We start from the raw sequence: 229,301 nt of genomic DNA on the forward strand, positions 1-229,301 counted from the left end.
CCAGCGCCAGCGCTGGGCGCAAGCCGCTGCGCCGCCCGCCGCCCCGGCCACCCCGCCGTCCGCTGCCCCGGCCACCCAGCCGGCGGCTGCGCCGCCGCCAACGCCGGCTCCGGCCGCGGACGTCGACGCCCAGCTGGCCCAGTTGACGCAGCTTGGCCAGCTTCGTGATGCCGGCGTGCTCACCGAGGCCGAGTTCGAGGCCAAGAAAGCACTGATCCTGGGCGGCTAGTGCCGTGACCACAAACGTTCCCACGCCACGACGGCCGGATGACGCCGCTGGCTGCGTTGCTGCTCCTCGTGGTTGGGCAAGGCAGGCACGTCGTCGCCGCGCCTTGCCAGCGACGCCCCCGACTCGCCGTGGACGAGGCGACCGTTCATGGCCACGGCACTAGTCGGCGATGTGGTGTGGTCAGACCCTGGGCACGGCCACGACGCCGGCGATCGCCAGGCCGAGAGCGTGGGCCCTGGCGATCACCGCGACGAGGGCCGCCTGGTCCACGGTGCGCAACACGAGCGAGCCGGCGGTCTCCGCGCTGGACACGACACCCGAGACCGACGACAACGCCTCTCGCGTCGCCGTCCGCACGGAACCCGCGAGTTCTAGATCGAACGGCATGGCTCACTCATTGCGCTCATATCCGTTCTCAAGTCAACACCGCGACGTCGATGACGCCGGATGCCGAGAATCTCGGTCTCGTGCACGGATCGCTCCTCCTCGCCTGGGCACGGCTCGCTCGTACCCGCAGACGGCCCGTCGGATTCGCATGACCGGGCGACCGCTGTGCTCCTAGTGTCGCGCCACGACGAGGCGGCGGTCGGTCCACCCGACGCGGTGACGGCGCGCTGGAAGGCGTTGGACCGGCTCGACGGAGCGTGGCGCGTAGCGCTCGTGGTGGCCCCGCCCGGGTCGGGCAAGACGGCGTCGGTCATCGGCTGGGCCCGGTCGACACCGCTGGCGGTGGTGTGGCGGGACGTGTCCGCCGATCCCCAGGATCGCCAGGGCATCTGGGCCGAGGTGATCGGCCGCGCCCGAAGATTCGGCGACGACACACGGCGCCCGCTTCGAACGCGACATGACGGCGGTGCGGTCGACGACCTGCTGGCCGACTTCGCGGCCGAGCGACGCGACGCTGACCCGATCGTCCTCGCGTTCGACCGGGCCGACGAGGTGGAGGACCCGTCGTTCTGGATCGACCTCGACACGCTCGTCGAGCGGGCCGGCGACGGACTGCGCACGATCGTGATCGCCCGCTCGGCCTCGTCGATCCCCGCCGGCCGTTGGCGGGCGAGCGGGGCGCTGCTCGACATCGGCCCCAACGACCTGCCGGCGCCTCCCGACGAGCCGCCCGGGGCGGGCGACGAGGCCGTCCAGGGTGCCGACCGCCTCGATGTGATCCTGCGGGGCGTCCACGCGGTCCACCGCCAGGTCGCCGCCCGCCTCGCCGTGCCCGATTGCTTCGACTCGGAACTGGCTGCGGCCGTCGCCGGCCCAGGCGCCGGCGACTCGGTCATCCAGCTCGCCCGGCGCGGCCTGCTGGAACGGACGGACGACGGCTCCGATCGGCGCCGCTTCGATCCTGCCCTCCGCCGTCTGTTGCTCGACGAGCTGCTCCGTGACGATCCCGCGCTCTACCGCTCGGTCCAGTTGGAGACGGCTCGGCACCTCGCCGCGACCGGAGAGCTGTCGGCGGCGTACCGCACGCTCACCGCCGCCGGCGAGACCGAGGCCGAGAACCGGCTCGCCGTCCAGCCGGTGCTCGAGCTCGCCCGTGCCGGAGACCAGGCCGGCGTCGACCGCGTGTTCGGTGCGCTCCCGGACCCGGCGGCCGTCGACGAGCCCCGGCTGGTGGTCGCCGTCGCCTCGGCGTGCCTGTTGTGCGGACGCCTCGCCCTCGCCGAGTCGTGGGCGGCCCGCCTCGGCGAACTGGGCCATCCAGACGACGACCGGTTCCGCCGGCGACGGCACCTGATGGTCGCCCATCTCCGTCTGTTGCAGGCGGACCTCGACGACGCCGAACGCGAGCTCGCCGGGCTCGGCGACGATCCACCGCTCTCCGGCCTCGAGCGCGCCGCCCTCGTCGGCGTCGGCACGCGCGTCGCCCTCGGCCGGCACCGGGTGAGCCAGGCCCGGCGCCTACTCAGCGATGCCCCCACCGATACGAGGCACCGCCGTCTCGAGCGCGAGGCGCTCACCGCCTGGGTCGAGCTCCTCGACGGCGACGTCGTCACGAGCCTCGGGCGGTTGGAGCCGCTGGTCGCCGGCCTCGAGCACCGACACGAGGTCCCCGACCAGGCGCTCCTCGACGCGACCATCACGGCGGCCTGGGCGGCGTACCTGGGCGGCGACCTGCCGGCGGCGAACCGACTGTCGGTCATCGCGCTCGGCGATGCCGACCGCCTGCGGTGCGACTGGAACCTGTTGCGGGCCGGAGCGGTGGCGGTCTGGACGCTGCTGCGCCTCAGCGGACCGGCGGCGGCCCGCAGCCTGCTCATCGAGACGCGGCTACGCCGGCGCAGCGAGCGCTCGCCGCTCGACGCCGCGCTCGACCTCGCCGAGGTGTCGATCCTGCGCGCCCAAGGCCGCGTCGATTCGGCGCGAGCGGTCCTCGACGGAATGGAGGACGGATCCTCGACCCGGCTGATGCTGGCGTCGTTGGAGATGGACAGCGGATCGCTCGCCAACGGCGAGCTCCTCGCCGAGCGCGACTCGTGGCCCGTTCCGCACCGCATCGCAGCCACCGTGCTCGCCTCGACCCGCGACCGCGACGGCCTCGTGCGAGCCGTGGAGGAAGCCTGCCACCTCGGCCTGGTGATGCCGCTCACGGGACACGGCTCGGCAGTCGACGCCGCCCTCGCCGCCCTGCCACTCGAGCGCCTCCATCCGCGGCTGGCCCATCATCTCGCCGCGCCGCTGACCGCCATGCCGGCGATCACCCGCGGTCCGGTCGAAGCCCTCACCGCCCGCGAACGCACGGTGCTGGCCTTGCTTCCGAGCCACCTGACCTACGACCAGATCGCCGACCGCCTGTCGCTGTCGGTGAACACCGTGAAGTCCAACATCAAGTCGATCTATCGCAAGCTGTCCGTGGCGTCCCGCTCCGACGCCGTCGACACGGCCCGGGCTGCCGGACTGGTCTGACGTGCCCCGGCGTCTCACGGTCGCGACGGCGCTGCTGGCGATCGTCCTCGGCCTCGGCGCGGTCTACGCCTGTTCGGCGCTGGTCGTCCGGCAGCGCATCCTCGCCCCGGCGACCTATACCTCGGCCCTCGCCGACAGCGACGCCACGCGGCGCGTGTACACCGATGTCATCCCCGACCCCGAGCTGTCCGGTCTCGTGCAGCGACAGCTCGGCAACCTCGGCGTCGATTCCGCGCTCGTCCCGCAGGCGACGGCGTTGGCGACCAACATCATGCGCTTCGTGCTGCCCCCGGACCGGATCGACGCCGGCGCCGACATCATCCTCGACTCGGCCATCGCCTACATCCGCGGCGATTCCGACGACCTGATCATCGAGATCGATCTCACCGAGGTCGTCGAGCGGTTCGACGAGGCCACGGTGATCTTCGCCCAGTCGCTGCTCGCCTCGGCGATCGAGGACACGAGCACAACGGTCTCCGGCTACACGGCGGCGGTCAAGGACTTCGTCGACGAGCTGGTGGCCGGCCGGGTGCCGGACGTCGTCCCAGTGCTCGGCGGCACCGAGTTCGATCCCGAGTCCGTGCTCGACGCCATCCTCGACGCGACCGGGGCGGGGGACGACCCCGACCTGCGTGAGCAGATCACGGCCAGCGTGCTCGTGCACGACGAGCGCAACGCGCTCATCGTCGCCGCCGCGGCGGCGGTGGAAGCCCGCGGCCTCGAGGCCGCCACCGAGCTCCGCAGGGCCAACGGCCAGGCGCTCGTCGACGTGATCGGCGAGATCGCCGACCGCGCCGGAATGTCGCGCGATCGGGTCACGTCGAGCCTCGACACCGCTCGCTCGGTCGCACGCTTCTTCGCTCCGGTCCCGGCCATCCTCGCTGCAGTGTTCGCCGTGCTCGCGGCGGTCGGTATCGCCGTCCTGCACCGGGACCGCTGGCGGGTGGCCGCCGCCTGGATCGCCGGGGCGCTCGGCGTGGCCACCACAGCGTTCCTCGTCCTCTGGCGCCTCGTCGGGTCGGCCCTCGACGCGCCGCTCGAGCGCCTGACCGGTAGCGGGCCTGGCACGTGGAACCTCCCCGCCGGCACCCGTGGCGTGCTCTCCGACGTCGCCCGCGACATCGGCGACGAGGTCGCCGGCCACGTGCTGTGGATCGCCGCCGTGCTCGGCGCACTCGCCTTCGCCGTGGCCGCCGTCGCAGCCATCGCGACCTGGAAGCCCCGCGTGCCCGCCGTGCGCGCCGGCGTGGCCGCCACCGCCGCCGCGCTGATCGTCGCCCTCCCGGTCGCCGGCCTGCGTGCCGAGCCGTCGCTCGCCGACCGGGCGTGCAACGGGGCGGCCGAGCTGTGCGACCGGCCCTACGACGAGGTCGCCTACGCGGCCACCCACAACTCGATGTCGAGCCCCCACGTGGTCCCGGTCTGGCCCGAGCACGACAGCCACCTCCGCGCCCAGCTCGACGCCGGCGTCCGCGCCCTGCTGATCGACACCAAGTACTGGGAACCCGTCGACGGGGCCGCCGCGCTGACCGGGCAGCTCGACCCCACGTCGCTGCCCATCCCGCGCTCGGTGGCCGACACGGTGGTCCGCCTCCTCGGCGACGCCATCGACGGGCGGCCCGGCACGTTCCTCTGCCACAACAGTTGCATGTTCGGCGCGCAGCCACTGGTCGACGGCCTGGCCGACGTCCGCGGGTTCCTCGAGGACAATCCCGACGAGGTGGTCAGCCTGATCATCCAGGACGAGATCAGCGTCGCCGACACCGAGACGGCGTTCGAGGACGCCGGCCTGATGTCGTACGTCTACCGGCACGACGACCGCGACTGGCCGACCCTCGGTGAGCTGATCGACAGCGGCGAACGTCTCGTGGTGTTCGCCGAGAACGAGGGACCGCCGCCCGACTGGTACGCCAACGCGTTCGAGTCGATGCAGGAGACGCCGTTCCTCGTGCTCGAACGCGATGCCTTCACGTGCGACCCCGCACGAGGCGACCCCGACGCCACGCTCTTCCAGCTCAACCACTGGGTGCAGCGGGTGGCGCCCGATCCAGCCGATGCCGCCGTGGTGAACTCGTACGACTTCCTGCTGGCCCGGGCCCGCGAGTGCCAGGAGGCCCGTGGCCTCTTGCCGAACTTCGTCGCCGTCAACTTCTACAGCATCGGCGACCTCTTCGCCGTCGTCGACACCCTGAACGGCCTCGACGCTTCGTGAGCGGCGGCCGGCCCCTGCCGCGGTGACCGGTGGGATCCCTCACCCGAACAGGGTGTGGTGCCGCGGCAACAGCGCGGCGTACGACTGAGGTGACACCGCTGTCCGCGGTGGCACGTCGCGCCGCGGGAGGCAAATCGGATGTCACGGACTGGCTCGCTGATCACACCGTCGTTCGAATGGGTGTCGGATCTGCCGCTCACCGTCACCGACGACGCCGGCGTAGCGGCGACGGCCGTCGGCGTCCCCGTCGCGTCGAGCGGCCCGGTGCCGGAACGTCTCGGCGTCGGCCGTGACGCCCTCTCCGCCGCCGGGTTCACCGGGGCGGTGGGGACCACGGCAATCATCCCGAGCGACTCGGGGCCGGTCCTCGTGGCGCTCGGCACCGGCGAGCCGGCGGCGTTCGGCACCGACGCCGCACGTCTCGCTGCCGCCGGATTCGCCCGGGCCACCCGGTCGCACGGGTCGCTCGCCCTGGCGGTCGACGACCTGCTCGGCGACGACGCGGCCACCGGGGTGCAGGCCGTGATCGAGGGGCTGTTGCTCGCCCGGTACTCGTTCGACGTGATGCGCAACGCCCGCCCGTCCACGCCGCTCACGGGCATCGAGCTCGTCACCGGCGGCGACGCCGCGTCGCTCGAAGGCGGCATCGCACGCGGTCGGGTGTACGCCCGAGCGACGCTGCTGGCCCGGGACCTGGCCAACTGCCCGCACAACTTCCTGAGCGCCTCGGACATGGCCGACGTCGCCGTCGGTCTCGCCGGCGACCCGCTCACCGTCGAGGTCTTCGACAAAGACGCCCTCGTCGAGATGGGCTGCGGCGGGTTGCTCGGCGTCAACGCCGGCAGCGCCGAGCCGCCGCGGATGGTCAAGCTGACGTACACGCCTGACGGCGAGCCGACGGGCCATCTCGCCCTGGTCGGCAAGGGCATCATGTACGACTCCGGCGGCATCGCCCTCAAGCCTGGCGACACGAGCCACTCCCAGATGAAGAACGACATGTCGGGCGCGGCCGCCGTGCTGGCGTCGATGACCACGCTCGCCGAACTGGGCTGTCGCGCCAAGGTGACCGGGTACCTGATGTGCACCGACAACATGCCGTCGGGGACGGCCACCGCCCTCGGTGACGTCGTCACCATCCGCGGTGGTACCACCGTCGAGGTCGTCAACACCGACGCCGAGGGGCGTCTGGTGATGTCGGACGCGCTCGTGCTCGCCACCGAGGACGGTGCCGACACGATCGTCGACATCGCCACCCTCACCGGGGCGTGCCTGCGAGCCCTCGGCACCCAGGTCGCCGGTGTGATGGGCAACGATCAGGGCGTCGTCGACCAGTTGCGCTCCGCGGCCGAAGCGACCGGTGAGTCGCTGTGGCAGCTCCCGCTCGAGCAGCGCTACCGGTCCGAGCTCGACACGCCGGTCGCCGACCTCAAGAACCTCGGCGGAGCGAATGCCGGCGCGATCACCGCCGGTCTCTTCCTCGCCGAGTTCGTCGGCGAGACGCCGTGGGCGCACGTCGACATCGCCGGTACGGCCCAGGCGGACGGCGACTCAGGCGTCAACACCCCCGGCTGCACCGGCTTCGGCGCCCGCCTGCTCGCCCACTTCGCCCTCGACTTCGCACCCGGCGCCGAACGGAGCAACGATGTCTGACGACACCCTCGACGAGCCCGCCACCAGCGACGAGACCGTCATCCCCGGCGAACCGAGCGGCGACGGCGCCGCCCCGTCGGGGGGCTTCGTCCAACGCCTGCTGAACGGCATCGAGACCGTCGGCAACAAGGTGCCCCACCCGGCGATCATCTTCCTCGGGCTCTGCGGCCTCGTCGTGCTCTTGTCGGTGATCCTGTCGGCGTTCGACGTGGGGGTGACCTACGACGTGATCGAACCGCCACCCATCGTCGTCGAGGAGCAGTACCAGACGGGATCGGTGGTGCCCGAGATCGCCCCGCAACTCGACGACTACCTCGGCGAGGACCTCGAGGTCCACCAGGAGACGACGTCGATCCGCAGCCTGCTCGGCGGCGACGGCATCCGCTTCATCTTCTCGTCGTTCGTCAACAACTTCGCCAACTTCAGCGTCGTCGCCGTGATCTTCGTGGCGATGATCGGCGTCGGGGTCGCCGAGGAGGCGGGCCTGATGGCGGCGCTGATCCGCAAGCTCGTCAAGGTCTCACCGCCGAACATGCTGTGCTTCATCATCGTGTTCGTCGGCGGCCTGTCGAACATCGCCACCGACGCCGGCTACCTGATCCTGATCCCCCTCGGCGCGGCCGCCTTCCTCAGCGTCGGGCGGCATCCGCTGGCCGGACTCGCCGCCGCCTACGCCGGCGTCAGTGCCGGCTTCGCCGTCAACGTGCTGATCACCCCGCTCGACGGCCTGTTGACCGAGGTGACCAACGAAGCGATCCACATCGCCGACCCCACCAAGTCGATCGACCTCACGGCCAACCTGTGGTTCTCGATCGTGTCGACGTTCTTCGTGGCCATCGTCGTGACGCTGGTGGCCCAGTGGATCACCGAGCGCACGCTCGGGACGTATGTCCCTGACACCGACGTCGAGGTGGTCGCCGAAGAGGGCCCGCCAGGCGAGGCCCGCGGGCTGCGGTTCGCCACGTTCGGCATGCTCGGCGTGCTGGCCGTGATCGTGCTGCTCACCGTGCTGCCCGATGCCCCGCTGCGCAACCCCGAGACGGGGGCGATCTTCAACGACTCGCCACTGATGGACAGCCTGATCTTCATCATCACGCTGATCTTCCTGGCCGCCGGCATCTGCTACGGCGTCGGGGCCAAGACGATCACCGGGAGCGTCGACGTGATCAACGCCATCGTCAAAACGTTCGCCGGTCTCAGCGGACTGATCTTCCTGCTGTTGTTGATCAGCCAGTTCATCGCCTGGTTCAACTTCTCCAACCTGCCGACGGTGATCGCCGTGAAGATGGCCGACGTGCTCGAGAGCGCCGACATCGGACCGCTGTGGCTGCTCATCGGCTTCATCGTCGTGATCATGATCCTCGACCTGATCATCCCCGGGTCGTTGCCCAAGTGGGCCATCTTCGCCCCGATCTTCGTGCCCCTGTTCCTGCGGCTCGACGTGGCGCCGCAGACCGTGCTCGCCGCCTACCGGCTGGGTGACTCGCCGGTGAACGTGATCACGCCGCTCATGGTGTACCTGCCCTTCATCGTGCTGGTCGCCCAGCGCTACAAGAAGGACGTCGGGATCGGCACGATCATCTCGCTGATGATTCCCTACACGATCATCGTCACCCTCACGTGGGGGGCGCTGTTCGTCATCTGGTACCTGATCGGCATCCCGCTCGGCCCCGGCTACCCCGTCCATCTCTGATCCACCGGATCAGCCGAGCGACCCGACTCGAGAGGAACGGCCCGCATGTCGGACATGACGATCAGCTTCTGCGTGCTCGCAGGAGTCGTCGTCCTGTTCGTCTCCAACCTGATCCCGGTCGAACTGGTCGCCATCGGCGCCGCCCTGACGCTGTACGCCACGGACGTGCTCACGCTGGACGAGACGATCGGCGGGTTCGGCGACTCGTCCGTCGTGTTCATCGCAACGCTGTTCGTGGTCAGCGAGGGACTCGACGCCACCGGGGTGACGGCGTGGGCCGGCCAGCAGATGATGAACCGCGTCGGCGACAGCCGCACCCGGCTGATGGTCGTGATGATGCTGCTCGTCGCCGTGCTGACGGCCCTGATCAGCGTCAACGGGGCGGTTGCCGCACTGCTGCCGATGGTCGCCGTGCTGGCAGTCCGGCTCGGACGGGCGCCGTCGCAGCTCCTCATGCCGCTCGCCTTCGCCGCCCACGCCGGCTCGATGCTGGCACTCACCGGCACGCCTGTGAGCGTCATCGTGTCGGAGGCGCTCGAGAACGCCGGGGCGGACGGTTTCGAGTACTTCGAGTTCGCCCTCGTGGGCGTCCCGCTCCTCGTCTGCACGATCGCCGTCGTCGTCCTCTTCGGCGAGCGGCTGCTGCCGACCCGGACCCCGAAGTCGATCCCGCCCGACCTGAGCGAGCACGCCCGCCTCCTCGTGCAGCACTACACGATCGACGACCGTGTCATCGAAGATCACCTTCCCCCCACGCTGATCACCCGCGACTACGGCATCGCCGAAGTCGTCATCGCCCCGCGCTCCGCCGCCATCGGATCGCCGGTGTTCCCGGGCATGGTCACCGATGACGGCGACTTGGTCGTGCTCGCCATCGAACGCAAGGGCGAGGCGCTCCAGGCCAAGGAGGCGACACTCGCCGCCGGCGACACCTTGTTGCTGCAGGGCCGCTGGACGGCGCTCGACGCCCGCATCGAGACGGACCCCGAACTCCTCGCCGTCGACGCGCCGGCGGCGATCCGACGCCAGGCGATCCCGCTCGGCGTCGGAGCGAAGCGGGCGATCGTCATCCTCGTGGCGATGGTCGTCGCCCTGGCGACCGGCATGATCCCTCCGGTCGTCGTGGGTCTGCTCGCCGCCGGCGCCCTCGTACTGTTCCGGGTCCTCTCCGTCGAGCAGGCCTACCGGAGCATCTCGTGGACCACGGTCGTACTCGTCGGCGCGATGATCTCGATGTCGGTGGCCATGCGGAACAGCGGCGCCGCCGAACGTGTCGCCGAGGAGCTGATCGGCGCCGTCGGTGACTCCAGCCCGTACGTGCTGGCGAGCGGGCTGTTCCTCATCACTGCGGTGCTCGGCCAGCTGATCAGCAACATGGCCACCGCTCTGATCGTGATACCGATCGCTCTTTCCGCGGCTGCCGAGACCGATGTGTCGGCCCGTCCGCTGCTGATGACCGTCAACGTCGCCGCCGCGGCGGCACTGCTCACGCCGGTCGCCACGCCGGTGAACCTGATGGTGATGGGTCCCGGCGGCTATCGCTTCGGCGACTACTGGAAGCTCGGGCTCCCGCTCCTCGTGGTGTTCTACGTCATCGCCGTCTTCCTCGTGCCCGTCTTCTGGCCCTACTGACCCCACCCGTCCCTCTCCTGACCCGCCTCCTGCACCGACCCAAAGCGAGACCCCACGTGAACGACCTACTGATCGGACTGGCCGCCGTGGCGATCGGAGCGCTGTTCTGCCTCCGCGGCTACGTGGCGATGCGCACCATCATCCCGCTGTGGGCGCTGTTCGGCGGCTTCATGTTCGGCGCCGGGCTGGTGGCGAGCGTGGGCGATGACGGATTCCTCCGGTCGGCGGCGGCGTGGATCGTCGGGATCGCCGTCGGCCTGCTGTTCGCGTCGGTGGCCTACCTGTACTTCGAAGTGTCGGTCGTCGTCGCCATGGCGACCGCCGGGTTCGCCCTCGGCACCGGGCTGCTCACCGCCCTCGGCGTGCGGTGGTCCTGGCTGGTCGTCCTCGGTGGCCTGGCGGCCGGCGTCCTGCTCGCCCTGCTCGCCATCGCCAGCGACCTGCCGGCGTTCCTCCTCATCGCGCTGACCGTGCTCGGCGGGGCCACCACGATCGTCTTCGGGCTGATGCTGCTCGTCGGGACGCTGCAGACCGATGAGCTGGACGACGCGTCGACCACCGAGCTCGTCGACGCGTCGTGGTGGTGGTACGCCGTCTACCTCGCCGCCGTCATCGCCGGATTCATCGCCCAGTCACGCCTCACGGCGTCGCTGCGCACGTCACCCCGCGACCAGTGGGCGGGCGCGCGGCACGCCCGATGAACGTCTTCGCCGGAGACGGCGACGAGCCTCGCGCCCGCCGCCCCAGCGACCTCGTCGAGCTGGGAGCCGCCGGCCTCACTCTCGTGCTGACGAGCATCTCGGCGTCGCCGACCCCGGCGTTCATCCAGTCGCTGACCGACCTCGTCGCCAGCCTGCCGGGCTTCGTGGACGGCCTCGGCCAGATCCTCGCCGACCTCGTCGCCCTCACGTCGCTGGTGGTTCTCGCCGCGGCCGTGCTGCAGAAGCGCTGGACGGTCCTGCGCGACCTCGCCGTGGCGGTGATCGCCGCCAGTGCGCTCTGGCTCGTCCTCGGACGGCTCGTGGAGGGATCGTGGCCTGCGGTCTGGGGATCGCTCCGCGAGGCCGGTCCGCCCACCTGGTACCCCGCGCCGCGCGTGGCGGTGCCCTGCTCGATCCTGTTGACGGCGGTGCCGTACCTCATCGCCCCGCTCCGCCGGTTGACCTGGTGGATCGTTGCCGCAGGCGCGACGGCCGTCGCCACGACAGGGGCGGCCACCGCACTCGACGCCGTCGCCGGCGTGCTGGTGGCGGTGATCGCCTCGGCCGCGGTGCACTTCGCCTTCGGGTCCAGCGCCGGACGCCCGAGCCTCGGCCAGGTGCGCGCAGCCCTCGAGCAGCTCGGGGTCGCCGTGGGTTCGCTCGGCGCCGCCGACCGCCAGCCGTCGGGCTACTTCCTCGTCCACGGCACCGATGCCGACGGCGAGCCGCTCGTGGTGAAGGTCTACGGCCGCGACGCCCACGACTCTGCCCTGGCCACCACCCTGTGGCGCACCGTCTGGTACCGCGAGGCGGGGTCACCGTTGCGGTTCGGCCGCCTCCAACAGGTGGAGCACGAGGCCCTGCTCACGCTGCTGTCGGCGCAGGCCGGCGTGGCGACCGACCGGGTGGTCGTCGCCGGCCTCACCGCGTCGGACGACGCCCTGCTCGTGGTCCGGCGCGAGTCGGTGCCACTGGCCGAAGCAGCCATCGCCGACATCGCCGACCGCGAACTGATCAGTGCGGTGTGGGACCTCGTCGCCCGCCTCCACCGGTCGGGGATCGCCCACGGCCAGATCGACGACCGGCACCTCACGATCCGGCCGGCCGACGGTGCCGTCGGCGCCGAGGCCGGCCTGCTCGACTTCCGCGGCGCGACCGTGGCGGCCACCGACACCCGGCTGCGGACCGACCAGGCGCAGGCACTGGTGACCACCGCGGTGCTCACCGACCCTTCGCTCGCCGTGGCCGGAGCCCTCGAGGCGCTCGGCCCCGCCGGCCTGGCTGCGGTCGTGCCGTTCCTCCAGGCCCCGGCCCTGACGCCTGCGCTCGGCCGCCGGCTGCGCGGTCCGAAGTCGCCACTGGCGATCGCCGACGAGGCAGAGGGGACCGCTCCCGAGCCGGTGGACGACGGTCGGCTCGACCTGACCGCACTCCGCGCGGCGAGCGCCGCCGCGGCGGGCATCGACGAGCCAGAGCTCCTCCAGCTGCGCCGCGCCAGCATCGGATCGATCCTGCGGCTCGCCCTGCCCGCCATCGCCGTCGTCGCCCTCGTGTCATCGTTGGCCGGGCTCGACTTCTCCGAGTTCCTCGACGAGTTGGCCGAGGCGTCGTGGGTTCTGGTCGGCGTCGGCTTCGTCGTCGGCCAACTCCCCCGGCTCAGCCAATCGATGTCGACCCTCGGTTCGTCTCCCGTCCCGTTGCCGCTCGGGCCGGTGTACGCCCTCCAGCTCGCCGTGTCGTACATCAACGTGGCGATCCCGGCGACCGCCGCGCGCGTCGCCGTGAACGTCCGCTTCTTCCAACGCCATGGCGTTCCGCCCGGGACGGCGATGGCCGCCGGAGCCCTCGACGCCTTCAGTGGCTTCCTCATGCAGATGGTCGCCCTGCTGGCCATCCTCGTCTTCTCGTCGGCATCACTCGACCTCGACCTCGGCAATGCCCTGGACTCGGCGACCGACCTCCTCGTGGTCGTCGGGGTCATCGTCGCCGTCGCCGCCGTGGTGCTCGTGTCGATCCGCCGGGTCCGGCGATTCGTCGTGTACTGGGTACGCCGCCTCGGGAGCGAGGCCGTCGGCGCGGTGCGCGGACTGCAGTCCCCGCGCCGGCTGGTGCTGCTGCTCGGCGGCAACCTGGCGACCGAGGTGCTCTTCGCCCTGTCGCTCGGCGTGTTCACCCGCGCCCTCGGTTATCCGGTCGGTCTCGGCGAGTTGCTCCTGATCAGCATTTCCGTGTCGCTCCTGGCCGGAGTCATTCCGGTTCCCGGTGGCGTCGGCGTCGCCGAGGGCGGGCTCACGTTCGGTCTCGTCCAGGCGGGCATGCCCGAGAGCATCGCCTTCGCCTCGGTGATCATGTACCGGCTGGCGACGTTCTACCTCCCGCCGGTCTGGGGGTACTTCGCGATGCACTGGCTGGAACGGAACGAGCACCTGTGATCGCCGGTCGGTTGCCCTCGGCCGACCCACCGAGCGACTGCGAGGCGATCGCGGGCGGGCTGTTCGAGCAGGGCGTCAACGCCTGGTCCTCGTTGGGCTACGTGGCGGTCGGGGCAGTCATCATCACGACGGCGGTCCGGCGCGGCATGCCACGCTCGTTCGTCCTCCTCGGCGTGGCCAGCGTCGCCGAAGGCATCGGCAGCCTGCTGTACCACGGCCGCTCGGGCGATGCCGCCCATGCGCTTCACGACGTGGCGCTGATCGCCACGCTCGGCTTCGTCGCCGGCTGGCAGATCGGGCGTCTGGCCGCCGCCAGTGCTGCGGCGAGCGTCATCGGCACGTCGATCGGTCTGGCAGGCGGGGCCGCTGCCTGGGCCACCGGGACCACGAACGTCGTCGTCGGCATCGGAGTCGCGGTCACCGTGGTGGGTGAGCTGCTCGCTCGTCACCGGCGCCTGCCTCCCGTCTGGACCACAGGGCTCGTCGTTGCCCTCGTCGTGGCCCTGGCGACGTGGGCCGCCGGATCGGCCGGCAGCCCGCTGTGCGCACCGGCGTCGCCGTGGCAGTGGCACGCGGTCTGGCACGTCGTGTCCGCCGTCGTGATCCTGTGGTGGGCCGACACCGCCGCCGGCACCGTCGTCTCACCTCCGCCCCGGCTGATGCGGCGGGGCCTCGATCGCGTGCTCGGTCTCACCGCCCGCCTGCTCGGGCACACGTTCTTCCGCTCCATCGAGATCGTCGATCAGGCCAACCTCCCTCGCCGCCGGCCGGTCCTGCTCGTCGTCAACCATCCCAACGGCTTCGTCGACCCGGTCGTCGTCGCCGCCGCGCTCGGTCGCATGCCCCGATTCCTGGCCAAGGCCGCGCTGTGGAAGGTCCTCCCGGCCCGCCCGCTGCTGGCCGCCGTCGGCGCCCTGCCCGTGTACCGCCGCGCCGACGGCGACACGCCGGATGCCAACGCCGACGTGTTCGCCGCGTGCCACCGAGCGCTCGCCGCCGGAAGCACGGTCGCCATCTTCCCGGAGGGGACCACGGCCGACCGGCCGACGCTCGACCGCATCAAGTCGGGGGCGGCCCGGATCGCCCTCGGTGCGGGCGAGGACGTCGTGATCGTTCCGGTCGGCGTGGCCTTCGAGAGCCGAACGGCCACCCGACCACGCGCCGTCCTCGTGGTCGGTGAGCCGATCGGCTTCGGCGACCTCGACCGTGCCGACCGGTCGGCCGTCGACGTGCTCACGTCCCGCATCACCTCGGCCCTGGCCGCCGTCTCACCGGAGTTCGAAACCGTCGAGCAGCGCGAGGTGCTACGTGCCGCGGCGGCGGTGGCGGGGTCCGACCGACACCGGCTCGGGCGCCCGTCGTTCGCCGAGGTCGAGTCGATCGCTCGACGCGTCGCCGCCGCCCCCGATGCGTCGCGCACCGCCGTCGACGTCGCCTTCCGTGACTACGCGACGCAGTTGCAGCTCGTCGGGCTCACCGAGGCGCAACTCGCCGGACGTCTCGACCGTCGATCGATCCTCGTCGCCGCCGTGGTCGCCGTGCTCGTCGGATCGGTCGTGGTCACCGCCACCGTGCTCCACCTCCCGGCGGTCGCCCTGATCCTCGTCGCCACGGCAGCCGTGCGGTCCACGGCGACCAAGGGCACGGTGCGCATTCTGGTCGGCCTGTCCGCGGGCGTCCTCACATGGGTGATCTTCGGCATGGTGACCGCCGACGGCTCGGCAGCCGTCGCCGCCGGCGTCGCTCTCGCTGTCGAGGGCCAGATCGCCCTGCTCATCTGGCCGGCCTTCGTCGCCCTCGTCGCCCGCTGCTGGGGATGGGCCCGAAGCCGCGACCGCGGCGAGTTGGTCGGTCCGGTCCTGGCCAGCCGAGCGGTGCTCGGTGCCGCCGTGCAGGACGCCGAACGGGCGGGCCGGTGACACTCCCCCTGACCGAGGCGGAGGAGCCGGTGGAACGGTCGGCCAAGGCCTCTCTGCTGTCGACCGTGCTGCGCATCGTCGCCATGGTCGGTGCGCTCGGGCTGTCGTTCTTCGTGCTGTTCAAGGCGTTCGACGACCTCGACGTGGACGCCATCGTCGACACGGTGACGTCGTTCGACGACGCCGAGATGGTCGGGCTGGCCAGCCTCTGGGTGATCTGGCTCGCCGCCCAGGGTCTGCAGACCGCGGCCCTCGTTCGTGACCTCCCGGTGCGCAGGGGTGTCCTCGCGTTCCTCGCCCCCGCCGCCATCGCCTCACTGATCCCCGGACCGAGCGACCTGCCGGTCCGCCATCGCATGTTGCGTTCCTGGGGTCGGACCACCACCGAGTCGACCGTCGCGGTGGCCGCCGGAGGACTCTTCAGCATCGGCATCAAGCTCGTGCTGCCGATCGTCGCGGCGATCGGCCTCGTCGTGTCCGACTCGCCGGTCGAGGGCTCGCTCCGCACGATCGTGACGATCGCCATGATCGCCGGCCTGGGTCTGGCAGCGGCGGCGTTCGTGTTCAGCTCCCCGTCCCGGACGGCAGTCGTCGGCCGGATGCTGGCGCCGGTGTGGACGCTCGTCCTCCGCCTGCTCCGCCGCTCCACCGACCGCGATCTCGCCGCCCAGCTGGTGACGATGCGCGAGCGCGCCGTCGACGCCCTGCGGGGCCGTTGGCTGGTGGCCACCTGGGGAACCGTCGCGACCGCGACCACCCGCTTCGGGCTGCTCCTCATGGCCCTGCGCTTCGCCGGGGTGGAGACGGACGCGGTGGGCGCCACACAGGTCTTCGTCGTCTACGCACTCGTGCAGGGGCTGACCGTCGTGCCGCTCACCGCGGGAGATGCCGGCATCAGCGAGCTCGCCTACATCTCGATGCTCACGGCGATCGCCGGGAGCGACCGCGTCAACGAGGTGACCGCCGGGGTGCTCGTGTTCCGCGTGCTCACGTGGCTGGCGATCATTCCCGCCGGACTCGTCGCCATGGCGGTGTGGCGCCTTTCGCTCCGCCGGCAGCGACGGGCTGACGCGACGCCGACATGAACACGTTGAGGCCGAGCCGTTCGGCCAGGAACTTCGTCAGCAGCTGACCGCGCACGCTGTTGCCGGCCAGGTCGAGCGGCGGGGCGAACGTCGCCAAGCCTCCCTTGCCTGGTGCCATTGTGACGATCCCGCCGCTCACCCCGCTCTTGCCCGGCAGACCGACCTCGTACAGCCAGTCACCCGACCGTTCGTACAGACCGGCGGTCGCTTGGACGGCGAGCACGTGCTGGCACGTCTCGGCGTCGACGACGCGCTCACCGGTCACCGGGTTCACGCCGCCGTCGGCCAACGTCGCGGCCATCACCGACAGGTCGTGGCACGTGACCGAGAGGGAGCACTGCTTCGTGTAGACGTCCGTGGCCTCGTCGGGGTCCCCTCCCAGCCGGCCGTAGCCGGCGAGGAGATGAGCGATCCCCTGGTTGCGCAGGTTGCTCGCCGCCTCGGACGCGTAGACGGCGAGATCGAGACTCAACGTCCGGCCGGCGAAGGCCGACAGCCCCGCCGAGATGCGCTCCCAGCGCTCGTCGGCGTTGGCCGCCGGTACGTAGCTGGTCGTGGCGATGGCACCCGGGTTGGCCATCGGATTGGTGAGCCGGTCCGGGTGCTGCTCGACGGCGATCACCGAGTCGAACGGCAGGCCGGTGTTGTTCACCCCGAGGCGCTCCCGCGCCGGCTCAACACCGAGCGCGTCGCAGACCAGAGCGAACACGAACACCTTCGAGATGCTCTGGATCGAGAAGGGCACCGCCGCATCGCCGACCGCGAACTGGTCGCCGGACACACTGGTGATGCACGCCCCGAACCAGCCCGGGTCGGCCGACGCCAGCGCCGGGATGTAGCTGGCCACCGAGCCCTCGCGCACCGACGCGTAGCGGGCGTGGGCTTCCTCGAGCACCGACCGGACGCGGTCCGCCGACGGAAGGTCGCCGGTCGACACGACCGGCGTGGTCGAGGCGGCCGGTGGGAGGGCACGGAAGAGAGGCTCCAACATCGCTCACTCCAGCCGGACACGGCGACCGCGCCGGCGGTCCCGTCATCATCGGTCGCCGGGCGGCGCCGCGCTACACCCTGTCCGGGTGATGACGCCGTCTCAGACGATTCCGGTGGCTCTGGCGACGTCGACGGCCTCGGCGCGCGCCGTGACCTCGAGCTTGCGATAGATCGACTTGAGGTTGCCCTTGACCGTGTTCACGGACAGGTCGAGTTGGAGGGCGATCTCGGCGTAGGTGAAGTGGCTCGGCAGGAGGTCGAGGATCGACCGCTCGCGCGCCGTGAGCGCAGCACAACGCCGACCGGGGACCGTGGTCTGATCGGGACGCCGGAGGTGGGCGATGAGCGCCGGGTGCACGGTCTCCAGCGAGAGCCGGAGGAGGGCGGCCTCCACGCGTTTCCCGCGCCGCAGGAAGGGCAGCATCAGCCCGGTCACGGACGAATCCTCCACCACAGCGGTGAGCCGTTCGTCGTCGCCGGTCGCCACGGCGAGCAACAGACCGGCCTCGATGCGGTCCGGCAGGAGCCACGTCTCGACGCCCTCGAGCAGTGCCAGAACGAGGTCGTCGTTGGACTCCTCGAGAGCCATCGACGCTCTGAGCAACCGGGCGTCCGGTCGGTCGGGACCGGCGTCGATCTGGGCGATCGCCGCCTCCCGCCGGCCCGACCGCCACATCGCCGCCGCCTCGACGACGAGTAGACCGGCCGCCAGCTCGGTCTCCGGGTCGGCGAGCCGCCGCCGGGCCACGGCGACGGCCGCCAGCGCGTCGTCCGGGCGCCCGGCGGCCAGCTGTACGTGGGCCGTGACCTCGGACGACCGCACGATGTTCCAGTCGTACCCGAGGAGGACGGCATCCGCGGACGCCCGCTCGGCGAGCTGCTCGGCCTTCGCCAGCTTGCCCATCCTGAGGTTCGCCCACGCGGCGGCGACGGTCGCGTCGAAGGCGCCGTGGTGCGGCGCGCATCCGAGTGCGTCGGCGCGCTCGAGGGCTCCGGACGCGCGATCGAGTGCTCGCTGGGTGAGACCGACGAGGCTGTCGTGCCACGCCTGCAGCCCGGGAATGGTCACGTCCCGAACGACGTCGGGGTTGGACCGGGCAGCAACGCCGTCGATCCAGTGCTGCGCCGTCACGACGTCGAGGCGGAGCAGGGCGAGCCGGGCCACCACCAGCGCGAACCTCACCTCGAGCGGGCCGCCCGGCTCGGTGCGCGAGCGCACGGCGAGGAACTGCTCGGCCTCGCGCGTCGCATCGGTGAGTCGGCCGTCCATCATGGCGAGGATGGCGCGCGTGGAGTGCGCCCGGGCGATGAGAGCGTCGTCGAGGCCCACGGTCTCGGCGCGCTCCACCCAGCGGAGGGCCAGGCGACGATCTCCGGCGAAGAACGACACGGTCGCCAGGTCGAGGGCGACCGCCGCGTCGTCGATCGAGCTGGTGCGGGGCAGCGCGGCGAGCATCCGTCCGAGGCCAGCACGATCGCCGCGATCGACGAGCGCCAGAGCCGGCTCGACGACCAGGTGGTGGACGGCATCGCGGTCCCGAAGCGAGCCGATGTGCCGGTAGGCCCGCTCCCAGTGTCCTCGCTGCAACCAGTGCTGCGCCGCCACTTGATGCAGTTCAGAGTGCAGACCTGGGTCGTGCCAACGGAGTTCGGCCTCCAGTAACTCTCGTACCAGGCGATGGAAGCGGACACCGGATTGCGACTCCGCCGACTCGACCAGGTGGTGCCGGCGAAGTGTGGCGATCACGGGTCGGGCGTCGTAGCCGATGAGTGCGGTGGCGAGCGTGTCGTCGAACCACTCCAACACCGACAGGGCAAGCGCCGCCTGGCGCGCCTGCGGTCCGAGTTGGTCGACGGCTGCCGCGACGAGGGCGTCGACGAGCGCGCCGGGGCCGCCGTCCTCGGACGACGGCTCGTCGCCCAGAGCCATCAGGGCCAGGGTGAAGGCGAGCGGCCAGCCGTCGACGCGGCGGTTCAGCTCGGTGACGGCGTCGTCGGCGACGTGGCGGCCGAGCGCGTCGGCCGCGGATCGGGCCTCGTCGTCGTTGAACCGCAGGTCGCTCGCGCGGAGCACCCGGACGATCCCGCCGGCTCGCCAGCGGACGATCGGAAGGGGGGGATCGACCTGACACATCACGACGATCCGGAGGGCCGGGCTCCCGCAGTCGGCCAGCTCGGTGAGCAGCTCCCAGATCGGCGAGTCGCCGAGCGGATGAGGGCAATCGACCACCAAGGCGCGTTCGGGTCCCTCGCCGCCGAGCGCCACGAGTGCGGCGGCGAGGCGTCGACCATCGCGCCGAAACGGGGCAGCGAGCCCGGGAAACAGCGAGTGAGCGGCCTTCAGCAGGCGATCGCGCGCGTCGTCGTCGGTGTGGCGGTCGACGGTCAACTGTGCGATGGGCGTGCCGGTCCGTTCCCCCCACGCCCGGACCACCGTGGACTTGCCGTAACCCGGCGGGGCGACCAGCACGGCGACGCGCCAGTCGGCGTCGAGCAGCGCGTCGAGACGGGGACGGGCGACGTACGACTCGCTCACGGTGCTCTCGCAGCGCGTCGGGACGGGCGGTGTCCGGCGCGTGTGACGACGTCTCTCACCACGAACCCTCTCCATCTCCGGCGCCCACATCGTCCGGCGTGCGGACAGTGTCGCACACACCGGGCCGCCGCCGACGCTTCTCAGTCGGGCGAGGCGAGGCTCCGCGGCGCCGCGTTGCACCCGCCGAGACCTCGACGGGGGCACGTCGAGGTCTCGGCGAGTCCGCATGGCGCGCCGTGTCGAATCACGTAGCGGCGGTGGTGGCGACCGCCTGCCGGAGCTCGTCCGACGACATCGACGAACGACCCTCCACGTTCGCCTGCCGGGCGACCTCCAGCAGCTGCTCCTTGGTGAGCTGAGCCAGCTCGTCATCGAGCACATTGGCATCGCGCTTGGCGGTGAGGAGCCGGGTGGACAGCTCCCCCAGCCGGTCGCTCGAGACGTTGGCGCGGAGCTTCGGGAAGGCCTCCTCCTCCTCGTCGGAGACGTGGTGGGAGATGCCGCCCTTGAGCATGTCGACGGCGGCGGCGAACCCGGGCTCGGTCAGCAACTCGCGCAGCTTCGTCAGGCCGTCGCGGGCCAGCGTGTGTTCGTTCTCGGCCTCTTCCTCGGCTTCCGCATCGAGCCGCTGGAGCAGGGGGTAGAGCTCGCGCTCCTCGAACTGCATGTGGAGCTCCAGGGAGGATTCGAGCTTGGCGACGAGCTGCTCGCGCTCGGGACCCGGTTCCGACGCCGACAACTCCTCCAACAGCCGCTCGACCACCCGATGGTCCGTCTCCAGCATGGTCAGCACGTCGCCCATGTCGACTCCTCCGTGATCGCCCAGGTCGGACTCCGACGCCGACCGACTGGAGCGAGCCGTACCCCACTGGCGCATCCACCATTCCCGGACGGAACGGCCGGCGAGCTCTCGATGAGATCGGCATGAATCGGTCGACCGGGCGGGTACCGGAGCGCCATGAGTTCATTTCTCGCCACGATCCTCGCCGACGGCATCTACATCGGCGGCGGCGTCGTCCTGCTCATCGTGATCATCCTGCTGGTCCTCCTCTTCCTGCGGCGCTGACCGGTGGACGCCGACCTGACCGAGGAGCTGCTCGATCTCGAACGCGCGGGGTGGGACTCGTTGTGCGACGGCTCGGGTGACGAGTTCTACGGCGCGCTGATGGCGCCGGACGGCTTGATGATCCTGGCCAACGGCCAGATCATGACGCGAGACGACGTCGTGGCCGCCCTCGCCGGCGCGCCGCCGTGGAGCTCGTACGAGATCACCAACGCGAGGACGATCGACCTCGGCGCTGGTGTCGCGGTGCTCGTCTACGTGGGGACCGGCCACCGGTCGGGCTCGAGCGATTTCGTCGGCGTGATGACCAGCGTCTATCGGCGTACGGCCGACGGCTGGCAGCTGGCGCTGTACCAGCAGACGGCGTCGGCAGTCGGCGGCTGATCCCCCGAGATCCCCGCCCCACGCAGCCGGGGCACCTCTCAACCGAAGCGCCGCGCGCGTCACCCGAAGCGCGGTGCGCGGTGCTCCCGATGCGACGCCAGTCCCTCGCGGACCTCAGGCCCGCCGAAGCCGTAGAACTCCAGGGCGAGCGAGGCGTCGAAGATCGAGCCCGCCACCTGGCGGTACCAGCCGTTGAGCGACATCTTCGTCCAGCGGATGGCGTTCGGGGCGCCTGCCGCCAGCTCGGCGGCGACCTCGCGTGCGGTGGCGAGGACCGCATCGTCGTCCACGCAGAGGGACACCAGCCCGATGCGTTCGGCCTCCTCGCCGTCGAGCGGCCGGCAGGTCATGAGGAAGTACTTGGCCTTCGCCATCCCGCACAGCAGCGGCCAGCAGATGGCGGCGTGGTCGCCGGCGGCGACCCCCAGTCGGGTGTGGCCGTCGATGATCTTGGCGTTCCGGCCGACGACCGAGACGTCGGCCAGGACACCGGCGACGAGGCCGGCGCCGACGGCTGGCCCGTGGATCGCCGAGACGATGGGTGTGGTGCAGTCGATCACGTTGTACACGAGGTCGCGCGCCTCCCGCATCGTCCGGGTGCGTGCCTCGAAGTCCGTCGACAGCTTCTCGATCAGGTCGAAGGAGCCACCGGCGGAGAACGCCCTCCCCTCGCCGCGAATGAGGATGCACCGCACGGCGGGGTCGGCGTCGAACTCTCGCCAGATGTCGGCGAGATCGGCGTGGGCGGCCTCCGACACGGCGTTCATCGGCGGCGCGTCGAAGACGAGCTCGATCACGCCGGCCTCGTCGGGCCCGTCCACACGGAGGGCGGCGAAGCGGGAATAGCGGGACGTGTCGGTCACCGCACCATCCTGCTCGGTCACGCCGAACGACGGGGCATCGGTCGTGCCGACGACGGGTACGTGACAGCCATGTCGGATCCCATCGTTCCGCCTCCGCCGATCGACCCCAACCCCGATCGGCCGATGCCCTCGCCGACGCCGATCGTTCCGCCGAACCCCGACGTCCCCGATCCGCCGATCCCCGAGCCACTGCCGCAGCGGTAGGCCCCCGGGTCACGGCGTTCAGACCCAGCAACCGCACATCGAGAGGAGACCGACGTGCCACAGCGTGCATGGAGCGCCAAGCGTGAGCGCCAATACGAACACATCAAGGAGAGCGCCAAGGACCGCGGCGAGAGCGAAGACGTCGCCGAGGAGATCGCCGCGCGGACCGTCAACAAGGAGCGGGCCCGCTCCGGAGAGGCCAAGGAGTCGAGCCGCAGCTCGACCGACGACATCTCATCGGGCCGGCGGGGCGGTCTCCGGTCGCACCGGGGTGCCGGCGGGCGGACCAAGGACCAGCTCTACAACGAAGCCCGGCACAAGGGCGTGAAGGGCCGATCGAAGATGAACAAGGCCGAGCTCGAGCGGGCCGTCGGCCGCTGACCGACCTCGGCCCCTCACGCGGCGGGCGCCGACGCCCCGATGGTCGTTCGGTGCAGCAGCCGGTCGAAGCCGTCGTAGCCGCCCGTCGCCCGGTGCAGGACTGAGCGGTTGTCCCACATGACGAGCATGTGGGGCTCCCACTCATGGCGGTAGACGAACTCGTCGCGCGTCTGCCACTGGTACATCTCGAACAGCAGCTCGCGAGCTTCGTCGTCGCCCATCCCGTCGATGCCGATGATGTAGCCGATGCACCCGAACAGCGCCAGGCGACCCGTCTCGGGATGGGGTCGGATCACCGGATGCAGCTGCGTCGCCAGCGCCTCGTCCGATGGGCGGATGTCCATGCTCCGCTGCGGCGCGTCGGCCTCGCCGTACATGCCGCTCGGGGCGTAGCCGCCACGAGCGGAGTGGACGGCCTGCCTGCCCTCGAGCCGCAGCCGCAGCCCGGCGGGCATGGCGTCGAGGGCGGTGTGCTGGTCTGCGTACAACGTGTCTCCCCCATGGGGCGGGATCGTCACGCCGTACAGGCACGTCCCTGCCGGTGGCTTCGCCTGGAAGCTCCAGTCGGTGTGCCAGTTCTCGGCGAACAGCGGCGACGTCTCATCGGCGTCGCGACGGATGGCGATCACGTGCTCGCGTCCGGGGATCGGGGCCACGAACGGGTCGTCGCCGAACGGGCCGAACGACAGCGTGAAGCGCTCGAGGTCGTCGTCGGACAGGTCCTGGTCGGGGAAGGCCAGCACGTGGTGTTCGAGCCAGGCCGCGCGGATCTCGTGGACGGTGCCGGCGTCGAGCGGACCGGTCAGATCGACCCCGGTGACCCGCGCCCCACACACCTGACCCGACGGCTCGACCGAGATCCCCATGGCGCCAGGGTAGAGCGAAGTCAGGGGTCGGGCATGTAGCCGCCCTGCGTCGTGACGCGCAGGTTGATCGTGCTCTCGGCCCACACCACGTCGGTGGCCGAGTCGAGCCCCAGCCAGGCGAGCAGCTGGTCCTGGTGTTCGACGGTCAGGCGGACGCACCCCTTGCTCGCCGGCGACAGCGGCACGTTGTTGGCGCCGTGGATGGCCTGGCCGTTGCTGAAGTACAGCGGCTTGTACATGTTGCCGTTGAGCGGGTTGTCGTAGGCCACCGGGAACTCGCTGCTGTCGTGCCAGCCGCCGTTGTCGAGCGCTGGGTCGAACCGGAAGGCCCTGACGCGTCCGACCGATCGCGTCTCGAATCCCTCGCTGCCGGTGGAGACGGGGAAGACGAACTGGATGCCGCTGGTGCCGTTGCCGGCGATGAGCACCTGGCAGGTCATGTCGACGAGCGCCCAGTGCTCGGCGTCGGACGGGGCCACAGGCGGGATCGGCAGCGACGGCAGGGCGAGCAGCTTGGCCTCCTCCTCGCTGCCGGCCGCCATGTCGCTGCGACTGATCGGCACCCCGAGGAAGGCCCGTGCCGCGCACAGCTGCTGGCGGGTGAGCTGCCCGGATCGCCCGTCGACCTCCAGCGGGTTCATGCCGAGGCCGGCGAACAGCTCGTTGAGCTTCTGCTGCTGGACCCTGATCGCGTCCCGGTCGTTGTCGGGCAGCAGCGTGGTGGGCGGGCGCAGTCGGCTGGCGCCGCTCACGTCGTCGACGTCGTTGCCGGGGCACACGTCGACGAGCTCGCCGGGACGGAGGATGAAGTCGTCGCCCAGCGCGTTCTCTTCGACGAGGGCGGTGATGCCGGCGCCGGTCCGGTCGGAGATCAGGCTGACCGAGTCGCCCTCCTGAACGATGCGCACGCACGCGGGGTTGTGCACCTCGCCGTCGAGCGGCACGTCGGGCGGCTGCCGGGGCTCGCCGGTGACGTCGTCGATCTCGTTGCCGGCGCAGATGTCGAGGAGGTCGCCGGGGCGGAGCACGTGCCCGTCGCCGATGCCGTTCTCCCTCTGGAGCACGCCGATCTCCACGCCGGTCTGATCGGAGATCAGGCTGATCGACTCGCCGGATTGCACCACCACGACACAGGCCGCATCGTGCACGGTGGCCGGCACGGTGAGCGGCGGTGCCGTCGTGGGCGCGGCAGTTGTCGGCACGGCGGTGGTCGGCGCCGGCGACGTGGGCGGGTCGGGAGGCGGCGCGCTCGCGTCGGACACCCCGCCGAACGACCCCATCACCGATCCCATCACGATCAACGGAACGGCAGCTCTCACGGCTGCGACGGTACCCCGCACCCCGCCGCGGGAGTCGTCGGCCGGCACGACCCGTTGATGGACGGGCGCGAGCTCTCAGCACTCCATCCGTTCCCCTGGGGCGTAGAGCTTCGCCACGGTGACCGTGACCGGTGGGCAATCCTCACGATCCCGGAACTCCCTGCGCAGCGCCTCGGCGTCGGCGAGGGCCGACGTCGCCGTCGGGTAGGGCCCGAAGTAGGTCGCGACGCCGCTGGACGTGTCGGCGACGACCACGATGTGGGGGTCGTCGATCTGGTCGGTGCCGACCACCACGGCGAGCAGTTGGTCGTCGGCCTTCCGGCGTCGCCGGCCCTCCAAGTTCATGCCTGACAGAAGTGCCGAGTGCCCCGGGACTGTCGCGGTCGGGGAAAAAGGCCTCGTGACCCTTTCGTGGGAGCAGAACGGTAAGAGTGCCGACAGGACGGGCTTGTCGAAGCCCGCTGGGTCGGCACTTCCTCCACAGCCACGCTTCCTCGCCACCTCCGCACGAGCGAGCCCGGCCGTATACGTTGTCGGCGATGACTCCGCCGACCCCTTCCGCGGCCATCGCGAGCGTGCAGAATCCGCAGGCCGTGCTGACCCCGCTGACGGCATCGGCCATCTTCCTCGTCGCCACGATCGCGGCGGGACGGGAGGACGACGTCCGCGCCGTGCTCGCCGACCTGAGCGGACTGCAGCGCACGGTCGCCTTCCGCGAGCAGAACGAGGGCCTCGCGCTCGTCACCGGGATCGGATCGGACGCATGGGACCGCCTCTTCAGTGGGCCCCGGCCCGCCGAATTGCACCCGTTCGTCGAGCTGCGGGGCGACCGCCACCACGCCGCGTCCACCCCGGGCGACCTGCTGTTCCACATCCGGGCCGAGCGCGCCGACCTCTGCTTCGAGCTCGCCACGCTGATCACCGATGCCCTCGGCGACGCGATCACCGTCGTCGACGAGGTCCACGGATTCAAGTACTTCGACGCCCGCGACCTGCTCGGCTTCGTCGACGGGACGGAGAATCCCGAGGGGGCCGCTGCTGAGGCTGCCGTCAGCATCGGTGACGAGGACCCCGACTTCGCCGGGTCGAGCTACGTCATCGTGCAGAAGTACCTCCACGACATGACGGCGTGGAACTCCATCAGCGTCGAGGAGCAAGAGCGCGTCATCGGCCGCCGGAAGCTGTCCAACGTCGAGCTGTCCGACGACGTCAAACCGGCCAATTCCCACGTGGCGCTCAACGTGATCACCGACGACGACGGCACGCAACGGCAGATCCTGCGCGAGAACATGCCGTTCGGCTCGGTCGGGGCGAAGGAGTTCGGCACCTACTTCATCGGCTACGCGTCGACGCCGAGCGTCATCGAACGGATGCTGCGGAACATGTTCCTCGGCGACCCGCCCGGCAACACCGACCGCATCTTGGACTTCTCCACGGCGATCACCGGCTCCCTCTTCTTCGTCCCGTGCGCCGACTTCCTCGACGACCCGCCCGGGCCCCCGGCGCCGGCCGCCGCGCCCGAGCCCGCCGCCTCCACCCGCAGCGGCGGTGACGGGTCGCTCGGCATCGGCAGCCTCCGCCCCACCACCGCGTCCACCACGAGCTCGACCAGCACCGTCAAGGAGAACCCTTCGTGAACAACCTGCACCGCAGCCTCGCCCCGATCTCTGACGTGGCGTGGGACCAGATCGAAGACGAGGCCCGCCGCACGTTCACGCGCAACCTCGCCGGCCGGCGCGTGGTCGACGTCGAGGGACCGTCAGGCGACACCCTCTCGGCCGTCGGCACGGGCCACCTCCGTGCGCTCGCCGAGACGTCCGACGGCGTGATCGCCCACGCGCACGAGGTCCAGCAGGTCGTGCGTCTGCGGGCGCCCTTCACCGTCACACGCGAAGCCGTCGACGCCGTGGAGCGGGGCGCCCAGGACTCCGACTGGCAGCCCGTCAAGGACGCTGCGCGCCAGATCGCCTTCGCCGAGGACCGGATGATCTTCAACGGATCCCCGGCGGCGGGCATCGAGGGACTGATCCCCTCCAGCTCGAACGCGCCGGTGGCCCTGCCGGGGAACGCCGCCGACGTACCCGACGCCGTCGCCAAGGCCATCAGCGAGCTGCGTTTGGCGGGCGTCGACGGCCCATACAGCCTGTTGCTGTCGGCCGACGCCTACACGGCGATCGCCGAAGCGACGGCGCACGGCTACCCGATCCTCAACCACGTCTCCCGCCTCCTCGGTGACGGCGAGACGGTGTGGGCCCCGGCCCTCGAGGGGGCCCTGCTCGTGTCCCGCCGCGGCGGCGACTATCAGCTGCACCTCGGTCAGGACCTCTCGATCGGCTACCTGTCGCACGACGCCGAGACGATCCAGCTCTACCTCCAGGAGTCGCTGACGTTCCTCGCCTTCACGGCCGAAGCGAGCGTTCCCCTGCCCACCGCCTGATCGGCAGCACGGGACTCGGCGCCCATCAGATGGCGCGCCACCGCCCGGGCGATCGGCTGACCGGTGTGGGCCTCGTAGTAGCTGTAGGCCGGGCTGGGATTGACCTCGAAGCAGAACGTGTCGCCATCGGGCGTGAACCGGAGATCGATCCCGGCGAACGCCAGGCCCAGGTCGGCGGCGAGCCGGCGGCAGCGCCCGGCCAGGTCGTCGCCGATGTCGTACGCCCGGAGAAGGGCGTCGTGACCGCGTTGTGACGCGTACCGGTAGTCGGTGTCCGGGGAGTCGATGCGCGTGGCGAACACCTCGTCACCGATCGTGTGGACGCGCACGTCGAACCCGGCGACGTGCTCCTGGAACTGGACGGGGCACGCCCCGAGGGCGTCGGCGCGCTCCAGGTCGTCGGCCGTCACGTCGGTCACGATCGACCGCACACCACTGATCGACTTGTACACCACCCGTCCGTGACGCGAGCAGAAGTCGCGAACCTGCGCCGCGTCGTTGCAGATCAGCGTGGCGGGCACGCGGAAGCCGTGGCGGGCGATCAGCTGTGCCTGGTAGGGCTTGGACCCGTTCGATCCCATGACCCGGACGCGGTTGACGACGCGCGCGTCGGCGACGTCCATCCACGCCACCAGCTGGTCGTGCAGCCGGCGACATCGGCGGCGGCGTGGCGAGTCGGCCGGATCGTCGTCGAGCTCGGGCAACAGGCGATCGTCCATCAGCCGGGCGTAGACGCCGGTGAACGCCTCCAGCTCGTAGCGGTGTCCGGAGACGCAGAGCCAGCCGGTGATCCGACCGCCGGCGACCGCCCAGACGAGCCGCGACGTCTCGAACTGCCGCTGGTTGAACACCACGGTGGGGGCGCCGAGGTCCTCCAGCTGATCGACGACGCGAGCCACCGGCGGCTCGGTCGGGATGCCACAGACGAGGATCACGACCCCGCCCGCCTCGCGCCCAACGTGTCGGCCAGGGCGGCGACGGTCTCGTCGCCCCCCGCGCGCAGATCGGGCAACGGCGTGACACCGTCCACGGCGTGGGTCCCGTCGGCGAACGCCACGCCGAGCAGCGGGCAGCCCGACAGCCGCGCCAACCGGCGGAAGGCGGCGACCTCCTCGGGGTCGAGGTCGTCACGGCAGAACACGGCGTCGCCGACGACGATCACGTCCTCGAGCAATGGGGCGTGGGGGCCGGCGGGCAGCCATCCACCGTCCCTTGTCACGTGGTCGGCATCGGAATCGACGTACACCGGCGCGCACGGCACGCCGGCCTCGGCGGCGAGTGACGCCCACTCCGCCGGCGAACGCCACGCACCACCGAGTCCCCTGGGGTCGGGAGGGTTCACGACGGCACCGGGGAGCGACGCCAGCCAGCTCATCACCAGGGCGGACATCTCCTGGAGGCCGTACAGGCGGTCGTCCGAGACGAGCGGCTCCACGATGGCCGGAGACAGGAAGCTGAGACGGTTGAGCGTCCCCCGGAGCTCGGCGCTGTCGATCGTGCGGCCGTCGACGAGCTCGAGGAGCGTCGTGACGCCATCGTCGTCGATGCGATGGGTCCACCGGGCGCCGACGAGGTCGACGTCCACCACGACCTGCAACGGCTCGAGCCCGAGGCCGACGAGACCCGCCGCGGCCCACCGGGCCGCCTCGTCGGCCTCGGGCGCGATCACCAACCACGCCATGGGCGCCGTCAGCCCGGGGCGCGATACATCGGGCGCCGGCCGCGGTTGCGGTCGGCCTCGCGGCCGAGGGGGCCACGACCGAGGTCGGGCCGCAGCGTTCGCGGGATGAAGTGCTCCGAGCCCGACTTGGCCGCCCGGTCGTCGCAGCCGCACCCGCCGCCACCGCCGCAGCCGCACTCGACGTCGGTGCAGCAACACAGCCCGAGCAGGATCGTCTCGTCCTGGGGGCAGACGATGCGCACGTAGGCGATGTCGGTCCCCTCGATCGTGAGCGTCTGCTCCACCATCTGCGTCGGTGTCATCGTCGCGGTGCCGGCGAGCGTGCCGTCGCTGTTGTAGGCCTCCATCGTGGCCGGCTGGGAGAAGTGCACGAGGGTCGCCTGCACGGTGGGACATCCGCGATCGAGCTTGATGTCGGTGGTCCAACCGGCGTTGAGGCCGGTGAACGGACCCCAGTTGACGATCTCGGTCGCCGGCAGCGAGGCGCCGTTGTAGTCCGACACGTGCACGGAGAAGGGCGGCGCCACCACCGGGTTGGCCCCCGGGCCCGGCATCAACGCCGTGAACTCCACGCACGGAGGGCGCCGGCGACGGCGGGCCCCAGCGCGCGCCGCGGCGGCACCGGCCCGCGTCCCGATCGGTCCCCGGGTGACGGGCGGCTGCCCGCCGAACACCGGCGGCTGTCCACCCCCGGCCACGGGTGGCTGCCCGCCGAACACCGGCGGTCCACCGCGCTCCCACGGATTGCGTTCCCACGGGTCGTAGCCCTCGAACTGGCCGAACTTCTCGTACGCCCACTCCTTCCACTCCTTGATGTACTCCTTCAGCCGCTCCTTGACCTCGAACTCCTTGGTCTCGAGCTTCTCGATCTTGAAGTGCTTCTCGTCGAGGAACTCCTTGACGATCTCCTTCTCCCACTTCTTGATGCCCGTGCAGATCGACACGTCGAGGGCGGACAGCACGGCGGCGATCTGGTTGGCCACGCCGACGGTGCCCGACGAGTTGCCGGCGAAGTAGAGGCCGACGACGTTGTTCGACGCGTCGACGACGACCGAGCCCGAGTCGCCCTTCTTGCCGAAGAAGGCGCTCTGTGCGGAGTCGTTGACGATGCGGATCTGGTCGGTGAAGGTGACCACGCCCAGGCCGTCGCCGTAGTCGACGTTCGTCGTGTAGTCCACGGCGGTGACGGTTCCGTGGGTGAGCTCGGTGGTCCGCCCTCGCTTCCGGACGGCCATCGAGTTGGTCGCCACGGCGGTCCCGTTGACGTCGCCGATCTCGAGGATCTCGCAGACGTGGGGACGGCCGGCGATCGACGAGACGGCCGCGTCGACGCTGGACGTGAGCTGGGCCCGGACCAACGCGCCCACCTGGTCGCCGGGGCAGCTCCCGCCATCCACCCTGCTCGGTTGCGCCATCGTGTTGCCGACCGCCCACGAGTCGTCGACGCACATCACGTGGAAGTTGCTGAGCATCATCGGATCGTTCGTCGCGTTGTCGCGGACGATGCACCCGAGCGTCCCGACGAACACGTAGTTGCCCGCCTCAGGCACATCGGGTGGCTCGAGGTGGATCGAGCGGCACGGGCCGATGCTCATCCCTCCCTCCAGCGTGGCGTACGTGGTGGCGTCGACGAGGGGGGCGATGTCTTCGAGTCGGATCGCGCCCATCAGCTGCATCGGCTCGATGACCTCTTCGATGACGTCGGTCGGGATGCCGTTGATATCGGCCGGGATCCGCTGCTTGGCCGGTACGTCCTTCTTCTCGCTGACGGTCACGACGATCGCGATCGTCCCCGTGTCGACGCCATCGGTGACCTTCGTGCCGGTGAAGACACCGGTGACGTTGGCCAGACCGAGCAGGTCCTGCTCGTTCTCCGCCTTGACCCGGCTGACTTCCTGGCGGCGCCGGTTCTGGTCCTCTGCCATGTGGGGCTCCCTCCCTCTCGAAGACGCCATCGTCCCCGGGTCGCGTCACCGGTGCGTCACGGCTCCTGGGTCACCGAGCGTCGCCAGCCACCGCTCGACGACGTCCAGGGCGGCCGCGGCACCGACGACGTTGACGGTCCGGCGCCGGCGCCGAGCGACGTCGGGTTGGAACTCGACCCGGATGCGGGCCGTCGCCGGATCGCCGGATCGATCGTCGGACCGCTCGAACGTGACGCTGAGGCAGCACACGGCAACGAGCGGCTCGCCGCCCCCCGCCGCAGGTGCATCGGCCGCGTTCACGCCCGCTCACCGTACGTCCGGGCGCGTCACCGTGGCGTCAAGCACCCCTCCATCAACCGCTGCAGCTCGGCACCAGGCGCCAGACCCAGTTCGGTCTCGATCAACCGCGAGTAGCGCCGATACTGGCGGATCGCCGTGGCGTGATCGCCACCGGCCAGGCTCGCCCGGACCAGCAGGGCGTTCGAGGACTCGCGCAGCGGGTCGCACTCGACGGCCGCCAGGGCGGCCATCACGGCGAGGTGGTGATCGCCCCGTTGCAGGGCGCCGGCGGCGAGGCGTCCGTAGAGGAGGACCAGTTCGGCGCGCACCCGCTCGCGCTCGAACACAAGCCACGAGTCCCAGCATCCTGGGAGCAGTTCGCCGCGGATGGTCTCGACCATCAGCGGGTCGGGCTCCTCACCGCTGTGGCGCAGGCGGCGGGCGGCGAGCTCGACCGAACGGACGTCGACGCCGACGTGGTCGTGCACGCCGAGGTGACCATGGACGATCTCGACCACGTCGTGTCCGGCGACGTGGAGCCGCCACAGCGCCGTTCGCAGGTTGGCCGCAGCCCGCTCGTCGGTGGTGTCGGGCCACAACGTCTCGGCGACGTACGAGCGCAAGAGGCGTCTGTCGTGCAGGGCGAGGAACGCGATCACCCGCTGGCTCGACGGAGCGACGTCGATCGTCTCGCCGCCGCGGCGCAGGTCGAAGCCTCCGAGCAATCGGACTTCGTACGCATCAGAGCACCGCGCCTGCGCCGCGCTCTGGACCGACAACGTCGCCATGACAGCCCCGTGCTCTCTTCGGACCCTCCTACGAGTCAGGAGTCGTCGCCGGGACCGCTGATACGCGCCCGTCAGATGTAGTGCTCGGCGAGCGGGGCGAAGCCGTTGAAGCCGACCGAGCTGTACGTCGTGGTGTACGCGCCGGCCGACATGATGTCGACCATATCGCCCTCGGCCAGTTCGAGCGGGAGCTGGTAGTCGGCCTTCTCGTAGAGTACGTCGGCCGAGTCGCACGTGGGACCGGCGATGGCCACCGGACCGACTGGGCCGCCGTCGCGATTCGTGCGCAGGCGATAGCGGATGGCCTCGTCCATCGTCTCGGCGAGACCGTGGAACTTGCCACAGTCGAGGTAGACCCAGCGCGGCTCGTCCGGCGCTCGCCGGGCGACCAGCACGACCTCGCTGCGCAGCACGCCGGCATCGGCGACGAGGTAGCGGCCCGGCTCGACCATCAGGTCGGGCAGCTGATCCCCGAACGCGCCGTCCAGCGCCTTGCCGATGGCCGTGCCGTACTCGCCGAGCGACGGCGCCGCTTCCCGGTAGGAGCCGGGGAGCCCACCGCCGAGGTTCACGAACGACGGTGCCGCGCCGCCATCACGCGCCCGGTCGAAGACGCCGGCGACCACGCCGAGCGGCTCGTCCCAGGCGGCGGCGTTGCGCTGCTGCGACCCGACGTGGAACGAGATGCCGCACTCCGAGCCGGCGTTCGTGGCGTCCACGAGCAGGCGGGCCGCCTCGTCAGGCGTGCAGCCGAACTTGCGAGTCAGCGGCCAGTCGGCCGTCGCCCCGTCGTACCGCACGCGGACGCAGACGGAACTGCCGGGGGCGACCGACAGCACCTTGTCGAGCTCCTCGGCGGCGTCGACGGTGTATCGGGTGACCCCCACCGACGCGGCGTAGGCGACGTCGCGCCGCTTCTTCACCGTGTTGCCGTAGGACAGGGACCCGGCGACGGCCCCGGCCTCGAGGCACAGGTCGATCTCGGCGGGGCTGGCGACGTCGAAGGACGACCCGACGGCGACGAGCCTGCGGAGCACGGCCGGCGCCGGGTTGGCCTTGACGGCGTAGTAGACGACGGCGGCCGGCAGGGCGGTGACGAGCTCGTGGTAGCGATCGGCCACGACGTCCACGTCGACCACGACGAACGGGGTCGGTGGGCGTTGCTCGTGGAGGAACTGGTCGAGCTTGGTCGTGGGCTTCACCACCTGGGTCGTCAACGGTCACCTCCCTGCACGGACGTGCGCGCGCCGTTCGCGCCCACGCTGCTCCATCGAGCGCGGCGACGGTATCGCCGCATCGGCGCGAAGTCGCGATGACCCCGCGAACCGGCGAGTCTGCCGTGGCCGCCCGTGCGGCGCGGCGAATTGTCCGGCGGCCTCGGCGTGCCGCCGGCCTCTCGTCACGAGCGACCGCTACCCGGCGCCGGAGATGGGTACCCCACTGCCATGACACATGCCAACTCACGGGCAACCAGGCGGTGGGGACGATGACCACCGCCGTGATCGTGGTGGCGATCGCCGTGACGATCGCCGTCGTCGCCTGGTTCCTGCTCAACCGCCAGCATCCCGAGACCGCGGCCGGTCACGACGAACCGGACCGCCACGGCTCGGCACAGTTCTTCGGCGACGTCAACGACCGTCCCGGTGATCCCGGCGCGGAAGCCGATGGCGTGGCCGGACCCGGCCAGCCCGCTCCTGGCGCCTCGGCGTCGGCCGTGGACTCCCCGCAGGGCACGGATCGGGCAGGAGGGCCTGTCGACCGGCGGTGATCCGTCGTAGAGGTCGTCGAGATCGTCGCGTGTCGACCGACGGCGACGGACCGCTCGAGTACGGCGGCGGATCGGTCCCGACCGGCGCCTTCGACGACCGCGATCGAACGGTGGGGCCGGGCCAGCTCAGCCGGGAAGTCCCGATCCCTCGCCCGGGTCGAGGTCCACGCTGGTGTCCTCGATGTCCACGTCGAGATCGCCGTCGCCGTCATCGTCATCTCCGCAGGCGGCGAACGCGAGCGGGGCGACAGCGATCGCGGCGAGGATGGTCAGTTGCTTGCGCATGAGGCCTCCGAGATGTGACGGCGCCGGCTCGTTCGCCGGCGTTGTGCATCCCGGGTACCCGGCGGAGCGACCACGCAGTCGTCTCCACCCCGGCCACCCACGCCCACGTCGTGGTCACATAACATGCTCCCGTGGCGTCCGAGCACTACCACGTCGAGGTGGAGCCGGCCGACGCGGCCGGGTCACCGGTGGTCACGGTGTCGGGGGAGCTCGACATCGCCTCGGCCGCCACGCTGCTCGGCACGTTCGAAGCGATGCGGCCGTTCCGGCATCCGGTGGTCCTCGACGTCTCCGGAGTGTCGTTCATCGACTCGTTCGGGCTGCGCACGCTCTTGGCGATCCGCGACGCGGGGGCCGAGGACGGCTACACCGTCACGCTGCGTGGGGCGGGGGCCGATTTCCGGTCCGTCCTGACGCTCGCCGGGCTCGTCGACGCCTTCGACCTCGGCGACTAGTGGTCTGTCGCCGGACGCCGAGACGGCGGTCCGAGCCGGCGCCGATGCTCGTCAAGACTGATTCGAGCCCAGACGCGCTTGCCGCGGCCGGTCGGGGTCCATCCCCAGTGCTCGGCCAGCTGCGCAACGATGCCCAGCCCGTAGCCACCCTCCGGACCTCCCCGGCGGCGGCGAGGCGGCGTCGAGTCGTCGTCGTCCACCCCTACGACCACGGCGTCCCCGTCGAGGCCGAGCGAGAGCGTCGGTGCGCTGACGGCATGAGTCACCGCATTGGCGACCAGCTCGGAGACGACGAGCACCACGTTCTGGCGCGACTCGCGAGCCACCTGCACGCCGTCGAGCCAACGCTCGACGTGGCGGCGGGCCCGGCCGCACGAGTTGGCCGCCAGCGGAAGGTCGGCAGTGCGGCGAGGGAACGTGATCATGGACTGCGGCATGTGAACCTCCGAGCGGCACGTACCCACCAGGCGCGTCAAGCGTGCGCGTTCAGCACGGGACAACTGTCTCGTCCTGACGGCGTTGGTGCGACCCGAGCTGGGACGGCCTTCCGAACGTGGCCAGACAGCCGTCGCGTCAGTTGGCGGTTGGCTCGTAGGTCGAGAGGAACCGGCCGAGCCGGTTGATCGACTCGGTGAGATCCTCGGCCCAGGGCAGCGTGACGATGCGGAGATGATCGGGACGGTGCCAGTTGAATCCCGTGCCCTGGACGACCAGGACGTGCTCGGCGCGAAGGAAGTCGAGCACGAGGCGACGGTCGTCGGTGATCGGGTAGACCTCCGGGTCGAGCCGTGGGAAGACGTAGAGGGCGCCCTTGGGCTCGACACACGAGACGCCGGGGATGGCACGCAGGGCGGCGATCGCCGCGTCGCGCTGAGCGCGCAGCCGCCCGCCCGGCAGCACCAGGTCGTTGATGCTCTGGCGACCGCCGACGGCCGTCTGGATTGCGTGCTGCGCCGGCACGTTGGCACACAGCCGCATGTTGGCGAGCAGGCTGATCCCCTCGAGATAGCTCTGGGCATGCGTCCGCGGACCCGTCACGACCATCCAGCCGGAACGGAACCCAGCGAGCCGGTAGGCCTTCGACAGCCCGTTGAACGTGAGCACGAGGACGTCGGGCGCGACGGCGGCCATGATCGTGTGCTGCGCGTCGTCGTAGAGGATGCGGTCGTAGATCTCGTCGGCCATCACCACGATCCGGTGGCGGGTGGCGATCTCGGCGATGCCGCGGAGCACCTCGGGCGAGTACACGGCGCCGGTGGGATTGTTCGGATTGATCACGACGATCGCCTTGGTGCGGGACGTCACCTTGGCCTCGATGTCGTCGAGGTCGGGCTGCCACCCCTCGCTCTCGTCGCAGAGGTAGTGCACCGCGCGGCCTCCGGCGAGCGTCGTCGCCGCAGTCCAGAGCGGATAGTCCGGCGCCGGGATCAGCACCTCGTCGCCGTCGTTGAGCAGCGCCTGCAGGGCGACCTGGATCAACTCGCTGACCCCGTTGCCCAGCCACACGTCGTCGGGGTCGGAGATGTCGAGGCCACGCGTCTGGTAGCTCTGCACGATGGCCGTGCGGGCCGACAGCAGCCCCTGCGAGTCGGCGTAACCCTGGGACTCGGGCAGCGTGCGCACGACGTCGACGAGGATCTCCTCGGGCGCCTCGAAGCCGAACGCCGCCGGGTTGCCGATGTTCAGCTTGGTGATGCGGTGTCCGAGACCCTCGAGCCGGCGTGCCTCGTCGAGCACCGGGCCGCGGATGTCGTACAGGACGTTCGCCAGCTTCTGCGACTGCTCGATCTCCATGACGCTTCAGTTTCCTCCGGCCCCGCATCAGGCAACGGGCGAGGCCGTTGCGACGCTACTGGCGCCACGTGCCGGCAGCCCACTCGCCTGGAGTTGACGGTCGCCTCGCAACCGACGGAGAACGCCAGATCGTCGGGGGCGTCAGCCGTCGCCGGGGCGGCGGGCCTCCGCGTCGCCGGCGTGGCGTTGTGGCTCGTCGCCCGAACGCGGCAGTGAGCTCTCCGAGAATTCGGCCGCGCCGCTGACGCCCGGTCGCCAGAATGCGGAGGTGGGACGGCGAGCACGACTGATCGAACAACTGCAGCCCTTGCTCGAGCCCGGCGAACGGATCTCGCATCTCTTCGTGGCGAACCACGGAGTGGCGCGGGCGAGCCGGGTGGCGATGATGGCGATCGCCGTCACCGACCGCAACATCGTGTCGATCCCCGTCAAACACATGTGGCGTTGGAAGCTGTCGGGAACGCACGTGACCCGGTGGCCTCGGGTCGCCTTCGACGACGTCCCCGACGCGCTCGTCGGGTTCGACCGGTGGAGCTGGAACGGCCTCGATCTGTGGCTCGATCGCCCCGGGCGCAACGAGGTCAAGGACGCCAACACCGCGTTGGCCGGCGCGCCCGCGGGCTGACCCGGCCGCAACCCCGGCCCGGCCCGGCCCGGCCCGGCTACATCGTGTCGTAGTAGATCTGCAGCTGCTGCATGGTCACGATGTGGGTGACCATGATGTCGTTGAGCACCTGGGCGTTCGACTGCGGCGTCACCGCCGGACCCTGGAGCTGGTCGAGCATCCCGTTCTCGTCGACGTCGGTGAACACGGTGTCCCACACCATGTCGCCGTCGGTGTCGACGGCGATGATGTCCACCACCCCGTTCCCTGACGAATCGGACGCGGTGGTCTCGAACGTCCCGTTGCGGTCGAAGTCGGCGATGAACCCTTCGAAGTAGCCGTTCTCGTCGATGTCGGCGCCGATCACGTCCGTGACCCCGTCGCCCGACGAATCGATGTGGTACTGGTCGCCGACACCGTTGCCGTCCTCGTCGTACCAGCCGTCGGCCGCGGCGGGCATCGCCGCGAGACTCAGCGCCGCGAACGTTGCGGCGATCGCCGTGACGCCTCCGGCGACCCCGAGCTGTGCCTTCCGTCTCTTCATGTCATCCCCCTCGTCGTGATCTGACGGCGGATGAGACGGAGCGAGGCGTCCATCGGTTCCGCCGCTGATCGACACCGTCGGCGCGATCCCCGCCGACCGGCTGACCGAAGCCGTCGAACGAGCCACGAACGAAAGGCTCGTGCGCCACCCCGCAACCGTCGACGACCCCGTCACCGCCACGCCCACCACACCGAGCGATCAGCTCCCCGAGCGCAGGATCTCCTGCAACGGCGGCCCGCTGCTCGCGCTGGCGGGAGTGTCGGCGATGAACGAGAGCAGCACGTCGACGAACCGATCCGGCGCCTCGGTGTGGGGGAAGTGCCCGACGCGACGGAGGATCTCCAGCCGGCTGCCGGCGATCGCCTCATGAGCTGTGTGGGCATGGGCGACCGGGATGATGCGGTCGTCCTCGCCCCACACGATCAACGTCGGCACGTGGGCTGCCATGTACAGACGGTCGAGGGCGCTGACCGTCTGACCGCCCGTGTCGATGACGGTCCGGATGGTGCGGACGAACGCCTTGCGGTCCTCGGCGCCGGCCAGCGAGCTGTAGGTACGCCACAGCTCACCGAGGCGGGGAGACCGCAGCCCGCGCCGGTTGAGGAAGCGGCTCACGTCGGTGCCCCTGTCGGCCACCCAGCGCGAAAACACCAAGGGCATCGCATACTCGGCGAACGGCAGCGTGCCGAGGCGGAGCAGCCAGCTCACGTCCCGGCCGAGCCCGCCGCTGTCGACGAGGACCAACCGGTCGCACACCTCGGGGTGCTGGTAGGCGACCTGCATCGCCACGCCACCGCCGAACGAGTGGCCCACGAGGGTGGCCGACTCGATGCCCAGCGTCACCAGCAGGTCGCGCAGGCCGCTCGCGTGGGCTCCCAGGGAGTAGTCGCCCATCGGCTTGGCGGAATTGCCGTGGCCGAGGAGGTCGGGCGCGATCACGTCGTGTGTCCGCGCCAGCCCCGGCATCACGTCCTTCCACGTTCGGGAACTGCCCGCGAGCCCGTGGATCAGGACCACCGCTTCTCCGGAACCGCCCCGTCGGTACACCACGTCGTGGCCGTGGATGGTCACGTGCTGCCGAGCGAAATCGCTCACGGTCTCGCCGGCCGGCCGTGCCGGATCCGCCGTCACACGGGCCCCCGGATGTGGTGGCGGACGTCGCTGGCGTAGTAGTCGGCGAGCCGGCGGTGCAGCTCGGCGGGGAGCGGGGCGAGGTCGCTGCTCGACGCGTTCTCGACCACCTGTTGCGGGCGGGTCGCGCCGGCGATGATCGTGGACACCGCCGGCTGGTCGAGGATCCAGCGCAGCGCCATCTGCGCCGGCGTGAGGCCCGCCGGCGTCATCGTGACCAGATCGTCGGCGATCGCCACCGCTCGCTCGAACGGCAGTCCCGAGAACGTCTCGCCGACGTTGAACGCAGCGCCGTCGCGATTGAAGTTCCGGTGATCGCTCGCGGCGAACTGCTGCGACGCGGTCATCTTCCCCGAAAGCACCCCCGACGCCAGAGGCAGCCGGACGATCACTCCCACGTCGTTGGCTGCCGCGGCCGGCAGCACGGCGTCGATCGCATCCTGGCGGACCAGGTTGAAGATGATCTGGATCGAGGTCAGCGCCGGGTGCTCCACGGCGAACAGTGCCTCGTCGACCGTCTCGACGCTGACGCCGAACTCGCGCAGCAGACCGGCGTCGCGGAACTCCTCGAGCCACGACAGCAGATCGCCTGCGTGCAAGACGTCGGCCGGCACGCAGTGCAGCTGGACGAGATCGAGCACCTCCACGCCCAGCCGTTGCAACGACCCTTCGAGGCAGCTGCGGACCTTGTCCTTCGTGTAGCCGTCCGGATACACCGATCCGTCACGCCCGACCTTGGTGGCGACGATCCGCTCCCCCGGGTAGGCGGCAACGTGGCGACCGATGCGGGTCTCGCTGAGTCCGCCGCCGTAGACGTCGGCGGTGTCCCAGAACGTGATCCCCTGGCTGTCGGCGGCGGCCAACACCGCGTCCGCCGTCTCGTCGCTCACGGGACCGAAGTCGTTGCCGAGCTGCCAGCAGCCCAAGCCGATCTCGGACACCCGATAGCCGCTCTTACCCAACGTCCGATAGTGCATCGTTCGACCTCTCTGGTGCACTCCCAATCCTACGGGCGCCGCCCGGCGGCGGATCAGGCGATCACGGTGACAGCGCGCGACCGCCCCCGGCGCCCGAGTCGGGGTTCGACCCCCTGTTCGGACAGCTCGGCGAGACGCCGGTACAGCTCGCCGACCGGGTGCGGTCGACGATCGAGTCCGACCAGCCCGCACGGGTTGACGATGCCGCGATCGCGGGTGAGCGCGCTGTCCCAGTCGACGTGGTCGATGAACCCGTACCAGCAGAAGCCGCGGATCGGGAGACCTCGCTCCTTCAGCGCCATCGCGTCGTTCCACACCTCCGCCAGCCATCCCGGCGCCAGCCGCCCCGCGATGTTGGTCTCGGAGAGCATGAACGGCAGTCGATAGCGGTCGTAGAAGTCGAGAGCGAGCGCCTGGAAACCGCGCCGGCGATCACCAGCCCGCGTGACCCGGCCGGCCGCATCGACCACTCGTTCGTTGCCCTTGTAGTAGTCGTGACCGATGATGCACCCTTGACTGCTGCCGTTCGCAGCGAACCAGTCGAGGCGCTCACCCGATATGCCGTTGGATCGCAACCAGTCGACGACGCGGCGGGTCGGCTCCCGCCCGTAGGAGAGGTCGTAGGCCACCCAGCTCCGTTCGGTGAGCAGCCGCGCCAGCTCGACGTTGTCCCTGTCGGAGGGGTCGGCCGGCGCGTAGGTGTCGCACGCATCGCTCTGGATGAAGATCGCATCCGGCCGTCGCTCGCTGATGAGGTGCATCCCGCGGACCGCGCAGTGAGCGACGTTGTCGATCGCCGCGACGAACGACACGTCGTCGCGGCGACGCTCGTTCCACAGGCCTTCCCTGGCCGAGAACCATGCCGTGACGTAGGGCTCGTTCACCGGTGTGTAGTAGCGGACCCACGGGTAGCGCTCGACCACCGCCTCCACGAAGCGCTCGTACCGCGGGATCAGTGCCGGGTCCCCCACCGCGCAGATGTCGTCGGGGAGGCCGAAGTGCAGCAGGTCGAGGATCGGCTCGATGCCTGCCGTCCGCAGTGCGCCCAGCGCCCGGTCGGTCCAGTCCCAGTCGAAGCGGGTGGGGTCGGGATCGTTGGCGACGACGTGGAACGGCACGCCGTATCGCAGGTAGCGGATCCCGAACGAGGCGACCAGCTCGAGGTCCTCGCGGTAGCGCTCCCAGTGGCCGGTCTTGCGCAACTCGTCCTGACGGATGCCGCCCGCGATCACAGGCGCGGAGCACTCGATCCCCGCGGCGACGACGAATCCCTCGTCGACCTCCAACACTGGCGGCGGCGTCATCGCCGCGGCTCGCCCGGCGCCGGTTGCGGGTCGGACGTCGGCCCGGCGATGATCGGCCGGCCAGCACGGAACTCGACACGGTCGATCCGCAAGGCGCGTACACCCGCGGGATAGCCGACGTCGGGACCGGTCCACGCGTGATAGGCCATCCACGGATCGCCGTCGGGACCCTCGACGATCATCTGGCCGCCGGGTCCCATGACTTCGGCGGTGAACTCGAGGATCGGTCCCTCCCCCGGCTTGCGGCACGGACCGGTCGCCGTGTCGCAGGTGGCGTAGCCGACGGCGTAGTCGACACTGTCCCACCGGTTCGCCGAGTAGAACAGGTAGTACTCGCCGTCGACCTCGACCATCGCCGGGTTCTCGATCAGCGGGATCTCCCACGGTTGGTCGCGCTCGATCAGTGCCACCGGTTCGCCGGAGAGCGTCAGCCCGTCGTCGGCGAGTCGCTGTGTCCACAGTTGGACAGGCTGCGCGCAACAGTTCCCGTCGTTCTTCCAGTAGAGGTAGAGCTGCCCGTCGACGTCCCGGTACGGATACGGGTCGATCGAGCCCCCGAGCGGCACCTGGCACACCAACGGCTCCTCGCTCTGATGGTCGAACGGGCCGTTCGGGGCGGCCGCGGTGGCGACACCGATGCATTGACGACCGGATTCGTCGTGCCGCGAGACGTAGTACAGCAGGAACCGGCCGGCGTGCTCGATGACGCCCGGCGCCCACGTGTCTCCGAACCCGAGGCGCGCCCACGCCGGCAGCGCCGGCAGGGCATCGCCCACCCGCTCCCACTCGACCATGTCGGTCGAGCGGATGACGGGGACGTTCGACGTCCCGGTGTTCGTGGAGTACGCGTAGTAGACGTCCTCGACACGCACGACGTGCGGGTCGGGAAAATCTCGCGGGTACACCGGGTTGGTGTACGTCGCTCCGCCAGGCTCCGACGTGGCGTCGGCTGCCGCCGTACCTGTCGGCGCCGGCACCGCCGCCGTCAGCAACACGAGTACCGCCGTGGCCGCCCTCATCCTTTCAACCCCGTGGTCGAGATGCTCCGCACGATGAACCGTTGGGCGCTGACGAAGAGGACCAACACGGGCAGCGTCAGCACCAGCGCGCCGGCCATCAGCTTGCCGTAGTCGAACGTGTACTGGCCCTGGAGCGTCGCCAAACCGACCGGAAGCGTCTGCATCTCGCGGTTGCCGCCGGTGACCAGCAGCGGCCAGAGGAAGTTGTTCCACGACTCGAGGAACGTGATCACCCCGAGCGTGGCGAGAGCACCATGTGAGAGCGGGAGCACGACCCGGATGAACGTCTGCCAGGTGTTGGCACCGTCGACGACGGCCGCTTCCTCCAGCTCGCGCGGCAGGCTGAGGAAGAACTGACGGAGGAAGAACACGCCGAACACTCCCGATAGGCCCGGGGCGATCACACCCTGATAGGTGCCCAGCCAGCCGAGGTTGGCGATCGTGATGTAGTTGGGGATCAAGAACATGATCTGGGGCATCACGAGCGTGGCGAGGAGCAGACCGAACAGCACCTTGCGGCCGCGGAACTCCATGCGGGCGTAGGCATAGGCCGCCATCGAGTCGAGGATCAGGGTCAGCAGCGTGAAAACGGTGGCGATGAGGAAGCTGTTGAGGAACCAGCGCCGTACCGGCAGCGTCGGGTCGCGGAAGATCGACGTGAAGTTCTCCCACGTGGGCGCATGGGGAATCCAGTTCGGATCGAGCCACTCGGCGGACGGTTTGAAGGCAGTGACCCCCATCCACAGCAGCGGCAGGACGAAGAACAGCCCGAACACCGACAGCAGGAGGTAGCGCAGCACCCCGTAGACGCGTCCGGCGTTCATGCGCCCTCCTTCCGTCCGAACACGCGGAAGTTGATCGAGGTGAGCACCAGGAGGGCGGCGGCCACGACCACGGACATGGCGGCGGCGCTGCCCATCTGATTGCGCTGGATCCCTTCGATGTAGATCCGGTAGATCATCGACTCCGTCCGCTGCAACGGACCACCGGCGGTCATGATGAACGGCTGGGCGAAGAGGTTGGCCGAGGCGATGAGCGTGATGGTGAGCACCAGCACCATGACCGGCCGCAGCATCGGCAGGGTGATCCGCGTGAACTGTTGGATCGGCGATGCCCCGTCGATCGATGCCGCCTCGTAGAGCACCGCTGGGATGTCCTGCAGGGCGGCGAGGAAGATGATCGTGTTGAAGCCGATCGTCCACCACACGGTGGCGATGGTGATCGCCGCCCAGGTCTCGGGCATGCTCGACAACCAGCTCGGCCCGTCGACACCGATGATCGACAGGATGTGGTTGAGCAGGCCACCGGTCGGTTGGAAGATCCACCACCAGAGCACGGCGGCAGCCGTCGCCGACAGCGCGTAGGGGGCGAAGAAGAGCGTGCGGAACACGTTGCGGCCCGGGTAGCGGCCGTTGAGCAGCACGGCCAGGAACAAGGCGACGATCACGAGCGGCGGCACGCTCCACAGCAGGAACTCGCCCGTGTTACGCATCGACCGCCAGAAGTCGTCGTACTGGACGCTGTTCGGGTCGATCAGGTTGTGGTAGTTGTCGAGCCCCACGAACGGCCGCCGCTCCGGTCGGAGGAAGTCGTACTCGAAGAGGCTGGTGTAGATCCCGCGGGCGAACGGCCACAGGAGGAACGCCGCGAAGAAGACGAAGTGCGGGAGGATGAACAGGTACGGCGTCGCCCTCGACCGAGGCCGGAAGACGGCGCCGTTCGCCGTCGTCCGGCCTGAACCGCGAGTCATTCGGCCGCGTACCGCTCGATGTTCTCGTCGATCACTTGCTGCGATTGGGCCTGCGCCTGCTCGAGCGCGGCCGCGACGTCGTCGGTCTCACCCATCAGGACCGCATCGACCACGGGCCCGAACTGGTTCCAGAGCGCGCCCTCGAGCTCGGGCACCTGCGGCAGGATGATCGCCCGGTCGACCACCGACGCGATCCGCGAGATCGGTGCCGCCACCTCGGCCAGCATGTCGCTCTCGCGAGCCGTGGTGCGCGCCGGGACCTGACCGGCGGCGGCCCACTCGACGGAGTTGTCGGACAGCCACTTGATCCAGCAGGCGGCGGCCGCCTGCTCGGCGGGATCCTCCGTCGTGAGGCCGAGCTGGTGCGAACCGGCCCAGACCGCGTACTCATCGCCGACCTGCGGCATCGGGGCGAAGCCGACGTAGTCGAGTTGCGACAGGTCGGCGATGTGCCATGGACCGTGCATCACGATCGCCGCCTGCTCCTGCTTGAAGAACGCCACCTCGGGGTCGTTGGCACCGGCGATGTCCGGCGAGTACTGCTGCTTGAGCTCGTTGACGTACTCGAGTGCCTGCACTCCGGCCTCGCTCGCATAGGTGGCTTCGGTACCCTCGTCGTTCGACACCGCACCGCCGAACTGGGCGATGAACGTCTGGAAGAGAGTGGCGCCCTGGAAGCCGGTGCCGATGGCGATCGGCTGCACGCCGGACGCTTCGAGGTCGGCGAGCATCGCTTCGAACGCCTCGCGGCTGAGCGGTTCGGCACCCGGCTCCTCCACGCCGGCCGCAGCCAGCATGTCCTTGTTGTAGTACATGACCAGGGTGTGGATGTCGAGTGGGATCGAGTATCGCTCACCCCCGTACTCGCCCCGCACCCAGACGTTCTCGGGGAAGTCCGCTCCGAAGTCCTCGCCGAGGATCGCCTGCGTCTCGTCGGTGAACGGTTGGAGCACGTGACGCGCCGCGAGCTCTCCCACGTTGATCACCCGTACCACGGTCATGGCCGGTAGCTGGCCGGCCGCGGCCGCGGCGTTGAGCTTCTGCACGTACTCGGGTTGCGCGACGTGTTCGACGGAGATGCCGAGACCGTTCTCGCTGCTGAAGCGCTCGGCCAGCGTGGTCATCGTCTCGCCGTCCGGCCCGGTCAACGGGCTCCACATCTCGATCGACTGACCCTCGGCGGACGCCGGGCACGACGACTCTGCCGACTCTGCCGGAACGGTGGTCGCGGCGGCTGCGGTCGGCACCGTCACCAGGGCCAGCATCGCGGCGAGCGGAACACCCGCCGATCGCCCTGCGAAGAACCGGCGGCGGGCGGAACGTGAATGTGATGTCATTGGTCGTCTCCTCATCGGTGGACTCGGTCGATTGGCTCGGTCGATTGGCTCGGTCGATCAGCTCGGTGTTCGTCGTGTTGGTCGGGGTTCAGGTGGCTCGATGGGTGAACCGCAGGAGGTGCCACGACGCCGGGGGGACGACGACGGTCAGTTGACCCTCCTGCGGTTCGGGGGCTGTCGTGGTGCAGGCCCGCACGGCATCGGGCTGCGCGGCCGAGTTGACGACGGCCGACGTGCCCGCCTCCACGACGAAGTGGGCGCCGGCACGCCACGAGCCCTTCGGCAGCGTGACCGCCGCGGCGACCGGCTCCGCCGGCGAACGATTGACGAGGATGACCGTGCACTCGCCCGCGTCGTCGTCGATCGTGGCCACCGCGTCCAGCGTCTCCACGTCGCCGAAGCGTGCTGTGTCGTGGCGCGGCGAGGTGATGGCCGGACGGAGAACATCGCCCGAGGCGTAGCGGGCGGTGAGCGCGAACGGGTCGAAGATCGCCTGCCGCCATGCGGGCCCGGAGGGTTCGGTCCGGATCGGGGCGATGACGTTGACGAGCTGGGCCAGGCAGGCGATCGTCACCCGGTCGCCATGGCGCAGCAGGCAGGCCAGCAGGCCACCGACGACCACCGCGTCGAGCGCCGAGTAGTCGTCCTCGATCAGGTGGCGCTGCTCGGCGAACTCGAGCTCCGCCTCACCAGGGAACCTCGACTGGTACCACACGTTCCACTCGTCGAACGACAGCTGGATTCGCCGGCGGCTCCGCAGCCGTGCGCCGACGGCGTCGGCGGTCGCCGCCACGCTGGTGATCATGTGGTCCATGTCGACCGCGCTCGCCAGGAAGCTGGCCACGTCGCCGCCGGCCGGCTCGTAGTAGGCGTGCAGCGAGACGAAATCGACGTGCTCGTAGGCGTGCCCGAGGACGGTGCGCTCCCACTCGCCGAACGTCGCCATGCCCGAGTTCGAGCTCCCGCAGGCCACCAGCTCGATGTCCGGGTCGATGCGCCGCATCGCGTGAGCGGTCTGGCGGGCCAGCCGACCGTACTCGTCCGCCGTCTTGTGACCGAGCTGCCACGGCCCGTCGAGCTCATTGCCGAGACACCACAGCCGTACGCCGTAGGGCTCGGCGTGGCCGTGCTCGGCCCGCAGGTCCGAAAGCGCCGTCCCACCCGCGATGTTGGTGTACTCGAGCAGATCGCAGGCGGCTTCGATCCCCCGCGTGCCCAGGTTGACCGCCAGCATCGGCTCGGCGCCGAGACGCCCGACCCACGCCAGGAAGTCGTCGGTGCCGACCCGGTTGCGCTCGATCGCCCGCCAGGCGAGATCGAGCCGGACCGGCCGTTCGCCGGGCGGTCCCACGCCGTCCTCCCAGCGGTAGCCGGACACGAAGTTGCCACCGGGGTACCGCACCACGGTGACCCCGAGCTCGGCGGCCAGCTCGACCACATCGCCACGGAAGCCGGTCGCGTCGGCTGTCGGGTGCCCGGGCTCGTGGATGCCGCCGTACACGCACCGACCCATGTGCTCGACGAACGAGCCGAACAGACGGCGCGGCACAGGGGCGACCGTGAAGCTGCGATGGAACGTGATCTGCGCCTCGAGCATGCGTCCCTTCCCCCTGGCGGTCAACGATGCGGCCCTGTCAGTTCTACAGCGTTGTAGATCACGCTGTAAAGACCTGATTGCGCGAGACTGCGACCGTGCCGGCGAGGACGCGCCCAGTGACGATGCGGGAGGTCGCCGAGGCGGCGGGCGTCTCGATGAAGACCGTGTCGAACGTCGTCAACGACTACCCGTTCATCAGACCCGAGACGCGCAGCCGCGTGCTGAAGGCGATCGACGCGCTCGGCTACCGCCCGAATCTCTCGGCCCGCAACCTCTCGCGCGGGCGCACGGGGCTGATCGCCCTCGCGCTGCCCGAGTTGGACGCCCCGTACTTCGCCGAGATGGCGCGCCTCGTCACCGCCGCCGCAGCAGCGCATTCGTGGACCGTTCTCATCGAACAGACCGATGGCCTTCGATCACGCGAGATGATGGCGCTCCAGGGTGTGCGCACCCACCTCGTCGACGGCGTGATCCTCAGCCCGCTGGCGCTCGGTCCCGAGGAACTGGGCGCCAGCGGGACGGCGCCGGTGGTCCTGCTCGGTGAACGGGTCTCGGGCATCCAGCTCGACCATGTCGCCATCGACAACGTCGCCGCCTCGTTCGAAGCGGTGCAACACCTCGCGGCAAGCGGTCGGCGGCGCATCGCGGCGGTCGGCGCCCAGGCCCGGGAGTCGGCCCAGACGGCGCACCAGCGGTTCACCGGGTACCGCGGCGCGCTGGAAGCGGCAGGCCTGCCCTATCGGCCCGAGCTCGTTCGCCCCGCCGGGGAATGGCACCGCGAGGCCGGCGCCGCCGCAGCCCACGAGCTCTTGCGCCTCCCCGAGCCGCCGGACGCGATCTTCTGCTTCAACGATCTCCTCGCTCTCGGCGCGCTGCGGGCGCTCTACGAGCATCGCGTCGACGTACCGGGCGAGATCGCCGTCGTCGGGTTCGACGACATCGAAGACGGGCGGTTCGGCAGGCCGTCGCTGACCACCGTCGCCCCCGACAAGCCCTACATCGCCACGACGAGTGTCGAGCTGCTCGCCACGCGCCTGCGTCGACACCCGCCTCCCCCACCGCCACAGGAGGTCACGGCGGGTCATCGACTCATCGTCCGGGAGAGCTCGTCGTCCGAGCACGTCTACGCGCCTCGCGAATTGCCGAGCTGAACGTCGGTCCTCGACGGGCGGTGACGCGTCAAGCTCGCTCGGGCGTGGCACCTGGGGGCACCGGCGCCGGCCGCTCGCAGCTGCTGGTGACGTCGACCGTGCCGCCGCTTCGCGTGGCTTCGAGGACACGGGCCATCACCTCGTTGACATGGAAGGCGAGCTCGGCGCTCTGGCGGTGCGGCTCGCCGGTGCGCAACGCGCGGGCGAGGTCGGCAACGCCGACGCCCCGGCCGGCGTTGCGGTACCCGGCGAGCTCGCCGACATCCTCGAACGCACCGTGTGGCACGCGGGCGATCCCGACCGTCCCGGCGAACCGGTTGGGATCCGCAACGGAGAGGCTGGCCTTCGTGCCGTACACCTCGATCGGTGGAAGCGCGGTGGAAACAGTGTCGAAGCTGACGACGAGCGTGGTGAGCGCGCCGGACGCATGGCGGAGCAGCGTCGAGACGAAGGTGTCGACCTCGACGTCGAGTTGTTCGCCGGCCCGCGGCGCCCCGTCCGGCACGAGCCGCGTCGCCCGAGCCCGCGAGCCCATCGCGGCGACGGCGGTGATCGGACCGAGCAGGGTGACGAGCGCCGTGAGGTAGTACACGCCCATGTCCAGCAGCGGCCCGCCGCCGGGCTGGTAGTAGAAGCCTGGGTTCGGGTGCCACAACTCGTGCCCCGGACTCAGCATGAAGGCGGTGGCCCCGATGGGAGCGCCGATCTCGCCATCGTCGACGAGCCGCCGGGCGGTCTGGACGGACGTGCCCAACACCGTGTCCGGCGCGCAGCCGATCCGCCGTCCGGCGGCCGCGGCGTCCTCCAGCATCGCCGCCGCCTCGTCGGCGCCGAGCGCGAACGGCTTCTCCTGGTACACGTGCTTGCCCGCGCGCAACGCCGCGATCGACACCGGCGCGTGCGCCTGCGGCGTGGTCAGGTTGACGACCACCTCGATCCCGGGGTCGGCGAGAACGTCCGCCAGCGGGCGGGCCGGCACGTCATGCTCGGCCGCGACCCGCGCAGCCGCCGCCTCCACCTCGTCGCAGACGGCGACCAGTCGCAGGTTGGGCAGTCTGCCGAACGAGTCGAGGTACTGGCCGGAGATGTTTCCGCACCCGACCATCGCGACCGTCACCGGCTCGCCGGTGACACCAGCGCTCACCGGCTCGCCCACAGCAGCCCTCGTCGGACGATCAGCTCGACGTTCGGATCGCGCAGGACGTCCACATCGTGCCCCGGCGTCGCCACGAACACCCGCCCGGCACCCCAACGCCTCGTCCACACCACCGGCGAGACGACCTCGCCGTGCCACGGATCGCCGGGTCGTCGGCGCTGCGTCGTCGTCGCCAGCACGTCGTTGTAGCCGTCGACGAACATCCAGTACTGCTCGGTCACCAGCTCGAAGTCGGGCACGCCCGACGTGATCGGGTGGGCGCGGTCGCTGATCGTGACGGTGTGGGCCACGAAGTTGTCGCCGGGCCCACCGGTCCACTCCTCGGGCGGTCGCCCAGGATGGGCGCCGAACTGCCCGCCCACGAGCTGCAGGTAGCTGGGCTCGTTGCGGAAGGAGTCGACGATCCCGCCGTGCCAACCGGCCAGACCCGTGCCCGCCTCCACCGCGGCCCGCAGCCCGGCGATCTCATCAGACCCGATCGATCCCATCGTCACGCACTGCACGACGAGGTCCACTCCGGCCATCAAGGCTCGGTCGGCGTAGCACGCGGGATCCTCATGCACATCGACGGCGAAGCCGTTCTCGATGAGGAACGGGATGAACAGCTCGGTCGTCTCCACCGGCTGATGTCCGTCCCAACCGCCGCGCACCACCAGCGCCCGTCTCGGCTGCGCCGCGTCGAAGTCCGGGAGGCTCGTCACAGTGGACGACATCCTGGCGCAGGGAGAGCCCGTTGCTCAAGAGCCTCCGGCGATCCCATGGCGATTCCGCTTCGACAAGAGATCAGCGGCCCGGAGAGCCGACCCTGTTGCCGTTGCGGATCATGTCGGCGGCCTTCTCGGCGATCATCACCACGGGCGATGCCGTGTTGCCCGACACGATCTTCGGCATGATCGACGCGTCGACCACTCGGAGCCGTTCCAGCCCGTGGACCCGGAGGTCGGGGCCGACGACCGCCCCCTCGTCGTTACCCATCCTGCAGGTGCCGACCGGATGGAAGATCGTCGTGCCGAGGTTGCCCGCCTCGCGCGCCAGGTCCTCGTCGGACTGCACGTCCACGCCGGGCCGCAGTTCCTCGGGGTGATACCGCTGCAGCGCTCTCGCCGCCATGATGCGACGGCCGAGGCGGACCGACGCCACCGCCACATGCCGGTCACGCTCGGCCGTCAGATAGTTCAACCGGATCTCGGGCTGGGTGGACAGGTCGCGGCTCGCGAGATGGGTCGAACCGACGCTGTCGGGGCGTAGGTTGACCGCCGAGACGGTGATCGCCGAGAAGCGGTGCAACGGATCGCCGAGCTTGTCGGTCGACAGCGGCTGCACGTGGTACTCGAGATCCGGTGTGGGCATCGACGGGTCCGACCGGGCGAACATCCCGAACTGGCTCGGCGCCATCGACATCGGCCCGGTGCGCGACCACGCGTACCGCAAACCGATGCGTGCCTTGCCGAACGGCGAGTTGACGATCGTGTTGAGGGTCTGGGCGCCGGTCACCTTGAACACCGTGCGGATCTGCAGATGGTCCTGGAGGTTCTCGCCGACCGCCGCGTTGCCGTGCACCACCGGGACACCGCGTTCGGCGAGGATCGCGGGCGACCCGACACCCGAGAGCTCGAGCAGCCGCGGCGAGTTGATCGATCCGGCGGCGACCAGCACCTCGGCGTCGGCACAGGCCGAACGCACGGCGTTGCCCTGTCGGTACCGCACGCCCGTGGCGCGCTTGCCGTCGAACAGGATCGCCTCGGTCGGCGCGTCCGTGAGCACCCGCAGGTTGGGGCGCTTCATCGCCGGCCGCAGGAAACCCTTGGCGGTGTTCCAGCGCCAGCCGTTGTGCTGGTTCACGTCGAAGAAGCCCGTCCCGTCGTTGTCACCCTGGTTGAAGTCGTCGCGGGGCATGATGCCGAGCTCAGCCGCCCCGGCCTGGACGGCACGGAGGATGTCCCAGGTCAAGCGTTGGCGCGCGACCTTCCACTCGCCGCCTGCGCCGTGGAACTCGGATGCGCCGCCGTGGTAATCCTCGGACTTCACGAAGTAGGGCAGGACGTCGTCCCACCCCCATCCGCAGTTCCCCAGCGCGCGCCAGTGGTCGTAGTCGTTCGCCTGGCCGCGCATGTAGATCATGCCGTTCACCGACGTGCAGCCGCCGAGCAGCTTGCCCAGCGGGTACGACAACGATCGCCCGTTGAGTCCCGGTTCGGCGCCCGTCGTCATCCGCCAGTCGGTGCGGGGGTTGCCGATGCAGTAGAGGTAGCCGACGGGGATGTGGACCCAGCGGTAGCGGTCGTCGCCGCCCGCCTCGAGCAGCAGCACCCGCGTGTCTGGGTCCTCCGTCAGGCGGTTGGCCAGCACGCAGCCGGCCGTGCCGGCCCCGACGATGATGTAGTCGTAGCGGCCTTCGAGCGCTGCGGCTCTGTTGCTCATTCCTTCCCCCGTCCTTCGTTTGTTCCTCGGGTGCCCCGTTGCTGCTGTTCGCTCCAGAAGTCGTGCAGCGCGTCGGCGAGGCGGCGGTAGGTCGCATACCGCTGGTCGTAGTGCGATGTCATCGCGGCGGTGGGCTCGAAGCGCCGGTGCGCTCGGGTCATCCGGCTGACGGCGCGTTCGTAGGTGTCGAAGATGCCCACGCCGACTCCGGCACCGAGCGCGGCACCGAGGGCACCGGTCTCTTCTGCCTCGGCGACATCGATCGGGACGCCCAGACAGTCCGCGAACATCTGCGGCCACAGGGCACTGCGGGCCCCGCCGCCGGACAACGTGGCCTCGCCGAACGTGGCACCCGCGGCACGCAGCACCTCCACGTGGCGCCGGTGCTCGAACACCACCCCTTCCATGAGCGCCCGCAGCAGATGGCCTTCGCCGTGCCATCCGGCGAGGCCGTAGAAGCCCGCGCGGGCGTGCGGGCCGCGGCCCGACCCGTAGAGAAACGGATGGAAGTACGGATCGTCGAGCCGAGGTTCGACGTCGGCCACGCGCTGCTGGCACCAACCGAACGGATCGTCATGATGCCCGCCGCGCTCGACGAACTCGCGGACGTACCACTCCAGATGCGCCGCCGAGGTGGCGCTGTTGTCCATGTTCACGAAGCGACCGCGCCCGAACCCCGACACCATGAAGAGCGAGCGATCCACGACCGGTTCGCGCGAGATGAACTGGTTGATCGACCACGTGCCGACGATGACCGACGCCGCTCCGGGCGCGACCACGCCGGAGCCCAGCGCACTGGCGACGACGTCGAAGAACCCGCCGATCACGGGCAGGCCCTCGGCCAGCCCCGTCTGCGCAGCGGCCGACGCGCTGATCCCCCCAACGATGTCGACAGGGTCGATGAGCGGAGGCAGGAGTCGATCGAGCCCGTCCAGGCCGTAGAGGGCGAGGAGCTCGTGGTCGTAGCGGCATTCGGGCATCCGCAGCAGCCCCGCCCCCGACATGTCGGACACGTCGCTCACCTTGCGCCCGGTCAACTTGAACGTGAGGTAGTCCTTGCACATCAGCAGCGTCTCGGCCTGCTCCAACGCCGCCGGCCGGTGACGGCGCAACCACGCCAGGAGCACCGGGGTCTGCGACGGCCAGGGTCGTTGGAGACACACGGCGTGGAGCGCGTCGCCGCGCTCGGCGGCCAGCTCCTCGGCCAGCGCAGCAGCGCGCGTGTCGATCGACTGGATGCCGATCAGAGGTCGATCGTCCCCGTCGAGCAGATACAGACCGTTGCCGTGTCCGGAGCAGCCGACCGCTCCGATGTGCCGGGGGTCCACGCCGGCATCGGCGAGGCAGCGGCCGATCGCTTCGCTCCCGTTGCGCCACAGCTCATCGAGGTCCCGTTCCACGTGCCCTGGTTCTGGCGTCGCCGAGTGCCCGTCGACCGCGTTGGCCGCGACGGCGCGACCGTCGAGGTCGAACAGCACGGACTTGATGACGGTGTTGCCGACATCGAGACCGAGCAGGTAGCGAATCGGCTCACCCACGCTGGTAGATCTCCCACGCCTCGTCACCCGATGCCCCATGGTGGATCATCGCCATCAACGCGTTGACGACCGCTGCCGGATTGTCGTGCTGGTACACGTTGCGGCCGTACACCAGGCCCCGGGCGCCCTGGGCCAGCAACGCCGCCGACCTGATCAGTACCGACCGCAGATCCTCCCTGCCGCCGCCGCGTACGAGGACGGGCACCCGGGCCGCCTCGACGACCCGGTGGAAGTCGTCGGGATCGTCGGTCGGGTCGGCCTTGATGATGTCGGCGCCCAGCTCGCTGGCGACCCGGACCAGGGTGACGATCTTGTCGGCGTCGCCATCCACCTGGTAACCGCCTCGCTCGTCGTTGGGCAACATCACGAGTGGTTCGATCATGAGCGGCATCCCGTAGAGGCTGCACGACGCCCGGACGCGGCTGATGTTCTCGACGCACTGCCGGAACAGGTCGGGCTCGTCGGGCAACATGAAGAGGTTGACGACCACACACGCCGCGTCCAGCTCGAGCGCGCCGATGATCGGCTCTCCGTGGTTCTGCAGCGTCGCCCACATCACCCGGTGCCGTTGGCTGTTGTACGGGTTGCCCAGGTCGATGCGCATCACGAGGGCGGGCTTGTCCCTGCCCGGTCGGCGCTGCAGGAGATCGGCCTGCCCATAGGCCAGTTGGATGGCGTCAGGCTTGGCGTCGACCAGCGTCCCCACCACCCGCTCCATGTCCTCCAGACCGGCAAGGAAGCTCGGTTCGTTGCACACACCGTGATCCACGGCGACATCGAGACAGCCCCCCTCCCCGAACAGGCGGTTGAGGCGGGCGAGGGTGTTCATCCGCACGTTGCGTTCCTTTCGTTCAGACGGCGGTCGAGCGTGTCCCTCCCGACGCCGTGATACCGCTCCAGATCCGCGACCAGTTGCTCGATCTCGGCTCGGACGCGTGACTCGTCCCAGCCGAGCTCGTCGCCGGCGACCGAGGCGACGGCCTCGATCAGTCCCGTATCGACGGTGCCGGTGATCGCCAGTGAGGTGCGGCGCAGGATCAGGTCGTCGAGCCGGACCGTGAGCTCGCTCCGGGCGAGGAAGCCGACCTCGGCCGCCGTCAGCTCGATACCGTCACCGAGCGGCTGGTCGTCGGGGCGCGCACCGCAAAAGGCCATCACCTCGGCGGCGCGCGTGCCGTAGACGCCGACGAGGTAGGCAGCTCGCTGCGCCGTCACGCCAAAGCTCCTGACGAGTTCGCTCTCCATGAGCGCTGCTCCGGCGTAGCCCTTCCCGCCGCCGATGGCGAGGTCCATCGTCCCGGTCGTGCGCGGCCTTCCGAGCTCCGCGAGCACTTCGTCGGCGGTGTGTTCGGCGAAGGAACGGAACGTCGTCCACTTGCCCCCGACCATGCAGAAGTGCGGGACGGCGGCATCGATCCGCCGCACGAAGTGGCCCCGGGTGATGCGACCGGGGAGGTGATGGTCGCTGGTCGGGAGGGGTCGGATCCCGCTGTACGAGAACACGACGTGGTCGGCGGACACCTCGATGGCGGGGTAGATCAGCCGGAGCGACTCGAGGATGTACGCGCACTCGTCGGCGTCGCATCGGACGCGCTCGGCTCGGTCCACCTTGATGTCCGTCGAGCCGGCAAGCACCTTGCCCAGGTAGCCGAAGACGATGCACACCCGTCCGTCCGAGTTCCCGAAGTACAGCATGTGCCCGTCGAGCGCATCGTGTAGCTGGCGGCTGTCGATGACCAGGTGAGAACCCTTGGTGCCCGACACGAGGCGTTCCGGTGCCTCGACCCGATCGACGAGCCCGGCCAGCGAGTCATCCACCCAGGCTCCGGTGGCGTTGACGACCGCTCGGGTCGTCAACGGATACCGGTTCCCCGTTTCGCGATCGGTCACCACGAAACCTGAGCCGTCCGGCGAGATCTCCGCGTAGTTCAGGGCGACGGCGCGGTCGGCCAGGCGATGGGTGTCGAGGATGAGCTCGAGGCCGAGCCGTTCAGGATGGCTGATCCACGCGTCGTGGTACACCGCCGAGAACCGCACCTGGGGGTTCAGCTCGGGCCAGCGCCGGAACGTCTCGCGGGCGCCGAGGAAGCGATGCTTGGGGAGGGCCCGATGCTTGCGGCTGACCCAGTCGTAGATGCTCAGACCGACCTTCACCGTGACCGCTCCGCGGTCGGCCGGCCTGCTCGCGCGGCCCAGGAAGTTGCCGACCCCGTTCAGCAGCCCCGACCACACCGACGTGATCGGAATCGTCGTCGCGAGGGGATGCACCAGATGCGGCGCGTTGCGGAGCAGCGCATCGCGCTCCCTGAGGGACTCGCGCACCAGGTCGAACTCGCCGTTCTCCAGATAGCGCAACCCACCGTGGATCATCCGTGACGGTGCTGCGCTGCAGCCGGAGCAGAAGTCCTGGCGCTCGACCAGCAGGACTCGTAGGCCCTGGAGCGCGAGGTCGCGGAACACGCCGATCCCGTTGATCCCACCGCCCACCACGACGACGTCGAACCCACCGTCTCGACGAAGCGTCTCGAAGAGACCGGCTCGGGTCTCAGGCATCGAGGTCCGTCAGGTTCGTCGCCACGGCCTCGCTGATCGCCGCCTCGTCGTCGGTCGACAGCTCGATCCGCCCGGCCCCGGCGTTCTCACGCGCTTGCGCGGCGGTGCGCGCGCCGCACAGGGCAAAGGTGATGCCGGGTTGCGCCAGCGTCCACGCGATCACCACCTGGGCCTTGGTCGCGTCGTGCGCGTCGGCGATCGGAGCGATCGCCTCCATGAGGCGGGCCACCTTCTCCCGATTGGCGATGGAGAAGCGGGGATTGTCCTGTCGCTGGTCGTCGCCGGAGAACGTCCGCTCCGGCCCTGTCGTGCCGGCGAGCAGGCCGAGCGCCAAGGACGAGTAGCTGAGTGTCGAGATGCCGTGAGTGGTGGCGATGGGCAAGAGCGTGGTCTCGATGTCACGCGCGACCATCGAGTACTCCTCTTGGATCGCGTCGAGCGCGCCGGTCGCCGCGTAGGTGCGCAGCTCGTCGGCCGACACGTTGCTCGCCCCGATCGACAGGATCTTGCCCTGATCCTTGAGGGCGAGCAACGTCTCCATCGTGTGCTCGATGGGAGTCGTCGGATCCTGCCAGTGCGTGAAGTAGAGGTCGATGTGATCGGTGCCGAGACGCCGGAGACTCTGTTCGAGCTCGTAGGCGATCGACTCACGGCCCAGGTACCGATGGGCCGGCCCGCTCTCGTAGTCGAAGAAGTGGTCGCCCTGCTGCGTGTGCCAGACGACGCCACACTTGGTGGCGAGCACCACGTCGTCACGACGCCCCTTGATCGCCCGGCCCACGATCTCCTCCGCCAGCCCTTGGCCGTAGGCCGGTGCGGTGTCGATCAGCGATACGCCCTCGTCGATCGAGGAGCGGATCGCCGCGACGGAGTCCGCCTCGTCGGTTCCGCCCCACATCCATCCGCCGATGGCCCAGGTACCCAGGCCGACGACCGACGCTTCGATCGTCGAGGAACCGATACAGCGAGTGTGCATCTCACCCATCCTTTCCGCCCGCTTCGAGCGACGCGAGCACCGACGACGCCGTCTCCTCGTCGACGATCAGGGAACTGACGAGACCCCCGGCGAGGGCGGCCCGGATCGGCTGCACCTTCTCTGGTCCGGCCGACACTCCGATCGTGCTCGGACAGTTCGACAGCTCGGCCGGGCTGAGCGCCACCAGCCGCGAGTTGAGCGGTAGGTCGGCCACCGAGCCGTCGTCGCGGATGAGGTGAGCGAGGAACTCACCCGTGGCACCGCCGGCGATCAACTGCTCGGGTTCGGCACCGGTCTCGGGGACCAGGTCGTAGTAGCTGGATTCGGGCGCGAGGATCGACCCGATGCCGACGAGCGCGACCTGGGCGCGGCGGGCGAGGTCGAACACCTTGCGGATCGAGCCGACTTCCATGAGCGTGTCCCGCTGCGCACGGCTCTCGGCGAACAACGGTGCATGCAGCATCATCGACGTGCCTCCGAGCCGAGTCGCGAGCTGCGTGGCGAGGTGGTTGACGTCCGTGTAGTACTTGCCCTGCACACCGCCCGTCAGCGGCACGACCGTGACGTCGAACGTCCGGTCCTGGGGAAGGCTGGCGACGACGGCACTCACCGCCTTGCCCCCGGTGATCGCGATGACGTCGCCGTCACGAATGGTGGCGAGCAGCTCGTCGGCGGCGGCGCGACCCACCTGCTGCAGGTTGGTGTCGGGGTTTCCCGCCACGGTCGGTGTCACCACCACCCTGCGCAGGCCGGCGGTGTCGGCCAGCCGGCGCTCGACGTCGACGATCCGCTGCAGCGGACTCTCGATGGCGATCTTGACCATCCCCAGTTCGCGGCCTTGCCTGATCAGCCGGTTGACCTTGGAGGTCGACAGGCCGAGCCGCTTGGCGATCTCCGATTGCGTCATCTCTTCGAGGAAGTGGAGCGTCAAGACCGTGTGGATCTGACGGATCGCCTCGTAGCCAAGTCTGTCGTCGGTCATCGTCGACCTGCCTATCTGACTCGACGCCTGGTCAGGTAGTGGTCGACGACCACGGCGGCGAGCAGGATCGACCCCCGGATGATGTCCTGCCAGTACACGGACACGTCGAGCAGCGCCAGCGAGCTCGAGACGACCGACAACAAGATCGTGCCGAGGATCGCACCGAGGATCGTGCCCGAGCCTCCCGAGAGGCTGGCCCCGCCGATGACGGCGGCCGCGATCACGTTGAGTTCCATGCCGACGCCGAACGTCGGTTGGGCCGAACCGAAGCGCGCCATGTAGAGGATGCCGGCGACGCCGCACAGGGCCGCGCACAAGGTGGTGGTGGCGAAGACGACGCGCTTGGTACGGATGCCGGAGTACGCAGCGGCCCGCTCGTTGCTTCCGGTGTAGAACACCTTCCGGCCCGCCGTCGTCCGCCGCAGCATGAAGTCGAACGCCGCCACGACCGCGACGAACGCGATGATGACGACGGGGATGGGACCGACCGAGCCCTGCCCGACAGCCTTGAAGCTCGCCGGCAGGGTGTAGAGGCCGAGGGGCCGGCCTCCGGTGGCGAGCAGGCACAGGCCGCGCGCGATCACCATGACCGACAGCGACACGATGAAGTGGTGGAGCCCCACCCGCGTGACGAGGAGCCCCATGATGGCCCCGATCGCCACCGTGGCCGCGATGGCGATGACCGACGCCACCCAGGGATCGACGCCGCGCAGGAAGAGCCACCCGGAGACCACCATGGCCAGCGCGGTGACCGAGCCGACCGACAAGTCGATACCCCCCGAGATCAGCAGGATCGTCATCCCGACGACGACGATCCCTTCGACGGCGAAGGCCATCGCCATCACCCTCATGTTCGTCCACGTCATGAAGTGCGGTGAGGCGAACGTCATCGCGATCACCAGCACGAGCAGGATCGACAGGAGCCCGGTCTCGCGCATCTTGATGAATCGGCCGGTGTAGTGGGCGGGCCCGCGTCGCCGGTCGGCGGTCCAACCGACGGGAGCCGACGGTTCGGTCAGTACCTCGTGGCTCATCAGACCGCCTCCTGCTGAAGTCCGCTGATCGACGCGCTGATCGACGCGAGGTGCATGATCTGCTCTTCGGTCATGTCGTCGCCGGTGACCTCCCCGCTGATCTCGCCGTCTCGGATCACCAGGACGCGATCGCACACGCCGATGAGCTCGGGCAGCTCCGACGAGATGACGACGAGCCCGATTCCGTCGCGCGCGAGCTGGCGCAAGATGCCGTGAATCTCGGCCTTGGCGCCGACGTCGACGCCGCGTGTCGGCTCGTCCAGGAAGATCATCTTCGGATCGACCGACAGGAGCTTGGTGAGCGCGACCTTCTGCTGGTTGCCTCCCGACAGCGTGGACACGTCGTCGCTGAGATGCCCGTACTTGAGCCGTAGCTCACGTCCGGTCCGCTCGGCGAGCTGCCGCTCGAGACGGTGGTTGATGAGGCCCCGGCGCGACACCTTGCCCAGCGACATCGCCGACACGTTGGCGGCGATCGACATGTCGAGGAACACGCCATCGCCCTTGCGGTCCTCCGAGAGGTAGACGATCCCTTCGGCGATCGAGTCCTGGTAGTGGCGGAGCTTGACGCGTCGCCCGTTGAGGTGAACCTCTCCGGTCACGTCGCCCTCCAGGCGGCAGATCGCCTTGGCGATCTCGCTGCGACCGGCTCCGATGAGCCCGGCCAGGCCGAGGATCTCGCCGCTTCTCACCTCGAACGAGATGTTGCGGAACCGCCGTCGCTCGGTGAGGTCGCGGACCGACAGGATCACCGCGGAGCCGTCCTCGTCGCCCTGCTTGTCCGGGTACTGGGAGTCGAGCACGCGGCCGACCATCGAGTTGACGAGCTCGGTCGGCGTGGTCTCGGCCACGTCGTGGGTGACGATGTGCTTGCCGTCGCGGAACACCGTGACGCGATCGCAGTGGCCGAAGATCTCGGCGAGGCGGTGCGAGATGTAGATGATGGAGATGCCCTGCGCTGCGAGGCTGCGCATGATGACGAAGAGCGCCTGGGCCTCGCGCTCGGTGAGCGCGGCGGTCGGTTCGTCGAGGATCATCACTCGGCAGTCGAGCGTCAATGCCTTGGCGATCTCGACCAGCTGTTGGTGGGAGATCGGCAGCCCACGGACCAGCGCCCCGGGGTCGACGTCACCGAGCTGACGCAGGACGTCGCGGGCGCGCCGCTCCAGTGCGGCGTAGTCCATCAGCCACTTCCGACTGGAGTTGGTGGCGGCCATGAAGATGTTCTCGGCAACGGTGACATCGGGACACAGCTCGATCTCCTGGTGCACGAATCCGATGCCCAGCCGCTGCGCCACGGCCGGCGACGTGATGTGGGCCGGCTCGCCGTCGATGAGGATCTCACCGCTGTCAGGCCGCACGATCCCGTCGATGATGTTCATCAACGTCGACTTGCCGGCACCGTTCTCGCCGACGATGGCATGGATCTCACCCCGGCGGAGGTCGAAGTCGACACCGTTCAGCGCCTGGACCGGCCCGAACGACTTGCTGATGTTCTTGAGCTCGAGGATGGTGTCGAATTCCATGGTGGTCTCGATGGGTCGCCGATCGGTGGCGTCTGCGCCGGGCGGTGCGTCCGCTCGCGTCGGCCTGCGGCGCAGGCGACGACGTGGGGTACGTCATCACCTGCCCGCGAGCCGGCACGCGAGGAACGGCGCACGTGCGCTCGATCCGGCGTGCGACGACGTCAGTCCGTGTCGCGTCCGTCCATGTAGGCGTCGAGGTCGAACGAGTCCGCGTTCTCGGCCGTGATCACGGAGAACCCGTTGTCGATGAAGGGCACCTGAGCCGGGTTGAACCCGGACGTCTGCCAGTCGTTGAACGGATCGATCAGATCGGAGTGGACCGCCATGAACAGCGTGAGGAAGCCCATGAAGCCCTGGATTCCCTGGTTCGGGTTGAGCGACATGTGAATGTTGCCGGCCTTGATGTGCTCGAGCGTCGTGGGGGTCACGTCGGCATGGATGATCAGCACGTCGGCACCGGCCTCGAGCACGGCCGCGACCGCCCCCTCGGCCGACCCCGCTTCGGGGATCCACATCGCGTCGAGGTCAGGGTTGGCCTGGAGAATCGAACCCGTGGCCTCGTAGGCCACGGTGGTGTCCTGGTTCGTGGCCTGGCGCCCGACCAGCTCCATCCCCGGGTAGTTCTCCTCCATGTACGAGATCAACGCCGTGACGCGCAGGTCGTGGTTGCTCTGGCCCGGGTTCTCGAGCACGGCGTAGGTGCCCTCCTCGCCCACCTGGGCGACGATCTCCTCGGCCGCGTACACGGCTTCGGCCACGTTGTCCGAGGTGACGTAGGAGGTGCGATTCGATTCGGGTGAGTCGGCGGCGAACGTGACCACCTCGACGCCACCGTCGATCGCGGCGTTGATGGGCTCGATGAACGGGTCCGACTGCATCGGATGCAGCAGGATGCCGGCCGGCTGCGTGACGAGATCCTGCTCGAACGAGGCGATCTGCTTGGTGATGTCGTAGTCGGGCGTTCCCGAGAAGGCGGTCTCGCACCCCATCGCCTCGGCGGCCTGCTTGAAGCCTTGGTACACCGGCACCCAGTACGGATGGGCGGAGACCATCACGTTCATGACGTAGGTCTCGCCCTCCTCGCACTGGAACCCGGTGCCGCTGGCCGGTGGCGAGCTCTGCGGCCCGTTCGCCGCCGATCCCGACATCGCCGGTAGCGCTACCGCCCCCGCCAGGGTCGCCGTCGCCAGCGCCGCGCCCAATCGATACGTCTTCATCAGTGTCCTCCCCCAGGTGGATGTTGCCGCGACTATGACACGAGGCCATGCCGTGTGCAACAGATTTCACGTGATGAAATTTATTGCAGTGCCCTGTTGTGGCAGGTGCCGGGGCGCGACAGACGTCTGTGCGTGTCAGGCGAGAGCGTCGCCGCCTTGGTCGCTGGAGTGGTGACTATCTAGTGTTAGGACTACTGAACAGTTCTCATTCGGAGGTCTAGGCATGAAACTCTTGAAAGCTCGCGCGATCGCGCTGGCGGTGGTCACCGCGGCCGGCGTCGCCGCACCCGCACTGTCGTCGGCGGCCGCATCGCAATCACCGGAGACGGATGCGGCCCAGTACCCGATCGTGATCGAGCACGCGCTCGGCACGACCACCATCGAGTCGAAGCCCGAGCGCGTGGCCACGGTGAACTGGGCCAATCACGAGGTGCCCCTCGCCCTCGGGGTCGTGCCGGTCGGCTTCGCCGCGGCGAACTTCGGCGACGACGACGGCGACGGGTTGCTGCCGTGGGTGTCCGAGCGGCTCGAGGAGCTCGGCGCCGAGGTCCCGGTGCTGTTCGACGAGACCGACGGCATCGACTTCGAGGCCGTCGCCGATACCGAGCCGGACGTCATCCTCGCCGCCTACTCGGGCCTGACCGAAGAGGACTACGAGACGTTGTCGGAGATCGCCCCGACCGTCGCCTACCCCGAAGCCGCGTGGGCGACGGGCTGGCGCGACATGATCGAGCTCAACAGCACGGCGATGGGCATGGCCGCCGAAGGCGCCGAACTGATCGCGTCGATCGAGGACGAGATCGCCGAGACCGTCGGCGCCTACCCCGAGCTCGAGGGGCGCACGACGATGTTCATGACCCACATCGACCCGACCGACCTCAGCGAGATCGGCTTCTACACCACCCACGACACTCGCGTGCAGTTCTTTACCGACCTCGGCCTGGCGATGCCGCCGAGCATCGACGAGCTCTCGGCCGGCACCGACCGCTTCGCGCTGTCGCAGAGCTCCGAGCAGATGGACGTGTTCGACGACGTCGACATCATCGTCACCTACGGCGACGAGAACGACGAGACGCTCGCCGAGGTCGCACACGATCCGCTGCTGTCGCAGATCCCCGCCATCGAGCGTGGCTCGGTCGTGACGCTGCCGGGTTCGTCGCCGCTCGGCACCGCGGCCAACCCCACGCCCCTGGCGATCTCATGGGTGCTCGAGGACTACGTCGCGCTCCTCGCCGAGGCGGCCGCCAAGGTCGGGTGACCACTCAGTCCGACACAGCTGCGGCGGGCGTCCGGATGCGACGCCCGCCGCGATGGCGCGCGGTGTGGCTGCTGGCCGTCGCCGTCGTCTTGTTGCTCCTGCTCATCGCCTCGGTGCGGATCGGCTCCCGCTCGGTCGGGTGGCACGACATCGTCGCCGCCCTCGGCGGCAGCACCGACACGCTCGAAGAGGCCGCCGTCGCCAAGCGCATCCCCCGCACCCTGCTGGCGGCGATCAGCGGCGCCGGGCTCGCCGTCGCCGGCGTGGTGATGCAGGGCGTGACGCGCAACCCGCTCGCCGATCCGGGCATCCTCGGCGTCAACATCGGCGCGTCACTCGCCGTCCTCGTGGGCATCGTGTGGCTGCAACTCGTGTCGGCCGATCAGTTCGTCTGGGTCGCCATCATCGGCGCCGGCTGCGCCGCAGTCTTCGTCTATGCCGTCGGGTCGCTCGGGCGCGGCGGGGCGACCCCGATGAAGGTGGCCCTCGCCGGCGCCGCTGTGTCGGCCGCCCTCGCGTCGTTCACCACCGCGGTGCTGCTCCCCCGCGCCGACATCGCCGGCACGTTCCAGTCGTGGCAGATCGGCGGCGTCGGCGGCGCCACCTACGACGCCCTGCGCCACGTGGGGCCGTTCGTCGCGGTGGGGTTCGCCGTGTCGATGCTGTCGGCGCGTGGGCTCAACTCGCTCGCACTGGGTGACGAGGTGGCGGCCGGACTCGGCCAGCGCGTCGCGCTGACCCGGGCCCTGGCTGCGCTCGGCGGCGTCGTGCTCTGCGGCGCCGTCACGGCCGTGACCGGACCGATCTCGTTCGTCGGTCTCGTGGTGCCGCACGCCTGCCGGCTGGTCATCGGCGTCGACCACCGGTGGCTCATCCCGCTGTCGGCGCTCGTCGGCGCCGCCCTGCTCACGGGTTCCGACGTGATCGGACGGGTCGTCGCTCGTCCCGAGGAGATCGACGTTGGCATCGTGACGGCGCTGATCGGAGCGCCGTTCTTCATCTACTTGGTGCGGCGCCAGAAGGTGCGCGACCTGTGACCGCGGCAGCCCTCACACCGAGCACGCTCGAGGTCGTGGTGCGCGGTCGACGGCGGCGCACGATCCGCCGGCGCCTCGTCGGCGCGGTGTTGGTGCTCGGCATCGTGGCGATAGCGGCGGTGAACATCATGATGGGGCACACCTCCTACGGGCCCGGCGTCGTGTGGCGGGTGATCCTCGGCGAGGACGTCCCCAAGGCCTCGTTCACCGTCGGGCGCCTGCGCCTGCCTCGAACCGCGTTGGCGTTCCTGTCGGGGGTCTGCTTCGGCATGGGCGGCGCGACGTTCCAGACCATGCTGCGCAACCCGCTGGCGAGCCCGGACGTGATCGGCATCAGCTCGGGCGCCAGTGCCGCGGCGGCGTTCGCCATCGTCGTGGCGTCGTGGTCGGGAGCGGCGGTGTCCGCCGCGGCGATCGTCGCCGGGCTGTCGATCGCGCTCGCGGTGTACGTGCTGTCGTTCCGCGACGGTGTCGCCGGCACCCGCTTGATCCTCGTCGGCATCGGTATCGCCGCCATGCTCAACAGCATCATCGCCTACATCCTGAGCACCGCCGGCCAGTGGGACCTGCAGCTCGTGCTGCGGTGGCTCACCGGCAGCCTCAACGGCACGAGGTGGTCCGAGGTCGTGCCGGTGCTCATCTCCATGGCGGTGCTGGTCCCGCTGCTGCTCGGCCAGGCCCGCAACCTCGGGCTCATGCGGATCGGTGACGACTCGGCGGCCGCCCTCGGCGTGCGAGTCGAGCGCACCCGCGTGCTCGCCATCGTCGCCGCCGTCGGCCTGGTGTGCTTCGCCACCGCGGCGTCGGGCCCGATCGCCTTCGTGGCGTTCCTGTCCGGTCCGATCGCCGCGCGGCTCTTCGGCCCTGGTGCCACCCTGCTCGTCCCCGCCGCCGGCGTCGGCGCCCTGCTGGTGCTCGTGGCCGACTTCGCCGGCCAGTACGCCTTCAGCCTGCGCTACCCGGTCGGCGTGGTCACCGGCCTGCTCGGCGCCCCGTACCTCGTCTACCTGATCGTCCGCAGCAACCGTGCCGGAGGCTCGATGTGACCGCCGCCCATTCGCTCGTCGCCGAGCAGCTCACCGTCGGCTACCGGGAGCGACTCGTCCTCGAGGGCCTCGACCTCACCGTGCCCGCCGGCCGTGTCACCGCCATCGTCGGCGCCAACGCCTGTGGCAAGTCGACCCTGCTGCGGGCGATGTCGCGCCTGCTCAAGCCGCGCCATGGCCACGTGCTGCTCGACGGCCACGCCGTGCACCGGCTCCCGGCCAAGGCGCTCGCCCGCTCGCTCGGCCTGCTCCCCCAGTCACCCACCGCACCTGATGGCATCACCGTGTCGGACCTCGTGGGACGCGGGCGGCATCCCCACCAGCGGCTCTTCGCCCGGTGGAGCAGCGAGGACGATCGGGCGGTGGCCGAGGCGCTCGATGCCACCCAGGTCGCCGACCTCGCCGACCGGCCGGTCGACGAGCTCTCCGGCGGCCAGCGCCAGCGCGTGTGGATCGCCATGGCGCTGGCCCAGGACACCGATGTCCTGCTGCTCGACGAGCCGACGACGTTCCTCGACGTGTGCCACCAGGTGGAGGTGCTCGATCTGCTCATCGATCTCAACGATCGTCGCGGCACGACGGTCGTGATGGTGCTCCACGACCTCAACCTGGCGGCCCGCTACGCCGACCACCTGATCGCCATGGTCGGCGGGGCCGTCCACGCTGCTGGCACGCCGGAGGAGGTCCTGATGCCCGACACCGTGAAGGCTGTCTTCGGGATCGAGAGCAGCGTCATCGTCGACCCGGTGTCGCAGCGTCCGCTGATGCTGCCGATCGGCCGCCACCGCGTCATCCGCACGGAGACCGTGTAGTCGATCACCGTGACCGCTCCGTGTCGACGTGATCGCGGCCGCGGTCACCGCTAGGCCTCGACTCGCACACCGAGGGCGCCGGCGAGGAAGGTGATGACCCGGTGCTCCCACTCGGCGGGTGAGACGGCCAGTCCCTCGGTGTGGGCGGCGCCCTCGACGTTCCAGGTCTCCACCCGGTCCGGCGCGGCGCCGGCGATGTAGGCGGCGGCGTGCGCCTCATCCGGCACGGCGCCGGCCGTGATGAGCAGGTACGGCGTGGTGCGCGACTCGCGCACCGCGGTGCGCAGTGAGGTCGGCGGGCTTGCCGCCGTCAAGACGTCGGTGAGCCAGTACTGCATGCGTTCGATCTGCTCCTGGAGCAGGCCGCGTACGCCGTACTGGTCCGACATCCAGCCCTTGTCGGCGGCCGTCCGTGCAGTCGCCCCCTCGGCGACCACGGCCCGGATGAGCCGGTTGGAGGCCGAGGCGCCGATCGCCTCCTCGCCGCCCATCGATGAACCGACGACCCCGATGCCGCCGGGCTCGACGTCGTCGCGCTCGGCGAGGAACGCGGTGGCTGCGGCGATGTCGGCATCGCCGTGCCATCCGAAGTCCATGGCCCGGCCGCCGCTCTCGCCGTGCCCGCGAGCATCGACGAGCAGCACCCCGAAACCGTGGCGGGCGAGGATCTCGGCCTCGGGAAGCACGTCGGAGCGCGTCGATCCGGCACCATGGAGCAGCACGACCGCCGCGCCGTTGACCGCCGGCACGAACCAGCCGGCGAGGTCGACGCCATCGGCGGTGCGCAGCGTCACGTCGTCGTAGGCCAGGCCGACGCTCGCCGGCGTGGCAGAGACCTCCGGCCGCGGAACGTTCGTCACCGCTACGGCCGGGCCGACGACGAACGTGACGATCGCTGCGGCGACCAGCGTGCCCAGCCCGGCCCCGGCTCGACGCAGCCGGCCCCTCCCGCGCGTCCGCGCGACCGTTCCCAGCACGACGAGGGACGCCCCGCTGACAACGGCGCCGATCGCCGCGACGGACCCGAGGGAAGCGGGCTTCTCGACGACGTAGGGCACGAAGCCGACTCCGGCGGGGAGCACGACGAGGCCGACCATCACCATCAGCCACCCGACCGACCGCTCGGGAAGGCGCGAGACGGTGACGAACGCAGCCGCCGCCAGGGCGCCGACGAGGACGACACGGACGAGCTGCCACAGCACGTCGCCGTCGCGGCCGACCATGATGGCGAGGGCGACGAATGCTGCCGCAAGGAGCGCCGTCGACCATCTCGCCGGCGGCGACGCGACGCGTGACGTCGTCACGTCCGTTGAGGAATCGTCGGTGGCGATGGCCATCACGGGCTCCGATCTCTCACTCGCGGAACTCTCTCGGCGGCGTCGGTCGCGGTGACGCCCAGCTCGCAGTCCGCCAACGTCACCAACCCGTTCTCGGCCTGGCTGATGACAGCGGTGTCGTGTTCATCGCGATCTCCTCGGGTCGCACGCAGCTCCGAGTTCAGCGTGCTCCGTTCGCGATCGCAGGGGTAGGGCCGATGGGCCTCGCGTCGCGCTGTCATTCGGAGTTGACGACACGCAATGCTTCGACGCGCGCGACCCGAGGTCGAAGATGGCACCGTCGCCTGGCGAGGCGCCCGCCGACCTCTCAGCGGGTCGAGTTGATCGGCTGGCGTTCCAGAGCCAGCGCTGAGCCCAAGCCAATGTCCGTCGGCATGGAGCGGGGCGCAGATGCACGAACTCGTCCCCGGGGACCGACGATCGAGGACACCGTGCCTGTCGTCGGATGACGGTGTTATCAGCTGGCCCGGCGGCGTCGCTCGGGTAAGCATTGGCACGACCAAGGGAGGTGCGCATGCCTGACGTGTACTCCGTGATCACCGAGGCGGACGACGCCGTCATCGAGCGAGTGGCCATGGCGATGGAGACCAGCGCCGCCGATCCCCAACACGAGGCGATGGTCGCCGACTACCTCAGCAGGCTCGACCCCTCCGACCGTTCGCGCGTCGTCGAGATCGGTTGTGGCACCGGTGCGATCGCTCGGATCATCACTCGGTTGATCGAGGTCGGTGAGTACGTCGGTACCGATCCGTCGGAGCCGCTGCTGGAGCGGGCCCGCCGCTTCGCGCCCGGCGGCAGGTTGCGGTTCGAACGCGCCGACGGCGCCGACCTGCCGTTCGACGACGCGTCCTTCGACGCCGCGATCATCCATCGCGTGTTGTCTCACGCCCCGGACCCGACGGCGGTCGTGACCGAGGCGGTTCGGGTGCTGCGCCCTGGAGGAGTCCTGGCGATCTGTGACGGGGACTACGCAACGACGACGGTGGCGCTGTCGGCCACCGACCCGCTGCAGTGTTGCGTCGCCGCGTTCACGCCGGCGTTCGTGAACGACGCGTGGGTGGTCCGTCGGCTCTCGCGGCTCGCGACCGAAGCAGGGGTCGAACGGCTGCAGGTCCGCAGCTACGGGTTCGTGCAGGTCCACGACGCTGACTACATGCTGTCGATCATCGAGCGCGGTGCCGCCCAGCTGGTGACGACCGGGACGATCGGCCCGCAGCTCGCCGCCGCCCTGACCGGCGAAGCGCAACGACGAGTCGACAACGGCATCTTCTTCGGGCACGTCGCCTACGGCAGCCTGACCGCAACGAAGCCCCGGATGCAGCCCAGGTCAGAGGCTGGAAAGCCTCAGCGCGCTCGGAGGGAGTCGAACCCCCGACCTTCTGATCCGTAGTGAGATGGCAATGCGTCCTGCCGGTGTCAACTTGTGTTTGCATCTGCCGATCTACCAGGCCCTTCCTCCTGCCGAGCGACACACCGATCACGCCGCGCGCCGGCCAACCATTCACCGACCACTACCGCGCGCAACCCAGCCCTCCCCCGACTCAGTCGATCCTGTCAACCACGGACGCAACCCGGACGGCCTCACGGCGCCGCCAGTGTGCACCATCTCCACGCTCCTGCTCGTCGGTATTCATCTCAGCCTCGCCGTCTACCGGGCGTACGGCGGTCAGGAGGCCGTGCGGGGCGACGTCTCCGAGACGATCACGCGAGTGGTGTCGTTCGGCGTACATACTCTGATTCGAGGAAGCGATCAGACGTCCCGCGGCCAACTCTGTCGAGTCCACCGCTGTACCTTCGGCGCCTCTGCGTGGGGTGAGGACACCGGTCTCCTCGATTCGCCAACGCGCGGGTCTGCCTACGGCCAGATCGAACACGGCCGCCACGATCAGGCCGAAAACCTCGGCGCAGCCGCGGGGCACTGACCACAACGAGATGGATCGGCACTTCGGCGATGCATCGGTCAGCGCGCGCCGAGCGTGGCTCCGTCGACCTCGATCACGGTGTCGATGCCGAGGCGCCCGAGGAAGGCGTCGTCGTGGCTGACCACCAGCAACGCGCCGCGGTAGGCGCCGAGCGCGTCGACAAGCTGCTCGACGGTCGCCACGTCGAGGTTGTTCGTCGGCTCGTCGAGAACCAGAAGCTGCGGTGGCGGATCGGCCAGCAGCAACCTCGCCAGGGCGACGCGGAACCGTTCGCCGCCCGACAGCGTGGCGACGGGCCGTTCGACATCGCTCCCGCGCAGCAGCAGACGGGCCAGTTGCCCGCGTAGCACGCCGGCAGGCGTGGAGGGGGCGGCGGCACGAACGTTTGTGAGGGCACTGGCGGAGTCGTCGAGGCCGTCAAGTCGCTGGGGGAGGTAGCCGACACGATCGGTGAAGAGCGTGGCCGATGGTCGACCGTCGACGCTCGGAACGCCATGGACGAGACGTTCCACCAAGGTCGACTTGCCAGCGCCGTTGGGCCCCACGAGCGCCACCCGCTGCGGCCCCTGGATCACCCATGCACGATCGGCGTCGCGCAGCTCGGCGATGCGGCGACGAGCGGGAACATCGGGATCGGGCAGTTCCAGGCGGATGTGCTCGTCATCACGGACGCGGGCCGACGCCAGGTCGAGCGCTGCCTGCGCAGCGCGGACCTTGGCGTCGAGGCCGGTTCGCATCGCGCCGGCAGACGCTTGGGCCCGGCTCGCCCGATTGCCGGCGAGGATCCGCGGAATGCCTCCGTCGCGCTGGGTCGCGCGAGCGGTCCGGTCCCGTCGAGCGAGCTTGGTCTCGGCCTCCACGCGCTGGCGCCGTTCCACCTTCAGCGCCTGCTCGGCGGCGCGAGCCGCCTGTTGGGCCGCAGCCTGACGCTGATCGGCGTGGTCGCGCCACTCGTGGTAGGGCCCGCCGAAGACGTCGAGGTGACCGTCGTGGAGCTCGGCGGTGCGCTCCATGCGGTCGAGCAGTTGGGTGTCGTGGCTCACCACGACCAGCGTCCCCGGCCACGAGTCGATCAGCTCGGCCACGCGGTGACGGGTCGGCCGATCGAGGTTGTTCGTCGGCTCGTCGAGCAGCGTGATCGACGTCCGGCGCAGCCGCAGTCCGGTGATCGCGATCAGCATCGTCTCGCCACCCGACAGCTGCTCGATCCGCCGGTCGAGGTCGGCGGCGCCGAACCCGATGGCACGAAGCGCCTCGTCGGCGCGGTGCTCGATGTCCCAGTCCTCGCCGACGGCATCGAAGTGGTGCTCTGCGACGTCGCCGGATTCGATCGCGCGGATGGCATGGAGGGTCTCGGCGATGCCGAGCAGGCCGGCACGGTGGCATCGCGCTGCAGCGTGAGCGACTGGGCGAGATGGCCCACGTCGCCGACGACGTCGACGTGGCCCGAGGTCGGAACGCACCGGCCCGACACGAGACGCAGCAGTGTGGATTTGCCGACGCCGTTGCGACCGACCAGCCCGGTGCGGCCGGTGCTGAGCGTGCCGTTGACGCGTGACAGGACGACACTGCCATCGGGCCATGCGAACGACAGGTCGCGGAATGTGACCGCAGGGGCGGGCGATGACGGAGAGATGGGTGGCAAGGAGTGCTCCTGGTCCGGCCGAGGGCCGTGAGGGCCGACACGTGACGCGTTCGAGCGGCAGGTCGGGCGGGGACGACAGCAACGTGAAGCGGCGGCGCGGAGCGCGTGACGGGCACACTCGATCCGGGCGGGGCGCCGCCTCGACGGACGGCTACGGTCTGTCGACCTCGATCAGCACGAATTTCACCATATCGGTGGACCGCCTCGAACGAACGCCGACGGCCCGCCGACGCGACACCACTGCGCTCGCCGCTGTCCTGGTCATCGCTTCATGCGACTGCCGGCCCAGTGAGCAGCCACGGCGCCATGATGCGCGGGGCACCACATGCGTCGACGACCACGGCGCGCCAGCTCGGGTATACTTCTGGTATGGCCGAGGTGACGACGATGAAGGTGTCCACCGAGACGCGGGACCGATTGCGTGCACTCGGCCGCAATGGCGAGTCACTCGAGGACGTCGTCGTCGCGGCCCTCGACGCGTACGAAGCCGAGCAGTTCTGGGCCGCTGCCGAGGCTGCGGCTGTCGCGGAGACGGCTGAAGAGCGAACCGAGCGCAAACGGATCGAGGCCGAGGTAGATGCCTGGATGGATGACGCACGTTGACGCCCTCGGCCGGCGAGTTCTGGCTCGCTGATCGCGGCGACGAGACGCGCCGGCTCGTCTTCGTCGTTTCCGACTCCAGGTTCCATCGCCTCGCCGAGCGAGCGGTCGTCGCCCCCGTGCTCGATGAGGCACCGGCGCAACTGCGCCCGTGGCACATCAGCATCGGTGAGGAACGGATCATCGCCGTCAACCTGGCCGGCACGGTGCCGACGGAGCGTCTGCTGGAACGCGCCGACGTCGTCGCCGGGGACGCACTCGTGCGCGTTCGCCGGGCAGCCCGAGCGATCATCGGCTGACCGGATCGCTCCCTGCTGGAGGCGCGCGGGTCGTTCCACCGTGGCGGCTGCTCATCCGGACCGTGCCGCACCGGTCCTCCAGTCACCGTCCTGAGCCGGACGGTCTGACCGGACCCCCGGATACCGTCAGTCCTGGTAGATCACATTTCTGGCTGGCGCGCTCGGAGGGAGTCGAACCCCCAACCTTCTGATCCGTAGTCAGATGCTCTATCCATTGAGCTACGAGCGCAGTTGTTGTGGCTCGATGAGTCTAGGCCGATTGCTGCCAGTTGCACCCGTCGATCTCGAGCAGGTCGCGCGCCACGACGCGGAGCCTCGGCGCCTACTGCCGGCCTGGTTCGGGCGCGCTACGTGGGCGTCACGGTGATCCTGCCGTCGGTGACGTGGACGGCCATCGGGTCGCTGATCCATCCCCCGAATCCGTGATCGTCGTGCTCGCGCCACGCCAGGGCGACGGGCCGGGCGGGGCGGTCGGTCGAGCTCGGCGGCGTCACCAGCTTCGCCCCGTACCACCCCTCATCGAGGATCAGATGGAGACGATCCCAGTCCCAGGGGCCGAGCGGACCGGCCGTCGAGGGCACCACGTACGTGCCGGGATCGGTCCCGGCGTGGCCCTCTGCCGGCACGGAGCCCCGGGCGCTCGAGAACAACAGGAACCAGCGCCCGTCCAGCTCGATGACGTCAGGAATCTCCAGATGGCCGAACGGGGTCGGCCCGCTCAGCGGGGGCCGCACTTCCCACGTCGTCAGGTCGGGCGAGGTCGCCCGACCGATCGTGCCGCGCTCACTCCTCTCGCCGGTCGGCAGACGCGCCGTGACCAGCGCGTTCCAGACACCGTCGACGTGCACCACCACCGGATCACGCCACGCCTGGTCGTGCCAGATCGACGTGTCCAGCGTCTCGTACCAACGGTCGTCGAGCTCGAAGGCCCGGCCGTCGCCGACACGCTCCCACGCGATCAGATCATCCGACACGGCGTGCCCCACGCGCTGGACCAGCCCGCTCTCGGCGCGCGAGGTGCCGGTGTACAGCAGATGCCACCGGTCGGGCCCGCGCACGACGTTGCCCGTCCAGACCGTGTAGTCGTCCCACGCCGGGCCGGGCGAGGGAGCGAGGGCATCGGGGAGCACCGTCCACCCGCGCAGGTCACGCGACACCGCGTGGCCGATCGACGAGTTCCAATGCCGCTGATCGGCATCACCGAGCGCGCGGTCAGCCTGCAGGTAGAAGAGATGCACGTCGGCGCCGTCGGCCACGCACCAGAAGTCCCAGACCCATCGATCGGCCAGTCGCAGCACGGAGACCTATCCCTTCACGCCGGTCGACGCGACGCCCCGGACGAACCAGCGCTGGAAGAGCACGAACACCGTCAGGACGGGCAACGTCATCAGCGTGGCGTAGGCCATGATGTCGCCCCACTGCACCGGCGGCGTCGTCTTGAACGTGCCGATGCCGAGCGGCAGGGGCCGCACGTCGATCCCCCTGGTCACCATCACCGGCCACAGGAACTGGCCCCACGAGAACAGGAAGCCGAGGATCGCCATCGTCGCGTACGCCGGTTTGGCGAGCGGCATCACGATCGACACGAACGTCCGGACGGGGCCGGCGCCGTCGACCTTCGCTGCCTCCTCCAGGGACTTCGGCACGTTGAGGAAGAACGTGTAGAAGAGGTACACGAACAGCGGGTTGGCGATGAACGGGACGATCTGCACCCGGTAGCTGTCGAGCCACCCGAGTTCGGCGGCGAGGTAGAGCAACGGAACGGCGAGGGCCTCGAACGGGATGATGATCAAGGCGATGACCGAGACGATGATCACGCTGCGTCCGCGGAACTTCAGGCGCGCCAGGGCGTAGCCGAACAGGCTGTTGACGACCAGCCCGACGATCACGATGCTGCCGGAGATCACCACGCTGTTGAGGAACGCCCGCGTCAACGACGCCCGGTCGACGGCGTCGCGGTAGTTCTCCAGACCGACGAACGGTGTGGGTGAGAACGCGCTCACCGAGTCGCCGCTCGACAGCACGGCCGAGTCCTCCTTGAACGACGAGGCCACCATGTAGACGAGCGGGAACAGGAAGAACGCCGCGGCGACGATCATGATGACGTACTGAACGGTCGCCATGCGCCGCCGGTCACGGCGCAGCGAACGGCCCTCGTGATCATCCGATGTGGCGGTCATGACTCCTGGCTCGCTTCCTTCACGAAGCGCCGCTGGACGATCGTGAGGCTCAGGACGAGCACGAAGAAGATGATGGCGATCGCCGACCCCCGACCGATCTGCTGGCGCCCGAACCCGGTCTCGACGAGATCGAGCATCATCGTGCGGGTCGAGTTGCGCGGCCCGCCCGGCGACCGGGGCATGAGCCACACCTGATCGAAGAGCCGGAACGACAGGATCGTCGTCACGGTGACGACGAAGAGCAGGCCGTTGCGGATCCCGGGCACGGTGACGTGGCGGAACTGCTCCCAGCGCGACGCACCGTCGATCGACGCCGCCTCGTAGAGGCTCGCCGGCACGTCCTGCAGCGCCGCCAGCAGGATGATCATCTGGAAGCCGACGCCCTGCCAGAGCGACACGATCATCACGGCGGGCAGGGCCCAGGTCGTGCTCTGCAGCCAGTCGGGGTGGAACGCGCCGAACGTCACCGTCTCGAGCACGGCGTTCACGAGCCCGTCCGGGTTGAACAGCAGCGTCCAGATCGTCGCCGCTGCGGCCATCACGGTGACGACGGGCATGAAGTAGATGGTGCGGAACACGACGCGGCCCCGCAGGTTCGTGTTCACCAGCAGGGCCAGCCCGAGCGCACCCGCTGTCTGCACGGGGACGATGACGGCGACGAAGATCAAGTTGTTCTTGAGCCCGCGCCAGAACGCTCCGTCGGTCAGGACGTCGCGGAAGTTCTCGAACCCGACGAACCTCGTGGGCAGCGGTGAGATCAGCCGGCGATTGGTCAGCGAGAACCAGCCGGCCAGGGCGAACGGGAGCGCGACGGTGGCGAGCAGCAGCACGATGGCCGGTGCCGAGAACAGCAATCCGGCGCGGGCTTCGGCGCGTTCGGCATTGGGTCGCCGCAGCGTGATCATGGTTCGGCCTCCACGGCTTCGACCTCCAGGCGGACCGGCAGCGGCCGCCGCGCCGGAACGTCGGCGGCCGCTGCGTGGGGGGATGGTTGCGTTCAGCCCGGAGCCGGATAGCCCTCGTTGGCCTCGATGTCGGCATCGATCTCGTCGACCGCGGCGTCCAGCTCAACCTGCACGTCGGCGCCCTGGATGATGTTGTCGATCAGCGTGCGGAACACGCTCGTGATCGTCGGGTACGCCGGCGTGACCGGCCGGGGCACAGCGACGTCGGGCGCCCCGTCGAGCTGCTCGACGAACAACTCCAGGTCGCCGCCCGGCTGATGGAGCGGCGACTGCTCGACCGCCGACCGGGTCCCCGGGATCGCCCCGTTCACGTCGGTGATCGCGAGGATCGTCTCGTCCGACATGAGGAACTCGATCACGGCCCAGGCGGCGTCGGGGTCGCCGGCGTTGGACGTCATGCCCCACGCCCACGAGCCCATCCCCGTACGGGTCCCGTTGCCGAAGTCCGGAAGCGGGAGCACGACCAGGTCGTCGCCGGCCGCCTCCTTGTACGGGACGTACATCCAGTGACCGACCCACGAGATCGGCGAACGCTGCTCGAGGAAGTTGGAGTCGTCGGCGGCATCGGCATCGATCAGCCCGTCGGTCACCCACGTCTGGAACTGGGTCAGCGCGGCGGCCACCTCGGGCGTGTTGAGCGCGCCGTCGGCGGTGGCGCCTGTTTCACGGTCGATGAGATCGCCGCCCGCCGACCAGACGATCGGGGCGAAGGCGTACGTCGACCACTCGCCCTGCACGCCGTACCAGAACTTGGTGTCGAGCGGGTGCTCGTAGCCGGCCTCCTGCAGGTCGCGGAGAATCTGTTCCAGCTCATCGGCCGTCCAGGCGTCATCGGCCCCGGCGGGGATCCGCGCTCCCACCTCCTCGAGCGCCGACGCCCAGGCGTACAGGCCGAGCCCGGAGTCGAAGCTGCCGAGACCGTAGAGCTCGCCGTTGTAGGTCCCCTGCTCGACGATCGAGGGCAGAAGGTTGTTGCGCACCTCGTCGGTCACGCACGACTCGAGCGACACGAGACTGCCAACCCAGGCGAGGTTCGCCATGTTGGGGCCGTCGAAGTCGAGCACCGCCGGCAGGTCGCCGGCGGCCGCCGCCGAGTTGATCTGGTCGGTGTACTGGCCCTCAGGGATGAGCGTCAGGTCGACCGAGACGCCGATGTCCGCTCCCGGTCCGGCGTTGAACGCTTCGATGGCCGCTGTGTAGGCGTCAGCCTCGCTGCCTTCGTGGGCGAACATCGACAGTGTTCCCTCGTCGATGGTGCCGTCGCAGCCGGTCGCGGCCGACCCGCTGGCCGGCAACGCCGAGGCCGTGGCCGTCGCGGTCGCCGCTATCGTCAGCGTCGCCGCGAGGCCGATCAGTGATCGCTTCTGCATGGGTGCTCCTCATCCGGTGGTGGTTGCTGGTTGCTGCACCGGCGCTGTTGGAGCAGCGCCGGTGCTCCGGCGCACGACGAGCTGCAGGGGCAGCGCGACGTGGCGCCGGGATGGTTTGTCGCCGCCCGCCAGCGACGTGATCAGCTGCGCGGCGCGGCGTCCCGACTCGGCGATCGGTTGTCGGATGGTCGTCAGGCCGGCGGACTCGGCGATCTCCACGTCGTCGAAGCCGACCACCGAGAGCTCGCCGGGGACGTCGATCCCCAGCTCCCGTGCCGCGGCGAGCACGCCGACGGCCTGCGTGTCCGAGGTCGTCACGATCCCGGTCGGCCGATCTCGCCCCGTCAGCAACTGCACGGCCAGCTCGCGGGCGACATCCTTGGAGTGCGGGCCGGTGAGGCAGTTGCGCAGCTCGAGCCCACGCTCGGCGAGCGCCGAGGTGACGCCCCGAAGCCGTTCGGCGGCCGAGGTGAAGCCGAAGCCACTGTGGGCCTCGTCGTCACCGATGAACGCGATCGCCTCGTGCCCCAGTGACAGCAGATGATCAGCGGCCAGCCGGCCACCTTCGGCGTTGTCGATGAACAAGCTGACGTGACCCTGCACCTTGGCGTCGATCCACACCACCGGGAAGTCGGCCTCGAGCAACCGCCGGCGCACGTCGCCGTCGGGCGTGAGCGACACGACGATCACCCCTTCGGGCCGCAGGCTGCCGAGCAGCATGAGGAACTGGCCACGGGCGTGTTCGGGGGTCTCGACGTCGAGGATCGACACGGGCGTGCCGCTCGGGCGGAGCCCTTCGATGATGCCCTGGACGCGCGTCACCGCCGAGGGATGGGTGACGAAGGGAACGACGACCACCACTGTGGCCAGCCGGCCCCGCGCCAGGCTCTGGGCGGCGTAGCTCGGGGCGTAGCCGAGGTCGGCGATCGCCGCCTCGACGCGCGAGCGGGTCGCGGCGCTGACATTGCCTCCGCCGTTGAGCACTCGCGAGACCGTGCCCTTGCCCACTCCGGCGTGCGAAGCGACGTCGTTGATCGTGACGTTCGCTGGCGACTGTTTCCCCATTCCCTGCACGGCTCCCCCTGCGCAGTCCGGACGCCGGCCGGTTTGGAACCGGTTCCATTTCCAGTATGCCTACGGCCCTCGCCGCGATGTCAAGAGTCACGACGGCTCGGGCGGCGCGCGACGGCCGGCGCACCGAACGGGGCGGCCGTCTCGGGGATCAGCGCGAGATGGCGTCGGAGGTGTGGTTCAACCGCGCCGGCCGCGGAAGTCGTCGAGGCGCCGGCGGTCGCGCTTTGTGGGGCGGCCGGTGCCGGCGTCCCGGCGGAAGAGCGGGGCGACGTACTCGCGAGGCGGAGGGGGCGGGCTGTGGTCGACGAGACACTCGGCGGCGAGCGGGGCCGAAACGCGCTTGTCGATGAGCTTGACGACCTCGAGGACGCGGTCGCGCTCGGCGATGTGGGCCTCGACCCGGTCCCCGACGCGCAGCGATGAGGCCGGCTTGGCCGAGCGGCCGTTGATGCTCACGTGGCCGCCCTTGCACGCGTCGGTCGCCAGCGATCGGGTCTTCACCAGACGGACGGCCCACATCCACACGTCGACACGCATCGTGTCGCCCGAGTCGCTCGCGTCCTTCGCCGCCGGTCGTGCCGTCACGTGGCCTGCCCCATGCGCGCATCGTAGGAGCCGCCGGGCGCGCCAGAATCGTCGGTATGGCCGATCAACGCCGCGCCGCCGAGGCGCTCGAACGTGTGCGGGAGATCTGCCTCGGGCTCCCCGAGGTGAGCGAGCGGCTCTCGCACGGCTCGCCGGCGTGGTTCGTGCGTGGGAAGAAGACGGTGGCGATGTTCGTCGACGATCACCACGGCGACGGCATCCTCGGCATCTGGTGCCCGGCGTTCCCGGGCGTGCAGGCCGAGATGGTTGAGGCCGAGCCCGAGCGCTTCTTCCGGCCGCCCTACGTCGGTCCGTCGGGCTGGCTCGGCGTCCGGCTCGACCGTGACGTCAGCTGGGACGAGGTGGCGTCGATCGTCACCGACAGCTTCCGCAAGGTGGCGCCCAAGACCCTCGTCGCCAAGCTCGACGCAACCGGCGACGCCGGCTGAGGTCGCCCCCGCCGACGTCTCTCTTATCCGAGTACTGAAGGTCACCCGAGTACCGAAGGGCCAGAATCTGCGCGCTCGGTACTCGGATGAAGCAACCCGTCACGCGTAGGGGCGGCGGGCGAACAGCGCGGCCAGGCCGCTGTAGAGCAGGTAGCAGCACGCGACGAACACCGTCCCGAGGGCGACGCCGGCGAAGTTGGCGGTGAGGTCGGAGGTTTCGACCTCCCGAGAGGTCGACACCGATCCCTGCAGCTTCTCGATCACCGCACTGGCGCCGAAGACGACGATCGATCCGACGATCAGGCCGATCCAGCTCCACAACGCCCAGCCCACGAACACGGTGGCGATCGCCCACACGGCGATGTGCACGATCGTGTCGCTGCGGGGTAGGCGGGGGTCGTTCAGCACGTCGGCACCTCGGCCGCCGAGGTCGATGCGATCGAACAGCCTCGTGATCGTCGCCCCGCCGACGCGCTTCAGATACCCGGGCGCTCGGTCGGAGAGCATCAGCACGGCGTTGAAGAGCATGGCGACGACGCCGACGAGCGCGACGAACGCCCGCAGGACGACTGGTGGCCGGCGACGGGGAGACGCCATCGGCTCAACCGTACGGGCCGGGCAGCGCCGGAACCCGTCGGGGGCGGCCACCGGAGTGTGGAATGCCCGGCATCGGGCCGTCCGACACTCGGGCGCGGTTCAACACTCGGACGGGTCGAGACGGGCGGGTGGACCGGGCGGGGTCAGCCGAGGGCCCAGGGTCCCCAGCCACCGGAGCGCTGGTACAGGTAGTACGCCGCCTGGATGTTGGTGCGGGCGTCGAACAGCTGGCTGACGGACGTGATGCCGTAGTCGGCGAGCCAGCTGAGGTGCTGCTCGTGGATCTGGAACACGCCGTGGCAGCAGCCGGTGCGCGACGTGACGTCGGGGCGATAGTTGCTCTCGCGCCAGGCGATCTGCAACGCCCGCTCCTCCTGGTCGTCGGGCCAGATCTCGCGGATCATCTGCTCGACCTCGCCGCCGCTCGGGACGGGCCCCGATGGCCGATCGTCGTCGTCCTCGTCGGGCGCCTGCGTCGTGGCGGGCGGGCTGGTGGTCTCGGGCGCCTCCGTGGTGGCCGGCTGCGTGGTGGCCACGGTGGTCTCCGGCGCGTCGGTCGCGGCCGGCGCCGCGGTCGTCGGGGCCGCGGTCGTGGGGGCCGGGCTCGGAGCGGCCGTGGTGGCCGGGGCCGCCGTGGTGGGCGGAGCGATCGACGTGCCGAGTGGGAGGCAGACGATCGAGCCCGGGTACAACGGCGTGTCGGAGGTCGCCTCGTTGTACTCCAGCAGCTGGGCGAGTGGGTAGTCGATCTTGTTGGCGATCCCCATCCAGTAGTCGCCGGAGGCCACCTCGTAGGGGTTGCCGCACTGTGCGGCGACACGGACGGCCGGAGCGGCGAGCACGCCGGACCCGGCACTCTCGCCATCGCTGGAGCCGCCACCGGATCCCGAGCCGGTCGACATCCCCCCGGTCTCGTCGGCGGGGGCGTCGCCGGCGCCGGCCGAGCGGCTGGAGCTGCCGGAATCGTCGTCGGCCGTCACCGGTGCGGTGATCACGACGGCCGTCGTGGTCGGCGCGAGCGTCGTCGCCGTGGTGGCGATGGTCGAGGTGGACGCGGCGGCCACCGAGCGGACGTCGTCGGGACTGTCCTTGTCGCCGAGCGCCCCGAACAGCGGAACGGCGAGGACGGCGGCGACCGACAGGGCGCCGACGCTGAGCAGTCGAGGATCGACGCTGCCGAGCAGTCCGGTGCGACGGCGGGACCGCCGACCGAGCCCGGGCCAGGCGCCGGTGGTGGGCTCGATCCAGACGGTGCCCGTGTCGTCGTCGCGCCCCGCCGGCTCGCCGTGGGTGCGCATGGCGCCGGTGCGGGGGACGCTGCCGGTGCGGGCGAGACCTCTCGTCGACGTCGGATCCTTCTCGACGACCCGGTGGGTCCGGGTTCGTTCCGGGGCTTTACGCACCCGGTTGAGCTGGATGGTGGGCTCGGAGCGCTTGGTCTCCCAGAAGCCTGTGTCGTCGTCGTCGAAGAAATCCGTCATTGGTTGGTTCCCCTCGCCGGGGGGTGAGCCAGGCGTGCGGTCGACGCCGCCGGCCGCACTGGTCTATCACGGGTCGTCATGAAACCGCAACATCGGCGTCATAAGCGACATCTCGGCGACACGAGAGCGCGACAAATCCCCCCTGTGTCATTCCCGCGGGGCCGTGGCGAGAGGCCACGACCGTCGTGGCGGTCGGCAGTGGTCCTGCCGGTGGGCGTCACGAGTTCCGGGCTTCTGATCCCGCGTCGACCGGATGGCTCGAGGGCCGTCCGTGACCCGGATCGGTTGGGGGCGCGGCGATGCGGCTCGCGGCGATAGCATCGGGCGACACATATTGGAGAGGTGGCGGAGCCCGGTCGAACGCGCCTTCCTGCTAAGAAGGTGGCTGCTTAACGGTAGCCCGTGGGTTCAAATCCCACCCTCTCCGCTGCGAACCAGGACGGTGCGTCACGCGTCGTGAACGACATCGAGACGTCGCCGGCTCAGCCTCGTTCCACGAAGGCGCCAGACTTCTGGGGGCCGGGATCGCGGAACGGCTCAGCCGGCGTTGCTTGCCGGATCGAGGGGGTTGGTCCCGCCGATGATCTCGTCGTTGTCGTACAGGCCGTCGCCGTCGGTGTCCTTGGCGCCGGCATCGGTACCGAGGTCCGCCTCCTCGCCATCGGTGAGGCCGTCGTCGTCGCTGTCGGGATCGGTGGGGTCCGAGTTGAAGGCGCCGGACGCTTCCTCGTAGTCGCTGAGCCCGTCACCGTCGGTGTCGGCCTTGTTGACGTCGGACCCGATGACGATCTCGTCCTCATCGCTGAGGCCGTCGCCGTCGGAGTCGAACTGCGCCGGTGCCACCGGCTCGGTGTTGTTCGGCACAGAGTTGTCCGGCACGGTCGTGCCTGTCGACGCGACGGTCGTCGCGGTCGACGCCGTCGTCGCTGGCGTCGTCACCGCAGCCACGGTGCGATCGCCGATCACCGCGACCACGACCACTGCCGGCCGGGTGGCGTCGTTGGCGAGCGACGTGCCACCCGCGACCTGGGACCCCGATCCGGCGGCGATGGCGGTGCCGCCGTCCGGGGTGACCGCACCGGCGGTGACGAGCACGAACTGCGGCAGGTCGCTCGCAACCGACAACACCTCGCCGGGTCCGAGCACATCGCGCACGAGGTTGACGTCGCGGACGCCGGCTCCGGGTTCGATGCCACCACCGGCGTCGGGCGACGACGTCAGCAGGATCGACCAATAGCCGGCTGGCCCGTCGATCGCCTGCAAGGTCACCGGCAACGAACGAGGGTCGAAGATCGCTTCGCCGGCCTCGAGGATGGCGCCGCGCCCGTCGCCGCTCGTGACGAGCATGCGTCCCGTGTCGCCGAGGACGAATTGCGACCCCGGCGCGTCGACCTGCGTGCCATCGGAGTCGGAGCTGCCCGCCGTGGCCGTCCAGGTGAAGCGACCGTCTGGGAAGTCGATCAGGCCCTGTGCAACCACCTGCGCATGGTCGGACTCGGTGCTCGCCGGACTCGCGGTCGTGACCGCTGACGGGGCGGTCGACGTCGGCGGCGTCGACGCCCTGCCGATGCCGGCCGGACCGACCACGATCACGCTCACCGCGGCTGCGAGCACCGGAATCGACACCAACGTCTTCGACATCATGACTGACCTGACATGACTGACCTGACCTTGTCACCTGTACGGCCCCGATGGCCGGCCGGGACGATACGCCCGGCGGTCTCGGCGATGCTGCCGAATTCTCCGGGTGGCCCCAACCGTGGGACTCGGGACCCGCTCCCCTGCGCCGGGCAGCGGACTCGGGACATGACGTTCGACATCCGGTGGCTCGTGCGCGCGTACCTCGAGATCTCCTTCACTGAGGCGGGCGAGGAAGCGAACAGATGGTGCCAGGCACCATCTGTTCCATTCGCTCCCGCATCACCTGCTCACTCGCGGTCACTCGAGCCAGCCAGCGTCGCGGGCGGCCCACGGGTTGCACTCGTACAGCGTCGGCATCACGTCGGCGACCGGGTCGAGGGACGGGTGGATGCCCCAGCCGAACCAGTTCGCCACGTTCTCGCTGGTGCCGTGCTCGCGCAGTTCGCCCGGCCGATCGCCGGCGCCCCCGTTGTTCTGGATGGCCTGATCGGTGAGCGTCTGATCGATGCTTCCCCGACCGTTGTTCGTGCCGTAGAACATGCCCGACAGGCACCAGGCCTGCAGCTCGAACTGGCGTGACAGCAGCTGGCCGGCGTCGCTGTCCCAACCAGCCGCCTGACGCCGCGCGGCATACGCGGCGATGACGCCGAACTGCTGCTGCAGATGGTGGCCGTACTCGTGCGACAGCACGGCGAGGGCGTAGCCAGGCCCGTACTCGGCGACCGGCAGCATCGTGTCGAACGGCAGGACGAGCGTCTGGTCGAGGTCGCAGTAAAAGGCCTCGCGGCCGAACGTGTTGCTCCCGCACGCCCCGTCGTACGCCGCGGTCTCCGCCCCCGCCCACAGCCCTGGCGACTCCAACTCGACACCGAAGTGAGCGAGGGTGCCGCGCCACGCGTCGTCGTGACAGACGATCAGCGCCTGGTACACCGCTTCCACGGAGGCCGGGTCGAGCGACCACGCGGGCAGCACGCAGTCGACCGCGGCGATTCCCACACCGACCTCGATGAACGCCGGGTTCGATCCCAGCCACGGGTCGGTGAGGACGGGCCCCGAAGTGTCGATCGGCGGTGCCGCCGAACCTGGCAACGGAGTGAGGGTGAGCGCGATGCCGGCCATCACCAGTCCGGCACCGGTTGTCGGGCGCTTCCAACCGGTCAGCATGGAATCGACCGTAACCGGGTGGACCGCAACGAGGTCAGCAGGGGGCGCCTACCGGGGTGACGACCGTTCGCGTCAGGCAGGGACGACTCGGTACGGAAGTACGTCGGCGACACCCTGCGATCCCTCGCGTTCCGAGTTCCCTGCGGCCTCGAGCCGTGCGGCCCCGCCGCCTTGGTGACGGGTGCGACACGGGCCCGGCTCGTCGGCGTCGAGCCGAGGCAAGCAGAATCGCGCCATGCCCGACGCATTCATCATCGACGCCGTCCGCACCCCTCGCGGAATCGGCAAGCAGGGCAAGGGTGCCCTCGCCCACCTCCACCCCCAGCACCTCGGCCGCACGGTCCTCGAAGCGCTCGTCGCCCGCAACGGGTTCGACACCGCCGACGTCGACGACATCACATGGGGCACCAGCGCCCAGGTCGTCGAGCAAGGCGGCGACATCGGTCGCATGTCGGCCCTCGACGCCGGCTACGACATCAAGGCGAGCGGGGTCACGCTCGACCGCTTCTGCGGCTCAGGAATCACGGCCACCAACATCGCCGCCAACTCGGTGATGGCCGGCATGGACAGCCTCGTCATCGCCGGCGGAACAGAGATGATGTCGCTGCCCAAGAAGGGCATGCTGCCGATGGGCGCCGGCAACGCCCATCTCCAGGAGCTTCACCCCCAGTCGCACCAGGGCGTGTGTGCCGATGCGATCGCCACGATCGAGGGCATCTCCCGCGAGGACCTCGACGCCCTCGCCGTCGAGTCGCAGCGTCGCGCCGAGATCGCCATCAAGGAGGGCCGGTTCGACAAGAGCCTCGTGCCGGTGCTCAACCTCGACGGCACCGTCGCCCTCGATCGTGAGGAGTTCCCCCGGCCGGGCACGACGCTCGAGTCGCTGGCCGCGCTCCCGCCGAGCTTCCCCGCCGTGGCCGACTATCGCCACGCCGAAGGCCTGCCGACGTTCCGCGAGCTGATCAACCAGCGCTATCCCGACGTCGACATCCAGCACGTCCACCACGCCGGCAACTCCTCGGGCGTCGTCGACGGCTCGGGTGCCATCTTGATGGCCAGCGCCGACTACGCCAAGGCCCACGGTCTCAAGCCCCGGGCCCGCGTCGTCGCCACCGCCACCATCGGCGACGACCCGACGCTGATGCTCAACGCCCCGGTGCCGGCCACCGAGAAGGTCCTCACCCGCGCCGGCATGACGCTCGACGACATCGACCTGTTCGAGGTCAACGAGGCGTTTGCCGTGGTCGCCGAGCGCTACATCCGCAAGCTCAACATCGACCGCGACAAGATCAACGTCAACGGCGGCGCGATGGCCCTCGGCCACCCGATCGGTGCGACCGGGGCGATGCTGATCGGCACCGTGCTCGACGAGCTCGAGCGCCGTGACCTGCAGGTCGGCCTCGTCACGATGTGCACGGGCGGCGGCATGGCCCCCGCCATCATCATCGAGCGCGTCTGACCGTCTCGATGCGCTCCGAGATAGTGCCTGGCACTATCTCGGAGCGCGGAAGTTGCGGCGGTAGGCCTGGGGCGTCACGCCGACCACCCGGGTGAAATGACGACGGAGGCGGGCGGCGTCGCGGAAGCCGGTCTGCTGGGCGATCTCCTCGATCGACGAACGCCCGGCCTCCAACAACCGCTGCGCCCGACGCACCCGCTCGCGCAAGAGCCACTGCAGCGGTGTCACACCGGTGCCCTCCGGGAAGCGGCGCACGAGCGTCCGGGTGCTCATGTTGGCGTGGGCGGCGATGTCGGCCAGTCGCAGCGGTTCGTGCAGGTGCTCCTGCATCCACGCCAGCACCGAGGCGAGCGAACCGCCACGGGCTGCGGTCTCCTCGTAGCGCACGAACTGGGCCTGGCCGCCCTCGCGGTTCGGCGCCATCACCGTGCGCCGCGCCGCGTAGGCCGCAACCTCGGCGCCGTGATCTCGGCGGATCATGTGGAGGCAGAGATCCATCCCGCTCGCCACGCCGGCCGACGTGAGGATGTCGCCATCGTCGATGAAGAGCACCGATGGATCGACATCGACGCCGGGATGCGCCGCTGTGAGCTCGTTGACATGGGCCCAATGCGTGGTGGCCCGGCGACCGTCGAGGAGACCGGCGGCCGCGAGCAGGAACGCCCCGGTGCAAATCGACGCGATGCGGATGTCGCGCCGATGGGCCGTGCGGAGCAGATCGAGCACCGCTGCCGGCTGGCCGCCGGCGCGTGACGACGCCGGCACGATGATCGTCTCGCAGTCGAGCGCGGCATCGAGCCGGTGGGGCGGGGTCATCCGGAAGATCTCGTCGCCGGCGGCCGTGACCTCCACGTGGGGCGCACCGCACACCCGGATGTCGTAGAGCCGCTCGTCGTCCGCGCCGGGGCGGCGGGCGGCACCGAGGATCTGGGCCGGCGTCGCCAGCTCGAACCCCACCACCCCGTCGATCGCCAGGACGGCGACGGTGTGCATGGCGTGAAAGTACCCGAAGTGTGTCGTTCTGGCCACTGGCGGCGATCATCCGACCGGGCGACGATCGCCGCATGCGAATCGAAGTCCTGATGTTCGACGGGATCGCCGAGGCCGACGCGTTGCTCGCCCACGCCGTGCTGATGAAGGCCCGACACGCAGGCGCCGACATCGAGCCGGTGCTGGTGACCGCCGACGGCCGGCCGGAGATCGTCGGTTGCTACGACACGCGGTTCGGCGGCCTGCAGCCGTCGGAGCCGGCGCGGGCGGCCGCACTCGTGGTCGCCGGAGGCTGGGTCGACGAGATCATCGCCGACGGCGAGCTCACTGCGTTCCTCGCCCGGGCGAAGGCGACGAATGCCGATCTCGTGCTCGCCGGGGTGTGCTCGGGGTCGCTCTTCCTCGCCGCCGCCGGCCTGCTCGAGGGCCGCACGGCGACCACGTACGACCGCGACGTCGACACTCTGAAGCAGTGGTGCGACGTGGTCGACGCCCGCATCGTCGACGACGGTGACATCGTCACCACGGGCAGCGGCTGGCTCTCCGGCCTGGACATCTCGCTGTACCTGATCGAACGCGAGGTGGAGCGGCCGGATCTCGCCATCGATATCGAGCGGCGCATCGGCCACGACCGCCGCGGCACCGTCTGGCGCACCGACCGCGCCTCATCGTGACGATCTGGGCGCGGATCCGTGACGCTGAGCGTCACGGATCGCGCCCAGAAGCGGAAGTGGCACGATTCGCGCCCAGAAGCTGACGGCACGACGGTCAGGCCATGGCGCCGGCGGCTTCCTCCATCGCGTCGGACAGGCCGGCACGCGGGCGGAGGGGGCGCTCGGGCAGGAGCACGGCGGCGATGAAGCCGACGACCATCACGCCTGCGCACACCAGATAGATGCGACCCACGCCGATCGCCAGCGAGTCGACGACGGCGGCCCGGCTGGCCGGCGGGAGGGCCTTGATGTCGTCGGGCTCGCGGATCAGTCCCGTGGCCGAACGCGGTGAGATGTCGAGGCGCTTGGGGATCTCGGACCGGATCGTCGAGTTGAGGATCGAGCCGAAGATCGCCAGCCCGAACGAGCCGCCGAGCGAGCGGAAGAACATGATCGTCGCCGTGGCCACCCCGAGGTCGTGGAACTCGACGGCGTTCTGCGTGGCGATCGACGTGGTGGTGAACACCGACGCGACACCGAAGCCCATAGCGACCATCGGCATGATCAGCCAGGCGTACGACGTCGATCCGGTGATGTGGCTGATGACGTACAGGCCGACGGCGCCGACCGCCGTGCCCACCACCGGGAACGCCTTGTAGCGACCGGTGCGGAGCACCAGTCGTCCGACGCCGAACGTGCCGAGCGTGACGCCGACCATCTGCGGAAGCATCCGCAACCCGGAAGCCGTCGGCGACACGAACAGGGAGTCCTGGAAGTACAGCGTGAGGAACTGCGAGCCGCCGAAGGCGATGATGCCTGCGCACATCCCGGCGACGATGGAGGCGAGCACCACCGGGTTGCGGAACAGCTGGAGCGGGATCATCGGTTCGACGGCGCGCCGCTCGACGGCGACGAACGCCACGACCGCGACAGCCGACCCGCCGAGCAGGAGCAGCACGATCGGCTTCGACCACCCGTTCGTACCTCCCTCCTCCAGGCCGACCATCACCGCACCGATGGCGATCGACAGCAGCACGGCGCCGGGGACGTCGATGCGTGCAGCGCGACGCGGGAAGGGAAGACGCAGGGCGCGGTAGCTGACGGCGCTGGCGATGGCGGCGAGCGGGATGTTGATGAAGAAGATCCACGGCCACGACCAGTGATCGATGATCACGCCGCCGATCAGCGGCCCGAGGAGCGCCGACCCGACGAACGCGACGGTGAAGTAGCCGATGTAGCGGCCGCGCTCCCGGGGCGGCAGGATGTCGCCGAGGATGGAGAACGCCAGGGCCTGGATGGCCCCGCCGCCGAGCCCCTGCAGCGCCCGGGCGGCGATCAGCTGGGTCATGTTCTGCGAGATGCCGCACAGGAACGACCCGACGATGAACAGGCCCATCGTCGCCTGGAATACGAGCCGCCGGCCGTAGAGGTCCGACAGCTTGCCCAGCAACGGTGTGCCGATCGCCGACGTGGCGATGTACGCCGTGCCGACCCAGGCGTAGCTCTCGAAGGCGTTGAACTCGCCGGCGATCGTCGGCAGGGCGGTGGCGATGATGGAGATCTCCATCGACGCCAACATGACGGCGAGGATGAGGGCGCCGAGGACGACCCACAGCTGCCGGTTGGAGAACCCCGGAACCGTCGACTCTGACACTGCCGCCACCGTACGCAGGGTTCCGCGAGCGGTTCGCACCGGAAGACCGGGCGAACGGCGCTCAGTCGGACGGGGCGTCCACGGTGTCGTCGCCTGCGGCGTCCGAGTCGTCCCCGTCGACCGAACCTGCCGCGGCGACCTCGTGCTCGCCGGTCGCCGTGCTCGGCGCCCAGTCCGGTGCCGTGCCGGTCTCCAACTCGATCAGCCTCGCCTTGGCCTCGCGCCACGCGGCGTCGGCTTCGTCGACGCCGGAGCGCTTGGCACGGGCCCTCTTGACGTTCTCGATCGCCCGGTCGAGGTGCCGTTGCGCCGCAACCAGGGCATCGGCGCGCGCTCGGGCGGCCTTGGCCTCCTCGGCGGCGTCGTGCTTGCGCTGCGCCTTGCGTTCCCGCTCGGCGCGCTCGCGCTCGGCCGACTCGCGCAGCATCACGCCGAAGCGTGACACGGGATCGTCCATGACCGGCTGCTCGGACTTGCCTCGGTGTCGTCGTCGTGCTGGCACCCCGACATCATGCCGCAGTCCGTGGCCGTCGGTGAGTCCGGTGAGTCCGGTGAGTCGGTCGAGTCAGTCAGTCGAGCGCGGTGCCGAGGGCCACGCTCAGCTCACGCGACACCGGCCAGGCGCCGTCGGTCCAGTTGGAGATCACCGTGTGGGTGAGATCGCGGCTGGGGTCGTGCACGCTCACGAACGACACGCCGGCGTCACCGCCGTGGATGCGCACCCACGGTCGAGCGTCCCGGGGGACCCAGAACCCCAGGCCGTAGCGCAGACGATCGGCGTCGCTCAGCGGCGTGTGCATCCGCTGCCGCCAGTCGTCGTCGACGATGGCCCCGGCGAACAAGGCCGTCCAGAACGACCGGATGTCGGCGACCGTCGAGTACAACCCGCCGTCTCCGCAGCCCCGAACCGGGAGGTGCAAGGTGTTCACGCGCAGCCGGTCGGGGTGGTCGTCGGGATGGATGTACCCGGTGGCGACGTCACCCGTCAGCCGGTCGAGACGCAGGAACCCCGACGCCGTCATGCCGGCGGGCTGCAGCACGAGCCGATCGACGAGGTCGTAGTACGACTCGCCTGCCGCCCGCTCGGCGAGCAGGGCGAGCAGCACGTAGCCGCCGTTGTTGTAGGCGAAGGCGCTCCCGGCGGGAAAGGCCGTCGGGTAGCCGTCGATGAGGGGCAGGTAGGTCTCGGGGTCGTAGAGCTGGTGGACCGGCCGCGACAGGACGGGTTCGGCGAAGTCCTCGATCTCGTCCTCGTCGAGGTAGTCGCCGATTCCCGACCGATGGGCCAGCAGCTGCTCGACCGTGACGTCGTCGGCGACGAGTGGGAGGTCGTCGCCGAGCAGCGAGCGAGCCGTGGTGTCGAGCGGCAGCACGCCGTCCTGGGCGAGGCGGACGACCGTCAGGGCCGTCACCGGCTTGGCCCCGCTGGCGAGGCCGAAGCGATGCCCGGCCGTGACGGGGATGTCGTGGGCCCGGTCGGCGAGCCCGTAGACGCGTTCGTGCACCTCCCCGTCGACGTCGACCCGGACGACGCCGCTGAACACCTGGTCGGCGACCACGGCACCGATCGTCTCGTCGAGGTCGATGATGTCTGCTCGGGTTCCCAGCTCCATGGGTTCGACAGTCTGGCCGTCCGCCGTCGACGGCGACAGCGCAATTCGCGACGGGGAGTGTGGCTACCACCACCTCCTGGACACCGGCTGGTGCACTCCCGGAGGTGGCGGCGGTCTGCGCACGATCGCCGCACGACGCCGCCGACGGCTGGCGTCGAACGGCTCACTGCACATGAACGAAGAGGAGATCGCCGTGTCCACCATCCTGTCCCCCCTCGGCGTCGCGGCCGACGCAACGCCCGAGACGCCCAGTCGGCGCGCTCGCTGGCCGTGGTTCGGCGTCGCCGCCGCGGCCGCCGGACTCGTCTCGTCGATGCTGACGATCAACGACCTCGACGAGGAGATCGTCGCCCAGGGCGTCGACGTGCTCGACCACCTCGATCGTGGCCGCTTCCACGTCGCGTTCGTCGTCGGGCTGATCGGCGTCGCGCTGCTCTTCGTGACGTCGACCGGATGGAAGCGCTGGGCCGAGACCCATGCGCCCGACGATCTGGCGGCCCGCACGATCGGTCCCGCCCTCGCCGCCACGGCGACGATCAACGTGATCTTCGTGTGCCTCACCGGGTCGATGGCGCTCTACATGCCCGGCGGCACGGATGAGGGTTGGTTGTCACGCGAGGCGATGTTCGTGAACTACACGCTGCTCGACTTCGGTCAGCTCCTCGGTTGGTGGGGTGGCATGGTCGCCGCCGGCTGTGTCGCCTCACTTGCGTTGCGGCGGATCAACGTCGTGCCCCGCTGGATGGGCATCGTCAGCGTGGTCCTCATGCTGCCGGCCGCGGCGATGGCCCTCGTCATGGGCCTGCCCGGGTTCCCCGGACTCGTCATGCCGATCTGGCTGGCCGTCATGAGCATCGGCCTCGTCGTCAGCCGCAAGATCCGGGCCTGACGCTGGTAGACGTAGCGTCGTCGCCATGGAACACCGCACCCTCGCTCCTGGCCTCGACGTCCCGGTCGTCGGGATGGGCACGTCGAAGACGTTCGACGTGCCCGAGGTGGATGCCGCTGGCCAGGCCGTGACCGACGCCGCCCTGTCGACCGGCGCCACGTTCGTCGACTCGTCCCCGATGTACGGCGAGGCCGAGCGCATCCTCGGCGCCACCCTCGGCGACCGCCGATCCGAGGCGATCGTGGCGACCAAGGTGTGGACGCCCGACGACGAGACGGCCGAGCGCCAGATCGACGCCTCGCTCGGCTACTTCGGCGGACGAGTCGACGTGTTCCAGGTGCACAACCTCGTCGAATGGCGAACGCGCCTCGATCAACTGGAGCGCCGGCGGGACGCCGGCGAGGTGGGCGTGGTCGCGGCGACCCACTGGAAGGTCGACGCCTTCGACGAGATGGAGGCGGTGATGCGCACGGGCCGCGTCGCCGCGGTTCAGCTGCCGTACAACCCGCTGGAGCGGGACGTCGAACAGCGTCTCCTCCCGCTCGCCGCCGACCTCGGCATCGGGGTGATCCTGATGCGCCCGTTCGCAGCCGGCGGGCTGGTCGGCCGCAGTCCCGGCCCGGCCGACCTCGCACCGCTCGCCGACTTCGGTGTCACCTCGTGGTCACAGGCGCTGTTGAAGTACGGGCTCAGCCACCCTGCCGTCACGGTGACGATCCCGGCGACCACGAGCCCCGAGCGGATGACATCCAACGCCGCGGCCGGTGACGGCCCGTGGTTCGGGCCCGAGGAGAAGGCCCTCGTCGAGCGTCTCGCCACCGCCTGACCGCCGTCCACGCGGCGACGTCGGCCTCAGCGCTCAAACGGGCGCGTCGGGGAGCTGCATGCAGTTGCCGGTGTCGTAGTCGGGTGCGCCGTCACCGTTCACATCGGCGATCTCGTGGGTGCCGATGGTGACCACGACGCAGATGGCGTTGGCGTCGGCAGGGCGATTGACCACGTCGAAGAAGACGTCGTCGACGCGCTCGGGCTGGTCCCACACGAGCCATTGCACCGTGCCGGGCATGCCGGCGGCCTCCGCCGGCGCCGAGTTCCAGTACAGGTGAACGTGCAGGTCGCCGCCGACGGCCGGCGCGAAGTTCTGCGTGGCGATCGTCGGGATGTAGCGCTGGCCGACCGTCTCGATGCTGACGATCTCCGCACGCGGGGTCGTCGGCGCGTCGACCCAGACCCGGACCTCGGCGAGCACGTTGTCACCGGCGAGGCCCACCCAGACGACGGCGCCGAGCGGCTGCAAGCCGAGCGGTCGGCGACCGACGTCGATCGTCTGCGTCACGGTCGCGGTCGTCCGGTCGACGAGGACCAAGGTGCCCGCCTCGGTGTCGATCACCCAGAGGCGATCGCCGTCGATGGCGAGCCCGGCCGGTGCGGTGCCGATGTTCACCTGGTTGGTCACCTGCTGGTAGATCGAGTCGAAGCGGGCGACCGTTCCCTCTCCGCGATTGGCGACCCACACGGCGCTGCCGTCGGCAACGATCGCGTCGGGACCGGTCCCGATCGGAAAACGCCCGAGCACCTGGTTCGAGGCGAGGTCGATCTTCACCAGCTCGTTGGTCGAGCTGGCCGTCACCCAGGCCGCGTTGCCGGCGATGGCGACCCCCTTGGCCCCGGGCACGTCGACGCTCGCCGTGACGGTGAACGAGACGGGATCGACGCGGTCGATCTGGCCTGTGTCGCCGACCACCCAGAGGCTGTCCGCCCCCAACGCGAGGAACGCCGGCTGATCGCCCACGGCGAGCCGTTCGACCTCGAGCGTCTCGGGGTTGATGCGTGCCAGCTGATCGGTCCCGGCCAGGGTGACGAACACGGCGTCAGGCGTCGACAGCACCGCGATCGGCTTGGAGCCCGGCTCGAGCGTGATCACCTCCTGCTGACCGGTCACTGGCTCGAGGCGCGTGACCCGGTCGCCGAACGACGCCGCCGTCCACAAACGGCCCGCGGCATCGGTCGCCACGCCGTCCGGGAACGCCCCGACCGGGACTCGGCGGCCGGTGCTGAGGGCGGCGACCTGCGCATTCGGCAGGGGCACGGTCGTCGGCGCTGCTGTCGTGGACGACGTGGACGTCGTCGTCGACGGAGGCGCCGTCGAGGTGGTGGCCGGCACCGTCGTCGATGTCGTCGTGGTCGTGGAGGTCGTGCTCGTGGTCGTGGAGGTCGACGTCGTTGCCACAGGCTCCGTCGTCAAGGCGGGCTCGGTCGTCTCGACGGGTTCGGTCGTCTCCACCACCGGTTCGGTCGTCGCCACCGGCTCCGTCGTCAAGACGGGCTCCGTCGTCTCGACGGGCTCGGTCGTCTCCACCGTTGGCTCCGTCGTCTCCACCGGCTCCGTCGTCAAGACGGGCTCCGTCGTCTCGACGGGCTCGGTCGTCTCCACCACCGGTTCGGTCGTCGCCACCGGCTCCGTCGTCTCCACAGGGTCGGTCGTCTCCGCCGGCTCCGTCGTCTCCACGGGTTCCGTCGTCTCCACGGCTCCGGTCGTCTCGACCACCTCCACGGCAGTGGTGATCGTCGCCGGCTCCGTCGTCGTCACGGCCGCCGGCTCGGTCGTCTCGACCGGCTCGGTCGTGGCCGCTGGCGGCTCGGTCGTCTCCACGGGTTCGGTCGAGGCGGTCACCGGTGCGGTCGTCTCCTCGACGACGGCATCCAGCGTCTGGACATCACCCAGCGGCGCGGTGGTGGCGTCATCCGGCGGAATCGTCGTACTCGTCGACGCGGCCGCCGCGTCCGAGTCGGCGGCGGCGTCCGTCTCCGGGCTCACCGCCGTCTCCGCCGGACCGTTCGTCGTCGACGTGATCGGCGACCCGGCCGTGGTGGACGATTCTGTGCTGTTGGTGGCGACGGCCTGGTTCGCGCCCTGGCCGTCGTCGCCATCACCGCCGCCACCGCCCCGAGAGGCGATGAGGATCGCGGCGACGACCACGATCACCAGCAGCGGGGCGCCGATGTAGAGCATCCGGCGCCAGTCGATCCCGCCGCCGGCACCACCGCCACCGTCACCGGCAGCACCGCCCTCGGCGTCGCCGTCGTCACCGCCTGGCCCGCCGGGGCCCGAGGGTGGCGGGAGCGGTGGAGGGGTCGCCATCGCCGACCGCACCGTCGGTCGCGACCGGCCGCTGGGCGGGCCGTCCGCAGGCGCCAGGTCGTCCGACGTCGGCGGCTCGGCGGGTGGGGGCGGCGTGGGCGGCGGCGTCGGGGAGTTCGGTGCGGCCAGGGGCGTGTTGCGGGGCGGGATGATCTCCGCCCCGGGAGGGAGGGAACGCCCACGTTCCCGGGCGAGACCGGCCTCGGCCTCCAGCGCCGTGCCGAGACTGACGGCATGCTTCGGGTGCGTGTCGACGGCGACGCGGCGGCCGAGCGCCTCGCTCACCAGGTCGGCCACCACGGGCATCCGCGACGTTCCGCCCACCAGCAACACGGCGTCGAGCTGATCGGGGGTCACCTGCGCCGATCGCAGCGCTCGCTCGAGGGCACCGATCGTCGCCGCCAGGGACGGGCGCACCAGCGCCTCGAGCTCGTCGCGGGTGATCCGGACCTCCCGCTGCACGTTGGGCAGCATCACGGGGATCACGGCTTCGGTGTCCGTCGAGAGCGCCTCTTTCGCTTCGACGCAGTCGCGGCGCAGGCGCGCGGCCCCGGCGGTCACGAGCGGGTCGTCGGGATCGAGGCCGTCGAGGGCTCCTCCCAGCTCGCGCGCCACCAACCCGAACACGGCCTCGTCGATGTCGATGCCGCCGAGGTGTTCGATGCCTTCCGGCGTGCCGAGGATCTCGAATCCGTCGGCGGTCGCCTCGAGGACGGCGGCGTCGAAGGTCCCGCCACCGAGGTCGTACACCACGACCGTGTCGCCGATGGCCAGCCGTTGCGTCGACGCGTAGTAGCGGGCGGCCGCCTCCGGCTCGGTGACGGTGGTCGCCGTCTCCAGGTCGGCCAGCCGCACGGCCTGTTCGAGCAGACCGAGCTTGTACGGGCCCCAGTTCGCCGGGTGGCTGACGGCCACGTGCTCCGGAGGCCCACCCTGTTCGGCGGTCACGAGGTCGATCACCCAGCGGAGCACGCTCGCCATCAACGCCTGGGGCGCCATCGGGGTGCCGCCGAGCAGCAGCGGAGCCGTGTCGCCCACGCGTCGCTTGAACTCCCGAGCGACCCGGGCCGGCGACGTGACCGCCCGCCGATTGGCCGTCTCACCGATCAGCAGCTGACCCTCCTCGGTGAGGAAGACGACGGTGGGCACGACCGAGGAGCGCAACCCGAGCTGGACGACCTCGGCGCGTCCGTCAGCGACGACCGCGGCGCTCGTGTAGGTCGTCCCGAGGTCGATCCCCAGCACGTAGCTCAATGTGGCCCACCCCCCTTCCTGCGCGAGACAGCTCCTCCGTCGAGATGGAAGGCCACAGAATAGGGACCACCCGCCGTGTCGTTCCCACCATTAAGCGGAGTCCGCCTGGCGCCTGACCTGACGGTTGGTGCCCGGCACCAACCGTCAGGTCGCGATCCGTCGCCTCGACGGCAAAGCGGTTGACGTTGCGGGCGGCGTTCGCGACGCTCCATCTCGTGGAAGCACCCGGGCTGGGTGGCCGGGCGGGGCCCGACGCACCGTTGATCGAGATCCGGGAGTGGGGTCGCCCGGCGCGCCGGTTCGCCCTCACCCAGCCGACGGAGTTCGGTCGGGACTGCGACGGTGAGCTGCTCGACGACTCCGAGGTGTCGCGCCGGCACCTCCGGCTGGTCGCCAGCCCGACGGCGCTGTCGGCCGTCGACCTCGGCAGCAGGAACGGGACGATGCTCAACGGGGTCGCGCTCCACGGGCGGGCCTCGCTGCGCACCGGTGACGTCATCCGCATCGGCCGCTCGGAGATCATCGTCCTCGACGCGCCGATCGATGGACCCCGCGACGACGACGCCGATCACGCCGACGAGTACGACGCGGCGCGGCAGACACTGCGCCCGGTCACGTCGGCACCGATACCACCGCCGCCGGCGAGCGCCGAGCGGCCCGCCTCGACGGCGATCGCCATCGCCACCCGGTTGCTGGACATCGAGCGCCGTGACGGAACCGACCCGTTCGCGGCATTCACCGAGCTGCCGTCACGGGTCCCGCGATGGCTGTGGCCCGTCGCTCGGGTGGTCAGCCTCGGCGCGTTCGTCACGCTCGCCGTCGCCCTGTTCGTCCGGCCGGTGGGCGGCCTGTTCGTGCTGTTCGGGGTCATCGTGCCACTGCTCCCTGTGCTGTTTCTGGGCGCCCCCGGCTTCTGGCGCAACGTCTGCCCGCTCGCCACGTGGAACCAACTTCCCCGGGTGCTCGGATTCGCTCGCGCCGGCAATCCGCCCGACGTGATCTACGGGCGCGGCTACCTGATCGCCGTCGCCTTGTTCTTCGGGATCGCCGGGTCGCGACTGGCCGGGCTCGACCGCACCGGCGCGGCGGCCGGCGTGGCGCTCGTCGGCGCGGGCTCGGCGGCGCTCGTCGGCGGCGTGTTCTACAAGGGCAAGAGCGGATGGTGCAGCAGCATCTGCCCGTTGTTCCCGCTGCAGCGGGCGTACGGGCAGACGCCGTTCGTCACCGTGCCCAACCGGCAGTGCCCCTCGTGCGTCGGCTGCGCGAAGAACTGCTACGACTTCCGACCGGTCGCGGCCTACCAGGCCGATCTCGTCGACACCGACCGGTCGTGGAGCGGGCCCCGCAAGCTGTTCGCCGCCGCCCTGCCCGGCTTCGTCCTCGGGTTCTTCAACCTCGCCGGTGACGCCGATCGTTCGCTGCCGGGCACGTACGCCCTCCTCGCCCTCGTCGTGCTCGTGGCGGTCGGCTCGTTCTTCGCCATCGAGGCGGTGACGCCGCTGAGCCCGTCGATGCTCACGGCCGGCTACGTCGCCGTCGCCCTCAACGGCTTCTACTGGTTCGCCGGCCCCGTGATCGCGGCGTCGGCGGCCGAGATCACCGGCGTCGAGATGGCGTGGGTGCGTTGGCCGATCAGCGCGGCGATCCTCCTCGCCTCGTCGCTCTGGCTCGCCCGGACCCGGGTGCGCGAGCTGCAGTTCGCCGTGGCGACCGGTGTGCGCACCGAGCCGGTGGCCCTGCCGTTCCCGAGACGGCGGCCCGACGCGGCGGCACCCGCACCGGCGGCGCAGGTGCGCTTCGGTGCCGAGGCACCGGCCGTCGCCGCCGACTCCGGCGCCAGCTTGCTCGAGGTGGCCGAACGGGTCGGCCTGCCGATCGAGGCCGGCTGCCGCATGGGCGTGTGCGGCGCCGACCCGGTCGCGGTGCTCGACGGGACGTCGTGCCTGTCGCCGCCCGACCAGGACGAGCGCAACACGCTCCGCCGGCTCGGCTTCGCCGCCAACACCCGCATGGCCTGTTGCGCCCGCCTCGATGCCGGGTCGGTGACCGTGTCGCTCACGCCGGAGCCCGGCGACGGTGCGGCCGGGCCCGGGGCTGCTGATCGGGCCGGCGTCGACCGCTCGATCGTCAGCGTGGTGGTGATCGGCAACGGCATCGCCGGGGTCACCGCCGCCGACTTCGTACGGCGCGGGCACCCCGACTGCGAGATCCACCTCGTCGGTCGCGAGCCACACGGTCTCTACAACCGCATGGGCATCTCCCGGCTCGTGTACGGCCGCTCGGCGATGCACGGGCTCTCGCTCCTGCCCGACGGCTGGTACGACGACCACGCCATCACCGCCTGGCTCAACACGCTCGTCACCAAGATCGACGTCGAGGCGCGACGCGTCCACCTCGGCACCGGCCAGGTGATCCCGTACGACCGGTTGATCCTCGCCATGGGTGCGGCCAGCGCGGTCCCGCCGATCCCCGGGTTGGACCGGCCGGGATGCTTCGTGTTGCGCGAGGCGGGCGACGCGATGCAGCTGCGTGCCTACGTCCAGCGGCACCGCGGCACGCGGGCGGTCGTCGCCGGCGCCGGTCTGCTCGGGCTCGAGGCGGCCTACGCGCTGCGGCAGCTCGGCCTGGGCGTGACGGTGCTCGAGCGCAACGATCGGCTGCTGCACCGCCAGGTCGACGCCCGTTGTTCGGAGATGGTGCGGCAGCACCTCCAGCGCCTCGGCATCGACGTGCAGTGCCGGTCGGAGGCGGCACAGATCGCGGGCGACCCCGCCGTCACCTCCGTCACGCTGGCCGACGGACGCGTGCTCGACTGCGACATCGTGCTGACCGCCGTGGGAATCCGGCCGAACGTCGATCTGGCGCGTGAGGCCGGCATCCCCGTCGGCAACGGTGTGCTGGTGGACGACCGGATGCAGACCAACGTGGCCGGCGTGTACGCGGCCGGGGATGTCGCCGAACACCGCGGCACGATCCACGGCCTGTGGCCGATCGCCGCCGAGCAGGCGCAGGCGGCGGCGGTGAACGCGCTCGGGGGCGACATGGAGATCGTCACCGAGACGCCGGCCACGATCCTCAAGGGCGTGGGTCTGGGGCTGTTCGCGATCGGCCGGACCGAGGCCAAGGCGGGCGACGACGTCATCACCGTCGAGGGCTCGGCCCCGCCGTCGTACCGACGGCTCGTCCTGATGGACGGCCGGGCGGTGGGCGCGGTGATCCTCGGTCCCCACCCCGCCGACCAGGCCGCCGTACACACCGTCGTCCGCAACCGGCTGGAGGTGCCCGTCGGTGTCCGCAGTGCCCTTCGCGCCGGCGACTGGTCGCCGCTCCATCACCTGGCGACGGCGGCAAGTCAGCCGGCGTGAGCGTCAGATGTCGTCGCGGAACGTGAACACGTGCGTGGCCACGCTGAGGCTCCAGCCCGAAGGCAGCTCGGTCGGCTCGGACCCCACCATCTCCCACGCGTCCGCCCCCGGGGCGGCGACGAAGGTTCCGGCGGGCGTGCCGGCGTCTCGCACCGACACCCTGCCGTCGACCACGGAGACGTGGGCGTGCACGCGCGACACCTGGTCGTCGCGGAGCACGATCGGTGAGGCGAGGCCCTGGCGAACCGACTCGTCGGACAGCGGCTCGCGGCCGATGACGTAGGAGCGATCGAGCGGATAGATGGCGCCGCCCTCGACGGCGGTCAGCGAGCCCACCCGGCGGGCGACCTCGACGGTCGGGTTGCCCGGCCGCGCGGCCGGCACCACACCAGGGGGTCGGGTGAGCCCCTCGTACACGAACGTGCGACGGCCGACGGCCCCGTGCTCCCCCGGCCGGATGACGCGTGGCTGACCCGGGATCAGACGGTCCCAGGCGCCGCTGGTCTCGTTCCAGAGGTGGGTGCCGTTCGTCGATCCACGGTCGATCAGATGGACCTCGGGGGCGGCCAGGCGCACTTCGGCGTGCACGCGCGACACCGTGTCGGCCGCGTCGTCGAGGGCGATCGGCCGAGCGCTCCCCGCCACGACCGACTCGTCGATCTCGGGCTCACGTCCGAGCACGTAGTCCTCGTCGAGCCCGAACGCCGACCCGTCGTCGAAGACGAGGAGGCCGAGCGACATCCGCTGATCGCGCGGATCCGGAGCCGGCAGCGCGGCCGGCTCGGCGGAGACCGCCTCCTCGACCGCCTCGGCCGGCTCGGCCGCTGCCGCTGCCACGCCGGACTCGTCGACGGCCGCCGGCGCACTGGCCGCCGGCCGTTCCACGCCGTCCACCGGGAGCGGAGGTCTGGGCTCGACGCCCTCGGCCGACAGGGGGAACAGTTCGAACTCCGTGGCGACCACCGGGGCGACCTGCCTGGCCGTCGCGGTGACGCGCAGCCAGCCGCCCGGGACGACGCCCGCTTCGAGCCGCAGCGGGCTGCTGCCCGGTCGTGCCGATCCGGCCGGGGTGATGAGCACGGCGTCGGCCGTCGCCGGGACGATCCGGTCGGTCCACGTGACCGACGAGGCGCCCGACAGCACCTCCTCGGTGCCGGCCGCCGTCACCGCGGCCTCGACCGGACCGTGCAGGAGCACGAGCCAGCCGTCGTCGAGCGCGGCGATCGCGCCGAAGGCCGGCGTCTCGTCGTCGCCGGTGACGAGCGCGGCGAGCCGCTGGGCCAGCGGGCGACCCGGTGGCCCGTCGGCCGCGGCCACGTCGCGCACCAGATCGACGAGCCGTTCGGCGGCGTCACCGTCGACCACGAACAGGGCGACGTCGCCGACAGCGGCCACGACTCCCGAGCCGCTGCCGAGCTCGATGGTCGGCCAGTCCCGGGGCATCAGCGCCTCACCACCGCGCGCGTGGTCATGTCGTCGCCGCCAGCCGGTCGAGTTCACCTGCGAGCAGTTCGGCCGTCGCCGGACGGTCGGCCCGTTCCGCGCTGAGGCACCACGAGATCAGCTCGGCCTCCTCGTCGCTCAGGCCGTCCGCCAGCGCCGGCGGGGTCTCCAACACATGGCGGAGGGCGGCGAACACACTCTCGGTGGGGAGCTCACCGAAGACCGACGCGGACGTCAGCGAGCGATGCAGCGTGACGGCGAGCGCCCAGATGTCCGATGCCCTGCCGGCCGGGCGGCCGAGCAGGGCCCCCGGTTCGGTGAACTCCATGGCGCCGACCGGGCCGATCCCCGTGACCGTTTGACCCGGGGCGAGGAGGTGGGCGAGACCGACGTCGGCGAGCTTGCCGCCCGCACCGTCGAGCATGACGTTGCTCGGCTTGATCGCGCGGTGGGCGATCCCGGCTTCGTGCAGGGCGTGGGCGCCGCGAGCCGCGTCGGCGACGGCGCGCAGGGTCTGGGCCCGCGTCGGCGCCGTGGCCGGCCGGGCCAGCGATCCACCGGCGCAGAGCTCGGTGACCGTGAAGATCGTCCCGTCCTGGTGACCGGCGTCGAGGAGGGCGACGAGCGAGGGAGCCTCGACCGAGGAGATCTGCCGCAGCTCGTCGGCCACGCGCCGGCGGGCGTCGGGGCCGGCCGCCGTGGCATGGACCTTGAGCACGACCCGGTCACCGGCGAGCCCGAGACGCGAAGGTGGGCGGGCGACGATGCACTCGCCGTGGCTCCCGCGACCGAGCTCCTCGATCGGCTCGTAGTCGGCGATCGGTCGCGAGGTGTCCAGCATGGCCGGGCGTCAACGAGTGCTGCGAGAGAGATCGGACAACAGGCCCTCGCACGTCCGCACGACGTCTCCGGCCGCAGCGGCGACCGCACGCGACGTCAGCGGGTGCTCGGCCCGGCGCTTCCAGCGCTCGATGACGGCCTCGGCAGCCGCGCGCAGTTCGTCGGCCGATGCGTCGGCCTCGAGCCCGAGGCGGTCGGCCGCCGTGGTGCCGGCGCCGCCGATCAGCCGCTCGACCTCGGCCTGGTCGTCGGGCGGCAACGTCAGCTCGCCGGATCGCAACTTGCGGAGGAGCGCCAGCTCGCGCAGCTCGTGGGCCGTCGACTCGGCGCGCTCGATCTCGCTGGCGAGGCGCCGGGCCTCGGTCGTGGTGGCGCGGCCGAGGAGGAGCCGCAGTTCCCGGAGGTGCTCCTGCCGGCTGTCCTCGGCGTTCTCGGCCACCGGCAGCAGCGTCGCCGGGTCGGCGGGCGGGGGCCCGACGGCACGCGTCACCCGCTCGGGACGAACGGGACCGCCGACCGAAGGCGGCGGGGTCACCGCGGCCACGTGCTCGGTGAGGGCGGCGACCTGACCGCCGAGCGACGCGCGCAATCCCGTGCGCGCCAACCAGCCGCGTCCGAATACGTCGGTCGCCCGCTCGGCCAGCTCCATGGCGAAGGCGTGGGCGGTCGGAGGCCGGTGCTCGGGATCGGTCATCAGCGCCCACATCACCAGTTCGGCGATGCGGTCGGGGACGGTCGGCGCGACGGACGGGAGCGGGGTCGGCGACGTGTGCACCCGCTGATAGAGCACGGCGAGCGCCGACTCCCCGCGGGGGAACGGCAGCGTGCCCGACAGCAGCTCGTAGAGCGTGACGCCGAGGGCGTAGACATCGGTCGCCGGCGTGACCGGTCCGCCGGTCGCCTGCTCGGGCGCCATGTAGGCCGGCGTCCCGAGCACCTCACCGGCCGCCGTGGCCATCGTCCGCCCACCGGCGATGACGCGGGCGATGCCGAAGTCGGCCACCTTCACCTGAGCAAGATCGCCGGTGAACAGCAGGTTCTCCGGCTTGATGTCGCGGTGCAGCACGCCGTGGCTGTGGGCGTACTCGAGCGCCACCGCCGTGCAGAGCACCATGCCGCACGTCGAGCGCGCATCGAGCCCCTCGGACGTGAACCGGGTCCACGCCGTGCCGCCCGACAGCTGCTCCATCACCAGCAGGCACAGGCCGTCGCGCTCGACGTAGTCGTACACCGGGACGATGTGCGGGTGGTCGAGCGACGCCAGCAGCCGGGCCTCGGCGGCGAACCGGGCGCGGACATCGGGGTCGCTGGCGAAGGCAGGGGGCAGCTGCTTGATCGCGACGTCACGGCCGAGGCGTGTGTGCCGCCCGGCCAACACGACGCCCCATCCCCCGCGGCCCAGCTCATCACCGATGTCGTAGCCCGGGAGGGCGGCGGCAACGGCGTCCCGATCGGTCATCGTCGCGAACAGTACTTGTGGTTGGGGCCGGGCCGTCCGGTTCAGTCGAGTCGGGAGCCGAGCCGGAGCAGCTGTCCGAACATCCCGGCGCTCTGTGGGCGGCGGTCGGGGTCCTTCGCCAGGGCCATGAGGATGGCGTGACCGAGATCGGCGGGAACGTCGGGGACGCGGGTGGACGGGTCCTCGGGAGCATCCTGGAGGTGGGCCCACAGCACCTTCATCCCCTTGCGGTCGGCGAAGGGCGGCGCCCCGGTGATGCAGGCGTAGGCCACACAGCCGAGGGCGTAGACGTCGGTGGCCGGCGTGACCGCGTCGCCGCGGATCTGTTCCGGCGAGATGTAGTCGATGGTGCCGAGCGCCTGTCCGGCGGCCGTCAGCAGCGTCCCATTGGTCTCCTTCACGAGACCGAAGTCGGCGATGTAGGCGGTGTCGGCTGGTCCGGCGTCGAGGAGGATGTTGGCCGGCTTGACGTCGCGGTGGACGATGCCGGCGGCGTGCATCGCGTCGAGCCCGCTGGCCACCTGGCGGCAGATCCGCACCGTCGTCGACGCGTCGAGGCGGCGCTCGCGCTCGATGCGCTGGGCGAGCGTGCCCCCGCCGATCAGCCGTTGCACCATGTAGGGCGTTCCGTCCTGCTCACCGGTGGCCAGCACGGGCACGACGTGGTCGTGTTCGATGCCCTGGGCGATGCGGGCCTCACGGTTGAAGCGGCGGCGGAACGTCATGTCGTCGGCGAGGTCCGGCTTGACCACCTTGAGCGCGACGGCACAGCCGGACTCGTCCTCGGCGCGGTAGACGAACCCGACCCCGCCTTCGCCGAGCAGTCCGGTGACCACGTAGTCGCCGAAGCGTTGGCCGACGCTCGCCGGGCTGTTCGGGTTTCCGGCGGGTCCGCTCATCGGTCGACTCCGAGCAGCGAGCGTGACGTGGAGCCGGGTGTGAGCTGGAGGTCCTGGAAGGCCTTGGCCGCGGCGCGCCAGTCGAACTCGGTGCCGGGCTCTCCGCGGCGGTGGACCTGGATGGCGTAGCCGATCGCCCCCAGCAGGCCCATCGTGGCGAAGGCGATCTGCACGCTGAGCTTGCCTTCCTCGGACCAGTAGACGTCGTCCAAGGACAGCAGGAGGGCGGCCTCGTCGAGCACGAGCGCGCTGCCGATGCCGAACGGGATCGCCAGCCAGCGGTTGCGCGAGTCGCGCGACAGGCTGATCGCCGAGCCGCCGCTGAGCAGGCTGAGCACCGTGCCGGGGACGAGGTGGTGGATGTGGCGACCGCCGGCGACGAGGTTGCGGATCGGGCCGAGTCCACCGCGGGCGCGGATGGCGTGGGTGATCCCGCGAGTGATGGCGAACGTGGTGACGAACGAGGCGACCATGTTCAAGATCGCGTTCTCGCGTGTAGAGCTGACCTTGTAGCCCTCGTAAAGGACGGCCGGCACCCGCCGCAGCGGGATGCGACCGTCGGTGTCGTCCTCGCCGTAGATCACCGGCATCTTGCCGAGGCGCCAGACGCGCACCGTCTCGGCGCCCAGGAGCACGCCGACCGTGCCCACGGACAATCCGCCGAGCGCCTTGGTGCCCCAGGCGATGCGATTCAGTCGCCGCGTGCTCACGCCGCCGGCTCCCGGCGTCGCGGCTTGCCGTACACCCGCCACAGCTCGCCGAGGAAGAGGCGATTGAAGCGCAGCAGCGCCCCGACGTTGCCGGCGGCACCGGCACCCCGCGCGCGGAACGTGGTGAGCTGTCGGGCGAAGGAGCGGGGGGTGATCCGCAGGATCCCCGAGGCGATGATCGGTGCGGCCTCGTCGCCATCGGCCTCCACGTGGCCCGACAGCAACCGCGTGAACAGCGTGGTCGTGTCGGGCCAGAGATCGAAGCCGGGATCGTCGGCGATCACCTTGTGGCCGACGAGCGTCAACGGCGACCCGACGCCGTCGCGGAAGTGGAGGCGGTAGCGCATGCGCCGCTCGCCCCGGCGCTCGGTGGCGACGAAGAGGTGGAAGCGACCCTGCTCGACGGGACGCTTGCCGCCGAGCGCCTCACAGCGGATCCAGCCGGTGGCCGCGGCCTCGTGGGTCGCATCGGCCACGAACTCGTCGATGGGCGGGGTCTCGATCGTCAGGTGGAACAGCAGCGAGGTCTTCGCTGCGACGCCGCGCTCGTGGCCGCGCTCGTAGTCCTCCTCGCCGAACGCGAGGTGACCCTGCATCTCCTCGGTGAACCGCACGCTGGCGGCCGTGGTCGTCGTCCCCGTCATCGAAGTCTCAGCTTGCCTTCTCCGCGAGGATGCCATCGGCAAAGCGGTCGGCGAGAGCCGCGATCGTCAACGACGGATTGGCCCCGACCGGACCGGGCATCACCGAGCCGTCGGCGACGTACAGGCCCGGGTACCCGAACACCCGGCCCCACGGGTCGACCACGCCATGCCGGGGATCGGTCGCCATCGAACACCCGCCGAGCGGATGGACGGTGATCACCCGCCGCATGAACCAGATCGGGTTGTCCCGCAGCGTCGCGCCGAGCTCGTCGGCGATCTGCTTGCTGATCCCGCGGGCGCGATCGAAGTAGGGCCCCGAACGGCCGCGCCGGCCGGCGCGCTTGGCGCTGCCCTTGCGCCAGTCGACCTGCAGGTGGTTGTCGCGCAGGTACATGCGGCCGTCGGCGACGTCGCGCCCCATCGAGAGCAGCGGCAGCAGGCTGCTGGACAGCTGGGCCGTGCCCATCAGGCCGGCGAAGGCGGCGCTGCGCCCGGTGTGCCGGTAGCCCGGCCGCATTCGTTCGCGGGCGAACCGGAACGCCTCGCGCCGCCAGCGCCACAGGTCACCGGGCCCTTCGGCGAGCTGGAGGAGCCACGTGGCGATGGCCGGGAAGCCGGCGTCCTCGACGTAGAGCCCGCGGCCCTCGCCGCCGTCGAGCTCGTCGGGGACGCGGGCCGCGCTGGTGATGACCGGGCCGAACGAGGGATCGATGCGCCGCTGCCGACGCGTCGTGCCGTCCGTGTGAGATGCCCCGTGAGCGAAGGTGAGCAGGTCGCCGTTCCCGCAGAAGCGGTTGCCCAGCTGATCGCTCATCAGTGGGAACGCGGCCCGGTTGCGCAACAGCAGACGGACGGTGCCCAACGTCCCGCCGGCGAGGATCACCCGGTCGGCGACGAGCTCATGGCGGAACACCTCCGGGTCGAAGATGTCGGTCGGGCGGCCCTCGCGCTCGTCGGCTTCGTCGTAGCGCACGTAGTTGACGCGGTAGCCACCACCAGGTTCGGGCGCCAGCTTGCGCACCTCGCAGCGGGTCCACAGCTCGGCGCCGAGCCGCTTCGCCTCGGTCAGGTAGTTGAAGTCGAGCGAGCTCTTGCTGCCGTAGTTACAGCCGATGTCGCACTCGCCGCAGAGTCGGCAGGTGTGGCGGGATCGGCCGTGCAGGTTCGGGTGCGCCTCGTGGACCCGCTCACCCGGCACGGGATCGTCGCCGTCGCTGGCGAAGGCCACCGCCAACGGCGGGCGGAACCAGGCGAGTCCGATCGCTTCCGTCGCCCGCCTGAACTCCTGGGTCTTCGGCGTCGAGGCGTAGGGCTCGTGCTCGAGCGGATAGAGCTGGGGGCGGATCATCGCCTCGACGCGGTCGTAGTGCGGGTCGAGGTCGTCCCGTGTCACCGGCCAGTGCTCGAAGCCGCCGTTGTCGAGATCCTCGGTGACGAACCAGCGCTCGTCCTTGCGCAGCAGCACGTTGGCGTAGATCAGCGAGCCGCCGCCGAGCCCGCTTGACACGAGCGCGTTGAGGCCATGAAAGGACCAGAGATCGAACAGTCCGTACAGCCCCTTGGTGGGGTCCCAGAAGTTCGTGCGCATCTGACTCGGCGTGCGGGCGAACGAGCCCGGCGGATACGCCCTGCCCCGCTCGAGCACACACACCCGCTTCCCCGCCTCGGCGAGTCGGTACGCGGTGACCGCCCCGCCGAAGCCGGAGCCGATCACGATCGCGTCGAAGCGCTCCGGCGACGCCGTCACCCGGTGGACCTCCCCCAGATCTCGGCCGTCTCCCGCTGGCGCCGAACGTGTTCGGGCGCGGCGAACCGCTCGTAGTACGGCAGCTCGACGTGTGAGAACTGTGCCCAGATGCCCGGCAGGTTCCAGGCGTCGGTGTGGGCCGGGAAGCGACCGTACGTGTCGTAGATGTACGAGCAGATCTCCTTGGTGTAGGCGACCGCTTCGCGCGGGTGCGGCGCCTGGAGGCGGAGATAGGCCTCGGCGTCGGCCCGATCGCGATAGCGCGTGGCGAACACCTCGGCGTCGGCGTAGGCGCCACCGTTGCCGTACTTCTCCTCGAGCACCATGTCGACCGCTTCGTCCATCGACGACACGTACGGGGGACAGAGCCCTTGGAGAACCCCGTCGATCCCGACGTAGTTGGGCTGGGACGCCGGTGTCGGCGGCCAGCGCCGCCACCGCGACAGCTTCGGGCCATGCTCGCGGAACCCGAGCCCGAGCAGCCCTGCCGACTCGTCGCGCTGCATCACGTACGGCGGCAGCGGGCACGAGTGGATCCAGCCGCCGAGGCCGAGCGCCTCACCCGTCAGCAGCAGGGTCTGCAGGCCGAGGAACGCCTCGTGGTCGGTACGGGCGCTGCCGACGAATCCGAGGGGCGCCGGGACGTCCTTGGTGAAGCGACCCTCGCGGACCCGCTTGACGCCGCCGATCGGTTGGTACGGGATGCGCTCGACGAGCCGCAGGTTCATCGCCGCCCAGGCGAGCCAGTCGGTGAGGGTGCGCGGATGGAACGTCCGGAAGTCGTCGATGAACAGCGGGGCCTTCCCGGCCGGCTCGCTCGCCAGGATCAACATGGCGTTGATGTACTGGCGGGTGTTGTCGACGACGGGCAGGAAGCACGTCGTGCCCGGTGCGTTCGAGTGCTGGGCGTTCCAGCCGAGGTAGTAGGGCCACTCCCGGGGGAACGACATGCGGTCGGCGTACACCCTGCGCTTCACGTGGTCGGCGGCGGCCACCCAGTCGGCCTCGGTGCGGTCGGCCCACCGCGCCGGGAAGTCGCGGAGGAAGTCGGCGGCCTCGCGGCCGCGCAGCCGGCGGATCAACCACACGCCCTCGTCGTTGATCATGAAGAAATGCGTCGCCTGGGCGTTGTCGGCGCTCGACGCCCCGCCGGCGACGACGTTGAGGAACGGGCTGCCCAGCTCGTCGGCGCCGCCCGGCTTCGTCAAAGGACCGTCGTGCAGCACGGCCCCGGTGGTCCCGATCGACGCGATCAGGATCGCCTCCTCGAGCGGGCTGAGCGGCTCGGGCTCGCTCGTACTGTGGTGACTGAGCGGCCCGGCCTCGATCGAGACGCCGCGGGCCACGCGCCGCGTGCGCCGCTCCCGGACGGCATCGATGAGGGGGTAGCTGAACAGGTCGCGGAGGCCGGCATGATCGGCCGCCCCGGCGGCGTCCGCAGTGTCGGTTCCCGCCTCGTCCACCCGCATGTCGTCCATCAGTTGAACCGTTCCAGCTCCTCGAGCGCGAGTGGGAACACGTCGACCGCCGCCCCCTCGCCGATCCAGCAGTCCATGTGCGCATAGCCCGGAATGACCGTCCGGCGGTAGAGGTCGTCACCGTTCACGGCCCGCAACGCGTCGTAGGTGAGCTCGGTGGAGCGCGGGATGAACATCCGGTTGTGCTCGCCGTGCAGGAACGTGATCGGGATCGCCACGCGGTCGAGGTGCGGCATGTAGACGTCCTGGCCGGCGGCATCGACGACGTGCCCCTTGCGGATCATCGCCGTGATGTGCTTGAACGCCGTCAGCCGCGTCTTGCCGAAGATGTGGACGATCGCGTCGTGGGTCGCCTCGTTCAGCTGATCGTGGTCGAAGACCTCGCCGTAGATGAACAGGATGCGATGGCAGACCTCGCTGTCACACTTCTCCCGCGTCGGCCAGTGCTTCATCACCCGTTCCAGTGCCCGGTCCTCGAACGCCGAGCTGTGAAACGTCGTGGTGAGCCGCTCGATCCCGACGCCGTGCAGCAGGGCGGCCATGCGGCTCTGCGCCTTCATGCGGTTGATCGCCACGGGGATCGGGTGCAGACCGAGCTGCGAGCACACTGCCGAGCGCACGCCCGACATGCCGGTCGTCATCGCCATCAGGAACGTCAGCGAGCCCATGCAGTGCGGCACCACCTGCACCGACTCGGCCCCGGTCACCTCGAGCACCTTGGCGATCGCCGCCGGCCAGTCCCGCGTCGCGATGTCGTCCATCGTGTAGTCGGTCGACGCGGCCGGCAGCATCGGGCTGGCGCGGTAGTCGAGCAGCCAGATGTCGTAGCCGTGCTCGGCGAGGTATTCGGGGAAGTTGGTCTCGACCGTGTCGATCGTCCAGGCGAGCGTCGACGTCCCGTACCCGGGCGCGAGCACGACCGGGCCCTTGTTGCCGGCCGGGAAGCGGGTCAGGCGAATGTCCCGACCGTCACTCGTGGTGACGTCGAAGATCGTCTCGCCATCGAGACGCAACGGCCGATGCGGAACAGGCAGGATCCCCGACGGCATGGGGGCGAACGTATCCCTCGCCGAGAGCCAGTGCATCCGAATTCCCCCTGCACCCGACGCTGCTGTGTGGATCGACCCCGGTCGACGGCCGCTAATTCGGCTGCACGCGAGCACTCGAACCACTAGACCGTCGGTCCGATGGGTGCGTACGCGACCCGGAAGCGGCGCCGGCGATGACGGCGATCGAAGGACCCGACACCACCGAGCGCGTCTGGAGCGCCCGGCGGGTCGGGCCGCTGACGATCGAGTGGCGCGGACAGCGCACGCTGGCCGGCTGGTCCGACGACGTCGTCACGGTCGGCATCGGCGCCATCGGCGCTGCGGCGATGTACTGGGACTCGTGGCGCCACAACGGCAAGGCGATCGCGAGCGACGGCTTCTGGAGCCCGCCGCACATCCTGCTGTACGTCGCGCTCGGCGCCGTCGGCTACTGGATCGGGCTCATCGTGCTGCGGCGTCAGCAGCCCGGGTTCAAGGCGCTCAATCTGGCTGCCATCCCTCGCGGCTACGGCATCGGCATGGTGGGGCTCGCCCTTGCCGGCGTCGGCGGCATCGGTGACTACATCTGGCATGCCATCTTCGGGTTCGAGGATCAGGTCAACGCCTTCTGGAGCCCGCCCCACCAGCTGCTGTTCCTCGGCGGGACGCTGGTGGTGACGGCGCCGCTCGTGTCGAGCTGGTATCGCCATGACGGTCCACTCGACGCCCGCAGCGCGGTGCCGGTCGTCGGGTCGCTGGCGCTCATCATGAGCACGGCCACCTATGCCCTGACGCACCTGTCGCCGCTGTGGAACAACCTCGCACCGACGCCGGCGTTCCAGCAGCAACTCACCCGCTTCGACGACGCCTATCCGGCCGGGGACCTCGGTCCGGGCCACGTCGGCCTCGACGTCGCCGTGCGCAACCTCGGCGACTCGAGCTTCCCGTACTACTTCCACACGCTGAACCACTCGGTGGCCTCGTTCCTGCTGCTGTCGATCACGCTCGTCGCGCCGGTGCTGTTCCTGGTTCGTCGGTGGTCCCCGCCGCCCGGCGCGGTTGCCGTGATCTTCGGCCTCTACGGCCTCGTGGCCAGCATCCCGACGGAGTTCCGCGACATCGAGCTCGTCGCCGGGCTCGTGGTGGCCGGCGCGGTGATCGACGTGCTGATCGCCCGGCTGCAACCGGCGTTGCCGTCACGTCCGTGGCAGTTCCGCGCCATCGGGGCATTGGTGCCGCCACTGTCGATCGGGGGGTATCTCCTCGCCCTCGAGGTGCTCGGCGCCGGCCTGGCCTGGGGCATCTCGATCTGGCTCGGCGTGATGATCACGGCGGGCATCATCGGACTGGGCCTGGCGTGCCTGATGGCCCCGCCCAGCACCGGCGCCCGATGAAGGCGACGACCCTCGTCAGCGTGGCCCGGCGCACGCCGCGACCGATCCTGCGCATGGCGACGCGACGGCCGGCGAGCGGCGCCGTGATCGGTCAGGTCTTCCGGCGCATGCCCGAGCTCCTCAGCCCCGCCGGCCGCAAGGCACGCGGGGTGATCCGCTTCGACATCCGGACCGGGTCGGCCGTCGAGACGTGGTACGCCACCTTCGGCGCCGGGACGTGCACCACCGGGCGCCGGGTCGACACCCGTCCCCGGGTGACGATCTCCCTCGAGGCCCTCGACTTCGTGCAGCTGGCCAGCGGCACCGACCCGATCGAGCTGTTTCGCGCCGGCCGGCTGCGCCTCGCCGGCGACACCTACTTCGGCGCATCGGTGGGCGAGCTGTTCGACCTCCGCCCCTGACGCGGGACGCCGCCGGTCGCTCGCGGTTACGACTTGCGCAGCTTCTCCGGCCGGCCGAACTTCTCGGACATGCGCAGCGTGAGCGACTGCGGCATCAGACGCTGCGCCCTGGTGAACCAGCGGATCGCCCCGCCAGGGACGATCGAGCCGGCGTCGCGGTCGTAGGCGCGCAGCGCCTGCTCCACCACCCGCTCGACGGGGATCTTGCCGACGAGCTTGATCCCGCCCACTCCGGCCGTCTCCTGGAACTCGGTGGCCACGGGTCCGGGACAGACGGCGAGCACGCGCACCCCAGACCCCTTCAGCTCGACGCGCAGGGCGGCGCTGAAGCTGAGCAGGAAGGCCTTCGACGCTCCGTACACCGCCTCGTACGGCATCGGCTGGAACCCGAAGATGGACGAGAGGTTGATGATGCCACCGGCGCCACGGTCGACCATCGCCGGGAGGAACGCTCTGCTGAGCGTGACGACGGCCTCGCAGTTGAGCCGCACCTGGGCGGCATCGCGGCCCTCCGGGATCTTCCAGAAGCGGTCGTGGTTGCCGAACCCGGCGTTGTTGACGAGCAGATCGACGTCCACGCCGAGCGCCTCGACACGCGCGGGAAGCGCCGCGGCGTCGGCGCCGAGATCGCACGGCAACACGTGCACCTTGGTCGGGAGTTCCGCCGCCAGGCGCTCGAGCCGGTCGGCCCGTCTCGCCACCAACACCAGATCGTGCCCGCGCGCCGCCAGTTGGCGCGCGAACTCCTCACCGATCCCCGACGAGGCTCCGGTGATCATCGCCACGTTGCTCATCCGCGCTCTCCTGTCTGTTCATCCACCGGTCGGCCCGATCACGTCCCGATGAGGTGCTTGACCAACCAGTCGCGGCTCGCCGCGCTCGTCAGGTCGAACGATTCCCGGTACGCGTCGTAGTGGTTCCCGGGCAGCAGCACAAGCTGTTTCGGCTCGAGCGCCCGGGCGTAGAACTCGATCGCATCGTCGGCGAGCGTGACGAGATCGTTGGTCATCACGATCATCTGCAGCGGCGTCGGACTCACCCGGTCGAGGAACATCCCCGCCTCGTACTCGCTCGCCATCTCGGCCGAGCGCAACGTCAGCTCGTTGCGCCAGGCGGGCGCCCGCTCGGCGTGGGTCGACGTGAAGAAGTCGTACGACTCCTGCTGCGGCAGCACGACGTAGGGGTCGAACGGCCGCTCGGCGACGAGCGGGATCATCTGGGGCGCGGCGCCGGCGAACCTCGCCCGCCGGTCGCCGTCGAACGCGGCACGGATCATCGGCGCCAAGTGCGGCTGGAGGAAGCGACGGAACTGCCGGTAGCCCGACACCATCGGGATCAGCGACACGACGCACTTGCACCGCCGGTCGAGCGCCGCGGCGACGATCGCGTTGCCGCCTCCGTAGCTGACCCCCCAGAACCCGATCCGGTCGTTGTCGACCTCTTCGAGCGTCTCGGCGAACGTGCAGGCGTTGCGATAGTCACGGATCTGCGCCCACGGGTCGAGCTCCTGGCGAGGCTCGCCGTCGCTCGCACCGAAGCAGCGGTTGTCGTAGACGACGCAGGCGAGACCGGCGGCGGCGAACACCCGGGCGAAGTCGTCGAGGTACATCTCCTTCACGCAGGAGATTCCGTGGGCCATGATCACCGTCGGGAACGGACCGGTCCCCTCGTCCGGCGTGAAGAGCCAGCCGCGCAGCGTCACTCCGTCGGCGTCGAACTCGACATCGCGTTGCATCGTGGTGGTACTCCTGCGTGGATCCGGCGACCCGGTGATGTTGTCGTCTCAGAGCCACCCGTGCACGGGATTTCGTGGTCGCGCTCCCCCGAGAGATCAGAGTCTGCCGGCGTCGATCCCGGGCACCTCGACGCTGACCGCGAGGAGTACCCCGTCGCGCCGGTCCGCCGTCTTCCCGTTGCCGAGTGGCGGACCGGCGCAGAGGTACAAGGTGCGCAGGTCCGGCCCGCCGAGCGTGACCGCGAACGCCGTCAGCTCGCCGAGGTCGACGACGTCGAGAACTGCGCCGCCGGGCGCCACCCGCATCGCGCCTCCGCCACCGGCGTCTGCAACCCAGACGGCACCCGACGCGTCGAGCGCGATCCCGTCGGGGAGCACGGCACCTCCGGCGATGGCGTCTCCCACGGTGGCCGCCGCCGCATCGTCGAACCGAGCCCACGTCCGACGGCCCGACAACGAGCCGCGAGCCGAGACATCGAACGCCGTGATGCGCGAGGCGAACGTCTCGGCGACGAGCAGCGTCGTTCCGTCCTGGGACAGGGCCATCCCGTTCGGGAAGACGAGATCGGTCGCCGCCAGGTCGACCGACCCGTCTCGCGACACCCGCCACAGGCCGGTGCTCGCCAGCGGGCTGGAGAGTTCGAGCGGGAAGCCGAAGCTGCCTACGAACGCGCCGGTCGGCGTGACCAGGAGATCGTTGAGGGGATGGTCGACGAGCGAGGACAGGTCGGCCGCGACCGCGAGGGCGTCACCTGCCCACCGGAGAACCCGCCGATCGGTCATCGACACCACCAGCAACGCCCCGTCGACGAATCCCAGGCCCGATGGTCGTCCTGCAAGTTGACACACGTCGACCACCGAGCCCTCGGGATCGAGGCGATGCACGAGCCCGGTGAACAGGTCCGAGAGCCAGAGCCGGCCGTCGTGCCATCTCGGCGATTCGAGGAACGAGAACCCGCTGGCGACGACGCGGACGCGCGAGTCGGTCATGGTTCGAGCGATGTCAGCGACGCCTCCATCCCCAGCCCGGTCGCGATCGGCTGTGGCGTCGTCGCCGTCTGGTCGTAGAGGTGACATCGGACGTGGCCGCCTCCGACCACTGGGGTCGCGACCGGAAAGGTGCTCCAGCAGGGTTCGAACGCGTAGGAGCATCGGGGCGCGAATGGACAGCCGTCGGCGGGCTCGGCCGCTCGCTGGGGTGCCGCCGCCAACAGACGGCGGCGCAGCTCGCGCCGGCGCGTCTGCACGACGGGATCAGGCACCGGGACCGACGCCACGAGCGCCTGCGTGTAGGGATGGGCGGGCTGATCGGCGACCCGTGCGGCACCGCCGTCCTCGACGACGCGCCCCCGGTACAGCGCAGCGATGCGATGGCTCAGGTGACGCACGACCGTGAGGTCGTGGGCGATGAAGAGGTAGCCGACGCCGGAGTCCGCTTGCACATCGGCGAGGAGGTTGATGACTTGGCTCTGGGTCGATACGTCCAGCGCACTGACCGGTTCGTCGAGCACCATCAGGGACGGCTCGCTCAACAACGCTCGGGCGATGCAGACCCGCTGCCGCTGACCACCAGAGAGCTCGTACGGATACCGCTCGAGATGACGTCGCTCGAGACCAACCCGCTCGAGCGCGTGCGCCGCTCGCTCTCGGCGCTCGCTGCGGCCGAGACCGAGATGGGTGACGAGGGGTTCGGCCACCAGGTCGGCGATCACCTTCGTCGGATCGAGCGACGAGTACGGATCCTGGAACACCGCTTGAATCGCTCGCCGGAGTTCGGCCGGCAGCCGGCCGCGGATGGCGGTCAGATCGCGGCCCGAGAACGTGATGGTGCCGGACCGGGGCCGAAGGAGGTGAAGGACCGCCCGACCGATCGTCGACTTACCCGAGCCCGACTCCCCCACCAGGCCGAGCGTCTCACCAGGAGCGATCTGGAACGAGACGTCGCGCACCGCGGCCACCACGTCGCGGCGACCGAGGGACCGTCTCGTGCGGAACTCCACCGAGAGCGCGTCGACGTCGAGGAGTGTCACGATGCGTCCCGCGTGGGGGCTGCGACGGGCTGGTCCGCGACGGCCCGCCAACAACGGGCCTGGTGGCGATCACCCAGGTCCACCAGCGACTGCGCGGCCTCACAACGGTCGGCGACCGAGGGGCAGCGGTCGAGGAACCGACACCCGGCACCCCAGGTCCCCGGAGCCGGAACGGACCCGGGGATCGCGGCCAGCCGTTCACCCTTGCGATCCCGCATCGGCCGCGACTCGATGAGCGCCGCCGTGTAGGGATGCCGTGGCGACCGGAGGAGCGTCGTGACATCGGCGGACTCGACCAGCTCTCCGGCATACATCACGGCCGCGCGATCACACGCGTCGGCCACCACACCGAGATCGTGCGTGATGAAGAGGATGCTCGTGCCGAGCTCGGCCTGGACCTCGCGGAGCAGGTCGATCACCTGACCTTGAACCGTCACGTCGAGGGCCGTGGTCGGCTCGTCGGCGATCAGCAGGCTCGGCCGGCACGACAGGGCCATGGCGATCATGACCCGCTGGGCCATACCGCCGGACAGCTCGTGGGGGTACGAGGCGAGCACGCGTGCCGGCCCCGGAATGTGGACCATCTCGGTGAGCTCGAGCGCGCGCGCCGAGGCCGCTCTCCGTGTCGTGTCCCCGTGCAGCCGGATCGCCTCACGAAGCTGCGCCCCGACCGTCAGAGCCGGATTCAAACTGCTCATGGGGTCCTGGAAGACCATCCCGATCTGGGCACCACGCACGCCACGCATCTCGCGCGCCGACAACGTGACCAGTTCCGTGCCTTGCAGGCTGACGCTCGCGGCGGTGGCCGTCGACCCAGCGGGCAACAGCCCTGCGATCGCCAACGCCGTGGCGCTCTTGCCACAGCCCGACTCTCCGACGAGTCCCAAGGTCTCACCCGGGCCGATGCTGAACGAGACGCCGCTGACCGCCGCGACGTCGTCGCCTCGCGGCGAGCGAAAGGTCACCCAGAGATCCCTGACGTCCAGAGTGGGGGTGGACTCGGACACGCGTTCATCGGGCGGCACTTCTGGGCCGGAGACGAGCGCCTGACCGCCTCCCCGCAGGCGCACCTGCACGGGACGGAGCGAACCGCCTTCGACCCCACGGCCCACCGAATCCCGAACCGCATCGCCGAGCACGTTGACCGACAGCACGGTGAAGGCGATCGCGAGCCCGGGCGGCAAGGGGATGAACCAGTTGCGGACGGCGAACGGTGCGCTCTCGGCGAGCATGCTCCCCCAGCTCGCCTGGGGTGGCTGGACACCGAGCCCGAGGAAGCTGAGACCGGCCTCGGCCAAGAGCGCGGCGCCGAACGCCAGGGTGACCTGGACGATCAGGGGCGCCGCGACGTTGGGCAGGACGTGACGGAACATGATCACCCGGTCCTTTGTCCCGATCACCTGGGACGTGACCACGTACAGGTGCTCGCGTGCGGCGAGGACTGCGGCCCTCGTGAGCCGGAGCAACGACATGGCGAACACGAGGCCGATGGCCAGCATGGCGTTGGTGAGGCCGGCGCCGAGGACGGCCAGCACACAGATCGCCAGCACCAGACCGGGGATGGCGACCACACCTTCGACGATCCGCATGACGATCCGATCCCACCATCCGCCCCGATATCCGATGAACATCCCGATGGGGATGCCGACACCGGCGGCGATCGCCACCGCTTCGAGCGACGAGGTCAGCGCAACTCGCGTTGCGGAGACCAGCCGGCTGAGGATGTCACGGCCGAGGTTGTCCGTCCCCAGCCAGTGCTCTCGGGAGGGGTACGAGAGCACGGCGCGCAGGTCCTGCTGGCCTGGATCATGAGCGACCAGGAACGGTCCGACGATGGAGACCGCAACGAGCGCGACGAGGAAGGCCGCGGCCACCGTGGCGTCCCGCCGGCTGAGCAGCCGACCGAGGGTGCGTCGGCGCGCCGAGAGTGCGGGCGCCGGCTCGATCTGCGCGACCGTCACAGGTCTGCTCCCCCGCGAGCGCATGCCGCCCGGCCGGACGTCATGCCACTCGCACCCGCGGGTCGAGCAGGCCGTAGCACACGTCGGTCAGCAGATTGACCACCACGACGACGAGCGCGGTGTACATGACGACGCCCTGCATCATCGTGACGTCGCTCTCTCGGACCGAGCGCACCGCGAGCGAACCCAATCCGGGCAGGTTGAAGACCTGTTCCACCACGAGTGCGCCACCGAGCAACGCCGTGAACTGGAACGCGACGACGGTGACCACCGGGATGCAGGCGTTCTTGAGGGCGTGACGGACGACGACACGGACCGGACCGGCACCCTTGGCGACGGCGGTGCGGGCATAATCGGACTGGAGGGCGGCGGCGAGTCCGCTGCGGGTCTGGCGAGCGACGACCGCGGCAGAGGACAGCCCGAGCGCGATGCACGGCAGCGCGATCGACCGGAACCACTGCCCCGGAGACTCCGTCAAGGCCGTGTAGCCCGTGGCGGGAAACCAGCCGAGCGTCAAGCTGAAGAGACGCACGAGCAGGATCGCCGCCCAGAAATGGGGCACGGCCAGCCCCACGGTGGCGCCGAAGGTGACGCCGCGGTCGACGGGCGAACCGGCGGTGGCACCGCCGATCACTCCGGCGCCGATGCCGACCACGATGCTGACCAGGATCGCACCGGTCGCGACCGACAGCGTCACCGGCATGCGAGCCCACACGGCCTCGCTCACCTCCTGACCGTTGGACAGCGAGATCCCGAAGTCGCCCCGGAGAGCCCCGCCCAGCCAACGGGCGTACTGCACCGGGACGGGACGGTCGAGGCCCAACTCCTTCTCGAGCGCCGCATACTGCTCAGCGGTGGCGTTCTCGGCCCCGAGCCGGACGAGCACCGGGTCGCCGGGCAGCAACTGGAGCGACAGGAACGCGACGATGCTGACGACGAACAGGAGCGGGACGATCGCCAGCAACCGGCGAACGACGAGCGCGGGCATGCCCGACGTCAGGTGCCGACCCCGATCCCGACAGGGTCTGGGAAGAACTCACCGGTGTGCCACACGACGTCCGAGACGTCGTCCGCGTACAGCGCGATCTGCTCACCGCGGACCACCGACACGATGATGCCGTCGCCCACCACCCTGCCGAACAGAACGTCGTACGCCGCCTGTCGCTCATCGGCGACGACCGGCGCCGCAGCCGCGTTCGCCATGTCCACCAACTCCTCGTCGACGACACCCCACGCCAGATTGTACGGAGCATCTTCGGTCCACAGCCAGAGGTGCCACTTCGAGGGGTCGGGAATGGGCGTCGGGGTGACGAACACCGGATACCCCCCGGAACGGACCTGTTCGGCCATCCCGCCCGCCTGGACGAGCTCGACACTGGTGTCGATGCCGATCTCGCTCCAGTAGTTGGCCAGGGCCTGGGCGAAGGTCTGCGTGGACGGGATGGCCGGCACGGTGAGCTCGAAGCCGTCGGCGTAGCCGGCTTCGGCGAGCAGGGCCCGTGCAGCATCGGGGTCGTAGGCGAGAGCGTCGTCGAGGGCCGCGACATGCCCGAGCTCACCATCGAGGTAGGGCTGCGTCGTCGGTTCGGCGTGACCGAAGAAGACACCTTCGGCGATGGCCTCCCGATCGATCGCCATCGCCATCGCCTGACGGACACGGGCGTCGGCGAGGGCCGGCAGCATGGTCCCGTCGCGGTCGAGGACCACGGCATACCAGACGAACCCGAGCGTGCTCGACGTCTCGAAGCCCTGGGAGATGAACTGATCGACCTGTGCCTCGCCGAGCACCGTCACGTCGACCTCGTCGTTCTGCAGGGCGTTGGCACGGGCGGCCTCATCCGTGATGGGAACGATCTCGAGCCGGGCCACGGTCTGTCGGCTCGCGTCCCAGTAGTTCTCGCTCGGCACGTAGACGAAGCGGTCACCAGCAGCGCTGGTCGAGGGATCGAGCACGTACGGGCCGGACGTCCCGCCCGGGCTGGTCTCGAACGTCGTCCCGTCGAACGATGACGGATTGACGAGCATCCCCGGTGCCTGGGCGAGGTCGACGAGCAGCGTCGGGGCCGGACCGTCGAACGTCAGCGTGACGGTGCGATCGTCCGTCGCCTCCACCGACGACAGCGTCGCGAACGCCGCGCCACCCACCGTCGCGAAACGTTCGATGTTGGCGACCACTGCTTCCGCGTCGATCGCCGTACCGTCGGCGAAGGCGGGCCCCTCGCGGAGGCTCAGGGTGGCCGTGGTCCCGTCCCACTCCCACGACTCGGCGACGCCGGGCTGGGGCGTGTTCTCCTCGTCGAGACGCAGCAGTGTGTCGTACACGGGTTGCAGGTAGAAGAGCTGCGCGTTCTGAACCCGCGCCGGATCGAACGTCTGGAGATTGGTGTTGGGGGCGACTCGCAGCGTGCCCGTCGGCTCGGTGGTCGCCGGCGACGCGGCGCCGGCAGTCATCCCGGCGGCGCCGCACGACGCAGCGAGAAGCGCCACTGCCGCAATCATGCGGCGGTGACGCGTGGCGAGATCAACAGACATTGGAAACAGACCCCCTCTGAGTGACTGGTTGCAGTCAACTCCTTCGGTCGCAGCCAGTGCAGTAGGGAGCCCCCAACACTTTGCTAGTGGTCTAGCGGCCCCACCGTGACTCAGATGTGCCCCGATCTCACGGCGATCGCCAGGTCGACGCGCGACGCGCAGCCGACCTTGCGGTAGAGCCGGCTCAGGTAGACCTCGACGGTCTTGTGGCTGAGATGGAGCTCGCCGGCGATCTGACGATTGGTGAGACCCCAACTGACCAGCTCGGCGAGCCGCCGTTCGGACGCTGTGAGCCCCGAGCCCGTGCGATCCGCGCGCGGGAGCCGACGGCCGAGGCGCCGCAGCAACAGCGCGACGTCGCGTTCGCGGGCGGGAACCCGCAGCCGCCGGAACACGTGCACCGCCTCCACGAGAGCGTCGGCGTCCGAGTCGAGCCTTCCGGCGACGACCAGGCCTCGCGCTCGTTCGAACTCGAAGCCGTGCTCCGCGGCGAGCGTCGCTGCGGTGCGCGCCGAGTCGACATCTTCATGTGCGGCGGCCACGGCGAGGGCGGTGAGCACCCGCTCGCGGGCGCTCGGCGTCGCCGGTTGGGCGGATCGGAGCTGGGCGACGACGCGCTGGGCGGCGTCCCGGCGGCCGGCGGCGAGCTCGATGTCCACGAGCAGTGAAGCGCTGCGCGCGAGGTCGCCGATCCGGCCGATGGCGAGTTGATGGCGCAGAGCCCGGCCGGCTTCGGCACGAGCCTGGTCGAGGTCACCCGCCATCAGGTGCACGTGGGCACATGCGGCCAGCGTCGTGCTCCGGAACACCGGCGCCACGCCGATCTCGTCGGTGACCCGCCGGGCGGCCGCCAGTTCCCCCCGCTCGGCGTGGACGTGCGCACTGGTCGACAGCAACAACGGACGAAGGGCGGCGTCGCACTCGCCGGCGACCTCGGCCTTCTCTGTGATCGCCAGAACCTCGTCCCAGGCGCCGGCCATGAAACGCTCGTGCACCCGGGCGACCACAATCGTTCCGGGCAGAACGTGCGCATCGTCGAGCTCCGACAGCCACGTCGCCGCTTCTCGCGGCTCGCCGTTGTACGCCGCCGCCGATGCCAACGCCACGAGGGAGCCCGTGGCGCGCAGACCTTGGGTCTCCCGCACGATGGCCTCGAGACGACTCGACACCTCCTGGGCCTCTGCCGTCCGGCCGGTCGTGAGGTACATGTTGAGCCGGGCGCCGTCGACCAGCGAGTCGCTCGTGTCACCGGCCATCTCACCGGCGCGCTCGAGACTCGTCTCGGCCTCGGCGAGACGATCGAACCAGAGCAGCAGTTGACCTCGCTGGGCGACGACCCGGGCCGTGAGCATCTCCTCCCCCACGTACTCGTCCACCAACTCGAGCGCGTCGGCGAACCGGCCGTCACGCTGCAGCGCGACGAAGAGCAGCTCGACCGTACGGGCGAACGTGGGGCCGGATGGGAGCAGGGCGAGCGCTTGCCGGGCCGCGTCAGCCGCCTCGCCATGCTGTGACGAGAGATGCAGCGCACGTGCGAGCCGGGAGAGCACCGCCCCGCGGTTGGGTGCGTCCGACGGCATCATGGTCAACGCGTCCCGATACCACTCGACGGCACCACGGGGCGCCTGGTCTGCCGCCTCGTCGCCCGCGGCCGCGAAGATCTGGCTCGTCGTGGGGTCGACCGTGCCCGCGAGGCGCAGGTGACGCGCGATGTCGGCGACCCTGACGTTGCGGCCGAGCTCGCGCTGGGCGATCCGGAGGTCAGCCACCGAGCGATGGAGGCGGCTGCGATCCGCCGGGCCCAACTGCTCGTAGATCGTGTCGCGCACGATCGGATGGGCGTATGCGTACCCGCCGTCGGCCGCCGCGAGGATTCCCGCCTCCACCAGCCGATCGAATGCCGTCTCGACAGCGGGTGCGTCGAGCCCGGTGATCTCCACCACCCACGGCAGGTCGGACACGTCCACGGTGGGCAGCACGGCGACGGTCCGGCTCACCACGACCGCGTCATCGCCGAGGCTGGCGACGCGACGGAGAACGGACACCGAGCCCGACGCGCTCATCGATGCGTCCGCGGTCGCGGTGAGCTCGCCGCCGTCGTCGCGCGTGAGCAGATCCTGCTCCTCGAGGGACCTGAGCAGCTCGACCGTGAAGAACGGGTTGCCGCGGGTGCGTTGCCAGATGCGGCTCGCCAACTCGCGGCTCGGTGCGGCCCCGCAGTGCGCGGCGATCAACGCCGCGTGCTCGTCGGCATCGAGCGGTTCGACGTCGATCACCGTGCTCGGCGACGCTGAGACGATCCGCTCGATCGCGCTCGCTGCCATCACGTCGACGTCCGGCGCGTGCCGCCGGGTGGTCATGGCGATGAGCAGTCGGGCGTCGACGTGTCGCCCCAGATATCCCAGTGCATCGAGGCTGTCGGCGTCAGCACTGTGCACATCGTCGATGGCGAGCAGCAGCGGAGCCCGGTCGGCCCAATCGTGCAGCACCTCAGCAAGGAGGGTCAGCAGCTCCGCGGGGCGGTGATCGCCGATCGCCAGCCGGCCTCCAGCGCTCAACAGCGCCAACAGTCGGGTGGTCGCGGGCCGCGCCCGGGGACTCTCCTCGACACGAAGTCCGGGACGAAGCGCCAGCGTGATCGGCGCCAACGGCACGCGCTTGTCGAACTCATCGGCGCGAGATGCCATGACCCTGACACGTTGGGTCCTGGCACGGGCGCGGAGCGTGTCGAGGAGTCGGGTCTTGCCGACTCCCGGATCGCCACGCAACAGCACGACATGTGGCTGACCGCTGCGCACAACGGCGAGCGCGTCGTCGAGTGCAGCCGTCTCTCGCTCCCGCCCGATGAGGCCATCGAACATGTCCGGCCTCGCCCGGAGCTCGCGACCTGTCGTCGGCAGGGCTCCCACGAGCTCAGACCTTAGTGTCGCGCCCCGTGGAAGCTGCGGCCCGGTCGACCGCTGTCGCCGCGACGAGTGTCGACGGTCGGCTCACCGTCGGGGAGTGCGGCAGAAGTAGGGGGGTTCCGACTGTGAGGGCCGGTGCGGGTTCCCTACGTTCGTCGGCGTGATCCCGAACGTTCCTGCGCCGCTCGTCGTGGAGCAGCACCTCGGCTGGACGCGCCTGTTGCTCTCACGGCCCGATTCGCGCAACGCGCTGGACCGTCACCTCATCAGCTCGCTGCGAGCGGCCATCGTCGCCGCAGACCGGGATCCGACGATTCACGCAATCGTGCTCGGCGGGGCCGGAGGTGCTTTCTGCTCGGGCCTCGATCTCGACGAGTTGCGCCGCGACCGTCACGACGTGGTGGAGCTGCTCGACGAGCTGCGCCGGCTGCATGTGGCGCTGCTGACCACGTCCACTCCGCTGATCGGCGCGTGTGAGAAGTTCGCCATCAACGCCGGGGTCGCCCTGGCACTCGCCTGCGATCTCTTGATCGCCGGCGACTCGACGTTCATCCAGGTGGGCGAGATCAGCCAAGGCATGGGGATCCCGATGAACGCCGCGTGGCTGCGGATCCGGACCACCGAGGCCACCGCGATGCGTCTCGCCCTCGGGGGGGACCGCATCCCAGCTCGGGAAGCTCACCGACTCGGCCTGTTCGCCGAGGTCGTCGACGACGACTCGGTGATGGACCGCGCCGTCCAACTGGCCGTTCGCCTGGCGGGGTTCCCGGCGGGTGGGCCCGCCCTGGTCAAACGGAGCGTCATGGCGACTCGAACGATCGACCCAGAGACCTGGCTGCCCGGACCGGATGAGATCGCCGCGGGCTTCATGGAGCGCGTTCGGTGAACCGCCCACCGACGACGCAGAGCGTGCCGACGGCGGGAACGTTCCTTCCCGCGGCGGCGAGCCGACCGGACGAGACCGCCATCGTGTGGAGCGACCAGTCCATCAGTTGGTCCCAGCTCGACGAACGGGCGAGGCGCTGGGCGAGCCGGCTCGGACGGCTCGGCATCGAGCGAGGCGACCGCCTGGCCGTGATGGCGAAGAACCGACCCGAATGGGTGATCGCGCTGGTCGGGAACCTGCTGGCCGGGGTTCGGCACGTGCCCATGAATTGGCACCTGACGGTGAGCGAGGTCGCGTACATCCTGCGCGACTCCGGAGCCCGGGTCCTCGTCGTCGACTCCGACCACGAGTCCGTCGGCCGCGACGCCGCCCGACACGCTGCAGTCGAGCACGTCGTCGTCGTCGACGAGACTGCCGACTGGCTGGACGACGTCCCTGTCGAGTGGCGTCCGACCGACCTCGCCGGAGCGCTGCTGCTCTACACGTCCGGGACGACCGGGCATCCCAAAGGGGTGTTGCGATCCGATCAGCCGCCGAGCCTCGACGAGATCATGCCGAGCTACCGCCGCCTCGCAGACGCGTGGAGGATGACCGAGGGTGGGACGCACCTGGTCGTGTGTCCCCTCTACCACGGCACACCGCAGGTGATGACGCTGATGTGTCTCGCGCTCGGCCAGTCGCTCGTCTTGATGCCGTCGTTCGACGCCGAGACGGTGCTCGCCGCGATCGAGCGTCATCGGGTGACGGCCACGCACCTCGTCCCGACACAACTCCTCCGACTGCTCCGGCTGCCCGACGGCGTGCGGCAGCGGTACGACCTGTCGAGCCTCGTCGGCCTGTGGCACGGTGCCGCACCCTGCCCCGCCTGGGTCAAACAGGCCATGATCGAATGGTTGGGGCCGGTCGTCATCGAGTACTTCGGATCGAGCGAGGGAACGGGACCGTTGATCGCTGACTCGAACGAGTGGCTCTCCCATCCCGGCACCGTTGGCCGCCCGCCCCCGTTTCTCGCGGTCGAAGCGGTGGACGACGAGGGCACGACGCTTCCGACCGGCGCTGTGGGCACGCTCTACTTCCGCCGACCCGAGGGTCCCCCCACGTACGTCGGAGCGCCCGAGAAGACGGCCGCGAGCAGGCTCTCCGACGGACGGTTCACGGTCGGCGATGTCGGCTGGCTCGACTCTGACGGGTTCGTCTACCTCGCGGACCGCAAGATCGACGTCATCATCTCCGGCGGCGTCAACATCTACCCATCGGAGATCGAAGCCGTCATCAGCGAGCACCCGGGGGTCGCAGATTGTGTCGTCTTCGGGATTCCCGACGACGAGTGGGGCGAACAGGTGAAGGCCGTCGTCGAGCTGCACCGGTCGTCCGAGACCACCGAGCGTGACCTGCTCGATTGGTGCCGCGAACGGCTTGCCGGCTTCAAGTGCCCGCGCACGATCGACCTCCACGACGCCTTGCCACGGGACGCCACCGGCAAGCTCAAGCGGCGCCTCTTCCGTGATCAGTACTGGGAGACGACGGGTCGCCGCATCTGAGGACAGCCGGCCGCGCCCGATCGCCAGTCGGCAACCCGGTACGTGGCGGCGCCGACCTCGTCGCCCGGGGCTATCGTGCCTGCCGGAACGGTGGCAGAGCGGACAAATGCACCCGCCTTGAAAGCGGGAGGGCGCAAGCCCCGGGGGTTCGAATCCCTCCCGTTCCGCTTGCAGGTGTTTTGTCTCTTCGGGAGTAACAGCCACTCCCAAGGAATATGACCCCTGAACAGGCAGTTTGTCCAACCGGTGGCAATGCGTGCCAAGCGGTTTCAAACAGCGTTACTCCCGGCGTAGCTCCCGGTTACTCCCGGCAGGGTGTACCGTTGAGGCATGCCGAGGACGTCACGCGGCAAGCGGGTCAAGGCCCCAGACGGCACGTTCACCGTCGCGTCGAAGTCGGCGAACGGTGAAGGCTCGATCTACCGCGAGGTCGACGGCGCCTGGCGAGCCACGTTCAAGGTCCCGGGTGAGAGCCGGCCTCGACGGGTGCGTGGCCGCACACGAGAAGAGGCGCTCCGACGTCGAGCCGAGGCGATCAAGAACGCCGTCGCTATGCGGCCACGTGCCGCCGACGCCTCATTCACGCCCAACAACACCGTCGCCGAGTTCGCAGCGTGGTGGCTCACCACGATCGCCGCATTGCGTGTGCGGCCGTCATCACTCGGCAAGTACTCCGATCGCATCGACCGCATCAACGCAACGCTCGGCGACGTGCGCCTCGGCAGCCTCCGGGCCGAACAGATCGCCACGTGGCAGTCGGAGCTGTTGACCACCCTGTCGGCGAGCACCGTCGCCGACACTCGAACCACGCTGCGTGCCATCCTCGCCGAAGCCGTCAACCTCGACATCATCGAGTCGAACCCCGCCGACAAGGTCCGCCCTCCGAAAGCCGGTCGATCCAGCAAACGAGCGCTCACAGCGGCCGAGGCCCGTGCGCTCGTTGGCGCGGCTGCCGACGATCGTCTCGCCGCCGCCATCGCCTTGCTCTTCATCCAAGGCTGGCGAGTGTCCGAGGTCCTCGGTCTGGCGTGGAGCGACCTCGATCTCGACGCCGGCAGCGCAACTGTCTCGCGAGCCAGCGTCTACGTCGACGGGGTCGGCATGGTCCTCGGGCCGCCCAAGACCGACGGTGCCGAAGGCCATCACCTTCTCACTCCCGTCGTGGTCGACTTCCTTCGTCGGCGCCGCGAGGCACAGGACGACGATCGACGCATCGCGGGCGAGGCGTGGCCGGCACACATCTACGGCAATCGACCCATCGATCTCGTCTTCACGACGACGACGGGCGGGCTGCTGCTGCGCCAGGCGGTTGCCAAGGCGGTCGCCGCCGCGGCCGAGCGCGTTGGCATCGACCCGAAGGGCCTGGGCACGCACAGCGGTCGGTCGACGGCGATCACCGCGCTCTACACCGAGGAAGGCCTCGACCTCGCCGACATCGCCCGATACGTCGGCCACGCCAGCCCAGCCACCACCGCCGGCTACGTCCGCCACCTCGGACGTCGACCCGCCGCCACCGCCTCAGCAGCCAGTCGTCTCCTCGATCCCTCCGTCAACCCATCGCCGTGCACCGTGAACGAGCGCTGAAGACTGCGGCCTGTCGCGGGGTCGCGATCGACGACCACGCGGTCTCCCGACACGCGCGGCCGCCTCTCGCGGCTGTCGCCCGCCAGTGGCATGGGACCACTTGAGTTGAGTTCCGCCAGCGTGATGGGACCACCTGTCCGCCAGTGGTGGGACCACCCTGGGGTCCGCCAGTTCGGTGCTGTCAGCGGGTGATCATCGCCGCTCCTGTTGACAGCTCGAGAGGCGGCGATGGCACTCCGGGAGGTTCCGATGTTCGAGGTTCGAGAAGTCCTTCGTCTGTGGGTGGGGAGGTGAGACGCTGCTGTCGCGTGCCCGGGTTTGGCGGGCCACCATGACACGCTGGTGGGGTGCATCTCGAGTCGGTGGAAGCTCACACGGAACACCTCAACGCGGTGATCGGCCTTGCCAAGCTCGCACGGGCGACGGTCGGGTTCTTGCCGGACTCTGCGTATCGCGACCGTGCTGACCAGGGCACCTTGCTCGCTGCTCGGATCGAAGCACAGGTCACCGGATACGTCCTTTACGACCTGCCCAGGGATGAAGTCAAAATCGTGCAACTGGTCGTCGACCCGGCCTACCGAGGGCGAGGAGTCGCTCGGGCACTTGTCGACGAGATGTGCGCCCGACACGCAGGTCGACGCGGTGTCGCGCTGAGTTGCCGCAACGACTTTCCCGCGCACAGCATGTGGCCGTCGCTCGGGTTCGTACCGCGCGGCGAGCGGATCGGCCGAAGCTTGGAGGGCAAGCCGCTGACCCGTTGGTGGCGGTCGTTCGGCAAGCCCGACTTGCTCACCTTGATCGAGGATGCCGACACCCGTCCAACCGCGATGCTCGACTCGTGCGTGTTCTTCGATGTCGTTGGTGATGCTCCGCCCGAAGACGTTCTCCAACTTCGTGCCGACTGGCTCGGCGACCATGTGCGTCTCGCGATCAGCGGTGAGGTTCTCGTCGAGATCTCGGCCGACAGGGACAATGCACGACGCGAGCGGCAGTACGGTGCTGCACAGCGACTCCCGCTTGCGGACCCACCGGACTCGCTCTGGCGTCCGCTCGTAGAGGAGATCTCGGGCGAGGGTAACCACGGTGACGCCAACGATGTTCGCCAAGTCGCTCGGGCCATGGCGGCAGGTGCGCGATGGCTGATCACCAGCGACAACGCTCTGCGGAGCAGGTACGCGCAATCTGCCTCGCGGCTTGGAGGCCTCTCGCTGGTGTCTCCTTCGGAGTTCGTCCGGCAACTCGATGAAGCGGCTCGCCGTGACTGGTACAACCCCGTGGAGCTCGCGCACACGTCCGTGACGATCCGAGAGGCCGATGGCACCGACCTCAGTAGCCTCGCTCGGCGATTCGTAAACCATCAGCATGGCGAAGCAATCGGTCCCTTCGACAGACGCATTCGCGATCTCGCAGCCGACCCGCACGCTGTCAGCCTTCGCATCATCGAGATCGACGGGGACCCCCGTGCTCTGCTTTGTCTCCGCGAGAGGGATCACGTCGTCGAGGTCGACATCTTGAGGGTCACCGGCGGGACGGGCGAAGGCGTGCTGGCGCGACATGTGCTCAGCGTTCTGCGAAGCGAGACCCGACGCCGCGGACTCCGGATCACCCGGATCACCGACCCGTTTCCCGCTGAGTGGGCACGGCGACACTATGGGGACGAAGGCTTCTTGCCACTCGGTCGGGGCGCCGTCGCAGTGTCGCTGACCGGCGTCGGAGAACTCGCGAGTATTGCGACGATGCTCGACGCAATACCGCTCGAAGACGAGGAGCGCGCCGGCCTACGAGCATTGCTCGTCGGCAACGATCTGGCGGCAAGCGCGGCGCGCGCCGAGACGTGGTTCGCACCGTTCCGAGTGACCGGTGCCGGCATCCCGACCTTCGTCGTGCCAATCAAAACCACGTGGGCGTCAGAACTCTTCGACTCGGCACTCGCCAGTGGTCAGCTTTTCCTGAGGACATGGCAGCTCGGTCTGCGACGCGAGCTCGTCTACTACCGGAGCCCGCTCAACAGCGGCGGCCTTCGGGCGCCGGCGCGCATCCTTTGGTACGTCTCGGGACGACCGAACGAACCGGGCGCCCGAGCAATCCGTGCAGTGTCGTCGCTGACGGAGGTGCTCGTTGCTCAGCCGACACACCTCTGGCACCGGTTCCAACGGCTCGGCGTCTACCGCGAGCAAGACATCTCGAAGTCGGCGAAACACGGCGAGGCGATGGCACTCAAGTTCGCCAATACGGAACTCCTCGAACGCCCCGTGTCGCTCGACGACTACCGGGAGGCAATGACGGGAGACCCCAAGTCGAAATCCGCACCGTTGCCGTCTCCCCAACTCATTAGTGAGCGAGTCTTTGTGGAGCTCCTCGGCCGAGGAACGCACAATGGGCGCTGAGCCGGACAGGTCCCACGTCCTCATATCACTCCGCCCCCGCTTTGCGAACCTGATCCTCGCCGGAGAAAAGACGACTGAAATACGACGCGGGCCGTCGCGACTACAAGCCGGCGCGACAGCGCTGGTCTACTCCTCATTACCTGTGCGCGCATTGATCGGGGCCGTGATGATCGCCGATGTGTACGTGCGCGCACCATCCACCGTGTGGCGAAAGTGGGGTTCAAGCACGGGACTCCGCAGACACGAGTTCGAACGGTACGTCGAGGGTTGCGAACAAGTCACTGCGATCCTGCTCGGTGCACACACGACATTCCCTCAGCCGGTGAGTCTCGACGAACTGAGACGTCGTGCCGGGACGTTCGTCGCGCCGCAGAGCTACCGGTACGTCGACTCTCTGGAACTCGGTGTCCTGCTCAACGGTGAGCGAACACTCGTCGATGGACTGCGGGCCTCTGAAAGGCCCACTGGAGGGTCTCCCCGACCCGTGCTGCCTGTAAGCAGGTCCTAAAGCGGGCGGGGCTCAGGAGGAAGAGACTTGACGAAGCCAAAGCGGTGAACGAGTGCGAACCGTCCTATCGCCGCGAGGAGAGAATGCCGACTACAACCCTGCCCTCCAGCACGGACCCGAATTACTGTCTTGCTACCCCACCGCCGAAGCTGGCCCACTCAGATTATCGCGCCGGAACGTCAGCATTCCCCTGCTCCGTAGTCAGAGGCGGAGGCGGAGGCGTGCAGGCCGTTGCATCAGATGTGTACTAATAGCAATCTATCAGGTGCTTCACTCCTCAACCTGGACGGGTTGTCACGTGGCGGAACGAGCTCGCACGCATCGTATTCATACATCCCGCATACCTCGGCCCGCCGCGAGGCCGAGCGAGCGCGGTCAGCCATCGGACTTTCGAGATAGACGTCGTCCTTTGACCGGGGCGGAAGGCGCAGGCCGTCGCACGGATGAACTCGGTCGCGCCGCCGCTTCGAAGGGCGACCTGCCCCGGTCCGCTGTGACCTCGGTGGCGGTGACCCGCTTCCGCCCCTCGGCCCTCGAGTGCTCATCGCCGCTCGTCCTCGGCTCGTCGCACGATCTGGTCGACCCACCCCGTCGAACACCGTCGCCCGCAAGCGACGAAGTCGACAGGTCCCAATTCGGCGAGACGGTCGGCCGTGGTCGTCTCCCGGCGGCAACACAATCGCAGTCGCCACCGATCGTGCCGGCCGTCGCCGGTGGCCCCGAGCCCGTCGTCATCTAGCGTCGCCATAGCCGGAGCAGAGCGTTCGGACTCGCTCCGCAAGCGACAGGAGCAAGCATGGATCGTCTGAGAGGGAAGGTCGCCGTGATCACCGGTGGAGCGGGTGGTATCGGGGCTGCCACCGTCCGCCGGTTCGTCGAGGAGGGCGCCCAGGTGACTATCGCCGACCTGGATCACTCCAAGGGCAGAGCGCTCGCTGAAGACCTCGGACCCGCTACGACGTTCGTGCCGACAGACGTCTCGAGAGAGGAGGACGTTGCCGCGATGGTGGCCGAGACGGAGAGTCGGTTCGGCCGTATCGACGTCCTGCTCAACAACGCCGGCTTCGGTGGAGCGCTCGGACCCATCGAGTCCACGAGCGTCGCCGACTACGACCTCACCATGGACGTGCTGCTGAAGAGCGTGTTCCTCGGAATGAAGCACGTCGCTCCTCGAATGAAAGCACAGGGGTCGGGCTCGATCATCTCCACGTCGAGCGTGGGAGGGCTCCGGGCGGGCTACGCACCCCACCTGTACAGCGTGGCGAAGTCTGCAGTGATCCATCTGACGCGCTCGGTGGCACTCGAGCTCGGCGAGCACGGCGTCCGCGTCAACGCCATCTGCCCCGGCCTCATCGCCACGCCCCTCGCGGCGGGAAGATCGGACGCCGACGCTACGCGGATCGAGCAGCTGCGCGTCGCGTCCGCTGCATCGCAGGTCCTCGGCCGGGTGGGCGAGCCCGACGACGTCGCCAACACGGCGCTGTTCCTCGCCGGCGACGAGTCTCAGTGGATCACCGGCCAGCACTTCGTCGTCGACGGGGGATTCGAAGCAGGACCGCCGTGGTCGCAGTGGCCGGAGTTCGCTCGCGTCAAGCGGCCGGTCCGGCACCATCGCCCACCGGGCCGTTGAGGCCTGGCCGCGTTCAGACTGATGCGGCGATGTCGGCGGTGCCCGAGTGCCGAACCCCCACGTCACCGCCGACATTGCACTTGTGGAGGTGGGGCAACACTTCTTGGCAGAAGAGGTCGACGTTGCGGTTCGCCTCCTCCTGCGACATGTCGCCGAACGAGAGGTCGACCAGCACCGCGCCTGCGTCGATCCGGTTGGAGTAGTCGAGGAGCTTCTCGGTCACGACGTCGGGTGTGCCCCACACCTGAAGATCGGCGAGGAAGGAATTGAAGGCGTCTTCACCGTGCTTCTCGATGTTCGCAGCCAGCTTGGCGTAGTACTCATAGCCCTCGACGTCAGCGAAGGACTTGTCGGCGAACTGGTAGTGCTCGGTGATCGACTGGGCGGTCGCCTGCAGATACACATCGCGAAGCCGCTGTGCTTCCGCGGCGCTTTCGTGCACGCCGACGAAGACGCAGATAATCGGCTTCGGGGCCTCCTCAGCGTTCTGACGGAGGAACTCCTCTCGGTACATGCGGATCTCCGCCTCGGTGGTCTCCCACGGCTTCTGGGCGATCACCATCAGACCGCAGCCGAGCTTGATCATGAGGTCCATCGACTCGGGTGACACGGCGCTGGCGAAGGTGCGGCCTTTGTAGGTCTGGAAGGGCGTGGGACGAATCTCGACCTCAGGTTGCTGATATAGGTCTCCGTCGTAGGCCATGACACCGGTCTCAAGCGCTTCGAGGACGGCATCGGCGTACTCGGTGAAGCGACGCCGCGACTCCCCGCGCTCCAGCCGTAGCCCGTCGAACTCCTTGCGGCCGAGGCCTCGCCCGATGCCGAGCATCGCACGGCCATCGGAGAGATGGTCGAGCAGCGAGAAGTTCTCGACGACGCGCACGGGATCGTGCCACGGGAGCACCGTGACCATCGTCCCGAGCCGCAGCTTGGTGGAGTGAGCGGCCGCCCACGCCAGCACCATCGGTACGTTGGGGGCCACGGTGTAGCCGGCGAAGTGGTGCTCGGGGATCCACACAGAGTCGAAGCCCCGCGCCTCTGCGCTCGCGATCAGGCCGAGGTCGCGGCGCATCATCGCTCGGTCGGCCGAGCGATGCCCGAGATTCTGGAAGATGACGCTTAGTCCGGTGTGCATGGGTCCATCTCCTGTGCAGTTTCTTCGACGATTCTAATCTAACTTTGGTTCGGTTTCCAGTAGTGCGGACAGCCGGGCCGCTCGCTCGGCTGAAGTCGCTGCCGATGGTGTGAGCGATGGGGACAACCCCACCGGCGTCGCCTCGCCGAGGGGGCGCCGAACACGTCGGCCACGTCGCGCTCAACTCCTCATCCGAGGCGGACCGTTAATCCGCGCGCAGCCCACGCCGTGCTCACGCGAAGCGAGGACCTAGCCCACCTCAGAGATGATCGGCCCAAAGCGATGCGCGACGGTACCGGCAGCGCGACCCTCGATCACTCGAGCTGGGTCGCCAGATGACAGCCCGAGCGAATCCTCCCGTGCTGGTCGTCGTTGCGCTGGCCCGCAGACGCCGATGCGATGAGGTTCTCGAAATTCCGCCGGTAAGTCTCGACGATCGCCCGCCTGAGGTCCGGGCGATCGATGAAGACCAATCCAGCGCTGCCCGTTGCTGCCGTTCGGCGCCTGAGATGCCACATCGAGACACGGCATCACCGCCGAGTTCCACCCGCGACGCCTGACAGCCACGAGGGATCGCGTCACGCGAATCCCGCCACTGCGCGGGACCATACACTGTCGTCCGGGTGCGCCCCCGGCGGACCTCACCCCCTTCGGTGTCGCGGGATCCGGCGCGGACCATTCTCTTGGCTGGCTCACCAGTCAAGGCTGTAACCGGCAGGTCAACACGGGTAGGGTTCGTTCCGATGGCAAGAGCCCGGAGCAGGTCGTCCGACGGGGTCGCGAAGTCCAAAGCGCGGGCGAAGGTGGGCGGATCCACAGGGCGACCGAAGCGTGGCCAAGGCCCCGGCGGGATCGGTGCTGACGACCCCCGGTCGCAGATCATCGCTGCCGCGAAGGCTTGCTTCGCCGATCACGGCTACAACAACACGACGAACAAGATGATCGCCGCTAGAGCCGGCGTGGTGCCTGGGCTGATCTACTACTACTTCGACTCGAAAGAGGACCTCTTTATCTCGGTCTTCGAGCACATGTATCAGCGCCGTGACGAGCGCTTGGCGGACTTCGACTTCACCGAGCACCCGCTCGGCGAGAATCTCGGGCGTATGCTCGACGACAGCGTGCATCTTGGCCTTGAGGACTCCTCGTTCGTGGAAGTCTTCGAGCTCAGCGGGCGCGAGGTGAGCCGCAACCCTGCACTCGCCAAGGCGTGGGAGGCGCACTGGCACCGCGTCGTGCACGTGTGGTCGCGCATCGTCGACGCCGCCGTCCAGCGAGGGGAGGTCGTGGCCTCACGGCGCGACGGCCTCATCGACGTCCTCGTGGCGTGGTTCGGCGGATTCTTGCTGTGGGTGTCACGCCAACAGCCCGACCAAGCGCGGATCGCCGCCGCGTCCGAGGAGTTTCTACGGATGGCCGACGCCTACGTCGGCGGCGACATCGCCCCCAGGAGCTGAGAGTTCCGAGGACGCACCGCCCCTCAGGCCGAGGCGCTCGGCGACGGCCTGCAACCGCTCGATCTTGGCGTCGGCATCCAGCGTGCGCCGCTCCTTGCTGGACCACAGCGACTCCCAAGGTACAACGATCCGATCGATGCCGAGCTCGACCAGGCGATCGACGTCGTACAGCGTGAAGTCGGGCGACAGGCGCACGTGGAGCTGGTAGCCGTCGAGCGTGCCCCGTTCCTCGACCACGATGTCGCGCACCTCGGCGACTCGGTTGAGATCGAGACCGGGCACGCCGTACCAACCATCACCCAGCTGCGCCGCGCGACGAACCGCCGGCTCACTGAGTCCGCCGAAGATGATCGGGAAGGGAGCAGGCTCATGAGTGGTCCGGATCGCCGGGAACTCGTAGTACCGCCCGGAGTAGCTGACCGGGCCGCCTGCTGCGAGCAGGCGGACGATCTCGACGATCTCGCTCAGCCGACCGAAACGGTTGCCGAACTCCATGCCGATCAGCTCGAACTCCTCCTCGAGCCACCCCGCGCCCACGCCGAGCTGGAACCGGCCGCCGCCGATGCGCGCCGCAGACACCGCGGCGAGCGCCGTGCTGGCGGGATGGCGGAGCGGCGCGATCAACACCCCCGGCGACACCCTCAGGGTCGTGGTCGCAGCGAGCACTGCTCCACACACGGTCCAGATGTCGGAGAGTTCGACGTCGTCGCGGACGATGTCTGCGCCGTGGTAGAGCCCCTCACGCTGATCGACAGGGGCTGCGATGTGCTCGCCGATCCACAGATCGCTCAGGCCGAGCTGCTCCGCGGCCACCCCGATGGCGACGTGCTGCTCAGCCGAGTGCCCGAACATCGCTATCCCGAACGATGGGCTCATCGGCCGCCCGGACCGCGATGGCTCATACCACGGACCGCTCGCGAAGGGACGCAACCTCCGACGGCGCTACCCCGAGCTCGTCGAGAATCTCGTCGGTGTGCTCGCCGAGTAGTGGGGGAGCGTGACGGATCTCGAACTCGGTGCCGGGCATCGTGAAGCCCAGCCGAAAGCCACGGACCTTGCCGTATGCCTCGTGTTGGGTCTCGACGATCATCCCCCGCTCGCGCAGGTGGTCACTCTCGAGCAGCTCGGCGTCGGTCATCATCACCGGGGACGCCGGGACGTCGTTGGCGAGAAACGCGGCCATCCACTCGTCGAGCGTGCGTGTGGCGAGCTCGGCCTGGATCAGCCCTCGCAGGTCGGTGTCGTAGTTGCCGTGGTCCATCGGCAGATCGAACCGCGCCCGCTCTATCCAGTCCTGCCGGCCGACCACGTTGCAGAAGTTCACCCAGAAGTGCCGCTCGATCGGACCGATGAAGATGACCTTTTGATCCTTGGTGCCGTACACGTTGTAGCGAGGAGAGTTGCGGACGTCGAGACCCTCCATCATCGGCGGGACGCCGTTGAGGCGGTCGGCCAGCTCGAGCGACTCGTGGATCGACTCATCCCAGAGCGATACCTCGAGATACTGGCCCGCCCCGGTCGTGGCCCGCCGGACGAGCGCGGCGAGGGTCGCCAGGGCCGCCGTGGTACCGAACGCGACGTTGCCGCGGATCCCGTTGTTCGAGCCAAGCTCGGGTCGGCCGTCGACCCACTCGACGTCGAGGTGGCGGCTGGTCGCCATCATGTTGTAGCCGTGAGCCGGCATCAGCCGCCATGGTCCGGTCTGCCCGAATGCGGAGATCTCCGTGTAGACGATGTCCTGACGGCGCCGGGCGATCGACTCGTAGTCGAGGCCGTGCCGGGCGAAGGTTCCCGGCTTGGACACCTGGATCAAGGCGTCGGCGGTGTCGAGCAGTCGCCAGAAGACCTCACGACCCTGCTCCGTGTTGACGTCGAGCGAGAGGCTTCGCTTGTTGCGGTTGATCGCCAGGTACGCCGCGCTGATGCCGTCCTTGAACGGCGGTAGGCCACGCAGGTAGTCGCCGGTGCCGGGCCGCTCGACCTTGATGACGTCAGCGCCAAGATCGGCGAGCAACTGCGTGACGTATCCGGCGTGGATGAGGCGGGTGAGGTCGAGGATCCGGACGCCGTCGAGCAGTCGGTACATCGATCAGAACTCCGGACCCACCGGCGGGGCGACGACGCAGACACCCGCCGCGACGAGGTCCGCTATTTCGGTGGCCTCATAGCCGAGCTCCTCGAGCAGCGCCTTCGTGTCCTGGCCGAGGATCGGTCCGTGGCCCTTGCGCACCCCGGGAGTGCGCGAGAGGTGCGATAGCAGTCCGATCTCACGGATCCACCCCCACGAGGGATGGTGCTGCTCGAGCACGCGTCCGGTCTCGTGCAGCCACTCGTCCCACAGAAGCTCGGGCATCCGCGGGTGGTCGACCGCCGCCTCGCAGGGGACGCCGGCCGCTGCCAGCCACGCCAACAGCTCCTCCACGGTCGACCCGGAGGACCTCTCCTCGAGCGCCTTGGCGACTTGCTGGGGGGCGGCGTCGTCGTCGAGTGCGACGAGCGAGCGCAACGCGGCGCGGGAGCGGTCGGTGCTCGCCGCCACCATCACCCAACCGTCAGTCGTGGGGAACAGCTGGTTGAGTGGTCCGGATCCCCGCTGGTCGCCGTCGATCGCCAGGGGCATGTGGAGACCGTCGTTGTCGAGGAAGTTGTGCGAGGTGGCAAACAAGGCCGAGCGCAGCTGCGCGCTCTCGATCGACTGAGCCCGGCCCGAGGATTCGCGGCACTCCAGCGCCATCAGCACGGCCACGGCGCCTGAGAGGCCGTTGTAGTAGTCCTCGTTGCCGATGACGCGGCGCACGGGCGGACGGCCGCTGCCTGCGCCCTCGTAAAAGTTGCCGACGAAGCCCGACAGCAGCGGGGCGAAGCTCTTCAGGCCGGACTTGGGCCCGCTCGACCCGAAGCCCGGGAGGTAGCAGTAGATGAGATCGGGCTTGATCGCGCGCAGCTCGTTCTCCCCGATGCCGAGGCGATCGGCTTTGCCGGGCCGGAAGTTGTGCATCACCACGTCCGCGGTCGCGACGAGGCGGTGCACGATCTGGAGACCGCGGGGCGATTTGAGATCAACCGCGATGGCACGCTTGCCGCGTTGGGCACCCTCGAAGGGATCGGGAAGCGGCCGCATCGGGTCGCCCTCGAGCGGTTCGATCTTGATGACGTCGGCGCCGAGGTCCGACAGCAGACGGGCGCCGTACGGCCCGGCGAAGTACGAGCTGAAGTCCAGTACCCGCAGACCGGCAAGCGGGCCATCGCCCGGCTCGGAGGCACTCGGCGCCGACGCGAGCGGTTCACGGGTGTCGAGTAGTTGCCGAACCGCTTCGGCGTATTCGCCGGGTCGAGGGGCCGGTCGGATCGCGGCGGGGTCGGCGGAGGAGAACGTGATGCACCGCCCGACCTGGCGGAGATGGCGGCCCGCCGACGTCTCGAACCGCTCCACGACTCGGTCGTACTTGACCTGCTCATCGTCGAACACCTCGGTCGGACGCAGGACAGGCAGCGCCGCGAGGTCGGCGGCGTGGAAGCGACGCAACCACTCGTGGCGGGGCTGCGCCGCGAATGCCTTGGGGGCGAGGACCCGGGCCGCGTGGTACTCGTCGTCGTCGAGCGGCACCGAGGTCTCGACGCCGGGGATCGTGCGCACGTTCTCCCCCACGCCCAAGATGTCGAGTGCGCGCTTGAACCCACCGGTCCCGCCGGTGTGGATGACGATCCACTCGCCGTCGGCACACTCGAAGAGGTCGGTGATGATGCGGCTCCGCCCGAAACCGAGGTCGGTGCCCGACCGGGCGAGGTAGGAGACGTCTTTCTCGTTCCACCACCAGTTCATGGTGCTGAGGGCCAAGATGCCGTCGAGGAACGACGCGTCGACGCGCTGTCCGGTGCCGATCGCCCGGCGCGCCCGCAGTGCTGCGAGCGTGCCGATCACGATGAGGAGCGCGGTCGCATAGGTGGTGCTGGGATGCCCCAGGTAGTGAGGGCGCGTACTTGGCCCGTCCTGCTCGGCCATCACGCCCAAGCGTGCTTCCACCAGTGCCGGGATCGGCTCGATCGAGCCCCACGGGCTCTGATCGCCGAACGCCGTGGTCCGCGCGTAGACGAGCTGCGGCCACCGCTGAGCGATCTCATCGTTCGACCAGCGGGGTTGTCCGTCGGGGGTGGACGGCGCACCGATCAGTATGTCGGCCCGTGCCAGCAAAGCTTCGAGATCGTCCGGGTCGGCGGCCAGCTTGTTGCGGTCCCATACCTCCAACACGTCGGATCCGGGGGCGCCACCTTTCTCGACGCCGCTCGCATGGCCGCGCCCGGCGATGACCACGGTGGCGCCGTAGTCGGCGTAGATCATCCCGGCCAGGGCATCGGCGCCGACTTCGGACGCGTCGACGACGAGGAGGTGTTCAAGAGGACCCCGCATGATCTCTCTGGCTCAACCTGCGCTCGTACCGGCGGGCTGGGGGCCGACCAGCTGGTGGTGGAAGAGCTGCTCGGCGTTGCGATGCGTGATCAGGTCGATCTCGTCCTGGGGCACTCCGGCGAACACTTCGCTGGCGTTCTCCTGGGTGTTCGGGAACGGGGTGTCGGCGTGCGGGTAATCGGATTCCCACAGGATGTGGTCGATCTCGAAGTCGTGCCGGTACTTGATGCCGACCGGCTCCTCGATCATGCAGAACCACATGTTCCGCCGGCACACCTCGGATGGCATCAGGTCGTTCGAGGCGTGTGACCAAAGGTGTCGGGCGTACTGCCGGTCGGCGCGCTCCATCGCCGCGGGCACCCAGCCGATGCCACCCTCGGACCACACGAGCTTGATGTTCGGGAAGCGCCGCGGCACCGGCGACATCATCATGTTGATCGACGCCAGCGCGGCGCCGGCGAACGCGACCGACGCGAACGTGACGATCATCGGTGTCTTCGGGTCGGGGACCGAGCTCGAACCCGAGCTCCCGATGTGCATGCAGACCGGGAGCTCGGCCTCCTCGCACAGCCCGAAGATCGGGTCCCAGTGCGACTCGTCGTGGAGCGAAGGCAGTCCGAGCGGCGTCGTGTTCTCGACGAAGCAGACCGCTTTGGCCCCCTTTTCGATGCACCGCTGGATCTCCTCGGCGGCGAGCTCGGGATCCCAGAGCTGCACGATGACCATCGGCACGAACATGTCGGGATCTGCGGCGCACCACTCGTCAATGAGAAAGTCGTTCCACGCCCGCACGCAGTGGTGGGCAAGGACCTTGTCCTTGAAGCCGGCGAACAGCGCGCCGCCAAACCGGGGCAGCGTGGGAAAGTTGACGCTTGCGAAGATGCCTTGCGATCGCAGGTCGGCTGCTCGGAGCACCGGGTCGTAGCACGCCCTGCGCATATCATCGAAGCTGATCGGCTCGACGCTCCATTCATCGGGAGGCTTGCCAACCACCGCGTTGGTGCCCATCGTGGTGATCCGCTGGTCTTCGAACTCCCAGAACTGGCGGTCGCCCTCTTCGACGACGTGCGGGGCGACGTCTCGATACTTGGCCGGCACACGGCTGGTCCAGACGTCGGCCGGCTCGATGATGTGATCGTCGACGCTGAAGAAACGGAACATGGAGCCCCTCCGATCAGGCGAAAGCTGCGGCATCACGCGCCATTTGGGGCGGTCTGCCCCCTCGGATGCGAATGCAGAGTATCTATTGTTTGACTGGCCAGTCAAGTAATCCTGCAGTAGCGTGTGCCCCTACGATGTCGTGTCCATGTCCCCGTCCGAACGGCGCTCCGCGCTGGAGCCGAAGGCGATGCGAACCAGGCAGCGCATCCTCGAGGCCGCGGCCGAGCTGTTCCGCGATCGCGGCTATTCGAATACCCGGCTCACCGACATCGCCGAGCGTGCAGGCGTCCAGACAGGCAGCCTCTACTACCACTTCGCGTCGCGCGAGGCGCTCGTGGGCGAGATCCTGCACATCGGCATGGGCACCGCGTGGCGGCACGTCCACCAAGCGGTCGACTCGCTCGCTTCCGACGCCGCTCCGATCGAACGCGTCGCCGCGGCGATCAAGGCCCACCTACTCGTCGTGCTCGATATCAGCACAATCGCGTCCGCTCAGAGCCGCGTCGTCAACGAGGTGCCCGACGACGTCCGCGCCGCCCATCTCGACGAGCAGCGAGCCTACGGCAACTACTGGCGCAGCCTCCTCGAAGATGCCCAGCGGGCCGGCGAGCTCGATCCCGGTCTCGACCTCTACGTCTTCGGAGTCGCCTTGTTCGGGATGATGAACGCGACGACGGCCCTGCAACCCGAGCGGGTCGGCGACGCCGAGGCAGTGGCCAGCATCATCGTCGGGCTCGTCCTCGATGGTGTGCGGGTCGGTCGGCCGAAAAGGAGGGCACGATGACGCCGACCGACAGTCCCGCCGCTGCCGGTCGTCAAGCGAACCTCGACGTGCTCGAGCGCGCCTTCGCGGCGGCGAGCCGCGCCGACGCCGACGAGCAGCTCCAGTACTACTGCGACGACGCGGTGCTCGAGGTCGTGTTCGCCTCACCACCACTGTGTTTTGAGGGCCGCGAACAACTGTCCGAGCTCCTCACCCGCGCCTACGACCTCAATCACCTCGTCCTCACGATCGACGAGGTGGTGCCGTGTGCGGATCCCGATCAGCTCGTGGTCGAGTTCCACGCACAGGGCCGCGTGCACGAAACCGGCCACGAGTTCGACAAGCAGTACATCGGACGGTTCTGGTTCCGCGATGGTCGGATCGCTCGCCAGCGCGAGTTCGCTATCACCCGGTGACCGGGCACGACAGAGACGGATGTAAGGAGGAGATATGAACGACATCAACCAGGTCGGCAAGCGGTACCTGTGCGCGCAGTGCGGCCTCACGGTGATGTGTGCCAAGGGTGGGAGCGGCCGCATCACATGCCACGGCGAGCCGATGGAACTGCAGACCACCAAACCACTCCCCTCGTCGGATTGACGAGGGCCCTGGAGCGACCGATGATCCCACCGACGACCAAATCAGGGACCCGCCTGCGGTGCGACGGGTGCAACGCTGAGTTCATCGTGGTCACCGCCGCTGAGGCCGACCTGCGCTGCTGCAACCAGCCGCCATCGGTGATCGTGCCCGGCCGAAAGACCTCGTGAGGCGCGCTGATCCGACGCCAACCGCGCTCAGCCGATCGTCGGGCTCACAGTAGTCACTCCGTCCGTCAGGCCCATCGATTCGAGGAGCGCACCCTCCTCGTGGAACGGGATCAGGGTCAGCGGCACCCCGTGAAGTCCCGGACGGCCGTAGAACACCTCGAGCAGGCCACCCGGTGTCGTGAACTCATGGGTGACCTCGGCACCCAGCTCGCGCATCCGTTCGCGGGAGTGGTCCAGATCATGCACCTGCACGGCGTAGCCAGCGACGGTGCCGTGCCACGATGTCTCGATGTCGATCACGGGGTCGAGCCGCGAGATGAACTCGATGCCCTGCTCGCCGATGGCTACGCAGATGCGCATGTTGTCCACGTCGAACGCGTTGAGCTCGACGCCGAGTACCTCCTTGAGCAAGCCCGACGCGGCGCGGGCGTCATCGACCACGAGCACCGCTCGGTCGAACCGCGCCGTCGCGGCATCGCTTGGCCCATCGGCGGCCGCCGGAGCGGTCACCACCATGGGTAGGCCGTGGAGCTCGAAGGCGTGACGCGGTCGGCTGCCGTCGCCCACCCGGCGGACGTCATGGCCGGCGGCAGCCAGTCGCGCCGCCGCGGCATGGCAGTCGCCGACCTCGAACTCCACCTCGAGCAGGGGGCCGCGGGTGGCCGGCACGCTGTGCGACGCCACGAGTGTGACGATCGGACTCACCGCCGACTCGACGCCGAACGTCGGGTGGGGCACGCGCTCGAAGCTCGTGCCGAGCGCAGACGCAAAGTCGCGGGCCGCGACCTCGAGGTCGTCGACGCGCATCGTCGTGGATCGGACTCGGGTCACGGGTGCTCTCCTCTGCGGGGTGCGGCGTTGTAGTCATCGGGGATATCGCGGCCGAGCCACACGGTGGCAGCCGCGAGGGCGGTCGTGGCCGACATCTCGTGGCGGCGCGCCGCGAGCTGGGCAATCACGTCTTGGGCATCGTCAGTGTCGAAGCGGTAGATGGTGAGAAGGCTGGCCGGCGCTTCGGCGCCGGGATCCGCAACCGGCCGGTACTGCGTCGCCGACGCGATGCCGGGCACGTCGAGCATTTCGGGGAGGTGCCGCTCGGCGTACCAGCGGGCGAGCTCGCCGAGCCGGCCGGGTTCGGCCTCAGCGAGCACGAACATCGCGGGATGCGTCATCGCGACGTCTCTCGCGTGTCGGTACGGCGGCGGAGCACGTTGCTCAGGGTGTTCAGGGCCAGCACGGTTGCCACCAGCGCCGTTCCCGGCACGAACACCAGATGCGGGTTGTCACGGAAGCTGTCCTGGCCGGCCGCGATCATGTTCCCCCACGTCGGCTCGGGTCGCTGGATGCCGAGGCCGAGATAGCTCAGGGACGCCTCCGCCACGATGGCGCTGGCGAGCACGACCACCGCATACGCACCGACGGGCGGCACCACGCACGGGAAGATCTCGTGGGCGAGGATGCGGCGCCGCGTCGCGCCGATGACCTCGGCGGCACGTACGAAGTCGCGCTCGGCACAGGTGAGCGTGTTCAGCTTGGCGATCCGCACGTAGATCGGAACCATCAGCACGCCGAGGGCGACGGCGAGGTTGAACATGCTCGGCGACACGATGCTCACCATCGCCAACAGCAGGATGACCGGCGGGAACGCGAGCATCACGTTCGTGACGAAGTCGATCGCGGTCTCGTACCGACGCCGAAAGTAGCCGGCGGCGATGCCGATCGGCACACCGATCACGAGGCCGAGCGCGACCGCTCCGAAGCCGACGGTGAGTGAGACGCGCGCGCCGTACACGACTCCACCGAGCATGTCGAGGGCGGCTCGGTCGGTACCCAGCGGATGTGACGACAACAGGTCGGGCCGGAGCAAGATCGGGTCGGCCAGAGTCTTCGACGGCTCGCGTGCTTCGCGGAGCGGGAGCACGTCGGCGAATATCGCCGCGCCGGCCACGAGGGACAGCCAACCCAGGCTCAACCAGAGCCCGAGCTGCTGGCCGCTCCAGCGGTGACGCAGCAGGCGCCATGCGGCGACGCCGGTGACGGCGAGCGAGACGACGGTGACGCCGACGCGACCTCCGCCGGCGACTCCGAGCCAGGAGTAGCACCCCACCACAAAGCCGGCGAGGCCAGCGACGAGCAGCGCGGCGTCGACGGCGAGCGGCTCCTGTGGCCCACTCCTCCGCGCCAGCGGCGGCACGGTCCCGACAGCGACAACCATCGCCTCAACCATCGCTGATCCTCGGGTCGATGTAGCGGGCAGCAGCGTCGACGACGGCATTCATCGCCACGTAGAAGGCCGCCACGACGAGCACCGCCCCCTGCACCATGCGGAAGTCCTTGTTCGCCACCGCGTTGACGATGAGGCTCCCCATGCCGGGAAGACCGAAGATCGTCTCGACGATAACGGCCCCGCCGAGGAGCCGACCGACGCTGACGCCAGCGATCGCGAGGAACGTCATCATCGACGGCTTTAGAACGTGGCGCCGCATGATGTAGCCGGTCGACAGGCCTCGTGACCGGGCGAAGCGCACGTAGTCTTGCTGCAACGTCGCGATCGCATCGGATCGGACCGCTGTGGTGAGCACGGGAATCTCCACCAGCGCCAGCGTCATCGCCGGGAGAGCCACTGAGCGCAGGTTCTCGAGGACTCCCCGCTCCGCGGTGAGCCGCGAGAAGCCCTGCCGGGGAAGCTGGGGCCAGAAGCGCCACAGGATGAGTGTCGCCGCAAGGACGACCGCGCCGGAAACGAGACGCGAGCGCGTCCGCGGCGCGCGGTCAGTGCGTGGACGTCGTCGCTCACGCAGCGCCGTCGCTGCGAGTCCGGCTGCGATCAGCAACCCACCGACCAGGGTCGCCGTCCGCGTACCGTCGGCGTGGAGGACGAACGCGTAGATGAGTAACAGGCCCATCAGGAACGCCGCAATCGACACGGTGATGATGACCACTGCGTTGACGAAGGCGTCCATCGGCTCCCCTTCACGCAGAGCCGCGAGCAGGCCGAGCGGGATCGACACGAGCGTCGCGATGAGCATCGCCGCGATCGCGAGCTCGAACGTGACCGGCAACCTGGACGCGATCGCCTCGGCCACCGATTGCTCAGGAGGCACGTAGGAGCGGCCGAGGTCGCCGGTCAGGGCGCCGCTGAGCCAGGAGATGTAGCGCTGCGGGGCCGGCTGATCGAGGTTGAGCTCGTCCCGCACGATCTCGAGCTGCTCGGGCGTGGCATTCGCGCCCAGCACGATCGCCGCAGGATCTCCGGGGACCAGGTCGATCAGGAAGAACGTCGCCAAGCTCACACCAAACAGGACGGGCACGAGCGTGAGCAACCGTCGCGAGAAGAGCCGGACGAACCTCATGGGAGAACGAGCATGTCAGTCCACGGTGTGCCGCCCCGGAGCGGGCGGCACACCCTCGAGGCGCGCGAGCTCAGCTGCTCGTCGCCTGGTCGTACAGGATGATCGTGTCAGCGGTGGGCACAAGGCCGCTCACGCCCTGCGCGTAGCCCACGAAGTTCGTCGCGGCGCCGAGCACGATGTGGGGGACGGTATCGGTCCACGCCGCCTGGAGGTCGGCGAGTGCCGCCTTCTCCTCGTCGAGGGTGGCGGCGATCCGGAGCGCTGCGAGCGCGGCGTCCATGTTCGGGTCGTTGTAGCCGTAGTAGTTGCTTGCCTCGACACTGCCCAGACCCTTCAGGCCACCCCAGACGTTCGAGTCGAAGACGTTGAACCCCCAGCAGGAGATGTCGAAGTCGCCTTCGCCGACGACCTTGGTGACCATGTCGCCGATCGTCGCCGTGGTGGTCATCTCGACCGTGAACCCGACCGCTTCGAGCATCGCCGACGCGGCGAGCGCCTGCTCGCTCTGGAGCGGATCCGGCGAGCACTGGAACCGGACGGAGCCGTCCCACTCCCCTTCGGCCTTGACCTCCTCGACGAGCGAGGCGGCGAGTTCAGGATCGTACGCAGGGCCAGGGAGGTCCTGGTAGAGCAGCGAACCGGGCGCGATCGCGAGGCTGGTCGGGATGCCGTCACCGTCCTCGGCCCGCTCGTTGACGATGTTCACGTCGATGGCGGCCGCGATCGCTCGGCGGATGCGCACGTCTGCGGTCGGCGGGGTGCTCCCCTGCGCGCCGCTGTTGAGCGCGAACAGCCAGCCGGAGCTCACGATGTAGTCGAAGCCCTCGAGCCCATCGGACTTCGCTTGCGCGATCACGCGGGAGTCACGGTTGATCATGACGTCGAGCTCGCCGTTCACCATTGCGTCGTAGGTCGCCTGACCACCAGAGACCGCGATGAACCGCAGGCTCGACGGGCACACGACGCCACCCCAGTAGTCGTCGCGCGGCGTCAGCACGACCTCCTCGTTCGGAGCGAAGCGCTCGAGGTCGAACGGACCCACGCCCGCTCCCACCGGATTGCTGACGAAGTTCTCGCCGTGCTCCTGGACGACCCGGGGATTGGTGATCATGCCGGGACCGAGGGTCAGCGCGTACGGGAACTTCGGCCACGTCTCGGACAGCGTGAACTCGACGGTGAGATCGTCGACCACCGTCATTTCGCTGATGATGGTGACGAGGCTCTTGAACGTCGACGTACTGTCCTCGGCAAGGTGGCGCTCGATGCTCGCCTTTACATCCTGCGCGGTCAACTGGTCGCCGTTGCCGAATGTCACGCCGTTTCGGAGCACGAGCGTCCAGACCGTGAAGTCCTCGTTGGGCTCGAGCGACTCGGCGACGCGAGGCTCGAACGCCCCGGTCTCCGGGTCGAAGCGAATCAAGGTGTCATAGATCGCCGCCAACTCGGAAGCACCGAGGAGGCCGTTCGAGCCGGCGATAGTTGGATCGAGCGACTGCGTGAAACTGTACGCGCCGACCGTGATGTCACCTCCTTCTCCGACCGTGGAACACGCCCGGTCGGCCGACGCTACATCGGGAGGGCTCGTGGCGGCCGGTGCCGACCCAGGCGCCGCGAAGGCGACGAGCGCCAAGGTCAGCGGGACGGCGAGGAGATGGCGACGCGGGGTTCGGTTCATGAGATTTCTCCAGACGTGTAGAAGGCAGGTTGGGACGAATCGCTGGTCGAGTGGTCGGGATGGGTGCTCACCACGTGGAAGACCATGCGGCACGGGCCGACGCCGTCGTTGCGCCAGGCGTGGTACGCGCCGAGTTGAACGAGGAAGTCACCCGCTCGGAGCGCCACCTCGGCCTCGTCCAGCACGAGGGTGATCTCTCCCTCGACGACGTAGCCGAGGTCGACGGTCGCGCTCACGTGACGGTCGACCTCGGAGCCGGGGCCGAACTCGATACAGACCCAGCGTGACTCGCCGGCGCCGAGGTCGAGGCCGAACTCGACGTCACCGGTCGTGTCGGCGACGCGCGGGTCGGGGACATCGTCGGCGGTGAGGCGCCAGAGCACTGTGGCGACGCTCGCGCCGAAGTCGTGGCGGGCCGGCGGTTCACCGTCCTTCACGACGTAGGACCGCGAACGTGCATCGTTCGCGGTGACGATTCTGCGCAACACTCCCCCTCCCCGCCGCAATTGCACCAGCCGACGACGATTGGGGTTAACGTATCCGGTGTTGGCTGTCCAGTCAATCAAATGCTGATACCGGCACGAACGGGCCCGACGGGAAGAGGTCCGCAATGCTGCCGGCTAATTTTGTGGGGGTTTCGGGTTGAGGGAGTTCGACGGGCGAGTCGTCGTCGTTACGGGCGGCGCCCGGGGCCAGGGCGCGGCGATCGCGTCGCGGCTGGCGCGCGACGGCGCGTCCGTGGTCGTCGGCGACATCCTCGCCGACGAGGCTCGGGCGATCGTCGCCTCGATCGGCGACGCTGCGATGTTCGTGCCACTCGACGTCGGCGACGAGGACGCCTGGAGACATCTGCGAGATGCCGCCATGGAGCGCTTCGGCCACATCGACGGACTCGTCAACAACGCCGGCTTGCTCCGGCCGGGAACGATCACCGACGCCGAAGTCGGTGACCTGCGGGCCATGATCGACGTGAACCTGCTGGGCCCAATCCTTGGTATCAAGCACATCGCCCCGGCGATCGCGGAGGCGGGCGGCGGGGCGATCGTCAACACGAGCTCCGTCGCCGGCGCTGCGGGAATCACCGGACTCACCGGCTATGCCGCGACCAAGTTTGCGATCCGGGGCGTGACGCGCGTTGCGGCGCTCGAGCTCGCCTCGGCGGCAATCCGGGTGAACTGCGTGCTCCCCGGCCGCGTCGACTCCGACATGTCCGACATCGCCGGCTCGCGCCGCGATGCGCGGGGGATCCCTCTCGGCCGCGTCGCCGAGCTCGACGACGTGGCGCGGGTCGTCACCTGGCTGCTCTCGGATGCGGCGAGCTACTGCACTGGAACCGACATCGTCGTCGACGGCGGCGTCCTGGCGGGATTCGGAGGTCGCCGCGCGTGAACGACACCAGCTCCCTCTCCATCGACTCCTTCTCCACCGACCTGACCGGACACATTGCGCTGGTCACCGGCGCGAGCTCGGGGCTCGGCTACCGATTCGCCCAGGTACTCGCGAAGCATGGCGCACAGGTCGCGATCGCGGCTCGCCGTGTCGACCGTCTCGATGAGCTAGCATCGGTCATTCGAGGTGCCGGCGGCGAATGCCTCCCGATCGAGCTCGACGTGCGCGACGCCGACGGGCTCGCCGCGGCGGTCGATGCCATCGAGCGCGCGTACGGTGCCGTCACGATCCTGGTGAACAACGCAGGAGTGCCCGACGCAACCTTCGCCACCCGGATGTCGGTCGAGCTCGTCGACACCGTACTCGACACCAACGTCCGCGCCCCGTTCCTCCTGTCGTGCGAGATCGCTCGGCGTCTCATCGCTGCGAAGTTGCCGGGGCGCATCGTCAACGTGTCATCGATCGGTGCGTTCATCTACACAGGCGTCGGCGCCGCGCTCTACTCGATCTCCAAGGCTGCGCTGAACCGCATGACCGAAGCGTTGGCTGTGGAGTGGGCCCGATTCGGGATCAACGTGACGGCGATGGCGCCCGGAGCCGTGTCGAGCGAGATGACCGACATGATGCTCGAACGGATGCCAGGCCTCGAGGAGACGTTCCCTCGCAAGCGAGTGGGCCGGCCGAGCGACCTCGACTCGACGTTGCTGTACCTCGTCTCGCCCTCGAGCTCGTTCGTGACCGGGACCGTGATCAAGGTGGACGATGGGCAGCAGCCGCGCTGACCGACCTGGTGGGACACCAGCGATGTTCACCGTCGAGCGAATCGTGCCGGCGGCGCCGGACCCCTGCCACTGGGGGATGCTCCTGGTGCCCAACGGTCCCGCGGGTGCGCAGCCCCTGCCCGACGACGCCATGCAGGTCTACGCACGGCTGCGATGGCGGGTGCCCGTCGACGCGCTTCGCGGCCGGCGCCTGCGCGTCGCGACGTCGCGTCGGTGGGTCTCGGTCGGCCCGTCGAATACCGAGGTCGCCGACGTCGTGATCGCCCACGATGGCTACGCCGAGGTGGCGTCGGCGCTTCTTGTGAGCCGGACGATCTGCGGCGTGCCCGATCCGCCTCAGGGCGTAAGAGCGCTCCCGCCGTCGCCCGCAGTCCCCGAGGAGGTGGCCGACGTTGACCTCACCGTCTGTCGGGCCCGGGTCACGACGTTCGCGACGGTGAGCGGGATCACTCATCCGCTCCACTGCGATCGCGAGCGCTGCCGCCGCGCCGGCTTCGCCGATCTCGTCGTGCAAGGACTGGAACTGCTCGACGACGTCGTGCGTGCGGCCGGGCCGGCCGCACACGAGTCTGCGGCGTGGTTCCGCCGCCCCGTTGTCGCAGGCGAGCGGTTGACCCTGCTCACCAGCGCAGGCAACACCTGGGCGATCCGGGCTGCCGACGGCGAGCTCGCGATGCTGGCACGGACCGAGAGCGGCACCGACAACGAGGCCAGCAGATGACGGCATCGAACAACGCCGGCCCGGGCCCACTGCTCGAGGTTCGCGACTACCGCACCCACTTCCGTACACGCGCGGGTGCGATCACCGCCGTCGACGGGGTCGATCTCACGATCGATCGAGGCGAGACGTTGGGAATCGTGGGCGAGTCCGGATCCGGCAAGACCGTCCTCGCCCGTTCGATCATGGGACTGCTCGACGGGCCAGGGGTGGTGCGGGACGGTTCTGTCCGGTTCAAGGGCGTCGAGCTGGTCGGCGGGCGTCGCGACGACCTCCAGCGGGTCCTCGGCACCGAGATGGCGATGATCTTCCAGGACCCGCTGACCGCTTTGAATCCGGTGGTCAGGATCGGGCGGCAGCTCACCGAGGGCTTGAGGATCCGCCTCGGGCGATCGAGCAGGCAGGCACGTGATCTCGCCGTCGAGCTCATACGGGCCGTGGGCATCTCCGAGCCGGAGCGACGACTCCAGCAATACCCCCACGAGCTCTCCGGTGGCATGCGGCAACGGATCGTGATCGCGATCGCACTGTCGTGCGGTCCCGAGCTCCTGTTCGCCGACGAGCCCACCACCGCACTCGACGTGACCGTTCAGGCGCAGATCCTCAACCTGCTCGCCGACGAGCAGGCCAAGAGACGCATGGCGATGGTGATGATCACCCACGACCTCGGTGTAATGGCTGGCCGCAGCGACCGGATCGCGGTGATGTACGCCGGCCAGGTGGTCGAGCAGGCCCCGACACCCGAACTTTTCGCCAACGTCCGGATGCCCTACACCGAGGCGCTCCTCGCCGCCATCCCACGGATGGAGGGCGAGACGCACGTGCGTCTCAGGAGCATTGCCGGACGACCACCGAACCTGGGGGCGATGCCGCCTGGCTGCCGCTTCGCACCTCGCTGCCAGTATGCGAGGCACCGCTGCTCGACCGAGCCGCCACCGCTGGTGGTTGACGAGACCACGGCGCACGCCTACCGCTGCTGGTACCCCCTGGACGAGCCGCAGCGCCGTGACGGCGCCAGCGCAGCCGGCCTCGGTGCCGGGGGTGCCGTCGCCGGACGGCTCGGGCAGCCGACGGGAGCGGCATGAGTCCCACGGTGCGCGCGCCCACGTTGCTCGTCGACGGCCTCACGGTGGAGTATCCGGTGCGACACGGCACGGTGCGCGCGGTCTCGGACGTGAGCTTTGAAGTGGCTCGGGGCCAGACGCTCGGGCTCGTCGGCGAGTCGGGGTGCGGCAAGTCCACGACCGGCAAGGCGATCGTCCAAATCGTCCGGCCGACCGCCGGTCGCGTGGTGTTCGATGGTGTCGACCTCTGCGGACTGAGCGGGACGGAGCTACGCCGCGCCCGCACCGGCATCCAAATCATTTTTCAGGACCCGATCTCGTCGCTCAATCCGATGCACACGGTGCGCGACATCGTCGCCGAGCCGCTCCACGTCTGGAGCCGTGGTACCAAGGCCCAGCGCGCCGACATCGTCGCCGCCACACTCGAAGCCGTCGGTCTCGATCCCGCAGCGGCGATGGATCGGCGCCCGCACCAGTTCTCTGGTGGCCAGTGCCAACGCATCTCGATCGCCCGCGCATTGGTGCTCGAACCGAAGGTGCTCATCTGCGACGAGCCGGTCTCCGCGCTCGATGTGTCCGTCCAGGCGCAGATCTGCAACCTGCTCGAGGACATGAAGGCGCGGTTCGACCTGACGATCGTCTTCATCGCACACGACCTCGCCGTCGTGCGGAACGTGAGCGATCGAGTGGCGGTGATGTACCTCGGCAAACTCTGCGAGGTCGGGCGACCCGAGGTCCTGTACTCCTCGCCGGCTCACCACTACACCGACGCGTTACTGAAGTCGGTGCCCGTGCCCGATCCCGGGGTCGCGCCGCTGCGCAGCGGACTGGTGACCGGTGAGCCACCGTCCCCGCTCGACCCCCCGTCGGGATGCCGCTTCCGGACGCGTTGCCCACGCGCCGAGTCGATCTGCGCCATCGAGGAGCCAGCACTCCGCTCGATCGGCGATGGCCACAGCGTCGCCTGCCATTTCCCCCTCGTCTCAGACGAATCCTCGACCCAGGACCTGACATATGCTCGCTAATCCCCGCGCCGTCGACCAGTCCGACGTACTCGACGCCGTCGTCGACGGCCTCCGCTCGTTCCTCCGAGCTGAGGTGATCGTGCGTCATCGCCAGCGTCCCCACCTCAGCGAGACCAAGCATCAGTTCGAACGGTCCGGTCGCTTCACGTCCGAGGTCCTCGACGAGATTCGCGCCGTCCGCCAGGCCTCGGCCGAAGCAGGCTACTACGCGATGCTGACTCCGGTGGAGCTCGGCGGAGGCGGCCTCGGGTACGAGGCGCTCTACCGCGTGTGGGAGGCGATCTACCGCGAGTGCGGATCGCTCAACTGGCTCGGGTACTGGTCGGTCGCGCACTGGGCACGCGGCCCGAGCCAGGTGCTGCTGCAGGCGACGGACCACGTCCGCTCTACCATCGTGCCTGCACTGCTGGCCGGCACCCAGTCCATGTGCTTCGCGATGTCCGAGCCCGACGCCGGCTCCGACGCCTGGATGATGGCATCGACTGCCGAGCGCACCGACGGCGGATGGGTGCTGTCGGGCACGAAGCAGTGGGTCACCAACGGACCCTACGCCGATTACGCGCTGGTTTTCGCCGTGATCGACCGCGAAGCGGCGCGCTCTCGACGTGGCGGTGTGGGAGCGTTCCTCGTCCCCACCAACAGCCACGGCTTTCGGGTGGACAGCGTGATCGAGATGTTCGGGCATCCCGGTGGCGACGAGGCGATCCTCAGCCTCGACCAAGTCTTCGTTCCGGACGACTTCGTCGTTGGCGAGATCGGCGACGGCATGCGCATCGCGATGTCGGGAGTGTCGTCCGGGCGCCTGTACAACTCGGCCCGCTCGGTCGGCTTGGCTCGGTGGGCGGTCGCGATGGCGGCCGAGTACGCCGAGCAGCGCAAGGCGTTCGGTCGTTCGATCATCGAGTTCCAGGCCGTGTCGCACCGCCTGGCCGATGCCGTGATGGAGATCAGCGCGGCGCGTCTCCTCGGCATCGAGTGCGCCCGGCGTCTCGATCGCGGCGCGACCGGCCGCACCGATCTGGCGATCGCCAAGGCGTACTCGACCGAGATGGCCGCGCGGGCGATCGACACCGCCGTCCAGGCTCACGGCGCGATGGGATTCACGAACGAGCTCGGCCTCGCCGAGGCCTGGCAGCAGGTACGGCGCATCCGCGTGGCGGACGGCTCCGCCGAGATCCTGCGCGAGCAGATCGTGAAAGGCATCCGGCGCGGAGAGCTGGAGCTTTGAGGTCGACATGATCCGTACGTTCCTCGACGACGACGAGATCGCGTTCCTCGATGAGGTGGACGAGTTCTTCGCGACGACGACCACCGACCCCTTCGGCTTCTACCACGGACGCGGCGGCGACGTCCGACGCCTGTACCGGGAGCTCGGCGCCCGCGGCTGGCTGAGCCTCGGTTGGCCGGTCGAAGTCGGCGGCGCTGCGAAGCCGCCGACCTACGACTTCCTGTTGTGGAACACGGCTGCCCGGCACCGTGCGGCCCGGCCGGATCTCGGGCCGGGAATCATCGCCCACGTGCTCACCACGCACGGCACTGACACGCAGCAGGCGCGCTACCTCCCGGGCCTCTCGATCGGCTCGACGTGCTTTGCGCTCGGCTACTCCGAGCCCGAGGCGGGCAGCGATCTGTCCGGGCTGCGAACCCGGGCGGTGGTCGACGGTGACAGCTACGTCGTGTCGGGTGAGAAGTGCTGGACGTCCGACGCCCACCACGCGGACTACCTGTGGTTACTGTGCCGCACGGGTGCGCTCGAGGACCGCGGTCGAGGGTTGACGCTCCTGATCGTCGACATGGCTGCGCCTGGGATCACTGTCGCTCCGATCGAGACCATCGACGGGCACCGGTTGAACCAGGTCTTCCTCGACGGTGTCGTGGTTCCGAAAGTGGACCGGGTCGGAGGCGAGGGTGCGGCGTGGTCGATCATCCGCGAGGCCCTCGCGGTGGAGCGCCATCTCCAGCTGCTGCCCGGCCGCGTCGAGCGCGACCTCGCCGATCTGCGCCGCCTCCTCGAGCGCAGCGGTCGCCTCGGCGATCCGCGGGGAGCCGCCGTATTCGCCGAGCTCACGGCCCGGTACAGGCAGGTCGAGGCCAGTTCGATGGTGACGCTCGCCGAGCTGTGCTCCGGGCGCCCGGCAGTAGAGGCCGCGGCGCGCACCAAGTTCCTCGGCACGCGCCTGGCGCAGGCGATCCCACGGGCGGCGCTTGATCTGTGCGGCGCCGAGGCGCTCGACGTGGCCGAACCGATGCCATTTCTCTGGAGGCAGTCGTTCATGGAGACGATCGCGGGCGGGACCAGCGAGGTGATGCTGTCCATCATGGCCCGGGGCCAGCTCCGTTTGGGCGCACGGGCATGAGCCGGGTTGCACCGGACAAGAGGAGGCGCGGATGCGTAGCCTGAGCCTGTCAGCTGAGCAGGAGGAGTTCGCAGCGACGGTGACGGCCACCGTCGAGCGCTTCGGCGGGGGCATGACAACGGGTGGGGACCGGCTGTGGCGCGAGCTGGGCGACACGGGGCTGCTGGGGCTCGGTACGTCCGACGTCGGGGGCGATGCCATCGACCTGATCTCAGGGATGCGGGCGGCCGGCGCCGCCGGCTGCCAGGGACCGTTCCTCGGTGCGATCCTTGGTTCGCGCATCCTGCCTGATCTCGCGACGGCAGTCGTCGCGGGCGCTGTCCACGTGTCACTCGTCGCTGACGGCGTGGCGGCGTGGGCCGCAGGCGCCGACGCCTTCGTCGAGGTGGCCGGCGGCGGTGCCAGCTTGGTCGAAGTCGTTTCGGCACGCCCGTTCGAGACGCTCGCTCGTGAGCCGTGGGCCCGAGTCGAGGTGCGTCCAATCGAGCGGCTGACTCTCGCACCGCCTGATCTCGCGGTCGTCCAACTCGCCCGGGCCGCGTGGATCGTCGGCGCAGGCCGTGCCGCGATCGATCGGTCCGCTGCGCACGCTCGCAATCGACGCCAGTTCGGCCGAGCGATCGGCGACTTCCAGGCGGTCGCCCATCAGCTCGCCGAGGCAGCGGCCGAGATCGGCGCGGCCTGGGATGTGGTCGTCGTCGCCGCGTGGCGTCTGGAGCTCAACGCCGATACCAGGGCGGCCGACGCGGCCGCCGACGCGGCCACCCGGGCGGGGCTCATCGCGGCGTACGCGAGCCATCAGGTGCACGGCGCTCTCGGGTTCACCCTCGAGGCCGGCCTCGATCGCCTCAGCACCGGGATTCGGCAGATGTCTCTCCACCCGCCGTCCCCGGCCGCCCGGACCGAAGCCGGCCCGATCATGACCGGGGGTCGGCTATGACGGTGAGTCGCACGTTCGAATCCGTAGGCGGAGTCCCGCTCGACGGACTGCGCTACGAGAAGCGCGGGACGACGGCGATCCTGACGCTCGATCGCCCCGCGAGCGGCAACGCGCTCACGTCTGCGATGCGCGACGGCGTGGTCGCCGTCTGGCACGACGTGGCCCGCGACCCCGAGGTGCGTGCGGTCGTCGTGACGGGCGCCGGCGACCGCCACTTCTGCACCGGGACCGACGTGGAGCGGGCCGCGGCAACGGGCCGCACCGTCGCCGGTGACGGACTGGCCCGCGACGAGATCGGGTGGTCCCCGCACAACGTCGGGGTGTGGAAACCGGTCATCTGCGCGCTCAACGGGCTCGTCGCGGGCGGGGGCCTTCACTTCGTCGCCGACGCCGACATCGTCCTGGCCGCCGAGCACGTGGAGCTCCTCGACACGCACACGACGGTCGGGCTGGTGGGCGCCGTCGAGAACGTCGGGCTCACCCACCGCCTACCGCTCGGGTCGGTCCTGCGAATGACGCTGTGGGGCCGCCACTACCGTATGAGCGCAGCACGCGCGCACCAGCTCGGCCTGGTCGACGAGCTCTGCCCGCGAGGAGGAGCCCTCGACCTGGCCCTCGCTCTCGCCGACCAGGTCGCGCAAAACTCGCCGACGGCGGTCGCCCGCTCGAAGCAGGGTCTGTGGCACTCCCTCGGCCGCCGAAGGGAGGACGCCGAGGAGTTCGCCTGGGCGCTGGCCCGCCTCCAGATGAAGCACCCGGACTTCACCGAGGGCACCAGTGCGTTCGCCGAGAAGCGCCCTCCCCACTGGGCGCCGCCAGAGTGATCGTCGCCGGTCAGCGGGGTCGTAGACCGAGCTGTCGCGCAATGGTCTGGCGTTGCATCTGCGACGTGCCTGCGGTGATCGTGGCACCTCGCGCAGCGCGCCAGTGTCGCTGCATCGACACCTCGAGGGTGTATCCGTAGCCGCCCAGGATCTGCATACCGCAGTTCGAGACGTGCTGGAAGCGCTCGGAGCCGAACAGCTTCGCCATACAGATCTCCATCAACGCATCGTTGCCGCGCTCGAGCATCCAGGCGGCCCGATACGTCATCAGCGCAGCGGCCTCGACATCGGTCGCCATGTCTGCGAGCATGTGGGCGATCACCTGCGCGTTGCCGATCGGAGCGCCGAACTGTTCGCGTTGCTTGGCGTAGGTGAGCGCTTCGTCGACGACGGTCCGTGCATTGCCGACATAGGCCGCGGACGTGACCAGCCGCTCGAGTCGCAACCCCGACAGCAGGATAGTCCAGCCGCCCCCGACCGGTCCGAGAACGCGCTCGTCGGCGACGAACACATCGTCGAGCAACACCTGGGTGGTGGGGAACATGTGTCGACCGACTGTGCGCACCCGCCGGATCTCGAGACCGGGTGCCGTGTTGTCGACCAGGAAGCAGGTGATTCCGGACTGCGGACGCGACGCTCGGCTCGTCCGTGCGTACACGCATATGATGGTGTCGTCGAGGTCGGCACCACTCGTGAAGATCTTCTCGCCGTTGAGGACGTAGCCGCCGTCGACTCGGGTGGCCGCAGCGCGCAACGCTGCGGCGTCAGAGCCCGCTCCTGGTTCCGTGATCGAGATGCTGAAGCGGACGCGACCCCCGATCAGGGCGGGGATCAGCTCGGCGCGTTGAGCGTCGGTGCCGTGTTCGAGGATGTTGAGACCGTTGAAGATCGGTGTCCCGTACAAGCCAGCCAGGTCGTAGCCGCGCCGGCCGATCTCTTCCGCGACGACGACGAAGTCCATGATCGACCCAGCCATGCCGCCGAACTCCTCCGGGAACGGCAATCCGATGAGGCCCATCTCGACCCATCGGGCGTACAGCTCGTACGGGTAGGCCTCCTGCTCGTCTAGCTCCCGCAGACGGTCGTCGGTCGCCTCACGGCTCATCAAGTGGCGAACGGTGTCACGCAGTTGTGTTTGCTCAACGCTGAGGTCGAAGTCCATGTCGTGAGCCACCGTCGCATTGTTTGACCAGCCAGTCAAGCCTACGTGTCAGCGATCGCTCGACCGGTTCGTGGCGACCGGTTCGCCTTGCCAACCTCCATGAGGCGCGCAGCCGGCACGGACAGGAGACCAGCTATCGGGCCGGGTCAGCCGGCAAGCCGTGCGACAACGATCGGCCAAGACCAGGGACCATGATTCCCGCCGTCGACACATGATCAGCGCCAGCACCTCGTGTACGACCGAATCTGTACGGACCACGACCCTCGGCGCGGACCTGGCGAGGCGCCCGTCGCACGGAGCTCGCTCCGGCTCGCCGATCAGATCGCAGCGAGATCGGACGCGAAGGCGGACTCTAGAGCAGTGGTATCGACGTGCTCAGCCGCGCGGAGGTAGCCACCTCGTGTCTGGAAATCAGCGAGCATCTCGTCCGCCACCTGCCGACTCGAGAGGGACGCTGGGGTCGGCCCGATTCGATGGCCAACCTCAGCAAGCGCAGTTTGGTCGAGGCCATAGCACTCGATCGCGTTTCCGCCGAGAATCGCCCGCACGTCGAGTTCGTCGACCCCGCGGAGGGCGTGTGCGAGCCAGTCGAGCGTGTTCGGCCAGGTCCCCTCGGGATGGGGATAGTCGCGACCGAACATCATGTTCTCCGTCCCGATGTCGGTCCGCATCTCGACTTCGGCGAGGTGGATGAACGACAGTCCGACAAAGCAATGTTCTTGCCAGTATTCGCTCGGCTTGCGGCGTATCGACGTGTCGCCAACCGCGTGCCGGGAGTCGAGCCATGCCAGCGTCGCTGGAATCCAATCCCCCCGAACTTCGGTGAGAGCGAATCGCAACGCTGGAAACCGGTCAAAGACGTGGGCGAGCATCAATTCCCACAGCACCCGCCGCGGGCGCAAGTCGAATGACGAGAAGACCGAGTCCTTCTCTGCGTTGAGTGCCGTGAGTGCCGCCTCACGATCGCCGCCGCCGGTGAGCGCTGCGACGCGATCGAGAAAGCGCAGTGTCTCACCCTGCGGGCGGCCATGTCCGGCGTGCACCGATAGGACAAACCCGTGATCGGCACACGCCGCCCAGAACCGATCGAAGTACGGATCGGCGAGCGGTGGGCGGTCGCTATCAAGCACGAGGTCGGGCACCGGGACAGAGCTGAATCCGTGGTCGGCGAGCCAGTCGAGCTCGCGCAGCACAGCCTCCATGTCGCGCGAGGGGCCTGGATACCCGACAGCGAAGAGACGCCCATCGCCCTCTGCGAGGCAGTCGGCGATCCATCGGTTGTAAGCCCGCGCACCTGCCGCCTGGAGCTCGTGTGAGTGAGGCCGGTTCACCGTGGTGAAGAATGGCATCGTGTTCAGCTGCGAGTTGGAGATGATCAGCTCGGCGGCGATGCCCTCACGGTCCATCTCGCGCAGCCGGCGAGCTACGTCATGGGCGCCGCGTAGGCCGCCGCTTCGGATCGCGCCAGTACCGTCGACCAGCTCTAGATAGCCGTCGTCGAGTGGATAGAGGGCCTCGAACACGGATCGGTGCTCGGCATCCTCGCGAACGAGATCGTCATAGCGATCCCTGAGTGCGGCGTCCAAGTACGGGCGGTACACCTCGGGCGGCGCGCTGGCGTGTCCATCGGCTGAAACGATGACGAGCGGATCTGGACCGCTCATGTTTCGGAGTCCATCGGAGCGAAAAACCACGCGCAGGTGTGGTCGATGTCAAGGACGTCATCGAGGGGCAGCAGCCCCGCAGCGGTGGCCGCCGCCAGGCTCGCGCGAGCGGCGTCGGCGGACTCGGCGTCCCAGTCGTAGAGCGTCAGGTAGGTGTAAGGGCACGACTTGTCATCTCCGGCCAGGCGATAGCGCCTCGCCCCGACAGCACCATCGACAGCGAGCACGTCGGGAAGGTGCACTGCGTCGTACCAGCTGTTGAACTCATCGTCGCGGTCGTCGGTCGCCCGGGTCAGTACGACGAATTTGAATCGAGCCATGCCCTACGCACCCCCGTCCATCACCTGGTGCACTTCAACGACGGTGCCGGCCGGGTCGTAGAAGAAGATCTGGTACCACCCCCTCACCGCCCACTCCCCGCAGTCGGCGAACGGGATGTGGTGACGCCGAAGGCGCGCTTTGAACGCCTCGATGTCCTCGCAACGGAACGCGACGTGGCCCTTGCCGACCGGGTTCGCGACCATTCCGCCAGCCCCGCCAATGTACGGGTTTCGTAAGCACAGGTGCAGCTGAAGGTCCTCGCCGCGGCCGGCGGCGAGGAAGTCCGCCGGCACTCCGGTTGCGCCGGCAGCAGTGGGTCGGCTGTATCCCTCGATGGGGTTGAACACCGACACGCCTGAGCGGTCACGCGGACCCGTCATCTGCTCCAGGCCGAGCACATTGACATAGAACTCGGTCAACCCGGGGAGGTTCTCCGAAACGAGCGCCACGTGGTGAAGGTTGAGCGTTCCCGTGTCGCTCATGGCTGCTGAAGGTGGCCTGTGGCCAAGTCGACGTCGACGGCAACGGTACCCATAGCGGCTGGGAAGGTGATCTCGAGCAGCTCGAAATCACTCGACATCGCGACCTCGTTGTGGATCGTGCCACCAGGAATCGTGATCGAGGTGCCCTGCTCGAGCCGTTCCACACGCCCGTCGGCAAAGGCGATCTCCACCCAGCCACGCAGTACGAACCCGAACTGGTACTCGCACTCGTGGTAATGAAAGCCGGTCGTCTCCATGATTCCGACGGCTTTGTACTGCGAGCCATTGAGTGTGCCCCTGGACCCCTCGTTCAGTCCAAGGTCGCGGTAGCGAAAGAAGGTTCGTCGTCCTTTGGCGTCGAAGCTGTCGTCATCCATACGGCGGATGGTGACAGCGTCGGACGTCGTTGTGGGTTCGTCCATGTGATCAACTCCTAATCTTGGCTGGCCCGTCCGGCGGATCGGGACTTGGTCGGGTTGTGGGTGTTCGAAGGAGTGCCACAAGTGCTCACCGCCGGTTCGGCATCCGTGCCGGATCGAGCCGTACATCGATGAGTAACGGGCGCCGTGAAGGGTCGGCGAGAGCGGTATCGATGAGGGTGAGATCGGCAGCGGTGTTCACGGTGACGCCGTGCGCGCCAAGGGCCGTCGCGACGGCGGCGAAACTCGGGCGGGTGAACAGCGACAGTCCCGGGTCGAGCCCGCGATCCACGAACTGGACATATTCGGCCCCGTAGCTGCCGTCGTTGCAGATGACCATGACGAGGTCGAGTTGTTCTCGCACGGCCGTGTCAAGTTCAGTGAGGCCACCGAGCAGGAACCCGCCGTCGCCGCAGACGACGACGCACGTTCGGTCGGGCGAGCCGATCGCTGAGCCGATCGCTGTCGCCACACCGAGCCCGATAGAGCCGAAGTTCAGCGCGACGTGCAGCGCTCTCGGCTCGGGCACGTGGAGTAGCCGCAATGGCTCGTAGCAGAACCGGCCGGCGTCGAACACGAGCGTTCGATCCGTCGGGAGGGCTCGCTCGAGATAGTTGCTGAGGGAGGTCACGTCGATGGGTCCGACGCTCGACGCTGGGACCGGCGGATCGGAGTTCGCCAGACGAGCGGCGAGCTCCGATGAGCGGAACGTCGTGGGCTCGATACCGGCCTCGTCGAGCCAGGCCACCATCGACGTGGCGATTCGACTGGCATCACCGACCACGCCACAGTCAACCGCGGTCAGTCGTCCCAGCTGCGTGGCGTCGATGTCGCACTGCACGACGCGCTTGGAACGAAGGAGTGCGCCGTCGACGGTCGTGCGCCGTGTGAGGGCGGCACCGAACGCCACGACGCAATCGCTGGCGGCGATCGCGTCGAGGGCGACGTCGGAGGCCAGGGTGCCAAAGATGCCCAGATCCCACGGATCTCCGCGGAACAGGTCGCGGGCCTTCAGGGTTGTCGCGACCGGGGCCCCGATTCGCTCGGCCAGAGCGACAAGTGCATCGCGAGCAGCGGGCGACGTGGCTCCGCGGCCAGCGAGGATGATTGGGCGACGAGCACTGGCGACGATCCCCACGGCCTGGTCGAGGCGGTCCAGATCGGGCGCCGTCGCTTGGGTTCCGATTGGTTCGGGCGCGACTGCCTCGGCCGAGGTCTCGGCCCATTGGAGATCCGCAGGGACGTTCAACACGATTGGCCGGCGTTCGACCCAGGCACGACGGACGGCTACGGAGAGGTCGATGCTCACCGACGCGACCGATCTCACCGGTTCAAAGCCGGCGCCGGTTGCATTGACGAAGGCACGCTGGTCGATGTCCTGGAGATGCTCCCGATCCGACGCCGCCGTGTCACCGGCGATCAGGACGAGAGGCGTGCCGTCGCGAACTGCCTCGATCAGCGCAGTTGCGGTATTGGTGAGTGCCGGACCGTGGGTCACCGTCGCAACTCCGAGGCGGCCGCTACTGCGAGCGTATCCGGTGGCCATGAGCACCGAGCCTGCCTCAGCGGCGGCGGCCACGTACCGGCCGCCACCATCCCGTACGAAGTGGTCGACCCAGTACAGGTTGGCATCGCCGATCAATCCGAAGACGACTTCGACTCCGTGAGCAGTGACGCTGCGAGAAAGGAGCTCGAAGCCTCTCATACGTTCCCCAGATAGGCCTGGCGGATGGACGGGTCGTTGCGAAGCTCTGCAGCAGAGCCGGCAGCGACGATCTCCCCCAGCTTCATCACGATCCCACGATCGGCGAGTCCGAGTGCTTTGTCGGCGAGCTGCTCGACGAGCAGCACGGTCGTCCCGTGCTGATGAAGCTGATGGATGTGCTCGAGAACACGCTCCACCAGCACAGGTGCCAGGCCGAGCGACGGCTCGTCGAGCACGAGCAGTCGGGGCCTGGCCATCAGGCCCATGGAGATCGTTAACATTTGTTGCTCCCCACCCGAGAGAGCACCGGCACGCTGGCTGCTGCGCTCGGCGAGGATGGGGAACATCTCGAGCGCAGCGTCGATGTCGGCGGCGAGCTCGGCACGATGGCGTCGGCGGACATAGCCGCCGAGGCGAAGGTTCTCCATCACCGTGCTGGCGGGGAACAGCCGACGGTTCTCTGGCACCTGAACGAGACCAGCGGCGACGATACGCGCCGGCGACCACCTCGTGATGTCGACCCCGTCGAACTGGATCGACCCAGCCATCGCCCGCCGCAACCCGGACAGCGCCTTGAGCAATGTCGACTTACCTGCACCGTTGGCGCCGACTATCGTCAGTAGCTCACCCCCCACCAAGTCGAACGACACGCCGTGAAGCACCGGCACCCCGTCGTAGCCAACGACGAGATCACGGATGCTGAGCAATGGCGTCATGGCTGAGGCGCTGCCTCGAGCGTGCCCACCTGGGACTCGGCCTTGTCGGGGTCCGCGACGTCATCGTGTGCGTGCGAGTCGCCCAGGTATGCGCGCCGCACTGCCGGGTCGGCCCCGATCGATTCTGGGAGGCCATGAGCGATGACCCGTCCGAAGTCGATCACGGTGACGACATCGGCAAGCCGAAGCACCATGTCGACGTGGTGCTCGACCAACAGAGTCGCGATACCGCGGCTCCGCAGCACCGCAATCATTGCCTCGAGGTGGTCGACCTCGGGGCCCGTCAGACCGGCGGCCGGCTCGTCCATGAGGATGAACCGCGGGCGGAGGGCGATGACCCGGGCCAGTTCCAGCAGGCGTCGTTCCCCCGGGGTGAGCGCCCCAGCCGGATCTGTCACGCGATGTTCGAGTCCGACGGCGGTGAGAATCGACACGGCCTCGTCGTAGAGCCGTCGCTCCTCACGCCGTGCCGCCGGCATGCGCAGTGCCTGACGGATGAGGCCGGTGGTGCGGTCCTGGTCGAGGGCGGCGAGCACGTTCTCGGCGGTCGACATCGTGCCGAAGACGAACGGCGTCTGGAAGGTACGGGTCAGTCCCGCAGTTGCACGCCCGTGGGCTGGACGGTCAAGCAGTGAACGCCCGAGGAATGTGATCGAGCCACGGTCGGGCGTCACGTACCCGGACACCGTGTTGAGGAACGTCGTCTTGCCAGAACCGTTCGGCCCGAGGAGAGCGTGAATCTCCCCGGCGCGCACCTCGAGGTTGAGTCCAGCGAGCGCTTGTACACCGCCGAGGTTTACATGCACGTCCTGGGCGACGAAGATCGTTTCGGCAGCGTGGTCTGTGAGGTCGTCGAGCGCATCCCCGAAGCGCTGCAGCGCCTGACGCCGATGCGCATCGGCTTCGGCGTCGTGACGATCTGCCGCCACAGCAGGCGTGTCCGAGAGCCGCGGATCGGGGGACCCGATACGGCGCAGGCGGGCGGACACCCATGAGCGCAATGCGTGAACGCCGACGACGACACCGCCGGGGCTGATCCAGACGAGCAAGAGGAGCGCACCCCCGTAGACCAACAGGGTCGCCGGACCGGGCGAGCTGCTGACCCGCTCGACCTCGATCGGTACCCGGAACAGCACGACGGCCCCGATGAGGGGTCCGGCGAGCGTACCGGCCCCGCCGAAGATGACCATGAGCAAGAAGAGCACGGCGAGGTCGAAGTGAAAGGTGTCGGGAGCAATGAAGCCAATCAGGGGTGCGTAGAGGGCTCCAGCGGCGGCTGCGAACGCCGATGAGACGGCGAAACTGCGGACTTTGACCCGCTGGACGTGAATGCCCATCGACTGAGCAGCCACAGGGCTTGTCTCAACGGCTCTCGAGTTGCGCCCGAATGACGACCGCAGGAGATTGTGGGCCAGGACATACGCCAACACGACGACCACGACCAGCACCCAGTAGAAGGAGTCGAGGTCGTCGAACCCAGCAGGGAATTTGATCCTGCGGAAGCCGGTCCCACCGCCCGTCAGGGACGTCCACTGCAGAGCTAGCTTCTGCGTTGTCAGGGTATACGCCAGCGTGACCATGGCGAAGGTGAACAGTCCGAGACGTGTGCCGGGCAGTCCGAGCACGAAACCGACGAGGGCGGATCCGACGGTGACCACGATGAGTGCCGGCCAGTAACTCCACCCGTACGTCACGGTGAGGATTGATGATCCGTACGCACCTATGGCGAAGAAGGCCGTGTGTCCCATCGAGATGAGTCCCGATTGAGTCAGTAGATTGAGGCCGATCGCGGCGATCAAGTAGGTCAACAGCAAGCTTGTGTTGAACACCTCGTACTGATTGCTCGCAATATGCAGTTGCTGTGAGAGCGGCCACGTGATGACGCTGCTGACACCGCTGACTATTTCTGAGAAGAGGCGCGGACCAAGTAGCAATGCTCCGAGCAGTACCGCGTGGGCAATCCAACTGCGCCGACCGCCCGTGACAGAGGTGACAGGTTCCATCAGACAGCCCTCGCGGCTCGTCCGGTCAGCCCACCCGGCCGCGCGACCAAGAACACGATGAGTACCGTGAACACGATTGGCTCCTGATAGCCCCCGCCGTTGGGGATGATGTCGGCACCGGCTGATTCGACGACACCGAGCAATAGTCCGCCAACCAGAGTCCCGCGGATCGAGGGGATGCCGCCTACCGCGCAGGCGATGAACCCCTTCAAAGCGAACAACAGGCCGATCGTCGCGAAAGCGCTGGTGATGGGTGCTGTGATGAACCCGAATGCTCCGGCCAGCGCCGAACCGAGCGCGAAGGCGAACATCGAGTACCGCTCGACGGGAATCGCCCGCAGTCGGGCCGCCTCGCGGTCCTGTGCAATCGCCATCAGCGCCTGCCCGGCGAGGCGGCGGCTGTAGAAGGCGCCCAGCGACAATGCGGCTGCAATTGCTGAGGCCAGCAGCAACAACCGCTGCGGCTCCAGCCGCAGACCGCCGATCTCGCTCACTCCCCAGAAGTCGGGATCGATGATCGGCGGCATCCGACGTACGTCCGACCCCATCGTCAATGAAAAGGCAGATCGCAAGATGATCGCTGCACCCAGCGTTGACAGCAGCCAGCCATGTTGGCTCGAGAGACCGCCTCCCGACCTCGCCGTCCGGCGCAATGCCGGCCGTACCGCGAGACGCTCCTCGACGGCACCGATCAGGCCGGTCGCAAGAATGACCAACGGGAACGCCACGTACAGTGGCAGGCCGAAGCTGACGACGAACAGCGCCCCGAGCATGCCGCCGGCCATGAACATCTCGCCTTGGGCGAAGTTCATGACATGAGTGGTAGCGAAGATGATGTTGTAGCCCATTCCGAGCGCCGCATAGACGGCGCCTTGGCACAGGCCGGCGATGATCAAGTTGATCCAGTGCACAGTGTCTCTCGTGGGTGCTTGCGGAAGAGAAGGGCCGATCGGACCGCGCCGACCCGTCCGGTCCCGCCTCGTGGGCGGGACCGGACGACGTCTCCGAGATCTGGGACGGTCAGTTCCTGGTGGACCGACTCACGAACTCGCCGTGAGCACACCGTCGGACTGAGACGCAGCGAGGACCATCGTCAGGTACTCGGGGAGCACCCCGAGGTGCGACTCAGGACTGAACTGCAGTGTGCCGACGATTGCCTCGACAGGGTTGGCCTCCAGCCACGCCTTGACATCGTCGGGATCGAGTGAGTTCGCCTCGTTCGCAGCGATGATCATCGGAATCGTCGCGTCGTAGGCCAGCGATGCGTTGGCGAGATTGAGCGTCAACGGGTCCTCGCCGACAAACTCCTTAAGCGCGGCGTGGAACGCAGCGCACAGCTCGCCTCGCGGGGGACCGTCCTCGCCCGTACGCGTGCAGCTCTTGATGGCCTGACCCGCGTAGACGTTCTCTAGGCCAGCCTCACCGACGGCGTCGAGGACGCCCTGCGTCGCCGTGCCGATGAACGAGATCGCCGGGAGGTCTGTCATTCGCAGTGCTTCGCGTGCGTGCAGCGCTGCGATGAGATCAGCGCCTGTCGCCAGTACCAACATCGCGTCGGGATCGGCGTCCTGCAGCCGCTGCATCGCCGCGGTCATGTCGGTCGTACCAGGTTCCACTACCTCGACCGCGGCGACCTCGAACAGGTCGTTGTTGATGATGGCGTCGCGGCTCTCGAGTCCGAGTTGGAAGTTGATCACGAGCAACGCGGGCCGCTCCGACCCGAGTTCCTGGAGATAGTCGACCCACGTCGGAGCAAGCCGGTTGATCGTCACTGCCGGAACAAAGGTGTAGGGGTAGGTCTCCGGGTCGTCGCCGGCGGCATCGAGTCCGGCCGGGACGAATTGAATCACTCCCTCGTTGTTGACGATGTCGAGCGAACCGCCGACTGTCGACGAACTCGATGGTCCCACGACGAAATCAACCTCGTTCTCGTAGACCAGCTGCCGGACGACCTGGGCCGCCTGGGTGGGGTCGCCAGCGTCATCTTTGACGATCAGCTCGAGGCAACGGCCGAGGATTCCCGAGCTGCCAGGGTAGGCCGGGATGGTGCCGGTGTTGGCCTGCTCGATGGCGAGCTCGATGGCCGGCACGAAGGTATCCCCGTAGCTGGCGATCGGGCCGGTCAGAGGCACCGACACGCCCACCTTGACCGGATCGTTGTCGTCGCAGGCGCCGGGAGGTGCCGACGCGAACGATGCGGCCGTACCCCCCGTCACAATGGCGCCGCACACCACTAGTGCACTTCCGAGTGAGAACGCTGTGCGTCCCGTAGTCATGTCATTCCCCCTTGTATCGATGTGAGATTTCGAGCCGGATCTGGCCGTGGTTGTGTGGCCGGTACGGACCGGCTGACTGCGTGGGTTCTCCTCCCGCGTCCGAGCAGTGCTCGCGAGTGCTCGTCTTGGCACCGTGGACCGGGTCCGCGGAACGGGAGGCCCGCGTCGGCGCGCGGGCCATTCAGCGTTGACGACGTCGAAGGCCTCGCGAAACGCCTGCGAGCGCCCGCCGACGCCGAGCAACGGACCCTCGAGTGGCCACGCAAGCCTGATCCGAACATTTCGGTGACGATCAAGGACTTGCCGCGCGGCCTGACGTCCCTCATCGCTCCACCTGGGGCTGCTGCACTCTCGCTCGGAGTCCGAGCGGCAAGACGACCGAGCACTCGCGGATTCCCGCGCTGAACCTGGCAATGTCCGACTCGATCGCGAATCCGAGCGCTCCGTGGACTTGGTGGACGGCGAACGCCGCTCGCATCGCCGCACGGCTGGCCACGATGCGGGCCTGCGCAGCGAGGAGCCCGAGCTTCTCTGGCCCCTCGGTAACGGCGGCGAGGCGGGTCAGGTCGCGCGCCGCGCCAACTTCGGCAGCAGCCGCGGCGAGCGGATGCGATACCGCGTGGAAGCGGCCGATGGGTCCGCCGAACTGGCGCCGCTCGCGGGCATGAACCGCACCTCGCTCGAGCAGATGAGTGGCGGCGCCGGTGACCCAGGCAGCGACCGTGAGATCACCGTACCGGTAGCCCTCAAGAGCGTTGTCGAGCTCCACTTTGCGTCGCGTCGTGCCACGTGCCCACGGCCGGTCGGCCAGCGTCGTGAACGGCTCGAGCGGTCCGTCTGCCTCGACGAGCCAAGCGTTGGTCCCGTCAACCTCGATGAGGATGTCGGCGCGCTGACCCCAGCTGACCAGGCCATCAACAACCAAGCCGACCATTGCACCCGACGTCGCCGCCTCGTGAAGGGGGCCGGTAAGAACCTGCGCGGCGAACGCGGCGGCGACGAGCGGCCCGGGGTGGCCGACCGCGCCGAGCGCCTCCATCGCCGCGATCATGTCGGGCGCCGCGCCGTAACCGGCGGAGCCGAGGGCGAGCACTCCGATCTCGGCGAGCACGCCCCAGCGCGGCGCCGCCATCGCATCCTCGGGGTCAGCGCACGCCGCAGCCACAGACTGCGCGAGCGCGACTTGCTCGGCCGAAGGTTCGAGGCTCAACATGACGCCAGCACCTCCATGAGGGCAGCGCGGTCGAGCTTCATGTTCGGTGTGTACGGCAGGGCCTCGACTGCGAGGATCCTCTTCGGCACCTTGAATCGCGCGAGGTTGGCACGGCAGTGTTCCACGAGGTCCGAGACTGTTGTCGTCGAGGCCTCGGTGAGTACGACCGCGGCCTCCACTCTTTCGCCCCATTCCGGATCGGGCCGGCCGACAACGGCGGCCTCGGCGACCGCTGGATGGGTGAGCAGCGCGTCCTCGACCTCGGCTGGGAACACGGCTTCGCCCCCCGTCTTGATCAACTCCTTGCGACGACCCGCAAGATGCAAATAGCCGTCGCGATCAAGCAGGCCGAGATCTCCCGATCGAATGAAGCCATCGACGGTGAAGGGTTCATCCGCTGCGGCACCAGCCAGGTAGCCGTCCATCTGCCACGGCGACGAGACCATGATCTCGCCGACAGTTCCGGCAGACTGTTCGGCGCCGGAGTCATCGACGATCTTCAGCCGGACACCCGAAACCGGCCGCCCCACGCCGCGCCCATCGTTGATCTCCTCGGGGAACACTCGTGTGACCGCACCGAACTCAGTGGCGCCGTAACCCGTGAACACCTGCGCGGCCGGAAACGCGGTCAGCAGTGTCTTCGCAAAGTCGGCCGAGCTGCGCGCGGCACCGAAGATCAGCGTCGGGCGGGCGGCAGGATGTGGCCCCGGACCCGCCATCGCGAGAACCCGTGCCATCACCGTCGGCGTGGCAAAGACACGGCTCGGTCTCGGCGAGAGCAGTGTTGCCACCGCGTCGTCGTCGACCTGGCGATGCAACGATGCAGTCCCGCCGACAAGCAGAGTCGTCAGGAGCCCCGTCACCATCGTCACGTGGAAGAACGGTGACAGGTACACCTCACGGTGCTGCGGGGTCACCCTGAGGTTTTGGGCCGACGACAGAAGAGCGAGCACGAGTGAGCGGTGGCTCCAACGAGCAGCCTTCGGAGTCCCGGTGGTACCGCCGGTGGGAAAGGCGATCGCCAGGTCGTCCTCGTTGGCTGTATCCGGGTTGACGTCGCCGTCAGATCCGGAAGCGAGCAGCTCGTCGAAGTGGCGCCACGATGGGTCTCCACCGGTGGTGTCGACGAACGCGACGGCCGCACCGATGCGACCTACATACGTCTGCTGCTCCCGCGACGTCAGGTGAGGGTTGAGCGGCGCGACGACCATCCCTGCTCGCAGAATCCCAACAATCACGCATACGTGGTCGACTGAGCCAGAGGCGGCCACCGCGACGAGGTCACCCGGGGTGTAGCCGTCGTCACGTAGCTGGTCGCGAACCGAGGTCGACCGGTCCCACAACTCGGCGTACGTCAATGTCCTCGACTGGTCAGTGATCGCCGGCAGCCGGCCGCGATGGACACTGTGAGCTCGGAGGACCTCCGACAGTAGGAGCGGGGATCTATTCATCTCGCCCTCGCCAGGCCCAACTCTTGCTCGGCGATGATCGACAGCATGATCTCCACCGACCCGCCAGCGATTGTCTCCATGAACGACTGACGCCACAGAAACGCGCACGGCTCGGCAGCATCCATCCCGTGCACCCCGGCAAGATCGAGGGCAGCGCGCGGGATGTCCTGAGCGAGGATGCTGCCCAGGTACTTGGTGCGTGCCGCCTCGACGACGGCGGGACGCCCTGCCACCATCGCCGCCAAGGTCGCCAGCGAACTCGCTTCGACCTGACGGACGCGAGCAGCGAATTCGTCGACCACAGCGAGCGAGTCGCCGTTCCCCCCGAGACGAGCGCAGAGCGCCCCGAGGTCGGCGACGTCGCGGCGGAGGCGTCCGGGAAGCACCTGGAGGTGCCGCTCGACAGCGAGGGCTTCACGGATCATGTCCCACGCTTCGTTCTCGTCGCCGATACGAGCGTCGGCAGAGACCACCACATCGTCTAAGAACACGCTGTTGAGTCGGTGGCCGTCCATCGTCTCGATCGGCGTCACCGTGATGCCATCGCTGTTCATCGGCACCACGAGAAGTGTCAATCCGCGAGCTCTGCTGGCCGGCTCCCCGGTGCGGCAGAGCAGCCAGAGGTAGTCGGCGTGCTGGGCGTCCGAGGTCCAGCACTTCTCCCCAACGACGCGGTACAGCTCGCCGTCGCGCATGGCGCGGGTTCGAACGCCCCGGAGATCGCTCCCTGCGTCCGGCTCCGAGTAGCCGAGTGCATAGCAGACCGTGCCGGAGCGAAGCTCAGGCAGATAACGCGCTCGTTGCTCGGCCGTGCCGTGGTTGGCGATGGCATGCGCTACGATGCCGGGGCCGAGATCGGGACGGGCGGCACGAAATTCGGCGAGCGTGTCCCAGAGAAGGTAGTCGTAGGTGATCGGGCGACCACCACCCCCGAGCTCTATCGGCCACGACAGACTGAGCCACCCGCGCTCCCCCAGCTCCTGGTACAGCAGACGAGTGTCACCACCTCGCCCCCGAAAGTACTGCCACGGCCCGAGAGTTCGCGACCGCAGCAGATCTGCGACCTCCTCGCGGAAAGCCAACTCGGCGGCGTCAAAGACTGCCATTATGACTCCATCCACTGGGGTTGACGGCGTTCGGTGAACGCAGCAGCCCCCTCCGCGACGTCCGGGTGCGCGAACTGCGACCGTGCAAGCGCCCACGCGTACTCGGCTGAGTCGGCGCGCGACCGGCCGATGCTTTCCCAGATTGTTCGCTTGGAAACCCGCACGGCGCTTGGGGAGTTCTCGCAGATCTGGGATGCGATGGCCATCGCTGTCGGCATCAGCTCGGTGCGGTCGACGACTTCGTCGACGAGGCCGAGCTGGTGCGCGCGTTCGGCAGGCATCCGGTAGTGCCTGCCGCACAGCGTCATCCGCAGCGCCGCCCCGAGCGGCATGCGATGGCTCAATCCGACGCTTTCAACGGCACCGGCCATGCCGATCGAGACGTGGGGGTCAAGGAGCTCGACATGCGACGCAGCCACGACGATGTCGGCGTCGGCAACGAAATGGAGGCCGCCACCGGCGACGAGACCGTTAAGAGCGCACACGACCGGCTTCCAGACCGGACCGCTGAACGGTGACCATACGATCTCCTCAGCCGCGGGACCGTCGCCGGCAGTGCCCCGCCCCGTCTTGGCGACCTCGGCGACGTCAACGCCGGTGCAGAAGTGCCGGTCACCTGTCCCGGTCACGACGACACAGCGGATCGAGTCGTCCGTACGTACGAGCGTCCACGCGTCGACCATCATCGCTCGCATCGAACTTGTGAAGGCGTTGCCTCTCGCCGGCCGATTCAGAACGATCACAGCGGTGTGACCCCCTGGACCGGCGCGCTCGACACGCAGCGGGGCGGACATGTCGAGCGTCACCGCCAGCCCTCAGGTCGGTCGCCGTCGCGCAGCAGCTTCAGCACCTGCCGGCGCATCATCTCGGCCGAGCCGTCGGCCACGCAGATTCGGCGAACCTGCTGCCACGCCTCGGCAAGTCCGAGCTCGTTGGTGAATCCCATCGCTCCGTGCACCTGCATCGCTGTATCGATCGTCGCCACCGCTGTCTCCGTGGACAATGCCTTGGCAGCCGCCACCTCGAGGCGCGCAGGCCGTCCTGCGTCGAGGAGGCGTGCCGCGTGGAGCCCCGCGAGGCGGGCGGCGTGAACGCGCATCGCCGCCTCGGCGAGGGGAAAGCCGATTCCCTGGTTGTCGATGATCGGCCGGCCGAAAGCGACGCGGTCCGACGCGTACCGGAGCGCTTTGTCGAGCGCCCATCGAGCGAGGCCCACTGATCGAGCACAGTTGTACAGCCGGCCGGTCGAGACCCCGGACATTGCCAGTCCCAGGCCGGCCCCGCGCTCACCGAGCAGGTACTCGCTGCCCACGACCACTCGGTCGAGCGACACGATGCCTTCGTCACCGCCGACGTGGCCGAACATGCGGATCACGCTGTCGACGCTGAATCCGGGTCGGTCGACGGGGACGACGAACGCGGAAAGTCCCCCGCTCCGGGCTCTGAACGCCGCGTGGTCGTCGACCGCGAACACGATCGCGTAGTCCGCGTACGGCGCGTTCGTGATCCACTGCTTCGTGCCGGACAGCTCCCACCCACCGGCGACTGGCGTGGCCGCGGTCCGCATCCTCCAGACATCGGAGCCAGCGTCTGGTTCGGACATTGCGAAGCACAGCGTCGTCTCTCCCCGGAGGAGCGGGCCGAGCAACGCGTCACGGATCTTGGCCGAGGCCTTGGCGAGCAGGGGGCTCGGGCCGCGGGACCAGTGTGCGACGGCGTGGTAGCCGAGCCAGGCTTCGGCACCGCAGACCCGGTAGACGGTCTCCCAAGCCCTGTAGAGGGCCACGGCACCAAGGCCGCCACCGCCGAGCTCGGTCGGGACGAGCATCGTGTAGAAGCCGGCCGCCGCCGAACGTTCGCGGACTTCCCGGAGTAACCGCAGCACCTCTGGGGTGAATCGACCGTCAGGCCCGAACGTCACGGGATGCCCATCGCCAGCGATCAACTGCTGGGTGCGCGGGAACACCTCGGCCCGGAGGAAGTCACCGAGACCGTCAACGAGATCCTCGATCGTGGTGTCATCAACACGCTCTACGACGTTCATCGCCCACCACCACGGAGCTCGCGGGCCCGGTCGAGAGCGAGCGGGCTGACTGCGGCCGAGCGAACTGTCTGCTGAGACGTCCGCGACAGCGCTGCGTTCTGCGAGGCGGCGACGTGTTCACGGGCAAGAGCCATGGCCGCGTCCGCGTCACCTGCGTCGATCAACTCGATGAGCCGTGCGTGCGCAGCCGTACCCACGCGCCGTTGAGCAGCAGTGGGGCGACCGACCTCTCCGTGGCAGGCCCACTCACTCTCGTGTCCCGACCAGAGAGCGATCAGTGCTCCGACGAGGACCTTGAGCGTCTGGTTGCCGCACTCAGCGGCGAGAACCTCGTGGAACCGTCGTGCCGCTTCGGTGAATCGTTCGTCACTGTCAGACAATTCGACTGCCGCCTCATGAACCTTCCGCAGCGCCGGCACGACGGTCTCACGGCGATCGGGGCGCAGCGCGCAATACCTGACACACAGAGGCTCGATGTCCTGCAACGCCGTGGCAACATCTACCAGCGACGTCTCGGCCGACTCGAGCACTAGACCGAGCGTGTAGGCGATCGTCTCGCCTCGAGGCGAGCGGACGACGGCACCGCCGCGGCTGCCCCGGTGAACCACGATCAAGCCCTCCGACTCCAGAATTCGGATCGCCTCCCGCAGCGTCGGCATGCTCACGTCGAACTCGGCTTGCATTCGTTCGAACGTCGGCAACGCAGTCGCGTCGGGGAGGTCGCCCGACAGGATGCGAGCACGGAGCTCCCCGGCGAGAGTCCTAGCGATGCCCTGCGCCACTGACGCCACCCCTTCTCATGGCACGTCCGAGCCGGATGCCCACGCCTGCCCCCTGGAATTCCAACCTCAATGCCCCCCTTGCACGGCCTCCGTCGAACCGTCTCTCTGGCGTGCCGAGGAGACTCTCTAAAGATATGGAGGTTTAGAGGATCATACGCTGCGACTACCGACATGCGCAAGCACCGGTCTCGGCCACGCCGGGCGGTGCCGCTCTGTTCCAGAGCGGATCCGCGCGGCCTGCAATCGGTTGGCTGTTGGAGGTGCTCGAACGCGCTCAGATCTGCACATCGACACAAGCCAGGGGCACGCCGAAGCGAACGGGCGACCAGGACTGTCAGTTGGCCGCTGCCAGAGTCCCGTTCAGCGCCGGCCGGGCGGCAGGTTCCATCGCTCCGGAGTTGGTGCTGCCGTTGCGTCCGCCGCAGGCGGCGTCGGTGGTCGCCAACCCGACACCAGGCCGTTCATGCGGTACTTGCTGCGCATAGGTCAGTGGGGTGGGTGCTCGGGAGAAGTCGCCTCAAGCACTCATCGGAAACTCGCGGTTGAGTCCGGGGGTTCCGGGTTGGCGTCGGCGGGTTAGCGGTCGTGGTTGGTGGCCGCGATTTCGAGTCCACTGTGCTCGCGCAGACGCCAGCTGGGGCCGCGGATGTTGACACGATGGCTGATGCATCGACGGCGGAAGCTGGACCCCGATCGCCCGTGGGGTCACGGTGCCTGACGACTGCGAACTGGGCGACGGATGCCCGCACCTTCGCTCGCGAATCGGAGGTTTGAACGCCTTGCTGCGGGCGACGATCACGTTGCGGTGGCCCGACCAGGTCGTCGTGTATCAGCTCGTCCCGAACGGCGACCGAATGATCGCCTCGGTCGAGGAACCGACCCAGCGGAAGTTCCACTACGACAGCGAGACGCAGTCCTTCCTCGCCATCTTCCCCGATCGCCCAACGCCAGGTACCGTTCGGAACTGCTCCTCACGCTCACCAGCGGGACCAACGATTTCCGTGACGGTCCTCTACGGCGCCTGACCGGGCTCGACCCAGCACCGGTCGAGCGCAACGGCGAGGCCGGGGTGGGAAGGCCTCGCCGCCGCACGAACGCGAAACTACGAGCGACGCGGCACACCGACGCCGGCGGCGGTGCCACGGTGTCGGTCCGGCGGTATCCGTCGAAGTAGCGCAGCCTGACAGGGTGACCGGGTCTCGCAGCCAGCTGGCCGACGGGACCGCACCCGCCGGCTGAGCGGCGGGGCGAGGACGGTCTGTGGGGCCGAACGCCCGGCTGCCGACCTCGGCGACCCCGACGCCGGGGCTTGGCCCGATCGGGCCACCGGCGGTTCGGGTCACGCCGCACGACCGCCACAGTCGTACGGCACGGGTCGACCCGAACCACCAGGTCAAGGGCCAGATCGGGTCAGATCTGCATCGAACGGGCACGGTGACCCGATACCGCACCCGGTGACCCGAACCACCAGGTCAACGGCCAGATCGGGTCACTCCGGAGCCGAGCCCTCGGAACCGGCACCCCGCCCCCGTCACGAGAACTTTCGCCCGATTCCGATGTCGCCTTCGGAGCGTCCGGCGGCGCTTTAAGTCGACATGAGCGACGCCTCCGACCCCGGGATCGGCCTTCAAGAGCTACGACCACCCACCCGCCTGCAGCTGATCTCGCTGCTGCGAACCGTCGAGCAGCGCTGGGCTCTGGTCGACCCGTACGTCGAGCTGGTGTGGATCGAGCCGCTCGGCGTGACCGCCGTGGCCGTCGCCCGACGCCTCGCCCTGCTCGCCGCGGCGACCGCCGCCGTGGCCTGCGGTCGACCAGTGCGACCCAGCCGATGTTCCTGGCCGGCTCGGAGCCGTCGGGCCGCTGTGGCGACCGGGGAGCGGCTGCTGCGTGCCGGGTCGGAGGCCGTGTCTGGCGGTGTGGACTCCGCCCGCCTGGCACTCGCGTGGCCCGCGATGTTCCGGGTCCGAGGGTTCGGGTCGGCCCGATTCTCCGAGCGAGGCACCTTTGCAGGTTCCCCTCCGGGGAACCTGCGGTCGGACGCTTCGGCAGCGGACCCGAACATCTGGTTCGAGTGCAAATGCCGGCTGAGCATCCAGGTCAAGTCGTCGTTCCGCTTGGCGTAGCGTCGTCGCATCCGTGTTCCCTGGCCTGCGCTCACTTCACACCGGGCCGACAAGGCCTTCGCGCTGTGGTCCGGCCGGCTTCAGATCGAGTTCGGCGAGCAGGTAGCCGAGGGTCCAGCCCAGGTCCAGTTCTCTTTTCGGCCGTCTCCTCGCATCCGCTATCGCTTCGCAAGCCATTCCCCGGGCGTCGCGGCGATGCGCAGCTACACAACCGTTGAACGGCACGTTCGTTTCCCCCACTTCGAGGCGGTGCCAATTCCACTCTCTGCTCATCTATGGCGGTCCTCGCAGCCGGGAGCGAGGTACACGTTCCAGACGTCGGGAGACGTGGAGCGCCAAACCATCGGCGATCCGCGCCGCATCAGCGCAGTAGCTCTGGGGCTGATCAACTTCGTCAACGACTCGCTCGATGGCTGGACCACGCTCGAAGGCGAAGAGGAGCCGCGGACGGTTAGCGAACTCGACGTCGATGCCTGGCATCTCACGTTCTGGGGTCGTCAGCCCCTGCGCAAGGGGCTGCTATGGGGAGAGGCGTCCGAGCAGGCTGGTTCCTACGCGTTCACCCACGCCGTCGAAATATGCCGCAGGGACGAGCAGGTCTTCGATCTCGCTGACGCCGACGCGCTTCGCGACGCTCTGTTCCATGTCCTGTCGTTTGCGAAAGGCCGGTTAGTCGGACTCGCTTTACCGACCGCGTACGACGAAGCTGGCGCTGCGGTCGCGGTGCGCTGGGAAACGACGATCGCCGACCCGTGGACCCAGCCGCTGTCGTGGTTCGAGGGCTCCCTCTTCGGTGGCTTGGCGGGTCTCCTCGATCGCTACGTCCGTCTTTCCGGCGACGAGTTCTGGCGCCTGGTTCTCAGGCGACTCGTCCGCATGGTGATCAGCGCCAACGAACCGAACCCTGTCGATGTATCCATTGCGACCGCCGTCGCAGCGCTGGAGCTACTCGCCTGGTCGGCCGAGAGCGCAGGATTCGTACCCGCATTGCCCTCAGACGCAAGCGCGGCCGACCGCATCCGGCGCTTTCTGGAGTGGGCCGGAATCAGCCTCGCCGTCCCCGTCGAGCTTCAAGCTCTCGCCGATCGCGCTGCAACCCGGCACGACCCCGCTGACGCGCCTGCCGTGCTCGCCGGGTTACGAAATCGGCTCGTGCACCCTCCGAAGAAGCCCCGCCAGTTGGACTGGCCCGACGGCGCGGTGATGCGAGAAGCATGGCGACTTGCTCTCGAGTTCGCTGAACTGGGCATCCTGCGACTACTCGACTATCAGGGCAACTACCGCCACCGACGACATTTTCGCGGCCAATGGGTCGGCGCGACGGAGCCGGTTCCGTGGGCGAGATTCTGAATAGTCGGCACTCACGTCAACCCCAATCTCATCACTGACAGGCACTGCGCTGCTCGGCGGCTGATGCTGTCCGACCGTCACGTTTGAATGTGCAATGCTCGTCGGTGCCTCAGGGGTGGGCCCTGAGTGAGGGAGTGGGACAGTGGAAGAGAACTGGCAACAGGCGCGCCTGATTCCGACCAGCGGGATCAACGGCGCGGAAGAGGCCGAGCGTCGCGCAACATCGGCGCTCCTCGCGGTGATGAGTTCGGTGCGTGACTTTGCCCAGACAATCGTCAAGCCGTTGGGCGCTCCAGCAGGACAATTGGCGACGTTCATCGAGGTGCCGTTCGCGCTCGGCGAGCAACGCGTGTATCCGGACGGACTGCTACGAGCCGCTCGAGGCGGACGGACATGGACGTGCCTCGTCGAGGTAAAGACCGGACCGAACGAACTCGCCCGTCCGCAGGTTGAGGCGTACCTCGACGTCGCACGAGAACAGGACTTCGACTGTGTGCTGACGATCTCGAACCAGATCGCGCCCGCCCCGGGCGTCCATCCCATCGACGTCGACCGCCGCAAGACGAAGAGAGTCGCTCTCCACCATCTGTCGTGGGCCGAGGTAACAGCGTTCGCCGTACAGCACCGCGTTCACCGCGGCGTGTCCGATCCGGAGCAGGCGTGGATTCTCGGAGAACTCATCCGCTACCTCGAGCATCCGAAATCCGGGGCGATGGACTTCACGGACATGGGCGCAGCGTGGGTCACTGTGCGCGAGTCCGTCGGAGCCGGCACTCTTCGCGCCACCGACAAAGGCATCGCCGAGGTCGTCTCCCGATGGGAACAGCTCCTCCGCTACACGGCCCTCCGGCTCGGACGAGAACTCGGCAGCGACGTGCAGGTGCAGCTCTCCCGCAAGGAACTTGCCGACCCGACACTCCGATTCTCATCGCAAGCGCAGTCCTTGGTCGAACGCGGGGCGCTCTACGGCCAGCTCCGCATCCCGGACGCCGTCGCGCCAATCGACGTCACCGCCGACCTCCGCGCGAATCGGATCACCGCCTCAGCCGACATCGACGCCCCGCGCGACGGACGCGCCACTACTCGCGTCAACTGGCTGATCCGTCAACTCGCTGACGCGCCCGACGGTCTGAGGGTCGACGCCTTCGTCGCCAATGCCCGTACGTCGACGAGTGAGCTGCTGCGACTCGTACGACAAGACCCCAACGTCCTGATCACCGACCCAAAGAAGGACCTTCGAACCTTCCGAGTCGCGATCGCGAGCGCACTCGGCCCGAAGCGAGGAACGGGACGAGGCGGCTTCATCGACAGCGTGCTGACCGCCGTCGACGGCTTCTACGCCCATGTACTGCAATCCGTCCGCCCCTGGTCGCCCCGCGCTCCACAGCTCTCCAAGTCGAGCAACGCCGTGGAAGAAGCGGGCATCGACATCACCCCACCGGCCAAGGACCTCGAAGAACTCGAATCCGAAGACCGCCCACCGACAGGGCCCTCATCTCCGCCGGACGCAGTCCGCGTCGGGGTCGCTGATTCTCCGGCCGACGAATCGGAGATCCCCGACCCGACGGACAGCGGTGAACTCGTCACGTGGGACGATGCGCAAGACCGGCTCGATCGAGAGCGATCGTTCGACAGCGTGGACACGCACAACACCAACGAGGACCCAGCGAAGGAGACACCGGCCGACGAGTCCCGAGGCAGGGCCGCCGAACTCGACGCCGACCGGGCACCGCACCACGAGAGGGACGACGACGGGTTGGATACGCCTAGAGAGCGCTTGCGCGACAGTCTGGATCCCGAATCGTCCGCTCCTCAGCAAGCACAAGACAATCCGGCCGAGGTTTCGAAGCGGGCGGTCACCGCGCAAGCCGGCGGCTGGCCGAACACAAGCACCTAACCGACCACGACGCAGGAGCACGCGCCGCTTCGATGCTCGATGACGAGCAGGACTCGGAGACTGACGGAGACGTCGCACACTTCGATGGTTCCGCCTCGACGGCCAGCGGCCACGGGTGGGCACGCCACCTCCGTGGAGCGCCCGTGCGACTCATGTGCCGCGGCGCAGCGCCGACACGTTCACCCGACCCCGCCAACCAGCCCCAGGTTCGCCAGTGGGCTGACCGGTTACTCCCGCCGTTACTCCCGGCGACGGCATCACAGCCCGTCTAGCTGGTAGTTTGCGCGCCAGCACCGGCTCACGCGGAACCCCTCCCGTTCCGCTTTCAGGTGTGTCTTGCGTCTCCGGGAGCAACGAGCGCTTCCGACGCATTCCACTTCTGAACAGGCACGTTGTCCGGCTGGCGAGTCGGGTTTCGTGGATGACCCCCGTCGCCCGACGTCGCGCGGTCGTCCCGTCGGGATACGGTTGATCCCACGGGGCAGTTCTCCGGTGCGATCGTCGCCCGGTTGACGCTCTGGGCCAGTTTCTGGCGAGGAGTCGAACATGTCTACCCGGGCACCAGTGCTGGCCTTGATGGATGTTCCTCTCGGGAGCGCCACTCGGCCCCTGTGGCGGGGTCGACTTCACCTGTTCGGCCTCGTTGCCGCGGTGCCGCTGCTCGTGGTGCTCGCGATCCTGGCCGGCGGAGCGCGGGCTCGTGGTGGGGTCATCGTGTACGCCGTCGGCCTGTGCGCGATGCTCGCCGTCTCGGTCACGTACCACCGCTGGGTACACACGGTTCGCGCACGCGCCGGATGGCGCCGCGCGGATCACGCGACGATCTACGCCGCGATTGGCGGAACGTTCACGCCGCTCACGCTCATGGCCTTCGGAACCTCGGTCAGCGTGGTGATGTTGATCATCGTGTGGGGAGCGGCGGCTACCGGCGCTGGCCTCAAGATCGTTGACTGGCGACACGCCGACCGAGTCGGGGTGTTCCTGTACCTCGGTATCGGCTGGGCGGGCGTGCTGCTCGTCCCGGCGCTGTGGCAACAGGGCGGCGTCGCTTGTGTCGCGCTGGTGTCTGCCGGCGGGGTGGCCTACACGGTGGGGGCGATCGGATTCGGTCGCCGCTGGCCGACGCTCGGGCCGAGTGTGTTCTCGTACCACGAGGTGTGGCATGTGTTCACGTTGCTCGCGGCTGGCAGCCATCTTGGCGCGGTGTGGATCGTCGCGACCTGATCGGTTACGGAGGCTCCGGTGTGTCGCCGCAACGTGATCAGCGGCGCGCCAGCACGCCTCGGTACACGTCGACGTACCGGTCGACCATTGTCGCGATGCCGAATCGGCCGCTGGTCGTGGCGTGGATCGTTGGCCGATCGAGGCCGCCGGCGGCTCCGACTGCCCGTACGGCGTCATCGGCGCCGGTGACGAGGAAGCCGGTGACGGCGTCGTGGATCAGTTCGGGCATCGATCCTCGGGCGTTGGCGATGACCGGCGTGCCGCAGGCCATCGCCTCGACGACGCTGTATCCGAACGGCTCGTCGAATTCGATCAGGTGGAGCAGCGCGTGTGCTGCGCCGAGGACCTCGGCCCGGTCGCCGGCCTCGACCGGGCCGAGGTATCGCACGTGCGTCTCGTCGATGTGGGGGGCGACGGCGTCGCGGAAGTAGTCGGCGTCTTGGATGATTCCGGCGATGTCGAGACGGCGGCCGGTTCGGCGGGCGACCTCGATCGCGTGGTGCGTCCCCTTGTGGGGATGGATGCGGCCGAAGAACACGAGGTGATCGCCGGGGTCGGGGTGGACGCGGAACCCTTCGACGTCGATGCCGTGGTGGATCGTCGCTGCGTAATGCAGCGCCGGGTGGCGATCGGCGTCGCTGATCGCCACGTATGTCGTGGTCGCGTCGTACCGCTCGTAGACGGGGACGATCACCGGCGACGAAAAGCCGTGGATGGTGGTGACGACCGGCGTCGCCACGAGGCCGCTGTAGGTGAGAGGGAGGAAGTCGAAGCCGTTGTGGATCACGTCGAAGTCGGCTGCTCGCTCGAACACGGCGGCGATGTGGAGGCACTCGGCGACCTTGGGGTCGATCGACGGGTCGTCGGACCAGCCGTGGCGGGACGTCCCGTGCAGCTCGGCTGACGTCAGCGAGTCTGCCGTCGCGAACAAGGTCACCTCATGCCCGGCGGCGACCAGCCCGTCGGCGAGCAACGACGCGAAGAGTTCCCAGGGACCATAGTGACGCGGCGGTGTGCGCCAGGCGATGGGTGCGAGTACCGCGACTCGCAGCGGCGACGTGGCGGACACGCCGTGCCGGGGGAGAGAGATACCCGAAGGCTACCGACCACCTGCGCCAGCGCCGGGGTACAGTGGACATCACCTCTTGGAAGAGTCGCCTCGCTTGGGCTGGACGGCCATTGTGGCTCTGTCGCCCTTCGCAGGCCCGACGCCTCGACCGAGCCGATCTCAGGAGCTCAGTCGTGTACACCATCAACACCGTCCCGTCGCTCGAGCCGGCGGGTGCGCCGGTGCGCACGTTCGGACTCCTCTCGACCTTCCCACCGACGCCGTGTGGCATTGCCACGTTCGCAGCGGCGCTCGCGTCAGCGCTCACCGCGCAGGGTGCTTCGGTGAGCGTCGTTCGCTGTGGGCCGTCTCCTGCGCTGGAGGACCCGGTCGTGACCGTTGCCCTCGTCGACGGGTCGCCCGAGCAACTCGAGAGCGCCGCAGCGGCCCTGAATGCCACCGACGTTGCCATCGTTCAGCATGAATACGGGCTGTACGACGGCCCCGACGGCGAGTCCGTGCTGGCACTCATCGACCGTATCGACATCCCGGTCGTGGTCGTCGCGCACACCGTGCTCGCCGAGCCGACCACGAACCAGCGCCGCGTGTTGGCCGGCGTCTGTGAGAGGGCACGGCTGATCGTCGTGATGACCGAGACGGCGCGCGATCGCCTCATCGCTCTGTACGACCTCGCCGGCCCCAAGGTGGTCACGATTCCGCATGGCGCGGCCACGCCAGGCGCGGCCCCGGTCGTCCGCTCGTCGGTATCCCTGTCGCCGCGGGTGCTCACGTGGGGCCTGCTCGGTCCGGGGAAGGGCATCGAATGGGCAATCGACGCGATGTGCCTCCTCGCCGATCTCTGGCCCACCCCGAACTATCTCGTGGCCGGGGCCACCCATCCCAAGGTGCTCGAACGGTCCGGCGAGACATACCGGCAGATGCTCGTCCGGCGCGTCGAAGCGGCACCCCGGCGACCCTGGGTGTCGTTCGACGACACCTACCGAGACCTGGCGGGCCTCAACGCGCTGATCCAATCGGCCGACGTCGTGGTGCTGCCCTACGACTCCGCAGATCAGGTGACGTCCGGCGTGCTCGTCGACGCCGTCGCCGCCGGCCGGCCCGTCGTCGCCACGGCCTTTCCACACGCGATCGAGCTGCTCTCGACCGGCGCCGGCATCGTGGTGCCCCAGCGCGACCCCGCCGCACTCGCCGACGCGATCCGCACCGTGATCACCGAGCCCGGCGCCGCCGCCGCCATGGCCGCCGAGGCGCGGCGGCTGGCCCCGCAACTGTCGTGGTCGTCCGTCGCCCGCCGCTACGACGACGTCGCCCGGCGGCTCGTCTCCACGCGTCAGGTCCCGCTGCGATGACGGGACCTCCACTCGACCACCTGCTCGCAATGAGCGATGGCATCGGCCTGTTCGAGCACGCCGAGTTCACCGAACCGCGCGCGACGCACGGGTACTGCACCGACGACGTCGCCCGCCTGCTGGTCGTGATGCTTCGACAATCGCCAGACGACGCCACAGCGCGAGTGCTCGCGCGGCTCGCGTTCCGGTTCCTCGCCGACTCGCAAGGCACCACCGGCCGAACCCGCAACCGTCGCGCCGCCGGCGGTCGGTGGCGTGGACGCCACGGTGTGGAGGACTGCTGGGGACGCAGCCTCTGGGCGTTCGGGTCGGCAGCCCGCCGCGCCCCCGAGCAGTGGATGCGCCAGGGCGGTATGTCGTACTTCGGTCACGGCGCGGCCCGTCGCTCGCCACATCGACGGGCGATGGCGTTCGCCGCACTGGGCGCTGCGGAGGTCGTGGCAGTGTTCCCGCGACACGTCCCGTCCCGTCGGCTCTTGGCTGACGCCGTCGTCGCCATCGGTCGACCGTCAGCCGACGTTGTTTGGCCGTGGCCGGAAGAGCGGCTCCGCTACGCGAACGCCGCGCTGCCGGAGGCCCTGATCGCGGCCGGCGACGCGCTCGGGCGGACCGACGTCATCGACGACGGGCTGTCCCTGCTCGCGTGGCTGCTGGACCACGAGACGCTCGACGGTCATCTGTCGCCGACCCCCGTCGGCGGGCGCGGCCCCGGCGACGCGGCCCCGGCGTTCGACCAACAGCCGATCGAGGTGGCAGCGATGGCAGACGCATGCGCCAGGGCGGCCACGGTGACCGGTGACCCGATGTGGATCCGTGGCGTGGACATGGCGGTGCTCTGGTTCGAGGGCGACAACGACGCGAGCGCGGTGATGTGGGACCCCATCACGGGCGGAGGGTTCGACGGGCTCGAGGCAACCGGCGTCAACCGCAATCAAGGGGCCGAGTCGACGCTCGCCCTCGTCTCGACGATGCAGTACGCGGTAAGTCCGAGGGACGGCACGGACGCCGTCGAGGAGGAAGTGTCATGCTGAGGCTCGAGTGGAACGCCCTGCGGCCTGGAGACCGCGTGGCGGTCCACGATGACGACGCCGTCGGTTTTCCGCTGTGCGACGGCGTCGTCGCGATCGTTCAACCGACTCGCGGAGCGAACGATGTCGGCATCCGTCTCGAACGTGACGGACCGACCTCTGCCGTCGTGCGACCCCGCCGCCTGGCCGTGCACCTCGCGCCGATCGACCCGATGCGGTGGTGCTGGCGCTGCGATGTGACGGATCGACGGGATCCCCCGGTCCTCGCGCAGGGCGTTCGACGATGAGCGTCGAGCGTTGGGAGTATCTCATCGTCTCATTGCCGGTACTGGGCGCTGCCAAGCTGGCCCCCGGCGGCTCGGCCGCCGTCGCCGTGCTGAATCGAGAGGGAGCCCAAGGCTGGGATGCCGTGAGCACCGAACTCCTGGCGGACGGGACGATCGCCGTGCTCTTGAAGCGGCCACTTCTCGACACCCCCGTCACCGTCGGCCGATGAACCAGCCGCCGGTCCCGATCACCGACAGCAACATTGAACTCGAGCCGGACCCCAACCGCGTCATCCTGCGCTTCTTCGCGCCCGGCCTCGAAGACGCCGGACCGGGCGATTCACGCGCCGCACAGGTGATCGCCCGCATCCGTGCGCTCAGCGATATCGACGCCGCCGACGCCATGCGATCGCTCGAAGAGCGCTTCTCCGCACGCCACACCGACTTGACCGAGACGTTCGACCGACACGCCACCCTCGCCGGTTGTCGCAGCGCGACCGATCCCTCACCGCAGCGCAGCCGGCTCCTCGGAGCCACGTTCACGCACGAGTACGCGATCGAGGCGGCCGCCCTCTGCAACCCGTCGATCGTCGCCCATCCCCTCCAGCCGGACAACGGCGAGGTCGCCTTCGTCCTCAGCACTCGCGGGATCGGGGAGGGTCACCGATCGTCGATCGGATTCAGGACCGGCGCGATCGCCACAGATGGACGGATCCGCATCGACCCACCGGGCCCACGGCCCCGGACGGCGGACGCCGAGCCGACGACCCACCACCGCGGGGTGCTCCATCGAAAACTGCGGGCACTGAACGACGACCACGAGAACGCTGCATTCGTCCTCAATTCCCTTCCCGAACACTTCAGCGACGACCAACTCCGCCAGCGACTCGCCGCACTCGCCGCCGACGCCGCCACGCGCCGACACACGACGACCACGATCGCCAACCTCGAGCTGCTCGCCCAGTGCTCCTACCGCGTCGAATTCCCGCCGTCGAGCGACTTGTCCGAGCGAGTGCTCTGGCCGCAGTCTCCGGTCGAGACACACGGCATGGAAGACGCCCGCTTCGTCGAGATCACCGACGGCAGCGCTCCGCGCTACTGCGCGACCTACACGGCGTACGACGGGTCGACGATCAACCAGAACCTTCTGACGACCGAGGACTTCGTATCCTTCGAGATGTCGCCGATGGCAGGACCGGCGGCCCACGGTAAAGGCCTGGCACTCTTCCCGCGACGCGTCGGCGGCCGCTTCGTCGCCCTGTCGCGCGCCGATCGCGAAACCAACTCGATCGCCTACTCCGACGACCTGCGATGCTGGGACTCGGCCACGACCATCCAGACCCCGCGACGGGCCTGGGAGGCGCTACAGCTCGGCAACTGCGGCTCGCCGATCGAGACAGCCGAAGGCTGGTTGGTCCTGACCCACGGCGTCGGCCCGATGCGGACCTACTCGATCGCAGCGATCCTGCTCGACCTTCACGAGCCACACCGTGTGCTCGGCTCACTCGAGCAGCCGCTCCTCACCCCGCCCGCCGACCGACCAGGCGGCTACGTCCCCAACGTCGTGTACACGTGCGGTGCCCTCGCGGTCGGGGACCTCCTCGTGATCCCACACGGCATCGGCGACCGCACGATCGCCGTGGCCACGCTCTCGCTCAGCGCCCTCCTCGGTGCGATTCAACCGCCGCCACACACCCAGACCTAGTCCGCTCAGACTCACCATCCTCGCAAGTTGCCTCCTCGTTCGGGCGCCGAAGCAGCCCCTAGGCAGAGGCGTGGGCACCACGACAACCCTTCCCGCTTGTTCTCCCAGCCGTCGTCGCCTTGCACGGCGTGAAGAGGCGGCTTCGCCATCGAATCCCTCTCCCAAGAGCGCCGACCCACCGATCGCGACGCGGAGTCACCCGCCCGACCGGACACTCAAGCGGCCGTTGCGTTCAGGCGGTGCCGCAATCGCCGGTGCCCGATGACACGCCGATTCGGCGAGCACGACGGCCCTCCGGCATGGGATCATGTGCGACGTCGCCCTCGACCCCCGGTTCCCCCACCGGTGCGGGTCGGGGGCGACCAAACCGTTCCCGCACCCGAGACCGGCAGGGCGGAAGCTTCCGCTCCACGTGCCCTGCCGTCTCGTCCCGCCAACCCCCTGCGGCGGGAAGGACCGAACGTTACTCGATCCGGGTGACCTCGGAATCCACGACGGGAACGGCCCCCTCGATCGTCCACTCGACTCGTCGAGCCGGAACTCTGCTCGACGACTGGACCGCCCTCAACGCCGACCACATCCGGATCCAACGGCGGCTGATCGCCGACCACCGCGCGCCGCTCGAAGGACGAACGAGACCACGCACGCGAGCACCACCAAGCCGACCGGCAGGCGCACGCCACCCCGCAGTGAGGTCCTTGCGGCGTCAGCGCTCGTGGCGTTGGCGGTTCAGGCCGGCGACGCCCAGCAGGCCGGCACCCGCCATCAGGATGAGGGCGGCGATCAGGGTGACCCCGGTGCTGGGGACGCCGGTGGCGGGTAGGGCACCGGCAGGGGTCGTGGTCGGCGTGCCGCCGGTCGTCGTGGATGGTGAGTCGGGGGTCGGCGCAGCGGACCGGACGGTCACCGTGAACGTGCCGGTGGTGACATTGCCCGGTCCGGGATCGATCTGTGAGATCGCCCGGACGTAGCCGTAGAACCCGGCCGGGACGACAGGGTTGTCGGTCGCGGTGCACGTGACCACGGTCGTACCGACGGGGAACAGACTGCCGGACGGCGGCTGGCAATCGACCGGCACGTCACCGCCGACCGAGTCCTGCGCGGTCGCTTCGTAGGTGACCACGGCGCCGTCGGGACCGGATGCCGTGACCTCGATGTCGTCAGGCAGATCGAGGGTCGGGCCGGTCGAGTCCGTGACGGTGACGGAGAACTCGCCCGATCCCGTGTTGCCGGCTGCGTCGGTAGCGGTGCAGTGCACCGTCGTGGTGCCGACGGCGAATTCGTCACCCGAGGGCGGGGTGCACGCAACGACCGGATCAGGGTCGACGGCGTCGGCTGCGGTGACGTCGAACTCGACCGATGCACCTGTCGGTGCGGACGCTTCAACCGTGATGTCATCGGGCAGATCCAGGGTCGGTGCGGTGGAGTCGGCAACGGTCACGTTGAACGTGCCGGCCGTTGCGTTGTCGTCGTTGTCGGTTGCCGTGCAACTGACGTCCGTCGACCCGAGCGGGAACAGGTCGCCGGACGCGGGCGTGCAGACGACCGACGGGTCCGGATCGACGTCGTCGGTGGCGGTGGCGTCGAACGGGACGGTCGCGCCGGCGGCCCCGGTGGCTTCGACGACGAGATCATCGGGGAGGACGAGCAGTGGGTCGCCCTCGTCGAGCACGGTCACGACGAATGACCCTGTGGAAGTGTTGCCACTGGAGTCCGTGCTCGAGCAGTTCACCGTCGTCGAACCCAACGGAAACGTCGAGCCGCTGGGCGGCACACACGTGACCGTACGATCTCCATCGACGGCGTCGGTCGCCGTCGGAGTGAACGTGACCGCGGCGCCGTCGGGCCCGATGGCGGTCTCGGAGATGTCACCGGGCAGACCGAGAAGCGGCCCTTCCGTATCGGCCACGTTGATGCTGAACGAAGCGGAACCGGTGTTGCCAGCCATGTCGGTCGCTGCGCAGCTGACCGTCGTCGTGCCCAACGAGAACGTCGACCCCGACGACGGTGAGCACACCGGCGTCACTGACCCGCTGACCGCATCAGTCGACGTCGCGCCCGAGTACGTGACGACCGCACCCGACGGTCCGGTGGCTTCTGCGGTGACATCGCTCGGCGCGGTCACCTGCGGCGCCGTCGTGTCCACCACCGTCACCGTGAACGAACCACTGCCGGTGTTACCCGCCGTGTCGGTGGCCGAGCAGGTGACCGTCGTCGAACCGAGCGCGAACGTCGAGCCCGACGCTGGCGAGCACACCGGCGTCACGGACCCGCTGACCGCATCGGTCGACGACGCGCCCGAGTAGGTCACGACCGCACCCGAGGGTCCCGTGGCCTCAGCGGTGATATTGCTGGGCACGGTGACCTGCGGCGCCGTCGTGTCCACCACCGTCACCGTGAACGAACCGTTCGCAGTGTTACCTGCAGCGTCGCTGGCCGAACAGCTGACGGTCGTCGTGGCGATGGGGAACACGGAGCCGCTGACGGGTGAGCACGAAACTGGCCGACTTCCACTGACGGCGTCGTTGGCCGACGCCGAGAAACTGACCGTGGCACCCGACGCCGAGGAGGCTTCGACGGTCTGGTTGCTCGGCAGGCTCAGCACCGGTGGCGTGGTGTCGGGGGGATTTGTCGGTGTGGTCACCCCCTGAGCCGACACCGCCGTGTTCGAGGAGTCGAACGTGATCGTGAACGTGCCCGTGTCGGACGCGGAGGAGCCAGCGACCACCACGGTCCACACCTGCAACGTGGCCCCGCAACACAACGCGTTCGAGGAGAACGACGTCGATCCGGTGCCGAAGCTGAAGCAGCCGATGTCGGACTGATTCGGCAAGAAGCCCCCTTGGTGGAGATACACGACCGGCGTGAATCCCTGCGCCGACACCGACGCCGTCAACGTCGTCGCGGCTGCGCCCTCCTGATGGAAGATCGCATATGCGTACGGCCGGGTCGCACCACCAGACACGCAGTTCGGCCCGTTCGGCGTCGTATAACTCCCGCCGATGGACCCACTCGCACTGATCGACGCCGCCGACACCGGCACCGCCGATATCCCCACACCCACCGTCACCGACGCCAGCATCGCCACGAACGCGGCGACGACACGCCCAACCCACCTCATGCCCATACGCCGACCTTACCTCGACCGACCGCCAAGCGGCGACCCACGCGCCGCGAGAACCATGTCGGCGACGCCGCACCCGTCACGCTCGAACCGCCGTGCGTCGTCGGCGTCATCGTCCGAGGACGGCCTCGACGCGCACATGGGTGCTGTTCGGCGGTGCTGCCACGAGGTTGCCGTCGATCCTGCTGCCGTCGACGGTGAGCGAGCGGATGCCGTGAGCGACACCGTCGGGGTTGCGGACCTCGATCTCGTAGTCGACGCCGCGGAAGCGGCGGTGGATCGTGAATCCGGGCCACGACGGCGGGATACACGGGTCGATGCGCAGTCCGGCGTGGTCGGGCTGCACGCCGAGGATCCCCTGGGTGGCCACGACGAACGTCCACGCCGCAGTCCCGGTGAGCCAGGAGTTCTTCGCCTCGCCCGACGTGGGCGAGTCGGGTCCGGCGATCGCCTGCGCGTAGACGTACGGCTCGCAGCGGTAGGTCTCGATCTGGTCCTGCTTCGCGGATGGGCAAATCGACAGGTAGCCCGCCAGCGCGCGGTCGCCGTCGCCGGCGCGGCACCAGGCGAGGTGGATCCACGTGTTGCTGTGGCAGAAGATGCCGGCGTTCTCCTTGACGCCGGGTGGATACGACGTGATCTCGCCGAGCTCGAGGTGGTAGCGGGTGTATGCGGGTTGCTGCAGCACGATGCCGTTCGGCGTGGTGAGTTGCGCCTCGACCGCATCGAGTGCCTGCCGGGCGCGTCCATCGGTGCCGGCGCCGCCGAGCGCACACCACGCCTGGCTCTCCACGAAGATCTGGCCCTCTTCGTTCCGCGACGAACCGACCGGCCGGCTCTCGGCGTCGTAGGCACGAAGCCACCACTCGCCATCCCACCCGTGCGTCTCGACCGCGGCGAGTATCTCGGCTCGCCACCGGCGAATCCGCGCCGCGTCGTCGGGTCGTTCGAGATGGTCGTAGAGCGCGCCCATCTCGTTGGCTGCGGCAAGGAAGAGTCCCCCGATCATGACTGACTCGGCCTGCGAGCCGACCACGTCGCCGGCGGTCTGGAACGACTCGTTCGGCTCGGTGGAGAAGCAGTTGAGGTTCAGGCAGTCGTTCCAGTCGGCGTGCCCGATCAGTGGCAGGCCGTGCGGCCCACGATTCGCCATCGTGTAGGCGAGCGAGGTCTCGAGGTGGTGCAGCAGGCTTTCGCGCTCGCCGTCGTCGGTGTAGGTCCGGTCGGCGTAGCCGCACGGCGCGTCGAGCACGCCGAGGTCGGCGGTCTCTTTGACGTACGCGCACGTCGCCAGCACGAGCCACAGGTGGTCGTCGTAGAAGTCGCCGCCGACGTCGGCGTTGCCCTGCTTGGTGAGCGGCTGGTACTGGTGGAAGCACGTGCCGTCGGACAGCTGTGTGGCGGCGAGGTCGAGCAGCCGCCTGCGTGCCCGGCTCGGGACCATGTGGACGAAGCCGAGCAAGTCCTGGTTGGAGTCGCGGAACCCCATGCCGCGCCCGATGCCCGTCTCGAACATCGACGCCGAGCGCGACAGGTTGAACGTCGCCATGCACTGGTACTGATTCCAGGTGTTCACCATCCGGCCGAGGTGCTCGTCGGGACAGGTCACCTGGACGCCGCCCAGCAAGCGATCCCAGGACGACGCGAGCGCAGCGAACGCGGTGTCGACGACGCCCGGCGCCGACCACCGCTCGAGGATCGCCCGACCCTGGCTCGTGTCGAACGAGCCCGTCGCGGTGAACTTGGCCGCGCCGTGCTGCACGAACGCGAGCACGAACGCCAACTCGCACCGCTCGGCGGGCGCGAGGTCGAGCGTCACCTCGTGTGCCCCGATCGGGTTCCAGCCGTGGGCGATCGAGCCGGTGGCGCCGCCGGCAAAGGGAACGCGTGCCTCGTGGAGACCCTCGTGCACGCCGACGAACGCGTCGCGCGACGTGTCGAAGCCGGAGACCGGCGCCGTGCAGGCGAACATCGTCGAGTGGTCGCGGCGTTCACGGAACTCAGTCACGTGGTGAATCGCGCTGCCCTCCACCACGACCTCGCCGATCGAGTAGGTCCGCTGGTAGTTCGTCATGTCGTTGAGCGCGTCGTAGAACGCGAACTCGACGAACGAGTACAAGCGGGGCTGCTTGCGCTCGCCCGACGTGTTGCGGACGGTGACCTTCCACAACTCGACGTCCTCGTTGGGCGGAATGAACATCAACTGCTCCACCTCGAGCCCGTCCTTCGCCCCGGTGATGCGCGTGTAACCGAGCCCGACCCGGCACTCGTAGTGGTCGAGCCTGGCCTTCACCGGTTTCCAGCCCGGATTCCACACCGACCCGGCGTCATGCACGTACAGGTAGCGACCACCCGTGTCGAGCGGGACGTTGTTGTAGCGGTAGCGGGTGAGCCGTCGAAGCTTCGCGTCTCGCCAGAAGGTGTAGCCGCCCGCAGTGTTCGTGCAGAGGCCGAACAGGTCGTCCTGACCGAGGTAGTTCAACCACGGCAGCGGAGTGTCGGGCCGCGTCACCACGTATTCACGCTGAACGTCGTCGAAATAGCCGAAACGATTCACCATCTTCGACATCGAATCACCTCGCCGGGCGACAGCAAGACACGCCCTCGAGTGGCCGGTTCTGCCGCTCAGTGAGCCCGCCCAGCGCCCGATCGGTGATCGTCAGGGCAGGAAGGCTTTGCCGTACCAGTCGCCCACCTCGGCGAGACCGGGCGGGACGGCGAAGATGCCTGAGCTGGTGTGGCGGATGTACTCGTTGAGCAGGTCGTTCACGCCGAGCGCGCGCTGCACCGGGATGAAGTGCGTGGCCGGATTGCGGACGAACGCGATGAAGAACAACCCGGCGTCGAGCCGGCCGGTCACGGGATCCATGCCGTCGGTGAAGTTGTAACCCCGACGAAGCATCTTGAGCCCACCGAAGTTCGTGGGACTGGCGAGGCGGATGTGGGCCAGCGGGTCGATCAGCGGCGCGCCGTCGTCGCCGGCGGCCTCGAGGTCGACTGCGTCGAACTCGTCGGCCCCGCCGAGAGGGGCGCCGTTGTCCTTGGTCCGGCCGATGACCCGCTCCTGCTCGCGCAGCGACGTGTTGTCCCAGGTCTCGATCAGGTTCCGGATCCGCCGCGTGATCAAGTACGTGCCGCCGACCATCCAGTCTTGGTCGGATTCGTCGCCGACCCACACGAACTCGTCGAAGTCGCCTGGTGCCTCGTGCTTGATGTTGTTGGTGCCGTCTCGGAACCCGAGCAGGTTGCGCGGCGTCGCCTGTGTGGTGGTGGTCGATGACGTGCGCCCGAACCCGAGCTGCGACCACTTCATCGCCACGTCGCCTCGGCCGATGCGGGCGAAGTTGCGAACGACGTGGAATGCGACCTGGGGGTCGTTCGAGCATGCCTGCACGCAGATGTCGCCACCGCTGATCGCCGGGTCGATGACGTCGTTGCGGAAGACCGGCAGGTCGACGAGCAGTTCCGGCCGCCTGGCGGCCAGGTCGAACTTGTCGAAGAACGACGGCCCGAACCCGACGGTGATCGTGAGGTTGGCCGGCTCGAGGTCGAAGGCCTCGCCGGTGTCGATCGGTGGCCGTTCGGGATGGGTCTCCGTCGCTCCGATCGGCAGGCCTTGAGTCAGGCGGGCGCCCGCGGCGGCCCACGTGCCGAGCATCGCCTTGAGGTCGTCGATGTTCGCCGTGGTGACGTCGAACGCGGCGAACGCCAGGCGGTCCTGCGCCGGCGTGTCGATGCCCGCCTGGTGAGCGCCGTAGAAGTCGACGACTCCCGGTGTGGCATCCGCCGCGCCGGCCTCGCCCGCCGGCTCCGACGACGGCGGCACGGTCGCGCCCGCGCGGTCCGCGCCACCGACGGCTGTCGTCGCGGCCACCACGCCGGCGCCACTGACCGCGGCCCGGCGCAGCATCTCGCGACGGCTGAGATCCGATGCACTCATGAGATCATTGAACCGTGCCGCTGGCCCGTGCGATGAGAGACGGGCACGTCGAGCGTCCTCATCTCTCATCGCGGTCGGGTCGTCAGGCGTTGATGACCTTCTCGGCCACATGGGACAGCGGTTCGGCGACCGACTGGAGCGCGTTCGACAGCCCGGTGATCTGCTCCTCGGTCACGTCGTCGTAGAGGATGAACCCGCTCGGCTGTTCTGGATCGGCCAGCGCGTCGACCGCCTCTTGCAGCGCCACGAAACGCTCCTTGATCGTCGCCACGAGGTCCGGATCGATCTGAGCCAGGCCCTCCTCGAGGTAGGCGAACGCCTGCTGCGAGCCCTCGACGTTGGCCGCCATGTCGAGCAGGTCGATGTGCGAGTATCGCTCCTCCTCGCCGGTGATCTTTCCGCTCGCCGCCTCGTCGAGAAGGCCGACGGCACCGTTGGCGAGGTCGTAGGGCTGCAGGCTCTCGAGTTCGCCGACGAGCTGGCCGAGCAACCCGACGTCGGTGGCGAGCTGGGCCGACACGTCGGCCAGGCCGTCGGTCGACTCGTCGACCCACAGGCCGTACTCGATGCGGTGGAAGCCCTCCAGCTCGGTCGGCTCCACATCGTCGGCGCGCAGGTCGATCGCCGCGTCGAGGTTGCGGTCGTCGAGCACGAATGACTCGGCCACCGGCTCGATCCGCTCGTAGAACGGGCGGGCCTGGATGTACGCCAGCTTGGCGGCCTCGAGATCGCCCGCCTGGAGCGCCTCGTCGAGCGCGGCGACGGCGCCGGTCAGTTCGTCGACCTGGGTGCGTACATAGCCGAGGTAGCCGTCGGCGCCCTGCTGAAGGATCGCGCCGGTGTCGGTGGGTGTCGCCTCCAGTTCCTCGCCGGTGACGACGAACTCGGTCCGCTCGGTCGCCGCGCCCGGGCAGTACAGCGTGTAGGTACCGGGGCCCAGCTCGATCGAGAACGACCCGCTGAACCCGGGCGGCAGGTTCTCCTTCTCGGCGAGGATGCGATCGCCCGACAGCACCTCGAACTCGGTGACACCGGTGCCCGATACATTCTCGACGTCGAACGTGAACGCGCCCGAGTCGTAGGTACCGTCCGGCGCCGGGCAACCGTCATCGGTGACCTGGATCGCCACGGTCGTGATGTCGACCGTAGCGTCGCCGCCGGGCGGCTCCGACGCCGGGGGCTCGGTGGTGGCGCCGGTGCTCTGGGCGAAGCCGACGACGGCGACGGCCGCCGCTGCGACGGCCACGGCCCGACGCCGGGCCGGCGGTGCGGTGAGATTCATTGGTGTCTGCTTTCTGGTGGTATGGGTCGGCCACATGGGCGGGTCAAACGGCGCTCAGCCTGCGGAACGGCGGACGGGGACCGGCCGATGCACCGGTCCCGCGGCGATCAGGTCGGCGACGCGGGCTACGCCGCGGCGAACTCCGCGTCGTGGCCGACGGGCGGTCCCCGCTCGGGCGACGTCGGCTCATTGCCGGCGCGCGATCGGCCGGCAAGCCACGCCACCAGGCCGCACAGCGCGGCCGCCGCGGCGATCGCCGCAAGCAGCCGCTCCCACGCCTCGAAGCGCTCGATATCGTCGCCGATCTGTTCGTCGGCCTCGGCGACCGCTGCCCGCATCGCGAGCCCGTCCTCGGTCGCCGACACGTCGGTCGATTGGGGCTGACCGAGCGGCAACGGGCCGGCCGACAGCTCGGCGATCGTCAGCTCGGTCGTCGCCACCTCGGCGTCGAGCACCACGCCCGTCGCGGCGTCGGTCCAGACGGTGACCTCTCGGCGTAGCGACGTGACGACTGTGATGTCGCCGGGATCGGTGTCGGCGTTGACGCCGAGGGGCAGGCGGCCGCCGTTGAGCTCGGCGACGTCGCGCAGCGACGCGACCGCCGTGCCGCCGTCCAGCGGGGTCATGACGGGTTGGGCCGTCACGAAGGCGACGGCGGGCCGCCCGGCCCGGTCCTCCGTCCCCGGGTTCGACAGCGAGACTGCGAGCCGCTCGGCACCGTCACCGAGGGCGGCACCGGAGAGCGCTGCGGTCGCCGCGCTGCCATCGCCCTCGCCGTCGAACACCACCCGGAGCACCCCGGCCGGCGTGACGAGCTCGACAGGTGCCGCTACATCGGGCTCCGCGGGCTGGGTGGCGACGAGTACGAGCGCGGAGACCGCGGCGCCGACCGCCACCACCGCCGAACCGGCGATGAAGGCACGTCGCGGGAACTGGCGCCGGGCCGGCCACAGCACGAACGTCAGCACCGGCACGAGGAACAGCAGCCACGCGGCCACCTCGACCGCCGTCGGCTCCGGTTGCAGGCCGAGCAAGCCGGTGAGCAGCGAGGACTGCACCGACCCGCGCTCGACGAGCCACGTCAGGTCGAACGCCCGCTGCTGTCCGAACGTGATCCAGCCGGCCTCGTGAGCGCTGTGCACCGCCGACGCGACGAGACCCGCTGCGACGAACACGAGAACGACGCCGGTGAACCGGAAGAACCGCGCCAGGTTGATGCGCAGGCCACCCTGATAGATGCTCCAGCCGATTGCGCAAGCGATGACGATGCCGATCAGCGCTCCGGTCGCGGCCGTGCGAGGATCGGCGCTCTCGTTGAAGGCGGCGACGAGGAACACGGCTGTCTCGAACCCCTCGCGCACGACGGCGAGGAACGCCATGCCGACGAGCGCCCACGCCGACCCGTTGGCCAGTGCGGCGCCGGCCGCCCCCTCGAGCTGGGCCTTCATGGTGCCGGCGTGACGCCGCATCCACACGACCATGTAGGTCACCATCGCCACGGCGACGAGAGCGATGACAGTCTCGAGACCCTCTTGCTGGCGGTAGGGCAGGTTCTCCGACGCCACCTCGAGGGCGATGCCGACGCCCAGGCACAGCGCGACGGCGGCGACCACGCCGGTCCACACACACTTGAGCAGGTCGGGCCGGCCGTTGGCCCGCAAGAACGCCGCCACGATGCCGACGATGAGCGCGGCCTCGAGCCCTTCGCGCAGCCCGATGACGATGGTCGGCAACATCGAGCGGCAGCATAGTAGGGCCCCCTAACAAACGCCTCCAGACGGTGAGAGCCCGCGATCGCCGCAGCGGCGCCTGCTCTCCCTCGCGCCACGGTAGAAGCGCACGACGGATGTCGTCGCCCCGCCCGAGGTGATCCAGATCCTCATGGAAGCAGTGACATTTGCCGTGGGATCACCTACATGACAGGAGACTGGGCATCTGGTCGTCCCCGCCAGCCCGAGCCGATGGGCGACGGCCGCCGGAGCGATACGGCAGGCTGACGCGTCTGGCCCCTCCCCTCACCATGCTCTGCGCCGGGACTTCTACGTTCGAAGGTTTCGGGGTAGTGAGAGGTCCGGCTTGGAACGAGCAGGAGCACACGAATGGGCACTCGCCGCGTACGAATCCTCCAGTTCAACGTGTCCGACGACGGAACCGTGGACCTTCCTGAGGAGAGCACGATCATCTCGATCGAGCTGGACAGCAAAGGCCCTTTCGGACAAGGACCGATTCGCCCGACAAGTGTGTGGGCCGAAGTCCCCGACGACACCCCCGCCTGAGCACGTCTCCGAGACCGCCACCTCGAAGAGTTCGAGAAATCGGCGCGCGCGTTGCTGTCGGACCGCCACCGAGTCGCGAGGTCGCTGACGTTGACGATCGCTCTCTCGGGGTCGTACCGTCCGCGAGCGAGCCAGGGAAGGGGCGAACATGTCCGACGTCGACCTGTACGAGGCGATGAGCACGCTGCGTGCGGTTCGCAGACTGCGCCCCGATCCGATCCCCGACGACGTGATGGAGCGCCTGCTCCAGGCCGCCGCGTGGGCCCCGTCAGGTGGCAACCAGCAGCCGTGGCGCGTCGTGGTCGTCACCGATCCCGCGTTGAAGCAGGGACTCGCCAACCTCTACGCCCCCGAATGGGCCCGCTTCGCCGTCGGCTACGAGCAGCGCGGAGCCGACCTCCCCGCCGACAGCAAGGCCGCGCTGATGCGGACCCTCGACGCCGGCAACCACCTCGCCGCCCACCTCCACGAAGCACCGGCGATCCTCATGTTCTGCTTCGACGTCCGTCGCATGGCGATCACCGACGCCGACCTCGACCGTGTCAGCGTGATCGGCGGCGCATCGATCTACCCCGCCGTCCAGAACCTGATGCTGGCGTGCGTGGCCGAGGGCATCGGCTGCACCCTCACCACCCTGCACTGCTTCCGCGAGGTCGAGGTCAAAGAGCTCCTCGCCATCCCGGACCCGTGGGCAACGGCAGCGATGGTGCCGATCGGCTACCCGGTCGCACGAGGCCACGGACCGATCAACCGCCGCGGCCCGGACGACCTGGCCCACCGCGACCGCTTCGGCACCCCCTGGCCCTAGTGGGCCGGCGAGCAGTGCTCGTCGAGGTGCTGTCTGCCGACCACACTGGTGCGTGATGGATGAGGACGCCGTGTGGATCCAACGGCTTCGGCGCGATCTGCCCCACCACGCCGCGATCATCGACGGCCTGGCGCAAGCGGTCAGCGCTGACGTGCGCTGGCGGTTCCTCTCCGTGAGCTGCTCGCTCGGTCGAGGCAACGCCGACAGATTCTCGGACATCGACGCCGGCATCGGATTCGACGGACCGATCGACGCCGGCGACCTCGAGCGCGATGCCGTCCGTCTCGCCGAGTCGGCCGGCGACCTCCTCGACGCCCTCGTCCACCACTGGCCCGGGTTGGCCGACGACGAGCGTCGGATCGCCGCCGAGTACCGATCCGGCGTGCAGCTCGACCTCGTGTTCCACGCAGCGAGCCGTCGCACCGGTCGGCTGCCCGACGAGGAGTACGCCGTCGTCGACAAGGACGGCCGGCTCGACGACGTGCCGAGGGCGCGCCTCGCCGCCCGCGCCGCGTTGGTTCCAGGCCGGTGTCGAGAGTGGAATTTCCTCGGGTGGTGGGCGGTGTCCGACACCGCCAAGTACCTGCGTCGAGGGTCGCTGTTCGAAGCGGCGACGCGTTTGGAGACCATCCGTGAGCACGCTTTGCGACTGTTCGCGGCAGCGCAGGGCATCCGATTCCCCGACTACGGCCTGACCAGCCTGCTCGACTACCCGCCTGGGAAACTGCCGGTTGGTCTGGCCGCCACCTACGCCCGACCCGACGACCGCGCCGCGCTCGCCCAGGCAGCGCTCGCGGCCGCCGATCTTCTCGAACGATGTGCAGCACGCGCCGCGTCGGCACTCGGCATCGACCTCGACACGCCGATGGCCAGCGCTGTGCGGCAACGGCTCGCCGACGCCGTCGCCTCGATCAACGACAGGTGCCAGACGCCACGGCGGCCCTCCTGACGCCCTCTGGTCACGGACGCCGTCTTGTCACGGATGGCCGTCCTGTCCCGTCAGCACGGATACATCAACTAGGCGGTCGTCGGACCGGCGTGCTCGAGACCGGCCCGCACAGGGCGCCCGCCGGCCCGTCAACGCGGTGCGAACCTCAACGACGTCTCGCCGGCACGGCCACGACGACTGCCCACATGACCGCCGCGGCCAGCGCCGCTGTGAGAACGTCGCCTCCTGTGCTGGTACCGAGCACGGCGCCCCGCAGCGCGTCGGTGGCATGGCTGACCGGGTTGCCGTTGGCGAGCACGCGCATCCAGCGCGGCATCGTGTCGAGCGGCGCGAACGCGCTGGACACGAACATCAGCGGCATCATCAGCATCATCCCGGCGAACTGGACGACGTCGGGACGGCGCAGATGATCACCGATCCTTCCGAACAGGGCGCTCATCGCTCCGGCCAGAGCGACGAGCACGACGAGTGCTGACGCGGCATCCAGGGCGTCGCCGTGGAACCGGAAGCCGAGCAGCAACGCGGCCGCGCCGACGAGCAACACGGCGCGGGCGATCGTGAACAGCACCTCGTTGATGGTGCGGGCGATGCCCGGCAGCGCTCGGGGCATGGCCAGTGTGCGGAATCGGTCGTGGAGGCCGTTGGTGTGGTCGATGGCCGCGGCGACGCCGACGTTGGTCCCGGCCATCACCGTGGCGACTGCGAGCATCGCCGGCGTGATGAAGTCGATGTACGCGACACCGGCCGGGAAGTCGGGCGCTGCCTCCACGCTGCGGAAGACCTGGCTGAACAGCACCAGCATCGCCAGCGGCATCGTCAGCGAGAACATCAGGAGCTGGGGCACCCGCGCCGTCGTTCGCAGACTTCGCCCGACGAGCGCGATGAGCTGGACAACGGTGGAGGCTTGATCGGTCGGCACGACCGGCACCGAGCTCCGTTGGACGGTGAGAGCAGACATCAGCTGACTCCTTGCGTGGTGAGGTGGGTGAAGACGTCATCGAGGGTGGGTGACGAGACCTCGAGATCGTCGATCGCGACGCCGTCGTGCTCGAGTTGGGCGACGACAGCCGCAGCGACGACCGCGTCGGGCGTCGAGTACGACACGCGGCTCCGTGCCGCGGCGATCGACTCGGTGTCGTCGGGCTGTCTCGACAGTCGATCGAGGTGCTGACTGGGCAGGGTCGCGGACACGACCTTGCCGCCGACGAGCCGTTTGAGTTCAGCGGGTGTGCCGCGGGCCGCGATCTGACCGTGGTCGAGCACAACGATGTGATCGGCGAGTCGATCGGCCTCCTTCAGGTACTGCGTGGTGAGCACGACGGTGGTGCCGCGGTCGGTCAGGTCGCCAACGAGGTCCCACAGCGCGCCACGGGCCGCGGGGTCGAGACCGGTGGTCGGTTCGTCGAGGAAGAGGACCGACGGTTCGGCGATGAGGCTGGCGGCGATGTCGATCCGGCGACGGGAGCCGCCCGACAACGTGCCGACACGACGGTCGGCGATGTCGGCCAGCCCCAGGGCCGCGACGATGTCGTCGGCGCGGGTGCTCGCGCTGATGCCGAGGCCGCTCAGCCGGCCGACGAGCTCGAGGTTCTCGCGGCCGGTGAGGAAGTCGTCGAGACCGGCGTACTGACCGGTGACTCCAATTCGGCGCCGCACGAGATCGGCATCGACGACCACGTCGAACCCGTCGATCACGACCCGTCCGACGTCCGGCCGGATCAGCGTGGTCAACGTCTTGATCAGTGTCGTCTTGCCGGCGCCATTGTGGCCGAGCACGCCGAGCGTCGTGCCAGGCGCGACCTCCAAGTCGACGCCGGCGAGGGCGTGCACGTCGCCGAGAAGCACGTGCACGCCCTCCATGAGCACCGCCGCAGACATCACGATGCCGTCGGGCTCGGACCGGCGCAGCACGGCGTGGCGTCGGCACTGGAGTTGGACGCGCAGCACTGGCTCGGTGCGGAGGCGGCATCGTCGGCGGTGTCGTCGGCCAGGACCGTGTAGACCTCCCAGCCGCCGAGCGGGACGTCGGGCGCGTCGACCCACACCTTGTCCTGGACCGCGTGGCAACAGCGGTCAGACTCCATCATCCGGTGGGAGAGCCCAGCGGCGGCGAACCGCTCCGCCGCCGCGACGACCTCGGTCGTCGACCCCACCTCGACACCGAGGTGATTCAGGGCCGACGTCGCCCCGGGGTGCTCGAACAGCACGAGCTTCAGCGGTGGCTCGGCGATCTCGAAGTTGGCGTAGCCGGCCCGCTGTTTGGCCGGTTCGACGCCGAACAGGTCCGTGTAGAAGCGAACGGCGGCCTCGATGTCGCTCACGTTCAACGCGAGCTGGATGCGACTGGTCTGCATGGGAACTTCCTCCTCGGGGTCTCCCGCCTGGTGCAGGAGTCGACCGGGATGACGAGCGGGCGTCGACATGGGCGCACCGCGGAGGAAATTTGCGTCCGTTTCCGCTCGTCGTCGTCTAGAGAGGAGGAGGGAACCCGAGATGCACATCAACGCCACACTCGCAGCCGACCGCCGCGTCGCCTTGGACGCGAGTTGGTCCGAGACCGTGGACCGGCTGCGCGCCTTCGTCGCATCGCGTGTCGCTGATCCGGAGCTGGCGTCCGACATCACCCAGGACGTCATCGTGCGGAGCATCGCGTCGGGTGCTCTCGATCGCGTCGACAACGCCGCCGCGTGGCTCTACCGGTCGGCGCGCAACGCGGTGATCGACCGCTACCGGACACGCCGCACCCATCTTCCGATCGACGAGCTCGCCGCCTGGCCTGAACAGCCCACGGAGAACCGCCCGAACGACGCCACCCGCGAGCTGTCGCGGTGTCTCCAGCCGCTCCTCGCTCACCTCTCTCCGGCCGCGCGCGACGCGCTCGAGCGCGTCGACGTCAACGGCGAGACCCACCAGCACGCGGCCAGCGACATCGGAGTCTCGCTGTCGGGGATGAAGTCACGGGTCCAGCGCGCTCGACGCGAGCTCAGGCAACTGCTCGAGCGATGCTGCACCGTCGCGCTCGACACCACCGGGTCGATTACCGATTACCACCGCACCGGCGACTGCGGCTGCAGCACCGACTCCGGCTGCTGACCCCCTGGACACGCCAACGCCGCAAGCTCGCCCTGATGACGATGGCCTGCGCGTGTGTCAGAGGCGCTTGCTGCGTCGCTCGAGGAGCAGCGTGTCGCGCCAGACGCCGTCGAGCTGTCCGATGCGTTCGCGACGGCCGATGACGCGAAACCCGGCCCGCTCGTGGACGGCGATACTTGCGGTGTTCTCGGGGAAGATGCCGGTCTGGATCGTCCAGTAGCCGGCGCGTTCAGCTTCGGCGACCAGTGCGTCGAGCAACGTGGTGCCGACGTGCCGGCCCCGCTGGTCGGGATGGACGTAGATGCTGTTCTCGGCGACCCCGGCGTAGGCGCAGCGGTCCGACACCGGGCTGAGTGCCGCCCAACCGATGACGATGTCGTCGGCGGTGGCGACGAGGCGATGGTCGGGGAGGTGGGTGCGGTCCCACCCCTCCCAGCTCGGCGCACTGGTCTCGAAGGTCGCGTTCCCCGTGGCGATCCCGGCCGCGTAGATGTCCCGCACCTGCGGCCAGTCCGACGCGCGCATCGGCCGGATCGTCACGGCGGGTTTGATCGCCTGGACGATCGCGTTGGACAGCCCACCGCCGAGCGGGTCCGTGAGCACGATCTTGACGAGCACGAACCCGACGCGGCGCAGGTCGTCCTCATATCGTTCGACACTGCTCGCGGTGTCGGCGCAGTCGACCGGGGCGAGGCTGGTTGCGGCCGGATCGACGCTGACGATGTCGCTGATGCCGACCCGGCCGCCGGGCCGCAACACCCGGGCGATCTCGCTGAGGACGGCGTGCTTGTCGTGGGCGAGCACGATGACACAGTTGGAGATCACCACGTCGACCGACGCGTCAGGCAGCGGGGTTCGGGTGATGTCGCCGTGGAGGAACTCGACGTTGGTGACGCCTGCCTCGGCGGCGTTGCGTCGAGCAAGTTCGATCATCTCGCCGGTCGCGTCGATCCCGTAGACGAAACCGCCGGGTCCGACGCGACGGGCCGACAGAAGGACGTCGAGCCCTCCTCCCGAACCGAGGTCCAGCACGGTGTCGCCGGGTTCGAGGTCGACGACGGCCACCGGGTTGCCGCACCCCATGCTGGAGCGGGAGGCGGCTGCCGGCAGATCGTCGAGCTCGTCGACGCCGCCGTAGTGGCCGCGTCCGAACAGGGCGGGCGACTCGGAACAGGAGCAGTCGTCGCCGGCCGTCGCCCGACGGGCCGCGACCGCGTAGCGCTCGAGCCCCCCGGGCGACGTGCCGGGGGTCATCGCCCCACCCCTGCGGCGATCGTCGCATCGTCGATCCATGGCGCTTCGAGGGGAAGTCGGCCCATCACCAGCTCGGCAGCGGATGGGAAGCACGACAGGCAGCGCTCGTTGATCCGCCACCGGCTACTGGTGCCCGCGCGTTCGACATGCACGAAGCACGTGTTGGCCAGGATCCGCAGATGGTGGGACACCGTCGACTGGCCGACGTCCATCGCCTCGACGATCTCACCGACCGTCATCGGTCGGCCGGTCGTGGCCAACAGGTGGAGAACGAGGATGCGTGTCGGGTCGCCGAGCGCTTTGAACCACTCGGCCCACGTGGCCGCCTGGTCACGGGAGATGTTCATCGATGATCGACGCTAGTCGATGAATGTGACGCCGGCAAGCGCTCTTCTGCGTCAGCGCGTGACACCTCCGGTGACGCCGAGGGAGGCAAGGAGACCCTCGACACGTCTACGGATCTCGTCACGGACCGGCCGCACGGCCTCGACGCCGAGCCCGGCCGGATCGTCGAGGACCCAGTCCTCGTAGCGCTTGCCCGGGAAGAGCGGGCACGTGTCGCCGCAGCCCATCGTGATCACGACGTCGGCCGCGCGCACGATCTCGTCGGTCCACGGTTTCGGGAACTCACCGGCGATGTCGATGCCGACCTCGGCCATCGCCTGCACCGCGGCAGGATTGACGTCGGTGCCGGGATCAGAACCGCCGGACCATGCGATGGCCCGGTCGCCGGCGAGATGGTTGAACCAGCCGAGCGCCATCTGCGATCGGCCGGCATTGTGCACACAGAGGAACAGCACGACCGGTGTGCCCTCGTCTCCCCGGCCCTCGACTCTGGCCAGCGCTCGCAGGCGCTGACGGGCGAATCGCTCGGCCATCAACGGGAGAAAGTTCGCCAACCTCGATCGCTCGGCGAATTGGTCGAAGCTGGCCTGCAGGACCTGTTCGACGGTCTCGGGAGAGAATGTTCCGGCGAACTCGTCCTGCAGCGTGGTGGCTGCGCCGCGCAAGGCAACCTGTTGGTCGATCGAGAGGCTGTTGAGGTCGGGCATGAGACTCCTGTCAGGTAGTCGGGGGATGGAGGAACCGGATCAAGGGCAGGCCGGTGCCGAGAGCCTCGACGACCAGTCGCCGCTGCAGGTCTCGCTGCGCCGACGCGGCGCTCACGGTCCCGGCTGACGTCGCGGTCACGCCGCGCTCCGCACGAAGTCGTCGATCCGAGCCGCGATCTCATCGCGAACCTGGTCGAACGCCGCGTCCGAACCAACCGGCACGGGATCAGGGATCGACCAATGCAGCCACCCCGCCCGGTCGCCGAGCTCCTCGTGGGCACGATCACAGACGGTGACGACGATCGCCGGCACGACCTCGACCGCCGCCAGCGAACGCGGCGTGACATCGGTCAGATCGAGTCCGGCCCGCGCCGCCGCGGCCACCGCACCCGGATGGACCCGCTCGGCGGGACGTGTGCCAGCCGAGCTTGCCGGCACGCCCGCAGCGTGACGCCACAGCACCGCCGCCAGCTGCGATCGCGCCGAGTTGTGCGTGCAGACGAACAACGCGTCGGCGAGGACCGGGCGAGGGCCCGGCATCAGTGAGCCGAGTGCGTCGCGATTCAGATGGACGTAACGGCGCCGGCCGTCGCCCGATGAACGATGACGGCTGATCAGCCCCACCTGATCGAGAACGTCCAGGTGATGGGCGAGCAGGTTGGACTCGATGCGCAGCATCGCGCGCAGCTCGATCGGCGCCCGGTCCGACGAGGTCAACTCGTCGACGATGGCCAGCCGGACGGGGTCACCGAGCGCGGCGTGGAGCGCAGCGCGGTCGAACGTCGAAGTCACGAGACCATCTATATCAAAAAACATTGAGTCAAGTCACGATGAGTGACTGTCGCTTCGACAGTTATCGATATGATCTCTGCATGACGAGCACACGGTCCGCGGCCGACACGATCTGCTGTCCTCCGATGTTCCGGTCGCCGATCACGGAGGAGCAGGCGATCGATCTCGCCGACGTCCTCAAGGCGATGGCCGACCCCGCCCGCCTCCGGCTGATCTCGATGATCGCGTCGGCACCGGATGGCGAGGCGTGCGCATGCGATCTGGCCGAACCTCTCGGTCGATCACAGCCGACGGTGAGCCATCATCTCAGCCAGCTCGTCAAGGCCGGATTGATCACGCGCGAGCAGCGCGGCAAGTGGGCCTGGTTCCGTCTGAACGCCGAGCGGGTCGCCGAGCTCTGCGACTGCCTTGCCCTCTCGGCCTCCTGAACGCATTGACATCCATCGATGTGATTGCTAACGTATCGACCATCGTCAATACATGACGTGACACCGAACGGAGAACTCCATGCGTCTGCAACTCGCCCTCAACGTCCCCGATCTCGCCGAGGCCGTCGACTTCTACAGCAAGATGTTCGGCACCGGGCCGGCCAAGACCAAGCCCGGCTACGCCAACTTCGCCATCGCCGATCCGCCGCTCAAGCTGGTCCTGTTCGAGGGCGGCGACGGCAACACGATCAACCACCTCGGCGTCGAGACCGAGACGGCCGACCAAGTCGAAGCCGCCGAGGCCCGCATCACTGATGCAGGGCTACAGACCACCGGCGTCACCGACACCGTGTGCTGCTACGCCCAGAAGACCGAGACCTGGCTGGCCGGCCCCGACGAGACACGGTGGGAGTGGTACGTCAAGCACGGCGACGTCGACGAGTTCGGCACGAACTCCCCCGACCCGACGAGCATCCCGGTCGCCGCCACCGGCGGCAACTGCTGCGGCGGGGAGTGACTCGGCTCGACACCTCGCGGTCGATCGGACCACCTCCCGTTCCACTCATCACGGCGGCTACCCGCGGTCGTTCGACGTGGGCCGAATGAACGCGCCACGGTCGACCGATATGTAGGTGGATGTCGCTGTGGCGTAGGGCTCCGTCCGCGATCCCTCCGCGTCGGTGAGCTCGGCCGATACCGAAACCTTGCGTCCCTCGACGTTCGTAACGCGCGCTCGACAGACGAGTGGCCGGCCGATCGGGGTGGCAGCGGCGTACCGCACCCGCAACTCACCGGTGAACGCAGCGATCTGGGGGATCCCCAGGGAGATCCCCATCAGATCGTCGAACAGTGCGGCAACGACCCCTCCGTGCGCGGCTCCGGGGGCCCCCTCGTGGGCCGACTGCAATGTGAGCAGGGCGACGACGTCATCACCCTCACGGGTCATCGAGAGTTCGAGCCCCCACGGGCTGGAACGGCCTGATACAGGACGTTCGTCGTAACTCGACACCGCCCCGCCGTCGGGCCAGGTTTCGTCGTATCGGGCTCCGAACTCGAGCCCCGTCCGTCGGCGGATTGGGCTCGCCTCCAGCGTCGCGACGGCGGCGTCGACATGGACCAGCGCCTCCTCGAAGGCCGCGGCGTCCGCGTCACGCCCGACGAGAGCGTGGCCAGCCGACCGGATCCGTTGGGCCAAGGCTGCCCGAGCGTCGTCAACCCCGGACATCCGCCCCTCCCGCGAAGAACTCGTACGAGCCGTCGTCGGGCCCGTTCTGGCCCATCGGCAGATGCGTCGGGTCGAAGCCCATCGTCTCCCAGTAGGGGGCGGTCGTCGCTTCGGAACGACTCCAGTCCCAGAGCAGCAGCCGGTGCACGATGGCCCACCGACCGTTGCGGTGTTCGAAGCGATCGAGATAGCGCCCGCCGACCCGCATGTCGAAACGCCGATCGGCGTCGAGCTCCACGCCTTCGGCCGCCAAGACGTACGTCTCGGCCGCCGCGGTGACGCCGTCGACCTCGATCAGCGGCGGGAAGACCGCGTGCCACATCGCTTTGCGGGGGCCGTCCTGCGTCAACGGGGACTGCTGCAGGTACTCCTCCACCGGACCGACGAAGCCGGCGTGGTCCTCGGTGGCACCAGGGTGATAGCACGACAGCGCGAGGTCGAGGTCGCGGCGGTCTGCTGCCCGAGCCCGGCGCCGAATGACGTCGCCGATCTCCTGTTTGGCCAGCAACGACCACAACGGCTCGTCGTCAGGGGTGTAGCGGTTGATGGTGGCGGAGGTCATGGCCTTCCTCTCCGTCCTCAGCCCTCGAAGCTGAGTGGGAAGTAGTCGATGATGTTGGCGGGCGGGGCGACGAAGCCCTGCAGCTCCGACACCATTCCCCAGCTCTGCACGTCGTACAGCAGCGGTGTGATGCACTGATCCTGGTCGATCGCGATGGCGTGGATCTCGTGGTAGAGCGCGTCGCTCGTCGCCTCGTCCTCGGCCGCGATCGCCTGGTCGTTGAGCTCGTCGATGCCAGGCGAGTTGCAGTACTTCGTGATCGAGTCGGACGTCAAGAATCCCTCGACGAACACCTTGGGATGCGGGAAGACCGGCACGATCGGGTACAGGATCAGCCCGTCCATCGTCCCGCCGACGAACTCGGTCTGGAGCTGCGCGAAGTCCATCGGGTTGCGCTCGACAGTGATACCGACCTCCTCGAGCATGCCGGCGACCGCTTCGGCGATCGCCTCGGTGCTCGCCGACTGATTGGGGCCGTAGCTGATGGTCACCGTCGGATCGTCGAGTGTCTCGACGATCGCCCGCGCGGCGTCGGGATCGGCGGCGGGCACGTCCTGCTCCTCGGGTGCGAAGTAGAGCGGGGCGAGGATGTTCGAAGCGGGCACCCCGCCCTCACCCTCGAGTACGTAGTCGACGAGGGCTTGACGGTCGACGGCGAGGGCGATGGCCGAGCGCAACTCGGGATCGGTCAACTGTTCCTTGTTGGTGACCTGGAAGAGGGAGAACTCGGCCAGGCTCTGCTTCTCCACGGTGGTCGTCCCGTCGCCGTCGCGCAGGTCGTCTCGCAACTGGACCGGAACGGAGATCACGAGGTCGGCCTCACCGCTCTGCAGCAGCGACACACGGGTCGCGCCATCTCCGGCGAACGTGTACTCGATCCCGGCGAGACCGGGAGCCCCACGCCAGTACTCCGGATTGGCGGTGACCGTCACTCGGGTGCCGGGCTCCCACGACTCGAACACGAAGGGCCCGGCTCCGACCGGGTCCTGACCGAAGGCGTCCTCGCCGACCTCGGTGTAGTACACCGGCGGCAGAGCCCGCAGCGCCGTCAACACGGCCGGGATGGAGAGGTCGGGCGATTCGGTGGTGACATCGACCGTGAGCGAGTCGACGACCGTCACCGCGGTGATCCCGAGCGTGTACGCACGCATCGGCGACGACTCGCCGGCCTGATACGTCTCGATCGTGAACTTGACGGCCTCGGCGTCGAAGGGCTCGCCGTTGTGGAACGTGACGTCCGGCCGCAGGGTGAACCGCCAGGTGTCGGGCTCCGTCCGCTCCCACGCGGTGATCATCCCCGTGTCGGACGGACGACCGTCGGCGTCGAGTGCGATCATCCCGGCCTCGAACATCGATCCCCAGACCAGACCGGTGCTCTGACTGCCGTTCAGCGGGTTGAGCGACGGCGGCTCGAGCGGCACGACGACACGTAGCGTGCGGTCGGCGTCGGGGGACTGAGTCGTTCCGACCAGTTCGGCCGAGGCGATCGCCTGGCCGGCGGCCAACGGGACGGTCAGGAGCGCCGCGGCCGCGACGACCAGCGTGCGACGGCGGAGACGGGACGAAGCGAACTGCATGATTGACCCCTGGGTTGCCGGGCCCCCGCCCGATGCGACGGCCACCAACATGTGCAGGACGACAGTAAACATCAACGCTGACGAAATCAAACTGGACGCAGCTGCGGGCCTACTACTGGACGAGAACACCGTTCGACTGCGAACGAGAATCGCGTCAACTACTACGATGACGCAAATGTCGGGATCTCCGGGACGGGAGCGGTCGTGATCGGGTCTGTGTCCGACGCGGTGCTCACCGTGGACGACCTCGTCGTTCACCACCGATCGCCGCGCCGTCGGGATGCCTCGCCGCCGGCGGTCGACGGCGTCAGTCTCCATGTCTCCCCTGACGAGATCGTCGGGCTCGTCGGCGAGTCCGGATCAGGCAAGAGCACCATCGCCTTGTCGGTGTGCGGCCTCGGGCCGGTCTCGAGCGGCACCGTCAGGGCCGGCGGACACGACTTCTCGATGTTGCGGGGGGCCGAACGCCGGCGGGCCCACGCCGACGTACAGATGGTGTTCCAGGACCCGCACGGCTCGCTCGATCCCCGTCAGTCGGTCGCCGGCGGGTTCGCCGAGCTGCGCAGGGTCAACCGTTGGCGCGACGTGATCGCGGCCGACGGCGAACTGCTCGAGATGGTCGGCCTCGGACCGGAGGTCCTGCGGCGGCTCCCCCACCAGCTGAGCGGTGGACAGGCACAGCGGGTCTCGATCGCCCGGGCCCTGCTGCTCCGACCGAAGTTGCTGGTCGCCGACGAGCCGACGTCCGGGCTCGACGTGTCCGTCCAAGCCCATGTACTCGCCCTGTTCGAGCGGTTGCGCACCTCGGAGCACCTCGCCGTGCTGTTCATCAGCCACGACCTCGCGGTGGTGCGCCGACTGTGCGACCGGGCCTACGTGCTGCACCGTGGTCGCGTGGTCGAGCACGGTCATCCTGCCGAGATGTTCGAGCGCCCTCGCGATCCCTACACCCGGCGCCTCGTCGAGGCGGTTCCCGGTGCGACGACGAGATTCACGATGGTCGAAGCGGGACCGATGGAGCAGGGGCGGGCATGACCTTCGTCGGCTTCGCCGGCCGCAAGGTGATCGGTGCGTTCGTGACGCTGTTCGTCGCCGTGACGATGGCGTTCTTTATCACCCGCCTCGCCGGAGACCCGACCGAGCAGATCCTCGGCGGCTTCGCGACCGCCGACCAGGTCGCGGCCAAGCGGCACGAGCTCGGCCTCGACCGGCCCCTCATCGAGCAGTACCTGTCCTTCCTCGGTGATCTCGCGCGCGGTGACCTCGGCCAGTCGCTCCGGTTCAACCGGAGCAACACCGAACTGATCGGAAGCCGGATCTTCGCCTCGGCGAAGCTCACCGCCGTCGCACTCGTGATCGCGATCGTCATCGGCGTGCCGTTGGGGCTCTTCGCCGCACGGCGCGAGGGGCGTCTCGGCGACCGGATGAGCTCGATCGTTGCCCTGCTCGGCCAGTCGGTGCCCGTCTACTGGCTGGGGATGATGGCGGTGATCGTCTTCGCCGTGAACCTCCAGTGGCTCCCCGCCGGCCAGGACCGGTCGCTGGCGAGTCTGGTGCTGCCGTCGTTGGTCTTGTCGACGATCCCGCTCGCCCGGGTCACCCGACTCACGCGATCAGCGATGACCGAGGTCCTCGAGGAGCCCTTCGTCGCCGCCGCTCGCGCCCGCGGCCTGAGTGAGCGGCGGGTGCTCTACCGTCATGGGCTGCGCAACGCCGCGCTGCCGATCATCACGCTGCTCGGCCTCCAGGCCGGCATGCTGTTGTCGGGCGCGGTCACGGTCGAGGCGGTGTTCGCCTGGCCGGGTCTCGGCTCGTTGGCCGTGCAGGCGGTCGAGTTCCGCGACGCACCGCTCGTGCTCGCTCTCGTCGTGTTCGGTGCGCTCGCGTTCGTCGCCATCAACCTCACCGTCGACATCGCGTACGGCATCGTCGACCCCCGGGTCAGGGACGCCCGATGACCGAGTCCGTTGCGGTCACCGAGCTCGTACCGTCGACCGGACATCGGGTCGTGGCACCGGGACGGCGCAGTCGCGGAACCGAGATCGTGCTCGCCGTCATTGCCGCGTTCATCCTGTTCGTCGCCGTGATCGGCCCGCTCCTGCCGCTGCCGAATCCCAACAAGCAGGTGCTGACGAACCGGCTGCTGCCTCCGATCGGCTGGGGCGGCGCCCAGTGGAAGCACCCGCTCGGCACCGACCAGCACGGTCGCGACATGTTGTCGCGCCTCGTGGCCGGCACTCGGCTCACCGTCGTGATCGCCATTGTCTCGGTGCTGCTCGGCGCCGTGGTCGGCTCGATGCTCGGCGTCGTCGCCGGCTTCCGGCGACGTGCGACCGACGCCGTGATCTCCCGGCTCACCGACGCCCAGTTGGCGCTCCCGTTCATCCTGCTCGCCATCGCGATCGTCACCTCGCGAGGCCGCTCGATCAGCACCATCATCCTCGTGCTCGCCATCGTGGGCTGGGCCCAGTACGTGCGGGTGGTGCGCGCCGAGACGCTGATCGTGCGGGAGCGCCCGTTCATCAAGAGCCTCCGCATCGGCGGGATGTCCGACACCAGGATCATCCTGCGACACGTCGTGCCGAACGTGTCGGGCACGGTGTTGACGCTGTCGACGCTCGAGGTCGGCACGATGATCCTCGCCGAGTCGGCCATGAGCTTCCTCGGGCTCGGGGTGGTGACCCCCGACATCAGCTGGGGTGCCCTCCTCGCGACCGGGCGCGAGACGATGCGCGATGCGTGGTGGCCCGTCGCGCTGCCCGGTCTCGCCATCGTGTTGATGGTGCTGTACGTCAACATCGCCGGCGACGTGCTGCGAGCGCGCTACGACGTCCGCAAACGGATGCACCGATGACGTCGCCATTGCTCGAGTTGGAGCAGCTGCAGATCGAGGCGGCCTGCGCATCGGGTCGCATCGTGGCCGTCGACGGCATCGACCTCTCCGTCGGTCATGGTGAGGTGGTCGGCCTGATCGGCGAGTCGGGGTCGGGCAAGACCACGATCGTGCGGTCGGTCGTCGATCTGCTGGAGCGCAACGTCGAGATCACCGACGGCCGGATGCGCTTCGACGGTGAGCCGAGGTTCGACCGCTCGGCGGGAGTCGACCGCCGGGCGGGCTTGCGCGGAGCAGGGATCGGGATGATCTTTCAGCAGCCGAGGGCGTCGCTGGACCCGGTGCTGCGGATCGAGACGCAGTTGCGCGAGGTGATCGGCGCCAACGAGGGCCGGGTCGCTCGTCGCGTCGCCCGCGAACGTAGCTGCGATGTGCTCGCCGCCACCGGCCTCGATCCGGTGCGAGTCCTGAGGGCCTATCCCCACCAGCTATCGGGCGGCATGTGCCAGCGCGTCGCCATCGCCCTGGCCGTCGTCTCGTCGCCACGGCTCCTGATCGCCGACGAGTGCACCTCGGCGCTCGACGTCACCACGCAGCGAGAGGTGGTGCTTCTGCTCCGGCGGCTCGTCGCCGAGCGGAGCATGAGCATGGTGTTCGTCACGCACGACCTGATGCTCGCCTCCGAGGTCTGCGACCGGATCGTCGTCCTCCGCAGCGGTCGGGTCGTCGAACAGGGACCGGTCGCCGACGTGTTCGGTGCGCCAGCGGTCGAGTACACCAGGCAGTTGCTCGCCGCCGTGCCGCGCTGGGCCGCCGACTCCGGCGCCGTGAGGACCTGACCAACCGAACTGTCGATCGCCGGCGTCGACTCGACCGCGGCAGGTCCGGTTGTTCTCTACGTCAGCGTTGACGTTAATCTTGACCCATTCTCCCCCCGCTCGAGTCGCTTGGAGCTGACATGACGACCCTTCGCCCGATGCGCTTCGGCGTGTTCGCCGCCCCCTTCCACCATGTGTCGGAGAACCCGACGTGGGCGTTCGCTCGCGACATCGAACTGGCCGTGCATGCCGATCGTCTCGGGTTCGAGGAGTGCTGGTACGGCGAACACCACTCGGGAGGAACCGAGCTCATCAACGCTCCAGAGCTGATGATCGCGGCGGCCGCCCAGGTGACGAACCGCATCCGCCTCGGCACCGGCGTCTCGTCGCTGCCGTACCACAACCCCTTCATGCTCGCCGACCGGTTCGTGCAGCTCGACCACATGACGATGGGCCGCGTGATGCTCGGCGTGGGGCCCGGCGCCCTGCCCGGCGACGCCTACATGATGGGCATCAACCCGTCGCAGCAGCGCCCGCGCATGGAGGAGTGCCTCGAGGCCGTGCTCGCCCTCTGGCGCGGCGACGAACCGGTCAACATGGAGACCGAGTGGTTCACGCTCCGCGACGCGCAGCTCCAGTACCCAGCCTTCCAGCCCGGTGGCATCGAGGTCGCCGTGGCGGCCACGTTCTCGCCGTCGGGGCCGCGTCTGGCTGGCCGCTTCGGCACCGGGCTCCTGTCGATCTCGGCGACCCAGCCCCAGGCGTTCGAGGCGCTCGCCCGCCACTGGCAGACCGCCCAGGAAGTGGCCGCGGCCCACGGCACGACGGTCGAGCGTTCGGGATGGCGCATGGTCGGACCGATGCACCTCGCGCCGACGATGGAGCAAGCTCGCCACGAGGTCGAGCACGGACTGAAGGAATGGGTCGACTACTTCTTGAAGGTCGGGGCCATCCCGATCCTCGGTGAGCTGGACACGAGCGGGGACCTGGTGGACGCCGTCAACGACTCCGGCGTAGGCGTGATCGGCACCCCTGAGATGGCGGTCGAGCAGATCAAGCGCCTCGAGGAGCAGTCCGAGGGCTTCGGCACCTACATGTTGATGATGCACGAATGGGCCGATCGTGAGGCCACGCTGCGTTCGCTCGAGCTCTTCTCGCGCTGGGTGATGCCGACGTTCCGCGGCACGACCGAGTGGATGGGCCGCAGCCGCGACTACACCGTCGAGAACCGCGAGGTCTTCCTCGGCGAGGTGCGCGCCGCCCTGCGCACGGCGACCGACAACTACCGGGCCGAGCGCAACGAGCGCCGCGAGGCAACGGCCAAGGAACAGGGCTGAGCGACCACCTCCACACGACGATCATGAGCGACACAGCGAACCAGACCAATCCCGCAGGCGAGCCGGCCGACGATCTGGCCGACCGTGCCGTGTACATCGGCCAGTGGGCCGCCCTGCGCCCCGATCACCCGGCCGTCGTCGTCGGTGACGGCGAGATCGTGCTCACCTACCGTCAGCTCGACGAACGGTCGAACCAGGTGGCCCACGCCCTGCGCAGCCTCGGCGCCGGCGCGGGCAGCAGCATCGGATACCTGCTCGACAACGACGAGCACGTGCTCGAGGTCTGGTGGGGCGGAATGCGCTCGGGGGTGCACATCACCCCGATCAACTTCCACCTCACCGCTCCAGAGGTCGACTACATCGTGCGCGACTCCGGCGTGCGCGTGCTGTTCTTCAGCTCCCGGCTCGCCGGCGTGGTGGCACGGGCTCTGGCCGAACGCCCCGACGTCGCACTCGTCTCCGTCGGCGTGACCGCGCCCGACGAGTCGTCCGCGTCTCCAGTCCCCGGCCAGCTCGACTACGAGACCCTGCTCGCCGCTCAGCCCGTCGCTCCGGTCGATCCCGAGATCGCCGGCGGTGTGATGTTCTACTCGTCGGGCACCACGGGCTACCCGAAAGGCATCAAGGCCGCACTCAGCGGCGGTGGGCCCGACGACGGCACCTCGCTGATGAAGTACTGCGCCACGCACTACCGGCTGCGCCGGGGCGCGGTGCTGTTGTCGCCCGGCCCCCTCTACCACGCAGCGCCGGTGGCCTGGACGGCTGCCATGCAGACCGTCGGCGGCACGTCGGTGATCGCCCGCCGGTTCGACGCCGAGCAGACGCTGGCGATGATCCAGAACCAGCGGGTGACGCACCTCCAGCTGGTGCCGACGATGATCAAGCGCATTCTCGACCTCCCTGCCGAGACGCTGGCTCGCTTCGACCTGAGCAGCCTCGAGATGATCTGGCACGCCGCTGCGCCCTGTCCCATCCCCCTCAAGCAGCGGGCCATCGAGTACTTCGGCCCGATCATCTGGGAGTACTACTCCGGCAGCGAGGGTGGCGGCACGATGATCAGCTCGGCCGAATGGCTCGAGCGCCCCGGATCGGTCGGCCGCCACTGGTCGGGCGGCACGGTGCGTGTGCTCGACCCGACGACCCACGAGGAGCTGCCTGCGGGCGAGGCCGGCCTGATCTACTTCGAGCCGATCTCGGTCCATCGCTTCGCCTATCACAACGACCAGGCCAAGACGGACGAGGCATTCCACAACGGTCTGTTCACCCTCGGCGACATCGGGTACCTCGACGCCGACGGGTACGTGTTCCTCACCGATCGCAAGAGCAACACGATCAACTCGGGCGGGGTCAACATCTACCCCCAAGAGATCGAGAACGTGTTGTCCGAGCACCCGAAGGTGCACGACGTCGCCGTCTTCGGAATCCCCCACGAGGAGATGGGCGAGCAGGTCATCGCGGTGATCGAGCTCACTGACGGCGTCGCCGGGAGCGAGGCCCTGAAGGCGGAGTTCACCGAGTTCTGCCGTCAGTCGCTCGCCGGCTACAAGGTGCCTCGCCGCATCGAGTTCGAGGCGTCGCTGCCGCGCGACGCCAATGGCAAGCTCTACAAGCGCCGTCTGCGTGACCCGTACTGGGTCGGCCACGCCTCGAAGGTGATCTGACCCGATGCGATTCGACGGAATGTTGATTCCCGCCTTCGGGTGGCCGGACCTCGTCGAGCGGGCCCGACAGCTCGAGCGTCTCGGGTTCGGCACGGTCTGGATCGACGACCACATCGCCAACCCGGTCGCCGTGGGGGCGCCGTGGTTCGAGGCGTGGGCGGCGTTGGCCGGGCTCGCAGCCTCCACAGAGACCATCCGCATCGGGCCGATGGCCGGCAACGTCGTGTTGCGCCACCCGACGCTGCTCGCCCGCCAGGCGATCACCGTCGACCACGCGTCCGGTGGCCGGCTCTCACTGACGATCGGGTCGGGCTACGCCGAACCCGATCACGCCCTCGTGCAGACGCCCATGTGGGATGACGACGAACGACAGGGTCGCTTCCGCGACGCCGTCGTGCTGCTCGATTGCGTGCTCCGCGGCGATCAGGCCCCGGCCTCCGACGACTCGGTCTGGGTGGACGAACCGTTCCAGATACGCCCTCGTTCCAAGCAGTCCCCGCGTCCTCCGCTGATCGTCGCCGCCCACGGCCCCAAGGCGATCGAGCTCGCCGGCGAGCGCGGCGACGGTTGGTGCTCCTACGGCGGTTACGGCCTCGGAGCAGCCGGCGTCGAGGCGATCACCCGCCAGCGGGTGGCCATGCTGGAAGACGCCGCCGTGCGCCACGGCCGCGATCCGGGCTCGATCGAGCGGTTGATGCTCGTCGGCAACACCGCCGTGAGCGACGAGCCGATGTGGGCCAGCACCGACGCGTTCGAGGACCTCGTCGGTCGCTACACCGAGGTGGGGATCACCACACTGGTCCTCTACAACCCCCCGAGCGTGGTCGCTCCCGGGATCGACGACTCCGTGGTGGAGGCCGTGTTCGAGGAGGTCGTGCCGCGCCTGATGGCGCTCCACACGGCCGGGACGAGCAGCTGACTCAGCGGGGCAGGCCGAGCACGCGCTCGGCCAGCGTGTTGCGCTGGATCTCGTCGGTGCCGCCGGCGATCCGCAGGCCTGGGGCGCTGCACACGAAGTCGGCCCAGGAGTAGGTGCCCCACGCACCGCCGTCCGCGGTCATCGCCGGCCCGAGGAGTTGCCCGGCCAGCTGGCCGAGCTCGCGCAGCTGCGTGGTGTGCAACAGTTTCGAGATCGACCCCTCGGGGCCGGGCGGCCGGCCGGCCATCGCAGCCTGACGCTGACGATCGCCGAGCAGGTGCAACAACCGCGACCGCATGTGCAGATCGGCGAGTGCGAGCCGTACCGTCGGCCGTTCGACGTCGCCGGAAGCGCGTGCGATGTCGACGAGCCGGCGAATGGCTTCGTCGCCGAGCGCGGCGTGCCCTCCGATCGAGTGTCGCTCGCTCATCAACGTGGTCAGCGTCGCCGCCCAACCGCCACCGACGTCGCCGACGCGGTGATCGTCGGGGATGCGCACGTCGTCGAGGAACACCTCGTTGAACTCGGCGTCACCGGTCATCTGACGGAGTGGCCGCACCTCGATTCCCGCGGTCTCCATCGGGAGCAGGAACATCGACAGTCCGCGATGTTTCGGAGCGTCCGGATCGGTCCGCACCAGCAGCTGGCCGAGCTGTGCCAGGTGGGCGTTCGAGCTCCACACCTTCTGCCCGTTCACGACCCACCCGTCACCGTCGCGAACGGCGGTCGTGCGGAGCGACGCCAGATCGCTGCCCGCCTCGGGCTCGCTCAGGAGCTGGCAGCAGATGATGTCGCCGCGGTGGATGCCTCGCAGGTACCGCTCACGCAACCACGGCGATCCATGGGCGACGACCGCGGGAGAGACCATGCTCCGACCGACCTCGAACAGGCCCTGGTCGGGCACGTCGAAGCGGTGCTCGACCTCACTCAGTGCCCACTCGAAGAGCGGATGGCGCCCAGCGCCACCGGCGTCGGTCGGCCCGCTCAGCCATCCGAGCCCGCCGTCGAAGAGAGCTCGACGGTAGGCGCGGCTGCGCTCACGACTCGCCTCGCTCGGCGCGGCGTCACCGCCGAGCACCGGCAGGCGGTCGCTCCGCCGGTGCTCGTGGTGGGGGTCGAGTGCTCCGGCGGCGACGAGCTCGCCGACGACGCGGGCCGCCTCGTCGGCGAAACGGTCGAGTTCCTCCGAGCTCGGGAGTAGTTCGGGCCGTGCGGAGCTCATTCCTCGATGCCGGCCGACCGCAGGGCGATCTGCTTGGCCCGGTCCATGTCGTAGTGCTTGCGAGTCACGAGCCGCTGTGCGAACAGACCGCCACCGGACTGGATGTTGGTGACGAACCGCCACCCGCCGTAGGCGTCGGCCGTGAGGTCGCGGATGAGATGGAACAGCCGGGCGCGGTACTCACCGTCCACACCGTCCATCGTGCTCATGTACTTGCGCAGGGACGGCCCGGTGTCGGGATTGTCGAAGTCCGAGAGCGCCGGCGCCGTCAGGACGGCGCCGCCGGCGATGTCGTGAAGGTGCCTCACCATGAGGTTGTACTGCGCCGCGCCCTGGAACTTCGCGGCGTTGGTGAACAGCTCGTTGGGATAGAAGTAGCCCTCCGGCGTCCGCTCGGCGTGAGTGATCGCCGACTCGAGCCCGGCCCGCAGCATCGTGGCGTGGATGACCAGCTCGCTGATCTTCTCCTGGATGTGCGCGATGCCGGCGGTGCCATTGGCCTCGGCGATCAGTTGCGCCGCCCCGACCATCTCGTCGGCCTCCTCGACCATGAAGGCGATGCCGCCAAGGCGCTCCCAGAGCCCCAGGGAGTGAGCGAACACAGCGGCGTAGCGCCCTTGGCCGTCGAGGAAGATGCGCTCGTTCGGGACGAACACGTCGTCGAAGACGACGAAGCCGTCGGGGATGGCGTTGCGCGAGCTCACCGGGAAGTGCCTGGCGTCTGCGACTCGCGGCGCGTAGGTGGTGTTGACGATGCGGACGCCCGGTGCGTTGACGGGAACGGCACACGCGATCGCGTACTCCTCCTCGCCGGCCTTCATGTTCTTGGTCGGCATCACCATCAGGTCGTGGCCGAGCGAGGCACCCGTGATGTGCAACTTGGCGCCACGGATCACCACGCCGTCACGCTGGCGATCGACGACATGGACATAGGCGTCGGGGTCGGTCTGTCGCGACGGCGGGTTGGCGCGGTTGCCCTTGGCGTCGGTGATGCACTCGGTGATGCGGATGTCCCTGGCCCGGGCGTCGTCGACGTAGGCGTGCATCCGCTCGATGAACTCCTCCGATCCCTCGGCCATCCGGCCACCCACCGTGAACAGCGTCATCAGCGACTGGTACGTGACGTTGGTCAGCACGTCGACGGCATGCAGCATCGGGATGCGATCGCGCAGTTCCTCGATCGAGCGGGGCGCCTCCATCAGCGGATTGCGCGCGTCGGGGCCGGCGGCGTAGTGCCGGTCGTACCCAGCGGCAACGCTCCGAACGGCGATGTCCAGCGCCGGCTCGGCACCGATGTCCTCGACGCGCCGGCCTTCGAAGAACGTCTCGCGTCCGTCGAGGAGGGACTTGCGGTAGTCGTCACCCGTGAGCATTCGAGATCAACCTTTCTGGGGGGTGTTACTGCTTCGACCGAGGAACGCCTCGTCGAGCGCGGGATGGTCGTGCAGTTCGGCGGCCGGGGCCGAGCCGAGGATCTGCCCGTTGGCGAGGACGTAGCCGACGTCACCGATGGACAGTGCGGCGTCGACGGCCTGTTCGACGAGCAGCACCGTGTGGCCATCGTCGCCCAGCGCCCGCAACGAGGCGAAGAGCGACAGGATGATCGCCGGCGCGAGGCCGAGGGAGGGTTCGTCGAGGATCAACAGGCGCGGCCGGCGAACGAGTACCTGACCGAGCGCGAGCATCTGTTGCTGGCCTCCGCTGAGTAGGCCGGCCCGCCGCCCGATGAACTCGCCGAGGATGGGGAACATGGCACAGGCGGCGTCGATCCGCTCGCGCCGTTCCGCTCGCGACAGCTTGAGGCCGAACATGCCGAGATCGAGGTTGGAGGCGACCGTCTGGTTGCGGAAGAGCTGCCGGCCGGCGGGGACGAATCCGATGCCCGCGCGCACGATGGTCGCGGCCGATGCACCGGTGAGGTCGTCGCCACCGAACCGCACGGTCCCCGACTGCACGTCGGCCAGTCCGGTCAGCGAGCGCAGCAGCGTCGTCTTGCCCGCCCCGTTGGGGCCGAGCAGCACGGTCACCTTGCCCTCCTCGACCGTCATGTCGACACTGCGGACGATCTCCAGCCGGCCGTAGCCGGCCCGCAGTCCGGCGAGTTCGAGCAGGCTCACGACGCCGACTCGGCTCCCAGGTAGGCCCGACGAACGGCCGGGTCGGCGAACACCTCGTCGGGCCCTCCCGCCGCGAGCACGCGACCCTGGTCGAGGACGATCACCCGGTCGGCGAGATCCCGTACCAGCTGCACATGGTGTTCGACGAGGACGACCGCGATCCCCGCGGTGGTGAGTGCCCGCACGAGCTTGCTGAACTCCCTGAGCTCGCTCTCGTCGAGACCGGCGGCCGGCTCGTCCAGGAGGACGGCGACCGACGAGCCGATGGCGACCCTGGCCATCTCGACTAGCCGCTGCTGGCCGTGCGGCACGTCATCGGGACGCAGTCCGGCGAGGTGACCCAACCCGAGTTCGGCCAGCGCACGCGCGGCCGCCCCATCGGCTTCGCGGTTGTCCTTGCTCCCGCGAGGCAGGCGAAGCATGAGCTCGGCCAGGTTCGCCCGGCCGAGGTGATGCACGCCGAGACGCACGTTGTCCTGCACGCTCAGCGAGTTGGTGAGCTGCGGCTGCTGGAACGTGCGGGTCAGGCCGGCCCTGGCGATCTCGTGGGTCGAGCGACCGGTCACGTCGATCTCGCCGAGCGTCACCGAGCCCCGGTCGGCTGTGTACACACCCGACACGCAGTTCAGCAGTGTGGTCTTGCCGGATCCGTTGGGCCCCACGATGGCCACGACCTCACCAGGCGACACGTCGAAGTCGACGTCGTCGAGCACGGTCAACGTGTCGAACGACTTGCCGATGCCACGCGCCGACAGCACCGGACCGGTCGACACTGCTGCGCGAGCGTGGCCCAGCTTCCAACCGCCCGTGCCCGCAGGCACCACCGTCGCCGTCGCGTCAGGCCGCGGCGCGAGCCGATCGACGAGGCGACGGATGAGGCCCGCCAACCCATCGGGGGCGAAGACCACGAGCACGAGCAGGGCGACGGCGAAGGCGATCACCCGCCACTCCTCCAGCCACGACAGGACGTCGGGCGACAGGAAGAACACCGCGGCGCCGATCACCGGTCCGGCGAGGCTCCCGGCGCCGCCGATGACGACGGCGATCAGCATGAAGATCGAGAGCGCTGAGGTGAAATCGTCCGGTGTGAGCACCGACTTCTGGATCGCGAAGAGCGACCCGCCGAGTCCGGCCACAGCCGCCGACAACATAAACACGCCGAATCGGGTGGCGAACGGACTCACCCCGTTGCTGCGGGCCGCGACCTCGACGTCACGGGCGCTCACCAGTGCGATGCCGATCCGTGACTGCACGAGGTTGCGCACCAACGCGTAGGTCACGATGAGCAGTACGAGCGCGAGCGCGAGCACCCCTTGGTCGTCGAGCCTCGAACCGAACAGCGATGGTCTCGGGATGCCGAGCAGCCCGGCGTGACCACCGGTCCAACCGCGCATCTCGACCATCAGGGTCTCCAGCATCTCGGCGAACGCGAGGCTGATGATGGCGAAGTACCAACGCGACAGGCGGAGCGAAGGCAGCGCCATGATCGATCCGACGGCAGCGGTCACGACCATCGCGACGGGGGCGGCCAGCCAGTACGAGAGGTCGTACCTCGTCATGAGCACACCGGTCGTGTACGCGCCGACTCCGACGAGGGCTCCGTGGCCGAGTGACACCACACCGCCATAGCCGTAGAGCAGGTTGAGCCCCATCGTGTTGAGGGCGATCACCGTGGCGAACGCGATCACGAAGGCCCAATAGCTGCTGCTGATCAGCTGGGGCACGACCAGGGCCGCGACGAGCGCCGCGATCAAGAGCGGCCACACCGGACGCGTCCGCGCGCTCCGGTCCCCCGAGCTGGTTGCGGTCGCGATCGGCGCACCCGCGTCGGGCTCGGTCGCCGCGCGTCCGAGCAGGTCAGACACGTACCGCTCCCGCCGTCGACATCAGGCCTTGGGGCCGCACCATCAGCACCGCCAACAACAGCGCGAAGGTGATCACCGACTGGTAGCCGGGGGAGAAGTAGGTCGCGGTGACCGCCTCGGCGAGCGCGATCAACAGACCCCCGATCAGGCCGCCGCGCGGGTTGCCGATCCCTCCGATGCCGGCTGCCATGAAGCCCTTGATGAGCATCATCGGACCGAGGGCGATCGAGGCATAGAGGATCGGCGAGATCAACAGGCCGGCCAGGCCGCCGACGACGCTGCCGCCGATGAGGGCCAAGCGCCCGACGAGTTGGGGCCGGATCCCGCGCAACATGGCAGCTTCCCGGTTCTCGGCGACGGCGAGCGTCGCCCGCCCCCACCGAGAACGGTCGAAGAGGTCGATGCCGATCAGGATCAGCACGATGAACACCATCATCGCAACGGCGTACTGACTTAAGCCGAGCGGCCAATCACCCCGGGTCGACAGGCCGAGCGGCGGGTTGGTGAAGCGGGGGTCGGTGTCCCAGTACTTGCCGGCGATGTCGCCGATGAGGAGCGAGACGGCGAGAGTCGAGATCACCCACATGTGTGACTGCGGATCGCGGCGCTGCACCGGCCGGATCGCAGCGGCGTCGGTCAGCAGACCGATCGCCGCCACGCCGACCAGTGCGAGCGCTCCCGCGATCAGGACGTTGCCATGGATGCTGACGAGGAACTGCGCCGTCAGCATGCCGCCGAGCATCACCAACTCGCCTTGGGCGAAGTTGAAGACGTTGGTGGCCCGGTACACGATGCTGAAGCTCGAGGCCAGGAGCCCGTAGAAGACTCCGTACAGCAGGGTCTGGGCGATGACGTCGTTGAGCACGGGGTGACCTCGGCGTCGGCCGGATTGTCAGGCTTCGATGGCCTGGAGGTAGATGCCTTCGGACTCGGCGTCGTTGATGCTCGCGATCGAGGCGATCGTCAGGGCATCGGCATCGACGCCGGCGTGCGACTCGGCGCTGAACGAGAACGTCGCGCTGAGGCCCTCGTACGCCGTCGTGGCCTCGAGCGCGTCGCGGATGGCATCGACGTCGTAGGCGCCGATCTCTTCGATCACCTTGGCGAGCAGGGTCAGGTAGTCGTAGTTGCCGTTGCCGGCCACGGCGAGCTCGCGCCCCGCCGTCCCCTCGATGGCGCTGAGCTTGGCGATGAAGTCGCGCTGGGCCTCCCCGACTGGCTCGTCACCCTGGCGGGTCCAGTTCTTGAACTGGATCGTGTAGAGCTGCGGCAGGAGCTCGTCGCTCGCCGTCTTTAACACGGTGTCGAGGGCGATGTGGAGGGCGGACCCGACGATGGGCGGTGCCCAGCCGAGGTTGTCGAGGCCCTGGAGCGTCGCGGCGATGTTCGGACCGCTCGACTGGATCGAGACGATGCCCTCGGCGCCGGAATCCTGGAGTGTGCGCAGGTACGGGCGGAAGTCGGACGCGTCGAGCGGGTGCTTCTCCGAGGCGACGAGCTCGACGCCGAGGGTCTCGGCGATCTCAGGTGCGATCTCGGTGACCTCCTGTCCGAGGGCCGAGTCCTCGGCGAGGATCGCCACCTTGGTGAGACCGAGCGACTGGGCGCCGGCGAGGAGGACTTCGGCGAGCGTCACCGCCGTGTAGTTGAACGTGAAGTTGTAGGGGTACGTCGCAGCGTCCGTGAGCGCCGTCGCGTTGGCGTTGGCGAACGTGATGACCTTGAGCTCCGTCGCTACCGGCACGCCGGCCAGCGCCGCCGACGACCCCGTCGGTCCGCAGACGAAGCTCACGCCGTCCTCGGACACCTTGCGGAACACGGCCGGCTGGCGGGCGGGGTTGGCCTCGTCGTCGTACTCGATGACCTCGATCGGCGCGCCGAGCACACCGCCGGCGGCGTTGAGGTCGTCGACGGCGACCTGGGCGCTGGCGTAGATCGGCTTGAACGAGCTGGCCAGCGCGCCCGTGGTCGGCAGCACCCATCCGAGCTTCATCGCTCCGGCGGGCGGCGCCGACGCAGCCCGGCCGGCGGCCGCAGCGAGCCGGGACCTTGCCGCGGCCGAGGCGGCGGACGGCGCCAATGCGCCCAGTCCCACTGCCGCACCGATGGCACCAGCAGCGCCGAGAAGGGCGCGCCGGCCGATCAGTCCCGCTGGTGCACCCTCGTTCGACCTGTCGAGGTCATGGTCATGGTCGGTCATGGAGTTCCCCCTGGATTGGTGTCCGTGGCCGGTCGGCCTGCCGAGAGAGTAAACGTCAACGCTGACGCAAATCAAGCCGAGCCAGGGACGGGTCCAAGAGACGTTTGAGGACCTTGCCGCTCGCGTTGAGCGGGAACTCGTCGACCACGTGATAGGCCACCGGACGCTTGTAGGAAGCGAGTCGTTCGGCGCAGAACTGCCCGAGCGCGACCGGATCGATCACCACGCCGTCGTGCGGGATGACGTAGGCGTGAACCACCTCGCCCCAGTGCTCATCGGGCGCCCCGACCACGGCGACCGACCGGACGTCCGCGTGCTCGGCGAGCGTCGCCTCGATCTCCGAGGGGTAGACGTTCTCGCCACCGCGGATGATCATGTCGGAGCGACGGCCGGCGAGGAACAGGTAGCCGGTCTCGTCCATCCACGCGAGGTCACCGGCGCGGAACCATCCGTCGACCATGGCTGCGGCCGACTCCTCGGGCATGTCGAGATAGCCCGACATGACCGTCTCCGAGCGGGTGACGATCTCGCCGACCTCACCCCGGGGCACGTCGTTGAGCTGCTCGTCGCAGAGCCGGAGTTCCACCCCGAAGCCGGGCCGGCCGATCGAGCCGAGCAGCTCAGGGCGCGTCGTCAGAGCGAGTTGGTGGTCGGCATGCGTGAGTACCGATTGCCCGCCGGCCTCCGTTCCGGCGCCGAAGGATTGGATCACTTGACAATCGAACCGATCCAGGGCGCGCCGCAACAGCTCCGGGGTGATCGGCGCCGCCCCGTACAAAACGGAGCGCAGGGCCCCGAAGTCGATCTCCGCGGCCCGCGGGTGGTCGAGCAACGACGAGATCATCGTCGGCACGAGAAACATGCCGGTCAGCGCCCGTTCCTCGACCAGAACGTCGACGAGTGCGTCGATGTCGAACTGTGGGAGCAGCAGGCTCGGATAGCCGAGCGCGATACCCGTGAAGATGAACACGGCGCCGGCGACGTGGAACAGCGGCGACGAGGCGTAGCGGAACTCGTCGGCGCGCAGACCTTGGTCGATGATGACCGACTTGGTCATGTTGGCGATCATTCGATAGCTCTGCTGGACGCCCTTCGGGCGCCCAGTCGTGCCGCTGGTGAACGACAACGAGATGACCGTCTCTGGGTCACCGGTGAACTCGATGCCGGTGGGCTCGTGCGAGCGGACCAAACCCTCGTAACTGGTCTCACCCTGGTCGACATCGAACTCGATGAGAGACTCCAGACCGGCCACAGCGTTCAGGAGGTGACCACCGACAGCTGAGTAGCGATCGCTGACGAACAGCAGCCGCGCGTCCGAGCGCTCCACCAGCAACTCGAGCTCAGCCGGCGCGAGGCGGAAGTTGAGTGGGACGTAGACGATTTCGGCCTTCATGCAGGCGAGGATCGTCTCGACGTAGCGGTGCCCGTCGGTGGCGAGGATGGCGACCCGATCTCCGGGAGCGCAGCGGCGGCGCAGGGCTGTGGCGAGCCGTTCGACGCGGTCGTTGACCTCGGCGAACGTGAGCGTCCGTCTCGAACCCGCATCGACGAGGCAGGGCTGTTGAGGAATGCGCGAGGCGTTGATCCGGATCCAGTCCCCCGGACCCACGAACGTCGGAGCGGCCACTTTCGAACTTCCCTTCCGTCACGGCAGCGCCAATGCGATGCTCGTCGCCGATGTCGGGCGGCATGCTAACGTCAACGACAATGCTGACGGGAGTCCGATGATCCCTCGGCAACGCGCCGACGTCGAACGTTTACAGTTCCGGATCGGTGAGAACGCCGAGCCACAACCCCGAGGTCAGGATGCCGAAACCGAGACAGACGGCGCGATTCGCGCAACCCGAGAGCGACATCGCCCGCCGCCGGAGCGAACGCCGCCGGGCTGTTGGACGACGCAGTGACGATCGGTGGCGGGCCATCCTCGACGCCTCGTCACGAGTGTTCCGCCGCCTCGGGTATGCGCAGACCACGCTCGAGGATGTCGCCGAGGAGGTCGGTGTCACGCGGGCGTCGCTCTACTACTACGTCGGCACCAAAGAGGAGCTGCTGATCGCACTGCTGTATCAGCCGATGCATCAGATGACCGCCAACCTCAAGGCCATCGTCGAATCGACCGAGTCGGCGACCGAGCAGCTGCGGCGGGCCCTACGTCGCTACACACAGGACATGAGCGACACGCCGGAGATCGGCATCTTCCTCGCCAACAACATCCATCAGCTGCTCTCGGGGCGAGAGGCCGACGACATCGCTCGAAACGCCGACGAGTATGGCCGAGTGCTGCAGGGAATCATCGAGGCGGGCATCGATGCCGGTGAGTTCCGCGTCGACCTGGAACCACACATGACCATGTTGTGGATTCTCGGCGCCTTCAACTGGACTCATCGATGGTGGAACCCGAAAGGGTCGATGTCTCTGCAAGACGTCGGCGAGGCGTTCGCCGAACTTGCCCTCGCGACGGTCAAGGCCTGATCACACGCCGCTGGTGGCGGCTCCCCAGACGGTGCCATAGTCCGTGGCGAGCAACCTTGCACCGTTGGGCCGCTCCAAGCGGTCGAACGTGAGCTCGCCCAGCGCCGCGACGACTTGGCGAGGGCTGACCGCGTTCACGCGCTCCTCCTCGCTCAGCACGTTCACGACACCGGGCGTCGCCACGATGGCGCCTGGGCAGAGAAGGCTCACGAGGACGCCTTCGGCGTCGAACTCCGGCGCGACGCCGACGACCCAGCGATCGAGTGCAGCCTTGCTCGCCCCGTAGGCGGCGAAACCACGCTGGAACTCTGATGCCGCAAGCTTCACCAACGCTGCCGCCGACGTCAGGAACACGATCGTGGAACGGCCACCCGTCGGTCCACGTCCGGACCGGGCGACAAGGGCGGAACGCGCCGCCAGCGTGCAGCCGACGGCGCCGAGGAAGTTCACCGCGTGCACCCTTGCGACATGGTCGAGACTGACTTCGTCGAGCCGGGCCCGAGGAAAGATGCCGGCCGAGTTGACCAACACGTCGAGGCCGCCCGACTCCGAGATCGGACCGAACGCCGCGGCGATCGACTGCTGGTCGGTCACGTCGATGACCACTGTGTGGAGAAGGCCATCTGGCACCTGGCTCGCCAACGATCGCAGGGCTGCCTCATCGCGATCGAGGGCCCAGACCTCGTCCCCGGCGCGAATGGCTGCCAGCGCTGCAGCCAGTCCGATTCCGCTCGCCGCTCCGGTGATGGCGATGCGACGACCACCCGGGCTGGACCAGGAGTCGGGGCGATCGGTCGTATCGCGGGTCGCCGCGTTCTTGCTCATGGAGGGAACATTAACGCCAGCGTTGATATCTCCCGTGGTCACTGGTGTGTGGTCACGCGATACACCGCTGCCGCCTCCGGGGCCAGATCGATGGTGGCGCCGGTGAAGCCGGGGGCATCGAGGCAGGGGGAGAGCCCCAACGACGCCGCGCCGGAGCCGTCGACCAGTTCGAGCATCCTGGCGGAGGGGCCGAGGGCCAGCGACGCGACGGGGAGCCGTATCTCCAGCCGGCGACCGAGTCGGGAATCGCCGAACTCCCCGGTCTCGAGGTTGCCGATGAGGACATGATCGACGCCGCCGCTGCGCCAGGCATGCCACGCGACGGGTAGCGGACGAGCCGGGGCGACGGCGTGGATCACCCCCGCCTCGCGGGCGAGCTCGTGGAGCACGGTGGCTACTTGGAACGCCGGGAACGTCGAGCCGACCTGGTACTTGGGGACGAACTGGTTGAAAGGCTCGGACCAGTCGGTGGGCTGCCACCACAGGCGCCGCCCGCGTCGCGTCATCAGCGCCGTGTCGCGGGTGCGGTAGAGCACCGTCGCATCCTCGGCGACCTCCACGACGCAGTGCTCAGGGACGTAGGGACGATCGAACGTGGGCGTGTCTGGGTGGTCGCCGGTGCTGACCCAGAAGTCGGCACCGCGACGCTCGCCAGTCAGGGCGATGCCGAGCTCGTTGCGAACGGGCTCGGCGATGACGTCGGCCCGGCCGAAGACCGCCAAGCCGTCCGCCGACAACAGTGCGGACTCCCCATCCGGATCGGACGGCGTCTGGGCGATCAACACGCCGTCGGTGCCGGCACCGGCGGCGAGCCACTCGGGCCGGGTGGCCGACAGCACCGGGACCGCCCACTTCATGACGAGCGCGGCCTGATCGTCGATCCACTCCCCCACGTTGTCCGCGGGGTTCGACGCGGCGAGCGCGGCCATCGACTGCCGGTCGTAGACGATCGCCGGCCCGTGCACGTGCTCGAGCGCCGCTGCGCTCGCCTCGGTGCGATCGAGCAACCCACCGACGAAGGCGATGTCGTCGCTCGACAGCAACTCCATGTGTCCGTTGTTGAGCCAGGACACGTAGGCGCCGTCACTCGGACGCGGGCCGGCCGGTGTGGCGGCGCTGGCATGGGCGAAGGCCCACGCTCCCCAGGTGAGCTTGCCGGGCACCTGGTGGATGGTGTCCCAGTGCTCCCAGCCGTCCCACGTCTCGACGAGGTGGTAAAGCGCGCACGGACGGGACCGCTGCTCGTTGGCCCGGGCGATCATCGCTCCCCGGGTCAGCAGGTTGGCCGTCTGGAACGTCCAGCCCTTCCACAGCTGATGCCACCAGTCCTGCCACGCACCGGCCCAGGTCTGCTCGATCCAGGCGTCGATGTGGCCGTCGGCGACGAGGGCCTCGAAGTCGACGCAGCCGACACGCCAGTCGGCCACCGGACTGATCGCGCTCGAGTAGCCGACGACGGTCCGGTCCGGCGCCGCCTCCTTGACGGCGCGGAAGAGGTGGCGCACGGCGTCCGAGAACGCCGCGACCACGGCCGGATCGTCGGGCGCCGTCGTGCCGTACGGGCCGTTGCGCGTGTAGATCATCGGCCCGCAGAAGCCGTCGCGCAGCAAGATGGCGTCGAACCCGGTCGCGGCGGCGAAGGCAGCCCATTGGGCACCGAAGAAGTCGCCGAAGCTGGTCCCTTCGGCGATGCCGTCGGGCGCCGTCGCGTACGGGTAGTCGTCGGCATGGAGCCGGTTCACGGGATGGAGATCGGGCATGCCGATGAACGAACGAGCCGGCTCGTAGAGCTCGGGGTGCCGCTCGTACCAGTCGCTGTCGAAGTCGTAGATCTTCAGCTCCGGCGGCCACACGACGTGCGCCCACTCCACGAACAGGATCCCGCAGCCGGCGCCGTCGAGGCCGTGGCGAGCGGTCGCCTCGCGATAGTCGGCGACGAACTCGGCGAGCCTGCGATACCCCACGGCGGCCCAGGGCGCGGTACGTCGGCTCCGGGTCGGGATCGGCTGGTCGAGATCCCCGGTCCACTCGGTGACGAGGTCGACGAGCCACCCGAGGTTGAAGAAGATGCCCCGCCGACCGCGTACCCCGGCGAGGAGCGGTCCGATCCGGTCGAACAAGGCGTCGAGTTGCGGGCCGAACGGGCCCGCCGGATCGAACCACGTGAGGTCCATCTCCAACCACCGGTCGCCCGACCGTGCCGTACTCGTCATCGCAACGTCCCGCTGACGAGCTCGGCGGCACGCTCGCCCGACCGGACCGCACCCTCGACACAGGGCTGGACGAGCCAATCGCCGGCGAAGAACACCGGCGGTCGCTGATGGAAGGCGTCGAGGCGGGCGTGATAGCCCGGGCGGACGTCGGGCACGGCGTGCGGCCACCGGATCAGTTGCACGACGTCGGCTCGGTCGAGTGGGAACACGCGCGGGTCGATGCGCCGGGCCTCCGCCCATATGCGGTCCTGGACCTCCTCGGCTGGGGCGTCGAGCAGCGGCCCGCTGGACGCCGCGGGCGCGCAGGCGAGCGCCCAGGCCCACTCGTCGGGAACCTGGCCCCAGGCGCCGAACCGCCCGGCGCCGAGCTCGACGGTGGCGACCAGGTCGTTGGGAAAGACGTGGATCCCGCTGCGCGCCGGGCCCGCTCCGCGGCGGGCGGCGTACAGGCGGACGTGGGGCACGTAGCCGATCTCGGAGAGGATCGCCGGACGATCATCCGGCGTCAGGAGCTCGGCGGCGACCGGAGCCGGGATCGCCAGGACGACGGCGTCGTAGCGATCGGCCGACCCGTCGATGTGGACGGCTGCGCCCCCGTCCCTCGTCGTCTCCACACCAGTGACGGTGACGCCGGTGCGGGCGCCGAGCAGGTCGGCCAGGGCCCGCCACGGAGCGTCCATGCCGCCGGCGACGTGGAAGAACGTGCCGACCGAGAGGACCCGGAGCCACGATCGCACGAGCGCCCCGGACATCTGCTCGAGCCGGGCGAAGAAGGGACCTTCGAAGTTGGGTCGCACGATGCGTTCCCGCGCTGCCGTACCGAAGCCGGCGAGGGCGTCGAGCGCAGTCTCGCCGTCATGGTCGAGGTCGATCGCCAGGTCGCCGCGCTGGGTGGCGAACAGCCTCGCCATGGCGACGAAGAAGCGCCCTTTGTCGAGTGGGCCGAGCAGCGACGAGCCGAGGATGCGCCCGACGGAGTTGGGGGTCGGCACGAGGCGCCCGTCGAGCAGGAGATCGCCGCCACCGCGCAGCGGCATGGGCGAGAGCCGGTGTCGCTGTCCGATCTCGTCGAGCAGTGCGAGGGTGCTGGGGTAGAAGCTCGCCAGCCACCCCGCACCGGTGTCCACCCAGTGGCCGTCGCCGTGGTGCTCGGTGTGCGTGCGTCCACCGGCCTCCGCCTCGCGTTCGAGCACGTCGACGTGGAAGCCGCGCTCGACGAGCCGGTAGGCGGCGGTCAGCCCGGCCGGCCCGGCGCCGACGACGGCGACCCGGCGGGTCACGCCGGCGCCTCGTCGGGCGGTGCGGGCACGACGGTCACGTCCACCCCGAGCTGGCGGATCGCATCGAGCTCGGCCTCGTCGGCACGATCATCGGTGATCAGTTCGTCGACCTCCTCGATGGCACACACCCGGGCGAGCTCGACGACGCCGACCTTGCGGCCCTCGGCCACCACGATGCGGGTACGGGCGGCCGCGACCATGCGCTGCTTGATCTCGGCCTCGGGCAGGTTGACGTTGGTGATGCCGCCACGATGGTCCACCCCGTTGCAGCCGATGAAGGCGATGGTCGCACTGATGCCGTCAAGCAGGGTGGCGCCCAGTGGGTTGACCAGCGAATGCTGCATCGGTCGCAACGTTCCGCCGGTGACGACCACGCTGACGCGCGGCGCGGCCGCCTCCAGTTCGAGGGCGATGGTCAGACCATTGGTGAAGACGGAGACGTCGGTGAGGTCGGCTCGGGCCACGAGGGCCCGGGCGAGCGCCGTCGTCGTCGTGCCGACGTCGACCAGCACGGCGTCGCCGCTGCGCACCCTCTCCGCAGCCGCGAGACCGAGGTGTCGCCGGGCGGCGACGAGGTGGTCCTGGGCGAGATCGAACGGCTGCTCCACGCTGTGCACGCGACGCGCGACGGCGCCACCGTGCACCCTGCGAACGTGTCCGCGTTCGGCGAGCGCCGTGAGGTCGGCCCGGACGGTCACCTCCGAGACGGCGAACTGCTCGGAGATGTCGCTGACACGGACGAAGTCGCGGTCGTTGACGTACGAACGGATGCGCTCCTGGCGAAGCTCCGCGGGCAGCGTGCTGCGGTGGTGGGGCCGTGCGCCGGTCACTCGGAACCCTTCGAGCGTCCGACGCCGCTGATCAGGTGGAGAATCTCACTCCGATCGGTGCTGGCGGTCTCGCGGAGCGCGGTGAGCCGGCCCAGGCGCATGACGGCGATGCGGGTCGACAGCTGGAACACGTGGTCGAGGTTGTGGCTGACGATCAGCTGGGTGAGGCCGCGCTCGGCCAAGCGCTCGACGAGGCTGATCACGCGCCCCTGTTCCTGCAGGCCGAGCGCGGCCATCGGCTCGTCCATCACCAGGATGGTCGCTCCCTGGTGCACCGCCCGGGCGATGGCCACGCCCTGGCGCTGACCGCCCGACAGTGTGCGAACTTCGCGATCGACGTTGGGGACGCGCACCTTCAGCTCGTCGAGGGCGGCGACCGCGCCGCGGCGCATCTCGGCGCGGCGCAGGATCCGCAGCGGGCCGACCCGGCGGATCAGCTCGCTGCCGAGGTAGAGGTTCTCGGCGACGTCGCGATGGTCGGCCAGGGCGAGATCCTGGTACACGGTGGCGATGCCGAGCTCGCGTGCCGCGGCCGGACGCGGGATGCGCACTTCGTCGCCGTCGATCTCCAAGGTCCCGGAGTCGGGCCGGAGCGCGCCGCTCAGCATCTTGACGAGCGTCGACTTACCGGCGCCGTTGTCGCCGACGATGGCGGTGACCGTGCCCGACGGGAACTCGATCGTCACGTCGCTCACCGCGGCGATCCCGCCGTAGTGCTTGGTCAGGTTGCGGCCGGCGAAGCGCGGCACGCCGTCGGTGAAAGAGTGCGCACTCACAGCTCAGTCCCGGAGCCGATCGAGTGACACGGCAGCCACGAGGACGCCGCCTTGCACGACGCGCTGCACGTCGCTCGGCACGCCGAGCAGGATCAGCCCGTTGGTGATGGCGGCGAGGAACACCGACGCGATCAGCGTGTTGATCATCCTGCCCCGTCCACCCTGGAGGCTGACGCCGCCGAGGATCACCGCCGTGAGCACGGGGAACAGCGAGTCGGCGCCCATCGTCGCCTGCGCCCGCCCGATGCGGGCCGCCTGCATCAGGCCGCCGAAGCCGGCGAGAGCACCGGCGACCACGAACACGACGAGGCGGATCCGCTGGACCGGGATGCCGGCACGATACGCAGCCTCGCGGTTGTCGCCCGTGGCATAGAGGTGGGCCCCGAACTGGGTCCGGGTGGTGACCGCCCAGGCGACGAGGTAGCACCCGAAGGCGATGACGACCGACACCGGGATACCGACCACCTTGTCCTGAGCGAGGAAGGAGATGCGCTGGAGGTTCTCGCCGAAGATGCTCGACCCGCCGGTGTAGAGCATGGCCAGTCCCTCGACGGCGCCGAGCGTGCCGAGCGTCGCCACGACGGACGGGATGCGTGCGTAGTTGACGAGCACGCCGTTGACGGTGCCCACGGCGGCGCCGATGCCGAGGGCGATGGCGATGCCGACGATCGGGTGATGCCCACCGACGATCCATGCTGCGCCGATGCAGCCGGACAGGGCGAGGATGGCGCCGAACGAGATGTCGAGCTCGCCGAGGATCGCGACCATCGTCGTGCCGATGCCGATGATCGAGAACACGGCCGCCTGGCGCAACAGGATGAGGATGTTCGCCTGCGTGAAGAAGGTGTCGGTGGCGATCGTCAGGTACAGCGCCCA

General features: G+C 69.2%; 206 protein-coding genes, 3 tRNA genes and 3 pseudogenes (1 of these 212 running past the window's edge). 79 read left to right on the forward strand and 133 right to left on the reverse strand.

Annotation, left to right across the window (positions count from 1 at the left end):
• A partial coding sequence (locus DN771_RS06685; protein ID WP_162941640.1) for an SHOCT domain-containing protein occupies positions 1 to 229 on the forward strand: 229 nt, incomplete at its 5' end.
• Here the strand turns inward: DN771_RS06685 and DN771_RS29340 are convergent.
• Together DN771_RS29340 and DN771_RS06690 are read right to left on the reverse strand one after the other, a co-directional pair.
• Positions 226 to 378 (reverse strand): hypothetical protein, encoded by a 153-nt coding sequence (locus DN771_RS29340; RefSeq protein WP_162941641.1) that lies wholly within the window; start codon positions 376 to 378, stop codon positions 226 to 228. The genes DN771_RS06685 and DN771_RS29340 overlap by 4 nt on opposite strands.
• A 31-nt stretch (positions 379 to 409) precedes the next feature.
• Positions 410 to 616, reverse strand: a complete 207-nt coding sequence (locus tag DN771_RS06690) for a hypothetical protein (RefSeq protein ID WP_116996588.1) — start codon at positions 614 to 616, stop codon at positions 410 to 412.
• Positions 617 to 790: 174 nt separating this feature from the next.
• Between DN771_RS06690 and DN771_RS06695 the strand changes: the two genes are divergently transcribed.
• The 9 genes from DN771_RS06695 (at position 791) to DN771_RS06735 (ending at position 16,463) form a co-directional block, all read left to right on the forward strand.
• Positions 791 to 3,139, forward strand: coding sequence for a LuxR C-terminal-related transcriptional regulator (locus tag DN771_RS06695; protein ID WP_116996589.1), 2,349 nt, complete (start codon positions 791 to 793; stop codon positions 3,137 to 3,139).
• Position 3,140: 1 nt separating this feature from the next.
• On the forward strand, positions 3,141 to 5,351 hold the full coding sequence (locus DN771_RS06700; protein WP_116996590.1) for a phosphoinositide-specific phospholipase C-related protein: 2,211 nt from the start codon (positions 3,141 to 3,143) through the stop codon (positions 5,349 to 5,351).
• A gap of 138 nt (positions 5,352 to 5,489) precedes the next feature.
• Positions 5,490 to 7,001, forward strand: a complete 1,512-nt coding sequence (locus DN771_RS06705) for a leucyl aminopeptidase (RefSeq protein WP_116996591.1) — start codon at positions 5,490 to 5,492, stop codon at positions 6,999 to 7,001.
• Positions 6,994 to 8,694, forward strand: coding sequence for an AbgT family transporter (locus tag DN771_RS06710; RefSeq protein ID WP_116996592.1), 1,701 nt, complete (start codon positions 6,994 to 6,996; stop codon positions 8,692 to 8,694). Before DN771_RS06705 ends, DN771_RS06710 begins: the two co-directional genes overlap by 8 nt.
• 45 nt (positions 8,695 to 8,739) lie before the next feature.
• Positions 8,740 to 10,326 (forward strand): SLC13 family permease, encoded by a 1,587-nt coding sequence (locus DN771_RS06715; protein ID WP_116996593.1) that lies wholly within the window; start codon positions 8,740 to 8,742, stop codon positions 10,324 to 10,326.
• A 56-nt stretch (positions 10,327 to 10,382) separates the two neighbouring features.
• Positions 10,383 to 11,027, forward strand: a complete 645-nt coding sequence (locus tag DN771_RS06720) for a TM7S3/TM198-like domain-containing protein (RefSeq protein WP_116996594.1) — start codon at positions 10,383 to 10,385, stop codon at positions 11,025 to 11,027.
• On the forward strand, positions 11,024 to 13,459 hold the full coding sequence (locus DN771_RS06725; protein ID WP_162941642.1) for a lysylphosphatidylglycerol synthase transmembrane domain-containing protein: 2,436 nt from the start codon (positions 11,024 to 11,026) through the stop codon (positions 13,457 to 13,459). The genes DN771_RS06720 and DN771_RS06725 overlap by 4 nt, the downstream gene beginning before the upstream one ends.
• Positions 13,456 to 15,378, forward strand: coding sequence for a 1-acyl-sn-glycerol-3-phosphate acyltransferase (locus DN771_RS06730; RefSeq protein WP_116996596.1), 1,923 nt, complete (start codon positions 13,456 to 13,458; stop codon positions 15,376 to 15,378). Before DN771_RS06725 ends, DN771_RS06730 begins: the two co-directional genes overlap by 4 nt.
• Positions 15,375 to 16,463: a lysylphosphatidylglycerol synthase domain-containing protein gene (locus DN771_RS06735; RefSeq protein WP_162941643.1), complete on the forward strand. Its 1,089-nt coding sequence runs from the start codon at positions 15,375 to 15,377 to the stop codon at positions 16,461 to 16,463. The genes DN771_RS06730 and DN771_RS06735 overlap by 4 nt, the downstream gene beginning before the upstream one ends.
• On the opposite strand, the gene glsA is transcribed toward DN771_RS06735, so the two are convergent.
• The 3 genes from glsA to DN771_RS06750 form a co-directional block, all read right to left on the reverse strand.
• A complete protein-coding gene (glsA, locus tag DN771_RS06740; RefSeq protein ID WP_116996598.1) occupies positions 16,381 to 17,454 on the reverse strand; it encodes a glutaminase A in 1,074 nt (357 codons plus the stop codon). The genes DN771_RS06735 and glsA overlap by 83 nt on opposite strands.
• A gap of 99 nt (positions 17,455 to 17,553) precedes the next feature.
• Complete coding sequence (locus tag DN771_RS06745) at positions 17,554 to 19,989, reverse strand: LuxR C-terminal-related transcriptional regulator (protein WP_162941644.1); 2,436 nt, start codon at positions 19,987 to 19,989, stop codon at positions 17,554 to 17,556.
• A gap of 244 nt (positions 19,990 to 20,233) precedes the next feature.
• Positions 20,234 to 20,791, reverse strand: a complete 558-nt coding sequence (locus DN771_RS06750; RefSeq protein WP_162941645.1) for a hemerythrin domain-containing protein — start codon at positions 20,789 to 20,791, stop codon at positions 20,234 to 20,236.
• Positions 20,792 to 21,058: 267 nt separating this feature from the next.
• On the opposite strand from DN771_RS06750, the gene DN771_RS06755 reads away from it, so the two are divergent.
• Positions 21,059 to 21,436, forward strand: coding sequence for a nuclear transport factor 2 family protein (locus DN771_RS06755; protein WP_205528448.1), 378 nt, complete (start codon positions 21,059 to 21,061; stop codon positions 21,434 to 21,436).
• 59 nt (positions 21,437 to 21,495) lie between these two features.
• On the opposite strand, the gene DN771_RS06760 is transcribed toward DN771_RS06755, so the two are convergent.
• Positions 21,496 to 22,299, reverse strand: a complete 804-nt coding sequence (locus DN771_RS06760) for an enoyl-CoA hydratase/isomerase family protein (protein ID WP_116996809.1) — start codon at positions 22,297 to 22,299, stop codon at positions 21,496 to 21,498.
• A 69-nt stretch (positions 22,300 to 22,368) separates the two neighbouring features.
• On the opposite strand from DN771_RS06760, the gene DN771_RS30675 reads away from it, so the two are divergent.
• Both DN771_RS30675 and DN771_RS06765 read left to right on the forward strand, forming a co-directional pair.
• A complete protein-coding gene (locus tag DN771_RS30675; RefSeq protein ID WP_276113555.1) occupies positions 22,369 to 22,503 on the forward strand; it encodes a hypothetical protein in 135 nt (44 codons plus the stop codon).
• Between the two features lie 54 nt (positions 22,504 to 22,557).
• On the forward strand, positions 22,558 to 22,884 hold the full coding sequence (locus tag DN771_RS06765) for a plasmid stabilization protein (protein WP_116996601.1): 327 nt from the start codon (positions 22,558 to 22,560) through the stop codon (positions 22,882 to 22,884).
• Positions 22,885 to 22,898: 14 nt separating this feature from the next.
• Here the strand turns inward: DN771_RS06765 and DN771_RS06770 are convergent, their stop codons facing one another.
• From DN771_RS06770 to DN771_RS06780, 3 genes are all read right to left on the reverse strand, one after another.
• The gene (locus DN771_RS06770) at positions 22,899 to 23,750 is read right to left on the reverse strand and encodes a TauD/TfdA dioxygenase family protein (RefSeq protein WP_116996602.1); all 852 of its coding nucleotides are present in this window, start codon (positions 23,748 to 23,750) and stop codon (positions 22,899 to 22,901) included.
• Positions 23,751 to 23,770: 20 nt separating this feature from the next.
• Positions 23,771 to 25,069: a L,D-transpeptidase gene (locus tag DN771_RS06775; RefSeq protein ID WP_162941646.1), complete on the reverse strand. Its 1,299-nt coding sequence runs from the start codon at positions 25,067 to 25,069 to the stop codon at positions 23,771 to 23,773.
• A gap of 75 nt (positions 25,070 to 25,144) precedes the next feature.
• The gene (locus DN771_RS06780) at positions 25,145 to 25,414 is read right to left on the reverse strand and encodes a hypothetical protein (protein ID WP_116996604.1); all 270 of its coding nucleotides are present in this window, start codon (positions 25,412 to 25,414) and stop codon (positions 25,145 to 25,147) included.
• 194 nt (positions 25,415 to 25,608) lie between these two features.
• On the opposite strand from DN771_RS06780, the gene DN771_RS06785 reads away from it, so the two are divergent.
• Positions 25,609 to 26,706, forward strand: a complete 1,098-nt coding sequence (locus DN771_RS06785) for a Dyp-type peroxidase (RefSeq protein WP_116996605.1) — start codon at positions 25,609 to 25,611, stop codon at positions 26,704 to 26,706.
• The gene (locus DN771_RS06790) at positions 26,703 to 27,506 is read left to right on the forward strand and encodes a family 1 encapsulin nanocompartment shell protein (protein WP_116996606.1); all 804 of its coding nucleotides are present in this window, start codon (positions 26,703 to 26,705) and stop codon (positions 27,504 to 27,506) included. Before DN771_RS06785 ends, DN771_RS06790 begins: the two co-directional genes overlap by 4 nt.
• Here the strand turns inward: DN771_RS06790 and DN771_RS06795 are convergent.
• From DN771_RS06795 to DN771_RS06820, 6 genes are all read right to left on the reverse strand, one after another.
• Positions 27,437 to 28,441, reverse strand: coding sequence for an MvdC/MvdD family ATP grasp protein (locus DN771_RS06795; RefSeq protein ID WP_116996607.1), 1,005 nt, complete (start codon positions 28,439 to 28,441; stop codon positions 27,437 to 27,439). The two genes, DN771_RS06790 and DN771_RS06795, sit on opposite strands and share 70 nt — an antisense overlap.
• Positions 28,438 to 29,187, reverse strand: a complete 750-nt coding sequence (locus DN771_RS06800; protein ID WP_116996608.1) for a hypothetical protein — start codon at positions 29,185 to 29,187, stop codon at positions 28,438 to 28,440. Before DN771_RS06800 ends, DN771_RS06795 begins: the two co-directional genes overlap by 4 nt.
• An 8-nt stretch (positions 29,188 to 29,195) precedes the next feature.
• The gene (locus tag DN771_RS06805) at positions 29,196 to 31,112 is read right to left on the reverse strand and encodes a chymotrypsin family serine protease (protein WP_116996609.1); all 1,917 of its coding nucleotides are present in this window, start codon (positions 31,110 to 31,112) and stop codon (positions 29,196 to 29,198) included.
• Positions 31,113 to 31,157: 45 nt separating this feature from the next.
• The gene (locus DN771_RS06810) at positions 31,158 to 31,412 is read right to left on the reverse strand and encodes a hypothetical protein (RefSeq protein WP_116996610.1); all 255 of its coding nucleotides are present in this window, start codon (positions 31,410 to 31,412) and stop codon (positions 31,158 to 31,160) included.
• Positions 31,413 to 31,438: 26 nt separating this feature from the next.
• Positions 31,439 to 32,179 carry an AfsR/SARP family transcriptional regulator gene (locus tag DN771_RS06815; protein WP_116996611.1) on the reverse strand — a complete coding sequence of 247 codons (741 nt, stop codon included), beginning with the start codon at positions 32,177 to 32,179 and terminating at the stop codon, positions 31,439 to 31,441.
• Positions 32,180 to 32,250: 71 nt separating this feature from the next.
• Complete coding sequence (locus tag DN771_RS06820) at positions 32,251 to 33,396, reverse strand: type III PLP-dependent enzyme (RefSeq protein ID WP_205528449.1); 1,146 nt, start codon at positions 33,394 to 33,396, stop codon at positions 32,251 to 32,253.
• A gap of 269 nt (positions 33,397 to 33,665) precedes the next feature.
• On the opposite strand from DN771_RS06820, the gene DN771_RS06825 reads away from it, so the two are divergent.
• Positions 33,666 to 33,947 carry a hypothetical protein gene (locus tag DN771_RS06825; RefSeq protein ID WP_162941647.1) on the forward strand — a complete coding sequence of 94 codons (282 nt, stop codon included), beginning with the start codon at positions 33,666 to 33,668 and terminating at the stop codon, positions 33,945 to 33,947.
• A 126-nt stretch (positions 33,948 to 34,073) separates the two neighbouring features.
• On the opposite strand, the gene DN771_RS29345 is transcribed toward DN771_RS06825, so the two are convergent.
• Positions 34,074 to 34,232, reverse strand: a complete 159-nt coding sequence (locus DN771_RS29345) for a hypothetical protein (protein ID WP_162941648.1) — start codon at positions 34,230 to 34,232, stop codon at positions 34,074 to 34,076.
• A 131-nt stretch (positions 34,233 to 34,363) separates the two neighbouring features.
• Between DN771_RS29345 and DN771_RS06830 the strand changes: the two genes are divergently transcribed.
• Positions 34,364 to 34,687, forward strand: coding sequence for an STAS domain-containing protein (locus tag DN771_RS06830; RefSeq protein WP_116996613.1), 324 nt, complete (start codon positions 34,364 to 34,366; stop codon positions 34,685 to 34,687).
• Here the strand turns inward: DN771_RS06830 and DN771_RS06835 are convergent.
• Complete coding sequence (locus DN771_RS06835) at positions 34,684 to 35,124, reverse strand: ATP-binding protein (RefSeq protein ID WP_116996614.1); 441 nt, start codon at positions 35,122 to 35,124, stop codon at positions 34,684 to 34,686. The two genes, DN771_RS06830 and DN771_RS06835, sit on opposite strands and share 4 nt — an antisense overlap.
• A 136-nt stretch (positions 35,125 to 35,260) precedes the next feature.
• Positions 35,261 to 36,481 (reverse strand): pyridoxal phosphate-dependent aminotransferase, encoded by a 1,221-nt coding sequence (locus DN771_RS06840; protein WP_116996615.1) that lies wholly within the window; start codon positions 36,479 to 36,481, stop codon positions 35,261 to 35,263.
• 268 nt (positions 36,482 to 36,749) lie between these two features.
• On the opposite strand from DN771_RS06840, the gene DN771_RS06845 reads away from it, so the two are divergent.
• Positions 36,750 to 37,106 (forward strand): hypothetical protein, encoded by a 357-nt coding sequence (locus DN771_RS06845; protein ID WP_162941649.1) that lies wholly within the window; start codon positions 36,750 to 36,752, stop codon positions 37,104 to 37,106.
• A 37-nt stretch (positions 37,107 to 37,143) separates the two neighbouring features.
• On the opposite strand, the gene DN771_RS06850 is transcribed toward DN771_RS06845, so the two are convergent.
• From DN771_RS06850 to arfA, 9 genes are all read right to left on the reverse strand, one after another.
• Positions 37,144 to 37,629 carry a hypothetical protein gene (locus DN771_RS06850; protein ID WP_162941650.1) on the reverse strand — a complete coding sequence of 162 codons (486 nt, stop codon included), beginning with the start codon at positions 37,627 to 37,629 and terminating at the stop codon, positions 37,144 to 37,146.
• Between the two features lie 198 nt (positions 37,630 to 37,827).
• Positions 37,828 to 38,724 carry an alpha/beta fold hydrolase gene (locus DN771_RS06855; protein WP_116996811.1) on the reverse strand — a complete coding sequence of 299 codons (897 nt, stop codon included), beginning with the start codon at positions 38,722 to 38,724 and terminating at the stop codon, positions 37,828 to 37,830.
• A 32-nt stretch (positions 38,725 to 38,756) separates the two neighbouring features.
• A complete protein-coding gene (locus tag DN771_RS06860; RefSeq protein ID WP_116996618.1) occupies positions 38,757 to 39,737 on the reverse strand; it encodes an aldo/keto reductase in 981 nt (326 codons plus the stop codon).
• Positions 39,738 to 39,790: 53 nt separating this feature from the next.
• Positions 39,791 to 41,041, reverse strand: coding sequence for a family 1 glycosylhydrolase (locus DN771_RS06865; protein ID WP_116996619.1), 1,251 nt, complete (start codon positions 41,039 to 41,041; stop codon positions 39,791 to 39,793).
• The gene (locus DN771_RS06870) at positions 41,038 to 42,060 is read right to left on the reverse strand and encodes a glycoside hydrolase family 43 protein (protein WP_116996620.1); all 1,023 of its coding nucleotides are present in this window, start codon (positions 42,058 to 42,060) and stop codon (positions 41,038 to 41,040) included. The genes DN771_RS06865 and DN771_RS06870 overlap by 4 nt, the downstream gene beginning before the upstream one ends.
• Complete coding sequence (locus DN771_RS06875) at positions 42,057 to 42,884, reverse strand: carbohydrate ABC transporter permease (protein WP_116996621.1); 828 nt, start codon at positions 42,882 to 42,884, stop codon at positions 42,057 to 42,059. Before DN771_RS06875 ends, DN771_RS06870 begins: the two co-directional genes overlap by 4 nt.
• Entirely contained in the window at positions 42,881 to 43,810 is a 930-nt protein-coding gene (locus DN771_RS06880; protein ID WP_116996622.1) for a carbohydrate ABC transporter permease, read from the reverse strand. Before DN771_RS06880 ends, DN771_RS06875 begins: the two co-directional genes overlap by 4 nt.
• Positions 43,807 to 45,147: an extracellular solute-binding protein gene (locus tag DN771_RS06885; protein ID WP_162941651.1), complete on the reverse strand. Its 1,341-nt coding sequence runs from the start codon at positions 45,145 to 45,147 to the stop codon at positions 43,807 to 43,809. The genes DN771_RS06880 and DN771_RS06885 overlap by 4 nt, the downstream gene beginning before the upstream one ends.
• Positions 45,148 to 45,235: 88 nt before the next feature.
• A complete protein-coding gene (arfA, locus tag DN771_RS06890; protein WP_116996624.1) occupies positions 45,236 to 46,744 on the reverse strand; it encodes an arabinosylfuranosidase ArfA in 1,509 nt (502 codons plus the stop codon).
• A 122-nt stretch (positions 46,745 to 46,866) separates the two neighbouring features.
• Between arfA and DN771_RS06895 the strand changes: the two genes are divergently transcribed.
• Complete coding sequence (locus DN771_RS06895) at positions 46,867 to 47,895, forward strand: LacI family DNA-binding transcriptional regulator (protein ID WP_116996812.1); 1,029 nt, start codon at positions 46,867 to 46,869, stop codon at positions 47,893 to 47,895.
• A gap of 28 nt (positions 47,896 to 47,923) precedes the next feature.
• Here the strand turns inward: DN771_RS06895 and DN771_RS06900 are convergent, their stop codons facing one another.
• From DN771_RS06900 to DN771_RS06950, 11 genes are all read right to left on the reverse strand, one after another.
• Complete coding sequence (locus tag DN771_RS06900; RefSeq protein WP_205528451.1) at positions 47,924 to 49,039, reverse strand: Gfo/Idh/MocA family protein; 1,116 nt, start codon at positions 49,037 to 49,039, stop codon at positions 47,924 to 47,926.
• Positions 49,036 to 49,752: a ThuA domain-containing protein gene (locus tag DN771_RS06905; RefSeq protein ID WP_205528452.1), complete on the reverse strand. Its 717-nt coding sequence runs from the start codon at positions 49,750 to 49,752 to the stop codon at positions 49,036 to 49,038. The genes DN771_RS06900 and DN771_RS06905 overlap by 4 nt, the downstream gene beginning before the upstream one ends.
• 82 nt (positions 49,753 to 49,834) lie before the next feature.
• Positions 49,835 to 51,472, reverse strand: coding sequence for a GMC family oxidoreductase (locus DN771_RS06910; protein WP_116996626.1), 1,638 nt, complete (start codon positions 51,470 to 51,472; stop codon positions 49,835 to 49,837).
• A complete protein-coding gene (locus tag DN771_RS06915; RefSeq protein WP_205528453.1) occupies positions 51,469 to 53,010 on the reverse strand; it encodes an FGGY-family carbohydrate kinase in 1,542 nt (513 codons plus the stop codon). The genes DN771_RS06910 and DN771_RS06915 overlap by 4 nt, the downstream gene beginning before the upstream one ends.
• On the reverse strand, positions 53,003 to 53,839 hold the full coding sequence (locus DN771_RS06920; RefSeq protein WP_227462289.1) for a class I fructose-bisphosphate aldolase: 837 nt from the start codon (positions 53,837 to 53,839) through the stop codon (positions 53,003 to 53,005). The genes DN771_RS06915 and DN771_RS06920 overlap by 8 nt, the downstream gene beginning before the upstream one ends.
• Positions 53,836 to 55,563, reverse strand: a complete 1,728-nt coding sequence (locus DN771_RS06925) for a glycerol-3-phosphate dehydrogenase/oxidase (RefSeq protein WP_116996629.1) — start codon at positions 55,561 to 55,563, stop codon at positions 53,836 to 53,838. The genes DN771_RS06920 and DN771_RS06925 overlap by 4 nt, the downstream gene beginning before the upstream one ends.
• The gene (locus DN771_RS06930; protein ID WP_116996630.1) at positions 55,556 to 56,548 is read right to left on the reverse strand and encodes an aldo/keto reductase; all 993 of its coding nucleotides are present in this window, start codon (positions 56,546 to 56,548) and stop codon (positions 55,556 to 55,558) included. Before DN771_RS06930 ends, DN771_RS06925 begins: the two co-directional genes overlap by 8 nt.
• Complete coding sequence (locus tag DN771_RS06935) at positions 56,541 to 57,521, reverse strand: sugar-binding transcriptional regulator (protein ID WP_116996631.1); 981 nt, start codon at positions 57,519 to 57,521, stop codon at positions 56,541 to 56,543. The genes DN771_RS06930 and DN771_RS06935 overlap by 8 nt, the downstream gene beginning before the upstream one ends.
• 11 nt (positions 57,522 to 57,532) lie before the next feature.
• Positions 57,533 to 58,555: an ABC transporter permease gene (locus DN771_RS06940; RefSeq protein WP_116996632.1), complete on the reverse strand. Its 1,023-nt coding sequence runs from the start codon at positions 58,553 to 58,555 to the stop codon at positions 57,533 to 57,535.
• Entirely contained in the window at positions 58,555 to 60,081 is a 1,527-nt protein-coding gene (locus DN771_RS06945; RefSeq protein WP_116996633.1) for a sugar ABC transporter ATP-binding protein, read from the reverse strand. The genes DN771_RS06940 and DN771_RS06945 overlap by 1 nt, the downstream gene beginning before the upstream one ends.
• Positions 60,082 to 60,242: 161 nt before the next feature.
• Entirely contained in the window at positions 60,243 to 61,298 is a 1,056-nt protein-coding gene (locus tag DN771_RS06950; protein ID WP_162941652.1) for a substrate-binding domain-containing protein, read from the reverse strand.
• A 223-nt stretch (positions 61,299 to 61,521) separates the two neighbouring features.
• Between DN771_RS06950 and DN771_RS06955 the strand changes: the two genes are divergently transcribed.
• From DN771_RS06955 to DN771_RS06970, 4 genes are read left to right on the forward strand one after another with little or no spacing between them, the layout of a single operon-like run.
• Entirely contained in the window at positions 61,522 to 62,556 is a 1,035-nt protein-coding gene (locus DN771_RS06955) for an iron-siderophore ABC transporter substrate-binding protein (protein ID WP_116996635.1), read from the forward strand.
• Positions 62,553 to 63,593, forward strand: a complete 1,041-nt coding sequence (locus tag DN771_RS06960) for a FecCD family ABC transporter permease (RefSeq protein WP_205528455.1) — start codon at positions 62,553 to 62,555, stop codon at positions 63,591 to 63,593. The genes DN771_RS06955 and DN771_RS06960 overlap by 4 nt, the downstream gene beginning before the upstream one ends.
• A complete protein-coding gene (locus DN771_RS06965; protein WP_116996637.1) occupies positions 63,590 to 64,639 on the forward strand; it encodes a FecCD family ABC transporter permease in 1,050 nt (349 codons plus the stop codon). The genes DN771_RS06960 and DN771_RS06965 overlap by 4 nt, the downstream gene beginning before the upstream one ends.
• Positions 64,636 to 65,451: an ABC transporter ATP-binding protein gene (locus tag DN771_RS06970; RefSeq protein ID WP_116996638.1), complete on the forward strand. Its 816-nt coding sequence runs from the start codon at positions 64,636 to 64,638 to the stop codon at positions 65,449 to 65,451. Before DN771_RS06965 ends, DN771_RS06970 begins: the two co-directional genes overlap by 4 nt.
• Before the next feature lie 50 nt (positions 65,452 to 65,501).
• Here DN771_RS06970 and DN771_RS06975 read toward each other — a convergent pair whose 3' ends face one another.
• Positions 65,502 to 66,788, reverse strand: coding sequence for an alpha/beta hydrolase (locus DN771_RS06975; RefSeq protein WP_116996639.1), 1,287 nt, complete (start codon positions 66,786 to 66,788; stop codon positions 65,502 to 65,504).
• A 514-nt stretch (positions 66,789 to 67,302) separates the two neighbouring features.
• On the opposite strand from DN771_RS06975, the gene DN771_RS06985 reads away from it, so the two are divergent.
• Complete coding sequence (locus DN771_RS06985) at positions 67,303 to 68,178, forward strand: methyltransferase domain-containing protein (protein ID WP_116996641.1); 876 nt, start codon at positions 67,303 to 67,305, stop codon at positions 68,176 to 68,178.
• A 570-nt stretch (positions 68,179 to 68,748) separates the two neighbouring features.
• Here DN771_RS06985 and DN771_RS06995 read toward each other — a convergent pair.
• Positions 68,749 to 70,346: pseudogene (locus DN771_RS06995) on the reverse strand (ABC-F family ATP-binding cassette domain-containing protein).
• A gap of 378 nt (positions 70,347 to 70,724) precedes the next feature.
• Here DN771_RS06995 and DN771_RS07000 point away from each other — a divergent pair.
• Both DN771_RS07000 and DN771_RS07005 read left to right on the forward strand, forming a co-directional pair.
• The gene (locus DN771_RS07000) at positions 70,725 to 70,958 is read left to right on the forward strand and encodes a hypothetical protein (protein ID WP_116996643.1); all 234 of its coding nucleotides are present in this window, start codon (positions 70,725 to 70,727) and stop codon (positions 70,956 to 70,958) included.
• Complete coding sequence (locus DN771_RS07005) at positions 70,955 to 71,254, forward strand: type II toxin-antitoxin system PemK/MazF family toxin (RefSeq protein WP_116996644.1); 300 nt, start codon at positions 70,955 to 70,957, stop codon at positions 71,252 to 71,254. Before DN771_RS07000 ends, DN771_RS07005 begins: the two co-directional genes overlap by 4 nt.
• A gap of 153 nt (positions 71,255 to 71,407) precedes the next feature.
• Here DN771_RS07005 and DN771_RS07010 read toward each other — a convergent pair.
• The 7 genes from DN771_RS07010 to DN771_RS07040 all read right to left on the reverse strand — a co-directional run bounded on the left by DN771_RS07010 (position 71,408) and on the right by DN771_RS07040 (position 77,428).
• Positions 71,408 to 71,483, reverse strand: a tRNA-Arg gene (locus tag DN771_RS07010).
• Between the two features lie 118 nt (positions 71,484 to 71,601).
• Positions 71,602 to 72,552, reverse strand: coding sequence for a glycoside hydrolase family protein (locus DN771_RS07015; protein ID WP_116996645.1), 951 nt, complete (start codon positions 72,550 to 72,552; stop codon positions 71,602 to 71,604).
• 6 nt (positions 72,553 to 72,558) lie between these two features.
• On the reverse strand, positions 72,559 to 73,434 hold the full coding sequence (locus tag DN771_RS07020; RefSeq protein ID WP_205528458.1) for a carbohydrate ABC transporter permease: 876 nt from the start codon (positions 73,432 to 73,434) through the stop codon (positions 72,559 to 72,561).
• Positions 73,431 to 74,339, reverse strand: coding sequence for a carbohydrate ABC transporter permease (locus DN771_RS07025; RefSeq protein ID WP_116996646.1), 909 nt, complete (start codon positions 74,337 to 74,339; stop codon positions 73,431 to 73,433). Before DN771_RS07025 ends, DN771_RS07020 begins: the two co-directional genes overlap by 4 nt.
• Before the next feature lie 92 nt (positions 74,340 to 74,431).
• On the reverse strand, positions 74,432 to 75,769 hold the full coding sequence (locus tag DN771_RS07030) for a sugar ABC transporter substrate-binding protein (RefSeq protein WP_116996647.1): 1,338 nt from the start codon (positions 75,767 to 75,769) through the stop codon (positions 74,432 to 74,434).
• Positions 75,770 to 75,778: 9 nt separating this feature from the next.
• Entirely contained in the window at positions 75,779 to 76,834 is a 1,056-nt protein-coding gene (locus DN771_RS07035) for a LacI family DNA-binding transcriptional regulator (protein WP_116996648.1), read from the reverse strand.
• A 186-nt stretch (positions 76,835 to 77,020) separates the two neighbouring features.
• Positions 77,021 to 77,428 carry an RNA-binding S4 domain-containing protein gene (locus DN771_RS07040; protein WP_227462284.1) on the reverse strand — a complete coding sequence of 136 codons (408 nt, stop codon included), beginning with the start codon at positions 77,426 to 77,428 and terminating at the stop codon, positions 77,021 to 77,023.
• 56 nt (positions 77,429 to 77,484) lie between these two features.
• Here DN771_RS07040 and DN771_RS07045 point away from each other — a divergent pair, with 56 nt between their 5' ends.
• Positions 77,485 to 77,877, forward strand: coding sequence for an MmcQ/YjbR family DNA-binding protein (locus DN771_RS07045; RefSeq protein ID WP_116996649.1), 393 nt, complete (start codon positions 77,485 to 77,487; stop codon positions 77,875 to 77,877).
• Between the two features lie 99 nt (positions 77,878 to 77,976).
• Here DN771_RS07045 and DN771_RS07050 read toward each other — a convergent pair whose 3' ends face one another.
• The gene (locus DN771_RS07050; RefSeq protein ID WP_116996650.1) at positions 77,977 to 78,474 is read right to left on the reverse strand and encodes a hypothetical protein; all 498 of its coding nucleotides are present in this window, start codon (positions 78,472 to 78,474) and stop codon (positions 77,977 to 77,979) included.
• 143 nt (positions 78,475 to 78,617) lie between these two features.
• The gene (locus tag DN771_RS07055) at positions 78,618 to 79,955 is read right to left on the reverse strand and encodes a LysM peptidoglycan-binding domain-containing protein (RefSeq protein WP_116996651.1); all 1,338 of its coding nucleotides are present in this window, start codon (positions 79,953 to 79,955) and stop codon (positions 78,618 to 78,620) included.
• A 336-nt stretch (positions 79,956 to 80,291) separates the two neighbouring features.
• Here DN771_RS07055 and DN771_RS07060 point away from each other — a divergent pair.
• Positions 80,292 to 80,382 (forward strand) — tRNA-Ser (locus DN771_RS07060).
• 110 nt (positions 80,383 to 80,492) lie between these two features.
• Here the strand turns inward: DN771_RS07060 and DN771_RS07065 are convergent.
• The gene (locus DN771_RS07065) at positions 80,493 to 81,434 is read right to left on the reverse strand and encodes a thrombospondin type 3 repeat-containing protein (protein WP_162941653.1); all 942 of its coding nucleotides are present in this window, start codon (positions 81,432 to 81,434) and stop codon (positions 80,493 to 80,495) included.
• A gap of 19 nt (positions 81,435 to 81,453) precedes the next feature.
• Between DN771_RS07065 and DN771_RS29350 the strand changes: the two genes are divergently transcribed.
• The gene (locus DN771_RS29350; protein ID WP_162941654.1) at positions 81,454 to 81,615 is read left to right on the forward strand and encodes a hypothetical protein; all 162 of its coding nucleotides are present in this window, start codon (positions 81,454 to 81,456) and stop codon (positions 81,613 to 81,615) included.
• Positions 81,616 to 81,893: 278 nt separating this feature from the next.
• Here DN771_RS29350 and DN771_RS07070 read toward each other — a convergent pair whose 3' ends face one another.
• Positions 81,894 to 82,760 carry a neutral zinc metallopeptidase gene (locus DN771_RS07070; RefSeq protein ID WP_205528459.1) on the reverse strand — a complete coding sequence of 289 codons (867 nt, stop codon included), beginning with the start codon at positions 82,758 to 82,760 and terminating at the stop codon, positions 81,894 to 81,896.
• A gap of 235 nt (positions 82,761 to 82,995) precedes the next feature.
• Between DN771_RS07070 and DN771_RS07075 the strand changes: the two genes are divergently transcribed.
• Entirely contained in the window at positions 82,996 to 84,219 is a 1,224-nt protein-coding gene (locus DN771_RS07075; protein WP_116996653.1) for an acetyl-CoA C-acetyltransferase, read from the forward strand.
• 33 nt (positions 84,220 to 84,252) lie between these two features.
• On the opposite strand, the gene DN771_RS07080 is transcribed toward DN771_RS07075, so the two are convergent.
• Positions 84,253 to 85,212 carry a GlxA family transcriptional regulator gene (locus tag DN771_RS07080; RefSeq protein ID WP_116996654.1) on the reverse strand — a complete coding sequence of 320 codons (960 nt, stop codon included), beginning with the start codon at positions 85,210 to 85,212 and terminating at the stop codon, positions 84,253 to 84,255.
• Positions 85,213 to 85,283: 71 nt separating this feature from the next.
• Between DN771_RS07080 and DN771_RS07085 the strand changes: the two genes are divergently transcribed.
• Complete coding sequence (locus tag DN771_RS07085) at positions 85,284 to 85,883, forward strand: DJ-1/PfpI family protein (RefSeq protein ID WP_116996817.1); 600 nt, start codon at positions 85,284 to 85,286, stop codon at positions 85,881 to 85,883.
• A 94-nt stretch (positions 85,884 to 85,977) separates the two neighbouring features.
• On the opposite strand, the gene DN771_RS07090 is transcribed toward DN771_RS07085, so the two are convergent.
• The 3 genes from DN771_RS07090 to DN771_RS07095 form a co-directional block, all read right to left on the reverse strand.
• Positions 85,978 to 87,516 carry an MDR family MFS transporter gene (locus tag DN771_RS07090; RefSeq protein ID WP_116996655.1) on the reverse strand — a complete coding sequence of 513 codons (1,539 nt, stop codon included), beginning with the start codon at positions 87,514 to 87,516 and terminating at the stop codon, positions 85,978 to 85,980.
• A 61-nt stretch (positions 87,517 to 87,577) separates the two neighbouring features.
• A complete protein-coding gene (locus DN771_RS29355; protein WP_162941655.1) occupies positions 87,578 to 87,973 on the reverse strand; it encodes a hypothetical protein in 396 nt (131 codons plus the stop codon).
• Positions 87,974 to 88,085: 112 nt separating this feature from the next.
• Positions 88,086 to 89,129 carry a serine hydrolase domain-containing protein gene (locus DN771_RS07095; protein WP_116996656.1) on the reverse strand — a complete coding sequence of 348 codons (1,044 nt, stop codon included), beginning with the start codon at positions 89,127 to 89,129 and terminating at the stop codon, positions 88,086 to 88,088.
• Between DN771_RS07095 and DN771_RS07100 the strand changes: the two genes are divergently transcribed.
• Complete coding sequence (locus DN771_RS07100; RefSeq protein ID WP_116996657.1) at positions 89,128 to 90,018, forward strand: hypothetical protein; 891 nt, start codon at positions 89,128 to 89,130, stop codon at positions 90,016 to 90,018. The genes DN771_RS07095 and DN771_RS07100 overlap by 2 nt on opposite strands.
• Before the next feature lie 25 nt (positions 90,019 to 90,043).
• On the forward strand, positions 90,044 to 90,844 hold the full coding sequence (locus DN771_RS07105; RefSeq protein WP_116996658.1) for an aldo/keto reductase: 801 nt from the start codon (positions 90,044 to 90,046) through the stop codon (positions 90,842 to 90,844).
• Positions 90,845 to 90,877: 33 nt separating this feature from the next.
• Here DN771_RS07105 and DN771_RS30005 read toward each other — a convergent pair whose 3' ends face one another.
• Positions 90,878 to 94,405, reverse strand: coding sequence for an Hsp70 family protein (locus DN771_RS30005; RefSeq protein WP_205528460.1), 3,528 nt, complete (start codon positions 94,403 to 94,405; stop codon positions 90,878 to 90,880).
• Positions 94,406 to 94,629: 224 nt separating this feature from the next.
• Between DN771_RS30005 and DN771_RS07115 the strand changes: the two genes are divergently transcribed.
• Positions 94,630 to 97,779, forward strand: a complete 3,150-nt coding sequence (locus DN771_RS07115; RefSeq protein ID WP_205528461.1) for an FAD-dependent oxidoreductase — start codon at positions 94,630 to 94,632, stop codon at positions 97,777 to 97,779.
• A 3-nt stretch (positions 97,780 to 97,782) separates the two neighbouring features.
• Here the strand turns inward: DN771_RS07115 and DN771_RS07120 are convergent, their stop codons facing one another.
• The 9 genes from DN771_RS07120 to DN771_RS07160 are packed head-to-tail and all read right to left on the reverse strand — an operon-like array spanning position 97,783 to position 108,048.
• Positions 97,783 to 99,222 (reverse strand): FHA domain-containing protein, encoded by a 1,440-nt coding sequence (locus tag DN771_RS07120; protein ID WP_162941656.1) that lies wholly within the window; start codon positions 99,220 to 99,222, stop codon positions 97,783 to 97,785.
• Positions 99,223 to 99,247: 25 nt separating this feature from the next.
• Entirely contained in the window at positions 99,248 to 100,063 is an 816-nt protein-coding gene (locus DN771_RS07125; protein ID WP_116996660.1) for a protein kinase domain-containing protein, read from the reverse strand.
• 9 nt (positions 100,064 to 100,072) lie between these two features.
• Positions 100,073 to 101,521: a serine/threonine-protein kinase gene (locus DN771_RS07130; protein ID WP_116996661.1), complete on the reverse strand. Its 1,449-nt coding sequence runs from the start codon at positions 101,519 to 101,521 to the stop codon at positions 100,073 to 100,075.
• A gap of 41 nt (positions 101,522 to 101,562) precedes the next feature.
• Positions 101,563 to 102,420, reverse strand: coding sequence for a serine/threonine-protein kinase (locus tag DN771_RS07135; RefSeq protein ID WP_116996662.1), 858 nt, complete (start codon positions 102,418 to 102,420; stop codon positions 101,563 to 101,565).
• Positions 102,417 to 103,130: a hypothetical protein gene (locus DN771_RS07140; protein WP_162941657.1), complete on the reverse strand. Its 714-nt coding sequence runs from the start codon at positions 103,128 to 103,130 to the stop codon at positions 102,417 to 102,419. The genes DN771_RS07135 and DN771_RS07140 overlap by 4 nt, the downstream gene beginning before the upstream one ends.
• Complete coding sequence (locus DN771_RS07145) at positions 103,127 to 103,774, reverse strand: hypothetical protein (protein WP_116996664.1); 648 nt, start codon at positions 103,772 to 103,774, stop codon at positions 103,127 to 103,129. The genes DN771_RS07140 and DN771_RS07145 overlap by 4 nt, the downstream gene beginning before the upstream one ends.
• Before the next feature lie 7 nt (positions 103,775 to 103,781).
• Positions 103,782 to 105,521, reverse strand: coding sequence for an FAD-dependent oxidoreductase (locus tag DN771_RS07150; protein ID WP_116996665.1), 1,740 nt, complete (start codon positions 105,519 to 105,521; stop codon positions 103,782 to 103,784).
• Positions 105,518 to 106,999, reverse strand: a complete 1,482-nt coding sequence (locus DN771_RS07155; RefSeq protein ID WP_205528462.1) for a hypothetical protein — start codon at positions 106,997 to 106,999, stop codon at positions 105,518 to 105,520. The genes DN771_RS07150 and DN771_RS07155 overlap by 4 nt, the downstream gene beginning before the upstream one ends.
• Positions 106,999 to 108,048: an alpha/beta hydrolase gene (locus DN771_RS07160; protein WP_162941658.1), complete on the reverse strand. Its 1,050-nt coding sequence runs from the start codon at positions 108,046 to 108,048 to the stop codon at positions 106,999 to 107,001. Before DN771_RS07160 ends, DN771_RS07155 begins: the two co-directional genes overlap by 1 nt.
• Before the next feature lie 173 nt (positions 108,049 to 108,221).
• On the opposite strand from DN771_RS07160, the gene DN771_RS07165 reads away from it, so the two are divergent.
• Together DN771_RS07165 and DN771_RS07170 are read left to right on the forward strand one after the other, a co-directional pair.
• Positions 108,222 to 109,421, forward strand: coding sequence for a hypothetical protein (locus DN771_RS07165; RefSeq protein ID WP_116996667.1), 1,200 nt, complete (start codon positions 108,222 to 108,224; stop codon positions 109,419 to 109,421).
• On the forward strand, positions 109,418 to 109,822 hold the full coding sequence (locus DN771_RS07170) for an SCP2 sterol-binding domain-containing protein (protein ID WP_116996668.1): 405 nt from the start codon (positions 109,418 to 109,420) through the stop codon (positions 109,820 to 109,822). Before DN771_RS07165 ends, DN771_RS07170 begins: the two co-directional genes overlap by 4 nt.
• Before the next feature lie 26 nt (positions 109,823 to 109,848).
• On the opposite strand, the gene DN771_RS07175 is transcribed toward DN771_RS07170, so the two are convergent.
• From DN771_RS07175 to DN771_RS07210, 8 genes are all read right to left on the reverse strand, one after another.
• On the reverse strand, positions 109,849 to 110,616 hold the full coding sequence (locus DN771_RS07175) for an SDR family NAD(P)-dependent oxidoreductase (protein ID WP_116996669.1): 768 nt from the start codon (positions 110,614 to 110,616) through the stop codon (positions 109,849 to 109,851).
• Positions 110,617 to 110,654: 38 nt separating this feature from the next.
• The gene (locus tag DN771_RS07180; RefSeq protein ID WP_116996670.1) at positions 110,655 to 111,557 is read right to left on the reverse strand and encodes an alpha/beta hydrolase; all 903 of its coding nucleotides are present in this window, start codon (positions 111,555 to 111,557) and stop codon (positions 110,655 to 110,657) included.
• Positions 111,558 to 111,653: 96 nt separating this feature from the next.
• On the reverse strand, positions 111,654 to 112,547 hold the full coding sequence (locus DN771_RS07185) for an SMP-30/gluconolactonase/LRE family protein (RefSeq protein WP_162941659.1): 894 nt from the start codon (positions 112,545 to 112,547) through the stop codon (positions 111,654 to 111,656).
• Positions 112,544 to 113,587: an oligopeptide/dipeptide ABC transporter ATP-binding protein gene (locus DN771_RS07190; RefSeq protein WP_205528463.1), complete on the reverse strand. Its 1,044-nt coding sequence runs from the start codon at positions 113,585 to 113,587 to the stop codon at positions 112,544 to 112,546. The genes DN771_RS07185 and DN771_RS07190 overlap by 4 nt, the downstream gene beginning before the upstream one ends.
• On the reverse strand, positions 113,584 to 115,548 hold the full coding sequence (locus DN771_RS07195; RefSeq protein WP_116996672.1) for a dipeptide/oligopeptide/nickel ABC transporter permease/ATP-binding protein: 1,965 nt from the start codon (positions 115,546 to 115,548) through the stop codon (positions 113,584 to 113,586). The genes DN771_RS07190 and DN771_RS07195 overlap by 4 nt, the downstream gene beginning before the upstream one ends.
• Positions 115,549 to 115,588: 40 nt before the next feature.
• A complete protein-coding gene (locus DN771_RS07200) occupies positions 115,589 to 116,536 on the reverse strand; it encodes an ABC transporter permease (RefSeq protein ID WP_116996673.1) in 948 nt (315 codons plus the stop codon).
• An 8-nt stretch (positions 116,537 to 116,544) separates the two neighbouring features.
• Positions 116,545 to 118,035 (reverse strand): ABC transporter substrate-binding protein, encoded by a 1,491-nt coding sequence (locus DN771_RS07205; protein WP_162941660.1) that lies wholly within the window; start codon positions 118,033 to 118,035, stop codon positions 116,545 to 116,547.
• Between the two features lie 155 nt (positions 118,036 to 118,190).
• On the reverse strand, positions 118,191 to 120,941 hold the full coding sequence (locus DN771_RS07210; protein ID WP_116996675.1) for a helix-turn-helix transcriptional regulator: 2,751 nt from the start codon (positions 120,939 to 120,941) through the stop codon (positions 118,191 to 118,193).
• Positions 120,942 to 121,146: 205 nt separating this feature from the next.
• On the opposite strand from DN771_RS07210, the gene DN771_RS07215 reads away from it, so the two are divergent.
• The 7 genes from DN771_RS07215 to DN771_RS07250 all read left to right on the forward strand — a co-directional run bounded on the left by DN771_RS07215 (position 121,147) and on the right by DN771_RS07250 (position 129,522).
• Positions 121,147 to 121,872, forward strand: coding sequence for an enoyl-CoA hydratase/isomerase family protein (locus DN771_RS07215; protein WP_116996676.1), 726 nt, complete (start codon positions 121,147 to 121,149; stop codon positions 121,870 to 121,872).
• Positions 121,869 to 123,413: an AMP-binding protein gene (locus tag DN771_RS07220; protein WP_116996677.1), complete on the forward strand. Its 1,545-nt coding sequence runs from the start codon at positions 121,869 to 121,871 to the stop codon at positions 123,411 to 123,413. Before DN771_RS07215 ends, DN771_RS07220 begins: the two co-directional genes overlap by 4 nt.
• A gap of 84 nt (positions 123,414 to 123,497) precedes the next feature.
• Positions 123,498 to 123,580 (forward strand) — tRNA-Ser (locus tag DN771_RS07225).
• 163 nt (positions 123,581 to 123,743) lie between these two features.
• Positions 123,744 to 124,997, forward strand: coding sequence for a tyrosine-type recombinase/integrase (locus DN771_RS07230; protein ID WP_116996678.1), 1,254 nt, complete (start codon positions 123,744 to 123,746; stop codon positions 124,995 to 124,997).
• A gap of 347 nt (positions 124,998 to 125,344) precedes the next feature.
• A complete protein-coding gene (locus tag DN771_RS07235; RefSeq protein ID WP_116996679.1) occupies positions 125,345 to 127,384 on the forward strand; it encodes a GNAT family N-acetyltransferase in 2,040 nt (679 codons plus the stop codon).
• Entirely contained in the window at positions 127,374 to 127,892 is a 519-nt protein-coding gene (locus DN771_RS30835) for an ASCH domain-containing protein (RefSeq protein WP_116996680.1), read from the forward strand. Before DN771_RS07235 ends, DN771_RS30835 begins: the two co-directional genes overlap by 11 nt.
• 796 nt (positions 127,893 to 128,688) lie before the next feature.
• Positions 128,689 to 129,522, forward strand: coding sequence for an SDR family oxidoreductase (locus DN771_RS07250; protein ID WP_116996682.1), 834 nt, complete (start codon positions 128,689 to 128,691; stop codon positions 129,520 to 129,522).
• A gap of 13 nt (positions 129,523 to 129,535) precedes the next feature.
• On the opposite strand, the gene DN771_RS07255 is transcribed toward DN771_RS07250, so the two are convergent.
• Positions 129,536 to 130,657 (reverse strand): LLM class flavin-dependent oxidoreductase, encoded by a 1,122-nt coding sequence (locus DN771_RS07255; protein ID WP_116996683.1) that lies wholly within the window; start codon positions 130,655 to 130,657, stop codon positions 129,536 to 129,538.
• Positions 130,658 to 131,340: 683 nt separating this feature from the next.
• Between DN771_RS07255 and DN771_RS07260 the strand changes: the two genes are divergently transcribed.
• Positions 131,341 to 132,111, forward strand: a complete 771-nt coding sequence (locus DN771_RS07260) for a TetR/AcrR family transcriptional regulator (RefSeq protein ID WP_162941661.1) — start codon at positions 131,341 to 131,343, stop codon at positions 132,109 to 132,111.
• Here the strand turns inward: DN771_RS07260 and DN771_RS07265 are convergent.
• Genes DN771_RS07265 through DN771_RS07280 form a run of 4 tightly spaced genes read right to left on the reverse strand, consistent with a single transcriptional unit; the run spans position 132,061 to position 137,680 of the window.
• Entirely contained in the window at positions 132,061 to 132,987 is a 927-nt protein-coding gene (locus DN771_RS07265; RefSeq protein ID WP_116996685.1) for an LLM class flavin-dependent oxidoreductase, read from the reverse strand. The two genes, DN771_RS07260 and DN771_RS07265, sit on opposite strands and share 51 nt — an antisense overlap.
• A gap of 22 nt (positions 132,988 to 133,009) precedes the next feature.
• On the reverse strand, positions 133,010 to 134,197 hold the full coding sequence (locus DN771_RS07270; RefSeq protein WP_116996686.1) for a CaiB/BaiF CoA transferase family protein: 1,188 nt from the start codon (positions 134,195 to 134,197) through the stop codon (positions 133,010 to 133,012).
• 3 nt (positions 134,198 to 134,200) lie between these two features.
• Positions 134,201 to 136,519 carry a CaiB/BaiF CoA-transferase family protein gene (locus DN771_RS07275; RefSeq protein WP_116996687.1) on the reverse strand — a complete coding sequence of 773 codons (2,319 nt, stop codon included), beginning with the start codon at positions 136,517 to 136,519 and terminating at the stop codon, positions 134,201 to 134,203.
• 12 nt (positions 136,520 to 136,531) lie between these two features.
• Positions 136,532 to 137,680, reverse strand: a complete 1,149-nt coding sequence (locus tag DN771_RS07280; protein ID WP_116996688.1) for an amidohydrolase family protein — start codon at positions 137,678 to 137,680, stop codon at positions 136,532 to 136,534.
• A 145-nt stretch (positions 137,681 to 137,825) separates the two neighbouring features.
• Between DN771_RS07280 and DN771_RS07285 the strand changes: the two genes are divergently transcribed.
• Genes DN771_RS07285 through DN771_RS29360 form a run of 4 tightly spaced genes read left to right on the forward strand, consistent with a single transcriptional unit; the run spans position 137,826 to position 139,210 of the window.
• A complete protein-coding gene (locus tag DN771_RS07285) occupies positions 137,826 to 138,464 on the forward strand; it encodes a TetR/AcrR family transcriptional regulator (protein WP_162941662.1) in 639 nt (212 codons plus the stop codon).
• Positions 138,461 to 138,859, forward strand: a complete 399-nt coding sequence (locus DN771_RS07290) for a nuclear transport factor 2 family protein (protein WP_116996690.1) — start codon at positions 138,461 to 138,463, stop codon at positions 138,857 to 138,859. Before DN771_RS07285 ends, DN771_RS07290 begins: the two co-directional genes overlap by 4 nt.
• Before the next feature lie 34 nt (positions 138,860 to 138,893).
• Complete coding sequence (locus DN771_RS07295) at positions 138,894 to 139,043, forward strand: hypothetical protein (RefSeq protein ID WP_116996691.1); 150 nt, start codon at positions 138,894 to 138,896, stop codon at positions 139,041 to 139,043.
• A 20-nt stretch (positions 139,044 to 139,063) separates the two neighbouring features.
• The gene (locus tag DN771_RS29360) at positions 139,064 to 139,210 is read left to right on the forward strand and encodes a hypothetical protein (RefSeq protein WP_162941663.1); all 147 of its coding nucleotides are present in this window, start codon (positions 139,064 to 139,066) and stop codon (positions 139,208 to 139,210) included.
• Between the two features lie 27 nt (positions 139,211 to 139,237).
• Here DN771_RS29360 and DN771_RS07300 read toward each other — a convergent pair whose 3' ends face one another.
• From DN771_RS07300 to DN771_RS07325, 6 genes are all read right to left on the reverse strand, one after another.
• Positions 139,238 to 140,041 carry a hypothetical protein gene (locus DN771_RS07300; protein ID WP_162941664.1) on the reverse strand — a complete coding sequence of 268 codons (804 nt, stop codon included), beginning with the start codon at positions 140,039 to 140,041 and terminating at the stop codon, positions 139,238 to 139,240.
• On the reverse strand, positions 140,038 to 140,382 hold the full coding sequence (locus tag DN771_RS07305; protein ID WP_116996693.1) for a hypothetical protein: 345 nt from the start codon (positions 140,380 to 140,382) through the stop codon (positions 140,038 to 140,040). The genes DN771_RS07300 and DN771_RS07305 overlap by 4 nt, the downstream gene beginning before the upstream one ends.
• Entirely contained in the window at positions 140,379 to 141,425 is a 1,047-nt protein-coding gene (locus DN771_RS07310; RefSeq protein ID WP_205528464.1) for an ABC transporter permease, read from the reverse strand. The genes DN771_RS07305 and DN771_RS07310 overlap by 4 nt, the downstream gene beginning before the upstream one ends.
• A 4-nt stretch (positions 141,426 to 141,429) precedes the next feature.
• Positions 141,430 to 142,563 carry an ABC transporter permease gene (locus DN771_RS07315; protein ID WP_116996694.1) on the reverse strand — a complete coding sequence of 378 codons (1,134 nt, stop codon included), beginning with the start codon at positions 142,561 to 142,563 and terminating at the stop codon, positions 141,430 to 141,432.
• Between the two features lie 70 nt (positions 142,564 to 142,633).
• Complete coding sequence (locus tag DN771_RS07320) at positions 142,634 to 144,238, reverse strand: ABC transporter substrate-binding protein (protein WP_116996695.1); 1,605 nt, start codon at positions 144,236 to 144,238, stop codon at positions 142,634 to 142,636.
• Positions 144,235 to 144,675: a cupin domain-containing protein gene (locus DN771_RS07325; protein ID WP_162941665.1), complete on the reverse strand. Its 441-nt coding sequence runs from the start codon at positions 144,673 to 144,675 to the stop codon at positions 144,235 to 144,237. Before DN771_RS07325 ends, DN771_RS07320 begins: the two co-directional genes overlap by 4 nt.
• 205 nt (positions 144,676 to 144,880) lie before the next feature.
• Between DN771_RS07325 and DN771_RS07330 the strand changes: the two genes are divergently transcribed.
• From DN771_RS07330 to DN771_RS07370, 9 genes are read left to right on the forward strand one after another with little or no spacing between them, the layout of a single operon-like run.
• On the forward strand, positions 144,881 to 145,627 hold the full coding sequence (locus DN771_RS07330) for an SDR family NAD(P)-dependent oxidoreductase (RefSeq protein WP_116996697.1): 747 nt from the start codon (positions 144,881 to 144,883) through the stop codon (positions 145,625 to 145,627).
• Positions 145,624 to 146,409, forward strand: a complete 786-nt coding sequence (locus DN771_RS07335) for an SDR family NAD(P)-dependent oxidoreductase (protein WP_227462285.1) — start codon at positions 145,624 to 145,626, stop codon at positions 146,407 to 146,409. The genes DN771_RS07330 and DN771_RS07335 overlap by 4 nt, the downstream gene beginning before the upstream one ends.
• 22 nt (positions 146,410 to 146,431) lie before the next feature.
• Positions 146,432 to 147,130: a MaoC family dehydratase gene (locus DN771_RS07340; RefSeq protein ID WP_162941666.1), complete on the forward strand. Its 699-nt coding sequence runs from the start codon at positions 146,432 to 146,434 to the stop codon at positions 147,128 to 147,130.
• A complete protein-coding gene (locus tag DN771_RS07345) occupies positions 147,127 to 148,212 on the forward strand; it encodes an ABC transporter ATP-binding protein (protein ID WP_116996699.1) in 1,086 nt (361 codons plus the stop codon). Before DN771_RS07340 ends, DN771_RS07345 begins: the two co-directional genes overlap by 4 nt.
• Positions 148,209 to 149,216, forward strand: a complete 1,008-nt coding sequence (locus DN771_RS07350; protein WP_116996700.1) for an ABC transporter ATP-binding protein — start codon at positions 148,209 to 148,211, stop codon at positions 149,214 to 149,216. Before DN771_RS07345 ends, DN771_RS07350 begins: the two co-directional genes overlap by 4 nt.
• Complete coding sequence (locus tag DN771_RS07355; protein WP_116996701.1) at positions 149,206 to 150,444, forward strand: acyl-CoA dehydrogenase family protein; 1,239 nt, start codon at positions 149,206 to 149,208, stop codon at positions 150,442 to 150,444. The genes DN771_RS07350 and DN771_RS07355 overlap by 11 nt, the downstream gene beginning before the upstream one ends.
• A gap of 7 nt (positions 150,445 to 150,451) precedes the next feature.
• Entirely contained in the window at positions 150,452 to 151,573 is a 1,122-nt protein-coding gene (locus DN771_RS07360) for an acyl-CoA dehydrogenase family protein (RefSeq protein ID WP_116996702.1), read from the forward strand.
• A gap of 31 nt (positions 151,574 to 151,604) precedes the next feature.
• Positions 151,605 to 152,513, forward strand: coding sequence for an acyl-CoA dehydrogenase family protein (locus DN771_RS07365; protein WP_116996703.1), 909 nt, complete (start codon positions 151,605 to 151,607; stop codon positions 152,511 to 152,513).
• A gap of 2 nt (positions 152,514 to 152,515) precedes the next feature.
• A complete protein-coding gene (locus DN771_RS07370; protein WP_205528465.1) occupies positions 152,516 to 153,337 on the forward strand; it encodes an enoyl-CoA hydratase/isomerase family protein in 822 nt (273 codons plus the stop codon).
• Between the two features lie 10 nt (positions 153,338 to 153,347).
• Here DN771_RS07370 and DN771_RS07375 read toward each other — a convergent pair whose 3' ends face one another.
• The 17 genes and pseudogenes from DN771_RS07375 to DN771_RS30840 all read right to left on the reverse strand — a co-directional run.
• The gene (locus DN771_RS07375) at positions 153,348 to 154,499 is read right to left on the reverse strand and encodes an acyl-CoA dehydrogenase family protein (RefSeq protein WP_116996705.1); all 1,152 of its coding nucleotides are present in this window, start codon (positions 154,497 to 154,499) and stop codon (positions 153,348 to 153,350) included.
• A 317-nt stretch (positions 154,500 to 154,816) separates the two neighbouring features.
• Entirely contained in the window at positions 154,817 to 156,163 is a 1,347-nt protein-coding gene (locus DN771_RS07380; protein ID WP_116996706.1) for an amidohydrolase family protein, read from the reverse strand.
• Positions 156,160 to 156,483, reverse strand: a complete 324-nt coding sequence (locus DN771_RS07385) for a DUF4286 family protein (protein ID WP_116996707.1) — start codon at positions 156,481 to 156,483, stop codon at positions 156,160 to 156,162. The genes DN771_RS07380 and DN771_RS07385 overlap by 4 nt, the downstream gene beginning before the upstream one ends.
• Before the next feature lie 3 nt (positions 156,484 to 156,486).
• A complete protein-coding gene (locus DN771_RS07390; protein WP_116996708.1) occupies positions 156,487 to 156,966 on the reverse strand; it encodes a VOC family protein in 480 nt (159 codons plus the stop codon).
• Positions 156,963 to 157,388: a cupin domain-containing protein gene (locus DN771_RS07395; protein WP_162941668.1), complete on the reverse strand. Its 426-nt coding sequence runs from the start codon at positions 157,386 to 157,388 to the stop codon at positions 156,963 to 156,965. Before DN771_RS07395 ends, DN771_RS07390 begins: the two co-directional genes overlap by 4 nt.
• 85 nt (positions 157,389 to 157,473) lie before the next feature.
• Positions 157,474 to 159,090, reverse strand: coding sequence for a thiamine pyrophosphate-binding protein (locus DN771_RS07400; protein ID WP_116996710.1), 1,617 nt, complete (start codon positions 159,088 to 159,090; stop codon positions 157,474 to 157,476).
• Positions 159,087 to 159,752, reverse strand: coding sequence for an ABC transporter ATP-binding protein (locus DN771_RS07405; RefSeq protein ID WP_205528466.1), 666 nt, complete (start codon positions 159,750 to 159,752; stop codon positions 159,087 to 159,089). The genes DN771_RS07400 and DN771_RS07405 overlap by 4 nt, the downstream gene beginning before the upstream one ends.
• 50 nt (positions 159,753 to 159,802) lie before the next feature.
• Entirely contained in the window at positions 159,803 to 161,809 is a 2,007-nt protein-coding gene (locus DN771_RS07410; protein WP_116996712.1) for a branched-chain amino acid ABC transporter ATP-binding protein/permease, read from the reverse strand.
• The gene (locus DN771_RS07415; RefSeq protein ID WP_116996713.1) at positions 161,809 to 162,720 is read right to left on the reverse strand and encodes a branched-chain amino acid ABC transporter permease; all 912 of its coding nucleotides are present in this window, start codon (positions 162,718 to 162,720) and stop codon (positions 161,809 to 161,811) included. The genes DN771_RS07410 and DN771_RS07415 overlap by 1 nt, the downstream gene beginning before the upstream one ends.
• Positions 162,721 to 162,849: 129 nt before the next feature.
• Positions 162,850 to 164,328, reverse strand: a complete 1,479-nt coding sequence (locus DN771_RS07420) for an ABC transporter substrate-binding protein (protein ID WP_162941669.1) — start codon at positions 164,326 to 164,328, stop codon at positions 162,850 to 162,852.
• A 79-nt stretch (positions 164,329 to 164,407) separates the two neighbouring features.
• Entirely contained in the window at positions 164,408 to 165,124 is a 717-nt protein-coding gene (locus tag DN771_RS07425; RefSeq protein ID WP_162941670.1) for an acyl-CoA dehydrogenase family protein, read from the reverse strand.
• Between the two features lie 167 nt (positions 165,125 to 165,291).
• A complete protein-coding gene (locus tag DN771_RS07430; RefSeq protein ID WP_116996716.1) occupies positions 165,292 to 166,749 on the reverse strand; it encodes a class I adenylate-forming enzyme family protein in 1,458 nt (485 codons plus the stop codon).
• Positions 166,746 to 167,855, reverse strand: coding sequence for an acyl-CoA dehydrogenase family protein (locus tag DN771_RS07435; RefSeq protein ID WP_116996717.1), 1,110 nt, complete (start codon positions 167,853 to 167,855; stop codon positions 166,746 to 166,748). Before DN771_RS07435 ends, DN771_RS07430 begins: the two co-directional genes overlap by 4 nt.
• Positions 167,855 to 168,649 carry an enoyl-CoA hydratase/isomerase family protein gene (locus DN771_RS07440; RefSeq protein WP_116996823.1) on the reverse strand — a complete coding sequence of 265 codons (795 nt, stop codon included), beginning with the start codon at positions 168,647 to 168,649 and terminating at the stop codon, positions 167,855 to 167,857. Before DN771_RS07440 ends, DN771_RS07435 begins: the two co-directional genes overlap by 1 nt.
• An 8-nt stretch (positions 168,650 to 168,657) precedes the next feature.
• Positions 168,658 to 169,899 (reverse strand): acyl-CoA dehydrogenase family protein, encoded by a 1,242-nt coding sequence (locus DN771_RS07445; protein ID WP_116996718.1) that lies wholly within the window; start codon positions 169,897 to 169,899, stop codon positions 168,658 to 168,660.
• Positions 169,896 to 170,429 carry an FCD domain-containing protein gene (locus DN771_RS07450; RefSeq protein ID WP_227462290.1) on the reverse strand — a complete coding sequence of 178 codons (534 nt, stop codon included), beginning with the start codon at positions 170,427 to 170,429 and terminating at the stop codon, positions 169,896 to 169,898. Before DN771_RS07450 ends, DN771_RS07445 begins: the two co-directional genes overlap by 4 nt.
• A 72-nt stretch (positions 170,430 to 170,501) precedes the next feature.
• Positions 170,502 to 170,690: pseudogene (locus DN771_RS30840) on the reverse strand (GntR family transcriptional regulator); the annotation flags it as partial.
• A 1,586-nt stretch (positions 170,691 to 172,276) separates the two neighbouring features.
• On the opposite strand from DN771_RS30840, the gene DN771_RS07460 reads away from it, so the two are divergent.
• Positions 172,277 to 172,807 carry a hypothetical protein gene (locus tag DN771_RS07460; protein WP_116996721.1) on the forward strand — a complete coding sequence of 177 codons (531 nt, stop codon included), beginning with the start codon at positions 172,277 to 172,279 and terminating at the stop codon, positions 172,805 to 172,807.
• A 36-nt stretch (positions 172,808 to 172,843) separates the two neighbouring features.
• Here the strand turns inward: DN771_RS07460 and DN771_RS29365 are convergent, their stop codons facing one another.
• On the reverse strand, positions 172,844 to 173,080 hold the full coding sequence (locus DN771_RS29365; protein WP_162941671.1) for a hypothetical protein: 237 nt from the start codon (positions 173,078 to 173,080) through the stop codon (positions 172,844 to 172,846).
• Positions 173,081 to 173,134: 54 nt separating this feature from the next.
• On the opposite strand from DN771_RS29365, the gene DN771_RS07465 reads away from it, so the two are divergent.
• From DN771_RS07465 to trhA, 3 genes are all read left to right on the forward strand, one after another.
• Positions 173,135 to 174,157, forward strand: coding sequence for a YopA family protein (locus tag DN771_RS07465; protein ID WP_116996722.1), 1,023 nt, complete (start codon positions 173,135 to 173,137; stop codon positions 174,155 to 174,157).
• Between the two features lie 142 nt (positions 174,158 to 174,299).
• The gene (locus tag DN771_RS07470; RefSeq protein ID WP_193615354.1) at positions 174,300 to 176,054 is read left to right on the forward strand and encodes a stress response protein; all 1,755 of its coding nucleotides are present in this window, start codon (positions 174,300 to 174,302) and stop codon (positions 176,052 to 176,054) included.
• 546 nt (positions 176,055 to 176,600) lie between these two features.
• Complete coding sequence (gene trhA / locus DN771_RS07475) at positions 176,601 to 177,278, forward strand: PAQR family membrane homeostasis protein TrhA (RefSeq protein WP_116996723.1); 678 nt, start codon at positions 176,601 to 176,603, stop codon at positions 177,276 to 177,278.
• 37 nt (positions 177,279 to 177,315) lie between these two features.
• On the opposite strand, the gene DN771_RS07480 is transcribed toward trhA, so the two are convergent.
• Positions 177,316 to 178,347 carry a glycosyltransferase family 4 protein gene (locus DN771_RS07480; protein ID WP_205528468.1) on the reverse strand — a complete coding sequence of 344 codons (1,032 nt, stop codon included), beginning with the start codon at positions 178,345 to 178,347 and terminating at the stop codon, positions 177,316 to 177,318.
• Between the two features lie 173 nt (positions 178,348 to 178,520).
• Between DN771_RS07480 and DN771_RS07485 the strand changes: the two genes are divergently transcribed.
• The 4 genes from DN771_RS07485 to DN771_RS07505 all read left to right on the forward strand — a co-directional run bounded on the left by DN771_RS07485 (position 178,521) and on the right by DN771_RS07505 (position 182,695).
• Positions 178,521 to 179,696, forward strand: coding sequence for a glycosyltransferase (locus DN771_RS07485; RefSeq protein ID WP_205528469.1), 1,176 nt, complete (start codon positions 178,521 to 178,523; stop codon positions 179,694 to 179,696).
• A complete protein-coding gene (locus DN771_RS07490) occupies positions 179,693 to 180,727 on the forward strand; it encodes a glycosyltransferase (RefSeq protein WP_116996724.1) in 1,035 nt (344 codons plus the stop codon). Before DN771_RS07485 ends, DN771_RS07490 begins: the two co-directional genes overlap by 4 nt.
• A 280-nt stretch (positions 180,728 to 181,007) precedes the next feature.
• Complete coding sequence (locus DN771_RS07500) at positions 181,008 to 181,220, forward strand: hypothetical protein (protein ID WP_116996726.1); 213 nt, start codon at positions 181,008 to 181,010, stop codon at positions 181,218 to 181,220.
• Positions 181,217 to 182,695 carry a glycoside hydrolase family 130 protein gene (locus DN771_RS07505; RefSeq protein ID WP_116996727.1) on the forward strand — a complete coding sequence of 493 codons (1,479 nt, stop codon included), beginning with the start codon at positions 181,217 to 181,219 and terminating at the stop codon, positions 182,693 to 182,695. The genes DN771_RS07500 and DN771_RS07505 overlap by 4 nt, the downstream gene beginning before the upstream one ends.
• Positions 182,696 to 183,401: 706 nt before the next feature.
• Here DN771_RS07505 and DN771_RS30360 read toward each other — a convergent pair.
• Together DN771_RS30360 and DN771_RS30845 are read right to left on the reverse strand one after the other, a co-directional pair.
• Positions 183,402 to 184,373: an HYR domain-containing protein gene (locus tag DN771_RS30360; RefSeq protein ID WP_240394197.1), complete on the reverse strand. Its 972-nt coding sequence runs from the start codon at positions 184,371 to 184,373 to the stop codon at positions 183,402 to 183,404.
• A gap of 3 nt (positions 184,374 to 184,376) precedes the next feature.
• Positions 184,377 to 185,435, reverse strand: a pseudogene (locus DN771_RS30845) (HYR domain-containing protein); the annotation flags it as partial.
• Here DN771_RS30845 and DN771_RS30375 point away from each other — a divergent pair.
• Positions 185,377 to 185,520: a hypothetical protein gene (locus DN771_RS30375; RefSeq protein ID WP_227462292.1), complete on the forward strand. Its 144-nt coding sequence runs from the start codon at positions 185,377 to 185,379 to the stop codon at positions 185,518 to 185,520. The pseudogene DN771_RS30845 and the gene DN771_RS30375 overlap by 59 nt on opposite strands.
• A gap of 408 nt (positions 185,521 to 185,928) precedes the next feature.
• Here DN771_RS30375 and DN771_RS07515 read toward each other — a convergent pair whose 3' ends face one another.
• The 4 genes from DN771_RS07515 to efeU all read right to left on the reverse strand — a co-directional run bounded on the left by DN771_RS07515 (position 185,929) and on the right by efeU (position 192,777).
• Positions 185,929 to 188,379 (reverse strand): glycoside hydrolase family 94 protein, encoded by a 2,451-nt coding sequence (locus tag DN771_RS07515; RefSeq protein ID WP_116996729.1) that lies wholly within the window; start codon positions 188,377 to 188,379, stop codon positions 185,929 to 185,931.
• 99 nt (positions 188,380 to 188,478) lie between these two features.
• Complete coding sequence (efeB, locus tag DN771_RS07520; protein ID WP_116996730.1) at positions 188,479 to 189,759, reverse strand: iron uptake transporter deferrochelatase/peroxidase subunit; 1,281 nt, start codon at positions 189,757 to 189,759, stop codon at positions 188,479 to 188,481.
• A gap of 82 nt (positions 189,760 to 189,841) precedes the next feature.
• Positions 189,842 to 191,041 carry an iron uptake system protein EfeO gene (gene efeO, locus DN771_RS07525; protein WP_162941672.1) on the reverse strand — a complete coding sequence of 400 codons (1,200 nt, stop codon included), beginning with the start codon at positions 191,039 to 191,041 and terminating at the stop codon, positions 189,842 to 189,844.
• Between the two features lie 125 nt (positions 191,042 to 191,166).
• A complete protein-coding gene (gene efeU, locus DN771_RS30010) occupies positions 191,167 to 192,777 on the reverse strand; it encodes an iron uptake transporter permease EfeU (RefSeq protein WP_205528472.1) in 1,611 nt (536 codons plus the stop codon).
• A 688-nt stretch (positions 192,778 to 193,465) separates the two neighbouring features.
• Here efeU and DN771_RS07535 point away from each other — a divergent pair.
• Together DN771_RS07535 and DN771_RS07540 are read left to right on the forward strand one after the other, a co-directional pair.
• Positions 193,466 to 194,125 (forward strand): nitroreductase family protein, encoded by a 660-nt coding sequence (locus tag DN771_RS07535; protein ID WP_116996732.1) that lies wholly within the window; start codon positions 193,466 to 193,468, stop codon positions 194,123 to 194,125.
• A gap of 55 nt (positions 194,126 to 194,180) precedes the next feature.
• The gene (locus tag DN771_RS07540; protein WP_116996733.1) at positions 194,181 to 195,074 is read left to right on the forward strand and encodes a hypothetical protein; all 894 of its coding nucleotides are present in this window, start codon (positions 194,181 to 194,183) and stop codon (positions 195,072 to 195,074) included.
• Between the two features lie 145 nt (positions 195,075 to 195,219).
• On the opposite strand, the gene DN771_RS07545 is transcribed toward DN771_RS07540, so the two are convergent.
• The 3 genes from DN771_RS07545 to DN771_RS07555 are packed head-to-tail and all read right to left on the reverse strand — an operon-like array spanning position 195,220 to position 197,428.
• Entirely contained in the window at positions 195,220 to 196,032 is an 813-nt protein-coding gene (locus DN771_RS07545; RefSeq protein ID WP_116996734.1) for an ABC transporter permease, read from the reverse strand.
• Positions 196,032 to 196,952: an ATP-binding cassette domain-containing protein gene (locus DN771_RS07550; protein WP_116996826.1), complete on the reverse strand. Its 921-nt coding sequence runs from the start codon at positions 196,950 to 196,952 to the stop codon at positions 196,032 to 196,034. The genes DN771_RS07545 and DN771_RS07550 overlap by 1 nt, the downstream gene beginning before the upstream one ends.
• The gene (locus tag DN771_RS07555) at positions 196,952 to 197,428 is read right to left on the reverse strand and encodes an ArsI/CadI family heavy metal resistance metalloenzyme (protein WP_116996735.1); all 477 of its coding nucleotides are present in this window, start codon (positions 197,426 to 197,428) and stop codon (positions 196,952 to 196,954) included. Before DN771_RS07555 ends, DN771_RS07550 begins: the two co-directional genes overlap by 1 nt.
• Positions 197,429 to 197,567: 139 nt before the next feature.
• Between DN771_RS07555 and DN771_RS07560 the strand changes: the two genes are divergently transcribed.
• Positions 197,568 to 198,167: a sigma-70 family RNA polymerase sigma factor gene (locus tag DN771_RS07560; protein WP_162941673.1), complete on the forward strand. Its 600-nt coding sequence runs from the start codon at positions 197,568 to 197,570 to the stop codon at positions 198,165 to 198,167.
• 57 nt (positions 198,168 to 198,224) lie between these two features.
• Here the strand turns inward: DN771_RS07560 and DN771_RS07565 are convergent, their stop codons facing one another.
• From DN771_RS07565 to DN771_RS07580, 5 genes are read right to left on the reverse strand one after another with little or no spacing between them, the layout of a single operon-like run.
• The gene (locus DN771_RS07565; protein ID WP_116996737.1) at positions 198,225 to 199,421 is read right to left on the reverse strand and encodes a GNAT family N-acetyltransferase; all 1,197 of its coding nucleotides are present in this window, start codon (positions 199,419 to 199,421) and stop codon (positions 198,225 to 198,227) included.
• Positions 199,418 to 199,768, reverse strand: coding sequence for an ArsR/SmtB family transcription factor (locus DN771_RS07570; protein ID WP_116996738.1), 351 nt, complete (start codon positions 199,766 to 199,768; stop codon positions 199,418 to 199,420). Before DN771_RS07570 ends, DN771_RS07565 begins: the two co-directional genes overlap by 4 nt.
• A 51-nt stretch (positions 199,769 to 199,819) precedes the next feature.
• On the reverse strand, positions 199,820 to 200,473 hold the full coding sequence (locus tag DN771_RS07575; protein WP_116996739.1) for an arsenate reductase ArsC: 654 nt from the start codon (positions 200,471 to 200,473) through the stop codon (positions 199,820 to 199,822).
• 10 nt (positions 200,474 to 200,483) lie between these two features.
• Positions 200,484 to 200,612: a hypothetical protein gene (locus DN771_RS30680; RefSeq protein WP_276113584.1), complete on the reverse strand. Its 129-nt coding sequence runs from the start codon at positions 200,610 to 200,612 to the stop codon at positions 200,484 to 200,486.
• Entirely contained in the window at positions 200,609 to 201,265 is a 657-nt protein-coding gene (locus tag DN771_RS07580) for an arsenate reductase/protein-tyrosine-phosphatase family protein (RefSeq protein WP_205528473.1), read from the reverse strand. Before DN771_RS07580 ends, DN771_RS30680 begins: the two co-directional genes overlap by 4 nt.
• A gap of 80 nt (positions 201,266 to 201,345) precedes the next feature.
• On the opposite strand from DN771_RS07580, the gene DN771_RS07585 reads away from it, so the two are divergent.
• Entirely contained in the window at positions 201,346 to 201,693 is a 348-nt protein-coding gene (locus DN771_RS07585; protein WP_116996741.1) for an ArsR/SmtB family transcription factor, read from the forward strand.
• A gap of 79 nt (positions 201,694 to 201,772) precedes the next feature.
• Positions 201,773 to 202,210, forward strand: a complete 438-nt coding sequence (locus DN771_RS07590) for an ArsI/CadI family heavy metal resistance metalloenzyme (protein ID WP_116996742.1) — start codon at positions 201,773 to 201,775, stop codon at positions 202,208 to 202,210.
• A gap of 57 nt (positions 202,211 to 202,267) precedes the next feature.
• On the opposite strand, the gene DN771_RS29370 is transcribed toward DN771_RS07590, so the two are convergent.
• The 3 genes from DN771_RS29370 to DN771_RS07605 form a co-directional block, all read right to left on the reverse strand.
• Entirely contained in the window at positions 202,268 to 202,639 is a 372-nt protein-coding gene (locus DN771_RS29370) for a PaaI family thioesterase (protein ID WP_162941674.1), read from the reverse strand.
• Positions 202,640 to 202,904: 265 nt separating this feature from the next.
• Positions 202,905 to 203,480: a nuclear transport factor 2 family protein gene (locus tag DN771_RS07600; RefSeq protein WP_116996744.1), complete on the reverse strand. Its 576-nt coding sequence runs from the start codon at positions 203,478 to 203,480 to the stop codon at positions 202,905 to 202,907.
• Positions 203,481 to 203,497: 17 nt separating this feature from the next.
• Complete coding sequence (locus tag DN771_RS07605) at positions 203,498 to 205,057, reverse strand: ABC transporter substrate-binding protein (protein ID WP_162941675.1); 1,560 nt, start codon at positions 205,055 to 205,057, stop codon at positions 203,498 to 203,500.
• 204 nt (positions 205,058 to 205,261) lie between these two features.
• On the opposite strand from DN771_RS07605, the gene DN771_RS07610 reads away from it, so the two are divergent.
• The 7 genes from DN771_RS07610 (at position 205,262) to DN771_RS07640 (ending at position 212,625) form a co-directional block, all read left to right on the forward strand.
• Positions 205,262 to 206,092 (forward strand): ABC transporter ATP-binding protein, encoded by an 831-nt coding sequence (locus tag DN771_RS07610; protein WP_116996746.1) that lies wholly within the window; start codon positions 205,262 to 205,264, stop codon positions 206,090 to 206,092.
• Positions 206,089 to 207,015: an ABC transporter permease gene (locus DN771_RS07615; protein WP_116996747.1), complete on the forward strand. Its 927-nt coding sequence runs from the start codon at positions 206,089 to 206,091 to the stop codon at positions 207,013 to 207,015. The genes DN771_RS07610 and DN771_RS07615 overlap by 4 nt, the downstream gene beginning before the upstream one ends.
• Positions 207,012 to 207,911, forward strand: coding sequence for an ABC transporter permease (locus DN771_RS07620; RefSeq protein WP_116996748.1), 900 nt, complete (start codon positions 207,012 to 207,014; stop codon positions 207,909 to 207,911). The genes DN771_RS07615 and DN771_RS07620 overlap by 4 nt, the downstream gene beginning before the upstream one ends.
• Positions 207,908 to 208,729 (forward strand): ABC transporter ATP-binding protein, encoded by an 822-nt coding sequence (locus DN771_RS07625; protein WP_116996749.1) that lies wholly within the window; start codon positions 207,908 to 207,910, stop codon positions 208,727 to 208,729. The genes DN771_RS07620 and DN771_RS07625 overlap by 4 nt, the downstream gene beginning before the upstream one ends.
• A 119-nt stretch (positions 208,730 to 208,848) precedes the next feature.
• The gene (locus DN771_RS07630) at positions 208,849 to 210,045 is read left to right on the forward strand and encodes an LLM class flavin-dependent oxidoreductase (protein WP_205528474.1); all 1,197 of its coding nucleotides are present in this window, start codon (positions 208,849 to 208,851) and stop codon (positions 210,043 to 210,045) included.
• A 23-nt stretch (positions 210,046 to 210,068) separates the two neighbouring features.
• Complete coding sequence (locus tag DN771_RS07635) at positions 210,069 to 211,706, forward strand: AMP-binding protein (RefSeq protein WP_205528475.1); 1,638 nt, start codon at positions 210,069 to 210,071, stop codon at positions 211,704 to 211,706.
• Between the two features lie 4 nt (positions 211,707 to 211,710).
• Positions 211,711 to 212,625 carry an LLM class flavin-dependent oxidoreductase gene (locus DN771_RS07640; RefSeq protein ID WP_116996751.1) on the forward strand — a complete coding sequence of 305 codons (915 nt, stop codon included), beginning with the start codon at positions 211,711 to 211,713 and terminating at the stop codon, positions 212,623 to 212,625.
• Between the two features lies 1 nt (position 212,626).
• Here DN771_RS07640 and DN771_RS07645 read toward each other — a convergent pair whose 3' ends face one another.
• The 7 genes from DN771_RS07645 to DN771_RS07680 are packed head-to-tail and all read right to left on the reverse strand — an operon-like array spanning position 212,627 to position 221,656.
• Complete coding sequence (locus DN771_RS07645) at positions 212,627 to 213,847, reverse strand: acyl-CoA dehydrogenase family protein (protein ID WP_116996752.1); 1,221 nt, start codon at positions 213,845 to 213,847, stop codon at positions 212,627 to 212,629.
• Complete coding sequence (locus DN771_RS07650; protein ID WP_116996753.1) at positions 213,844 to 215,220, reverse strand: 4-hydroxyphenylacetate 3-hydroxylase N-terminal domain-containing protein; 1,377 nt, start codon at positions 215,218 to 215,220, stop codon at positions 213,844 to 213,846. The genes DN771_RS07645 and DN771_RS07650 overlap by 4 nt, the downstream gene beginning before the upstream one ends.
• 6 nt (positions 215,221 to 215,226) lie before the next feature.
• Positions 215,227 to 215,964 (reverse strand): ABC transporter ATP-binding protein, encoded by a 738-nt coding sequence (locus tag DN771_RS07655; RefSeq protein ID WP_205528476.1) that lies wholly within the window; start codon positions 215,962 to 215,964, stop codon positions 215,227 to 215,229.
• Positions 215,961 to 217,829, reverse strand: a complete 1,869-nt coding sequence (locus tag DN771_RS07660; protein WP_116996754.1) for a branched-chain amino acid ABC transporter ATP-binding protein/permease — start codon at positions 217,827 to 217,829, stop codon at positions 215,961 to 215,963. Before DN771_RS07660 ends, DN771_RS07655 begins: the two co-directional genes overlap by 4 nt.
• Positions 217,822 to 218,694 (reverse strand): branched-chain amino acid ABC transporter permease, encoded by an 873-nt coding sequence (locus DN771_RS07665; RefSeq protein WP_116996755.1) that lies wholly within the window; start codon positions 218,692 to 218,694, stop codon positions 217,822 to 217,824. The genes DN771_RS07660 and DN771_RS07665 overlap by 8 nt, the downstream gene beginning before the upstream one ends.
• 27 nt (positions 218,695 to 218,721) lie before the next feature.
• Complete coding sequence (locus tag DN771_RS07670; RefSeq protein WP_162941676.1) at positions 218,722 to 220,029, reverse strand: ABC transporter substrate-binding protein; 1,308 nt, start codon at positions 220,027 to 220,029, stop codon at positions 218,722 to 218,724.
• Positions 220,030 to 220,084: 55 nt separating this feature from the next.
• Positions 220,085 to 221,656: a class I adenylate-forming enzyme family protein gene (locus DN771_RS07680; RefSeq protein ID WP_116996758.1), complete on the reverse strand. Its 1,572-nt coding sequence runs from the start codon at positions 221,654 to 221,656 to the stop codon at positions 220,085 to 220,087.
• Positions 221,657 to 221,835: 179 nt separating this feature from the next.
• On the opposite strand from DN771_RS07680, the gene DN771_RS07685 reads away from it, so the two are divergent.
• The gene (locus DN771_RS07685; protein WP_116996759.1) at positions 221,836 to 222,501 is read left to right on the forward strand and encodes a TetR/AcrR family transcriptional regulator; all 666 of its coding nucleotides are present in this window, start codon (positions 221,836 to 221,838) and stop codon (positions 222,499 to 222,501) included.
• On the opposite strand, the gene DN771_RS07690 is transcribed toward DN771_RS07685, so the two are convergent.
• The 6 genes in view from DN771_RS07690 to DN771_RS07715 are tightly spaced (at most 38 nt apart) and all read right to left on the reverse strand, a layout consistent with a single transcriptional unit that may run on beyond the window.
• Positions 222,502 to 223,326: an SDR family NAD(P)-dependent oxidoreductase gene (locus DN771_RS07690; RefSeq protein ID WP_116996760.1), complete on the reverse strand. Its 825-nt coding sequence runs from the start codon at positions 223,324 to 223,326 to the stop codon at positions 222,502 to 222,504.
• Between the two features lie 38 nt (positions 223,327 to 223,364).
• Positions 223,365 to 225,539 carry a hypothetical protein gene (locus DN771_RS07695; protein WP_116996761.1) on the reverse strand — a complete coding sequence of 725 codons (2,175 nt, stop codon included), beginning with the start codon at positions 225,537 to 225,539 and terminating at the stop codon, positions 223,365 to 223,367.
• A complete protein-coding gene (locus DN771_RS07700; RefSeq protein WP_116996762.1) occupies positions 225,536 to 226,819 on the reverse strand; it encodes a protoporphyrinogen/coproporphyrinogen oxidase in 1,284 nt (427 codons plus the stop codon). The genes DN771_RS07695 and DN771_RS07700 overlap by 4 nt, the downstream gene beginning before the upstream one ends.
• Positions 226,816 to 227,649 (reverse strand): DeoR/GlpR family DNA-binding transcription regulator, encoded by an 834-nt coding sequence (locus DN771_RS07705; protein WP_193615355.1) that lies wholly within the window; start codon positions 227,647 to 227,649, stop codon positions 226,816 to 226,818. The genes DN771_RS07700 and DN771_RS07705 overlap by 4 nt, the downstream gene beginning before the upstream one ends.
• A complete protein-coding gene (locus DN771_RS07710) occupies positions 227,646 to 228,425 on the reverse strand; it encodes an ATP-binding cassette domain-containing protein (protein ID WP_116996763.1) in 780 nt (259 codons plus the stop codon). The genes DN771_RS07705 and DN771_RS07710 overlap by 4 nt, the downstream gene beginning before the upstream one ends.
• 3 nt (positions 228,426 to 228,428) lie before the next feature.
• Positions 228,429 to 229,301, reverse strand: the 3' portion of a protein-coding gene (locus DN771_RS07715; protein ID WP_162941677.1) for an ABC transporter permease. The gene runs 120 nt beyond the window's last position; only the last 873 of its 993 coding nucleotides appear in the window; its start codon lies beyond the right edge, outside the window; the stop codon is at positions 228,429 to 228,431.

This window comes from Desertimonas flava (assembly GCF_003426815.1).
Classification (GTDB): domain Bacteria; phylum Actinomycetota; class Acidimicrobiia; order Acidimicrobiales; family Ilumatobacteraceae; genus Desertimonas; species Desertimonas flava.

Excerpts from the sequence above, each read along its gene's own strand:
- DN771_RS29340 (WP_162941641.1), bottom strand. The coding sequence starts at position 378 with ATGAACGGTCGCCTCGTCCACGGCGAGTCGGGGGCGTCGCTGGCAAGG.
- DN771_RS06690 (WP_116996588.1), bottom strand. The coding sequence starts at position 616 with ATGCCGTTCGATCTAGAACTCGCGGGTTCCGTGCGGACGGCGACGCGA.
- DN771_RS06705 (WP_116996591.1), top strand. The coding sequence starts at position 5,490 with ATGTCACGGACTGGCTCGCTGATCACACCGTCGTTCGAATGGGTGTCG.
- DN771_RS06710 (WP_116996592.1), top strand. The coding sequence starts at position 6,994 with ATGTCTGACGACACCCTCGACGAGCCCGCCACCAGCGACGAGACCGTC.
- DN771_RS06715 (WP_116996593.1), top strand. The coding sequence starts at position 8,740 with ATGTCGGACATGACGATCAGCTTCTGCGTGCTCGCAGGAGTCGTCGTC.
- DN771_RS06725 (WP_162941642.1), top strand. The coding sequence starts at position 11,024 with ATGAACGTCTTCGCCGGAGACGGCGACGAGCCTCGCGCCCGCCGCCCC.
- glsA (WP_116996598.1), bottom strand. The coding sequence starts at position 17,454 with ATGTTGGAGCCTCTCTTCCGTGCCCTCCCACCGGCCGCCTCGACCACG.
- DN771_RS06750 (WP_162941645.1), bottom strand. The coding sequence starts at position 20,791 with ATGGGCGACGTGCTGACCATGCTGGAGACGGACCATCGGGTGGTCGAG.
- DN771_RS30675 (WP_276113555.1), top strand. The coding sequence starts at position 22,369 with ATGTCGGATCCCATCGTTCCGCCTCCGCCGATCGACCCCAACCCCGAT.
- DN771_RS06770 (WP_116996602.1), bottom strand. The coding sequence starts at position 23,750 with ATGGGGATCTCGGTCGAGCCGTCGGGTCAGGTGTGTGGGGCGCGGGTC.
- DN771_RS06780 (WP_116996604.1), bottom strand. The coding sequence starts at position 25,414 with ATGAACTTGGAGGGCCGGCGACGCCGGAAGGCCGACGACCAACTGCTC.
- DN771_RS06785 (WP_116996605.1), top strand. The coding sequence starts at position 25,609 with ATGACTCCGCCGACCCCTTCCGCGGCCATCGCGAGCGTGCAGAATCCG.
- DN771_RS06800 (WP_116996608.1), bottom strand. The coding sequence starts at position 29,187 with ATGGCGTGGTTGGTGATCGCGCCCGAGGCCGACGAGGCGGCCCGGTGG.
- DN771_RS06805 (WP_116996609.1), bottom strand. The coding sequence starts at position 31,112 with ATGGCAGAGGACCAGAACCGGCGCCGCCAGGAAGTCAGCCGGGTCAAG.
- DN771_RS06815 (WP_116996611.1), bottom strand. The coding sequence starts at position 32,179 with ATGGCGACGTTGTCGGTCCAGAGCGCGGCGCAGGCGCGGTGCTCTGAT.
- DN771_RS06825 (WP_162941647.1), top strand. The coding sequence starts at position 33,666 with ATGACCACCGCCGTGATCGTGGTGGCGATCGCCGTGACGATCGCCGTC.
- DN771_RS29345 (WP_162941648.1), bottom strand. The coding sequence starts at position 34,232 with ATGCGCAAGCAACTGACCATCCTCGCCGCGATCGCTGTCGCCCCGCTC.
- DN771_RS06835 (WP_116996614.1), bottom strand. The coding sequence starts at position 35,124 with ATGCCGCAGTCCATGATCACGTTCCCTCGCCGCACTGCCGACCTTCCG.
- DN771_RS06840 (WP_116996615.1), bottom strand. The coding sequence starts at position 36,481 with ATGGAGATCGAGCAGTCGCAGAAGCTGGCGAACGTCCTGTACGACATC.
- DN771_RS06850 (WP_162941650.1), bottom strand. The coding sequence starts at position 37,629 with ATGAAGAGACGGAAGGCACAGCTCGGGGTCGCCGGAGGCGTCACGGCG.
- DN771_RS06860 (WP_116996618.1), bottom strand. The coding sequence starts at position 39,737 with ATGCACTATCGGACGTTGGGTAAGAGCGGCTATCGGGTGTCCGAGATC.
- DN771_RS06865 (WP_116996619.1), bottom strand. The coding sequence starts at position 41,041 with ATGACGCCGCCGCCAGTGTTGGAGGTCGACGAGGGATTCGTCGTCGCC.
- DN771_RS06870 (WP_116996620.1), bottom strand. The coding sequence starts at position 42,060 with ATGAGGGCGGCCACGGCGGTACTCGTGTTGCTGACGGCGGCGGTGCCG.
- DN771_RS06875 (WP_116996621.1), bottom strand. The coding sequence starts at position 42,884 with ATGAACGCCGGACGCGTCTACGGGGTGCTGCGCTACCTCCTGCTGTCG.
- DN771_RS06880 (WP_116996622.1), bottom strand. The coding sequence starts at position 43,810 with ATGACTCGCGGTTCAGGCCGGACGACGGCGAACGGCGCCGTCTTCCGG.
- DN771_RS06885 (WP_162941651.1), bottom strand. The coding sequence starts at position 45,147 with ATGACATCACATTCACGTTCCGCCCGCCGCCGGTTCTTCGCAGGGCGA.
- arfA (WP_116996624.1), bottom strand. The coding sequence starts at position 46,744 with ATGCTCGAGGCGCAGATCACGTTCCATCGCAGCTTCACGGTCGCCCCT.
- DN771_RS06895 (WP_116996812.1), top strand. The coding sequence starts at position 46,867 with ATGCGGGAGGTCGCCGAGGCGGCGGGCGTCTCGATGAAGACCGTGTCG.
- DN771_RS06910 (WP_116996626.1), bottom strand. The coding sequence starts at position 51,472 with ATGAGCAACAGAGCCGCAGCGCTCGAAGGCCGCTACGACTACATCATC.
- DN771_RS06920 (WP_227462289.1), bottom strand. The coding sequence starts at position 53,839 with ATGAACACCCTCGCCCGCCTCAACCGCCTGTTCGGGGAGGGGGGCTGT.
- DN771_RS06925 (WP_116996629.1), bottom strand. The coding sequence starts at position 55,563 with ATGCCTGAGACCCGAGCCGGTCTCTTCGAGACGCTTCGTCGAGACGGT.
- DN771_RS06930 (WP_116996630.1), bottom strand. The coding sequence starts at position 56,548 with ATGGGTGAGATGCACACTCGCTGTATCGGTTCCTCGACGATCGAAGCG.
- DN771_RS06935 (WP_116996631.1), bottom strand. The coding sequence starts at position 57,521 with ATGACCGACGACAGACTTGGCTACGAGGCGATCCGTCAGATCCACACG.
- DN771_RS06940 (WP_116996632.1), bottom strand. The coding sequence starts at position 58,555 with ATGAGCCACGAGGTACTGACCGAACCGTCGGCTCCCGTCGGTTGGACC.
- DN771_RS06945 (WP_116996633.1), bottom strand. The coding sequence starts at position 60,081 with ATGGAATTCGACACCATCCTCGAGCTCAAGAACATCAGCAAGTCGTTC.
- DN771_RS06950 (WP_162941652.1), bottom strand. The coding sequence starts at position 61,298 with ATGAAGACGTATCGATTGGGCGCGGCGCTGGCGACGGCGACCCTGGCG.
- DN771_RS06955 (WP_116996635.1), top strand. The coding sequence starts at position 61,522 with ATGAAACTCTTGAAAGCTCGCGCGATCGCGCTGGCGGTGGTCACCGCG.
- DN771_RS06975 (WP_116996639.1), bottom strand. The coding sequence starts at position 66,788 with ATGGCCATCGCCACCGACGATTCCTCAACGGACGTGACGACGTCACGC.
- DN771_RS06985 (WP_116996641.1), top strand. The coding sequence starts at position 67,303 with ATGCCTGACGTGTACTCCGTGATCACCGAGGCGGACGACGCCGTCATC.
- DN771_RS07000 (WP_116996643.1), top strand. The coding sequence starts at position 70,725 with ATGGCCGAGGTGACGACGATGAAGGTGTCCACCGAGACGCGGGACCGA.
- DN771_RS07020 (WP_205528458.1), bottom strand. The coding sequence starts at position 73,434 with ATGACCGCCACATCGGATGATCACGAGGGCCGTTCGCTGCGCCGTGAC.
- DN771_RS07025 (WP_116996646.1), bottom strand. The coding sequence starts at position 74,339 with ATGATCACGCTGCGGCGACCCAATGCCGAACGCGCCGAAGCCCGCGCC.
- DN771_RS07030 (WP_116996647.1), bottom strand. The coding sequence starts at position 75,769 with ATGCAGAAGCGATCACTGATCGGCCTCGCGGCGACGCTGACGATAGCG.
- DN771_RS07035 (WP_116996648.1), bottom strand. The coding sequence starts at position 76,834 with ATGGGGAAACAGTCGCCAGCGAACGTCACGATCAACGACGTCGCTTCG.
- DN771_RS07045 (WP_116996649.1), top strand. The coding sequence starts at position 77,485 with ATGGCCGATCAACGCCGCGCCGCCGAGGCGCTCGAACGTGTGCGGGAG.
- DN771_RS07050 (WP_116996650.1), bottom strand. The coding sequence starts at position 78,474 with ATGGCGTCTCCCCGTCGCCGGCCACCAGTCGTCCTGCGGGCGTTCGTC.
- DN771_RS07055 (WP_116996651.1), bottom strand. The coding sequence starts at position 79,955 with ATGACGGATTTCTTCGACGACGACGACACAGGCTTCTGGGAGACCAAG.
- DN771_RS07070 (WP_205528459.1), bottom strand. The coding sequence starts at position 82,760 with ATGCTGACCGGTTGGAAGCGCCCGACAACCGGTGCCGGACTGGTGATG.
- DN771_RS07075 (WP_116996653.1), top strand. The coding sequence starts at position 82,996 with ATGCCCGACGCATTCATCATCGACGCCGTCCGCACCCCTCGCGGAATC.
- DN771_RS07080 (WP_116996654.1), bottom strand. The coding sequence starts at position 85,212 with ATGCACACCGTCGCCGTCCTGGCGATCGACGGGGTGGTGGGGTTCGAG.
- DN771_RS07085 (WP_116996817.1), top strand. The coding sequence starts at position 85,284 with ATGCGAATCGAAGTCCTGATGTTCGACGGGATCGCCGAGGCCGACGCG.
- DN771_RS29355 (WP_162941655.1), bottom strand. The coding sequence starts at position 87,973 with ATGGACGATCCCGTGTCACGCTTCGGCGTGATGCTGCGCGAGTCGGCC.
- DN771_RS07100 (WP_116996657.1), top strand. The coding sequence starts at position 89,128 with ATGGGTTCGACAGTCTGGCCGTCCGCCGTCGACGGCGACAGCGCAATT.
- DN771_RS07095 (WP_116996656.1), bottom strand. The coding sequence starts at position 89,129 with ATGGAGCTGGGAACCCGAGCAGACATCATCGACCTCGACGAGACGATC.
- DN771_RS07105 (WP_116996658.1), top strand. The coding sequence starts at position 90,044 with ATGGAACACCGCACCCTCGCTCCTGGCCTCGACGTCCCGGTCGTCGGG.
- DN771_RS07120 (WP_162941656.1), bottom strand. The coding sequence starts at position 99,222 with ATGCCCCGGGACTGGCCGACCATCGAGCTCGGCAGCGGCTCGGGAGTC.
- DN771_RS07125 (WP_116996660.1), bottom strand. The coding sequence starts at position 100,063 with ATGCTGGACACCTCGCGACCGATCGCCGACTACGAGCCGATCGAGGAG.
- DN771_RS07130 (WP_116996661.1), bottom strand. The coding sequence starts at position 101,521 with ATGACCGATCGGGACGCCGTTGCCGCCGCCCTCCCGGGCTACGACATC.
- DN771_RS07135 (WP_116996662.1), bottom strand. The coding sequence starts at position 102,420 with ATGAGCGGACCCGCCGGAAACCCGAACAGCCCGGCGAGCGTCGGCCAA.
- DN771_RS07145 (WP_116996664.1), bottom strand. The coding sequence starts at position 103,774 with ATGACGGGGACGACGACCACGGCCGCCAGCGTGCGGTTCACCGAGGAG.
- DN771_RS07155 (WP_205528462.1), bottom strand. The coding sequence starts at position 106,999 with ATGGACGACATGCGGGTGGACGAGGCGGGAACCGACACTGCGGACGCC.
- DN771_RS07160 (WP_162941658.1), bottom strand. The coding sequence starts at position 108,048 with ATGCCGTCGGGGATCCTGCCTGTTCCGCATCGGCCGTTGCGTCTCGAT.
- DN771_RS07165 (WP_116996667.1), top strand. The coding sequence starts at position 108,222 with ATGACGGCGATCGAAGGACCCGACACCACCGAGCGCGTCTGGAGCGCC.
- DN771_RS07170 (WP_116996668.1), top strand. The coding sequence starts at position 109,418 with ATGAAGGCGACGACCCTCGTCAGCGTGGCCCGGCGCACGCCGCGACCG.
- DN771_RS07175 (WP_116996669.1), bottom strand. The coding sequence starts at position 110,616 with ATGAGCAACGTGGCGATGATCACCGGAGCCTCGTCGGGGATCGGTGAG.
- DN771_RS07180 (WP_116996670.1), bottom strand. The coding sequence starts at position 111,557 with ATGCAACGCGATGTCGAGTTCGACGCCGACGGAGTGACGCTGCGCGGC.
- DN771_RS07185 (WP_162941659.1), bottom strand. The coding sequence starts at position 112,547 with ATGACCGACTCGCGCGTCCGCGTCGTCGCCAGCGGGTTCTCGTTCCTC.
- DN771_RS07200 (WP_116996673.1), bottom strand. The coding sequence starts at position 116,536 with ATGCCCGCGCTCGTCGTTCGCCGGTTGCTGGCGATCGTCCCGCTCCTG.
- DN771_RS07210 (WP_116996675.1), bottom strand. The coding sequence starts at position 120,941 with ATGTTCGATGGCCTCATCGGGCGGGAGCGAGAGACGGCTGCACTCGAC.
- DN771_RS07230 (WP_116996678.1), top strand. The coding sequence starts at position 123,744 with ATGCCGAGGACGTCACGCGGCAAGCGGGTCAAGGCCCCAGACGGCACG.
- DN771_RS30835 (WP_116996680.1), top strand. The coding sequence starts at position 127,374 with ATGGGCGCTGAGCCGGACAGGTCCCACGTCCTCATATCACTCCGCCCC.
- DN771_RS07250 (WP_116996682.1), top strand. The coding sequence starts at position 128,689 with ATGGATCGTCTGAGAGGGAAGGTCGCCGTGATCACCGGTGGAGCGGGT.
- DN771_RS07255 (WP_116996683.1), bottom strand. The coding sequence starts at position 130,657 with ATGCACACCGGACTAAGCGTCATCTTCCAGAATCTCGGGCATCGCTCG.
- DN771_RS07265 (WP_116996685.1), bottom strand. The coding sequence starts at position 132,987 with ATGAGCCCATCGTTCGGGATAGCGATGTTCGGGCACTCGGCTGAGCAG.
- DN771_RS07270 (WP_116996686.1), bottom strand. The coding sequence starts at position 134,197 with ATGTACCGACTGCTCGACGGCGTCCGGATCCTCGACCTCACCCGCCTC.
- DN771_RS07275 (WP_116996687.1), bottom strand. The coding sequence starts at position 136,519 with ATGCGGGGTCCTCTTGAACACCTCCTCGTCGTCGACGCGTCCGAAGTC.
- DN771_RS07280 (WP_116996688.1), bottom strand. The coding sequence starts at position 137,680 with ATGTTCCGTTTCTTCAGCGTCGACGATCACATCATCGAGCCGGCCGAC.
- DN771_RS07285 (WP_162941662.1), top strand. The coding sequence starts at position 137,826 with ATGTCCCCGTCCGAACGGCGCTCCGCGCTGGAGCCGAAGGCGATGCGA.
- DN771_RS07290 (WP_116996690.1), top strand. The coding sequence starts at position 138,461 with ATGACGCCGACCGACAGTCCCGCCGCTGCCGGTCGTCAAGCGAACCTC.
- DN771_RS07295 (WP_116996691.1), top strand. The coding sequence starts at position 138,894 with ATGAACGACATCAACCAGGTCGGCAAGCGGTACCTGTGCGCGCAGTGC.
- DN771_RS29360 (WP_162941663.1), top strand. The coding sequence starts at position 139,064 with ATGATCCCACCGACGACCAAATCAGGGACCCGCCTGCGGTGCGACGGG.
- DN771_RS07305 (WP_116996693.1), bottom strand. The coding sequence starts at position 140,382 with ATGACGCATCCCGCGATGTTCGTGCTCGCTGAGGCCGAACCCGGCCGG.
- DN771_RS07310 (WP_205528464.1), bottom strand. The coding sequence starts at position 141,425 with ATGGTTGTCGCTGTCGGGACCGTGCCGCCGCTGGCGCGGAGGAGTGGG.
- DN771_RS07315 (WP_116996694.1), bottom strand. The coding sequence starts at position 142,563 with ATGAGGTTCGTCCGGCTCTTCTCGCGACGGTTGCTCACGCTCGTGCCC.
- DN771_RS07320 (WP_116996695.1), bottom strand. The coding sequence starts at position 144,238 with ATGAACCGAACCCCGCGTCGCCATCTCCTCGCCGTCCCGCTGACCTTG.
- DN771_RS07340 (WP_162941666.1), top strand. The coding sequence starts at position 146,432 with ATGTTCACCGTCGAGCGAATCGTGCCGGCGGCGCCGGACCCCTGCCAC.
- DN771_RS07345 (WP_116996699.1), top strand. The coding sequence starts at position 147,127 with ATGACGGCATCGAACAACGCCGGCCCGGGCCCACTGCTCGAGGTTCGC.
- DN771_RS07350 (WP_116996700.1), top strand. The coding sequence starts at position 148,209 with ATGAGTCCCACGGTGCGCGCGCCCACGTTGCTCGTCGACGGCCTCACG.
- DN771_RS07355 (WP_116996701.1), top strand. The coding sequence starts at position 149,206 with ATGCTCGCTAATCCCCGCGCCGTCGACCAGTCCGACGTACTCGACGCC.
- DN771_RS07360 (WP_116996702.1), top strand. The coding sequence starts at position 150,452 with ATGATCCGTACGTTCCTCGACGACGACGAGATCGCGTTCCTCGATGAG.
- DN771_RS07365 (WP_116996703.1), top strand. The coding sequence starts at position 151,605 with ATGCGTAGCCTGAGCCTGTCAGCTGAGCAGGAGGAGTTCGCAGCGACG.
- DN771_RS07375 (WP_116996705.1), bottom strand. The coding sequence starts at position 154,499 with ATGGACTTCGACCTCAGCGTTGAGCAAACACAACTGCGTGACACCGTT.
- DN771_RS07380 (WP_116996706.1), bottom strand. The coding sequence starts at position 156,163 with ATGAGCGGTCCAGATCCGCTCGTCATCGTTTCAGCCGATGGACACGCC.
- DN771_RS07385 (WP_116996707.1), bottom strand. The coding sequence starts at position 156,483 with ATGGCTCGATTCAAATTCGTCGTACTGACCCGGGCGACCGACGACCGC.
- DN771_RS07390 (WP_116996708.1), bottom strand. The coding sequence starts at position 156,966 with ATGAGCGACACGGGAACGCTCAACCTTCACCACGTGGCGCTCGTTTCG.
- DN771_RS07395 (WP_162941668.1), bottom strand. The coding sequence starts at position 157,388 with ATGGACGAACCCACAACGACGTCCGACGCTGTCACCATCCGCCGTATG.
- DN771_RS07400 (WP_116996710.1), bottom strand. The coding sequence starts at position 159,090 with ATGAGAGGCTTCGAGCTCCTTTCTCGCAGCGTCACTGCTCACGGAGTC.
- DN771_RS07410 (WP_116996712.1), bottom strand. The coding sequence starts at position 161,809 with ATGGAACCTGTCACCTCTGTCACGGGCGGTCGGCGCAGTTGGATTGCC.
- DN771_RS07425 (WP_162941670.1), bottom strand. The coding sequence starts at position 165,124 with ATGGAGGCGCTCGGCGCGGTCGGCCACCCCGGGCCGCTCGTCGCCGCC.
- DN771_RS07430 (WP_116996716.1), bottom strand. The coding sequence starts at position 166,749 with ATGAATAGATCCCCGCTCCTACTGTCGGAGGTCCTCCGAGCTCACAGT.
- DN771_RS07435 (WP_116996717.1), bottom strand. The coding sequence starts at position 167,855 with ATGGCAGTCTTTGACGCCGCCGAGTTGGCTTTCCGCGAGGAGGTCGCA.
- DN771_RS07440 (WP_116996823.1), bottom strand. The coding sequence starts at position 168,649 with ATGTCCGCCCCGCTGCGTGTCGAGCGCGCCGGTCCAGGGGGTCACACC.
- DN771_RS07445 (WP_116996718.1), bottom strand. The coding sequence starts at position 169,899 with ATGAACGTCGTAGAGCGTGTTGATGACACCACGATCGAGGATCTCGTT.
- DN771_RS07460 (WP_116996721.1), top strand. The coding sequence starts at position 172,277 with ATGAGCGACGCCTCCGACCCCGGGATCGGCCTTCAAGAGCTACGACCA.
- DN771_RS29365 (WP_162941671.1), bottom strand. The coding sequence starts at position 173,080 with ATGAGCAGAGAGTGGAATTGGCACCGCCTCGAAGTGGGGGAAACGAAC.
- trhA (WP_116996723.1), top strand. The coding sequence starts at position 176,601 with ATGTCTACCCGGGCACCAGTGCTGGCCTTGATGGATGTTCCTCTCGGG.
- DN771_RS07490 (WP_116996724.1), top strand. The coding sequence starts at position 179,693 with ATGACGGGACCTCCACTCGACCACCTGCTCGCAATGAGCGATGGCATC.
- DN771_RS07500 (WP_116996726.1), top strand. The coding sequence starts at position 181,008 with ATGAGCGTCGAGCGTTGGGAGTATCTCATCGTCTCATTGCCGGTACTG.
- DN771_RS07505 (WP_116996727.1), top strand. The coding sequence starts at position 181,217 with ATGAACCAGCCGCCGGTCCCGATCACCGACAGCAACATTGAACTCGAG.
- DN771_RS07515 (WP_116996729.1), bottom strand. The coding sequence starts at position 188,379 with ATGGTGAATCGTTTCGGCTATTTCGACGACGTTCAGCGTGAATACGTG.
- efeB (WP_116996730.1), bottom strand. The coding sequence starts at position 189,759 with ATGAGTGCATCGGATCTCAGCCGTCGCGAGATGCTGCGCCGGGCCGCG.
- efeO (WP_162941672.1), bottom strand. The coding sequence starts at position 191,041 with ATGAATCTCACCGCACCGCCGGCCCGGCGTCGGGCCGTGGCCGTCGCA.
- efeU (WP_205528472.1), bottom strand. The coding sequence starts at position 192,777 with ATGTTGCCGACCATCGTCATCGGGCTGCGCGAAGGGCTCGAGGCCGCG.
- DN771_RS07535 (WP_116996732.1), top strand. The coding sequence starts at position 193,466 with ATGTCCGACGTCGACCTGTACGAGGCGATGAGCACGCTGCGTGCGGTT.
- DN771_RS07540 (WP_116996733.1), top strand. The coding sequence starts at position 194,181 with ATGGATGAGGACGCCGTGTGGATCCAACGGCTTCGGCGCGATCTGCCC.
- DN771_RS07545 (WP_116996734.1), bottom strand. The coding sequence starts at position 196,032 with ATGTCTGCTCTCACCGTCCAACGGAGCTCGGTGCCGGTCGTGCCGACC.
- DN771_RS07550 (WP_116996826.1), bottom strand. The coding sequence starts at position 196,952 with ATGTCTGCGGCGGTGCTCATGGAGGGCGTGCACGTGCTTCTCGGCGAC.
- DN771_RS07555 (WP_116996735.1), bottom strand. The coding sequence starts at position 197,428 with ATGCAGACCAGTCGCATCCAGCTCGCGTTGAACGTGAGCGACATCGAG.
- DN771_RS07560 (WP_162941673.1), top strand. The coding sequence starts at position 197,568 with ATGCACATCAACGCCACACTCGCAGCCGACCGCCGCGTCGCCTTGGAC.
- DN771_RS07565 (WP_116996737.1), bottom strand. The coding sequence starts at position 199,421 with ATGACCCCCGGCACGTCGCCCGGGGGGCTCGAGCGCTACGCGGTCGCG.
- DN771_RS07570 (WP_116996738.1), bottom strand. The coding sequence starts at position 199,768 with ATGAACATCTCCCGTGACCAGGCGGCCACGTGGGCCGAGTGGTTCAAA.
- DN771_RS07575 (WP_116996739.1), bottom strand. The coding sequence starts at position 200,473 with ATGCCCGACCTCAACAGCCTCTCGATCGACCAACAGGTTGCCTTGCGC.
- DN771_RS07585 (WP_116996741.1), top strand. The coding sequence starts at position 201,346 with ATGACGAGCACACGGTCCGCGGCCGACACGATCTGCTGTCCTCCGATG.
- DN771_RS07590 (WP_116996742.1), top strand. The coding sequence starts at position 201,773 with ATGCGTCTGCAACTCGCCCTCAACGTCCCCGATCTCGCCGAGGCCGTC.
- DN771_RS29370 (WP_162941674.1), bottom strand. The coding sequence starts at position 202,639 with ATGACCCGTGAGGGTGATGACGTCGTCGCCCTGCTCACATTGCAGTCG.
- DN771_RS07600 (WP_116996744.1), bottom strand. The coding sequence starts at position 203,480 with ATGACCTCCGCCACCATCAACCGCTACACCCCTGACGACGAGCCGTTG.
- DN771_RS07605 (WP_162941675.1), bottom strand. The coding sequence starts at position 205,057 with ATGCAGTTCGCTTCGTCCCGTCTCCGCCGTCGCACGCTGGTCGTCGCG.
- DN771_RS07615 (WP_116996747.1), top strand. The coding sequence starts at position 206,089 with ATGACCTTCGTCGGCTTCGCCGGCCGCAAGGTGATCGGTGCGTTCGTG.
- DN771_RS07620 (WP_116996748.1), top strand. The coding sequence starts at position 207,012 with ATGACCGAGTCCGTTGCGGTCACCGAGCTCGTACCGTCGACCGGACAT.
- DN771_RS07625 (WP_116996749.1), top strand. The coding sequence starts at position 207,908 with ATGACGTCGCCATTGCTCGAGTTGGAGCAGCTGCAGATCGAGGCGGCC.
- DN771_RS07630 (WP_205528474.1), top strand. The coding sequence starts at position 208,849 with ATGACGACCCTTCGCCCGATGCGCTTCGGCGTGTTCGCCGCCCCCTTC.
- DN771_RS07635 (WP_205528475.1), top strand. The coding sequence starts at position 210,069 with ATGAGCGACACAGCGAACCAGACCAATCCCGCAGGCGAGCCGGCCGAC.
- DN771_RS07640 (WP_116996751.1), top strand. The coding sequence starts at position 211,711 with ATGCGATTCGACGGAATGTTGATTCCCGCCTTCGGGTGGCCGGACCTC.
- DN771_RS07645 (WP_116996752.1), bottom strand. The coding sequence starts at position 213,847 with ATGAGCTCCGCACGGCCCGAACTACTCCCGAGCTCGGAGGAACTCGAC.
- DN771_RS07650 (WP_116996753.1), bottom strand. The coding sequence starts at position 215,220 with ATGCTCACGGGTGACGACTACCGCAAGTCCCTCCTCGACGGACGCGAG.
- DN771_RS07670 (WP_162941676.1), bottom strand. The coding sequence starts at position 220,029 with ATGACCGACCATGACCATGACCTCGACAGGTCGAACGAGGGTGCACCA.
- DN771_RS07685 (WP_116996759.1), top strand. The coding sequence starts at position 221,836 with ATGCCGAAACCGAGACAGACGGCGCGATTCGCGCAACCCGAGAGCGAC.
- DN771_RS07690 (WP_116996760.1), bottom strand. The coding sequence starts at position 223,326 with ATGAGCAAGAACGCGGCGACCCGCGATACGACCGATCGCCCCGACTCC.
- DN771_RS07695 (WP_116996761.1), bottom strand. The coding sequence starts at position 225,539 with ATGACGAGTACGGCACGGTCGGGCGACCGGTGGTTGGAGATGGACCTC.